General features: G+C 64.4%; 215 protein-coding genes, 5 tRNA genes, 1 other RNA gene and 1 pseudogene (2 of these 222 only partly in view). 145 read left to right on the forward strand and 77 right to left on the reverse strand.

Annotation, left to right across the window (positions count from 1 at the left end):
• The 5 genes from ettA to CH266_RS18445 form a co-directional block, all read left to right on the forward strand.
• On the forward strand, window positions 1–55 hold the end of the coding sequence (gene ettA, locus CH266_RS18425; protein WP_027497597.1) for an energy-dependent translational throttle protein EttA. Its footprint begins 1,625 nt before the window's first position; only the last 55 of its 1,680 coding nucleotides appear in the window; its start codon lies beyond the left edge, outside the window; its stop codon occupies window positions 53–55.
• Window position 56: 1 nt separating this feature from the next.
• The gene (locus CH266_RS18430; RefSeq protein ID WP_027497596.1) at window positions 57–473 is read left to right on the forward strand and encodes an acyl-CoA thioesterase; all 417 of its coding nucleotides are present in this window, start codon (window positions 57–59) and stop codon (window positions 471–473) included.
• A gap of 135 nt (window positions 474–608) precedes the next feature.
• Complete coding sequence (locus CH266_RS18435; RefSeq protein ID WP_094715902.1) at window positions 609–5,441, forward strand: NAD-glutamate dehydrogenase; 4,833 nt, start codon at window positions 609–611, stop codon at window positions 5,439–5,441.
• A 42-nt stretch (window positions 5,442–5,483) separates the two neighbouring features.
• Window positions 5,484–5,948, forward strand: coding sequence for an acyl-CoA thioesterase (locus CH266_RS18440; RefSeq protein ID WP_045841282.1), 465 nt, complete (start codon window positions 5,484–5,486; stop codon window positions 5,946–5,948).
• A complete protein-coding gene (locus CH266_RS18445) occupies window positions 5,941–6,630 on the forward strand; it encodes a hypothetical protein (RefSeq protein ID WP_032368215.1) in 690 nt (229 codons plus the stop codon). The genes CH266_RS18440 and CH266_RS18445 overlap by 8 nt, the downstream gene beginning before the upstream one ends.
• Window positions 6,631–6,671: 41 nt before the next feature.
• Here the strand turns inward: CH266_RS18445 and CH266_RS18450 are convergent, their stop codons facing one another.
• Window positions 6,672–8,279: a glycoside hydrolase family 13 protein gene (locus tag CH266_RS18450; RefSeq protein WP_441347062.1), complete on the reverse strand. Its 1,608-nt coding sequence runs from the start codon at window positions 8,277–8,279 to the stop codon at window positions 6,672–6,674.
• A 189-nt stretch (window positions 8,280–8,468) separates the two neighbouring features.
• Between CH266_RS18450 and CH266_RS18455 the strand changes: the two genes are divergently transcribed.
• Window positions 8,469–8,930, forward strand: coding sequence for a cupin domain-containing protein (locus CH266_RS18455; protein ID WP_032370207.1), 462 nt, complete (start codon window positions 8,469–8,471; stop codon window positions 8,928–8,930).
• Window positions 8,931–8,963: 33 nt separating this feature from the next.
• On the opposite strand, the gene CH266_RS18460 is transcribed toward CH266_RS18455, so the two are convergent.
• Window positions 8,964–9,359: a globin gene (locus tag CH266_RS18460; RefSeq protein ID WP_027497590.1), complete on the reverse strand. Its 396-nt coding sequence runs from the start codon at window positions 9,357–9,359 to the stop codon at window positions 8,964–8,966.
• A gap of 50 nt (window positions 9,360–9,409) precedes the next feature.
• Window positions 9,410–10,369, reverse strand: a complete 960-nt coding sequence (locus CH266_RS18465; protein WP_045841372.1) for a mechanosensitive ion channel family protein — start codon at window positions 10,367–10,369, stop codon at window positions 9,410–9,412.
• 231 nt (window positions 10,370–10,600) lie between these two features.
• Between CH266_RS18465 and CH266_RS18470 the strand changes: the two genes are divergently transcribed.
• The 3 genes from CH266_RS18470 to CH266_RS18480 all read left to right on the forward strand — a co-directional run bounded on the left by CH266_RS18470 (window position 10,601) and on the right by CH266_RS18480 (window position 12,062).
• Window positions 10,601–11,263 carry an HNH endonuclease gene (locus CH266_RS18470; protein ID WP_174557300.1) on the forward strand — a complete coding sequence of 221 codons (663 nt, stop codon included), beginning with the start codon at window positions 10,601–10,603 and terminating at the stop codon, window positions 11,261–11,263.
• Between the two features lie 81 nt (window positions 11,264–11,344).
• On the forward strand, window positions 11,345–11,596 hold the full coding sequence (ctaJ, locus tag CH266_RS18475; RefSeq protein ID WP_027497587.1) for an aa3-type cytochrome oxidase subunit CtaJ: 252 nt from the start codon (window positions 11,345–11,347) through the stop codon (window positions 11,594–11,596).
• Window positions 11,583–12,062, forward strand: coding sequence for a DUF5130 family protein (locus tag CH266_RS18480; protein WP_032368213.1), 480 nt, complete (start codon window positions 11,583–11,585; stop codon window positions 12,060–12,062). Before ctaJ ends, CH266_RS18480 begins: the two co-directional genes overlap by 14 nt.
• Window positions 12,063–12,179: 117 nt before the next feature.
• On the opposite strand, the gene pepN is transcribed toward CH266_RS18480, so the two are convergent.
• A complete protein-coding gene (gene pepN, locus CH266_RS18485) occupies window positions 12,180–14,753 on the reverse strand; it encodes an aminopeptidase N (protein ID WP_045841279.1) in 2,574 nt (857 codons plus the stop codon).
• 157 nt (window positions 14,754–14,910) lie between these two features.
• On the opposite strand from pepN, the gene CH266_RS18490 reads away from it, so the two are divergent.
• Window positions 14,911–15,528, forward strand: coding sequence for a mycothiol-dependent nitroreductase Rv2466c family protein (locus CH266_RS18490; RefSeq protein WP_094715904.1), 618 nt, complete (start codon window positions 14,911–14,913; stop codon window positions 15,526–15,528).
• A 97-nt stretch (window positions 15,529–15,625) separates the two neighbouring features.
• Here CH266_RS18490 and CH266_RS18495 read toward each other — a convergent pair whose 3' ends face one another.
• Window positions 15,626–16,285, reverse strand: a complete 660-nt coding sequence (locus CH266_RS18495; protein WP_094716031.1) for a DUF429 domain-containing protein — start codon at window positions 16,283–16,285, stop codon at window positions 15,626–15,628.
• 19 nt (window positions 16,286–16,304) lie between these two features.
• On the opposite strand from CH266_RS18495, the gene CH266_RS18500 reads away from it, so the two are divergent.
• Both CH266_RS18500 and CH266_RS18505 read left to right on the forward strand, forming a co-directional pair.
• The gene (locus CH266_RS18500) at window positions 16,305–16,784 is read left to right on the forward strand and encodes a ribose-5-phosphate isomerase (protein WP_032374451.1); all 480 of its coding nucleotides are present in this window, start codon (window positions 16,305–16,307) and stop codon (window positions 16,782–16,784) included.
• Window positions 16,785–17,579: an Fpg/Nei family DNA glycosylase gene (locus CH266_RS18505; protein ID WP_032368209.1), complete on the forward strand. Its 795-nt coding sequence runs from the start codon at window positions 16,785–16,787 to the stop codon at window positions 17,577–17,579.
• A gap of 11 nt (window positions 17,580–17,590) precedes the next feature.
• Here the strand turns inward: CH266_RS18505 and CH266_RS18510 are convergent, their stop codons facing one another.
• Window positions 17,591–18,385, reverse strand: coding sequence for a hypothetical protein (locus tag CH266_RS18510; protein ID WP_027497580.1), 795 nt, complete (start codon window positions 18,383–18,385; stop codon window positions 17,591–17,593).
• A gap of 110 nt (window positions 18,386–18,495) precedes the next feature.
• A tRNA-Gly gene (locus CH266_RS18515) sits at window positions 18,496–18,569 on the reverse strand.
• 170 nt (window positions 18,570–18,739) lie between these two features.
• On the opposite strand from CH266_RS18515, the gene CH266_RS18520 reads away from it, so the two are divergent.
• From CH266_RS18520 to clpX, 5 genes are all read left to right on the forward strand, one after another.
• A tRNA-Pro gene (locus CH266_RS18520) sits at window positions 18,740–18,813 on the forward strand.
• A gap of 101 nt (window positions 18,814–18,914) precedes the next feature.
• Window positions 18,915–20,294 carry a trigger factor gene (gene tig, locus CH266_RS18525; RefSeq protein ID WP_032368208.1) on the forward strand — a complete coding sequence of 460 codons (1,380 nt, stop codon included), beginning with the start codon at window positions 18,915–18,917 and terminating at the stop codon, window positions 20,292–20,294.
• An 83-nt stretch (window positions 20,295–20,377) separates the two neighbouring features.
• Window positions 20,378–21,028: an ATP-dependent Clp protease proteolytic subunit gene (locus tag CH266_RS18530; protein WP_094715905.1), complete on the forward strand. Its 651-nt coding sequence runs from the start codon at window positions 20,378–20,380 to the stop codon at window positions 21,026–21,028.
• Window positions 21,029–21,075: 47 nt separating this feature from the next.
• The gene (locus tag CH266_RS18535) at window positions 21,076–21,717 is read left to right on the forward strand and encodes an ATP-dependent Clp protease proteolytic subunit (protein ID WP_008715342.1); all 642 of its coding nucleotides are present in this window, start codon (window positions 21,076–21,078) and stop codon (window positions 21,715–21,717) included.
• 296 nt (window positions 21,718–22,013) lie between these two features.
• Entirely contained in the window at window positions 22,014–23,294 is a 1,281-nt protein-coding gene (gene clpX / locus CH266_RS18540; RefSeq protein ID WP_027497577.1) for an ATP-dependent Clp protease ATP-binding subunit ClpX, read from the forward strand.
• A gap of 77 nt (window positions 23,295–23,371) precedes the next feature.
• Here the strand turns inward: clpX and CH266_RS18545 are convergent, their stop codons facing one another.
• From CH266_RS18545 to CH266_RS18555, 3 genes are all read right to left on the reverse strand, one after another.
• On the reverse strand, window positions 23,372–24,175 hold the full coding sequence (locus tag CH266_RS18545) for an N-acyl homoserine lactonase family protein (protein WP_032384523.1): 804 nt from the start codon (window positions 24,173–24,175) through the stop codon (window positions 23,372–23,374).
• A 6-nt stretch (window positions 24,176–24,181) separates the two neighbouring features.
• The gene (locus CH266_RS18550) at window positions 24,182–25,543 is read right to left on the reverse strand and encodes an MFS transporter (protein ID WP_032384580.1); all 1,362 of its coding nucleotides are present in this window, start codon (window positions 25,541–25,543) and stop codon (window positions 24,182–24,184) included.
• 168 nt (window positions 25,544–25,711) lie between these two features.
• On the reverse strand, window positions 25,712–26,386 hold the full coding sequence (locus CH266_RS18555) for a TetR/AcrR family transcriptional regulator (RefSeq protein ID WP_094621026.1): 675 nt from the start codon (window positions 26,384–26,386) through the stop codon (window positions 25,712–25,714).
• Window positions 26,387–26,495: 109 nt separating this feature from the next.
• On the opposite strand from CH266_RS18555, the gene CH266_RS18560 reads away from it, so the two are divergent.
• The gene (locus CH266_RS18560) at window positions 26,496–27,386 is read left to right on the forward strand and encodes a shikimate dehydrogenase (RefSeq protein ID WP_094621027.1); all 891 of its coding nucleotides are present in this window, start codon (window positions 26,496–26,498) and stop codon (window positions 27,384–27,386) included.
• Window positions 27,383–29,275: a sugar phosphate isomerase/epimerase and 4-hydroxyphenylpyruvate domain-containing protein gene (locus CH266_RS18565; RefSeq protein ID WP_094715906.1), complete on the forward strand. Its 1,893-nt coding sequence runs from the start codon at window positions 27,383–27,385 to the stop codon at window positions 29,273–29,275. Before CH266_RS18560 ends, CH266_RS18565 begins: the two co-directional genes overlap by 4 nt.
• Before the next feature lie 7 nt (window positions 29,276–29,282).
• Here the strand turns inward: CH266_RS18565 and CH266_RS18570 are convergent, their stop codons facing one another.
• From CH266_RS18570 to pcaH, 6 genes are read right to left on the reverse strand one after another with little or no spacing between them, the layout of a single operon-like run.
• Window positions 29,283–30,494 (reverse strand): acetyl-CoA C-acetyltransferase, encoded by a 1,212-nt coding sequence (locus CH266_RS18570; protein WP_032390949.1) that lies wholly within the window; start codon window positions 30,492–30,494, stop codon window positions 29,283–29,285.
• Window positions 30,487–31,305 carry an IclR family transcriptional regulator gene (locus CH266_RS18575; protein ID WP_032370215.1) on the reverse strand — a complete coding sequence of 273 codons (819 nt, stop codon included), beginning with the start codon at window positions 31,303–31,305 and terminating at the stop codon, window positions 30,487–30,489. The genes CH266_RS18570 and CH266_RS18575 overlap by 8 nt, the downstream gene beginning before the upstream one ends.
• Window positions 31,302–32,465: a bifunctional 3-oxoadipate enol-lactonase/4-carboxymuconolactone decarboxylase PcaDC gene (gene pcaDC, locus CH266_RS18580; RefSeq protein ID WP_032370216.1), complete on the reverse strand. Its 1,164-nt coding sequence runs from the start codon at window positions 32,463–32,465 to the stop codon at window positions 31,302–31,304. The genes CH266_RS18575 and pcaDC overlap by 4 nt, the downstream gene beginning before the upstream one ends.
• On the reverse strand, window positions 32,465–33,811 hold the full coding sequence (gene pcaB / locus CH266_RS18585) for a 3-carboxy-cis,cis-muconate cycloisomerase (RefSeq protein ID WP_094715907.1): 1,347 nt from the start codon (window positions 33,809–33,811) through the stop codon (window positions 32,465–32,467). Before pcaB ends, pcaDC begins: the two co-directional genes overlap by 1 nt.
• Before the next feature lie 42 nt (window positions 33,812–33,853).
• On the reverse strand, window positions 33,854–34,492 hold the full coding sequence (gene pcaG / locus CH266_RS18590) for a protocatechuate 3,4-dioxygenase subunit alpha (RefSeq protein ID WP_094715908.1): 639 nt from the start codon (window positions 34,490–34,492) through the stop codon (window positions 33,854–33,856).
• A complete protein-coding gene (pcaH, locus tag CH266_RS18595) occupies window positions 34,485–35,201 on the reverse strand; it encodes a protocatechuate 3,4-dioxygenase subunit beta (RefSeq protein WP_094716032.1) in 717 nt (238 codons plus the stop codon). Before pcaH ends, pcaG begins: the two co-directional genes overlap by 8 nt.
• A gap of 109 nt (window positions 35,202–35,310) precedes the next feature.
• On the opposite strand from pcaH, the gene CH266_RS18600 reads away from it, so the two are divergent.
• Entirely contained in the window at window positions 35,311–36,060 is a 750-nt protein-coding gene (locus CH266_RS18600) for a CoA transferase subunit A (RefSeq protein ID WP_179271310.1), read from the forward strand.
• Window positions 36,057–36,740, forward strand: a complete 684-nt coding sequence (locus CH266_RS18605; RefSeq protein WP_048318597.1) for a CoA transferase subunit B — start codon at window positions 36,057–36,059, stop codon at window positions 36,738–36,740. Before CH266_RS18600 ends, CH266_RS18605 begins: the two co-directional genes overlap by 4 nt.
• Here CH266_RS18605 and fdhD read toward each other — a convergent pair.
• Window positions 36,723–37,562, reverse strand: a complete 840-nt coding sequence (gene fdhD / locus CH266_RS18610) for a formate dehydrogenase accessory sulfurtransferase FdhD (RefSeq protein ID WP_094715909.1) — start codon at window positions 37,560–37,562, stop codon at window positions 36,723–36,725. The genes CH266_RS18605 and fdhD overlap by 18 nt on opposite strands.
• A 60-nt stretch (window positions 37,563–37,622) precedes the next feature.
• Complete coding sequence (gene malQ / locus CH266_RS18615; RefSeq protein WP_255175954.1) at window positions 37,623–39,782, reverse strand: 4-alpha-glucanotransferase; 2,160 nt, start codon at window positions 39,780–39,782, stop codon at window positions 37,623–37,625.
• A 183-nt stretch (window positions 39,783–39,965) separates the two neighbouring features.
• On the opposite strand from malQ, the gene CH266_RS18620 reads away from it, so the two are divergent.
• From CH266_RS18620 to proB, 12 genes are all read left to right on the forward strand, one after another.
• Window positions 39,966–40,397 carry an ATP-binding protein gene (locus tag CH266_RS18620; protein WP_027497563.1) on the forward strand — a complete coding sequence of 144 codons (432 nt, stop codon included), beginning with the start codon at window positions 39,966–39,968 and terminating at the stop codon, window positions 40,395–40,397.
• A complete protein-coding gene (locus tag CH266_RS18625) occupies window positions 40,397–41,182 on the forward strand; it encodes a SigB/SigF/SigG family RNA polymerase sigma factor (protein WP_032368200.1) in 786 nt (261 codons plus the stop codon). The genes CH266_RS18620 and CH266_RS18625 overlap by 1 nt, the downstream gene beginning before the upstream one ends.
• Before the next feature lie 49 nt (window positions 41,183–41,231).
• The gene (locus CH266_RS18630) at window positions 41,232–43,232 is read left to right on the forward strand and encodes a S9 family peptidase (RefSeq protein WP_094715910.1); all 2,001 of its coding nucleotides are present in this window, start codon (window positions 41,232–41,234) and stop codon (window positions 43,230–43,232) included.
• 9 nt (window positions 43,233–43,241) lie between these two features.
• Window positions 43,242–45,911, forward strand: coding sequence for a valine--tRNA ligase (locus CH266_RS18635; RefSeq protein ID WP_094715911.1), 2,670 nt, complete (start codon window positions 43,242–43,244; stop codon window positions 45,909–45,911).
• Entirely contained in the window at window positions 45,912–47,342 is a 1,431-nt protein-coding gene (folC, locus tag CH266_RS18640; RefSeq protein ID WP_052053192.1) for a bifunctional tetrahydrofolate synthase/dihydrofolate synthase, read from the forward strand.
• Complete coding sequence (locus CH266_RS18645) at window positions 47,339–47,728, forward strand: DUF4233 domain-containing protein (protein WP_027497558.1); 390 nt, start codon at window positions 47,339–47,341, stop codon at window positions 47,726–47,728. The genes folC and CH266_RS18645 overlap by 4 nt, the downstream gene beginning before the upstream one ends.
• A 67-nt stretch (window positions 47,729–47,795) precedes the next feature.
• Window positions 47,796–48,215, forward strand: coding sequence for a nucleoside-diphosphate kinase (gene ndk, locus CH266_RS18650; protein WP_027497557.1), 420 nt, complete (start codon window positions 47,796–47,798; stop codon window positions 48,213–48,215).
• Between the two features lie 487 nt (window positions 48,216–48,702).
• Window positions 48,703–52,287, forward strand: coding sequence for a translation initiation factor IF-2 N-terminal domain-containing protein (locus CH266_RS18655; protein ID WP_094715912.1), 3,585 nt, complete (start codon window positions 48,703–48,705; stop codon window positions 52,285–52,287).
• Window positions 52,288–52,520: 233 nt separating this feature from the next.
• Entirely contained in the window at window positions 52,521–52,832 is a 312-nt protein-coding gene (rplU, locus tag CH266_RS18660; protein WP_027497555.1) for a 50S ribosomal protein L21, read from the forward strand.
• Between the two features lie 59 nt (window positions 52,833–52,891).
• A complete protein-coding gene (gene rpmA, locus CH266_RS18665; RefSeq protein WP_027497554.1) occupies window positions 52,892–53,155 on the forward strand; it encodes a 50S ribosomal protein L27 in 264 nt (87 codons plus the stop codon).
• Window positions 53,156–53,326: 171 nt separating this feature from the next.
• Window positions 53,327–54,778 (forward strand): GTPase ObgE, encoded by a 1,452-nt coding sequence (obgE, locus tag CH266_RS18670; protein ID WP_032368196.1) that lies wholly within the window; start codon window positions 53,327–53,329, stop codon window positions 54,776–54,778.
• Window positions 54,779–54,840: 62 nt separating this feature from the next.
• Entirely contained in the window at window positions 54,841–55,920 is a 1,080-nt protein-coding gene (gene proB, locus CH266_RS18675; RefSeq protein ID WP_370878787.1) for a glutamate 5-kinase, read from the forward strand.
• Here proB and CH266_RS18680 read toward each other — a convergent pair.
• The 5 genes and pseudogenes from CH266_RS18680 to CH266_RS18695 form a co-directional block, all read right to left on the reverse strand.
• A complete protein-coding gene (locus tag CH266_RS18680) occupies window positions 55,893–56,711 on the reverse strand; it encodes a Sir2 family NAD-dependent protein deacetylase (protein ID WP_094716034.1) in 819 nt (272 codons plus the stop codon). The genes proB and CH266_RS18680 overlap by 28 nt on opposite strands.
• 154 nt (window positions 56,712–56,865) lie before the next feature.
• Window positions 56,866–57,264, reverse strand: a complete 399-nt coding sequence (locus CH266_RS18685; RefSeq protein ID WP_027497550.1) for an ectoine synthase — start codon at window positions 57,262–57,264, stop codon at window positions 56,866–56,868.
• A gap of 38 nt (window positions 57,265–57,302) precedes the next feature.
• Window positions 57,303–58,580 carry a diaminobutyrate--2-oxoglutarate transaminase gene (ectB, locus tag CH266_RS18690; RefSeq protein ID WP_255175974.1) on the reverse strand — a complete coding sequence of 426 codons (1,278 nt, stop codon included), beginning with the start codon at window positions 58,578–58,580 and terminating at the stop codon, window positions 57,303–57,305.
• Between the two features lie 48 nt (window positions 58,581–58,628).
• Window positions 58,629–59,201 (reverse strand): annotated as a pseudogene (gene ectA / locus CH266_RS25935) (diaminobutyrate acetyltransferase); the annotation flags it as partial.
• A gap of 104 nt (window positions 59,202–59,305) precedes the next feature.
• Window positions 59,306–61,423 (reverse strand): RecQ family ATP-dependent DNA helicase, encoded by a 2,118-nt coding sequence (locus CH266_RS18695; RefSeq protein ID WP_032370223.1) that lies wholly within the window; start codon window positions 61,421–61,423, stop codon window positions 59,306–59,308.
• 45 nt (window positions 61,424–61,468) lie between these two features.
• On the opposite strand from CH266_RS18695, the gene CH266_RS18700 reads away from it, so the two are divergent.
• Together CH266_RS18700 and crcB are read left to right on the forward strand one after the other, a co-directional pair.
• Window positions 61,469–61,882 carry a CrcB family protein gene (locus CH266_RS18700; RefSeq protein ID WP_080729203.1) on the forward strand — a complete coding sequence of 138 codons (414 nt, stop codon included), beginning with the start codon at window positions 61,469–61,471 and terminating at the stop codon, window positions 61,880–61,882.
• Window positions 61,879–62,253, forward strand: coding sequence for a fluoride efflux transporter CrcB (crcB, locus tag CH266_RS18705; RefSeq protein WP_032370224.1), 375 nt, complete (start codon window positions 61,879–61,881; stop codon window positions 62,251–62,253). The genes CH266_RS18700 and crcB overlap by 4 nt, the downstream gene beginning before the upstream one ends.
• Window positions 62,254–62,272: 19 nt before the next feature.
• Here the strand turns inward: crcB and CH266_RS18710 are convergent, their stop codons facing one another.
• The 3 genes from CH266_RS18710 to CH266_RS18720 are packed head-to-tail and all read right to left on the reverse strand — an operon-like array spanning window position 62,273 to window position 63,981.
• Complete coding sequence (locus CH266_RS18710) at window positions 62,273–62,677, reverse strand: VOC family protein (protein WP_027497546.1); 405 nt, start codon at window positions 62,675–62,677, stop codon at window positions 62,273–62,275.
• Between the two features lie 9 nt (window positions 62,678–62,686).
• A complete protein-coding gene (locus CH266_RS18715; protein ID WP_032368193.1) occupies window positions 62,687–63,157 on the reverse strand; it encodes a helix-turn-helix transcriptional regulator in 471 nt (156 codons plus the stop codon).
• Window positions 63,154–63,981: a ribokinase gene (locus tag CH266_RS18720; protein WP_441347063.1), complete on the reverse strand. Its 828-nt coding sequence runs from the start codon at window positions 63,979–63,981 to the stop codon at window positions 63,154–63,156. The genes CH266_RS18715 and CH266_RS18720 overlap by 4 nt, the downstream gene beginning before the upstream one ends.
• 164 nt (window positions 63,982–64,145) lie before the next feature.
• On the opposite strand from CH266_RS18720, the gene CH266_RS18725 reads away from it, so the two are divergent.
• From CH266_RS18725 to CH266_RS18765, 9 genes are all read left to right on the forward strand, one after another.
• Window positions 64,146–65,411, forward strand: a complete 1,266-nt coding sequence (locus CH266_RS18725) for an aspartate aminotransferase family protein (protein ID WP_094715914.1) — start codon at window positions 64,146–64,148, stop codon at window positions 65,409–65,411.
• Window positions 65,408–68,320: an FAD-binding and (Fe-S)-binding domain-containing protein gene (locus CH266_RS18730; protein ID WP_094715915.1), complete on the forward strand. Its 2,913-nt coding sequence runs from the start codon at window positions 65,408–65,410 to the stop codon at window positions 68,318–68,320. Before CH266_RS18725 ends, CH266_RS18730 begins: the two co-directional genes overlap by 4 nt.
• Window positions 68,317–69,792, forward strand: a complete 1,476-nt coding sequence (locus tag CH266_RS18735; RefSeq protein WP_094715916.1) for an NAD-dependent succinate-semialdehyde dehydrogenase — start codon at window positions 68,317–68,319, stop codon at window positions 69,790–69,792. The genes CH266_RS18730 and CH266_RS18735 overlap by 4 nt, the downstream gene beginning before the upstream one ends.
• A gap of 14 nt (window positions 69,793–69,806) precedes the next feature.
• On the forward strand, window positions 69,807–70,520 hold the full coding sequence (locus tag CH266_RS18740; protein WP_255175955.1) for a GntR family transcriptional regulator: 714 nt from the start codon (window positions 69,807–69,809) through the stop codon (window positions 70,518–70,520).
• Window positions 70,521–70,741: 221 nt separating this feature from the next.
• Window positions 70,742–71,920 carry a M24 family metallopeptidase gene (locus CH266_RS18745; RefSeq protein WP_176457150.1) on the forward strand — a complete coding sequence of 393 codons (1,179 nt, stop codon included), beginning with the start codon at window positions 70,742–70,744 and terminating at the stop codon, window positions 71,918–71,920.
• 3 nt (window positions 71,921–71,923) lie between these two features.
• Entirely contained in the window at window positions 71,924–73,237 is a 1,314-nt protein-coding gene (locus CH266_RS18750; protein ID WP_255175956.1) for an aminotransferase-like domain-containing protein, read from the forward strand.
• Window positions 73,234–74,430, forward strand: coding sequence for a M20 family metallopeptidase (locus CH266_RS18755; protein ID WP_094715917.1), 1,197 nt, complete (start codon window positions 73,234–73,236; stop codon window positions 74,428–74,430). Before CH266_RS18750 ends, CH266_RS18755 begins: the two co-directional genes overlap by 4 nt.
• 111 nt (window positions 74,431–74,541) lie before the next feature.
• Entirely contained in the window at window positions 74,542–75,972 is a 1,431-nt protein-coding gene (locus tag CH266_RS18760) for an MFS transporter (protein WP_051365181.1), read from the forward strand.
• A complete protein-coding gene (locus CH266_RS18765; RefSeq protein WP_094715918.1) occupies window positions 75,972–76,928 on the forward strand; it encodes a D-2-hydroxyacid dehydrogenase in 957 nt (318 codons plus the stop codon). The genes CH266_RS18760 and CH266_RS18765 overlap by 1 nt, the downstream gene beginning before the upstream one ends.
• Window positions 76,929–76,948: 20 nt before the next feature.
• On the opposite strand, the gene CH266_RS18770 is transcribed toward CH266_RS18765, so the two are convergent.
• Window positions 76,949–78,067 carry an NADH:flavin oxidoreductase/NADH oxidase gene (locus CH266_RS18770; protein ID WP_176457140.1) on the reverse strand — a complete coding sequence of 373 codons (1,119 nt, stop codon included), beginning with the start codon at window positions 78,065–78,067 and terminating at the stop codon, window positions 76,949–76,951.
• 114 nt (window positions 78,068–78,181) lie between these two features.
• Here CH266_RS18770 and CH266_RS18775 point away from each other — a divergent pair, with 114 nt between their 5' ends.
• From CH266_RS18775 to holA, 11 genes are all read left to right on the forward strand, one after another.
• Window positions 78,182–79,462, forward strand: coding sequence for a glutamate-5-semialdehyde dehydrogenase (locus CH266_RS18775; protein ID WP_032374433.1), 1,281 nt, complete (start codon window positions 78,182–78,184; stop codon window positions 79,460–79,462).
• 51 nt (window positions 79,463–79,513) lie between these two features.
• Complete coding sequence (locus CH266_RS18780) at window positions 79,514–80,395, forward strand: AAA family ATPase (protein ID WP_027497532.1); 882 nt, start codon at window positions 79,514–79,516, stop codon at window positions 80,393–80,395.
• 1 nt (window position 80,396) lies between these two features.
• On the forward strand, window positions 80,397–81,812 hold the full coding sequence (locus CH266_RS18785; protein WP_032374432.1) for a vWA domain-containing protein: 1,416 nt from the start codon (window positions 80,397–80,399) through the stop codon (window positions 81,810–81,812).
• A 44-nt stretch (window positions 81,813–81,856) separates the two neighbouring features.
• Complete coding sequence (gene nadD / locus CH266_RS18790) at window positions 81,857–82,633, forward strand: nicotinate-nucleotide adenylyltransferase (RefSeq protein WP_072692176.1); 777 nt, start codon at window positions 81,857–81,859, stop codon at window positions 82,631–82,633.
• Window positions 82,630–83,019 (forward strand): ribosome silencing factor, encoded by a 390-nt coding sequence (rsfS, locus tag CH266_RS18795; protein ID WP_027497529.1) that lies wholly within the window; start codon window positions 82,630–82,632, stop codon window positions 83,017–83,019. The genes nadD and rsfS overlap by 4 nt, the downstream gene beginning before the upstream one ends.
• On the forward strand, window positions 83,016–83,669 hold the full coding sequence (locus CH266_RS18800) for a histidine phosphatase family protein (protein WP_027497528.1): 654 nt from the start codon (window positions 83,016–83,018) through the stop codon (window positions 83,667–83,669). The genes rsfS and CH266_RS18800 overlap by 4 nt, the downstream gene beginning before the upstream one ends.
• On the forward strand, window positions 83,656–84,408 hold the full coding sequence (gene octT, locus CH266_RS18805) for a diglucosylglycerate octanoyltransferase (RefSeq protein WP_048318610.1): 753 nt from the start codon (window positions 83,656–83,658) through the stop codon (window positions 84,406–84,408). The genes CH266_RS18800 and octT overlap by 14 nt, the downstream gene beginning before the upstream one ends.
• Window positions 84,405–85,253, forward strand: coding sequence for a DegV family protein (locus CH266_RS18810; protein WP_094644310.1), 849 nt, complete (start codon window positions 84,405–84,407; stop codon window positions 85,251–85,253). The genes octT and CH266_RS18810 overlap by 4 nt, the downstream gene beginning before the upstream one ends.
• Window positions 85,254–85,360: 107 nt before the next feature.
• The gene (locus CH266_RS18815) at window positions 85,361–86,317 is read left to right on the forward strand and encodes a ComEA family DNA-binding protein (RefSeq protein WP_094715919.1); all 957 of its coding nucleotides are present in this window, start codon (window positions 85,361–85,363) and stop codon (window positions 86,315–86,317) included.
• Window positions 86,314–87,900: a ComEC/Rec2 family competence protein gene (locus CH266_RS18820; RefSeq protein WP_094715920.1), complete on the forward strand. Its 1,587-nt coding sequence runs from the start codon at window positions 86,314–86,316 to the stop codon at window positions 87,898–87,900. Before CH266_RS18815 ends, CH266_RS18820 begins: the two co-directional genes overlap by 4 nt.
• A gap of 50 nt (window positions 87,901–87,950) precedes the next feature.
• Window positions 87,951–88,928: a DNA polymerase III subunit delta gene (gene holA / locus CH266_RS18825; RefSeq protein WP_217901011.1), complete on the forward strand. Its 978-nt coding sequence runs from the start codon at window positions 87,951–87,953 to the stop codon at window positions 88,926–88,928.
• 75 nt (window positions 88,929–89,003) lie between these two features.
• On the opposite strand, the gene rpsT is transcribed toward holA, so the two are convergent.
• Entirely contained in the window at window positions 89,004–89,264 is a 261-nt protein-coding gene (gene rpsT, locus CH266_RS18830; RefSeq protein ID WP_027497522.1) for a 30S ribosomal protein S20, read from the reverse strand.
• A 355-nt stretch (window positions 89,265–89,619) separates the two neighbouring features.
• On the opposite strand from rpsT, the gene CH266_RS18835 reads away from it, so the two are divergent.
• Genes CH266_RS18835 through CH266_RS18845 form a run of 3 tightly spaced genes read left to right on the forward strand, consistent with a single transcriptional unit; the run spans window position 89,620 to window position 92,990 of the window.
• Entirely contained in the window at window positions 89,620–91,176 is a 1,557-nt protein-coding gene (locus CH266_RS18835; protein WP_205913094.1) for a circularly permuted type 2 ATP-grasp protein, read from the forward strand.
• On the forward strand, window positions 91,177–92,151 hold the full coding sequence (locus CH266_RS18840; RefSeq protein ID WP_032368183.1) for an alpha-E domain-containing protein: 975 nt from the start codon (window positions 91,177–91,179) through the stop codon (window positions 92,149–92,151).
• Entirely contained in the window at window positions 92,148–92,990 is an 843-nt protein-coding gene (locus CH266_RS18845) for a transglutaminase family protein (protein WP_196248540.1), read from the forward strand. The genes CH266_RS18840 and CH266_RS18845 overlap by 4 nt, the downstream gene beginning before the upstream one ends.
• Before the next feature lie 48 nt (window positions 92,991–93,038).
• Here CH266_RS18845 and CH266_RS18850 read toward each other — a convergent pair whose 3' ends face one another.
• Window positions 93,039–93,608 (reverse strand): type II toxin-antitoxin system PemK/MazF family toxin, encoded by a 570-nt coding sequence (locus CH266_RS18850; RefSeq protein WP_027497518.1) that lies wholly within the window; start codon window positions 93,606–93,608, stop codon window positions 93,039–93,041.
• 148 nt (window positions 93,609–93,756) lie between these two features.
• On the opposite strand from CH266_RS18850, the gene lepA reads away from it, so the two are divergent.
• Window positions 93,757–95,604: a translation elongation factor 4 gene (gene lepA / locus CH266_RS18855; RefSeq protein ID WP_045194648.1), complete on the forward strand. Its 1,848-nt coding sequence runs from the start codon at window positions 93,757–93,759 to the stop codon at window positions 95,602–95,604.
• A 113-nt stretch (window positions 95,605–95,717) separates the two neighbouring features.
• Here lepA and CH266_RS18860 read toward each other — a convergent pair whose 3' ends face one another.
• Window positions 95,718–97,118, reverse strand: a complete 1,401-nt coding sequence (locus CH266_RS18860; RefSeq protein WP_094715921.1) for an HNH endonuclease signature motif containing protein — start codon at window positions 97,116–97,118, stop codon at window positions 95,718–95,720.
• A gap of 132 nt (window positions 97,119–97,250) precedes the next feature.
• Between CH266_RS18860 and CH266_RS18865 the strand changes: the two genes are divergently transcribed.
• Complete coding sequence (locus tag CH266_RS18865) at window positions 97,251–98,258, forward strand: NAD(P)H-dependent flavin oxidoreductase (RefSeq protein WP_094715922.1); 1,008 nt, start codon at window positions 97,251–97,253, stop codon at window positions 98,256–98,258.
• A 10-nt stretch (window positions 98,259–98,268) separates the two neighbouring features.
• Here CH266_RS18865 and CH266_RS18870 read toward each other — a convergent pair whose 3' ends face one another.
• On the reverse strand, window positions 98,269–100,314 hold the full coding sequence (locus CH266_RS18870) for a glycoside hydrolase family 15 protein (protein WP_094716040.1): 2,046 nt from the start codon (window positions 100,312–100,314) through the stop codon (window positions 98,269–98,271).
• A gap of 94 nt (window positions 100,315–100,408) precedes the next feature.
• Here CH266_RS18870 and CH266_RS18875 point away from each other — a divergent pair, with 94 nt between their 5' ends.
• The 6 genes from CH266_RS18875 to CH266_RS18895 all read left to right on the forward strand — a co-directional run bounded on the left by CH266_RS18875 (window position 100,409) and on the right by CH266_RS18895 (window position 104,829).
• Complete coding sequence (locus CH266_RS18875; RefSeq protein WP_027497514.1) at window positions 100,409–100,639, forward strand: hypothetical protein; 231 nt, start codon at window positions 100,409–100,411, stop codon at window positions 100,637–100,639.
• Window positions 100,640–100,788: 149 nt separating this feature from the next.
• Window positions 100,789–100,878, forward strand: coding sequence for an Ms4533A family Cys-rich leader peptide (locus tag CH266_RS26050; protein WP_310180897.1), 90 nt, complete (start codon window positions 100,789–100,791; stop codon window positions 100,876–100,878).
• 197 nt (window positions 100,879–101,075) lie between these two features.
• The gene (locus tag CH266_RS18880) at window positions 101,076–102,098 is read left to right on the forward strand and encodes a sulfate ABC transporter substrate-binding protein (RefSeq protein ID WP_032368180.1); all 1,023 of its coding nucleotides are present in this window, start codon (window positions 101,076–101,078) and stop codon (window positions 102,096–102,098) included.
• Window positions 102,099–102,992: a sulfate ABC transporter permease subunit CysT gene (cysT, locus tag CH266_RS18885; RefSeq protein ID WP_255175957.1), complete on the forward strand. Its 894-nt coding sequence runs from the start codon at window positions 102,099–102,101 to the stop codon at window positions 102,990–102,992.
• The gene (gene cysW / locus CH266_RS18890) at window positions 102,989–103,789 is read left to right on the forward strand and encodes a sulfate ABC transporter permease subunit CysW (RefSeq protein WP_027497511.1); all 801 of its coding nucleotides are present in this window, start codon (window positions 102,989–102,991) and stop codon (window positions 103,787–103,789) included. The genes cysT and cysW overlap by 4 nt, the downstream gene beginning before the upstream one ends.
• Entirely contained in the window at window positions 103,789–104,829 is a 1,041-nt protein-coding gene (locus tag CH266_RS18895) for a sulfate/molybdate ABC transporter ATP-binding protein (protein WP_032368179.1), read from the forward strand. The genes cysW and CH266_RS18895 overlap by 1 nt, the downstream gene beginning before the upstream one ends.
• Window positions 104,830–104,852: 23 nt before the next feature.
• Here the strand turns inward: CH266_RS18895 and CH266_RS18900 are convergent, their stop codons facing one another.
• Genes CH266_RS18900 through CH266_RS18920 form a run of 5 tightly spaced genes read right to left on the reverse strand, consistent with a single transcriptional unit; the run spans window position 104,853 to window position 110,296 of the window.
• Window positions 104,853–105,593 carry a sirohydrochlorin chelatase gene (locus CH266_RS18900; RefSeq protein WP_094715923.1) on the reverse strand — a complete coding sequence of 247 codons (741 nt, stop codon included), beginning with the start codon at window positions 105,591–105,593 and terminating at the stop codon, window positions 104,853–104,855.
• Window positions 105,590–106,930 (reverse strand): sulfate adenylyltransferase subunit 1, encoded by a 1,341-nt coding sequence (locus CH266_RS18905; protein WP_052056313.1) that lies wholly within the window; start codon window positions 106,928–106,930, stop codon window positions 105,590–105,592. The genes CH266_RS18900 and CH266_RS18905 overlap by 4 nt, the downstream gene beginning before the upstream one ends.
• Window positions 106,930–107,874: a sulfate adenylyltransferase subunit CysD gene (gene cysD, locus CH266_RS18910; protein WP_027497507.1), complete on the reverse strand. Its 945-nt coding sequence runs from the start codon at window positions 107,872–107,874 to the stop codon at window positions 106,930–106,932. The genes CH266_RS18905 and cysD overlap by 1 nt, the downstream gene beginning before the upstream one ends.
• Window positions 107,871–108,581, reverse strand: a complete 711-nt coding sequence (locus CH266_RS18915) for a phosphoadenylyl-sulfate reductase (RefSeq protein WP_032368442.1) — start codon at window positions 108,579–108,581, stop codon at window positions 107,871–107,873. Before CH266_RS18915 ends, cysD begins: the two co-directional genes overlap by 4 nt.
• A complete protein-coding gene (locus CH266_RS18920) occupies window positions 108,578–110,296 on the reverse strand; it encodes a nitrite/sulfite reductase (protein WP_094716041.1) in 1,719 nt (572 codons plus the stop codon). Before CH266_RS18920 ends, CH266_RS18915 begins: the two co-directional genes overlap by 4 nt.
• A 364-nt stretch (window positions 110,297–110,660) precedes the next feature.
• Here CH266_RS18920 and hemW point away from each other — a divergent pair, with 364 nt between their 5' ends.
• The gene (hemW, locus tag CH266_RS18925; protein WP_094715924.1) at window positions 110,661–111,872 is read left to right on the forward strand and encodes a radical SAM family heme chaperone HemW; all 1,212 of its coding nucleotides are present in this window, start codon (window positions 110,661–110,663) and stop codon (window positions 111,870–111,872) included.
• A 42-nt stretch (window positions 111,873–111,914) separates the two neighbouring features.
• Here hemW and CH266_RS18930 read toward each other — a convergent pair whose 3' ends face one another.
• On the reverse strand, window positions 111,915–112,220 hold the full coding sequence (locus CH266_RS18930) for a type II toxin-antitoxin system VapB family antitoxin (protein WP_027497503.1): 306 nt from the start codon (window positions 112,218–112,220) through the stop codon (window positions 111,915–111,917).
• Between the two features lie 133 nt (window positions 112,221–112,353).
• Here CH266_RS18930 and hrcA point away from each other — a divergent pair, with 133 nt between their 5' ends.
• The 24 genes from hrcA (at window position 112,354) to CH266_RS19050 (ending at window position 134,827) form a co-directional block, all read left to right on the forward strand.
• The gene (gene hrcA, locus CH266_RS18935; RefSeq protein ID WP_027497502.1) at window positions 112,354–113,397 is read left to right on the forward strand and encodes a heat-inducible transcriptional repressor HrcA; all 1,044 of its coding nucleotides are present in this window, start codon (window positions 112,354–112,356) and stop codon (window positions 113,395–113,397) included.
• A gap of 94 nt (window positions 113,398–113,491) precedes the next feature.
• Entirely contained in the window at window positions 113,492–114,649 is a 1,158-nt protein-coding gene (dnaJ, locus tag CH266_RS18940; protein ID WP_094715925.1) for a molecular chaperone DnaJ, read from the forward strand.
• Between the two features lie 3 nt (window positions 114,650–114,652).
• Entirely contained in the window at window positions 114,653–115,426 is a 774-nt protein-coding gene (locus CH266_RS18945) for a 16S rRNA (uracil(1498)-N(3))-methyltransferase (protein ID WP_032370240.1), read from the forward strand.
• The gene (locus tag CH266_RS18950; RefSeq protein WP_032370241.1) at window positions 115,423–116,178 is read left to right on the forward strand and encodes an alpha/beta hydrolase family protein; all 756 of its coding nucleotides are present in this window, start codon (window positions 115,423–115,425) and stop codon (window positions 116,176–116,178) included. Before CH266_RS18945 ends, CH266_RS18950 begins: the two co-directional genes overlap by 4 nt.
• Before the next feature lie 114 nt (window positions 116,179–116,292).
• Window positions 116,293–117,336, forward strand: coding sequence for a PhoH family protein (locus CH266_RS18955; RefSeq protein WP_027497498.1), 1,044 nt, complete (start codon window positions 116,293–116,295; stop codon window positions 117,334–117,336).
• Window positions 117,337–117,389: 53 nt separating this feature from the next.
• Window positions 117,390–117,932, forward strand: coding sequence for an rRNA maturation RNase YbeY (gene ybeY / locus CH266_RS18960; protein WP_032368173.1), 543 nt, complete (start codon window positions 117,390–117,392; stop codon window positions 117,930–117,932).
• Window positions 117,933–117,972: 40 nt separating this feature from the next.
• The gene (locus CH266_RS18965) at window positions 117,973–119,295 is read left to right on the forward strand and encodes a hemolysin family protein (RefSeq protein ID WP_027497496.1); all 1,323 of its coding nucleotides are present in this window, start codon (window positions 117,973–117,975) and stop codon (window positions 119,293–119,295) included.
• A 16-nt stretch (window positions 119,296–119,311) separates the two neighbouring features.
• Complete coding sequence (gene era, locus CH266_RS18970) at window positions 119,312–120,226, forward strand: GTPase Era (RefSeq protein ID WP_027497495.1); 915 nt, start codon at window positions 119,312–119,314, stop codon at window positions 120,224–120,226.
• A 124-nt stretch (window positions 120,227–120,350) separates the two neighbouring features.
• Entirely contained in the window at window positions 120,351–121,076 is a 726-nt protein-coding gene (locus CH266_RS18975; protein ID WP_094715926.1) for a response regulator transcription factor, read from the forward strand.
• 339 nt (window positions 121,077–121,415) lie between these two features.
• The gene (locus tag CH266_RS18980) at window positions 121,416–123,047 is read left to right on the forward strand and encodes an ABC transporter substrate-binding protein (RefSeq protein WP_255175958.1); all 1,632 of its coding nucleotides are present in this window, start codon (window positions 121,416–121,418) and stop codon (window positions 123,045–123,047) included.
• On the forward strand, window positions 123,044–124,003 hold the full coding sequence (locus tag CH266_RS18985; protein WP_094715927.1) for an ABC transporter permease: 960 nt from the start codon (window positions 123,044–123,046) through the stop codon (window positions 124,001–124,003). Before CH266_RS18980 ends, CH266_RS18985 begins: the two co-directional genes overlap by 4 nt.
• Window positions 124,000–124,941: an ABC transporter permease gene (locus CH266_RS18990; RefSeq protein ID WP_094715928.1), complete on the forward strand. Its 942-nt coding sequence runs from the start codon at window positions 124,000–124,002 to the stop codon at window positions 124,939–124,941. Before CH266_RS18985 ends, CH266_RS18990 begins: the two co-directional genes overlap by 4 nt.
• A complete protein-coding gene (locus tag CH266_RS18995; protein WP_094715929.1) occupies window positions 124,941–125,831 on the forward strand; it encodes an ABC transporter ATP-binding protein in 891 nt (296 codons plus the stop codon). Before CH266_RS18990 ends, CH266_RS18995 begins: the two co-directional genes overlap by 1 nt.
• Before the next feature lie 100 nt (window positions 125,832–125,931).
• Window positions 125,932–126,663, forward strand: coding sequence for an ATP-binding cassette domain-containing protein (locus CH266_RS19000; protein ID WP_255175959.1), 732 nt, complete (start codon window positions 125,932–125,934; stop codon window positions 126,661–126,663).
• Window positions 126,660–126,851, forward strand: coding sequence for a hypothetical protein (locus CH266_RS19005; protein ID WP_094715931.1), 192 nt, complete (start codon window positions 126,660–126,662; stop codon window positions 126,849–126,851). The genes CH266_RS19000 and CH266_RS19005 overlap by 4 nt, the downstream gene beginning before the upstream one ends.
• The gene (locus CH266_RS19010; protein WP_094715932.1) at window positions 126,841–128,292 is read left to right on the forward strand and encodes an amidase; all 1,452 of its coding nucleotides are present in this window, start codon (window positions 126,841–126,843) and stop codon (window positions 128,290–128,292) included. Before CH266_RS19005 ends, CH266_RS19010 begins: the two co-directional genes overlap by 11 nt.
• Window positions 128,289–128,486: a hypothetical protein gene (locus CH266_RS19015; RefSeq protein WP_094715933.1), complete on the forward strand. Its 198-nt coding sequence runs from the start codon at window positions 128,289–128,291 to the stop codon at window positions 128,484–128,486. Before CH266_RS19010 ends, CH266_RS19015 begins: the two co-directional genes overlap by 4 nt.
• Window positions 128,487–128,532: 46 nt before the next feature.
• Window positions 128,533–129,948, forward strand: coding sequence for an amidase (locus CH266_RS19020; RefSeq protein WP_094715934.1), 1,416 nt, complete (start codon window positions 128,533–128,535; stop codon window positions 129,946–129,948).
• A gap of 1 nt (window position 129,949) precedes the next feature.
• The gene (locus CH266_RS19025) at window positions 129,950–130,417 is read left to right on the forward strand and encodes an urease accessory protein UreE (protein ID WP_255175960.1); all 468 of its coding nucleotides are present in this window, start codon (window positions 129,950–129,952) and stop codon (window positions 130,415–130,417) included.
• Window positions 130,414–131,079: an urease accessory protein UreF gene (locus CH266_RS19030; protein ID WP_094715936.1), complete on the forward strand. Its 666-nt coding sequence runs from the start codon at window positions 130,414–130,416 to the stop codon at window positions 131,077–131,079. The genes CH266_RS19025 and CH266_RS19030 overlap by 4 nt, the downstream gene beginning before the upstream one ends.
• Window positions 131,080–131,113: 34 nt before the next feature.
• Window positions 131,114–131,770, forward strand: coding sequence for an urease subunit beta (ureB, locus tag CH266_RS19035; protein WP_094715937.1), 657 nt, complete (start codon window positions 131,114–131,116; stop codon window positions 131,768–131,770).
• Window positions 131,767–133,485 carry an urease subunit alpha gene (gene ureC / locus CH266_RS19040; protein ID WP_255175961.1) on the forward strand — a complete coding sequence of 573 codons (1,719 nt, stop codon included), beginning with the start codon at window positions 131,767–131,769 and terminating at the stop codon, window positions 133,483–133,485. Before ureB ends, ureC begins: the two co-directional genes overlap by 4 nt.
• Complete coding sequence (gene ureG, locus CH266_RS19045) at window positions 133,482–134,096, forward strand: urease accessory protein UreG (RefSeq protein ID WP_094715938.1); 615 nt, start codon at window positions 133,482–133,484, stop codon at window positions 134,094–134,096. The genes ureC and ureG overlap by 4 nt, the downstream gene beginning before the upstream one ends.
• A complete protein-coding gene (locus tag CH266_RS19050) occupies window positions 134,093–134,827 on the forward strand; it encodes an urease accessory protein UreD (protein ID WP_094715939.1) in 735 nt (244 codons plus the stop codon). Before ureG ends, CH266_RS19050 begins: the two co-directional genes overlap by 4 nt.
• Before the next feature lie 44 nt (window positions 134,828–134,871).
• On the opposite strand, the gene CH266_RS19055 is transcribed toward CH266_RS19050, so the two are convergent.
• Window positions 134,872–136,293 carry an amidase gene (locus CH266_RS19055; RefSeq protein WP_094715940.1) on the reverse strand — a complete coding sequence of 474 codons (1,422 nt, stop codon included), beginning with the start codon at window positions 136,291–136,293 and terminating at the stop codon, window positions 134,872–134,874.
• A gap of 72 nt (window positions 136,294–136,365) precedes the next feature.
• Between CH266_RS19055 and recO the strand changes: the two genes are divergently transcribed.
• The 4 genes from recO to CH266_RS19075 are packed head-to-tail and all read left to right on the forward strand — an operon-like array spanning window position 136,366 to window position 139,412.
• Window positions 136,366–137,199 carry a DNA repair protein RecO gene (gene recO, locus CH266_RS19060; RefSeq protein ID WP_032368171.1) on the forward strand — a complete coding sequence of 278 codons (834 nt, stop codon included), beginning with the start codon at window positions 136,366–136,368 and terminating at the stop codon, window positions 137,197–137,199.
• Window positions 137,156–137,974, forward strand: a complete 819-nt coding sequence (locus tag CH266_RS19065; RefSeq protein WP_045841262.1) for an isoprenyl transferase — start codon at window positions 137,156–137,158, stop codon at window positions 137,972–137,974. The genes recO and CH266_RS19065 overlap by 44 nt, the downstream gene beginning before the upstream one ends.
• The gene (locus CH266_RS19070) at window positions 137,967–138,371 is read left to right on the forward strand and encodes a hypothetical protein (RefSeq protein WP_027497492.1); all 405 of its coding nucleotides are present in this window, start codon (window positions 137,967–137,969) and stop codon (window positions 138,369–138,371) included. The genes CH266_RS19065 and CH266_RS19070 overlap by 8 nt, the downstream gene beginning before the upstream one ends.
• A 33-nt stretch (window positions 138,372–138,404) precedes the next feature.
• Window positions 138,405–139,412, forward strand: coding sequence for an iron-siderophore ABC transporter substrate-binding protein (locus CH266_RS19075; protein WP_255175962.1), 1,008 nt, complete (start codon window positions 138,405–138,407; stop codon window positions 139,410–139,412).
• A gap of 7 nt (window positions 139,413–139,419) precedes the next feature.
• Here the strand turns inward: CH266_RS19075 and CH266_RS19080 are convergent, their stop codons facing one another.
• Entirely contained in the window at window positions 139,420–139,860 is a 441-nt protein-coding gene (locus CH266_RS19080; protein WP_027497490.1) for a Fur family transcriptional regulator, read from the reverse strand.
• On the reverse strand, window positions 139,857–140,267 hold the full coding sequence (locus tag CH266_RS19085; protein WP_032368439.1) for an ArsR/SmtB family transcription factor: 411 nt from the start codon (window positions 140,265–140,267) through the stop codon (window positions 139,857–139,859). Before CH266_RS19085 ends, CH266_RS19080 begins: the two co-directional genes overlap by 4 nt.
• Before the next feature lie 245 nt (window positions 140,268–140,512).
• Between CH266_RS19085 and CH266_RS19090 the strand changes: the two genes are divergently transcribed.
• Entirely contained in the window at window positions 140,513–141,898 is a 1,386-nt protein-coding gene (locus tag CH266_RS19090) for a glycine--tRNA ligase (RefSeq protein WP_032368169.1), read from the forward strand.
• Window positions 141,899–141,967: 69 nt separating this feature from the next.
• On the opposite strand, the gene CH266_RS19095 is transcribed toward CH266_RS19090, so the two are convergent.
• Window positions 141,968–143,998: a TPM domain-containing protein gene (locus tag CH266_RS19095; protein WP_255175963.1), complete on the reverse strand. Its 2,031-nt coding sequence runs from the start codon at window positions 143,996–143,998 to the stop codon at window positions 141,968–141,970.
• Window positions 143,999–144,120: 122 nt separating this feature from the next.
• Between CH266_RS19095 and CH266_RS19100 the strand changes: the two genes are divergently transcribed.
• From CH266_RS19100 to dnaG, 7 genes are read left to right on the forward strand one after another with little or no spacing between them, the layout of a single operon-like run.
• Entirely contained in the window at window positions 144,121–145,035 is a 915-nt protein-coding gene (locus tag CH266_RS19100; protein WP_094715942.1) for an ABC transporter ATP-binding protein, read from the forward strand.
• Window positions 145,032–145,826: an ABC transporter permease gene (locus CH266_RS19105; protein WP_027497485.1), complete on the forward strand. Its 795-nt coding sequence runs from the start codon at window positions 145,032–145,034 to the stop codon at window positions 145,824–145,826. The genes CH266_RS19100 and CH266_RS19105 overlap by 4 nt, the downstream gene beginning before the upstream one ends.
• 46 nt (window positions 145,827–145,872) lie before the next feature.
• Window positions 145,873–146,982: a sensor histidine kinase gene (locus CH266_RS19110; RefSeq protein ID WP_094716045.1), complete on the forward strand. Its 1,110-nt coding sequence runs from the start codon at window positions 145,873–145,875 to the stop codon at window positions 146,980–146,982.
• Complete coding sequence (locus tag CH266_RS19115; protein ID WP_027497483.1) at window positions 146,979–147,587, forward strand: response regulator transcription factor; 609 nt, start codon at window positions 146,979–146,981, stop codon at window positions 147,585–147,587. The genes CH266_RS19110 and CH266_RS19115 overlap by 4 nt, the downstream gene beginning before the upstream one ends.
• 55 nt (window positions 147,588–147,642) lie before the next feature.
• Window positions 147,643–148,359: a YdcF family protein gene (locus tag CH266_RS19120; RefSeq protein WP_027497482.1), complete on the forward strand. Its 717-nt coding sequence runs from the start codon at window positions 147,643–147,645 to the stop codon at window positions 148,357–148,359.
• The gene (locus CH266_RS19125; RefSeq protein ID WP_027497481.1) at window positions 148,360–149,634 is read left to right on the forward strand and encodes a deoxyguanosinetriphosphate triphosphohydrolase; all 1,275 of its coding nucleotides are present in this window, start codon (window positions 148,360–148,362) and stop codon (window positions 149,632–149,634) included.
• 42 nt (window positions 149,635–149,676) lie between these two features.
• Window positions 149,677–151,593, forward strand: coding sequence for a DNA primase (gene dnaG / locus CH266_RS19130; RefSeq protein ID WP_032384555.1), 1,917 nt, complete (start codon window positions 149,677–149,679; stop codon window positions 151,591–151,593).
• Here the strand turns inward: dnaG and CH266_RS19135 are convergent.
• Window positions 151,590–151,835: a hypothetical protein gene (locus CH266_RS19135; protein WP_027497479.1), complete on the reverse strand. Its 246-nt coding sequence runs from the start codon at window positions 151,833–151,835 to the stop codon at window positions 151,590–151,592. The genes dnaG and CH266_RS19135 overlap by 4 nt on opposite strands.
• Before the next feature lie 182 nt (window positions 151,836–152,017).
• Here CH266_RS19135 and CH266_RS19140 point away from each other — a divergent pair.
• Window positions 152,018–152,090: transfer RNA gene (locus CH266_RS19140), tRNA-Asn, on the forward strand.
• A gap of 273 nt (window positions 152,091–152,363) precedes the next feature.
• Complete coding sequence (locus CH266_RS19145; RefSeq protein ID WP_048318625.1) at window positions 152,364–153,278, forward strand: AfsA-related hotdog domain-containing protein; 915 nt, start codon at window positions 152,364–152,366, stop codon at window positions 153,276–153,278.
• Here the strand turns inward: CH266_RS19145 and CH266_RS19150 are convergent.
• Window positions 153,256–153,897, reverse strand: a complete 642-nt coding sequence (locus tag CH266_RS19150; RefSeq protein WP_027497477.1) for a ScbR family autoregulator-binding transcription factor — start codon at window positions 153,895–153,897, stop codon at window positions 153,256–153,258. The genes CH266_RS19145 and CH266_RS19150 overlap by 23 nt on opposite strands.
• A gap of 162 nt (window positions 153,898–154,059) precedes the next feature.
• On the opposite strand from CH266_RS19150, the gene CH266_RS19155 reads away from it, so the two are divergent.
• The 3 genes from CH266_RS19155 to CH266_RS19160 all read left to right on the forward strand — a co-directional run bounded on the left by CH266_RS19155 (window position 154,060) and on the right by CH266_RS19160 (window position 156,273).
• On the forward strand, window positions 154,060–154,527 hold the full coding sequence (locus tag CH266_RS19155) for an NUDIX domain-containing protein (RefSeq protein WP_094715944.1): 468 nt from the start codon (window positions 154,060–154,062) through the stop codon (window positions 154,525–154,527).
• Window positions 154,528–154,598: 71 nt separating this feature from the next.
• A complete protein-coding gene (locus tag CH266_RS25530; RefSeq protein WP_155288446.1) occupies window positions 154,599–154,751 on the forward strand; it encodes a hypothetical protein in 153 nt (50 codons plus the stop codon).
• A gap of 55 nt (window positions 154,752–154,806) precedes the next feature.
• A complete protein-coding gene (locus CH266_RS19160) occupies window positions 154,807–156,273 on the forward strand; it encodes an MFS transporter (RefSeq protein ID WP_094715945.1) in 1,467 nt (488 codons plus the stop codon).
• An 11-nt stretch (window positions 156,274–156,284) separates the two neighbouring features.
• Here the strand turns inward: CH266_RS19160 and CH266_RS19165 are convergent, their stop codons facing one another.
• Window positions 156,285–157,007 carry a GAF and ANTAR domain-containing protein gene (locus CH266_RS19165; RefSeq protein WP_027497474.1) on the reverse strand — a complete coding sequence of 241 codons (723 nt, stop codon included), beginning with the start codon at window positions 157,005–157,007 and terminating at the stop codon, window positions 156,285–156,287.
• A 110-nt stretch (window positions 157,008–157,117) separates the two neighbouring features.
• Between CH266_RS19165 and CH266_RS19170 the strand changes: the two genes are divergently transcribed.
• The 5 genes from CH266_RS19170 (at window position 157,118) to CH266_RS19185 (ending at window position 160,443) form a co-directional block, all read left to right on the forward strand.
• The gene (locus CH266_RS19170; RefSeq protein ID WP_027497473.1) at window positions 157,118–157,585 is read left to right on the forward strand and encodes a universal stress protein; all 468 of its coding nucleotides are present in this window, start codon (window positions 157,118–157,120) and stop codon (window positions 157,583–157,585) included.
• A gap of 103 nt (window positions 157,586–157,688) precedes the next feature.
• On the forward strand, window positions 157,689–158,582 hold the full coding sequence (locus tag CH266_RS25940) for a hypothetical protein (protein ID WP_255175964.1): 894 nt from the start codon (window positions 157,689–157,691) through the stop codon (window positions 158,580–158,582).
• A 27-nt stretch (window positions 158,583–158,609) separates the two neighbouring features.
• Window positions 158,610–159,485, forward strand: a complete 876-nt coding sequence (locus tag CH266_RS25945; RefSeq protein WP_255175965.1) for a hypothetical protein — start codon at window positions 158,610–158,612, stop codon at window positions 159,483–159,485.
• Window positions 159,482–159,832 (forward strand): hypothetical protein, encoded by a 351-nt coding sequence (locus CH266_RS19180; RefSeq protein ID WP_032382772.1) that lies wholly within the window; start codon window positions 159,482–159,484, stop codon window positions 159,830–159,832. The genes CH266_RS25945 and CH266_RS19180 overlap by 4 nt, the downstream gene beginning before the upstream one ends.
• Window positions 159,829–160,443 (forward strand): EI24 domain-containing protein, encoded by a 615-nt coding sequence (locus CH266_RS19185; RefSeq protein WP_141214556.1) that lies wholly within the window; start codon window positions 159,829–159,831, stop codon window positions 160,441–160,443. Before CH266_RS19180 ends, CH266_RS19185 begins: the two co-directional genes overlap by 4 nt.
• A 1,100-nt stretch (window positions 160,444–161,543) precedes the next feature.
• Here CH266_RS19185 and CH266_RS19190 read toward each other — a convergent pair.
• Both CH266_RS19190 and CH266_RS19195 read right to left on the reverse strand, forming a co-directional pair.
• Window positions 161,544–161,620 (reverse strand) — tRNA-Ile (locus tag CH266_RS19190).
• A 69-nt stretch (window positions 161,621–161,689) separates the two neighbouring features.
• Entirely contained in the window at window positions 161,690–163,825 is a 2,136-nt protein-coding gene (locus CH266_RS19195) for a molybdopterin-dependent oxidoreductase (protein ID WP_094715946.1), read from the reverse strand.
• A gap of 85 nt (window positions 163,826–163,910) precedes the next feature.
• Between CH266_RS19195 and CH266_RS19200 the strand changes: the two genes are divergently transcribed.
• The 3 genes from CH266_RS19200 to CH266_RS19210 all read left to right on the forward strand — a co-directional run bounded on the left by CH266_RS19200 (window position 163,911) and on the right by CH266_RS19210 (window position 165,909).
• Window positions 163,911–164,714 carry a serine hydrolase domain-containing protein gene (locus CH266_RS19200; protein ID WP_027497453.1) on the forward strand — a complete coding sequence of 268 codons (804 nt, stop codon included), beginning with the start codon at window positions 163,911–163,913 and terminating at the stop codon, window positions 164,712–164,714.
• 144 nt (window positions 164,715–164,858) lie between these two features.
• Complete coding sequence (locus CH266_RS19205; RefSeq protein ID WP_032368158.1) at window positions 164,859–165,371, forward strand: DUF3145 domain-containing protein; 513 nt, start codon at window positions 164,859–164,861, stop codon at window positions 165,369–165,371.
• 88 nt (window positions 165,372–165,459) lie between these two features.
• Window positions 165,460–165,909: a cold-shock protein gene (locus CH266_RS19210; RefSeq protein ID WP_094716046.1), complete on the forward strand. Its 450-nt coding sequence runs from the start codon at window positions 165,460–165,462 to the stop codon at window positions 165,907–165,909.
• A gap of 166 nt (window positions 165,910–166,075) precedes the next feature.
• On the opposite strand, the gene CH266_RS19215 is transcribed toward CH266_RS19210, so the two are convergent.
• From CH266_RS19215 to aceE, 6 genes are all read right to left on the reverse strand, one after another.
• Window positions 166,076–167,509: an acyl-CoA carboxylase subunit beta gene (locus CH266_RS19215; RefSeq protein ID WP_094715947.1), complete on the reverse strand. Its 1,434-nt coding sequence runs from the start codon at window positions 167,507–167,509 to the stop codon at window positions 166,076–166,078.
• 132 nt (window positions 167,510–167,641) lie between these two features.
• Complete coding sequence (locus CH266_RS19220) at window positions 167,642–168,892, reverse strand: KasA/KasB family beta-ketoacyl-ACP synthase (RefSeq protein WP_027497449.1); 1,251 nt, start codon at window positions 168,890–168,892, stop codon at window positions 167,642–167,644.
• A gap of 8 nt (window positions 168,893–168,900) precedes the next feature.
• On the reverse strand, window positions 168,901–169,245 hold the full coding sequence (gene acpM / locus CH266_RS19225; protein WP_045841363.1) for a meromycolate extension acyl carrier protein AcpM: 345 nt from the start codon (window positions 169,243–169,245) through the stop codon (window positions 168,901–168,903).
• A gap of 88 nt (window positions 169,246–169,333) precedes the next feature.
• Window positions 169,334–170,242 carry an ACP S-malonyltransferase gene (locus CH266_RS19230; protein ID WP_094715948.1) on the reverse strand — a complete coding sequence of 303 codons (909 nt, stop codon included), beginning with the start codon at window positions 170,240–170,242 and terminating at the stop codon, window positions 169,334–169,336.
• A 128-nt stretch (window positions 170,243–170,370) separates the two neighbouring features.
• Window positions 170,371–171,795: a PucR family transcriptional regulator gene (locus tag CH266_RS19235; protein WP_255175966.1), complete on the reverse strand. Its 1,425-nt coding sequence runs from the start codon at window positions 171,793–171,795 to the stop codon at window positions 170,371–170,373.
• An 87-nt stretch (window positions 171,796–171,882) separates the two neighbouring features.
• A complete protein-coding gene (gene aceE, locus CH266_RS19240; protein WP_032374556.1) occupies window positions 171,883–174,717 on the reverse strand; it encodes a pyruvate dehydrogenase (acetyl-transferring), homodimeric type in 2,835 nt (944 codons plus the stop codon).
• A 256-nt stretch (window positions 174,718–174,973) separates the two neighbouring features.
• Here aceE and CH266_RS19245 point away from each other — a divergent pair, with 256 nt between their 5' ends.
• From CH266_RS19245 to CH266_RS19260, 4 genes are all read left to right on the forward strand, one after another.
• Window positions 174,974–175,396, forward strand: a complete 423-nt coding sequence (locus CH266_RS19245) for a DUF3052 domain-containing protein (RefSeq protein ID WP_094715949.1) — start codon at window positions 174,974–174,976, stop codon at window positions 175,394–175,396.
• 31 nt (window positions 175,397–175,427) lie between these two features.
• The gene (locus tag CH266_RS19250; protein WP_027497443.1) at window positions 175,428–175,889 is read left to right on the forward strand and encodes a peroxiredoxin; all 462 of its coding nucleotides are present in this window, start codon (window positions 175,428–175,430) and stop codon (window positions 175,887–175,889) included.
• Between the two features lie 87 nt (window positions 175,890–175,976).
• Window positions 175,977–176,051 (forward strand) — tRNA-Val (locus CH266_RS19255).
• Window positions 176,052–176,778: 727 nt separating this feature from the next.
• The gene (locus tag CH266_RS19260) at window positions 176,779–177,678 is read left to right on the forward strand and encodes a LysR family transcriptional regulator (RefSeq protein ID WP_094715950.1); all 900 of its coding nucleotides are present in this window, start codon (window positions 176,779–176,781) and stop codon (window positions 177,676–177,678) included.
• A gap of 53 nt (window positions 177,679–177,731) precedes the next feature.
• Here the strand turns inward: CH266_RS19260 and CH266_RS19265 are convergent, their stop codons facing one another.
• The 4 genes from CH266_RS19265 to CH266_RS19280 are packed head-to-tail and all read right to left on the reverse strand — an operon-like array spanning window position 177,732 to window position 181,843.
• Window positions 177,732–178,739 carry a TauD/TfdA family dioxygenase gene (locus CH266_RS19265; RefSeq protein ID WP_094664569.1) on the reverse strand — a complete coding sequence of 336 codons (1,008 nt, stop codon included), beginning with the start codon at window positions 178,737–178,739 and terminating at the stop codon, window positions 177,732–177,734.
• A gap of 34 nt (window positions 178,740–178,773) precedes the next feature.
• The gene (locus tag CH266_RS19270) at window positions 178,774–179,868 is read right to left on the reverse strand and encodes an amino acid kinase family protein (protein ID WP_094715951.1); all 1,095 of its coding nucleotides are present in this window, start codon (window positions 179,866–179,868) and stop codon (window positions 178,774–178,776) included.
• Entirely contained in the window at window positions 179,865–180,890 is a 1,026-nt protein-coding gene (locus tag CH266_RS19275) for an aspartate-semialdehyde dehydrogenase (protein ID WP_094664565.1), read from the reverse strand. The genes CH266_RS19270 and CH266_RS19275 overlap by 4 nt, the downstream gene beginning before the upstream one ends.
• Window positions 180,887–181,843 (reverse strand): DMT family transporter, encoded by a 957-nt coding sequence (locus tag CH266_RS19280; protein ID WP_094715952.1) that lies wholly within the window; start codon window positions 181,841–181,843, stop codon window positions 180,887–180,889. Before CH266_RS19280 ends, CH266_RS19275 begins: the two co-directional genes overlap by 4 nt.
• A 288-nt stretch (window positions 181,844–182,131) precedes the next feature.
• Here CH266_RS19280 and CH266_RS19285 point away from each other — a divergent pair, with 288 nt between their 5' ends.
• The 3 genes from CH266_RS19285 to CH266_RS26055 are packed head-to-tail and all read left to right on the forward strand — an operon-like array spanning window position 182,132 to window position 184,798.
• Window positions 182,132–182,635 carry a cobalamin B12-binding domain-containing protein gene (locus CH266_RS19285; protein WP_094665033.1) on the forward strand — a complete coding sequence of 168 codons (504 nt, stop codon included), beginning with the start codon at window positions 182,132–182,134 and terminating at the stop codon, window positions 182,633–182,635.
• 4 nt (window positions 182,636–182,639) lie between these two features.
• Complete coding sequence (locus CH266_RS19290; protein WP_094715953.1) at window positions 182,640–183,893, forward strand: methylaspartate mutase; 1,254 nt, start codon at window positions 182,640–182,642, stop codon at window positions 183,891–183,893.
• Complete coding sequence (locus tag CH266_RS26055; RefSeq protein WP_094665029.1) at window positions 183,890–184,798, forward strand: transporter substrate-binding domain-containing protein; 909 nt, start codon at window positions 183,890–183,892, stop codon at window positions 184,796–184,798. The genes CH266_RS19290 and CH266_RS26055 overlap by 4 nt, the downstream gene beginning before the upstream one ends.
• 2,793 nt (window positions 184,799–187,591) lie before the next feature.
• Here CH266_RS26055 and CH266_RS19305 read toward each other — a convergent pair.
• Window positions 187,592–188,983 carry an LLM class flavin-dependent oxidoreductase gene (locus CH266_RS19305; RefSeq protein WP_094715954.1) on the reverse strand — a complete coding sequence of 464 codons (1,392 nt, stop codon included), beginning with the start codon at window positions 188,981–188,983 and terminating at the stop codon, window positions 187,592–187,594.
• 171 nt (window positions 188,984–189,154) lie between these two features.
• Here CH266_RS19305 and CH266_RS19310 point away from each other — a divergent pair, with 171 nt between their 5' ends.
• The 4 genes from CH266_RS19310 to CH266_RS19325 all read left to right on the forward strand — a co-directional run bounded on the left by CH266_RS19310 (window position 189,155) and on the right by CH266_RS19325 (window position 192,532).
• Entirely contained in the window at window positions 189,155–190,162 is a 1,008-nt protein-coding gene (locus CH266_RS19310) for a methionine ABC transporter ATP-binding protein (RefSeq protein WP_094715955.1), read from the forward strand.
• An 83-nt stretch (window positions 190,163–190,245) separates the two neighbouring features.
• Window positions 190,246–190,854 (forward strand): methionine ABC transporter permease, encoded by a 609-nt coding sequence (locus tag CH266_RS19315; protein WP_094716047.1) that lies wholly within the window; start codon window positions 190,246–190,248, stop codon window positions 190,852–190,854.
• 26 nt (window positions 190,855–190,880) lie between these two features.
• Window positions 190,881–191,768 (forward strand): MetQ/NlpA family ABC transporter substrate-binding protein, encoded by an 888-nt coding sequence (locus CH266_RS19320; RefSeq protein ID WP_094715956.1) that lies wholly within the window; start codon window positions 190,881–190,883, stop codon window positions 191,766–191,768.
• Between the two features lie 92 nt (window positions 191,769–191,860).
• Complete coding sequence (locus tag CH266_RS19325; protein WP_094715957.1) at window positions 191,861–192,532, forward strand: nitroreductase; 672 nt, start codon at window positions 191,861–191,863, stop codon at window positions 192,530–192,532.
• A gap of 12 nt (window positions 192,533–192,544) precedes the next feature.
• Here CH266_RS19325 and CH266_RS19330 read toward each other — a convergent pair whose 3' ends face one another.
• Window positions 192,545–193,486, reverse strand: coding sequence for an NAD(P)/FAD-dependent oxidoreductase (locus tag CH266_RS19330; RefSeq protein ID WP_094715958.1), 942 nt, complete (start codon window positions 193,484–193,486; stop codon window positions 192,545–192,547).
• Window positions 193,487–193,599: 113 nt separating this feature from the next.
• Here CH266_RS19330 and CH266_RS19335 point away from each other — a divergent pair, with 113 nt between their 5' ends.
• On the forward strand, window positions 193,600–195,009 hold the full coding sequence (locus tag CH266_RS19335; protein WP_027497435.1) for an amino acid permease: 1,410 nt from the start codon (window positions 193,600–193,602) through the stop codon (window positions 195,007–195,009).
• Here CH266_RS19335 and CH266_RS19340 read toward each other — a convergent pair.
• Window positions 195,006–196,172: an iron-containing alcohol dehydrogenase gene (locus tag CH266_RS19340; protein ID WP_032370265.1), complete on the reverse strand. Its 1,167-nt coding sequence runs from the start codon at window positions 196,170–196,172 to the stop codon at window positions 195,006–195,008. The genes CH266_RS19335 and CH266_RS19340 overlap by 4 nt on opposite strands.
• An 82-nt stretch (window positions 196,173–196,254) precedes the next feature.
• Window positions 196,255–197,784, reverse strand: a complete 1,530-nt coding sequence (locus tag CH266_RS19345) for a CoA-acylating methylmalonate-semialdehyde dehydrogenase (protein ID WP_094715959.1) — start codon at window positions 197,782–197,784, stop codon at window positions 196,255–196,257.
• 75 nt (window positions 197,785–197,859) lie between these two features.
• On the opposite strand from CH266_RS19345, the gene CH266_RS19350 reads away from it, so the two are divergent.
• From CH266_RS19350 to CH266_RS19355, 3 genes are all read left to right on the forward strand, one after another.
• Window positions 197,860–198,762 (forward strand): LysR family transcriptional regulator, encoded by a 903-nt coding sequence (locus CH266_RS19350; RefSeq protein WP_032384613.1) that lies wholly within the window; start codon window positions 197,860–197,862, stop codon window positions 198,760–198,762.
• A gap of 200 nt (window positions 198,763–198,962) precedes the next feature.
• The gene (locus CH266_RS25950; protein ID WP_255032530.1) at window positions 198,963–199,088 is read left to right on the forward strand and encodes a hypothetical protein; all 126 of its coding nucleotides are present in this window, start codon (window positions 198,963–198,965) and stop codon (window positions 199,086–199,088) included.
• A 47-nt stretch (window positions 199,089–199,135) separates the two neighbouring features.
• Window positions 199,136–200,104, forward strand: coding sequence for a cobalamin biosynthesis protein (locus tag CH266_RS19355; RefSeq protein ID WP_094715960.1), 969 nt, complete (start codon window positions 199,136–199,138; stop codon window positions 200,102–200,104).
• Here CH266_RS19355 and CH266_RS19360 read toward each other — a convergent pair.
• From CH266_RS19360 to CH266_RS19370, 3 genes are read right to left on the reverse strand one after another with little or no spacing between them, the layout of a single operon-like run.
• On the reverse strand, window positions 200,045–200,962 hold the full coding sequence (locus CH266_RS19360; RefSeq protein WP_094715961.1) for an SURF1 family cytochrome oxidase biogenesis protein: 918 nt from the start codon (window positions 200,960–200,962) through the stop codon (window positions 200,045–200,047). The two genes, CH266_RS19355 and CH266_RS19360, sit on opposite strands and share 60 nt — an antisense overlap.
• A gap of 18 nt (window positions 200,963–200,980) precedes the next feature.
• Window positions 200,981–201,454, reverse strand: coding sequence for a low molecular weight protein-tyrosine-phosphatase (locus tag CH266_RS19365; RefSeq protein ID WP_176457143.1), 474 nt, complete (start codon window positions 201,452–201,454; stop codon window positions 200,981–200,983).
• A complete protein-coding gene (locus CH266_RS19370; RefSeq protein WP_094715962.1) occupies window positions 201,451–202,143 on the reverse strand; it encodes an HAD-IA family hydrolase in 693 nt (230 codons plus the stop codon). The genes CH266_RS19365 and CH266_RS19370 overlap by 4 nt, the downstream gene beginning before the upstream one ends.
• A 42-nt stretch (window positions 202,144–202,185) precedes the next feature.
• Here CH266_RS19370 and cobC point away from each other — a divergent pair, with 42 nt between their 5' ends.
• The 4 genes from cobC to CH266_RS19390 all read left to right on the forward strand — a co-directional run bounded on the left by cobC (window position 202,186) and on the right by CH266_RS19390 (window position 206,312).
• Window positions 202,186–203,223 carry an Rv2231c family pyridoxal phosphate-dependent protein CobC gene (cobC, locus tag CH266_RS19375; RefSeq protein WP_094715963.1) on the forward strand — a complete coding sequence of 346 codons (1,038 nt, stop codon included), beginning with the start codon at window positions 202,186–202,188 and terminating at the stop codon, window positions 203,221–203,223.
• Between the two features lie 14 nt (window positions 203,224–203,237).
• Window positions 203,238–204,359, forward strand: coding sequence for a Nif3-like dinuclear metal center hexameric protein (locus CH266_RS19380; protein WP_094715964.1), 1,122 nt, complete (start codon window positions 203,238–203,240; stop codon window positions 204,357–204,359).
• Between the two features lie 106 nt (window positions 204,360–204,465).
• Complete coding sequence (locus tag CH266_RS19385) at window positions 204,466–205,203, forward strand: zinc ribbon domain-containing protein (RefSeq protein WP_027497425.1); 738 nt, start codon at window positions 204,466–204,468, stop codon at window positions 205,201–205,203.
• The gene (locus tag CH266_RS19390) at window positions 205,200–206,312 is read left to right on the forward strand and encodes a bifunctional RNase H/acid phosphatase (protein ID WP_240933721.1); all 1,113 of its coding nucleotides are present in this window, start codon (window positions 205,200–205,202) and stop codon (window positions 206,310–206,312) included. Before CH266_RS19385 ends, CH266_RS19390 begins: the two co-directional genes overlap by 4 nt.
• A gap of 19 nt (window positions 206,313–206,331) precedes the next feature.
• On the opposite strand, the gene CH266_RS19395 is transcribed toward CH266_RS19390, so the two are convergent.
• The gene (locus tag CH266_RS19395) at window positions 206,332–207,582 is read right to left on the reverse strand and encodes an SLC13 family permease (protein WP_094715966.1); all 1,251 of its coding nucleotides are present in this window, start codon (window positions 207,580–207,582) and stop codon (window positions 206,332–206,334) included.
• Entirely contained in the window at window positions 207,579–208,103 is a 525-nt protein-coding gene (locus CH266_RS19400; protein WP_094715967.1) for a DUF1697 domain-containing protein, read from the reverse strand. Before CH266_RS19400 ends, CH266_RS19395 begins: the two co-directional genes overlap by 4 nt.
• 89 nt (window positions 208,104–208,192) lie before the next feature.
• On the opposite strand from CH266_RS19400, the gene CH266_RS19405 reads away from it, so the two are divergent.
• From CH266_RS19405 to CH266_RS19425, 6 genes are all read left to right on the forward strand, one after another.
• Window positions 208,193–208,579, forward strand: a complete 387-nt coding sequence (locus CH266_RS19405; RefSeq protein WP_255175967.1) for a TetR/AcrR family transcriptional regulator — start codon at window positions 208,193–208,195, stop codon at window positions 208,577–208,579.
• Complete coding sequence (locus CH266_RS25955; protein ID WP_255175977.1) at window positions 208,462–208,752, forward strand: hypothetical protein; 291 nt, start codon at window positions 208,462–208,464, stop codon at window positions 208,750–208,752. Before CH266_RS19405 ends, CH266_RS25955 begins: the two co-directional genes overlap by 118 nt.
• A gap of 29 nt (window positions 208,753–208,781) precedes the next feature.
• Window positions 208,782–210,152 (forward strand): MFS transporter, encoded by a 1,371-nt coding sequence (locus tag CH266_RS19410; protein WP_052054888.1) that lies wholly within the window; start codon window positions 208,782–208,784, stop codon window positions 210,150–210,152.
• A 25-nt stretch (window positions 210,153–210,177) separates the two neighbouring features.
• Window positions 210,178–210,617: RNase P RNA component class A (gene rnpB / locus CH266_RS19415), an RNA gene on the forward strand.
• 59 nt (window positions 210,618–210,676) lie between these two features.
• A complete protein-coding gene (locus CH266_RS19420; RefSeq protein WP_027497419.1) occupies window positions 210,677–210,859 on the forward strand; it encodes a hypothetical protein in 183 nt (60 codons plus the stop codon).
• Window positions 210,860–210,861: 2 nt separating this feature from the next.
• Window positions 210,862–212,307: an RNB domain-containing ribonuclease gene (locus CH266_RS19425; RefSeq protein WP_032382794.1), complete on the forward strand. Its 1,446-nt coding sequence runs from the start codon at window positions 210,862–210,864 to the stop codon at window positions 212,305–212,307.
• Here CH266_RS19425 and pip read toward each other — a convergent pair.
• From pip to CH266_RS19445, 4 genes are all read right to left on the reverse strand, one after another.
• Window positions 212,297–213,253 (reverse strand): prolyl aminopeptidase, encoded by a 957-nt coding sequence (pip, locus tag CH266_RS19430; RefSeq protein WP_032382795.1) that lies wholly within the window; start codon window positions 213,251–213,253, stop codon window positions 212,297–212,299. The genes CH266_RS19425 and pip overlap by 11 nt on opposite strands.
• Before the next feature lies 1 nt (window position 213,254).
• On the reverse strand, window positions 213,255–213,704 hold the full coding sequence (locus CH266_RS19435; RefSeq protein ID WP_045841259.1) for a hypothetical protein: 450 nt from the start codon (window positions 213,702–213,704) through the stop codon (window positions 213,255–213,257).
• A 41-nt stretch (window positions 213,705–213,745) separates the two neighbouring features.
• Window positions 213,746–214,597, reverse strand: a complete 852-nt coding sequence (gene panB / locus CH266_RS19440; RefSeq protein WP_032368131.1) for a 3-methyl-2-oxobutanoate hydroxymethyltransferase — start codon at window positions 214,595–214,597, stop codon at window positions 213,746–213,748.
• A 143-nt stretch (window positions 214,598–214,740) separates the two neighbouring features.
• Window positions 214,741–216,465 carry an NAD+ synthase gene (locus tag CH266_RS19445; protein ID WP_094715968.1) on the reverse strand — a complete coding sequence of 575 codons (1,725 nt, stop codon included), beginning with the start codon at window positions 216,463–216,465 and terminating at the stop codon, window positions 214,741–214,743.
• Between the two features lie 83 nt (window positions 216,466–216,548).
• Between CH266_RS19445 and CH266_RS19450 the strand changes: the two genes are divergently transcribed.
• The 3 genes from CH266_RS19450 to CH266_RS19460 all read left to right on the forward strand — a co-directional run bounded on the left by CH266_RS19450 (window position 216,549) and on the right by CH266_RS19460 (window position 222,746).
• On the forward strand, window positions 216,549–218,114 hold the full coding sequence (locus tag CH266_RS19450; protein ID WP_032382916.1) for an alpha/beta hydrolase: 1,566 nt from the start codon (window positions 216,549–216,551) through the stop codon (window positions 218,112–218,114).
• Between the two features lie 101 nt (window positions 218,115–218,215).
• Window positions 218,216–219,556 (forward strand): type I glutamate--ammonia ligase, encoded by a 1,341-nt coding sequence (gene glnA / locus CH266_RS19455; RefSeq protein WP_027497412.1) that lies wholly within the window; start codon window positions 218,216–218,218, stop codon window positions 219,554–219,556.
• 142 nt (window positions 219,557–219,698) lie between these two features.
• The gene (locus CH266_RS19460; RefSeq protein ID WP_094644280.1) at window positions 219,699–222,746 is read left to right on the forward strand and encodes a bifunctional [glutamine synthetase] adenylyltransferase/[glutamine synthetase]-adenylyl-L-tyrosine phosphorylase; all 3,048 of its coding nucleotides are present in this window, start codon (window positions 219,699–219,701) and stop codon (window positions 222,744–222,746) included.
• Here the strand turns inward: CH266_RS19460 and CH266_RS19465 are convergent.
• From CH266_RS19465 to glnA (CH266_RS19485), 5 genes are all read right to left on the reverse strand, one after another.
• Window positions 222,743–223,726 (reverse strand): glycine betaine ABC transporter substrate-binding protein, encoded by a 984-nt coding sequence (locus CH266_RS19465; protein WP_032382798.1) that lies wholly within the window; start codon window positions 223,724–223,726, stop codon window positions 222,743–222,745. The genes CH266_RS19460 and CH266_RS19465 overlap by 4 nt on opposite strands.
• The gene (locus CH266_RS19470; RefSeq protein ID WP_027497409.1) at window positions 223,726–224,511 is read right to left on the reverse strand and encodes an ABC transporter permease; all 786 of its coding nucleotides are present in this window, start codon (window positions 224,509–224,511) and stop codon (window positions 223,726–223,728) included. The genes CH266_RS19465 and CH266_RS19470 overlap by 1 nt, the downstream gene beginning before the upstream one ends.
• Window positions 224,508–225,704 carry an ABC transporter ATP-binding protein gene (locus CH266_RS19475; protein ID WP_094715969.1) on the reverse strand — a complete coding sequence of 399 codons (1,197 nt, stop codon included), beginning with the start codon at window positions 225,702–225,704 and terminating at the stop codon, window positions 224,508–224,510. The genes CH266_RS19470 and CH266_RS19475 overlap by 4 nt, the downstream gene beginning before the upstream one ends.
• Entirely contained in the window at window positions 225,697–226,347 is a 651-nt protein-coding gene (locus CH266_RS19480; RefSeq protein ID WP_027497407.1) for an ABC transporter permease, read from the reverse strand. The genes CH266_RS19475 and CH266_RS19480 overlap by 8 nt, the downstream gene beginning before the upstream one ends.
• Window positions 226,348–226,554: 207 nt before the next feature.
• Window positions 226,555–227,991: a type I glutamate--ammonia ligase gene (gene glnA, locus CH266_RS19485; protein WP_032368128.1), complete on the reverse strand. Its 1,437-nt coding sequence runs from the start codon at window positions 227,989–227,991 to the stop codon at window positions 226,555–226,557.
• Window positions 227,992–228,158: 167 nt separating this feature from the next.
• On the opposite strand from glnA (CH266_RS19485), the gene CH266_RS19490 reads away from it, so the two are divergent.
• On the forward strand, window positions 228,159–228,623 hold the full coding sequence (locus CH266_RS19490) for an RDD family protein (RefSeq protein ID WP_094715970.1): 465 nt from the start codon (window positions 228,159–228,161) through the stop codon (window positions 228,621–228,623).
• Between the two features lie 37 nt (window positions 228,624–228,660).
• On the opposite strand, the gene CH266_RS19495 is transcribed toward CH266_RS19490, so the two are convergent.
• The 3 genes from CH266_RS19495 to lipB form a co-directional block, all read right to left on the reverse strand.
• Entirely contained in the window at window positions 228,661–229,416 is a 756-nt protein-coding gene (locus CH266_RS19495) for a DUF4191 domain-containing protein (protein WP_027497404.1), read from the reverse strand.
• A 61-nt stretch (window positions 229,417–229,477) separates the two neighbouring features.
• Complete coding sequence (gene lipA / locus CH266_RS19500; RefSeq protein ID WP_174557282.1) at window positions 229,478–230,491, reverse strand: lipoyl synthase; 1,014 nt, start codon at window positions 230,489–230,491, stop codon at window positions 229,478–229,480.
• A 10-nt stretch (window positions 230,492–230,501) separates the two neighbouring features.
• A protein-coding gene (gene lipB / locus CH266_RS19505) for a lipoyl(octanoyl) transferase LipB (RefSeq protein WP_032370282.1) crosses the window boundary here: on the reverse strand, window positions 230,502–230,686 show its 3' portion. It continues 607 nt past the right edge of the window; the window shows 185 of its 792 coding nt (coding positions 608–792); the start codon falls outside the window, past its right edge; it ends in the stop codon at window positions 230,502–230,504.

Genomic DNA, 230,686 nt, shown 5'->3' on the forward strand with positions numbered 1-230,686 from the left:
TCCCGACGCGGCGCGTCCCCACCGCGTCACGCACCGGAAGCTGACCCGAGACTGACATGTCGGCACAGACCTTCACCTGCACACTTCAGGTGCGGTGGGGTGATTCCGACCGCCTCGGGCACGTCAACAACACCCGGTTCGTCGAGTACCTCCAGGAAGGCCGCGTTCAGTTTCTGAACGCGGTCCTGGGGGGCTCGAAAGGTCGCGGCGCGGTGGTGGTTCGTACGTTGACCACCAACTTCTTGCACCCGATCCTGGACGACTCCGGCCCGCTGGTGATCGAGCTGTGGATCACTCGTATCGGAACCACCTCGTACGGCGTCCGGCACGTCGTCACCGATCGAAACGGAACGGTGTGTGCAGACGCGGAGGCACTGATGGTGGCCTTCGACCTCGACACCTCCTCGTCCAGGCCGCTGCGCGAACACGAACGAACTGCACTGAGCGAGTATCTCCACAGCGATTCGTCGTGACTGCCGGATCGGCCTGACGCGCTGGTTCCCGAGATCTCTGCGGTTGCGGGGTCACCCGCACTAGGGTCGAGGGGTCATCGACGACCGGCGATCGGCGGGCGTCGGGAAATCCTCACGAGGGAGTACTCGAAAACAATGTCACGCTCGCTTGACCTGACCGACGACGACTGGGCCGACGGGCTCGACGACAGGCTTGTGGCCGAGTTGGCGACATTGCGTACGGAGTATTTCGAGCACACCGACGCCACTGCGGTCGCAGTGTCCGCGCATACCCCCGACATCGCCTCTTTTCGGCGGCACGTTCGGCTCGCCGCAGAGCGGCTGCCGGGGACGGCGAATGTGGCGGTCCATCGACCGAACGAGTCTGCAGCACAGCAGGTAGCGGGAAGTTACCTACAGATCGTCACCGACGACATGCCGTTGTTGGTCGAATCGATCATGTCGCTGCTCTCGCGTCTCGGCATCGAATACACCGACGTGGTCCATCCCATTCTCTCCGTCGATCGGAACGCAGAGGGAGTGCTCGTCGGGCTGAGCTCGGCCGGCATCGCCGAATCCTGGATACACGTCCAGCTGCACCCGTCCACCTCAGACGATGCCGTCGCGCAGTTGGAAGAGGAGACGAGTCGAGTACTCGCCGATGTGCGTCAGGTCGTCGGCGACACCGACGAGATGCGTCGCGTGCAGGCTGCCGTGGCCGATCGGTTGGACGGTGTCGCCGCGGCGTCCGGCGACACCGACTCCGAACCAGCCGTCGCACACCGGGATGCGGCTGCCTTGCTGCGTTGGCTGGGCGACGGCCATTACACCTTGCTGGGTTACCGCAGATACACGATCGACGGTAGCGACGGCGACCGAACCGCAACGGGTGTCGAATCGAGCAGCCTGGGTGTGCTGCGCGATGCCGGTCAACATGGAGACGGACCCGAACCGGTCGGTGAGCGCGACCTGGTTGCTCTGACGCAGGGGCCGAACCCCGCCACGGTTCATCGTGCTGTCTACCCCTATTTCGTCAGTGTGATCGATGCCGACGACTCCGCCGAGCATCGATTCGTCGGTGTCTTCACCGTCACCGCGCTGCACGAGAACGTCCTCGACATTCCGGTGATCGAGCGTCGAGTGCGGTCGGTGATCGCCAAGGCCGGCCATGATCTCGGGTCCTTCTCCGGCCAGGCCATGCTCGAGGTGCTGCAGTCGATGCCGCGGTCGGAACTGTTCGCGACCTCTGCCTCGTGGCTGTTCGAAACGGCGAGTGCTGTTCTGGCGCTGGGTCGCCGGCGCAAGGTCAAGCTGTTCGTGCGACCCGATGCGAGTGGGTCCTTCGTCAGTGCTCTGGTGTACCTGCCGCGAGATCGCTACACCACTCGCGTCCGACTCGCGATCCAGGACCGACTGCTCCGAGAGCTCGGTGGTACCTCGCTCGACTACACCGCACGCGTCACCGAATCGGATCTCGCGCTGCTGCACGTGACGGTGCGCTGCGCACCGGGCACCGTCTCTCCCCACCTGTCCGCCGACGACATCACCCGGATCGAAGCGGCGCTGACCGAGACCACTCGAACGTGGGAGGACTCGTTGGGTGACGCCGTGTCCCTCGACCGAGCCGTCGACCCGGCGCGCATTCAGCGCTACACCGAGGCTTTTCCCGAGGCGTACAAGCAGGACTTCAGTCCGGCCAGGGCCGTCACGGACATTGCCCGCCTCGAAGCACTCGGCGACGAAGCGATCGACATGCAGCTCTACCGAAACGAGCGCTCGGCCGTGGGGAGCTGGCGCTTCTCGCTGTACATCGGCGGTGCGGGCGTATCACTGTCCCAGGTGTTGCCCATTCTGCAGAGTCTCGGTGTGGAGGTCGACGACGAGCGGCCGTACCCGGTGGTGCGTCCGGACGGAATGTCTTGCTGGATATACGATTTCGGTCTCTCTGCCTCGCGTGAGATGTTGCGCTCGGCCATCGACGGGGACCTCGACGCCGAGCTGTCCGAGGCAGGCACGGCCGATCGCGAGAGCCGGGTCCAGCATCGATTCACCGACGCATTCGCGGCCGTGTGGAGCGGCGCGGCAGAAGCGGATCGTTTCAACGAACTGGTGATGCGCGCAGGTCTGCACTGGCGGCAGGCCGTGGTATTGCGTGCCTACGCCAAGTACCTGAGGCAGGCGGGTTTTCCCTACAGTCAGTTCAACATCGAGGGCGTCCTCCTGGCGCATCCGCGTACCGCGCGGCTGCTCGCCGGACTGTTCGAGGCGCAGTTCGACCCCGAGACCAGTGCCGAGGCGGACGCGCAGGCCATCGGGACCCAGCTCGGCGAGCTCATCGACGAGGTCGTCAGCCTCGATGCCGACCGCATTCTGCGCAGCATGTTCGAGCTCATCCGAGCGACGTTGCGCACCAACCACTTCGTGGTGGGATCCGACGGTGCACATCGCCCGTACCTCTCGCTCAAGTTCGACCCGCAATCCATCGCGGAGCTACCCAAACCGAAGCCCAAGTTCGAGATCTTCGTGTACTCCCCGCGCGTCGAGGGGGTCCATCTCAGGTTCGGTGCGGTGGCCCGAGGTGGGTTGCGCTGGTCCGATCGACGGGAGGACTTCCGGACGGAAATTCTCGGTCTGGCAAAAGCTCAGATGGTCAAGAACGCAGTCATCGTGCCTGTCGGGGCCAAGGGAGGATTCGTCGTCAAGCGTCCTCCGGTGACCACAGGTGAAGCCGACCGGGATCGACAGGCATACGCCGAGGAAGGCAAAGCCTGCTACCGACTGTTCATCGCCGGGTTGCTCGACATCACCGACAATCTCGACCGCGCTACCGGGTCGGTATCGGTACCTACCGGGGTGGTGCGCCGCGACGGAGACGACACCTACCTCGTCGTCGCGGCGGACAAGGGCACCGCGACCTTCTCCGACATGGCCAACGGCATCGCTGCCGAGTACGGATTCTGGCTCGGTGACGCGTTCGCGTCCGGTGGATCCGCCGGATACGACCACAAAGCCATGGGAATCACCGCGAAGGGTGCGTGGGAGAGCGTCAAGCGGCACTTCCGTGAGCTCGGAATCGACACGCAGAGTCAGGATTTCACGGTCGTCGGCGTCGGCGACATGAGCGGAGACGTATTCGGTAACGGCATGCTGCTGAGCCGACACATTCGCTTGCTCGCGGCGTTCGACCACCGGCACATCTTTCTCGACCCCGACCCCGATCGGGAGTCGTCGTTCGCCGAGCGGGAGCGCTTGTTCGCCCTGCCGCGGTCGTCGTGGGCGGACTACGACACCTCGCTCATCAGTGCCGGCGGAGGGGTGTGGGAGCGGACCCGCAAATCCGTACCCATCAGCGCCGCAGCACGTTCGGCCCTCGGGTTGGACGAATCGGTTGCTGCACTGTCACCACCAGAGTTGGTGAACGCGATCCTGAAGGCTCCCGCCGATCTGCTGTGGAACGGCGGAATCGGCACCTACATCAAGGCTTCCAGTGAGAGCAACGCCGAAGTCGGCGACAAGGCCAACGATGCAGTGCGGGTCGACGGCGTGGATGTGCGGGCGGCCGTGGTGGGGGAGGGCGGAAACCTCGGTGCCACCGCACTGGGCAGGATCGAGTACGCCGCAGCCGGCGGCAAGATCAACACCGACGCCGTCGACAACTCGGCGGGCGTCGACTGTTCCGATCACGAAGTCAACATCAAGATCCTGCTCGAGACTGCCATCACCAACGGAAACCTGGCGCGCGAAGACCGCGATGAGCTGCTTGCGTCCATGACCGACGAGGTCGGGCGATTGGTGTTGTGGGACAACATCATGCAGAACGAGTTGCTCGGTACGTCCAGATTCGACGCACCACATCTGGTGACGGTGCACAGCCGAGTGATCGAGGATCTGGAGACGCGTCGAGGGCTCGATCGGGAGCTCGAGGCTCTGCCCACCGAGGCCGATCTCCGTCGTCGCAAGCAAGACGGGCGTGGACTGACGTCGCCGGAACTCGCGACGTTGATGGCGCACGTGAAATTGGCACTGGAAGCGGAACTGCTCGACAGCGAGCTTCCCGACAGCGACGTCTTCGCCCCCCGGCTACCCAAGTATTTCCCCGAGCCACTGCGGGATCCGTACGCAGATGCCATCAAGGCGCATCCGCTACGGCGTCAACTGGTGGCGACGACGCTCGCCAACGAGGCCATCGACTGTGGCGGAATCACCTACCCGTATCGGTTGACCGAGGACTCCGGTGCCGCAGGCACCGACGCCATCCGCGCATTCGCCGCGGCCACCGAAATCTTCGGCCTCGACGAGGTGTGGGATTCGATTCGCGCTGCCGACGTACCCACCGCAGTGTCCGCCGAGCTGCTGCTCGAATCGCGTCGCATGCTCGATCGAGTATCCCGGTGGCTGTTGGCCAATCGGCCGCAGCCGTTGGCGGTCGGGGCCGAGATCAGTCGCTATGCCGGGCAGGTTCGCGCTCTGCAGCCGCGGGTCGCGTCGTGGATCTCCGGTCACCAGGCGGTCGATTTGGACCGGCGTTCGGGGGCCGCGATGGAACGAGGTGCTCCGGCCGAGCTGGCACGTCGGATCTACGGCTTGCTCGACGTGTACTGCCTGCTCGACATCATCGATATCGCCGACATCGTCGACCGGGACGGGGCGGAGGTGGCCGAGCTCTACTTCGCGCTCGACGCGCACATCGGTATCGACTGGTTGCTCACCGCGGTCTCGAAGCTTGCCCGCGGCGATCGATGGCATTCGTTGGCGCGCTTGGCTCTTCGTGACGATCTGTACGCCTCCCTTCGCGGAATCACCAAGGCCGTGTTGGCCGCGGGCGAACCGGACGAGTCGGTCACGGAGAAGATCGCCGAATGGGAATCGACCAATTCGTCGCGGTTGGCCCGCTCGCGTGCAGCGCTCACCGAGATCGCCGAGACGGGGACGCTGGACCTGGCGACACTCTCGGTTGCCGCCCGACAGGTGAGAAACATGGTTCCCTGACAGCATGGAACTTTCGTTCGATCGAGAAGAGGTAGTAAGCGCGTGAGTGTGCCCGACGACCATCTGTCCGACAAGCGACCCGCCACCGAGCGGGTGGGCTTTCACGCCGCTGTGGATGTGCGGTGGTCGGATATGGATGTGTATCAACACATCAACCACGCGCGAATGGTGACGTTGCTCGAAGAGGCGCGGATCCCGTGGCTGCTGGTGGACGGCAGGCCGACTGCGAATCTGCGTCACGGTGCCGTCATTGCCGATCTGCACGTGAAGTATCGCGGGCAGCTGCGACACGAGGACGGACCCCTCGACGTCTTCATGTGGATCGATGCGGTCCGCGCGGTGGACTTCGTCGTGGGGTACGAGGTGCGGGCACGCGGGGCGTCGCTGGATACGCCGGCAGCGGTGGTGGCGTCGACGCAGATCGCGGCGTTCGACATCGATGCGCAGCGACTGCGCCGGCTCACTCCCGCCGAGCGCGAGTTCCTGGTGAGTTGGCAGCGTGTATGAGCGCGTTCTGACCGTTCCCGATGCGGTCGAGCGGGAGAACCTCCAGACGTTCTGCAGCAGGGCATTGCGCTTGGACGAGGCTGCTGTCGTTCGGTTGCGCACTCGGGCCGGCGGGGGCGTGTCGTGTTGGGCGGCAACCGGTTTCGATGCGCTCGCCGCGCGGGTGATTGCGGGAACCATCGTGCCCGACGACACCAGTGCGGGTGCCGATGTGTTGGTGTCCGCTCTGCAGAACGCGGACGACGGCGTGATCGACCCGGGTTTCTCGATGGACTCCGCCTGGCGTGGCACCCTTCCTCCCGACGGCGGATTCGAGCATCTCGACGACGTCCCCGCGCGGGTGCTCATCGGACTCGCACAGCGCGGTGCCGCACTGGCGAAGGAACACGGCAGCAGTCACGGGCCGCCGAGCTCGTTGCTCGAACAGCAGGTGTTGCACGTGACCGGTGACGGCGACGACGTCTCGGTCACCATGCGCACCGTATTCGGGTTGACCGCAATGGGTTTCGTGCCGCACGACGGTAACGATCCGTTGACGATCGACGTCGACCCGGAGAGGATCGCCGCCGCAGAGGTGGTACGAGTACGCGCCACCAAGGTGTGGTTGCGCCTCGATGCCAGGTTCGGGTCGGTGTTCGTTCGCCGCCCGGGCCAACAGTTGTCGCTCACCGTCGAACGCTGAGCGTGGCCGGTCGGCCGGTTCGGACGAGCCGGCCGACCGGTTCAGACGAGCCAGGCGGCCGCGTTCGCGGGAAGCATCCCGTCGACCAGCGGAGTGCTGGCCAGCAACACCTCGCCGGGTGGGAGTGGGATCGACTCGTCGGAGGCGTTGAGGGCGCAGATCAAGCCCCCGCGGCGCCGGAAGGCCAGGCACCCGGGAGGGGCACCGTACCAATCGATGCCGCCGCCGGTGAACTCCGGCCGCAGGGTGCGCAATTCGAACGCCGTGCGGTACAGGCTGAGCATCGAATCGACCTCTTCGAGCTGCGCCTCGGCGGTCAGCCCCTTCCACTCCGGCGGCATCGGCAACCAGGTGCGATCGGTGGTGGAGAACCCGAACGGAGGGGCATCACCCTCCCACGGCATGGGGACTCGGCAGCCGTCGCGTCCGCGCTCGGTGTGCCCGGACCGCTCCCACACCGGGTCCTGCAGGGCGCTGTCGGGCAGCTGCACGTTCGGTAGCCCGAGCTCGGCACCGTTGTAGACGAAAATTGTTCCAGGAAGGGCCAATTCGACGAGAATTATGGCCCGGGCCCGGTGGTAGCCCAGGTCTCCGTCGCCGTATCTGGTGACCTCGCGTTCGACGTCGTGGTTCGACAGTGTCCACGTCGGGGTGCCGCCGACCAGTTCGACGGCCGCGAGCGAGTTGGAGATCGCATCGCGGATGGTCTCGGCGTCGAAATCGACACTGGCCAAGCGGAAGTTGAAGCCCAGGTGCAGCTCGTCGGGGCGGATGTATTCGGAGAACCGGACGTTGTCCTGGACCCAGATCTCGCCGACCGTCACCGCGTGGGGGTATTCGTTCATGACGGCTCTGATGCGGCGGTGCAGTTCGTGGACTCGGGGGTTGTTGAACCGGGGATCGTCGTCGTCGTTCTTCATCAGTGCGTTGAACTCGAGGCTCATGTCGGCCAGCTCGGCAGGTTTTGCCATGCCGTGGGCGACATCGAGTCGAAATCCGTCGACCCCTCGGTCCAGCCAGAACCGAAGGGTGCGCGCGAAGTCGTCGAAGACCTCGGGGTTGTCCCAGTTCAGATCCGGTTGTTCGGGCGCGAAGATGTGCAGGTACCACTGACCGGGGGAGCCGTCCTTCTCGTCGACTCGCGTCCAGGCGGGACCCCCGAAGATGCTCGGCCAGTTGTTCGGCGGCCGCGAACCGTCGTCGCCGAGCCCGTCTCGAAAGATGTAGCGCGCTCGCTCGGCGCTGCCACGAGGGGCGTTCAGAGCCGCCTGGAACCACCGGTGTTCGTTACTGGTGTGATTGGGCACCAGATCCATCGTGACCTTGATGTCGCGGGCGTGCGCCTCGTCGAGCAACGCGTCGAAGATCTCGAGACTGCCGAACATGGGGTCGATGTCGCGGGGGTCGGAAACGTCGTAGCCGTGATCGGCCATGGGCGACCGCGTGATCGGACCGATCCAGATGGCGTCTATACCGAGCAATTCGAGGTAGCCGAGCTTGTCTCTGATGCCGTCGAGATCACCGATTCCGTCACCGTTCGCATCTGCGAACGACCGGGGATAGATCTGGTAGAAGACGGCGTCCTGCCACCACGACAACTCGGTGCTTTCGATCGGATCGGTCACAACTGGCAATAGTGCCAAACGAATGGGCTGCGAACGATTCGAGGGCGCTGGGGTGCACCCGGCACCCTGCAATGGCGGTCGATCCGAAGGTAAAGGATTGTGCTCATTCACATGACCGACACGTATCCGCACGTTTGGAAAGTGTTGTATGTTCTGCAACGTAAAACGTGCAGCGGCCGGCGCCGCGCCCGACGGTGAGGACGCGACGACACCATGAGAACCTCGACCATAGAAGCCGTGCGGCTGGAAGATGTTTCGCTCTCCGACAGTCCCATCGAACCCACGTGGATCCTCGAAGGAAACCCGCGGGCTCGCGTCGCGGAGTGGTCCAGGAGTACCGACGGCACCACGACCACCAATGTGTGGGATTGCACGGCCGGACGCTTTCGGTGGTACTTCGCGGTCGACGAGATCGTCCACATCATGGACGGGTCGGTCGTGGTGTCCAGCGAAGATCACGCGCCCCGGACTCTGGTCGCCGGCGACGCGGCGTTGTTCCGCGCCGGCACATGGTCGGAATGGCGCGTCGACAACTACGTGCGTAAGCACGCCATCTTGCGGCAGCACCTGCCCGCGCCGCTGAGCTTCGTGCTCGGGGTAGCCGGCTCGCTCCGCCGCCGGCTCGGCCGCCTCAGAGGTGGCGCAGCGGGCCCGCGGCGAGGCGCATCGCTGTAGTTCGTGACGCTGTAGAACGTGACGCCGTAGCTCTCAGATTGCCGAGTTCATCATCGAATTGGCGGCCATTTCCATGTAGTCGACGAGTTGCGTTCGGTGCGCAGAATCCAGGACGGCCGGGTCGATCGAGGCGATCGCGATGTGCATGCATCGAAGCCAGGCGTCACGTTCGAGCGGCCCGATCCGGAACGGGTTGTGCCGCATCCGCAACCGTGGATGACCACGTTCGTCGGAGTACGTACGAGGCCCGCCCCAGTACTGCTCGAGGAACATTCGCATCCGCCGTTCGGCCGGAGCCAGGTCCTCCTCGGGATACAGGGGCCGCACGATCTCGTCCTTGGCCACTTCCTCGTAGAACTTCGCCGTGAGCAACCGGAACGTCTCCGCACCGCCGACCGCGTCGTAGAACGTCTGTTGCGGTTCGGTCATCACACTCTCTCTGTTCGTTCCTCGTCGGCGTCGGTCACGCTCATTGTCCCTCAGCTGCTGCTCTCGACTGCAACCCCACCCGGACGGCCCAGCGCATACGGGGCTTTGATACCGGCATCGTCGAACGACTGCAGGATGTCGCGGTGGAGGCGACGCTGCACTGCCCATTGGCGGCCGGGTCGGGTCTTGATCGTGATCCGGATGGTCACGGTATCGGCGCTGACGGCATTGACGCCGAGCATCTCCGGGGGTTCGAGGATGTCACTGTCGAAGTCGCCGGAGTCCACGACCTCGTTGGTGGTTCTCTCGGCCACCGCGCAGGCCTCGTCGATGTTGGCCGTGTGGGAGACGGGGAGGTCGAGGACAGCGACCGCGAACCCTTGGCTCATGTTGCCCACCCGCAGAACTTCACCGTTTCGGCAGTACCACACGGTGCCATTGACATCTCTGATCGTGGTGACGCGCAATCCCACGCTTTCGACCGTGCCGATCGCCTCACCGAGATCGACGACGTCGCCGACCCCGTACTGATCCTCGAGAAGCATGAAGATTCCGGACAGGAAGTCGCGGACGAGGTTCTGCGCACCGAAACCGAGGGCGACACCGACGATCCCCGCCGACGCGATGAACGGGGCGACGTTCACACCCACGACGTCGAGCACCGACAGCACGAACCAGGTCAGGATCATGACCGACACCGCAGATCGGAGCACCGAACCGATCGTGTTGGCCCGCTGTCTGCGCCGTTCGTTGAGTATCTCGCCCTTCACCGTTCCCGAGGACCGGTCGCGTAACGGCCGGAGAAGTGCAGGTGATCGGCCGGCGTCGTGTCGAGTGAAGCGGTCGATCATTCGGTGCAACACGAGCCTGAGCACGATCGCCAGAACCAGATAGCCGAGGATCTGCAACGGTCGGTCGACCAGCCAGTCGCGTCCGGTGTCGGTCAGTTCGAATGCTCGGGTGTCGAGCTCTCGCAGCAGCGAAGGTTCGGGTAACGGCGATACGGACAGAAGGGTTGATACAGCCACCCGAAAAGTCTACGGAGACACAGAAATCTTGCCAGTCACGCAGCGCATAGCGGTATCGATCCTCGAACTCGCTGATCGGAAACCGGAATGTTCACCGATCGGCAACAGAAAATGCGCAGAAAAAGGCTGTGCGCGGGCGGTGTATTCGTGTTCCACTGTGAACCGTGTTCCACGCAAGCCATGCGCGGGCGCCGACACTCCCTGGAGTAATGCATGAAGAACTCTCAACACCGCCACCGACAACTCCCGCCCACTGAGGGCCGCACCACGCACGACCAGCGTGAGACGGCCTCGGGGGCTTCTCCGCTGCGCGTGGTGCCGACGGCCCACAACGCCACGGGTGACGACGCCGTCCCGGCGTGGGTCAAGCGCCGTGTGCTGCTTCTCAACGCAACTTTCGAACCACTGACCGCGCTTCCGATGCGCCGGGCGGTGGTTCTTCTCGTTTGCGGCAAGGCCGACGTGATCCACGACGATCCGGAGGGGCCGTTCATCCGGTCGGCCGACTACTCCGTCCAGGTGCCGTCGGTGATTCGATTGCGGACATTCGTCCGAGTTCCCTATCGAGCGCGGGTGCCGATGACGCGCGCGGCACTGATGCATCGCGACAGATTCCGCTGCGCCTATTGCGGCAGCAAGGCCGAGACCGTCGATCACGTCGTGCCTCGTAGCCGCGGCGGCGGCCACTCGTGGGAGAACTGCGTGGCGTGCTGCGCCTCCTGCAATCACCGCAAGGCGGACAAGCTGCTCAGTGAGATCGGGTGGACGTTGCGAGCCCAGCTCGTGCCACCGAAGGGCCCGCACTGGCGTCTGCTGGCGACCACCAAGGAGTTGGACCCGAGCTGGTTGGCGTACCTCGGCGAAGGTGCTGCCTGACTGTCGGCCGTTGGCTCTTTTCGGTCACAACACCAGCCCCGACGTGGTCCGACGGGCAATTGTCGACTAACGTCACACCCCGTGAGCATTTTGGAGACCACGCTGATATTCGGGGTGATTCCGGTTGCGGTGATCGGAATCGTCGGCGCGCTGTCCTACTTGACCGACAAGCAGCCGGGGATGGACGTCGCTCCGTACCGGCTGACGGACGAGTGGACGCGCGAGCCATTGCTGTGGAGCGCTACGGACGAGGTGACTCCGTTCGGAGGCCACGGATCGCACGACGCGGACACAGCCGATTCGATCGGAGGTGCTGCAAGTGGCAAGTGGTGAACTGGTACGTGGCGGTGACATCCGAGAAGAGGACCTGCCGTTCGGGGCTGCGCTGACGGCGAGTGGTCGCGTATCGGTGGCACACGAGTTCGGCACGCCGAGCCCGGAGCACCTGCCTTTCGCGACTCAGGATCTGGTCGCGCTCGACGACGCACTGAGCGAGGCGACCCGGAAGACGAAGATTCGGTTCAACATCTACGTCGGTGACCTGGGAGTCGATCCGGCTGCGGGAGCGGATTCGGTCTTCCCCGGCACCCCCGATGCGATTCGTTCGGTTCTGATCGCTGTCGACCCCAACCGGCACGCGCTCGAGATCCGCACCGGAAAGCGGGTCTCGAACCGTGCTACCGATCGGGTTGCTCAGCTCGGCGTCACCGCTGCGCTCGGCCCGTTCCGCGACGGCAACCTCATCGACGGTCTCGTGACCTCGGTCCGCGTGATGGCAGCATCCATCCTCGCGCCGTAGCTCGTCGCGCTCCATCCCCGTAGTTCTCGGCCGGCGGTCCCGGCGACGACGAGGGCCGGTTGCATCTCACCTTCGCGGGTGAGACGCAACCGGCCCTCGTCGTATGTGTACCTGCGATCAGCCGGCGTCGTATGCCCGGGCCGCGAGTGCCCGAACGACTCCGGCGCGGCCTTCGATCACCAGTCGGCGCAGAGCGGGTGGAAGATCGCCATCGAGGAACCTGTCGGCTGCGGCCAACGACTGCTCGCTGATCGACCACGATGGGTAGAGGCCCACCACGACGGTCTGTGCGACTTCACTCGATCGACGAGCCCACACGCCGTCGATCGCCTCGAAGTAGCGGTCGACGTACGGCTCGAGCAGTTCGCCCTGGCCGGGGCCCGCGAAACCACCGATGATCGACCGCGCCGTGATGTTCGGAACCGCGTCGTCGTCGACGACGGTCGTCCATGCCCGCTCCTTCACCTCGGCACTCGGACGCGCAGCTCGTGCAGCGGCAGCCGACCGCGCTCCGGCGGCGGTGTTGTCCTTCTCGGCTTCGGCGTCGATGACCGGCGAATCGAGCCCGTCGGCATCGATGGCTCCGGCCGCCGCAAGGGCGGTGACGATGCGCCACCGCAGATCCGTATCGATGTCGAGTCCGGCCAGGGACTGCCCCTGGGCGTCACCGTCCAGGAGAGCGCGCAATACCTCGACATGGCGCTCGCTGAGTTCGGTACCGGTCAGAGCATTGACGAACGCCAACTGGTGATCCGAGCCCGACTCGGCACCGCGGGCCAGCTCGAGCACTGCGTCGGCGAACTCCGGGACTCCGTGTTCTGCCGCCCACGCCGGATCGGCGTAGCTGGTGACAGCCGTCTGCGCCTGGAGCAGAAGACGTTGCACCACACCCACTTCGGTCTCGCTACCGATTCCGCGCTGGACCAGAGCCACGAAGTCGCGTGCCTTCATCTCGGCGGACCGAGTCATTTCCCATGCGGCCGACCAGGCGAGAGTGCGGGGGAGCGACTCGGCGATGTCGCCGATCCGATCGACGAGAACACCGAGCGAATCCGGATCGAGCCGCACTGCGCAATACGTCAGGTCGTCGTCGTTGACCAGCACGAGCTTGCCGCGCGATACACCTACGAGCGCTTCGACATTCGTCGATTCGGCAGCATCGAGGTCCAGCTCGACGCGGTCGGTACGCACCAACTTGCCGTCGACGTCGTCGTAGATGCCGATTGCGATGCGGTGTACGCGATGCTCGCCCGCGCCCGGTGCTGCGCCGGTCTGCGACACTGCGAACCGGGTGAACCTGCCCTCCGAGTCGACGTCGAAATCGGGGCTCAGAGTATTCAGGCCGGTGGTCCGCAGCCACTGCGCACCCCAATCGGAGAGATCGCGACCCGATGACTTCTCCAGTGCCGCAAGCAGATCCGAGAACGTTGCGTTGGCGAAGGCGTGATCGACGAAGTAGGCCCGCAACCCGGCCAGGAAGTCTTCCTTACCGACGTACGCAACCAGCTGCTTGAGCACGCTGGCACCCTTGGCGTACGTGATGCCGTCGAAGTTGACCTCCACGGCGGCCAGATCGGGGATGTCCGCGGCGATGGGGTGCGTCGAGGGCAGCTGGTCCTGTCGGTATGCCCAGGCCTTCTCGACGTTGGCGAACGTCGTCCACGCGTTGGTGTACTCGGTCGCCTCGGACTGGCACAACACGGAGGCGAACGTCGCGAACGACTCGTTGAGCCACAGGTCGTCCCACCACGTCATCGTCACCAGATCGCCGAACCACATGTGCGCCATCTCGTGCAGCACGGTCTCGGCGCGTCGCTCGTAGGAGTACCGCGTCACCTTGGACCGGAAGACGTAATCCTCGAGGAACGTGACGGCCCCGGCGTTCTCCATGGCTCCGGCGTTGAATTCGGGCACGAACAGCTGGTCGTACTTGCCGAACGCATACGGGGTGCCGAAGTTCTCGTGGTAGAAACCGAAACCCTGCTTCGTCTCGGTGAACAGTCGCTCGGCATCCATGTGTTCGGCAAGCGATGCGCGGCAGTAGATTCCGAGAGGGATGGTGCCGTGATCGTCGGTGTACGAATCGGTCCACTCGGCGTAGGGACCGGCGATCAGAGCAACCAGGTATGTGCTCATCAGCGGAGTCGTATCGAACACGTGCTCACCTGCGGCCGGCTCGGCGCCGTGCGCTGCGTTGGAGATGACGGTCCAGCTCTCGGGAGCGGTGACCTTCAGATCGAACGTGGCCTTGAGATCGGGTTGATCGAAGCACGCGAACATGCGCTTGGCGTCCGCAGTCTCGAACTGCGAGTACAGGTACACCGAACCGTCCGACGGATCGACGAAACGGTGCAGGCCTTCGCCGGTGTGCGAGTAGACGCAGTCGGCATCGACCACGAGCTCGTTGTGTTCGGCGAGATCGACCAGAGCCAGCCCCGTCGACTCGTCGTAGTTCGTCGTGTCGAGCGCTGTGCCGTTGAGCGTCGCCGACCGGATGGTGCCTGCGACGATGTCCACGAAAGTCGACGCTCCGGCGGTCGCGGCGAACGTGATGGTGGTGAGCGAGCGGAACGTCTTCTCGCCGGGATTGCCCTCGCCGTCGGTGAGATCGAGAACGATCGCGTACTTCGTTTCCCCGATGATCGCCGAGCGCTCGGAGGCTTGGTCACGCGTCAGGTTGGGAGCAACCACTTCAGTCGACACCTCTTCGTGTAGTTATGGGTAGTGCCGTCCATCCCATCACGTCCGCCGTGTCGCGCGCTGGCTGACGGGTCGCGTGGAATGTCCGCGCGGTGGCCGGGTGTTACGACATGAAGAGACAGCGACATCGACTTTCGAGGAGCAGACAGTGGCCGGTTCAGGACAGAAAGACACCGCTGATTTTTGGTTCGACCCGCTGTGCCCATGGTGCTGGATCACCTCACGTTGGATTCTCGAGGTCCAGCAGGTGCGCGACATAGACGTCAATTTCCACGTCATGAGCTTGGCCGTCCTCAACGAGGGCCGCGACCTGCCCGAGGAGTACGCCGCGATGATGAAGAAGGCGTGGGGTCCGGTGCGGGTGGCGATCGCCGCGGCGAAGAGCAACGGCGACGAGATCCTCGCGCCGCTGTACGCGGCCATGGGCACGCGAATTCACAACGAGGGCAACAAGGATTTCGACGTCGTCATTCGGGAGTCCTTGGCCGAACTCGACTTGCCCGCCGATCTCGCCTCGGCAGCCGAGAACACCGATTACGACGAGGACCTGCGCACCAGCCACCACGCAGGAATGGACAAGGTCGGCCCCGATGTGGGCACTCCCACCATTCACGTCAACGGCGTGGCGTTCTTCGGCCCTGTGCTCTCGCGGATTCCACGCGGTGAAGAGGCAGGAAAGTTGTGGGACGCGTCGGTGATCTTCGCGGCGTACCCGCACTTCTACGAGCTCAAGCGCACCCGCAACGAGGACCCGCAGTTCGACTGATCGCGAGACCCTCGTGCGTGGAAACTCGTAGCAGGAGCCGAACTTTCACGCACGAGGGGCCAGTTCGCGCACGGGGGGCTGGTTCACGCACGGAGGATTAGGCGACGATTCGATCCGAGCCGCTGTCGGTGCCGAACGTCAGATGCTCGCCCAGGTGGAAGCGCCTGGCCGACCACGCCGCTGCGGCCGCATCGAGGACGTCGTCGACGAGCGGCCCGTTCGGCAGGTCGTTCAGATCGAGATCCCCGGTCCATCGGGTCAGTGCGGCCAACCGTTGCCCGACGCCTCGGCCGGTCTTCTTCGATGCGTAGACCGTGGTCGGCGACATCGCCCTGAACGAGCATTCGGGATGCACTTCGACGTACCGTTCCGGATCGAAGTCCGAATCTCGCCACGCCCGGACCGCGGGCAAGATGTGCCACGTTTGTTTACTGATTGCCTTGCCGGTCTTCGACCGCGAGATCGAGCACGCCTGTTCGTACGACACCGCGCCCAGAACATCCGCGACCGGGGTGTGAAAGATCGAACTGCGCGCCGTCCCCAGGAACTTCTTCGCCTCCAGTTCGCTGACGCGATAACCGTCCACGGGTAGCGACAGCGGCATGTCGACGCCCACTCGCGCGCAGTCTCGGGTGTGCTCCAACACGTCGGAGACGGAGGAGCAGGCCGTCCACGTCACTCTCGTGCCGTCGAACAATGCGACCACCCACGCACCCTTCGCGCCGTCGACACCGGCGAATTTCTCGGCTCGTGACATCACCTGTCAGACTCTAGGCATGCGCGTATACCTGGGTGCCGACCACGCCGGCCTCGAGTTCAAGAATCAGATCATCGAACACCTGACGGCAACCGGGCACGAGCCCGTCGACTGCGGTGCGTTCGACTACGACCCGGTCGACGACTACCCGGCCTTCTGCATCGACGCAGCACGTCGCGTCGTCGCCGATCCGGGCAGTCGCGGCCTCGTGCTCGGCGGATCCGGAAACGGCGAGCAGATCGCCGCGAACAAGGTGCCGGGCGCACGCTGTGCCCTCGCGTGGAGCGTCGAGACGGCAAAGTTGGCTCGCGAACACAACGATGCGCAGCTCATCGGCATCGGCGGCCGCATGCACACGTTGCCCGAAGCACTTGCCATCGTCGACGCGTTCCTCGGCACCCCGTTCTCGGGCGAGGAGCGCCACCAGCGTCGCATCGACATCCTGTCCGAGTACGAGCGCAGCGGCGAAGCACCCGAGGTTCCGGGAAAGCCCGAGTAAGTGCCCGAAGGGCATACCCTGCACCGACTCGCTCGGTTGCATCAACGTCGGTTCGGCGGGGCACCGGTGGAGGCGAGCAGTCCCCAGGGACGGTTCGTTTCCGGTGCCGCGCTGATCGACGGCCTCGTCCTCGAGAAGGCCGAGGCGTGGGGCAAGCATCTGCTGCACCGCTACGAATCCGACCTGATCGTGCACATTCACCTCGGCCTGTACGGAAAGTTCACCGAACACGCTGTGCCACTGGACGATCCGGTGGGTGCGGTGCGTCTGCGCATCGTGGGGGAGAAGTACGGTGCCGACCTCCGCGGCCCCACGGCCTGCGAGATCTACACCGAGCAGCAGGTCGACGCCCTCCTGGCGCGTCTGGGGCCGGACCCGCTCCGCAAGGACGCCGACCCGGATGCGGCCTGGGCACGAATATCCAAGTCACGCACGGCCATCGGCACGTTGCTGATGGATCAGAAGGTGCTCGCCGGCGTCGGCAACGTCTACCGCGCCGAGATCCTCTTCCGGCACGAGATCAACCCGATGCGGCCCGGAAAGGACCTCGACCGAGCCGAGTGGGACGCCATCTGGCTCGATCTCGTGGACCTCATGGCCATCGGTGTCCGACGCGGTCGCATCATCACCATCCGGCCCGAGGACGATCACGGCGACACCTACGGTGCCCGCCGACCGCGTTCGTACGTCTACCGCAGGGAAGGCCTCCCGTGCCGCGTGTGCGGAGCCGAGATCCTGCACTCGACGATGCAGGCGCGAAACCTGTTCTGGTGCCCCGTCTGTCAGGCGACGTAAGGGCGGGCGAGCTAGAACCCGCCGAAATCCCCTCCGCCTCCGCCGCCGTCGAAGAAGCCACCGCCGTCTCCGCTGTCGAAGAAGCCGCCGCCGTCACCGCCGTCGTTACCTGCTCCGGCGTCGCCACCGTCGTAATTGTCACCAGCACCCCCGTCGGAACCGTCCGCACCCAGGTCGCCACCCGCTGCGGTCTCGTCCGGAACCCCGGCCATGCCGGAGAACATCGCCGAGAACAGGAACATCGAGCCCATTCCCCATGCGCCGGCGACCAAGGCCGGACGCCACCACGGCTCGGAGTACCAGCCTGCGGGGACGGGTCGGCCCGCCACTCGTCCGCCGGGGTAGTAGTTCGGGGTCCGGTCCGACGGGTCCGGTGAGGCCGCGATCTCTCGACCCTCGAAGTCGACCTTGCGTTCCTCGGTGACACGGCCTGCCTGCTGTTGGCCGTCGATGCCCTGCACCTCGGGGCCCGGGTCCATGCCCATCGCCAGGCGCGCTGCGCGAATGTAATAGAGCCCTTCCAACGCGGTCTGCTTGGCCAGCCTCGCCTGTTCGACGGTTGTCGCCTGGTCGATTTGCGAGCCTGCTGCGATATTGCGCTCGGATGCGTCGGCCAGGGCCTGCTTGGATGCGGTGTCGGAGCCCACGAGGTTGTAGACCTGGCCGCCGAGCCGTTCGATCGACTGGCGGGCGTCGGCCTTCGCATCGGCCAGTGCGGTGGCCGCGGCTGCGGCGGAGTTCTTCTTGCTGCGCAGCACCAGCAGTGCCACTACGGCCACGATGATGACGATCAGGACGATTTCAATTCTGAGCCTTCCATCGGCGATACATGTCCAGTTCGTCCGATTCACTCGAACACTGTCGACGATACGCGGACACGAAAAAGCCCCGCACTCGTGAAGTGCGGGGCTTTCGATGGAGCCGATGACGAGAATCGAACTCGCGTAGCCTGTTTGGAAGACAGGGGCTCTACCATTGAGCTACATCGGCGTGCAAACAACAGTCGTGGGATCGCCAGTTCCGTCGCCTGCGTTTCAAGACTGTACCCAAAGCGGTTGCCGGATTCCAAACCGGCCCGTCGAGCCCGGTCTCACGGAACGTCATGGGTGGGGCGCCCATGAGGGGCTACTATCGGTTGCTGTTCAATGGTGTCCGTACGACGGGGTGTGGCGCAGCTTGGTAGCGCATCCGCTTTGGGAGCGGAGGGTCGCAGGTTCAATTCCTGTCACCCCGACAAATGAGAGCCGCGGGCACGGCTCACCGTGCTCGTGGCGAGCGGAAGACAGCAAGCCAGAACTGCCAGCAAGCAAGAATCACCACAAAGGAGCATGTCCCGTGAAGAGCACCGTCGAGCAGCTGAGCCCGACGCGAGTCCGTATCAACGTTGAGGTGCCCTTCGAGGAGCTCAAGCCTGATTTCGACCGCGCGTACAAGGCTTTGGCTCAGCAGATCCGCCTCCCCGGATTCCGTCCCGGCAAGGCTCCGGCCAAGTTGCTCGAGGCGCGAGTCGGCCGTGGTGCAGTACTCGAGCAGGTCGTCAACGACGCTCTTCCCTCTCGCTACTCCGAGGCCGTGACCAACGAGAAGGTCAAGGTCATCGGCCAGCCCGAGATCGAGATCACCAAGATCGAAGACGGCACCGAGCTCACGTTCACCGCCGAGGTCGACGTGCGTCCCGAGATCGAGCTGCCGGATTACTCGACCATCAGCGTCGTAGTCGATCCGCTCGAGATCAAGGACGAAGCCGTCGACGAGCAGCTGCAGTCGCTCCGTCAGCGTTTCGGAACCCTCACCGGTGTCGATCGCCCGGTTCAGTCCGGCGACTTCGTGTCCATCGATCTCTCTGCCACGGTCGACGGCGAGAACGTCGAAGAGGCCACCGCGAGCGGACTGTCCCACGAGGTCGGCTCCGGTCAGCTCATCGAGGGCCTCGACGACGCGATCATCGGCGTCTCGGCCGGCGAGTCGAAGGAGTTCACCTCCACGCTCGTTGCCGGTGAGTACGCGGGCAAGGAAGCCGTCGTCACGGTCAAGGTCGTCTCCGTCAAGGAGCGCGAGCTGCCCGAGGCCGACGACGAGTTCGCCCAGCTCGCCAGCGAGTTCGACACGTTCGACGAGCTGCTCGCAGACCTGAAGACGCGCGTCGAGCGAGTCGCGAAGGTCGAGCAGGCCGGTCAGATCCGCGACAAGGTGCTCGAGACGCTGCTCGAGACCCTCGAGATTCCGGCTCCCGAGGCCGTCGTCAAGGCCGAGGTCGATTCCCAGGTGCACGAGGCCATCCACGGCCTCGATCACAACGAGGAAGCGCTCGCCGAGTTGCTCGAGTCGCAGGGTTCGAGCCGCGAGGAGTTCGACAAGGACGTCAAGGAGGGTGCCGAGAAGTCGGTGCGCACCCAGCTCCTCCTCGACGCCATCGCCGAGGCAGAGAACACTCAGGTCGGTCAGGACGAGCTGACCGAGCGGATCATCTTCCAGGCCCAGCGCTACGGCATGCCGCCCGAGCAGTTCATCCAGCAGGTGCAGCAGGCCAACCAGCTCGGTGCCGTGTTCGCCGATGTCAAGCGCGGCAAGGCGCTTGCCTCGGTCGTCGAGCGCGTCACCGTGACCGACACCAACGGTGCCAGCGTCGACACCGCCGAGCTGTTCGGCAGCCCCGCCGATGCTCCCGACGAGGTCGAAGCAGCTGATTCTTCCGAGGGCGAACAAGAGAAGTAACGCTCACAGCGAACGACGGCGGTTCCGGGACTCCGGAGCCGCCGTCTTTCGTTAGTGTCTGTGTCAGGAACCAACGATTTGTTATGGAAAAGGCAGGTACCGTGACTGTTCAGAATCCGGCGGCTTCGCACGAGCAGAGTCCCGTCATGACTTCGGCCGCAGCAGGGCTGAATCTCAGCGACTCCGTGTACGAGCGTCTGCTTCAAAACCGCATCATTTTCCTCGGTACCCAGGTCGACGACGACATCGCCAACAAGTTGTGCGCGCAGATCCTGCTCCTGTCGGCCGAGGACCCCACCCGCGACATCTCGCTGTACATCAACTCGCCCGGTGGCTCGGTCACCGCAGGTATGGCGATCTTCGACACCATGGAATTCGCCGAGTGCGATATCGCCACCTACGGGATGGGCCTGGCTGCCTCGATGGGCCAGTTCCTGCTCTCGGCCGGCGCGAAGGGCAAGCGGTACGCCCTGCCGCACGCGCGCATCATGATGCATCAGCCTTCGGCCGGTATCGGCGGCAGCGCTTCGGACATCGCGATCATGGCCGAGCAGTTCGCGCACACCAAGCGTGAGATGGCCGAGCTCATCGCTCATCACACCGGCCAGACCGTCGAGCAGATCACCGAGGATTCCGACCGTGACCGGTGGTTCACGGCACAGGCGGCCAAGGAATACGGGTTCGTGGATCACGTCGTCAGCCGCGCGCGGCAGGCCGGCGGAGTCGGCGAGTAATTCGGCCGCTACCGGCGACCCTCGATCACTCACATCTTGGAGAAACGATGACAAACCTGTTCGATCCCAACCAGTTGCCGTCCTCGCGGTACATCCTTCCGTCCTTCGTCGAGCACTCGAGCTACGGCGTCAAGGAGTCGAACCCGTACAACAAGCTGTTCGAGGAGCGCATCATCTTCCTCGGCGTCCAGGTCGACGATGCGTCTGCCAACGACGTCATGGCACAGCTGCTGGTGCTCGAGGGCCTCGACCCCGACCGTGACATCACGATGTACATCAACTCGCCCGGTGGCTCGTTCACCTCGTTGATGGCCATCTACGACACGATGCAGTACGTCCGCGCCGACGTGGCGACAGTGTGCCTAGGCCAGGCGGCTTCGGCTGCCGCGGTACTGCTCGCAGCCGGTACCCCCGGCAAGCGCGCGGCTCTGCCGAACGCACGAGTGCTGATTCACCAGCCCTCGAGCGGCGGAATCCAGGGCCAGGTCTCGGACCTCGAGATCCAGGCCGCCGAGATCGAACGTATGCGTCGACTCATGGAGACCACCCTCGGCCGCCACACCGGCAAGGATCCCGACGTGATCCGCAAGGACACCGATCGCGACAAGATCCTCACCGCCGAGCAGGCCAAGGACTACGGCATCATCGACACCGTGTTCGAGTACCGCAAGCTCTCGGCTCAGAAGTAGCACGCAAGTACCACCGGTCGGATCGCCTCGCGGTCCGGCAGACGATCGGACGCCGGGCACGAGTGGACAACTCGGCCCGGCTGTCTCGATTCACGCCCCGAATGCCGTGATTGGTGAAAACGGGCGGCGAATCACCGGAAACAACCCGCCCATGTTCGGCGAACACGGGTAGCGTCGCATCCAAGAACTCGGTCGGAGCATCTCGAACTCGGCATGCCATCGATCGAGAAGTAGCCCGTCCTTCCGCGTATGCGGTCGGCCGGGTCGTACGCGGACAAGGAAGTAGGAACCTCCGAATGGCACGCATCGGTGACGGTGGCGATCTGCTGAAGTGCTCGTTCTGCGGCAAGAGCCAAAAGCAGGTCAAGAAGCTCATTGCAGGACCAGGGGTGTACATCTGCGACGAGTGCATCGACCTGTGCAACGAGATCATCGAGGAGGAGTTGGCCGAATCGAGCGAAGTCAAGCTCGACGACCTGCCCAAGCCTTCCGAGATCAAGGACTTTCTCGAGAACTACGTGATCGGCCAGGACGCTGCGAAGCGCACGTTGGCCGTCGCTGTCTACAACCACTACAAGCGCATTCAGGCCGGCGACAAGGCGCGCGATGTGCGCGGCGAATCCGTCGAGCTGGCCAAATCGAACATCTTGATGCTCGGTCCCACCGGGTGCGGCAAGACGTATCTGGCCCAGACCCTCGCCAAGATGCTCAACGTGCCGTTCGCGATCGCCGACGCCACCGCACTGACCGAAGCCGGGTACGTGGGTGAGGATGTCGAGAACATCCTGCTCAAGCTCATCCAGGCCGCGGACTACGACGTCAAGCGGGCCGAGACCGGCATCATCTACATCGACGAGGTCGACAAGATCGCTCGTAAGAGCGAGAACCCGTCGATCACCCGCGATGTCTCCGGTGAAGGCGTACAGCAGGCACTGCTGAAGATCCTGGAAGGTACCCAGGCCAGCGTCCCGCCGCAGGGCGGACGTAAGCATCCGCATCAGGAGTTCATCCAGATCGACACCACCAACGTGCTCTTCATCGTCGCCGGTGCTTTCGCAGGTCTCGAGAAGATCGTGTCCGATCGCGTCGGCAAGCGCGGTCTCGGGTTCGGAGCCGAGGTGCGTTCCAAGGCCGAGATCGACACGCAGGATCACTTCGCCGAGGTGATGCCCGAGGATCTGATCAAGTTCGGTTTGATCCCCGAGTTCATCGGTCGTCTCCCGATGATCGCGTCGGTGACCAACCTGGACAAGGAATCACTGGTCACTATCCTGTCCGAACCGAAGAACGCGTTGGTCAAGCAGTACCGTCGACTCTTCGACATGGACGGCGTCGAGCTCGAGTTCACGTCCGAGGCACTCGAGGCAATTGCCGATCAGGCGATCCTGCGTGGCACCGGTGCTCGTGGGTTGCGCGCCATCATGGAAGAAGTGCTGCTTCCGGTGATGTACGACATCCCGAGCCGGGACGACGTGGAGAAGGTCGTGGTCACGGCAGAGACGGTCAACGACAACGTCTTGCCGACCATCGTTCCGCGCAAGCCCGAACGCCCGGAGCGACGCGACAAGTCGGCCTGACCAGCTCCGGCACGACACGGAACGAGCCCCGATCATCGAACGCGATGATCGGGGCTCGTTCTGTTTCAGGGAGGGTGTCAGCCGAGGACCGAGATGTGCGGGTGCAGGTCCGGGTCGACCGCGGCACACCGCTGCGCCACCAACGGGTCGTGGCCCGGCACGACATGCTCGGGGCTGTCGGCGAGTTCCTTGATCCGGTCGAACGCGCCGAACATGTCCGGCAGGCAGTGCAGAATCGCGAAGGGACTGTCGGATTCGATGTTCTCGTAGAAGTGACTCGCATCCGACGCCAGCACCAGGGTCCCGCGCTCGGTGTGCACGCTGACTACCTGCATGCCCGCGGTATGTCCGCCCACCGCATGCACCGAGAGTCCCGGTGCCAGTTCGCGGTCGCCGTCGACGATGTCGAGACGCGGACTTCCCGTGACGTGGTCGATGTCGGACCGCGAGTGCAACCAGCGTTCCTGCCCGACGCGGGTCGCCCACGGACCGTTCCAGTAGTCGAGCTCTTTCTGCTGGACGACGTAGCGGGCCGACGGCAGATCTGCGACGACTCCGGTGTGGTCGTAGTGCAGATGGGTCAGCACACATACGTCGATGTCACCGGGGGAGATTCCCAGCTCTCCGATGAGGTCCACGGGGGAGCCGACGTAGTCCAGTCCCTTCATCCGTGACGCCGTCGCCGGTGCGAGACCGGCGTCGACGAGGACGGTCTCGGTGTCCGACAGTGCGAGCCACACGTAGTACGCGGTGGGGTGCGGCTCGTGACCCCGGTCGTCCGCATAGTGGAAGTGCGTGCTGCGCAGGGATGTTCGGCTCGCATAGCGCACGGCGTACACACGCCATTCACCGCTACGGTCCGGTCGCAGTCCGTCGATCATCGCGGGTCAGTTCGACGTCGTACGAGCGACCGACTCGCGCCGAGTCGTTCGAGTGGATCGTCCCAGCTCGTCGGTGGGCGTGCGATAGGTCTCCTTGGACGTGGACACGATCGCAACGTTGACGGCGCAGAACACGGCGGTGACGATGGCGACCGGCAACCACGCACCGATCTCGGCCCCGGCGATGGCACCGGCAATGGTGGGCGCGAATCCTGCTATGGCGAAACCGATCTGGGTACCCAGCGCAGTTCCGGTCAGACGTACCCGAGCCGGGAACATCTCGCCGTAGAACGAGGGCCAGACACCGCCCGTCGCGCTGTGGACGAAACCGAACATGACGATGCCGAAGACGAAGATGAGCGCGTAGTTTCCGACCGAGATGGACCAGAGGTATCCGAACATGAGGATTGCGCAACCGATCGATCCGAACAGGAACACCGGCTTGCGACCGACGCGATCGGACAGCGACCCGAAGAACGGGAGTGCGAACAGCGCGACGACGTTGGCGAGTACGCCGACCCACAGCATCGGAGTTCGTTCCAAGCCGACTGTGTTGACTGCGTACGACAGCGCATAGACGGTGAATATCGTACTGACCGAGGCGATCACGGCGGCAAACATGACTCGAAGAACGGCGGGCCAGTGCTCGGACAGCAGTTCGGTCAGCGGGAGACGCTGCGGCTCGGCGGACGCCACCTCTTCCTCGAAGACTGGGGTCTCGTCGAGCGAGCGCCGGATCAGGAATGCGGCGACAACGACGAAGGCGCTGAGGAAGAACGGGATTCGCCAGCCCCAGCTGAGCAACTGGTCCTCGGGGAGCATGGCGACCGGGAGAAAGACTGCCGTGGCAAGGATCTGACCGCCCTGGGTGCCGCTGAGGGTGAAGCTGGTGAAGAACGCCCGTCGGTGGTCGGGTGCGTGCTCGAGGGTCATGGAGTTGGCACCCGCCTGCTCACCGCCCGCAGAGAAGCCCTGGGCCAGGCGCAGCAGGACCAGGACTATCGGGGCCGCGAGGCCGATGGATTCGTACGAGGGAAGGACGCCGACTCCGAGAGTGGCGACTCCCATCAGCAGGACGGTGGCAACCATGACCTTCTTGCGGCCGTAACGGTCACCGATGTGACCGAGCACCAATGCGCCCAGTGGGCGGGCCAGGTATCCGACCCCGAAAGTCGCCAGGGCCAACAACGTTCCGGTGGCGGGGTTGGAACCGGGAAAGAACACGCGGCCGAAGACCAGCGCAGCGGCGGTGCCGTAGATGAAGAAGTCGTAGTACTCGAGGGCGCTGCCCACCCAGGCCGCGGTTGCGGCTTTACGCGGGTTGGCTCCGGGGCGCAGGGGCGGGTGACCGGACGTGAGGGGATCCATCGGTGTCGTCTCTTTTCGTGTGACGGGAAGCCGGGCGCACAGTTCGACATACACGACCCGATCGGCCGCTAATGTACGAAATAGTTAACTCCGGGCGCTCTTAGATATTGAACGTGATCCATGCCACGTGTCAACCCCCGATGCGATGCGGGTCGCTCGATCTCGGTGTCAGGCGTCGGTGGAGGTGAGGAACGCGATGATCATGTCGCCGAGCATGGCCCGCAGTCGTGTGCGGTGCGCCGGGTCGGTGAGGTCGCGACCGAACAGTGCCTCGAACGTGTATCGGTTGGACAGCCGGAACACGCAGAAGCTGCTGATCGCCATATGGATGTCCAACGCGTCGACATCGGTTCGGAAGAGCCCGTCGGCCTGCCCGCGCGCAAGAATGGAGGCCAACAGCTCGGCGGCCGGATTACCGAGATTGCTCAGCGCCTCGGAGGTGCCGATATGTTCGCCGCGCAGAATGTTCTCGGTCGACACCAGCCGGATGAAGTCCGGGTTCTGCTCGTGATGGTCGAAGGTGAGCGATGCGATGGCGCGGATCGCCTCGACCGGACCGAGTCCTTCGACGTCCACGGCTCGTTCGCGCTCGCGGATGCGGAGGTAGGACCGCTCCAGAACGGCCTTGTACAGGCCTTCCTTGTCGGTGAAGTAGTAGTACAGCATCCGCTTGGTCGTGTGTGTTCGCTCGGCGATCTCGTCGATGCGTGCGCCGGCAAAGCCCTTGTCCGCAAACTCCTCCGTGGCTACCTCGAGGATGTTGTGTCGGGTCAGATCGCTGTTGCGCCGACGTTTGACGGCCGGTCCGCTGTCGTCGGAGGTGTCGGTTGTACGCGGAGCCATGGGTCGACTCTATCGCCGCGAATTGCGGAGAAAGGGTGTGTGCGTGCCGTCACCGTAGTACCGTCGAGCTAACTCACCAATTAGTACATTAAAGCTCGAGGAGATCGACATGCCGGAATCCCTGCTCTGCGGGCTGATCGGGACGGGTATCGGCAAATCGCTCACGCCCGCGATGCACGAGCGAGAGGGTGCCGAGCACGGTCTGACCTACCTCTATCGCATCATCGATCTCGATCGGCGCGGGCTGACCGTGGACGACCTACCGCGTCTGGTGGCCACGGCAGCCGACCTCGGATTTCGCGGCCTCAACATCACCCACCCGTGCAAGCAACGGGTCCTTCACTGCCTCGACGATCTCTCGGAGGATGCCGCGCGTCTGGGTGCCGTCAACACCGTTGTGTTCTCCGACGGGCGCGCGATCGGTCACAACACCGACTGGTCCGGGTTCGACCGAAATTTCGGACGTGGCTTACCGGGAGCCGATCTGAGTGATGTGGTGCAACTCGGAGCCGGGGGAGCAGGTGCGGCCGTGGCATACGCAATGGCACGCCGGGGAGCCGCCAAGGTGACACTCGTCGATGCCGATCGTTCTCGGGCGCAGCAACTCCGAGACTCGCTGGCCTCGATGTTCCCCGAGTCCGAGATCTTCTCGACCGGACTCGATCGGCTCGGCGACGTGCTGAGCGCAGCGTCGGGGCTGGTGCACGCAACGCCGGTCGGAATGCTCGAGCACCCGGGATCTGCTGTGCCGCAAAAATTTCTGCGTCCGCAGATGTGGGTTTCGGAAGTCGTGTACAGGCCGGCCGAGACCGAATTGCTCATGCAGGCAGCGCGAGCGGGGTGCCGAACCCTGAGTGGCACCGGCATGGCCGTGTTCCAGGCAGCGGACGCCTTCGAGATATTCACCGGCCGAATTGCGAACGCAGATCGGATGATCGCGCACATGGGCACCCTCATCGACAGCGAAGATCGCGTCGCTGCCGCCGGGGCCTCCGCATGACGGCCATTGCCACGTCGGTGGCCACTGTCTCGCTCAGTGGGTCTCTCGACGAGAAGATGCGCGCCATCGCCGAAGCCGGGTTCGACGGGTTCGAGGTGTTCGAGCCGGATCTGATCAGCTCACCGGACCTGCCTGCAGACATTGCGAAGAAGGCTGCAGACCTGGGTCTGACCGTCGATCTCTACCAACCCTTCCGTGACGCCGACTCCGACGACCCGGACCAGTTCGCGCGCAACCTCGTTCGCGCCGAACGCAAATTCGACGTGATGGAACAGCTGGGATGCGACCTGCTGCTGGTCTGCTCGTCACCGTTGGCCGGTGCAGTGCGCGAGGACGACAAGTTGATCGAACAGATGGCAACTCTCGCCGAGCGTGCACATCGCCGCGGACTGCGGCTGGCCTACGAAGCGCTCGCCTGGGGTAGCCACGTCGACACCTACCTTCATGCCTGGGACATCGTCCGGCAGGTCGACCATCCAGCGCTCGGGACCTGTCTCGACAGCTTTCACATCCTCTCCCGCGGCGACGACCCATCCGGCATCCGCGAGATACCCGGCGAGAAGATCTTCTTCTTGCAGCTGGCCGACGCCCCGCACATGGTGATGGACGTCCTGCAGTGGAGTCGCCATCACCGATGCTTCCCCGGTCAGGGGAACTTCGATCTGGCAACCTTCGGAGCCCACGTCGTGGCCTCGGGCTATACGGGCCCGTGGTCTCTCGAGATCTTCAACGACGTCTTCCGGCATTCCGACACCGGCCGAACGGCGTCGGACGCACACCGTTCGTTGCTCCACCTGCAGGAGCAGGTCCGCAGCGTCGACACCGTCGTGCCGAATCCCGATCTGTTCTCCCCGCCTCCGCCCGGCCCGATCGAAAACATCGTGTCCCTACGTATCGCCGCGGGCCCTGCCAAGGCCGCCCAGTTGGGCACCACCTTGCGTCACCTCGGCTTCGACCTCACCGCCGCGCACAGCGAACACGGACTGTCGCTGTTCACCCAGGGCCCACTCGCAGTCGCGGTCGACACGACCGTCGACACCCTGTGGACGGCACCGGGCGTCCCCGCCCACCTGCCCGCACTGGCCCAGATCGGGGTCCGCAGCGAGCGGCCCGATCTGTGGTTGACCAGAGCCCGCGCCCTGGGGGTCCCCGCCGCGACGGTCACCATGCCGGGCGTGGCCGACGCGACCGACGCGGTGGTGCGGCTCGCCGTCACCGGTGCAACCTCGCTCGACCTACGCACCCGAGACAGCGCCGGTGCCTGGCAGTCCGCATTCGACCTTGCTCCCAGAGTGCCTGTGCCGCAGGACAAGCCCTTGGTCTCGCACGTGGACCACATCGCCCTCGCGGTCCCGGCGGAAAGCTGGGACGGCGTGATGCTGTTGCTCCGCTCGGTGTTCGGCATGGTGCCCCGGGACGGTCAGGACGTCGTGGACGCGATCGGACTGGTGCGAAGCCAGGCCCTCACCCTGACGACCACGAACGGCACCATTCGCCTGTCGCTCAACATGGTTCCCGGTCGCCCGTCCGATGCCGACCCCCTGCCCGCCGCCCGCCGCGGAGGCGTCGGACATGTGGCGTTCGGATGCGAGGACATCTACGCCGCGGCCGAGGCAATGACCGAACGCGGTCTCACGCCGTTGCGCATCTCGCCCAACTACTATCGCGACCTGAACGCACGGTTCGGCCTCGGTCCGGACACCCTCGACGCGATGCAGCGGCTCGGCATCCTGTACGACGCCGACTCCGCAGGCGGCGAGTTCTTCCACTTCTTCACCGGCACCGTGGGCGACGACCTCTTCTTCGAGGTGGTGCAGCGGGTAGGCGGGTACGAAGGCTACGGGGAGACCAACTCGGCTGTGCGCCTGGCTGCGCAACTACAGCAGTGAGTAGCGATCAGGACAGTCGCTCGAACACCGCGGCCAGGCCCTGTCCGCCGCCGATGCACATCGTCTCGAGTCCGTAGCGGACTTCTCGGCGGTCCATTTCACGGAGCAGGGTGGCAAGGATTCGGGCACCGGTGGCCCCGACCGGGTGGCCGAGCGAGATGCCGGAACCGTGAGGATTCAACCGCGGGTCGTCCGACTCGATACCCCAGGACCGAGTCACGGCCAGCGCCTGGGCGGCGAAGGCTTCGTTGAGTTCGATGACGCCCATGTCGTCGAGAGTGAGCCCGAGGCGTCCGAGCGCTTTCTCGCTGGCGGGCACCGGGCCGATTCCCATGGTGCGCGGAGCGACTCCGGCGACGCCCCAGCTCGCGAGTCGCGCCAGTGGTCGAAGTCCCAGCGCCGCAGCCTTTTCGGGGGTGGTGACGATGGCGATCGCGGCACCGTCGTTCTGCCCGCTGGCATTGCCCGCGGTGACCGTCGATTCGGGATCGATCGATGCACGGATTGCCTTCAGCTTCGCCAACGACTCCACGGTCGTGTCGGCCCGTGGATGCTCGTCGGTCGAGACCAGAACAGGTTCCGACTTACGCTGGGGGACGGACACACCCACGATCTCCTCGGCGAACACGCCGCTGTTCTGCGCGGCGACCGCCCGCCGATGCGACTGCACGGCCAGCGCGTCCTGATCGGCGCGGCTGATGGAGAACTCCTGGCGAAGATTCTCGGCGGTCTCGATCATGCCGCCGGGCACCGGAAAGTTCTTGCCACCCGCCGTCACTCGGGCCCGCGCAAGTCGGTCGGCGAGGGCGACCGCCTCGGCCTTGACGCCCCACCGCATGCCGGTCGCGTAGAACTCGGTCTGGCTCATACTTTCGACGCCGCCTGCCAGAACCAGGTCGTTGCCGCCGGACTGCACCTGCATGCACGCCTGCAGTACTGCCTGAAGGCCGGAGCCGCAGCGTCGGTCGATCTGCATGCCGGGCACATCGATGCCGAGATCGGCGTCGAGGGCGGCGATTCGACCGATGGCCGGTGCATCACCGTTCGGTGACGCCTGGCCCAGGATCACGTCGTCGATGTCCGCTCCGGAGATACCCGTTCGCGCGACGAGTTCGGTGATGACCGTGGCCGCGAGGGCCTGGGCGGAAATGTCGCGGAACTGGCCACCGAACCGGCCGACGGGGGTACGCAGGGGTTCGCAGATCACGGCTTCAGGCATGGGTGTTTCCTCGCTTGTCGTTGGCTCCGGTACTCACCCGGAGCAGATCGGTCTCGATGGCGCGGGTGGCGTCGAGCAAGGCCGGGAGTAGTTCGGCGCGCACGGCGTCCGCAGAATGACGTGCAGCTTGAGTCGAGACGTTGGCTGCCGCGACAACCACGCCGGTGTTGTCGCGGATGGGTGCGGCGATCGAACGCAGTCCCTCTTCGAGTTCTTGGTCCACCAGGCAGAAGCCGTCGACCCGCACTCGTTCGAGTTCCCGCGCGAGCGAGGCCGCGGTCGTGATGGTCTTGCCCGTCAACGGCGTCAACCGCACTCGCTCCAGGTACGCATCCAGTTCGTCCTCGGGAAGACCGGCCAACAGCACCCGCCCCATCGAGGTTGCGAACGCCGGAAACCTGGTGCCGATGTTGATGCCGACGGTCATGATGCGGCTGACCGGAACCCGGGCGACGTACACCACATCGTCACCGTCGAGTATCGACACCGAGGACGATTCACGCACTCGTTCGGCGAGCGCCTCGAGATGGGGGCCCGAGACCTCGGGGAGCGAGAGACTCGACAGATAGCTGTACCCCAATTCGAGTACGCGCGGGGTGAGCCAGAACATCGAGCCGTCGGTACGCACGTATCCGAGTTCGACGAGCGTGAGCAGAAACCGTCGGGCGGTGGCGCGGGTCAGGTCGGTCGCTCGGGCCACGTCGGCCAGCGTTCGACGCGGATGCTCACCGTCGAAGGCTCTGATCACTGCCAAGCCGCGTCCGAGAGACTGGACGTAATCCGAGGACGGCGGTGTGTCCGCGGCACTCACGAGGTTTCGCTCTCGGTGATGGCGGCCTGAGCCAATGCGAAAGCGTTGTTGCTGTTCGGTACTCCCGCGTAGACCGCGGTGTGCAAGAACACCTCGGCGAGTTCGTCGGGTGCGATACCGGCACGCAACGCCGCTCGGATGTGCATGTCGAGTTCGTGGTGGTTACCCAGGGCCGTCAGAACGGCCAGAGTCAGCAGTCGGCGGGTGTGGTGGTCGAGTCCGGGACGAGCCCAGACGTCGCCCCATGCGGTTCGGGTGATGAAATCCTGGAACGGGGCCGTGAATTCGGTTCTCGATGCGATGCTGCGGTCGACGTGGGCGTCACCGAGCACACTGCGCCGTACTGCCATTCCGGTGTCGTGCGCCGCGGACCGTCCGGCGGAGTACGCATTCGCTCCGACGTGAGCGGCAATGGCCGCCGTGACGCGGCCTGCCTGTTCGACGTTCGCCAGATGTGCGGCCGGGTCGAGTGTCAGGAGCGTCGATCCTGCAACGCCGTCGGCGATGAAGCGCAGATCGTCCGGAGTGGTCGACGGATCCTGTCGGCCCGCGATCACGAGGGTGGGAGCGGCGATCCTGGCGAGGTCCGCGCGAGAATCCCACTCGGACAACGCCTCACAGCATGCCGCGTACCCCTCGTCGGAGGTCTCGGCGATCATGCGTCGACACCGTGCGACGAGATCGGTGTCGCGGGCGGCGAGTTCGGGCGTGAACCACCGTGCGAGTACAGCGTCCGCGAGTGCTGCTGTCCCCGAGGCGCGGACGGTCGCGGCACGGTCGATCCACTGAGCGGCTTCACCGAACTTGGCGGACGTGCACAGCAGAGACAGAGTGCGCACCCGCTCGGGGCGATGAATCGCAATCCATTGAGCGACGGCACCGCCGAGGGAGAGTCCGACCACGTGGACGCGTTCCAGAGCGAGTGAATCCAGCAGTGCAAGAACGTCACCGGCGAGATCGGCCACGGAATAGGGGCCGGGCGGTACCGGTGATCGACCATGTCCCCGTAGATCGACCGTCAACACGTGGACAGAAGCCGACAGTGCGCCCACCTGCGGGTCCCACATCGATCGGTCCGAGCCGAGCGAGCCGATCAGCACGACGGTATCCGCATCGGGGTGCGGCCCCTCGGTGCGGTGGTGAGCCAGAGTGACTGTCATCAGATGTCCTTCGAGTCCGTGGGGCGTTCGGTGTCCGGTGCACACGCAGCGAGGATGACGTCGACCAAGTCGGGTGCGTGACCCACATAGCCTGCTGGATTCAACATCTCGCGCACCGCCGCCGGCGTCAGGAAGGCGGTGATGGCGGGATCCGTGTCCAGTGGCGCACCTGCTGCGCATCGGTCGGTGACGATGTCGCGGGCGCGCTCGGTGTGCGGTGCCAGCGCCGCCGTGACCCGTTCGGCGAGTAGTGCACCACCCGTCGCTTCGAGGTTGCGCGCCATGGCATCTGGATGCACATGCAGACCCGTGAGGCTCGTCGCAATACGATGCGCACCGCCGCCGGTGAGTCGTAGCAGATCGGTGACGGTCTCCCATTCGGCGTGCCACGGGCCAGCGGCGCGCTGCTGCTCGTGGTCCATATTCGCCAGCACTGTCGCAACGGCTCCCGGCACCCGGCGGGCCGCAGCCCGCGCGGTGATGGCGGCGATCGGGTTCCGCTTGTGTGGCATTGCCGACGAACCTCCCGGCGCGTTCTCGGACACCTCGGCCAGTTCGGTGGCGGACATCGACACGATGTCCCCGGCGATCTTCGCAATGGAGCCCGCGGCAATACCCAACGCGCACGCCAGATCTGCGACGGTGACGCGGTCGGTGTGCCAGGGCGCAGTCTGTGGTGCCAGATCCAGTGCTTCCGCGAGCGCGGCGGCAATGGCCGGACCGTGCGGATGTACGGCGGCCATCGTTCCGGCGGCACCTCCGTATTGCACACAGCACGACCGCCGAACCGCAGCGAGACGGTGACTCGAACGATGCAGCGCCCCAGCCCAATTGGCGGCCACCAGCCCGAAAGTAGTGGGTAACGCCTGCTGGCCGAGGGTGCGCGCGACCATAGGAGTGGTTCGGTGCGCCAGCGCCAGGCCTCGCGCCGCGGTATGTGCATCACCGAGCGACGCCTCGACGACCGTGAGTGCGTCACGTGCGACGAGCATGGACGCGGTGTCCATGATGTCCTGGCTGGTCGCCCCGGGGTGCACTGCAGCAGCAGGAACTCCGCGCTCGGACACCGCGTTTCGCAGTACTTTCACCAGTGGTATCACCGGATTCCCACCGGCCGCTGCAGCCGCTCCGAGTGCTGTGATGTCCAGAGATTCACCCAGCTCTGCCGCGACCGCGGTGATGATGTCCGCATGCTTCGCGTCGACCACGCCGACAGAGCCAGCGGCCCGGGAGAGGGCTGCCTCGACGTCGAACATCGCCCGAACCCAGCCTCGGTCGCCGACGATCGGTGCGATGATCTCGCTGCCGAATGTCGGATCGAACAGTGCCCCTCTATCGGAAGCCATGGTCCTCTTTCACCGCATCGTCGATCAGTTCGGGAGCGTGCATCACAGCGCGAAGAACGGGGTCTCGTCTCCGTCCGGATCGGTGTTCTGTAACACGATATCGAGGTGGTAGCCGCCGTCCACTGTGGTGGCGACGAGTCGGGCTCGCTTGTCGGCGGGCAAGTCGGACAGCACCGGATCGATTTCGTTGGCCTCGGCCTCGTCCGGGAAGTACATCCGCGTGACGACCCGCTCGAGCATTCCGCGGGCAAAGATTCCGACGTCGATGTGGGGTGCTTCGACGAGGTCGTTCTCGGCGGGCAACGGCCCCGGCTTGATGGTCGTGATCGTCATCGTTCCCCGTGCATCGGCAAATGCTCGACCGAAGCCGCGGAAACCTGCGACACGTGGTGCCACGGCACCCCGTGGATCGTCCGGATGGTCGAAGCGTCCGTCGGAGTCGGCCTGCCAGGTCTCGATCATCGCGTCGGACACCGGTTGACGAGCCCCGTCCACGAGGGTGAACGTCAGGATGATCGCCTCGGCGGTGCCGGGAGGTACCACGTCCTGTCCGTCCGGCCACAGCAGACCGATGTGGACGTACGGCCCGACCGTCTGAGAAGGCGTCTGACCGAACGGTGCGGTGGTGAAATCGGCACCGGTCACCACCGGGTACCGGGGAGCGAACTCGGGGTCAGTCATCGTGGTCGTCCTCCTCGAACGGGGTGGCGTTGCGTCCGCGCAGAACGATGTCGAACCTGAACCCGAGAGCCCAGTTCGGTTGTGATGCTTCGTAATCGAAGGTGCTGATCATGCGAGCACGCGCGTCTTCGGGGGCTGCGTTGTAGATGGGATCCTGGAAGAACATGGGGTCGTCGGGGAAGTACATCTGCGTCACCAACCGCTGGGTGAATGCGTGACCGAACAGGGAGAAGTGAATGTGGGCAGGCCGCCATGCGTTGTGGTGGTTGCCCCAGGGGTACGCGCCCGGTTTGATCGTGGTGAACCGGTATCGGCCGTCGGCATCGGTGAGTACTCGGCCCACGCCGTCGAAATGTGGGTCGAGAGGTGCAGGCCAGCGATCACCCGAGTGTCGGTAACGCCCGCCCGCGTTGGCCTGCCATACCTCGACGAGGGTGTTCGGGATCGCTCTGCCGTCGCTGTCGAGCACTCGTCCGTGCACGATGATGCGTTGCCCCTGAGCTTCACCACCTCGCGCGAGAGTCAGGTCGGCGTCGGAGTCGGTGACCCGTCCCTCGCCCAGAACCGGACCGGTGATCTCGGTCAATCGTTGGGGGAGAAGCGTCAACGGCTGCGCCGGATGCCGCAGGGCAGTGGTCTGGTACTCAGCGAAGTCGCGTGGTGCATGGACACCCGTCTGGTCCCGGTACTCGGGTGGGAGATGAAGCATCGACAGCTCCTGACGGTCGTGGTGATCAAGCGCACTCGCCACCGTATACAGGTGTTCGCATGGTGGCAACCTGTTCACATAACGCACATTGTCGGGTACCGTCGCTGCCATGTTGGACAAAGTCGTGGCCAGTGCCACAGAAGCGGTAGCGGACATCCCCGACGGGTCGTCGATCGCCGTGGGCGGGTTCGGGTTGGTGGGAGTGCCGGAGATCCTGATCGCCGCGGTGCTCGAGCAGGGAGCGACCGACCTCGAAACCATCAGCAACAACTGCGGGACCGACGGCTTCGGTCTGGGAGTGCTGCTGGCGCAGCACCGCATTCGGCGCACGATCAGCTCGTACGTGGGATCCAACAAGGAATTCGCACGGCAGTACCTCGGCGGCGAACTGGAGGTGGAGCTGACCCCGCAGGGCACCCTCGCCGAGCGGCTGCGAGCCGGTGGTGCCGGTATTCCGGCCTTCTTCACCCCCGCGGGTGTCGGGACGCAGGTGGCCGACGGCGGTTTGCCGCTGCGCTACGACGGCAGCGGCGGCATCGCCGTGGCGAGTCCGCCGAAGGAGACCCGGGAATTCGACGGGGTCACCTATGTGATGGAGCGCGGCATCGTCGCGGACTACGCCTTGGTCCACGCCTGGAAGGGCGACAGGCACGGAAACCTGGTGTTCCACGCCAGCGCACGGAACTTCAATCCACCCGCCGCCGCGTCGGGTCGGATCACCGTGGCGCAGGTCGAGCACCTGGTCGAGCCGGGGGAGATCGGTCCGGACGAGGTGCACACCCCGGGCATCCATGTGCAGCGGGTCGTGCATGTCGGCCCGGTCGAGGTCGGCATCGAGCAGAGGACGGTACGAGCATGAGCGAGAAGATGTCCCGCGAACAGATGGCCGCCCGGGTGGCGCAGGAGCTCGGCGACGGGCAGTACGTCAACCTCGGAATCGGCATGCCGACCCTGGTGCCCAACTACATTCCGACCGACGTCTCGGTGATTCTGCATTCCGAGAACGGCGTGCTCGGCGTCGGCCCCTATCCCACCGAGGACGAACTCGATCCCGAGATCATCAACGCGGGCAAGGAAACCATCACGGTGCTTCCCGGCTCGTCCTACTTCGACTCGTCGCAGTCGTTCGGAATGATCCGCGGCGGCCAGGTCGACGTCGCCGTGCTGGGTGCTATGCAGGTCAGCGCCACCGGCGACCTCGCGAACTGGATGATCCCCGGGCACATGGTCAAGGGGATGGGTGGTGCCATGGATCTGGTGCACGGTGCCCGTCGCGTGATCGTCATGATGGAGCACGTCTCCCGGAAGGGTGAACCGAAGATTCTGCAGTCCTGCACTCTGCCGCTGACCGGAAAGGGCTGCGTGCACAGGATCATCTCGGACATGGCGGTTCTGGACGTCACCGACGACGGACTGCGCCTCGTCGAGACCGCGCCGGGAATCTCGGTGGACGAGGTGAGGAACGCCACCGCAGCCGAGCTACTCGTCGATGTTGCTAGGGAGTGGAGCCTGCGGAACGACTCAGGAGACACCGTCTGACACAAGGACGCGGTCGGCGCGGGAGTAGATGTTCATCGACCGGCCGCGGAGAAAGCCGATCACCGTCAGTCCTGATTCGGTCGCGAGATCGACCGCGAGAGACGACGGTGCGGACACCGCAGCAAGTATGGGGATCCCGGCCATCACCGCTTTCTGCGCCAGCTCGAACGAGGCGCGGCCACTGACCATCAATATCGTGCCGCGCAGCGGAACTCGATCGTGCTCGGTGGCCCAGCCGACGACCTTGTCCACCGCGTTGTGGCGGCCGACGTCCTCGCGGAGGACGAGCATGTCGCCGTCCGCAGTGAACAGCGCCGCAGCGTGCAAGCCGCCCGTGGTGTCGAAGACCTTCTGCGCTGCGCGCAGGGTGTCCGGTAGCCCGGCAAGGGTATCGGACGTCACAACGACGTCGTCGTCAGCAGGAGAATGCTTGGTGCGCAACCGAATTGCGTCGAGTGACCCCTTGCCGCAGACCCCGCACGACGAGGTCGTGTAGAAATTGCGTTCCACCCCGGTCTCGGGGGCTGCCACGCCCGGTGCCAGCGTGACGTCCAGGACGTTGTAGGTGTTCGCGCCCTCGTCGTCGACGCCGTCGCAGTACCGTGCCGCAGCGATATCGGCACGCGATGCAATGACGCCCTCGGTCAGCAGAAAACCGTGGGCCAGTTCGACGTCGTGTCCCGGCGTACGCATCGTGACGGCAAGGGCTCTGCCGTCGACGCGCAGTTCCATCGGTTCCTCCACCACCAAGGTGTCGGGACGGTCGACTCGGTGTTCGCCGCGTATTCGGACGACGGGTCTGCGAGCGGTGATCCGGCCCATCAGTGCCGACTCGATACGCGGCGACGTCGAAAGCTCATACCTCGATTGTGGACCCTCGTGTCATCGGTCCGACGACTCGGTTGCCATTGCCCGCACGAGCGACACCAATCGCGGGTGTTCGGCGAGGTCGTCGACCAGCACTGCCGAGCCGTCGGAGTCGGCGAGCGGGACCTTCCAGTTGCCGTACTGGGTCTCGTCCGTACCCGGTTGGTTCTGAATGCGATGTTCACCGACCGCGTCGACGAGAGCGACGCCGATCAGCAGTGACGGGCTGCGCTGGACCAGCCGGTGCAACGCCTCGACGGTCTCGTGGTTGTCGGCATCGGCAGCGAGTAATCCACGGGTGCGGGCCAGGTCCAGGACCGCCTCTCGCGCACGGGAATCCACTTCCTTTTCGGCATCGATGTCGCGCTCGAGCAGGCCGAGTCGAGATCGCAGTTCGATGTGCTCGCCCTCGAGGTATCCGGCTGTCGGAGGCAGGTCGTGCGTCGTCACCGACGTCAGGCACAGAGTCCGGTAGTCCTCGGGCGGGATGGGCCCGGAATCATCGGCCTCGAACCACAGGATGGAGGTGCCGAAGATTCCGCGCTCGGTGAGGTATTCCTGCACCATCGGCTCGAACACCCCGAGGTCCTCGCCGACCACTACCGCGCCCGCGCGCTCGGCTTCGAGGGCGAGGATGCCGATCAACGCCTCGTGGTCGTATTCGACATACGTTCCGCCGCCGGCGTTCTCGGCCTCCTGCGGAATCCACCACAACCGGAACAGGCCCAGGATGTGGTCGACGCGGATGCCCCCGGCGTGACGCAGAATCGTGCGCAGCATGTCTCGGTACGGGACGTAGGCCATCTCGCGCAGTCGATCCGGATCCCATGGCGGTTGATTCCAGTTCTGGCCCTGCTGGTTGAAGTTGTCCGGCGGCGCTCCCACGGTGACTCCGGACACCAGTACGTCGCCGAGCGTCCACGCATCGGCGCCGCCGCGGGCGACTCCCACCGCGAGGTCGTGCATGACGCCGATATCCATCCCGGCGTCGAGCGCGGCCCGCTGGGCAGCGGCCAGTTGCTCGTCACAGATCCACTGCAGCCACATGTGAAAGTCGATGCGCCCGGCCAGCTTTGCGCGTTGTTCGAGGACGAAATCGGTGCGTGGGTGCGCTGCGCGATCGGTCCATGCGGGATCGTTCGGGCCGAACTTCTCCGCCAGCGCGCTCCACACCGCAAAATCCCGGAGCCCGGTGCCCTCGCGTTCGACGAACGCCCGGAACGCGGACTCGCGGGCCGGACTGCGCTCGACCTTGTGGACGCGTTCGAGGGCGCGGAGCTTGGCCTTGAACGTCGCGTCCCGGTTCAGCTTCTTGGTGCGAACGTTCGCCTTGTCGAATCGAGCCGCGGCATCCTGGATCTTGCCGAACTGCTTGGGCGAGAGCAGCGCCGTCTCTCGGATGTTCTCGACTCGGATGTACAGCGGATTGAAGAAGCGTCGCGTGGTCGGTAGATACGGAGAGGCCTCCACGGGCGTCGTCGGCCGGTCGGCGTGCAGCGGATTGACCAGCAGATAGTCGAATCCATGCACGCGGCCGGCGATGTCGACCATGTCCTCGAGGTCGGCGAGGTCACCGATGCCCCACGAACGCGTCGAGCGCACCGAGTACAGCTGTGCCAGCAGACCGGTACGTTGCCTGTCGGCGAGTTCGGCATTGGGCGACAACGACTTCGGTGTGACCACGACGACCGTGTCCGAGGTTCGGACGGTGTTGTCCTCACCGATCGTCGTCGCTGTGAGGCTGTGCCATCCCAGCGGGGCATCGCCGGGCACCACGAACGTGGCACGTCCGATCAGCCGTCCGTCCACCTCGCGCGGATCGACCCAGACGTCGGCCTGCGGTACCTCGATGGCGTCGCCGTCCTCGGACACCATCGACACTTCCACCGGATTGCCGTGTGGCACATGCACCCACACCGTCGCCTCGGTGCCCTGGGTCGTGACGACCACAGGAGGAAGCAGGCGACGCCACGGTGCGTTCTCGATGTCCTCCAGTGCCCGATCGACATCCTCGGTGGTCTCGGTCGCGTAACCGCGTGCAGCCAATACCTGCCGCAGGGTCGCGTCGCTCACGTCGTGCTGGGTGTAGTCCCAGCCTCGGTACGACGTCGACGTACCGAGCCGCTGGGCGAGAGTTCGTAGGGCCTGCGAGTAATCCTCATCCGAATGTGCCACGGTGTCGATCGTGCCAGTTCGACGGGCGCACGTCACCCGCACCGGTCGGCCGTTCACCGCAGGTTCGTTCCGCGGTGCGTTCGGGGGCGACACTCGTGTACTGCGAGGGTTGAAAGCTTCCCCGCTGGGTAGTCTTGCTCGGCACACGAGAAACGAACTGCTTGGCGACGATGGGAAGTGCGGATGGCTGGGGTCAGCAAGATCGAAGAACTGGAGCGAGATTCCGGTGCACCGGTCGAGCTGAGGGTGCGCGCCGAAGCCGACCAATTGCCGGTGGTGCGGGCCGTCGCGGAGACTCTCGTGGTGCTCAGTGACTTCACTCTCGACGACATCGCCGACGTGAAACTCGTCGTAGACGAGGTGTGCTCCCAGCTCATCAAAGGTTCGGTCGCCGACGCGGAACTCTCGTGCAGGTTCTCCGTCAACGATGCCGGGATCCGAATCGTCGTGACGTCCACACTGACTCCGACGTCGGTCCCGAAGCAGGACAGCTTCGGTTGGCACGTATTGCAAACTCTCGCAGACTCCATCGAACTCCGCGCCGACGACGCGATCGACGACGTTGCCGGCCGCACCGTCGCGATCGACGTGGTCAAGCGGAGGAGCAAGGTCTAGTGCCGGTGCCGCAGGAACGAAGCACACGGCGAGAGTCCGACGATTACAGCGACGTGGTCGCACTGATCCAGCAGATGCAGGCGCTGGACGAGAATTCACCGCAGCGTTCCGTGCTGCGTGACCGCATCATCACGCGCTGCCTTCCTCTCGCCGAACACATCGCGCGCCGATTCGGTGGGCGCGGTGAAGCGCACGAGGACCTCTTGCAGGTGTCCAGGCTGGGTCTGGTCAATGCAGTCGACCGGTTCGACATCGAGCGTGGGTCGGATTTCGTCTCGTTCGCCGTCCCCACCATCATGGGCGAAGCACGTCGCTACTTCCGCGACGCCGGCTGGTCGGTACGGGTGCCGCGACGCATGAAAGAGCTGAACTCGATGATCTCGCAGGCGGTGGGATCGTTGTCGCAGAAGCTCGGCCGCGCCCCGACCGCGAGCGAAATCGCCGCCGAACTCGGGATCGACGTCAAAGAAGCATCGCAGGCACTGCTGGCCCGCAGCGCGTATCAGACCGTGTCGGTCGATTCGGTGGTGAGCGAGGATCGCCTTCCGCTGATGGACACGCTCGGTGCCGACGACCCGGAACTCGAGAAGATGGAAAGCTACCTCGCTGTGCGGCCCGCACTGGAGAAGCTGCCCGAGCGCGAGCGTCGCATCGTGGTGCTCCGGTTCTTCGGGTCCATGACTCAGACGCAGATCGCCGAAAAGGTAGGAATTTCGCAGATGCACGTGTCGCGCATTCTGGCGCGCACGCTCGCTCAGTTGCGTGAGGATCTCGGCGAGGACTGAACCGGACACAGCCGACGCGGAACGATCTGTTGCCACTACTGTCGTTCGCATGAGTGTCTACGACAACATCGACGAGTACATCGCGGCCCGACGTGTCACGGGGTTGGCGGTGGATCGCAGTGGTTCTCGTGCGGTCGTTGTCGTTGCTGCTCTGAGTGATTCGCGCACCGAGTACCGAACGTCGCTGTGGGAGATCGACGTGGACGGACGTTCTCCGGCGCGGCGAATCACCCACGGTGAGCTGGGCGAGAGCGCGCCGGTGTTCACCGCGTCCGGGGATCTGATGTTCTCGCGCCGCTCCAGCGAGGATGATCCGGCACAGTTGTGGGTACTGCCCGCCGCCGGCGGGGAGGCCCACGTGGTCGAGACCCGGTCGGCGGGAATCGGTGACGTGCGAGCGGCTCGGTCCGTCGATCGGTTCGCCGGCTTCTCGCCGGTGTTCGGCTCGTCCACGACAGACGAGGACGACGACGGCCTGCGTACCGAGCGCAAGACGAACAAGGTGGATGCGATTCTGCACACCGGTGTGCCGGTGCGTTTCTGGGATCACGATCTCGGTCCCGCAACCCCGCATCTGTTCGCAGGCGAGACGGAAACCGACCTCGAGTCGGCACCACTGCGTGATCTGACGCGTGACGCGGCAGGTGCTCTGCAGGAAGCGGCCTTCGACATCAGCGCCGACGGCACTTTCGTCGTCTCCACGTGGTCGGTGCCCGGCCCGCTGGCAACCGTCCGCACGATACTGGTGCGCATCGACACCGTGACCGGAGAACGGACCACGATCGTCGACGACGCGGATGCCGATCTGGGTGCACCGGCCATCTCGCCCGACGGCCGTGCCGTCGCGTTCGTCCGTGAATCGATCTCGACTCCCGAACAAGCGCCACGAATGACGTTGCAGCAGTACGAGTTCGGTACGGACTCCGTCACCGATCTCGCTCCGGGCTGGGATCGATGGCCGATCGGTCCGGTCTGGCTGCCGGACGGGTCCGGCGTGTTGGTCACCGCGGACGACGACGGCAGGTCGCCGATCTTCGTGATCGAGCCGGGTGCGGAGCCGCGTCGTCTGACGCATACCGACGACGCGTACACGCACGTTCACGTGTCGTCGGACGGCAAGCGCGTAGTCGCTGTGGCCGCCTCGTATCTGGCCGCCCCGCACCCGGTCTCGATCGACCTGTCCGACGGCACCGTGGTCGACCTCGACGCCGGAATCGACAACGGCCCGCTGCCCGGCACGTTGACCGAGATCGAGACCGTCGTCGAGGACGGCAGTCGAGTCCGAGGATGGCTGGCGCTGCCGCACGTTGTATCGGACGATTCGCCCGCGCCGCTGCTGCTGTGGGTGCACGGCGGCCCGCTGGGTTCGTGGAACACGTGGTCCTGGCGGTGGAACCCATGGCTGATGGTGGCGCGGGGGTACGCGGTGCTGCTCCCGGATCCGGCGTTGTCCACAGGCTACGGCCAGAACTTCGTGCAGCGTGGTTGGGGCGCGTGGGGCAGTGCCCCGTTCACCGATCTGATGGCGTTGACCGACGTCGCTGTTGCCCGAACCGATATCGACGACACACGCACCGCCGCAATGGGTGGCTCGTTCGGCGGGTACATGGCCAACTGGATCGCCGGGCACACCGACCGATTCGACGCCATCGTCACCCACGCCAGTCTGTGGGCACTCGATCAGTTCGGACCGACGACCGACGCACCGTGGTACTGGGCGCGGGAGATGTCCCCCGAGATGGCGGTGGAGAACTCTCCGCACCTGTTCGTCGCGGACATCTCGACGCCGATGCTGGTCATCCACGGTGACAAGGACTATCGCGTGCCGATCGGCGAGGGCCTGCGGTTGTGGTACGAACTGCTCAGCGAATCGGGACTGCCCGCCGACGACGACGGTGAGACCGAGCACCGATTCCTGTACTTCCCCGGCGAGAACCACTGGATTCTGACGCCTCAGAACGCCAAGGTCTGGTACGAGGTGGTACTGGCATTTCTGGCGGGGCATGTCCTGGGCGAGAGCGCGTCGATGCCGCGAATACTGGGCCACTAGAATCGACCGGTGACCAGTTCAGCGCCAGAGACCCCAGACAACCCAGCCGACCGTTTGCCCAAGAGCTGGGACCCCAGCGAGGTAGAGGCCGAGCTGTACCGGGGTTGGGTGGATGCCGGTTATTTCGAGGCCGATGCCACCAGCGACAAGCCGCCGTACTCCATCGTGCTGCCGCCGCCCAACGTCACGGGCAGCCTGCACATGGGCCACGCCCTCGACCACACGTTGATGGACGCGCTGAGTCGGCGCAAGCGCATGCTCGGGTACGAGGTGCTGTGGCTCCCGGGAATGGACCACGCGGGCATCGCCACGCAGTCGGTGGTGGAGAAGCAGCTCGCCGCCGACGGAAAGACCAAGGAAGAGTTCGGTCGCGAACTGTTCATCGACAAGGTGTGGGACTGGAAGCGCGAGTCGGGCGGCACCATCGGCGGCCAGATGCGTCGTATCGGCGACGGTGTCGACTGGAGCCGTGAGCGATTCACCATGGACGACGGCCTGTCCGAGGCCGTGCAGACCATGTTCAAGCGCATGTTCGACGACGGTCTGATCTACCGCGCCGAGCGGCTGGTCAACTGGTCGCCGGTGTTGCAGACGGCAATCTCCGACATCGAGGTGAAGTTCGAGGACGTCGAGGGCGAACTCGTCTCGCTGCGATACGGGTCGCTGGACGACTCCGAACCGCACGTCATCGTGGCCACCACTCGAGTGGAGACGATGCTCGGCGACACTGCGGTGGCGGTGCACCCCGACGACGAGCGCTACCGGGCTCTGGTGGGCACCACCCTCGAGCATCCGTTCACCGGACGACGAATACCGATCATCGCCGACGACTACGTCGATCCCGAATTCGGTACCGGCGCAGTGAAAATCACTCCGGCGCACGACCCCAACGACTTCGAGATGGGCGTTCGGCACTCACTGCCGATGCCGTCGATCATGGACAAGGCCGGCCGCATCGCCGATACCGGAACGCAGTTCGACGGTATGGACCGATTCGAGGCGCGTGTCAAGGTCCGTGAGGCCCTGGCCGAGCAAGGCCGAGTGGTCGCCGAGAAGCGCCCGTACCTGCACAGCGTCGGACACTCCGAGCGCAGCGGTGAGCCGATCGAGCCGCGTCTGTCGCTGCAGTGGTGGGTCAAGGTCGACACCCTGGCCAAGGCGGCCGGTGACGCAGTTCGCAACGGCGACACCGTCATTCATCCCAAGAGTCAAGAGCCGCGCTGGTTCGCCTGGGTCGACAACATGCACGATTGGTGCATCTCGCGTCAGCTGTGGTGGGGCCACCGAATTCCGATCTGGTACGGCCCCGACGGCGAGACGGTGTGCCTGGGACCGGGGGAGACCCCACCCGAGGGGTGGGAGCAGGACCCCGACGTCCTCGACACCTGGTTCTCTTCCGGCCTGTGGCCCTTCTCGACGATGGGCTGGCCGGAGGCCACTCCCGAACTGGAGAAGTTCTATCCGACCGGCGTACTCGTCACCGGCTACGACATTCTGTTCTTCTGGGTCGCCCGGATGATGATGTTCGGCACCTACGTCGGAGCCGACGACGCCATCACCGCAGGAAAGCAGGGCCCACAGGTTCCGTTCCGAGATGTCTTCCTGCACGGACTGATTCGCGATCAGTTCGGTAAGAAGATGTCCAAGTCTCGGGGCAACGGCATCGATCCGCTCGACTGGGTCGACCGCTTCGGCGCGGATGCACTGCGGTTCACGCTGGCCCGCGGTGCCAACCCGGGTGCCGACATGTCCGTCGGCGAGGACCATGCGCAATCCTCGCGCAACTTCGCCAACAAACTGTTCAACGCCACCAAGTTCGCCCTGATGAACGGCGCAGCGCCGGCCGAGCTGCCGTCGCGCGCCGCACTCACCGACGCCGACCGTTGGATCCTCGACCGACTCGATCAGGTTCGAGCAGAGGTGGATTCGGCATTCGATCGCTACGAGTTCAGCAAGGCGTGCGAGGCGCTCTACCACTTCACGTGGGATGAGGTCTGCGACTGGTACCTCGAAATTGCGAAGGTGCAGTTCGCTGACGAGAGCATCGCCGAATCCACCCGTGGAGTCCTGGGCAACGTTCTCGGCGCGGTGCTGCGCCTGCTCCACCCGGTCGTCCCGTTCGTGACCGAGACCCTGTGGAAGGTGCTGACCGGGGGCGAGTCCCTGGTGGTCGCCACGTGGCCGACCCCTGCCGCCGATCCGGTCGATCCTGTTGCTGCGCAACGCATCGAGGACATGCAGCGCCTCATCACCGAAATTCGTCGGTTCCGCAGCGATCAGGGGCTCAAGCCCTCGCAGAAGGTCGCCGCTCGCATCGTCGGAGTGGGTGACGCCGACCTGGAAGGCCAGATCTCGGCAGTGACCTCGCTGGCCCGGTTGACCGAGCCGGGTGCGGACTTCGCGGCGACGGCATCGGTGGAGGTGCGTACGAGCAAGGCCACCGTCGTCGTCGAGCTCGACACCTCGGGCACAGTCGATCTGGTCGCCGAACGCGCGCGACTGGTGAAGGATCTCGCCGCTGCGGAGAAGGAGTTGGCCCAGACGACCGGCAAACTGGGCAACGAGGCATTTCTGGCCAAAGCCCCGGATGCGGTGGTGGACAAGATCAGAACTCGTCAGACGATCGCTCGCGAAGAGATCGCGCGCATCGGCGCGCGCCTCGAATCGATGGGAAGCTAAGTGACCGAGCCGGACGACGCCCTGCCGTCACCACCACCGACCCCGGTCGACCTGGCCGAGCTCGCACTCGTCGAGGCCGAGCTCGACAAGCGTTGGCCCGAAACGAAGATCGAGCCGTCTACCGCCCGAATCTCGGCGCTGATGGACCTGCTCGGTTCTCCGCAGAAGGCGTATCCGTCGATCCACGTGGCCGGAACCAACGGCAAGACGTCCGTCACCCGCATGATCGATGCGTTGCTGACCGCTTTCCATCGGCGTACCGGCCGCACCACCAGCCCGCATCTGCAGATGGCTACCGAGCGGATCAGTATCGACGGCCGTCCGGTGTCCCCGCGCACCTACGTGGACACCTACAACGAGATCGCACCGTTCGTCGAGATGATCGATGCACAGTCCGAGGCCGCCGGTGGACCGCGGATGAGCAAGTTCGAGGTCGTCACCGCCATGGCATTCGCGGCCTTCGCCGAGGCACCCGTCGAGGTCGCCGTCATCGAAACCGGGCTGGGCGGCCGCTGGGATGCCACCAACGTGGTCGACGGTGAGATCGCCGTCATCACCCCGATCGGTCTCGACCACGTCGAATTCCTCGGGGACGATCTGTCCACGATCGCGGGGGAGAAGGCCGGCATCATCAAGAAGGCACCGGAACTACTCGTGCCACGGGACACGGTGGCCATCCTCGCCAAGCAGGAACCCGAGGTGTCCGAGGTCCTGCTTCGTGCGGCGGTGCAGGCAGACGCTGCCGTGGCACGGGCCGGATCGGAGTTCACCGTTCTCGGTCGGCAGATAGCCGTGGGCGGACAACAGCTGGAGTTGCAGGGGCTGGGCGGTGTCTACACCGACATCTTCCTGCCGTTGCACGGAGAGCACCAGGCGCACAACGCCTCTCTCGCTCTCGCAGCAGTCGAGGCATTCTTCGGGGCGGGCCCGGACCGTCAACTCGACCAGGACACCGTGCGCGAAGCCTTTGCGACCGTGGTCAATCCCGGTCGTCTCGAGCGAGTACGCAACGCGCCCACGGTGTTTCTCGATGCCGCGCACAACCCGCACGGGGCCGCTGCACTGGCGGCCGCCCTGACCGACGAATTCGACTTCCGCAAACTCGTCGGAGTCGTCAGTGTCATGGCGGACAAGGATGTCGGCGCGATCCTCGAAGCATTGGAACCGGTGTTCGACGACATCGTCGTCACCCACAACGGGTCCGGTCGAGCGATGGATGTCGACGCGTTGGCCGACATAGCCGTGGCCAAGTTCGGCGACGAGCGGGTCGTGGTGGCGTCGACGCTGCCCGATGCGCTCGAGACGGCGATCGGGTTGGCCGAAGAAGTGGCCGAGCCCGGCGAAGCCGTGTCCGGTGCCGGGGTCGTCGTCACCGGCTCGGTGGTGACCGTGGGCGCAGCGCGCACGTTGTTCGGAAAGGATCCCGCGTGAGCGAAGCAGAGTTTCGACCACCGACAACCGACCCGTGGAAGGGGTTTCGCGGTGTGTCGGCGGGCACACTCGTACTGGAAGCGATCGTGACTCTGCTCGCTCTTCCGGTCGTGGCGACTCTCGGCGGCGGCGCAACGTGGTTCTCGACCACCTATATCGTGGCGCTCGCCGTGGTGATGATTCTGGCCGCGGGAAAACAGGGCGAACCCTGGGCGATGAAGCTCAACCTCGCGTTGCAGTTCTTCGTGATGGCCGGGGCCGTGTTCCATCTGTCCATCGGTGCCGTGGGTCTGATCTTCCTTGCCGTGTGGCTGTATCTGCTCTATCTGCGCCGGGACATCACCGAACGCATTCGACGCGGCATGCTGCCCGGGCAACGCGACTGACACCGGACCGGTCGGTTGGGGCCATGCGCCGCGCGACCGGGTGCCGGTGTCCATTACTGTCGTCGACGTGACCGATCGCACCCTAGTACTGATCAAGCCAGACGGAGTTGCCCGGCGTTACGTAGGAGAGATCCTCGGCCGCGTGGAGAAGAAGGGTCTGAGCATCGTCGCCCTCGAGCTCAAGACCGTCTCTCGCGACGTGGCCTCGGCTCACTACGCGGAGCACGAGAGCAAGCCGTTCTTCCCCGACCTTCTCGAGTTCATCACCTCCGGGCCCGTGGTGGCCGCGGTTCTCGAAGGCCCCCGTGCCATCGAAGCCTTCCGTCAGATCGCCGGCGGCACGGATCCGGTTGCCAAAGCAGTTCCCGGCACCATCCGAGGTGACCTGGCCCTCGATGGTCAGCAGAACCTGGTACACGGATCCGATTCGGTGGAATCCGCAGAGCGCGAGATCGCCCTGTGGTTCCCCGACCTGACCGCCTCCTAGAAGCCCGTCGCAGAGCACTTCCGCAGTCACGCCGCACCCGCTCGAAGTCCGATCGGTGCGGCGTGGCTCGTATGGATCATCGCGTGTGGGATACTCGACGGAGATCGACCCCACAGCACTTGTACGTTCACACGCTCCACCTCTGTTCAGCTCCACCGAAGTTCGCTAGAGAAAAAGTGCTCGTGGGATCGATCGGATGACTGTCGTCGACCCGCTGCCCGTCATCGCAGAGTCGCGAACGAGAGACAGGCTCGTTCGCGTTCATGCTTGATGATCAGGCGCTCGGATCGCCGAGACACCACCATCCAGCCAGGCACTGCACACGCCGTCGTCGGCCACCGAGATTCACGAGGTGGCTCACACGATTTGTGGAGAGCGAGACCGAACAGCTGACGTCCAACCCGACGTGAGTACACAAGGATTGCCCTCGCGTGGCCGCGTCACACCCGATTTCGGATGAACGCGCCCGGGGGCCCGAGGAGACTACGTGGCCGATCAAAGCCCGCCCGAAGATGTACAGAGCACGAACGCAGGAAATCCGGAGGACACCGACGCGGTGTCGTCCGCGAAATCCGACGCGGTTTCCGTGCAACCCGACACCATCGAATTGCCGACCAGGCTGCGTGTGCATGCACTGGCGAAGATTCTGGGTGTGACCAGCAAGCAGTTGCTCGTCACTCTCGGTGAGCTCGGCATCGAAGCCCGCAGCGCGCAGTCGAGTCTGAGCCGAGACGTTGCCGAGTCGGTGCGCGATTCGGTGAACGGGCCGACCGCACCCGCCCTCGATGCCTCCGCAGCGGAGTCGCCGGCACCGGATGCGTCGACAGACCAGCAGCCCGAGCCCGCATCGGTAGAGGTGCCGGCCGAGACGGCTCCCTCGATAGAGGTCCCCGCTGCCGAGGCAACGCTGTTCACCAGCGCGCCCACGGCCGTGCCCGAGGCCGCCCAACCCACGGCCACGACCTTCGCGACGCCGGTGTTCCTGCAGCCGGCAGCGGCAGAGCCAGCAGCAGAATCGGCGGATGCGCCGTCCGAGGCCCCCGCACGGCGTCGACGTAGTCGCAAGGCCGCACCCAAGGACGAGGCACCGTCCGACAACAACGCTGCGTCCGACAAGGCCACGGACGAGACCGCCACCGGCGAGTCGCCCGCCACCGAGAACGTCTCGACGGTCGCCGCCGACACCGCCGCGCAAGACACCGCTGTGTCCGGTGCTCCCGTGTCCGAGTCCGGTGCATCGGATGCGTCGTCCGACGAGTCCGGGGCTTCCTCGGCAGCGGACGGCGCGGGCGACGACGACGACCAGTCTCAGCCCCGTCGCCGTCGGCGCGGTCGCCGCGGTCGTGGGCGGGGACGCGGAGAGCAGTCGTCCGACGACAACTCGACCGACGAGGATTCGGACGACACCGACTCCGAGACGGACAGCAGCACGTCCACCTCTTCGGCAGACGGCGAGTCCACCGGGGCGGACGCAACCGACGATTCCGATGCGGACGAGACCTCCGGCGACGACCAGCCCTCGAGTTCGGGACGGCGTTCGCGTCGATCGCGGTCACGCGGCCGCGGGTCCGATCGGCAGAACTCCACGACCGACGCCACCGCCGACGGGTCGGACAACCAGGGCGAGGACAGTGACAACGAGTCCGAGTCCGGCGCTCAGGACAACTTCGGCGACTCCGACAACGGTGATTCCGACAACGGTGATTCGGACGGAGACGGCTCGAGCCGTCGTCGTCGGCGTCGCCGCCGTCGTAAGACCGGAGCCGAGGCCGCGGCGGAAGCAGCTGCCTCGTCCGAGGACGACCCGCCCAACACCGTCGTGCACGAACGCGAGCCGCGCAACAAGAGCCGCGCACCGCGCGACGAGGTGCAGGGCATCTCCGGTTCGACTCGGCTCGAGGCCAAGCGGCAGCGTCGCCGTGACGGCCGCGATGCCGGGCGACGTCGTCCGCCGATTCTGACCGAATCGGAATTCCTCGCTCGTCGTGAGTCCGTGGACCGCGTGATGGTCGTTCGCGAGAAGGCCACCCCGGACCATCCGTTGACCACGCAGGTCGCCGTGCTCGAAGACGGCGTTCTGGTGGAGCATTTCGTGACCAGTAGCGCCACCGCCTCGATGGTCGGCAACGTCTATCTCGGCCGCGTGCAGAACGTCCTGCCCAGTATGGAAGCAGCGTTCATCGACATCGGCCGTGGTCGTAACGGTGTGCTGTACGCAGGCGAGGTCAATTGGGACGCCGCCGGTCTCGGCGGAAGCGCGCGCAAGATCGAGCAGGCCCTCAAGCCGGGCGATCAGGTTCTGGTGCAGGTCAGCAAGGACCCGGTGGGCCACAAGGGCGCTCGCTTGACGACTCAGCTGTCGTTGGCCGGACGCTTCCTCGTCTACGTTCCCGGTGGCAGTTCCACCGGCATCAGCCGCAAGCTGCCCGACACCGAGCGCAAGCGACTCAAAGAGATTCTGCGCGACATCGTTCCCCCCGAGGCCGGCGTCATCATCAGGACCGCAGCCGAGGGCGTCAGCGAGGAAGAACTCGCGCGCGACGTGACGCGGCTGCAGGCCCAGTGGGCCAGCATCGAAGAGCGGTCCGCGAACGCCGAAACAGGCAAGGGCGTGCAGCCGCAGACGTTGTACGAAGAGCCCGACATGCTGGTGAAGGTCATCCGCGACCTCTTCAACGAGGACTTCTCGAAGCTCGTCATCGAGGGTGACAAGGCGTGGACGACCACGTCGAACTACGTGGAGACCGTGGCTCCGGACATGATGGAGCGCCTGCAGCGCTACGAGGCCAACGGCAGCTCCGTGGACGTGTTCGCAGCTCACCGCATCGACGAACAGCTGGCGAAGGCCCTCGATCGCAAGGTGTGGTTGCCCTCGGGCGGCACGCTGGTGATCGATCGCACCGAGGCGATGACGGTCGTCGACGTCAACACCGGAAAGTTCACCGGCTCCGGCGGCAACCTGGAAGAGACCGTCACCCGCAACAACATCGAGGCGGCCGAGGAAGTCGTCCGCCAGATGCGTCTGCGCGACATCGGCGGCATGATCGTCGTCGACTTCATCGACATGGTGCTGGAATCGAACCGTGATCTGGTGCTCCGCCGCCTGACCGAGGCGTTGGGCCGTGACCGGACCCGTCATCAGGTGTCGGAGGTGACCTCGCTCGGTCTGGTGCAGATGACGCGCAAGAAGCTCGGCACGGGATTGGTCGAGGCCTTCTCCACCACGTGCGAGCACTGCCAGGGTCGCGGAATCATCGTGCATCCGTTCCCCATCGACGCCAAGCCGGACTCCGACGGTGGACGCCCGAGCTCGTCACGTTCGGACTCGAACGGTTCGGGCAACGGCAGCAGGCGTCGACGCGGCAAGGACGCCAAGTCCGACGGAAACGATCGGTCCGACAACACCGAGCGGTCGACGCCGAACGGACAGTCGGGCACGACGGACGGGACCGACCACCCGGTGGTCGACCCGTCTATCAAGCGGGCACACCCCGTGGCTCTGGCGATGGCAGCGCATCACGACGACGTGGTGGCCGATGTCAGCCCCGCGGAGGTCTCACAGGCACCGTCCGGCTCCGCCGGTGACAAGGACGAGTCGGTCACCGTGGTCTCGGCCGAGGACGTTGCTGTCGCCGCAGCGGCGAACGAGGACGCGGACGCCGCGCAGGCAACCGTGGACAGCGCGCAGGCTCACGAGCCGGTGCCGGCTGCAGAATCCGTCGGCGACGGCGGTTCCGCGGATACCGGGGCGACGCAGTCCTCCGACGACACCCCCGCTCAGCCGGAGCCGGTGGTGGCCACTCCACGACGGGGTCGACGGGTGGCTCGGAAGGCCGCCGCGCCGACCAGTGCAGCGCCGGATGCCGGTGTGCTGATGGTGGTTTCGGCCACGGCAGACGCCGACGATGTTACCGACGCAGGTTCGGCCGGCGGTGACACGGTGGCCGATTCAGCACCGCTGACAGCGGCGGCGGAGCAGCCTGTCGAGCAGGTGGACGTGCCGACCGCACGTCCACGCAGGAGACGGGCAGCGGCACGTCCGGCAGGCCCGCCGGTGGACATCGATGTGTAGGGGTCGAGGCGGTTTGACCCTGGCCGTCTCTCTGCCGTAACCTTGATAAGTCGCTCCCGGTGACACTGTCTTGTTGTGCCTAGCGGTCCTGCAAGTGGAAACAGTTCTCGAGTGGTTCGGATGCAGTTCGGTCCGGATCGGCCGAATGGGAGCAAGCAAACACGTTTTACCAGACCAGTCGCGGTGCCATGCGCAACGCGAGCAAGTTCGAAGAAGCAAGGGGTAGCCCTCCGATGGCAACGTACGCGATCGTCAAGACCGGCGGAAAGCAGTACAAGGTCGCTGTTGGTGACCTCGTCAAGGTCGAGAAGATCGAGGGAGCGCCCGGCACTGCTGTCTCGCTTGCTCCGGTCCTCGTCGTAGACGGATCCGACCTGACCACAGATGCAGACAAGCTGGCAAAGATCTCGGTCGCCAGTGAGATCGTCGAGCACACCAAGGGCCCGAAGATTCGCATCCACAAGTTCAAGAACAAGACCGGATACCACAAGCGTCAGGGACACAGGCAGAAGCTGACTGTCCTCAAGGTCACCGGCATCAAGTAACCAGGTCTTACCGGACCCGAGTTCTTTTCAGCTGATTCACCCCGAGGAGGGTATGCAACATGGCACATAAGAAGGGTGCATCAAGCTCCCGTAACGGTCGCGACTCGAACGCACAGCGCCTCGGCGTCAAGCGTTTCGGCGGCCAGACCGTCGGCGCAGGCGAGATCCTGGTCCGCCAGCGCGGCACGCACTTCCACCCCGGCGTCAACGTCGGCCGTGGCGGCGACGACACCTTGTTCGCACTCGCTCCCGGCGCAGTCGAATTCGGTGCCAAGCGCGGACGCAAGACCGTGAACATCGTTCCGGTCACTGTAGAGGCCTAGTCCTTCTGCAGCTCGCGCTCACGATGACCGGCACGGCAGGCAACTGCCCGGGTCGGACGTCCACCGCGCACGTTCACAGCTCCCGATAGGGGCGGACCAGGGTCACGAGACCGGTCCGCCCCTATCGCTTTTTTCACCCCGTTTTTCTTCCAGAAAGGATCGAAGACAGCTATGTCACGATTCATCGACCGCGTGGTGCTGCACGTCAGCGCCGGCAAAGGTGGCAACGGCTGCTCTTCGGTTCACCGCGAGAAGTTCAAGCCTCTCGGCGGCCCGGACGGCGGCAACGGCGGTCAGGGTGGCGGAGTCATCTTCGTCGTCGACAGCAACGTCCACACATTGCTCGACTTCCACTTCTCCAGTCATGCGAAGGCCGGCAACGGAACTCAGGGCATGGGCGGAAACCGTGAAGGGGCCAACGGAGAGGACCTGATTCTCAAGGTCCCCGACGGCACCGTCGTGCTCGACAAGAAGGGCAACGTCCTCGCCGACATGATCGGTGAGGGAACGCGTTTCGACGCCGCTCCCGGCGGGCGCGGCGGGCTCGGCAACGCAGCACTGGCGTCCAAGGCTCGTCGAGCGCCCGGTTTCGCTCTGCTCGGCGAAGAGGGCATCGAACGCGAACTCGTCCTCGAGCTCAAGTCCGTCGCCGACGTCGGCCTCGTCGGGTTTCCGTCGGCCGGTAAGTCCTCGCTGGTTTCGGTTCTCTCCGCAGCGAAGCCGAAGATCGCCGACTACCCGTTCACCACACTGGTGCCCAACCTCGGTGTCGTCTCCAGTGGAGACACCACGTTCACCGTCGCCGACGTCCCCGGACTGATCCCCGGCGCGAGTCAGGGCCGCGGTCTCGGACTGGACTTCCTGCGTCACCTCGAGCGATGCGCTGTGCTCGCACACGTAGTCGATTGCGCGACACTGGATCCGGGCCGCGACCCGATCTCCGACGTCGACGCTCTCGAAGCGGAGCTGGCGGCCTACAAGCCGGCCCTGTCCGGTGATGCCAGCCTCGGTGATCTCGCCGACCGGCCCCGCATCGTCGTGCTGAACAAGGCAGACATTCCCGAGGGTGCCGAGCTCGCCGAGATGGTCACCGCGGAATTCGAGTCTCGCGGCTGGCCGGTGTTCACCATCTCCGCAGTGACGCGCGCCGGTCTCAAGCCCCTGACGTTCGCGTTGGCGAAGCTCGTCGAGGATTACCGCACAGCTCACCCGGCACCGGAGCCGCGGCGTCAGGTGCTGCGTCCCGTCGCACGAAACGACGACAGCTTCAAGGTCGTCAAGGATCCGGACATCCCGGACGGCTTCATCGTGCGCGGTACCCGTCCGGAACGGTGGGTGCGCCAGACGCAGTTCACCAATGACGAGGCCGTCGGCTACCTCGCGGACCGCCTCGCGCGGCTCGGCGTCGAGGATGCGCTGATCAAGGCGGGCGCTCAGCCGGGCGCGTCGGTCACCATCGGCGACGTGTCCTTCGATTGGGAACCGCAGACCCCGGCCGGTGTCGAGATCACGATGACCGGTCGCGGCACCGATGCTCGACTCGATCAGGTCGAGCGCATCGGTGCCTCCGAGCGCAAGCACGCCCGTCAGGTTCGCCGCGGGCTCGATACCGAACAGGAGTAAACGAGGTGTCGGTGCGTGAATCCGATTCGCCTGCAGAGGCTCTCACCGATACCCGTCGTACGATCGCCGATGCCAAGCGCATCGTGGTCAAGATCGGATCCTCGGCGCTCACCAGCCTCGATGCCGGTCTCGATCTGGCTAGACTGGACCTGTTGGCCGACGCCATCGAGTCGCGGATGCGTAGCGGCACCGACGTGGTCGTCGTCTCGTCGGGCGCGATCGGTGCAGGCATGGCACCACTCGGCCTCACCAGACGCCCGCGTGACCTCGCAACGAAGCAGGCTGCGGCGAGCGTAGGGCAGCTTGCTCTGGTCAACGCCTGGAGTTCGTCGTTCCACCGGTACGGCCGCACGGTCGGGCAGGTGTTGCTGACCGCCGAGGACATCGCGCGGCGAACCAATCACCGTAATGCCCAGCGCACCTTGGATCGGCTACGGTCGCTCGGCGCAGTAGCGATCGTCAACGAGAACGACACCGTGGCCACCGCCGAGATTCGGTTCGGTGACAACGATCGGTTGGCGGCACTCGTGGCACACCTCGTCGGTGCCGACGCGCTGTTCCTGCTCTCGGATGTGGACGGGCTGTACGACGGTGACCCGCGCAAGGGCTCGGCCACGTTGATCCCCGAGGTGACCAGCCCGGAGGATCTGGACGGCGTCGTCGCCGGGTCCGGGGGAGCGCTCGGTACCGGCGGTATGGCCTCCAAACTCTCTGCTGCGCGCCTGGCGGCCGACGCCGGGGTTCCGGTGCTGCTGGCCGCGGCATCCGATGCTGCTCACGCTCTGACGACATCCGCAGTGGGCACCGCCTTCGCGGCGCGCCCGACGCGGTTGTCGGCACGAAAGTTCTGGGTGCGGCATGCGGCCGACGCGGCAGGTGAGCTACACCTCGATGCCGGTGCCGTGCGAGCAGTCGTCGAGCGGCGCAGGTCGTTGTTGTCTGCGGGGATCACGGCCGTGTCCGGTTCTTTTCACGGCGGAGACGTCGTCTCTCTCGTCGATACCGACGGTGTACTGGTGGCCCGTGGGGTCGTCGCCTACGACTCCGGGGAGTTGTCCGGAATGCTCGGGCGGTCCACGGGGGAGTTGGCCGCGGAGCTACAGCGTCCGGTGGTTCACGCGGACGATCTCGTCCGCGCCTGATCGGACGCGTCGGCCAGCGCTGTCGCTGTTTCCGAACAGCCGGTATGCAGTGTGAGAGAGGCGAATTCGTCGCCACGGGTAGAACCCCGATTGACGATGACAACGGGCGTGCCGGTCTTGAACGCGTGTCTGACGAATCGCAGGCCCGACATCACGGCCAGCGAGGACCCCAGCACCAGCAGCGCGTCGCTGCGATCGACGAGGTCGAAGGCCTCGGCGACGCGCGGTTTGGGGACACTCTCGCCGAAATAGACGATGTCGGGTTTGAGTATGCCGGAACAGGATTCGCAATCGACCATCCGAAAATGCGCGGTGGACGAGATGATCGCGTCGGCGTCGGGTGCGATCTCGACGCCCTCGGCCGGAGCAAAGGATTCGACGAAGCCGGGGTTGGCTCGATCCAAGCGTCTGGCCAACTCGAACCTCGACACCAACCGCTCGCAGTTCAGGCAGCGCACGCGGGCGTAGACACCGTGGAGATCGATGACGTTGCGGCTGCCGGCCTTGGTGTGCAGCATATCGACGTTCTGGGTGATGATGCCGGTGACGACTCCTGCGCGTTCGAGACGGGTCAGGGCTCGGTGGCCGTCGTTGGGCACTGCCGCGTCCATGTGTCGCCAACCCACGTGATTACGCGCCCAGTAGTGCCTTCTGAACTCGGCATCACCGATGAACTGCTGAAAAGTCATCGGATTGCGCGGTGGTGACTTCGGACCCCGATAGTCCGGAATTCCGGAGTCGGTCGACATGCCGGCACCGGTGAGCACTGCAACAGTTCTTCCGTCCAGCATCGAGAGCAATTGCCGATACGTTTCCGCGGGCGCGGTCGGAGCATTCACCTCGTCCAGGATAGCGAAGAGTCGTGTCACGCATCGACCCACAACGACGACACCGGGCCCGCACCGACAATGCGTCGGTGCGGGCCCGGTGTTGTGACGAAATGCGTTACGCAGGTACCTCGACGAGGGGGTACACGCCGTTTTCGTCGTGCGTCTCGTTGCCGACGACCGGCGGGTTGAACACACACAGCATGCGCATTGTCGTGCGCGGCTCCACGGTGTGACGCTCGTGCCCGTTGAGCAGGTACATCGACCCCGGTCCGAGCTCGTACGTCTGTCCGGTCTCGCGATCGGTCAGCGTTCCTTCACCCTCGATGAGCCACACCGCTTCGACGTGGTTCGCGTAGTGGAAGTTGTTCACCGTTCCGGGCTGGATGGTGGTCTCGTGGAACGAGAAGCCGACCTTGTCACCGCCCAGAATGATTCTCTTGCTGCGCCAGTTGCCGTCCTCGCTCGAGATGTCGCGGTCGGTTCCGGTGATTTCTTCGGTGGTGCGAACGATCATGCGATGTCTCCTTCGATGTCGGTGTGTGCTGGACGCTGCTAGGACAGAACTTTCGCCACTGCACTTTCGATGATGTCCAGGCCGCGGTCGAGCTCGTCGATCGTCGTAGTCAACGGGGGAAGAAGCTTGACGACCTCGTCCTTGGGGCCCGCGGTCTCGACGAGCAGACGCTCGTCGTAGCACAGCTGAGACACCTTGCCGGCCAACTCCGCGTCGTCGAACACCAGAGCCTGGACCATGCCGCGTCCGCGGGTGGAGATGCCGTCGAACTTGGCGCACAACTTCATGAACCGATCCTGGATGTGCTCACCCTTGGCGAGAACGTCCTTCTCGAACTTGTCGTCGGACCAGTAGTGGTCGATGGCTGCCTTCGCCGTGACGAACGACGGGTTGAAGCCGCGGAAGGTGCCGTTGTGCTCACCCGGTGCCCAGACGTCCAGCTCGGGCTTGAACAGTGTCAGCGCCAGCGGCATGCCGTAGCCGCCGATGGACTTCGACAGGGTGACGATGTCCGGGGTGATGCCGGCTTCCTCGAAGGAGAAGAACTGGCCGGTGCGGCCGCAGCCCATCTGCACGTCGTCGACGATCAGCAGAATTTCGCGTCGCGAGCACAGTTCGGCCAACGCGCGCAACCACTCCGGACGTGCGACGTTGATGCCGCCCTCGCCCTGAATGGTCTCGACGATCACCGCGGCCGGTCGGTTGAATCCACTGCCCGAGTCGTCGAGAACGCGCTCGAACCACTGGAAGTCCTCGGTGACGCCGCCGAAGTAGTTGTCGTACGGCATCGGAGTGGTGTGCACCAATGGAATTCCGGCGCCAGCTCGCTTCATCGAGTTGCCGGTGACCGACAACGCGCCGAGTGTCATGCCGTGGAATGCGTTGGTGAAGTTGATGATCGCCTCGCGCCCGGTGACCTTGCGAGCGAGCTTGAGCGCTGCCTCGACGGTGTTGGTGCCCGTCGGACCGGGGAACTGAACCTTGTAGTCCAAGCCACGGGGGTCGAGGATGTTCTTCTTGAACGACTCGAGGAACTCACGCTTGGCGACGGTGGACATGTCGAGTCCGTGCGTGATGCCATCGCTGGTGATGTAGTCCACCAACGCGCTCTTGATCATGTCGTTGTTGTGGCCGTAATTGAGTGCGCCTGCGCCACCGAAGAAATCGAGGTAGTCGTTGCCGTTCTCGTCGGTGATGACCGAGTTCTTCGCTGTGGTGAATACGGCGGGCCACTGGCGACTGTAGCTACGCACGCCGGACTCGACGGTCTCGAATACGTCGGGCTTCTCTGTTGTCACTGTGTTCTTTTCGGTCATGTTCTGCTTGTTCCTTTCGTAATTCCGCGATGCGTCCGGGCCTACGGTGTAGAGCTCTTCTGCTTCGTGGCTATCAGGGAAATCGTTGGGCGCGAACAAATCCGACTTGACGATGTCGGTACCTCGCTTGCGTGCGAGGCTGGTGAAGGTTGCGATGGACGCTTCGTTGTCCGGGCTGATCGTGGTTTCGAGGTGCGTGATGCCCTGTGGCTCGAGGCGGTCGAGCAGCTCCATGAGCATGCGACCGGCAAGTCCCTTGCCGCGCTGGTCCGCATCCACGGCGACCTGCCACACGAACAGCGTTCGAGGGGCGTCCTGGCGGATGTATCCGGTGACGAAACCGACTGCGCGGCCGTCGATGTCGGATACGACAGTGGTGGCCGCGAAATCTCGGCACCACAACACGTACGAGTAGCTGGAGTTCAGATCCAGAACTCGTGAATCTCTTGCGATCTCCCAGAGCCGGACTCCGTCGGAGATCTGTGGCTTACGAAACTTCACTGCGTCCGGCGCAGTGAGCGGGGTACCTCTCAGCAATGCAGGCTTCATAGGAAATACGACCGTAACAAGGAGGCGGGAGCATATCGAGTGCGTCGGAGAATCGACGCCCGAATCGGACATGCTTTGCCTGGTTAACCGCCGATTGTGATGGTGCTCACATATTTCAGGATCGGCTGGCGGTACCCACCTGGCGCGTTTTCAAACCCGCACGTTGTGCCGGAGCCCTACTTGGGCGTTGCCAATGCGAAGGGAAGGATCGCATCCGCTCCCGCAGCCTGCAGCGCGGCGGTGGCACACGTGAACGTCCAACCGGTGTCGGTGAGCAGATCGACGAGCAGAATCGGCCCGTCTACGGACGATACGTCCGGAACCTCCCACGAGTCCACCAGGCCGGCAACTCGGAAGGCCGAATTCGCGGCCGATACCGGGGGATGTCCGGGTCTGACCTGCATCACTCCCAGGTTCTCCAGCTTCCCGACGGTTGCCAGGCGCTCGGCTACCGAGCGCACCAGCAGCGGGTGGGTGGGGGAGTCGAGGGCCAGCACGGCGGTCGGGCGGTCGGCCCAGTCCCAGTTGGCCAGCACCGAGATGCAGGCCTTCTCCAGCGCCTCGGTGACGGGAGCGTCGGGTGCATCCAGCAGGGCTCGCAAGCGTCCACCCCACCCGAGGTCGGTGAGGCGGCCGAGAACGCGACCCGGTCGGTGCGGGTTGCCGATCTTGCCCGAGAGCGATACACCGAGCTTTTTCATCCCACTGGGCCACTGCTTTCGGGGCTGGAGATCGAGTCCGGGGCGATCGAGCCGGGCCCTCGCAGAGTCGACCGACGTGGCATCGACCGCGGACGAGAGATGCTCGCCCGTGCAGTTGTCGCATCGGCCGCAACGGTCGGACTCGGTGCCGGGTGCGCCGAGATCGGGGTCGTCGAGCTGCCGACGAAGAAATTCCATCCGGCACCCATCGGTGCTCTGGTAGTCGAGCATCGCCTGCTGCTCACGGTCCCTGGCTTGCTCGAGGCGTTCGTAGCGGCTCGCGTCGTACGTCCACGACTCACCGGTGGCCATCCAACCGCCACGGACGCGTCTGACGGCCCCGTCGACGTCCAGGACCTTGAGCACCATCTCGAGCCTGCTGCGATTGAGCTCGACCAGTGGCTCGAGAGCTTGGGTCGACTGAGCCTTGTCGGTATCGAGTGCCTCGATGACCTGTCGCACGAGATGTTCCCGCGGGAATGCGACGGAGGCGAAATAGCTCCAGATCTGCCGGTCCTCGTGGCCGGGGAGTAGTACGACGTCGGCGCGTTCGGTGGCGCGGCCGGCGCGACCGACCTGCTGGTAGTAGGAGATCGGCGAGGACGGTGCCCCCATGTGCACGACGAAGCCGAGGTCGGGTTTGTCGAACCCCATGCCGAGTGCGGAGGTCGCGACGAGCGCCTTGACCCGGTTTGCGAGTAGGTCGGCTTCGAGTGATTCGCGTTCGGTGGGGTCGGTCTGACCGGTGTACGACGCCACGACGTGGCCCTGGTCGGTGAGCAGCGCGGCGAGATCCTTGGCGGCCGAGACCGTCAGCGTGTAGATGATTCCGGAGCCCGGCAGGGTCTTCAGGTGATCGCCGAGCCACGCTGCGCGCTCGGTGGCGTTCTCGATCCGCACCACCGACATCCGTAGTGAGTCTCGTGCGAGTCCGCCGCGTAGGACCAGGGTGTCTCCGCCGCCGACCCCGAGTTGGGCGGCGACGTCGTCGACCACCCGGTCGTTCGCGGTCGCCGTGGTGGCCAGCACGGGTATGCCGTCGCGCAGTTCGGCGATGAGGGTTCGGATCCGCCGGTAGTCGGGCCGGAAATCATGTCCCCAATCGGAGACACAGTGGGCCTCGTCGACCACGACCAGGCCGGCGTCACCGGCCAACGACGGCAGCACCTGGTCGCGGAAGTCGGGATTGTTCAGGCGCTCCGGGCTGACCAACAGCACGTCGAGCTCACCCGAGTTCACCTGTTCATGGATCTCGTCCCACTCGGTCATGTTGCCCGAGTTGATGGTCGCCGCCCGCACCCCGGCGCGCTGCGCAGAGGCGACCTGGTTTCGCATCAACGCCAGCAGCGGCGACACGATGACCGTCGGTCCCAGACCCTGGGCGCGCAGTAGTTTCGCGGCGATGAAGTAGACAGCCGACTTACCCCAACCGGTCCGCTGGACCACCAACGCCCGCCGACGGTGCACGACCAGCGCCTCTATTGCCGTCCACTGGTCCTCGCGCAACACCGCATCGGGGCCGGCGAGCTCACGCAGCAGCCTTTCGGCGTCTTCGCGCAAGTTGCCTACGGTCGCGTGCGTCGCTGTCGTCATACTGTTCATCGTGCAGCATCGGTACGACAGAGAGCAGAGCCGGCGGTGAGCGACCCGGCATCGCATCGCAACCTCGCGGCCTTGGCAACGGTATTCGTCGGCGGCGCGGCAGGCACTGCTGCTCGCTATGCGATCGAGGAACGTCTCCCGCACACGACGTCGCAGTGGCCTCTCGCCACCTTCGGAATCAACATCGTCGGTGCGTTCGTGCTGGGGTTGCTGCTCGAGTCGCTGCTGCGCAGTGGTCCCGATACGGGTGGACGGCGTCGGCTCCGGTTGCTCGGCGGTTCGGGGTTCTGTGGCGCGTTCACCACGTACAGCACCTTCGCCCTCGAAACGGTCGAGGGTGTCCGGGGCGGATTCATCGGACTGGCGTCGGCATATGCCGTCGTCAGTGTGGTGTTGGGAGTTGTGGCGGCCGGAGCCGGAATCATGTTCGCCAACAGAGTGATCCGATGATCGCGGCCCTGGTGATCCTGGCCGGCGCGCTCGGGTCGGTCGCGCGATTCTTCGTCGATGCCGAGGTGAAGTCACGGCTGAGCTCGCGCACGAGCTTCCCGTGGGCAACCGTCGGTATCAACATCTCGGGCTCGTTCCTGCTCGGGTTGCTGGCCGGCTGGGTGATGCTGCGCGCCGGCTCCACCGATGCGCAGGCAGTTCTCGGAACCGGGTTCTGTGGGGGCTACACCACCTTCAGTACCTCAACCGTGGACACCGTGCGGTTACTGCAGCAGCGCCGTCGGGTCGACGCCGCCGTCAACGCGATCGGCACACTGGTGGCGTCCGTACTCGCGTGCGGTGGCGGTCTGGCGCTCGCCTCGGCTCTGTAGTCGAGGCGGGCGCCACACTTCAGGCTTGGCTGACGCGCACCATGTTTCCGGCCGGGTCACGGAACGCGGCATCGCGGGCACCCCAGGGCTGACTCGTCGGCTCCTGCAGTATCTCGCCCGTACCCGCCGCGCGGATCCGCTCGAACGCGGCGTCGAGGTCGTCGGCGCGGAACAGTAGTCCCGGCAACTCGCCCTTGGCCAGCAGCGCGGCGAGCTGATCGCCCAGTTCCCGAGAACGGCCCGCGTGCGGCTGCGACAACACGACCTCGATCTCGGGTTGTTCGCTGGTGGACAGCGTGATCCAGCGGTAGCCGTCGTTGGCCACCTCGCTCTTGACCTCGAGTCCGAGAGCGTCCCGGTAGAACGCAACCGAGGCATCGGGGTCGTCGGTGTAGACGTGAACGTGGCTCAGTGAAAGTGTCATGGATGAAGGCTAGGACGCCCCGGCCGCAGATGCTTCTTCGATTCTGCTCGGCTCGGTCACCGCCGCCGTCGGGGATGTGGGCCCTCGCATCGGGCGTCCGAGAACCATCGCGGTGCAGCTGGGTACGGCGTGGCTGCCACGATGATCGCGGGCGCGGTAGGCGCTCGGTGTCTCGCCCACGATCTCGGTGAATCTCGAGCTGAACGACCCGAGACTGGTACAGCCGACGGCGAAGCACGCCTCGGTGACCGTGACGTCTCCGCGTCGCAGCAGCGCTTTGGCGCGCTCGATCCGTCGTGTCATCAGATGCGCGTACGGCGTCTCGCCGTAGGCCTCCCGAAACCGGCGACTGAAATGTGCAGTGGACATCAGCGCGGTTCTGGCGAGTGACGGGACGTCGAGCGGTTTCGCGAAATCGCGATCCATTCGATCGCGTGCGCGGCGCAGCAGGCGGAGCTCGGTCGGGTCGTACGCACTCATCGCGCGTCCGCACCGCGGAGGGATTCGATCTGGGCCCTCGTTCCCGAGGACGCGCTCGCGCCGGCTCCCGTCGCAGCGAAAGCACCTGCGGCGACGGCCCATTGGATGGCAGCGCGGGGTCCGCTGGACCAGGATGCCGCGAGTGCCCCGGCGAATGCGTCACCCGCTCCGGTGGTGTCGACCGCCTCGACCTTCGGCGCAGGTACCTCGAACGATTCCGAGCCGCGGTATTTCGCGCCTCGTGCGCCGAGCGTGGTGACCACATGTTCTATGTTCTTCACTCGGCTCCCGATGCGCGCTTCCTCGGCCTCGTTGACCACCAGGACGTCGGTGGCGGCAACCAGAGCGTCGGGCAGATCCTGGACTGGGGACGGGTTGAGCATCGTCACGACGTCGCGGGAGTGTGCGTACTCGAACGCGGCGAGCACGGTCTCGAGGGGAATCTCCAACTGACACAGCAGGATATCGGCCTCGTCGATGATTGCCAGGTCGTCGTCGGTGAGCTCGTGTACACCGCCGTTGGCTCCGGCGACGACCACGATGCTGTTCTCGGCTCGGTCGTCGACGGTGATGGCGGCTACACCGGACGCTCCTGCTGCGGTTCGCAGAGCATGGTCGTCGACGCCTGCGCTGATGAGTGTGTGCCGCAGTGTCGGCCCGAATTCGTCGTCCCCGACTGCCCCGACGAAGCTCACGCGAGCTCCCGACTTCGACGCCGCGATCGCCTGGTTGGCACCTTTGCCGCCGGGTGCGGTGTCGAACGAGGTCCCCAACACGGTTTCGCCCGGTTCCGGCAGGGCGGGGGTCCGAGTGATCAGGTCCATGTTGATGCTGCCCAGTACGACGATGCGTGGGCTGTTCGAGCGAGGGTTCGATGCGGACACGACCGAACCCTATCGCCCCGGGCTCGACCGAACGGCGTGATCCGGCCCCGAATTGGTAATTGCAGATTGTTGACAATCCGTAATCGGTGGGTGACGATGGCACCATGACAGCGTCGACTCGCACCCACCTCAGCCCCGCACTCAAGCAGGCGACCCCGATCGTCGTCGACCACGGAAAGGGCAGCTGGATCATCGGGACCGACGGGCGCAAATACCTCGACTTCACCACCGGCATCGGCGTGACCAGCACCGGTCATTGCCATCCCCGCGTGGTCGAGGCGGCTCGCGAGCAGGTGGGCAAGATCATCCACGCCCAGTACACGACCGTCATGCATCAACCTCTGCTCGCGCTGACGGACAAGCTCGGAGAAGTGTTGCCTGCCGGGTTGGACAGTGTGTTCTACGCGAACTCGGGATCCGAGGCAGTCGAGGCGTCGATCCGATTGGCGCGCATGGCAACCGGTCGACCGAACATCGTTGCATTCCACGGCGGCTTCCACGGGCGAACGGTGGCGGCTGCATCGCTCACCACGGCGGGAACCAAGTTCCGATCGGGATTCTCGCCGATCATGGGTGGGGTGCACATCGCACCGTTTCCGTATGCATTTCGGTACGGATGGGACATGGACACCGCAGTCGCCTTCGCGCTGAAGGAGCTCGACTACCTGTTGATGACGATGTCCAGCCCCGCCGACACGGCTGCGTTCATCATCGAGCCGGTGCTGGGCGACGGCGGATACCTGCCCACGCCCCCTGCATTCCTCGAGGGCTTGCGCGAACGCGCCGACACCCACGGCATCGTCCTGATCGTCGACGAGGTGCAGGCCGGAGTCGGACGCACCGGAACGTTCTGGGGCCATCAGCACTCGTCGATCACTCCCGACATCCTCATCACCGCAAAAGGACTCGCCAGCGGGTTCCCGATCTCGGCGATCGCCGCATCGGCAGAGCTGATGGGCAAGGCATGGCCGGGGTCGCAAGGCGGAACCTACGGCGGCAACGCCGTCGCTGCTGCGGCGGGAGTCGCTACCCTCGACGTCCTGCGCGAGGAAGGGCTGGTCGACAACGCGGCAGCGCAGGGCCGAGTTCTCCTCGACGGCCTTCTCGCGCTGAAGGAACAGCACTCGGCCATCGGTGATGCTCGGGGACTCGGATTGATGCAGGCGCTCGAATTCGTCGACAGCTCGGGCAATCCCGACGCCGCCGCTGCTCTGCGGGTGCAACAGGGTGCCATCGACGAAGGGCTGCTGTTGCTCACCTGCGGTGCGCTCGGCAACGTGGTTCGTATCATCCCCGCACTGATCGTGAGCGACGACGAGATGACGTTCGGACTCGACGCGTTGTCGCGGACATTGAAGAACGTGCTGTGACAGCAGCCCCTGTTCGTTCCGAGGTGCCCGCACTCGTACAGCGAGTGCGAAGACTGGGCATCGACGTCGACGATTCGTCCCGACGGTTGGCCGAATACTCCTACGACGCGTCGAACTACCGAGTCCCGCCGGCCGCTGTCGTCTTTCCGCGCAGCGCCGACGAAGTGGCTACGGTCGTGTCGCTGTGTGCCGCCGCCGACGTTGTCGTCATCGGGCGTGGCGGCGGTACCTCCATGGCGGGCAACGCAATCGGCCGTGGGATCGTCCTCGACTTCTCGCGCCACATGAACCGGGTGCTCTCGGTCGACACCGAGTCCAGGACGGCCGTCGTCGAGCCCGGAATCGTCATCTCGGAGTTGCAACGTCGGCTGGTGACGCGGACCGACGGTGCCTTCACCTTTGCGCCCGATCCGTCCAGCAAGACCCGCGCGACGGTGGGCGGAGCCGTCGGCAACGACGCGTGCGGTAACCACTCCGTGCGGTACGGACGCACCGCCGATCACACGGTGGCCATGGACGTGGTGACCGCCGACGGATACCTGCTGCGAGTCACCCGCACCGGTGTGCAGGCGCTGCGAACTCAGGACTCGGCGGCTGTCGCTGCAGCCGAACGTATCTCGAACGAGCTGCGCTCGCTGGTGTCGGACAACCTGGCGCTCTTGCGGGTCGAGTTGGGTCGCATCCCGCGTCAGGTATCGGGATTCCACCTCTCGCATCTGTTGCCGGAGAACGGTTTCGACGTCGCCCGGGCTCTCGTCGGAAGCGAAGGTGCCTGCGCGGTGATCGTGTCGGTGACCGTCGCCGTCGTGCCCGTACCCCCAGCCGCACTGCTGCTGTGTCTCGGATACGACGACGTGGTGGCCGCTGCGGCGGACGTGACGACCATTCTCGAGTTCTCACCCGCCGCCGTCGAAGGAATCGACGACAACATCGCCGGCACGATGGAGTATCGCCGGGGACCGGACTCGGTACGAGGTCTCCCTGCAGGCAATGCCTGGTTGTACGTCGACCTCGACGGGGCCGATGCGACAGAAGTGCAGGACAAGGCATCTCGGTTGCTCGAGGCGCTCGGTCGGCTCGGGCGCGTCAAGGAGGGTCGTATCGTGACCGATGCGGCCGATCGCGCAGCGTTGTGGCGGGTGCGCGAGGACGGTGCCGGTTTGGCGACGCGCCTGGCGAGTGGGGTCGAGTCCTGGGGCGGTTGGGAAGACGCCGCCGTGGCACCGGAAAACCTGTCGGCGTATCTCGCGGATCTGAATTCGCTACTGGCGGAGCACGACTTGACCGGAGTGATGTACGGACACTTCGGTGCCGGCTGCATGCACGTACGGATCACCTTCGACCAACGCACCGACGCCGGACGGCGAGTGATGTACGACTTCCTGCGCGCTGCCGCACGCGTCGTCGTCAAGCACGGCGGCAGTCTTTCGGGCGAGCACGGTGACGGCCGCGCGCGCTCGGAGTTGTTGCCGGTCATGTATTCCCCTCGCATGCTCGACGCCTTCTCCCGGTTCAAGCGCATCTGGGACCCCGCGGGAATCCTGAACCCCGGATCCATCACCGACCCCGAACCCCTGATGGACAACCTGATGCTTCAAGGCATCCCGGCCCGGGAGTGGAAGACCAGCTTCGATCTGCACCAGATAGGGTCGCGACCCGATCTGGACCCGTTCGTCCATGCCACCCAATCCTGTGTGGGCGTGGGGAAATGTCGAACGACAACCGGTGGCGTCATGTGCCCGAGCTACCGTGCGACGGGTGACGAGAAGGATTCGACGCGGGGCCGGGCGCGGGTGCTGCAGGAGATGGTGCGCAGTTCTCCGACGGTGGCCGACGGATGGGCATCGAAGGACGTTGCGGAGTCGCTCGATCTCTGCCTGTCGTGCAAGGCCTGCTCCTCGGACTGTCCCGTCGGCGTCGACATGGCCACGTACAAATCGGAGTTCCTCGACCATCACTACGCGAGGCGGCTGCGGCCGCTGTCGCACTACTCGCTCGGGTGGTTGCCTCGATGGCTCGCGGTGACGAAGCGAACGGCACCGCTGCTCAATCGTCTGCTGACACCCCGGGTGTCGGCAGTGGCGGCACGTCTGGGTGGGCTGACCACCGAACGCGCATTGCCTCGGTTCGCGTCGTCGAAGGAACTGGCCGATGCCGTCCGAGTCGGCGGTGGCCGCGACGCCGATGTGGTGCTCGTCGTCGACACGTTCACACAAGGTTTTCGCCCCGAGGTCGCGGGTGCGGCACAACGCGTTCTCGAAGACTCCGGACGCACCACCGAATGCCGAACGGATGTGTGTTGCGGTTTGACGTGGATTTCGACGGGTCAGCTGAAGTCCGCTCGCAAGCAGCTGACTAAGGCCGTTGCGGCGCTGGACGACGGTACCGACAGGCCGATCGTCGTGACCGAACCGAGCTGTGCGGCCGCGTTCCGTAAGGACATGCCCGAACTGGTCCCCACGGACGCGGCGAGGAGGGTCGCGGCACGCGTCCAGAGCTTCGCCGGAGCGGTGATCGATCAAGCAAGCGCGGGCTGGCAGCCCTCGGGCGGCATGCCGGCTGCGGTCACGGTGCAGACTCACTGCCACGAGTACGCCGTCTTCGGCGATGCAACGCAGCGCCGAGCCCTCGCGGCGGTGGGCATCGAGTCGGTACGTGAGGCCACCGGATGTTGTGGTGTAGCAGGTAATTTCGGTTTCGAGAGTCGACACTACGAGCTCAGCATGGATGTCGCCGAGCAGGCTCTCGCGCCCGCGTTGCGGGCCACCGAACCCGACACTCCTGTTCTGACCGATGGATTCAGCTGTCACATGCAGGTGCGCCAGCTCACCGGTGATTCGGGCGACGATGCATCCGTACACCTGGCACAGATACTCGATCCACGTTCGACGAAAGGACCGCGGCCATGACCGCCAGCTCGACCACCAGCCTCACGCGTCCGCGCATCACCTCTCCCACCGATTGTTTCATCGGTGGGGCGTGGTCTCCGTCGGTATCGGACGCCCGATTCGACGTCGTGGACCCGGCCACGGGCGAGGTCATCGCCACGGTTGCGGACGGCGGTATCGCGGACGCAGAGAAAGCGCTCGCTGCAGCCGTCGACTCCGCGGCGGAGTGGGCGGCCACCGCACCGCGAGTGCGAAGCGACATACTGCGGACGGCATACGAGATGATCATGGCCCGCTCGGAGGAGCTCGCTGCGATCATCACCGCCGAGATGGGTAAACCGCTCGCCGACGCGCGCGGCGAGGTGGCGTACGGAGCCGAGTTCTTTCGCTGGTTCTCCGAGGAAGCGGTACGCATCTCGGGTGATCACACCCTGACCGGAGACGGGAAGAACCGCATCGTGGTCACCCGCGCGCCGGTCGGGCCCTGCATTCTCGTCACGCCGTGGAATTTTCCGCTGGCCATGGGAACTCGCAAGATCGGGCCTGCCCTTGCGGCAGGCTGCACCGTCGTGTTCAAGCCCGCCGAGCAGACGCCGCTGACCGCACTTGCGCTGGTGCAGATTCTGCACGAGGCGGGGGTGCCTGCGGGCGTCGTCAACATCGTGCCGACCACCGATGCGTCGGGTGTCGTGGGGTCGTGGATGAGCAGCGGCGCTGCCCGCAAGATCAGCTTCACCGGATCCACGGCGGTGGGCAAGATTCTGCTCGAACAGGCAGCGGCGACGGTGATGCGGACGTCGATGGAGCTGGGCGGGAATGCGCCCTTCGTCGTCATGGACGATGCAGACCTTGACCGCGCCGTCGACGGAGCCATGGTTGCCAAGATGCGCAACATGGGCGAAGCATGTACCGCAGCGAACCGGTTCTTCGTTCACCGCACTGTGGCACAACGCTTTTCGGATGCTTTGGCCGACCGAATGGGCGCGCTGAGGGTGGGCGCGGGCGCTTCTCACGGGACCGAGGTGGGGCCGCTGATCGACGACGCAGGCCGGGGCAAGGTCCAGGCGCTGGTCGACGATGCTCTCGCGCGCGGTGCCCGCGCCGTCGTCGGAGGTGCGGCCCCGGACGGGCCGGGCTACTTCTACCCACCGACGGTCCTGACCGATGTCGATACCGAATCGGATCTGATGTCCCAGGAAATATTCGGACCGGTGGCCGCCATCGTTCCCTTCGACACCGAGGACGAGGTCGTCACGCTGGCCAACGACACCGAATGGGGACTGGTCGGATACGTGTTCACCCAGGACATCGATCGGGCTCTGCGAATGGGGGAGCGCCTAGAGGTGGGCATGGTGGGGCTCAACACCGGGCTGGTGTCGAATCCGGCAGCCCCGTTCGGTGGTGTCAAACAATCGGGACTCGGCCGCGAGGGCGGGAAAGTCGGAATAGACGAGTTTCTGGAGTACAAATACTTCGCGATTCCCCGCAGCTGAGGAAGGTTCTGATCATGCCCGGTTCGAGACGCCTGACACCGATCGACGCACGCAACACGTCGATGGTGATCGCGGATCAGATTCGCGATCGCATCATCGACGGGTCCTACGCGCCCGGAGAACAGATCAACGAGGCGAATGTCGCGGCGGAGCTGGAGATTTCACGTGGCCCCGTGCGAGAGGCGTTGCAGCGTCTGAATCAGGAGGGACTGCTCGTCAGCTACCGCAACCGCGGTGTGTTCGTCGTCGAGCTCAGCAGCGGCGACGTCGCCGAGATCTACCAGTCGCGTGCAGCGATCGAGGTCGGCGCGGCATGGACTCTGGTACATGGAGATCGTGCCCAGCTGATCAAGACCGCCGACGAACTCTCGGCCATCGTGATGCAGATGCAGCCGTTCATCGATCGGGCGGATTGGCGTGGCCTCGCCGAACGCGACCTTGCCTTTCACACTGCCCTGGTAGCGGCCACGAGAAACAGTCGGATGTCTCGTATGTACGCCACGCTGGCGGCCGAGGCACGCATTTGCATGGCAAATCTCGAAACTGCTTACTACCGTCCCGAGGCTCTGGTCGAGGAACATCAGCTGATCGTCGATCTGCTGCTGGGATCGGATTGGGATGCGCTCGAGAAGGGTGTCCACGAACACATGGACACCGCCGTGCATGATCTGACGCGAGCCATGGTCGACGAGCAGGCCGGGCAATCCGTACTCGCATCACCCGGGTAGAGCCTTCGGGCGCAACACAGCTTTAACACGGCAGCCCTTGCTCCCCACCGGCACCGGCGGATAGCCTGATTGTCAACAATCTACTAAAAGACCTCCCGAAGGGGGTGCCCGTGAACGCCTCATCCGACGATGCCTACGTCACCGCAATCGGACCCGCGCAGACTCCAGGACGGGCTGCTCCCGGCCTGGCCCGCTACCCGGACGTACCGAACAGCACGCCCATCACGTTCACCGACGAGGAATACGCCGACCGGCTCGCAGCCGTCCGTCAGCGCATGGCGTCGCAGAACCTGACTGCGCTGATCGTCACCGACCCCGCGAATCTCTACTATCTGCTGGGCTACAACGCACTCTCGTTCTATACCCCGCAAATGCTGTACGTGCCGCTGGACGGCGAGCTGTACTTCTTCGCTCGCGAGATGGATGCCAACGGTGCGTTCCGTACATCGTGGTTGCCGCAGGACCACACCTTCGGATACCCGGAGACGTTCGTTCAGCGCAGAGACACCCACCCGTTCGTCTGGGTAGCCGCCAAGCTACGAGAGTTGGGGCTGGTCAACAACTTCGAGCACGGTCAAGTGGGACTGGAGATGGACTCGTACTACTTCAGCCCCAAAGCCTTCGAAGCGCTCGTCAAATCGCTACCCGAGTACCGATTCACCGACTCGTACGAGTTGGTCAATTGGATCCGCGTCGTCAAATCGCCGGCCGAGATCGCGTTGATGCGTGGTGCGGCGACGGTGTGCGAGGCCGTGATGTCTGTTGCGCACCACGCGATTTCGGTAGGAGAACGGCAGTGCGATGCCGCTGCCGCCATCATGAACGCACAGGTACGCGGCACAGCCGACTTCGGCGGCGATCACCCAGCCATCGTGCCGATGCTGCCGACCGGGGCAGGAGCGGACACTCCGCATCTGACGTGGTCGGACCAACGGTTCGTCCGCGGCGAGACCACCGTCGTCGAACTGGCCGGCGTGTTCCGGCGATACCACGTTCCGATGGCCCGCACGATCGTGCTCGGCAACCCGAGTCCGCGTCTGAAATACCTCGCGGAATCCACCGGTGAAGCGCTGAACGAGGTACTGGCAACGGTCCGCCCCGGGGTCACCGCAACCGAGCTGGCTCAGGTATGGAACACCAGCCTGGCCAAGCACGGCCTCCACAAACCCTCGCGCATCGGCTACTCGATCGGCGTCGCGTACGCCCCAGACTGGGGCGAGCGCACGGTGAGCCTCCGCACCGACGACGAGACCGTCCTGGCCGAGAACATGACCTTTCACATCATCGGCGGAATGTGGATGGACGACTACGGATACGAGGTGTCCGAAGCAGTCCGAGTCACCGACACCGGCGTCGAAACATTCACCGCATACCCCCGAGAACTACTGACGAAGGAGTGAGACATGACCACCTCCACCGCAGGCTCCACTCCTGCTACTTCGGGTCGTTCCGCAGGCTCCACTCCTGCAGCTGCGGGTCGTTCCGCAGGCTCCACTCCTGCCATTCCCTGGGCCCTGCGCACCGACCAACTGGTGGGATCGGTGATCGACTCGTCGACATCGCTTCTCGCCGCCCAGAAACACGACATCGTCAGGTTCGCGATGGGATCTCCTGCAGCCGAGACGGTCCCGGCTGCCGCGTTCACCGAGATCGCCGGCAGTGTGCTCACAGCGGACGCCTTCGATTACGGTGCCACCGAGGGTGATCCGGGTCTGCTCGACGCGTTGTTGGCGTATCTCGAGTCCGTCGGCGAACCCACGTCCGAGGATCGGGTCGTCATCACCTCGGGCGGCATGCAGGGTCTCGACATCGCCTGCAAGCTGTTCGTCGATCCCGGTGATCTGGTCATCGTCGAAAGTCCCACGTACACCAACGGAACTGCCACCGTGTTGAGCTACGGCGGCGATATTCTCGAGGGACCGATGGACAGTGACGGTCTGATCGTCGAGGCGTTACCCGAACTCGTCGAGCGAGCCGGGCGTCTACCGAAGATGATCTACGTGATTCCCAACTTCCAGAACCCGTCCGGGGTCACGCTGTCACTCGAGCGTCGACTGTTGTTGATCGAGTTGGCACACCGATGGGGCTCGGTGATTCTCGACGACGATCCCTATGGCCTGCTGCGTTTCTCGGGGGACCCGATCCCGAGTTTCGGGGCGCTGAGTCCGAACGATCCGCTGATCTTCTCGGTGCGGACCTTCTCGAAGATGATCGCTCCCGGTCTGCGCGTGGGGTGGGTGGACGCGGCCCCCGAAGCGCGTCGGTTGATCGTCAACGCCAAGCAGGCGATGGACACCTGTACGAATCTTCCGGCACAGAGGATGGTGGCCGAGTACATCCGGCGCGGGCTGCTCGAGGAGCACCTGCGGTCGCTGGCTGCGGTGTACCTACCGCGAAAGATGGCGATGCAGAACAGCATTGCGACACACTTCGGTGACGCGATGTCCACCACGGATCCCGACGGGGGCTTCTTTCTGTGGGCGACGTTACGTGGAAACGACCACGATTTCTCGACGCAGGACCTGTTCGAAACCGCACTGGCCGAGGGGGTTGCCTACATTCCCGGACCGGCGTTGTCGGTGGGCGGCAAGTTTCACGATTCGCTACGGCTGTGCTTCGCCTCGTCGACACCCGAGCGCATCGAGGAAGGCATCAGGCGGTTGGCCGTCGCGGTGGAAAAATCGAAGCATCTGCTCGCCTCCGACCCCACGCGATGACCGTTCCGAGTGCCCAGCAGTCTCTGCTCGACGCCGTGGATGAGAGCGAGATCGTTTCTCTCACAGCCGCGTTGATCGAGGCGGGCGGTGAAAATCCGGGCGACACCGAAGAAAAGTGCGCGAAAATACTCGCGGAGCGATGTCGCGCACTGGGATTCGACGTTCGCACGATCGAGGTCGCTCCCGGCAGACCGAACGTGATCGCCTCGATCGGACCCGATGACACCCCCGGGGTCCTGTTCGTCGGCCACTCCGACGTCGTTCCGGCGGGCACGGGCTGGACGACGGATCCGTTCACCGCGGTCGTGCGAGAGGGGCGCATGGTCGGACGGGGAGCATGCGACATGAAGGGGGGAGTGGCCGCAGTGGTGGCCGCTATGGATGCGGTGAACCGTGCCGGTCTTGCAGATCGCTTCCCGATGACGTTGGCGTGTCTGGTGGACGAGGAAGACACGGGCCTGGGTATTCGAGCATTCGTCGCCGACCCGGGACCCCGTCGTTTCCAGTGTTGCGTGGTGGCCGAGCCGACGGACCTGGTGACCATCGTCGGTTGCCGAGGAGCCGCGAATATCGAGATCGACGTGCGCGGGCGTTCGGCTCATGCAGGTCGGCCGCGTAACGGTGCCAATGCGATATCCGCTGCCGCCCGCATCGTCGCCGTCATCGAGGACTGGCAGATCGAATTGGACGAGGATCCACACGCCGAACTCGGTCCCGCTACCTGGAACGTGGGCACCGTGACGGGAGGCACCGGTACGTCGATGGTTGCCGACCGGTGCGTGCTCACGGTCGACCGTCGGCTGCTACCCGATGAGAGCGCTGCGGAGGTGGTGGACGACCTGCGTTCGCGGATCGACGCGGCAGGTATCACCGGTTCGGGAATCGAGGTACATCTCGAGGTGTCGATGGAAATGCCGGGCTTTCTGACCGCTGCGGACGATGGATTGGTCACCACTGCAATGCAATCGGTTCGCGACATCGGATCTGCCGGTTTCACTGACATCTGGACGGCTTCGTGCGATGGTGGTTTCGTGGCACAGCAGATGGGTATCCGCACCGTCGTGCTCGGTCCCGGGGAGATCGAAAACCAGGCGCACCGGCCGGACGAGTCCGTCGCCGTGCAGCAATTGACCGACAGCGCAAAGGCGTACGCGTTGATCGCCACCAGAATCGCTGCGCCACCTGGTCTTTAGTTTTCCAAGAGGGGGTTGTTCGAGACGTGCGTCCGGCGTCGACGTAGAGTCGGACGCTGCGAAGTACCAAACCGACGCTCCACGTTGTCATAAAGCGAGAGGTATTGGACCGTGACCGAAACTTCAGGGTCGGCAGCTTCGCCGACCGGGTATCCGCCGAGTACCGACACACTCAGCGCGAACGAAACGAAAATTCTGCATCGCGCGATCGGCGGGTCCGCACTGGGCAACGCCGTGGAGTGGTTCGACTACGCGGTGTACGGCTACCTCGCCGTTTACATCGCCGCCAACTTCTTTCCGTCGGACGACGGTGGAGCGAGCCTGCTCTCCACGTTCGCCGTGCTGGCCGCGTCGTTCATCATTCGCCCCATCGGCGGCATCGTGCTCGGCCCGCTCGGCGACCGCATCGGTCGTCAGAAGGTCCTCGTCCTGACCGTCTCGATGATGACGTTGGCCACGGCGGCGATCGGTGTGCTGCCGACGTTCGACACCATCGGTATCGCAGCGCCGTTGCTGTTGCTCGTCTGCCGACTGGTGCAGGGCTTCTCCACCGGCGGTGAGTACGGCGGCGCAGCAGTGTTCATGGCCGAGTACGCGCCCGACAAGCGCCGCGGATTCTTCGGGTCGTTCCTCGAATTCGGCACCCTCGCAGGCACGGTGGGCGGTGCCACCCTGTGCACCCTGCTCAACGTCGGGCTCGGAGACGAGACCATGGAGGCCTGGGGCTGGCGAATTCCGTTCCTGGTGACGCTCCCGCTGGGCATCGTCGCGTTGTGGCTGCGGACCCGGCTCGAGGATTCTCCTGTGTTCGCCGAGGCCAAGGAAGACGGCGGCACGGTCGAAGAAGGTGCAGGTGGAGCAGTCACCTCCCTCAAGGCCACCCTGACGTACTGGCAGCGAATCCTGATTCTGATGGGATTCGTGTTGCTGCTCAACATCGCGTACTACACGGTGCTCACGTTCTTGCCCTCGTACCTCAGCGACACGTTGGGGCACAGCACGACTCAGTCGAACTTCACTCTCGTGGCCATCATGATCATCATGATGTTGATCATCAACCCCATCGGCGCTCTGTCCGACCGGGTGGGCCGAAAGCCGTTGCTGCTGGTCGCCTGTGTGGGGTACTTCGTCTTCAGCGTCCCGCTGTTTCTGCTGATCATCAACACCGGCCTGATCGGCCAGAGCATCGGCCTGCTCGGTCTCGGCGTGTTGCTGGTCATCATGTGCTCCTGCGTGTCGTCGACGCTGCCCGCACTGTTTCCCACCCAGGTGCGCTACGGAGCGTTCGCCATCGGATACAACGTCTCGACGGCGCTCTTCGGTGGCACGGCACCGCTGATTCTGACGTTCCTGATCGACCGAACGGGTTCCAACCTGATCCCGGGTTGGTACATGATGATCGCAGCTGCCATCGCGTTCGTTCCGATCCTGTTGATGCCCGAAACCGCCGGCCGGTCGTTGCGCGGCACCCAGTGCCCCGGTGACAACGACGACGAGGTCGCTGCGTCCGGCGTCGAGCTCGTCGGATACAAGTCGAAGTAGTGCGTCCGGTCCTGGCCGTTCTGCATGCCGGCGACCTTCCCGACGGACTCGAGTCCGTCGCGAACGTCGCCGACATCAGATATGCCACCGCCGACACGCTCGCCGAGGCCGTCGACGGTGCCGACGCCCTGCTGCTGTGGGATTTCTTCTCGCCCGCAGTCGAATCCGCGTGGCCGCGGTGTGGCTCGCTGAAGTGGATCCATATCGCCGCTGCCGGAGTGGACTCGTTGTTGTTCGACGAACTGGTGGAATCCGATGTGGTCGTGACCAATTCGCGTGGAGTGTTCGACCGACCGATCGCCGAGTTCGTCCTGGCCCAGATTCTGGCGTTCGCGAAGGACTCCGAACGTTCGCGCACACTGCAGCATTCGAAGATGTGGCAGCATCGCGAGACCGAACGCATCGATGGCGCACACGTGATGATCGTGGGCACCGGAGCAATCGGTCGTGCCATCGCGACTCTGCTGAGTGCTGTGGGAATGTCGGTCTCCGGCGTGGGTCGAACAGCGCGAGGCGGCGACGGAGACTTCGGCACCGTGTACGCCAGTGATGATCTGGTGGACGAAGTAGGGCGGGCCGACTACCTGGTTCTGGTTGCCCCGCTGACCGAACAGACGAGGGGCCTGGTCGACGATTCCGTGTTGGCCGCGATGAAGCCCGGATCCAGGGTGATCAACGTCGGTCGCGGCGAGCTACTCGACACCGATGCCCTGCTCAAACATCTCGATTCGGGACACCTCGCCGGGGCTGCGCTCGACGTCTTCGAGACCGAGCCGCTCCCGGCCGACCACCCGCTGTGGGCGGCCGAGAACGTGGTCGTCACTCCGCACATGAGCGGGGACGCGTCGGGGTGGAAGAGTCGTCTCGCCGACGTCTTCGTCGACAACGCGCAGCGATACTTCCGCGGCGAACAGCCGCGCAACGTCGTCGACAAGAAGCTCGGTTTCGTGGTGTGACCGGTCTTGTGATGTGACTGTCAGTAGGCCCGCTCGTACTGCGGTGCCACTGCCGGTGTCATCTCCACTCCGAGTTCGCGGGCCGCGCGCCGTGGCCAGTACGGATCGCGCAGCAGCTCACGGGCGAGAAGCACCGCAGTCGCCTCGCCGAGCGAAACGATGTCCTCGGCCTGTTTCGGTTCGGTGATCATCCCCACCGCTGCGGCCGGCATCGTGGTCTCGTTCTGGATACGCCGTGCGAACGGCACCTGGTAACCGGGTTCGACCGGAATCTCGGCGCGTACGTTCCCGCCGGTGGACGTATCGACGAGATCCACGCCGTGCTCGGTGAGTATCTGCGCCAGCGCGACAGTCTGATCAGAGGTCCAACTCGGAGCTTCCAAGTCGGCTGCAGCCTCGGACTTCTCGGGTTCGTCGAGCCAGTCCGTCGCCGACAGACGGACGAACACCGGAAGCTCGGCAGGCCACACCTCACGGACCGCGTCGACCACCTCGATCAGCAGGCGAGTCCGTCCCGCGAAGTCGCCGCCGTAGGCGTCGGTGCGGGTGTTGCTGGCAGGCGAGAGGAATTGGTGCAGGAGGTATCCGTGCGCGCCGTGTATCTCGGCTACCTGGAACCCGGCCTTCAGTGCGCGCTGCGCAGCGTTACGAAAATCGTCGACGATCTTTGCGATGTCGTCGGCTGTCGCTTCCCGTGGTGTCGCGTAACGACCGAACGGTACGGCGCTCGGGCCCACGGTCTCCCAGCTCCGGGGATCCTCGGCGGGCAGTGATGTGCCACCGAGCCAGGGAGCCGCCGTCGAGCCCTTCCGGCCCGCATGCGCCAGCTGGATGCCCGGGACGGTACCGAAGGACGAGATCTCGGTGACGATCTCGGCCAGTGCGTCGGCCTGTGTGTCGTTCCAGATCCCCAGGTCCGATGGGCTGATTCGGCCCTCGGGGCTGACCGCCGTGGCCTCGGTGATGATCAGACCGGCTCCGCCTATCGCGCGACTCACCAGGTGGGTGCGATGCCAGGCACCCGCGACGCCGACGTTCGCGCCCGTCTCGTCGGCCGAGTACTGGCACATCGGTGCCATCCATACCCGGTTGGAAAAGGTGAGCTCGCGCAATGTCAGGGGCTCGAACAGGGCACTCACAGGTGGTTCCTCCGGTCTGTCGGTCTCGACGTCGGTGACGTCGGCGATGTCCACGCTGTGCTGCAACGACGTGGAGATGCAGCTTCATTCCCCGGCCCTATTAGTGTGTAGTGCATGACTGCTTCCGTCTCGGCCGCTTCGGTGCCGTCCTCTGCCGACGAGCGCGAGAACGTGCACTCGGCTGCTCGCCGAGCCCGCGTCGCTTCACGTGCACTGGCGTTGCTGACCACTGCGGAAAAGGATTCGCTGCTGCATGCCGCGGCCGACGCCGTGCTGGCCGCAGCGGAGCCGGTACTCGCAGCCAACGCCGCCGACATCGAGATCGCCCGCGCTGCGGGAACGGACGAGGGTCTGCTCGATCGGCTGCGGCTGACGGCTCCGCGCATCGACGGTATTGCCGCCGGGCTGCGGCAGGTGGCGGGCCTACCCGATCCGATCGGCGAGGTCATCCGCGGATCGACGCTCCCCAACGGGCTCGAGATCAGGCAGATGCGGGTACCGCTGGGCGTCGTGGGCATGGTCTACGAGGCGCGCCCCAACGTGACCGTCGACGCGTTCGGTCTGGCGTTCAAATCCGGGAACGCAGTGCTGCTGCGGGGGTCCTCGTCCGCGGCGCAGTCGAACGCAGCCCTGGTCGAGGCGCTGCAGGGTGCGCTCACGAGCCACGGGCTGCCGGAATCGGCCGTACAACTGCTCGGCAGTGCTGATCGGTCGACGGTCACCCACCTCATTCAGGCCCGCGGGCTGGTCGATGTCGTGATCCCGCGTGGGGGAGCGGGTTTGATCGCCGCGGTCGTGCGTGATGCCACGGTTCCCACCATCGAGACCGGGGTGGGTAACTGCCACGTCTATCTGCATTCCTCCGCCGACGCGGAGACGGCCGAGAAGATCGTGCTCAACGCCAAGACCCGCCGGGTGAGCGTGTGCAACGCCGCCGAAACGGTGCTGGTCGATGCCGCGATCGCCGAGACCATGGTGCCGAGGTTGTTGCAGGCGTTCCAGATGCACAGCGTCACGGTGCACGGTGATCTGCCGGGGTTGGTTCCTGCAGGCGACGACGATTGGTCGCAGGAATACCTCTCGCTCGACATCGCGCTGAAGGTGGTCGACGGCCTCGACGAGGCAATCGACCACATCGACCGATACGGCACCGGCCATACCGAGGCGATCGTCGCGTCGGACATCGGTGCTGCGCGCGAATTCACCCGACGAGTCGACGCGGCTGCCGTGATGGTCAACGCCTCCACCGCGTTCACCGACGGCGAGCAGTTCGGCTTCGGTGCCGAGATCGGCATCTCCACCCAGAAGCTGCACGCCCGCGGCCCCATGGGCCTGCCCGAGCTGACCTCGACCAAATGGACGGTGTGGGGCGACGGGCACGTCAGACCCGTCTGACCGGCCTGCAGCCACTCGACCCGCCAGACCCGATCTTCCAGGAGTTGTGACGTGGACCGTGCCCTACCGACGACACCACCGTTGTTCGCGAGCGTGAACGATGTTCAGGCCCGTCTGGCCGAGACGGGGTATCTGGCCGACAAGGCCACGGCCACATCGGTCTTTCTCGCCGATCGCCTCGGCAAGCCGCTGTTGATCGAGGGTCCCGCCGGAGTCGGCAAGACCGAATTGGCGCGCGCGGTCGCGCAGTCGACCGGAGCCGAACTGGTGCGACTGCAGTGCTACGAGGGCGTCGACGAGGCGAGGGCACTGTACGAGTGGAACCACGCCAAACAGATCCTGCGTATCCAATCCGGCTCGAGTGCCGACTGGGACTCGACGAAGCTCGACGTGTTCTCCGAGGAGTTTCTGCTGGCTCGGCCGCTGCTGCAGGCCATTCGCCGAACCGAGCCGACCGTGCTCCTGATCGACGAGACCGACAAGGCAGATGTCGAGATCGAGGGCCTGCTGCTCGAGGTGCTCAGCGACTTCGCGATCACCATTCCCGAGCTGGGCACGATCACTGCGGAGCGCACCCCGTTCGTCGTGTTGACGTCCAATGCCACGCGCGAACTGTCGGAAGCTCTCAAGCGCCGCTGCCTGTTCCTGCACCTCGACTTCCCCGACGCGGACCTCGAGCGTCGAATCCTGGCCAGCCGCGTTCCCGAACTGCCCGAGGCAATCGCGGAGCAGATGATCAAGACCGTCCGCGTGCTCCGAGGGATGCAGCTCAAAAAGTTGCCGTCGGTGGCCGAGACGATCGACTGGGGTCGCACACTCCTGGCCCTCGGCATGGACACCCTCGACGACGACGCGGTCCGGTCGACGCTCGGAGTGGTGCTCAAGCATCAGTCCGATCAGGTGCGCGCCGCCGCCGAACTGCGGCTGAACTGACATGCTCGCCCCACACGGAATTCCCGGGCATCTCGTCGGCTTCGTCGAGGCGTTGCGTAAGCGTGGGATCTCGGTGGGGCCGTCGGAGACCGTCGATGCCGGACGCGTCCTGTCGGTGTTGGATCTGTTGGACAGAGAAGCGGTCCGCGAAGGGCTGGCCTGCGCGCTGCTGAGACGTCCGACGCACCGCGGGGTGTTCGACGCGTTGTTCGACCTGTGGTTTCCGGTGGCATCGGGTACCCGGGATTCGGGGCAGATCGACACCGCGCTGCCTCGCACCGAGACGGGCGAGGTCGATATCGATGCGTTGCGTGAACTGATCGTCGAACTGCTCTCGGACGACTCGGCGGAGGCGGCCGAACTGACCCAGATGCTGGCGGCCCAGATGGTCGAAGAGCTCGGTCAGTACAAGTCCTCGAACGGGCCGTCGTTCTCGGCCTATCAGGCGTTGCGTGATGTCGCTCCCGACACGCTGCTCCGCAAGATCCTCGACGGCCTGCTGGGCCGAAGTGACGATACGCCGGATCGGCCCACCGACGACTACGAGTCCGAGGTGGCCAAACGGACTGCAGCGCAACGCATTGCCGACCTACGCAAGATGGTCGAGAGCGAGACGAGGCGACGGTCGGCCGAGAAACTGGGCCGCGACCGGGTAGCGAGCTACGGCGTGCCGAAACTGGCGGAGGAAGTCGATTTCCTGCGTGCCTCGGACGCGGAGATGGTTGCATTGCGGCGTAACGTCGCACCGCTGGCGAGGTTGCTGGCCTCGCGACTTGCGGTGCGCCGCAGTCGAAGCAGGCACGGCTCCATCGATCTGCGACGCACGCTGCGCAAATCCATGTCGACCGGCGGTATTCCCATCGATCTGGTGGAGCGTAAGCCGCGTCGGGCCCGGCCGGAACTGGTTGTGCTGTGCGATGTCTCGGGGTCGGTGGCCGGATTCAGTAACTTCACCCTGCTGCTGGTGCACGCTCTTCGTGAACAGTTCTCCCGGGTGCGAATCTTTGCGTTCGTCGACTCCACCGACGAGGTGACGCGGTTCTTCGATTCCGGGGCAGACCTCGGGGCCGCCATGAGCCGGATCGTGCGGGAAGCGGACCTGGTGACCTACGACGGTCATTCGGATTACGGGCATGCTCTGACGACATTCGACGAGAAGTACGCGCAGGTCATCACCAGCCGCAGTTCGGTTCTCGTTCTGGGCGATGCCCGGACGAACTATCGCGAACCGAAGCTGCCGGCGTTGGCCCGAATCGTCTCGGTGGCCAAGCACGCCTACTGGCTCAACCCCGAGCCCAAATCTCAGTGGGGATCCGGTGATTCGGCGGCCAAGGTGTATGCGGACGTGATTGCGATGCACGAGTGTCGGTCGGCCCAGCAGCTCGCGACGGTGGTCTCACGTCTGTTGCCGGTATGAGGCGTGTAACCGGCGTCGCTGCCACGGACGTAGAATCGTCGGTTGTGCAGCACGAATCCGGCCCCGGTGAGGACACGAACACCACGCCGACTCTCCGGTTGGGGGTCATGGGCGGCACTTTCGATCCCATTCACCACGGTCACCTCGTGGCTGCGAGCGAGGTGGCGGCCACGTTCGGTCTGGACGAGGTCATCTTCGTTCCCACCGGGACCCCGTGGCAGAAGGAGGGCCGGTCGGTCAGCCCGGCCGAGGACCGCTACTTGATGACGGTCATCGCCACCGCGTCGAATCCTCGGTTCTCGGTGAGCCGGGTCGACGTCGACCGGGAGAAGTCGACCTACACCGTCGACACCCTGAGGGATCTTCGAGCGCAGCACCCCGATGCCGAGTTGTACTTCATCACCGGTGCCGATGCGCTCGAGTCCATCCTGACGTGGCAGAACTGGGAGGAGCTCTTCGAGCTCGCGAAGTTCGTCGGAGTGACGCGGCCGGGGTTCGAGCTCGGCGTCGATCATCTGGCCAACCATCTACGATCGTTGCCCGCCGACACTCTCACATTGATGGAAATCCCGGCACTCGCGATATCGTCGACGGACTGCCGACGTCGTGCCGGTGAAAATCGGCCGGTCTGGTACCTCGTCCCGGACGGCGTCGTGCAATACATCTCGAAGAGGAACCTCTATCGACCACGGGGCGCGCAGCGCCTCGACGGATCCGTCACCATGTCGGAACCGGCGCCACAGAAGAAGCAACCGGCCGGGTCGGTCACCAGCGCAGTGACCGCGAACCCGAGCCATACGAGTGGGAGTACACCGAAGTGACTGCAACAGCCGAAGCCGCCGAGATGGCGCGTATCGCCGCGCTCGCAGCCGACGACAAACTGGCCAGCGACGTGGTGATCCTCGACGTCTCCGACCAGCTCTACATCACCGATTGCTTCGTGATCGCCTCCGCGCCCAACGAGCGTCAGGTCAACTCGATCGTCGAGAACATCGAGGACCAGCTTCGTGAGGCCGGACACAAGCCGGTGCGTCGCGAGGGCACCAGAGAGGGCCGCTGGGCGCTGCTGGACTACTCCGACATCGTGGTGCACGTCCAGCACAACGAGGAGCGCAACTTCTACGCGCTCGAGCGGCTGTGGAAGGACTGCCCGACGATCGAGGTTCCGGGCCTCGGTCAGCATCCGGCACCGGAACCGGAGCAATGATCCGGCGGCTCATCCTGCTTCGCCACGGTCAGACTGACTACAACGCCACCGACCGTATGCAGGGCCAGCTCGATACCGATCTGTCCGAGCTGGGCCGCAGTCAGGCGAAGACGGCTGCGGCCGAATTGGCTGTCCGCGCGCCCATCCGCATCGTCTCCTCCGATCTCAAGCGCGCTCTCGACACTGCGGAAGCTCTCGGGGACGCGGCTGGAGTCCCGGTGTCCACGGACGAGCGGCTGCGGGAGACACATCTCGGCGACTGGCAGGGACTCACCCACACCGAAGTGGACGACATTGCCCCCGGTGCGCGTCCGGCCTGGCGTGCCGACGCAACCGTCGCCCCGCCCGGTGGGGAAAGTCGCATCGACGTTGCGAACCGCAGCGTGCCGCTGGTGCGTGAGCTCCTCGGCGGCGTCCCCGAGTGGGGTGCCGACGGCGACCAGCGACCACTGGTGCTCGTGGCGCACGGAGGGTTGATTGCTGCCCTGACCGCAGCGTTGCTCGCACTGCCGACCGATCGCTGGCCGGTGCTCGGCGGCCTCGCCAACACCAGCTGGGTACAGCTCGGTGCGCACGGACCCGGTGACAACCCGTCCTGGCGGCTCGACGTCTGGAACGCCTCGGCGCGGGTGGCCAGTGACGTCCTCTGAGGAGGCCGCCGCGCGCCCCGTGCTGCTCGTGCTGGCGGACTCGCTGAGCTATTACGGACCCGAGGGCGGGCTGCCGGTCGACGATCCTCGATTGTGGCCCAATATCGTTGCTGCAGAGCTGGATTGGGATGTCGAGCTGGTAGCCCGTATCGGCTGGACGAGCCGCGATGCGTGGTGGGCTCTGACCCAGGATCCGCGAGTGTGGGCGGTGATACCGCGGGCCGGTGCCGTCGTACTCGGAATCGGCGGCATGGACTCGTTGCCGTCGCCGCTACCGACCGCGTTGCGTGAGCAGATCCGCTACATCCGTCCGCCCGCACTTCGGCGGGTCGTTCGCGCGGGTTATCAAGCGGTGCAGCCGGTTCTGTCGCATCTCGGTTGGCCGGTGGCGCTTCCGCCGCGACTGAGTGTCGACTACCTCGAGCAGACCCGCGCCGCATTGGCCTACGTGCGGCCGGAATTGCCCGTCGTCGGTACCTATCCGTCGGTGCATCGGTGCGACGCCTACGGGCGGGTGCATTCGGGGCGCGAGCCCGCGGTACGAGCGCTGCGTGCCTGGAGCGACGAAAATAGTGTTCCCATGGTCGATCTCGCGGAGGCAGTTCGGCCGAACATCGAGTCCGAGAACGCCAACCCCGACGGAATCCACTGGGGTTGGGACGCACACGTGGCCGTGGCCGACGCAATGCTGACGGTGTTGCGACCGGTGGCAGCGGCGGCAGCGATCCGGCACCCATGACCGTCGCCGTCGTCACCGACTCGTCGTCCTGCCTGCCCGCGTCCGTAGCCGCCGAGTGCGGTATCGCGGTGGCACCGCTGCATGTGTTGGTGGACGGCGTCGACCATCGTGAGGGTATCGACGAGATTCCCGAACGATCGACCGACGGAAAGCCGGTGACGACCGCGGGGGCGTCTCCGGGCGAGCTGACCGAGGTCTATGCCGCAGCTCTCGAACGCAGTCGCGGGGCGGGCGTCGTCGCACTGCACATCTCCCGGGGCCTGTCGAGCACCTGGGAGGCTGCGCGGCAGGCCGCCGAGCAGATCGGATCGTTGGTGAAGGTGGTCGATTCCGGTTCTGCCGGAATGGGATTGGGCTACCCGGCGCTGGCAGCAGCGTATGTTGCAGCGGGTGGAGCCGGACTCGACGAGGTCTACGACGATGCTGTTCGCAGGTCTGCGTCGTCGAGATGTTTCATCGTCGTCGATCGATTGGATCACCTGCGCCGCGGCGGTCGTATCGGCACTGCCGCAGCCCTGCTCGGTACGGCCCTGGCGATGAAGCCGGTGCTGCACATCAGCGATGGTGCGCTGGTGTTGCGCGAGAAGACGCGAACCTCCTCGAAAGCACTGAGCAAGCTGGTGGACGCGGCAGCTGCCGCGGCAGCCGACATCGGTACGGATTCCGGGGTTGTCGTGGCGGTGCATCATATGCAGTGCGCCGAGCGAGCCGAGGACGTCTCAGCCATGCTGATGGCGCGTATCCCGAACCTGACCAGCGTCGACGTGCTGCCGTTCGGTGCGGTGCTCGGTGCACACGTCGGTCCCGGTGCCGTCGGCGTAGTCGTCGCTCCTGATCATCGGTAGGGCGTATCGAGCCGCATCATCCACAGAATCTCGGTTGTGCACAGGGCAGTTCGCGACCACTGTTCGCCCCGGTCAGGTCCGTCCGGAGGGCGCTAGCGTCCTGAGACATGGGCGGCGACGACGATCGGGCACACACGGTGGCACGATTGAATTCCGTGCGGAGGCAGAGTGATTCCGCGCGCGCCGAGCCGCGCCGAGTCGACGAATTCGATGACCCCCAGGGCGAGCCGCCGATCGGGCAACCACAGGCCGGCGTCGTGCACCCCGATCCGGAGTGGCTGCTTCCTGCCGTGCAGCGTCCCGAATCACCATGGTCGTCGTTGCTACCGCAGCGGTGGCGATTCGCGCGGGTGGATCCCGGCCGACCCGGTGTGAAGGCGTTGGCGGCGGCGGGTGTGTTCGTGGTCCTCGTCGCCGGCTTCGCGGTGTTTCGAGATGCGCCGACGCCTGCGCCCGCACCACCACTGGCGGTGGTCTCCACCGACGCCGCCGATGCCCGCGCGCCGGACTCGGCGTTGTCCGAATCCGGATCGTCGAGCCGGCCGCCGGACAGAACGGCCGGCACGGCACCTGTTGCCGAAACAGAACTTGTCGTCAGTGTCGTCGGACTCGTCGCGCATCCCGGTCTCGTTCGGCTGCAACCGGGCTCGCGCATCGCCGACGCCTTGGCCGCAGCGGGAGGGGCCGTGGAGGGTGCCGATCTGTTGGCGCTGAACATGGCAGCTCGGGTGTCGGACGGCGATCAGATCGTCGTGGGGCTGGTCCCGGCTCCGGCGGCCCCTCCGGTCAGCGGCACCACGTCGGGTCAGGGCGCAGGGCCCGACAGTGGTGCCGGTTCGACGACGGACCAGGCGGGCCCTGCCGCCGGCGGAGCAGTGGACCTCAATACGGCCACGGTCGCAGAATTGGATGCGCTGCCCGGTGTGGGACCGGTGACGGCAACGTCGATCGTGAGCTGGCGAGACACGAACGGCCGCTTCGTATCGGTCGATCAGCTCGCCGAGGTCGACGGTATCGGCCCGGGTCGGCTCACCAAGATTCGCGACCTGGTCCGAGTCTCGTGACCGGGGTGCCGTCGTCGACGGACTCCGAGGAACCAGTTCCTTTCGACATCCGCCTGATTCCGGCGGCAGCGGCGTCCTGGTCGATCACTGCGACCGGTATTCTCGCCGGTCCGAGCGCGGCGGTGAAGGCCACGGTGGTGACGTGCGCGATCGTAGTGCTGGGAGCCGTTGTGCTGCAAATGATCTCGAAGGGTCGAGCGGACACCGCGAGACACGTGTGGTCCGGGGCGGCCGCGGTGATCGTCGTGGCGTTGTGTTTCGGCGGTGCGATCTGGCTCCAGATGCGCTCGGTGGCGGAGCATCCAGTGGCTGCGGCCGCGCAGAATCGGGCATGGATCACGGCAGTGGTCGACATCGAAGAAGACCCGCGACGTCTGCCCGCGCCCGGGCCGCCGATGGTGATGTTGCAGGCGGAGATGACCCGCGTCGATGTCGGTGGCGAGGCGCTCTACGTCGGCGGCCGGGTATCGATCGTGGCGCCGGAGTTGACATGGTCGGCGCTGCTTCCGGGCCAGCAGATCACGGTCCGAGGCCGGCTCGGGGTACCCACCAGGTCCGATATGACAGTGGCCGTCATCCGAACGACCGGTCCGCCGGTGGCAGTAGGTGAGCCCGGACCGGTCTCGTCGGCGGCGGGCTCGTTTCGCTCGAATCTGGCAGACGTGGCGCAGAATTCGCTCCCGTCGGACCGGGCAGGTCTACTGCCGGGCCTCGTCGTGGGCGATGTCTCACGATTGGACGAGCAGGTAGTCGAGAACTTCCGAGCCGCGGGCTTGACGCATCTGACGGCGGTGTCGGGTGCGAACTTCTCGATCCTGATCGGTGCCGTGCTGTTGGTGTTGCGCGGCGTAGGGATCGGGCCTCGCGCCACCGTCACGATTGCCTTCGTCGTTCTGATTGCCTTCGTCGTCGTGGCCAGACCGTCCCCGAGCGTGTTGCGCGCCGCGGTGATGGGGTCGATCGGTTTGCTGGCCTTGGTCACCGGCAGACGGAAGCAAGCGGTCCCGGCCTTGTGCGGCGCGGTGTTGGTACTACTCGGGTGGTGGCCGCGGCTCGCCGTGGACGTCGGATTCGTGTTGTCGGTGTTCGCCACCGCGGGGCTGGTGCTGGTGGCACCGATCTGGGTGGACTGGCTGCGGGCCCGAGGATGGCCCCGGGCAGCTGCGGAGGTGGTGGCGGTCGCCGCGGCGGCCCACGTGGTGACGGCGCCCGTCGTCGCGGCAATGGCGGGAACCTTCAGCGTGGTGGGTGTGGTTGCGAACGTACTGGTCTCGCCGGTCGTCGCCCCCATCACCGTGGTAGGCATTGTGACTGCGGTGTTGGCTGTGGTCAGTACCTCGCTCGCCGACATGACGGTGCAACTGGCGTCGGCACCGTTGTGGTGGTTGATCACGGTGGCCGAGCGTGCCGCGTCGGTGCCGGCAGCATCGGTCGTCGTTCCGGAGGGTGTCCGAGGAATCGCGGCGGCGACCGTCGGCACTGTCGTGCTCCTGGGCGCGCTGCGATGGGCGTTGTTCCGCTGGGTGTCGGCCACGTTCGCGATTGCACTTCTGGCGCTGTGGACGGCCCACGTCGTGTGGTGAGTGACGGTCCGAAGCGGATGTCCGTGGTGTCGGCGGCGCATGGCACGATCATGGTCGTGACTTCGAGTGTGGCTCCACTGCATCTGGTACTCGGCGACGAGGAACTACTGATGGATCGTGCGGTGGCCGCGATCGTGACGCAGGTGCGCGCGAATGCGGCGATCCCGGGGGAGGACCTGCCGGTGACCCGGCTGCGGACCGGTGACGCAAGTGCTCCCGAGCTCGCCGAACTGCTGAGTCCGTCGCTGTTCGCCGAGGACCGTGTCGTCGTACTCGAGGCGGCGGCCGAGGCCGGTAAGGATGCAGTCACTCTGGTGCTCGACGCGGCTACCGATCCACCCGAGGGTGCCGTCGTGGTGGTCATGCATTCCGGCGGCGGCCGCGCCAAAGCGATGGTCGGTGCCCTCCAGAAATGCGGGGCTCAGGTCCACGAATGCGTCAAGCCGACCAAACCGGCCGAGCGGATCGATTTTGTCCGGGGCGAGTTTCGCGCGGCGGACGTCCGCGTCAGCGGCGAGGTGATCGAGGCTGTCGTCGAGTCCGTCGGTAACGAACTCCGCGAATTGGCCTCGGCGTGTTCACAGTTGGTCTCCGACACCGGAGGCAAAGTCGATCTGGCCGCCGTGCGTCGGTACTACTCGGGCAAAGCGGAGGTATCGGGATTCGACGTCGCGGACAAGGCCGTCATCGGTGATCGAGCCGGCGCTCTCGAAGCCTTGCGGTGGGCGATGCACCGGGGAGTGGCCCACGTTCTTCTCGCGGATGCGCTCGCCGATGCCGTGCGCACCATCGCGCTCGTCGGCTCGGCCGGTCGCGGTGACCCGTTCCGGATGGCAGGCGAACTGGGAATGCCGCCCTGGAAGATCAAGAAGGCGCAGGGCCAAGCGCGCGGCTGGAACGGCCGCTCGATAGCGCAGGCCCTGCGCGTGGTGGCGCAGCTGAACGCCGACGTCAAAGGCCAAGCAGCGGACGCGGACTACGCGGTGGAGCGAGCTGTCGCCGAGGTCGCCTCGTTGGGTGACCGCTAGCGGGGTGCCCGGCGCACGACAAAGCCCGCTGCGTCCTCGTCGGATGCAGCGGGCTCGGTCGAGCTCAGTACGAGATCAGAGCTTGTTGACTGCGAGAGCCAGTGCCGACTTCTTGTTGGCGGCCTGGTTCTTGTGGATGACGCCCTTGCTGGCAGCCTTGTCGAGCTTGCGGCCGGCATCGAGGAGAATCTCGGAAGCCTTGTCCTTGTCGCCCGCAGCCTGTGCCTCGCGGAACGAGCGGATGACGGTGCGAAGGGAGGACTTCACCGACTGGTTGCGCAGGCGTGCACGCTCGTTGGTGAGAATCCGCTTCTTCTGGGACTTGATATTGGCCACGCGTAAAATCCTTGTCGTCTTCGTCGGTATTCCGGTCAGGGCGATCCATGCTGGAATGCCCGAAGTCTGCTGCTGAGCGTTGAGCCCTGCGCCGAAGATCGAGAATACCAGCACAGGACGGCAGAACCCAATCCGGCGTCGCCCTCCACAGCCGTTTCAAGAATTTAACGCTTCTACCGCGCCTAACTCCTGTCTCTGTAGCAACATTGCCAGGATGAGTCCGCGATCGGCAACGCATGCCGCCTCCAAGGCCAAAGCGACCAGAACGAAGTCAGCGGATCGTGTCGAACCCGATGCAGACGGGGTGTTCGGGGGGTACTCCGACGTCGGAAAGTACAGCCTCGCCTTCGACGAGATGTTCGACTCGGACGGTCGTACTCGAACGCCGTACAAAGGAATCCACACGGCGCTCGCCCCGGCGAACGCCGTGGACCTGGACGCCAGATCGGATGCGCTCGGACGCGCGTTCGTCGACCAGGGCATCACGTTCTCGCTGTCCGGCCAAGAACGCCCGTTCCCGCTCGATCAGGTGCCCCGCGTCATCGCAGCAGGGGAGTGGTCGCGTCTCGAACGCGGCATCAAGCAGCGCGTCAAGGCTCTCGAGATGTTTCTCGCCGACATCTACGGAGACCAGGAAATCCTGCGGGACGGCGTCGTTCCGAAACGCCTGATCACGTCGTGCGAGCACTTCCACCGTGAGGCCGTCGGCATCACCCCGCCCAACGGCGTACGTATCCACGTTGCCGGAATCGACCTCGTGCGCGACGCGCAGGGCACGTTCCGTGTCCTCGAAGACAACCTGCGCTCACCCTCGGGCGTCTCCTACGTCATGGAGAACCGCCGGACCATGGCCCGGGTGTTCCCGGACCTGTTCGCCAGTCACCGCGTGCGTGCCGTCGGCGACTACGCCTCGCATCTGCTGCGGGCACTGCGCGCATCGGCCGCCCTCAACGAGGCCGACCCGACCGTGGTGGTTCTCACTCCGGGCGTGGCGAACTCGGCGTACTTCGAGCACTCGCTGCTCGCTCGGCTGATGGGCGTCGAGCTCGTCGAAGGTCGAGACCTGTTCTGCCGAGACAACATCGTCTACATGCGCACCACCGAGGGTGAGCGTCAGGTCGATGTCATCTACCGACGAATCGACGACGACTATCTCGACCCCATGCAGTTCCGTCCCGACTCGGTGCTGGGAGTGGCAGGTCTGGTCAACGCCGCCCGCGCAGGCAACGTCGTCATCTCGAGTGCCGTCGGAAACGGCGTCGGCGACGACAAGCTCGTCTACACCTACGTTCCCACCATCATCGACTACTACATGGGCGAGAAGCCGCTGCTGGCCAACGTCGACACGTTCCGGTGCTGGCTCGACGACGAGTGCGAGGAAGTCCTCGACCGCATCGACGAACTGGTGATCAAGCCGGTGGAAGGTTCTGGCGGCTACGGCATCGTCTTCGGACCCGACGCCTCGCCGAAGGAACTCGCCACCATCAGCAAGAAGGTCCGCGCGGATCCGCGCGGCTGGATCGCCCAGCCCGTCGTACAGCTCTCGACGGTGCCGACGAAGATCGGCGATCGCTTGGTACCCCGCCACGTCGACCTGCGGCCGTTCGCGGTCAACGACGGCGACGACGTCTGGGTGTTGCCTGGCGGTCTGACCCGGGTGGCGTTGCCGGAGGGGTCCCTGGTGGTGAACTCCAGCCAGGGCGGCGGCAGCAAGGACACCTGGGTGCTCGCCACCCGTACGTCGCAGGAGGAGCAGGAACTTGCCGGCGACGAGATCGTCAGCGTTCCGCCGGAGTCACCGATGGCCGAACAAGGCCCGGAGCTGACGATGGACCAACAGATGAATCAGCAGCAGCAGCAGCAGCAACAGCAGCAGGCAACGAACTCGGACTCGAACGGCGGTGGACAGTAAATGCTCGCGCGCAACGCAGAGTCGCTCTACTGGATCGGGCGGTATGTGGAGAGAGCGGACGACACGGCCCGCATTCTCGATGTCACCGTCCATCAACTTCTCGAAGACGCCACAGTCGATCCCGACCACACTTCGCGAGTGTTGTTGCGAGTGCTCGGTTTCCAGCACGAGCCGGACGTCTCGCTCGACGTGTGGTCGCTTACCGAGGTCGTCGCCTTCAGCCGCGACGGATTGGGTTCGATCGTGGACTCACTGTCGAGTGCGCGCGAGAACGCCCGAGGTGCGCGTGAAGTCACGTCCAGTGAGATGTGGGAGTGCTTGAACACCACGTACAACGGATTGAACGAGCGCATCAGGGCGTCCAAGCGCACCGGCCCGGCCGAGTTCTTCAGCTACATCGAGGAGCGCGCCGCGATGTTCGCCGGTCTCGCGGACTCCACCCTCAGCCACGACGACGGCTATCGCTTTCTCCTGCTCGGTCGCTCGGTCGAGCGCATCGACATGATCGTTCGGTTGTTGCTCTCGCGAGCCGGTGACCGGCCGTCGTCGCCGGCGTGGGTCACTGTGCTTCGCTCGGCCGGTGCCCACGACACCTACCTGCGCACCTACCGCGGCGCGCTCGATGCCCAGCGAGTACTGGAATTCATGTTGTTGGACAGGCTCTTTCCGCGTTCGGTGTTCTACGCACTGACCGAGGCGGAACGGTCTCTCGACCAGCTCGATCATCAGCCGAACAGTCGCGTCGGTGCCCGCGCCGAGGCGCAGCGCCTACTCGGTCGCGCTCGAAGTGAGCTCGAATTCCTGCGTCCCGGTGCAATTCTCGAGGACCTGCAGGATCGGCTGCTGGCATTGCAGGAAACCTGCCGCGAACTCGGCGAGGCGATCTCGAAGCAGTACTTCCATGCCGCGCCGTGGGTGGCGTGGACCGATGCCGGGTCCGGCACATACGAAGATCAATTGGAAGGTGAACTGTGAGCTGGCGTATGCGTGTCGTGCACACCACGGGCTATCAGTACGACGCACCGGTGACGTCGTCGTACAACGAGGCTCGACTGACGCCGCGAAGTGACAACCGGCAGAACGTCATTCTGAACCGAGTCGAGACCAACCCGGTGACCCGCTCCTACCGGTACACCGACTACTGGGGAACGGCGGTGACGGCATTCGACCTGCACGCGCCGCACACCGAGCTCGAGGTGACCGGTTCGTCGGTGGTCGAGACCGACCCCTTCGTCTACCCCGACGAGAACGCCTCATGGGAGGAGCTGGCCAGCGACCCGATCACCGACCGCTTCAACGAGGTGCTCGACAACACCGAGTACGTGCCGAAGAACAGGCAACTCGCGTCGGTCGCGAAAAAGCTGTCGAAGGGTCTGCCGCCGCAGGAATCGGTCGTCGAGATCTCCAACTGGGTCAACCAGGAGATGTCGTACGTTCCCGGTACCACCGGTGTGCACACCTCGGCGGTGGAGGCCTGGTCGGAGAAGAAGGGTGTGTGTCAGGACTACGCCCACCTGACGCTGCTGATGCTGCGCAGCGTCGGTATCCCCAGCCGGTACGTCTCGGGCTACCTGCACCCGAAGAAACAGGCCGCGATCGGTGCGACGGTGGAAGGCCAGAGCCACGCCTGGATCGAGGCCTGGACCGGGGCGTGGTGGGGCTACGACCCGACCAACGCCATCGCCGTCAACGAGCAGCACGTGTCGGTAGGACTCGGCCGTGATTACGCCGACGTCCCGCCGCTCAAGGGCATCTTCTCCGGCGGCGGTTCGACGGCTCTCGACGTGGTCGTGGAGATCACGCGACTGGCCTAGCGTCGTGCGCGTTTTGCGTACCCAGGGATACGCAAAACGCGCACGAGGTCAGTTCCAGCCGTAGTCCCGACGCAACCGATCTGCCACGGACTCGAACTGAGCTCTACCGAGGATTGCGCCTTCGCGACGAATACCGTCCTCGGGCACGTCGAGAACTCGGTCCAGACGAATCCAGCTCGGTCGCCCCTCGGCGTCCCACGCACCGGATCCGATCGACTGCCAGTCGCGGTCGCCGTCGCGGCTGCTCTGGCTCGACAGCATCAGGCCGAGCAGATCGTTGCCCTCACGCCCGATGACCAGCACCGGGCGGTCCTTGCCCTGAGTGGCGTCTTCCTCGTAGGTAACCCAGGTCCAGACGATCTCACCCGGATCGGCCTTGCCGTCCAGATCGGGGGAGTACTCGATGGTCCGCGCCCGTTGGGCGGTCGGCCTGGTCTGCGATGCCACCGGACGGCCGGGGCGAGGTGCCGGAGCCGGTGTGCGCGACGCGCTTCCGGAGATCGCGTCCTTGCCTTTCTGCAGCGCACCGGAGTTCTGTAGTTGACGCAGTAGCCTCGGGCCCTCGCGCAGTGCGATCTTGCCCAGTTCCTTGCCGAATCTGCTCCAGTTGCCAGCCATGCGGCGAGTGTAGCCACGGCGGCAGCGCGACAAACCGCCCTGACTCACAGGGCGACCAGCCACGACGGACAGCCGGGGACGGCGCACCGTTCCGCTCGTGGGACGATAGGGAAACCCGTTCGCTCATTTCGAACACGCCAGCCGAAGGATACGAGTGCCCAGCTTCGCCGACACGACGTTCACCGATCCGTCCAGGATCAGGAACTTCTGCATCATCGCCCACATCGACCACGGAAAGTCGACGCTGGCAGACCGGATGTTGCAGCTCACCGGCGTCGTCGACGACCGGTCGATGCGTGCGCAGTATCTGGACCGGATGGACATCGAGCGCGAACGCGGCATCACCATCAAGGCGCAGAACGTGCGTCTGCCCTGGGTCGTCGACGGCGAAGAATTCGTTCTGCACCTCATCGACACACCCGGCCACGTCGACTTCACGTACGAGGTGTCCCGCGCGCTCGAAGCGTGTGAAGGTGCGGTCTTGCTCGTCGACGCTGCTCAGGGCATCGAGGCGCAGACGCTGGCGAACCTGTACCTGGCTCTCGACAAAGAGCTCACCATCATCCCAGTGCTCAACAAGATCGACCTGCCCGCTGCCGACCCGGATCGCTACGCCGCCGAAATCGCGCACATCATCGGATGCGAGGCCGACGACGTGCTGCGGGTGTCCGGCAAGACCGGAGTAGGCGTCGAGGAACTGCTCAACGAGGTCGTCAAGCTGGTGCCGGCCCCGGTGGGCAATCCCGACGGCCCGGCCCGCGCGATGATCTTCGACTCGGTGTACGACACCTACCGCGGCGTCGTGACCTACGTCCGAGTGGTCGACGGCGCACTCAACCCTCGTGAGAAGGTCACGATGATGTCGACCGGCTCGACGCACGAGTTGCTAGAAGTCGGCATCGTGTCGCCGGACCCGAAGGCCACGAAGGGCCTGGGCGTCGGCGAGGTGGGGTACCTGATCACCGGCGTCAAGGACGTCCGTCAGTCCAAGGTCGGCGATACCGTCACCACGTTCCGCAAGGGTGCTACCGAGCCGCTGACCGGTTACCGCGAGCCACGGCCGATGGTTTACTCGGGCCTTTACCCACTCGACGGCTCCGACTACCCGGACCTGCGCGACGCCCTCGAAAAGCTTCAGCTCAACGACGCGGCCCTGACCTACGAGCCGGAGACCTCCGTGGCTCTCGGATTCGGCTTCCGCTGCGGCTTCCTGGGGTTGCTGCACATGGAGATCACCCGCGAGCGGCTCGAGCGTGAATTCAACCTTGACTTGATCTCGACCTCGCCGAACGTCGTTTACCGCGTCGAGATGGAAGACGGTGCCGAGCACATCGTCACCAACCCGTCGTACTGGCCCGAGGGCAAGGCGCGGGAAGTGTTCGAGCCCATGGTCAAGTGCACCATCATTTCGCCGAGCGAGTTCATCGGCTCGATCATGGAGCTGTGTCAGGGGCGACGAGGCGAGCTCGGCGGTATGGACTACCTGTCGGAGACTCGTGTCGAACTGCGCTACACGATTCCGATGGCCGAGATCATCTTCGATTTCTTCGACATCCTGAAGTCACGTACTCGTGGATACGCCAGCCTCGACTACGAGGAGATCGGCGAGCAGAGCGGAGCGCTGGTGAAGGTCGACATCCTGCTGCAGGGCGAGGCTGTCGACGCCTTCAGCGCGATCGTCCACAAGGACGCCGCTGCGGCTTACGGCAACAAGATGACGACCAAGCTCAAGGAACTGATTCCGCGGCAGCAGTTCGAGGTGCCGATTCAGGCTGCCATCGGATCTCGCATTATCGCCCGCGAGAACATCCGCGCCATCCGTAAGGACGTGCTTGCCAAGTGCTACGGCGGCGACATCAGCCGTAAGCGCAAGCTGCTCGAGAAGCAGAAGGAAGGCAAGAAGCGAATGAAGACCATCGGACGGGTCGAAGTTCCGCAGGAAGCCTTCGTGGCGGCACTGTCCTCGGAGTCCTCGTCGGACAAGCCGAAGAAGTAGGGACGGGACTTCCGCTCTCTGAAATCGTTGTAACGCAACCTTTCCGGCCCCGCACCGTGTTCTCGGTGCGGGGCTGGTGTGTTTGTGTGGGGCTGGTGCGTGTTTGCGCGGGCTTATGCGATGTGGGGGCCGGCTCGGGCGTGGGATTGTCTCGGTTGTCGGTTGGGGTCGACGGTGGCCGGGGGTACGAACCAGGGGTGGTTGTCGGCGGCGATGAACACTTCCCAGTCGGAGTGGTGGATGAGGCGGTGGTGGAATCCGCAGAGGAGGACGAGGTTGTCCATATCGGTGGGACCACCGTCTGCCCAGTGCCAGATGTGGTGACCTTCGGTCCAGGCGGCGGGTTTGCCGCAGCCTGGGAACGCGCAGCCGTGATCGCGGGCAGTCAATGCGCGTTTCTGTTTCGCGGTGACGGTACGGGCGGTGCGGGCGAGGTTGAGTGGGTTGCCGTTCTCGTCCATGACGATGGCGGTGAGAATGCAATCGCAGGCGAGTTGGCGGGAGGTCTCGCGGGAGAGGGGTCCCATCCACGGTAGCCACCCGACCGACATGCCGTCACCGAACAGGTCCCGATACGCGCCGCGGTCGGCGGCCGGGCGATCTGGTTCGCCCTGGGGATCGGGTTCGTCGGCCGTGTCGGGGCGGATCGGGTTTCCGGTGTCGATGTCGACCGGATCGGCTGGATCGGTGTTGTCGGATTCTGCTGCGGCGCGGGTGGTTTCGTCGTCGGTGATGTCGCTGTTGTTCTGGCTGCTCTGGCTTTGGAGGTCCTGTAGTCGGATGTGCAGGTTGACGTGTGGTTTTTCGACGCCTTCGGTGGGGCGGTTGCTCGAGGCGAGGTAGCGGTCGAGGATGTGTCCGAAGGCGTCGGCTCGTCTCTTGGCGGGGCTGCGGTCGTCTTGGGTGCCGTCGGCTGCGGGGTGGGGTTCGGTCAACGGGGAAAGTGCGGTGAGCAGCTTTTCTCCGGTAATCGCATCGAAATCCATCTTCGCCACGAGACGTCCGTTGAGGGTTTTCGAGGCGAAGAGTTCGTTGCGGTCGGTGTCCTCGGCGGCCGGCTTCTTACCGCCGAAGGTGTCCTGCAACTTGGTGATGGCTGCACGGATGCGGTCGGTGCGCGCTTCGGGCCCGGTGGCGGCGGCGATCAGAGCTTTACGTGCGGCATCGCGGCCCTCTTGGGGGAGGTTCTTCGGGGGTGTTTCGGCGAAGGTGAGGATCAGGGCGGCGTGGTCGACGGACATGACGCCGGTGTTGACGGCGTCGGCGATGTCGGGGAAGTACTTCAGTCCGCGGGCGAGGGCAACGATCTTGGTGGCTTTGCTGGGGGTGAGCAGGGTGGTGGAGGTGAGCCACCCTGCGGGTCCGGGGAAGCCGAGTTTCTCCCGGCTCACGCGGGTGTCGATTTCAGCGACGAGAGCGATCCGCCGGGCTTCGAGCAGTTGGATCCGGTGGGAGACGTCAGCAGCGTCGGCGAGGAGTTCGCTTTCGCTCAGTTGCCAGATCTCCGTTGCCATGAACCAAGTGTATCGAACGGATGTTCGATACACAATGATGGTGCAATCGAAAACTATTGCTGTGCACAAGGATTTGGGAAGCGGAAGGTGTCGGTGGTCCGTGATATCGCTCGGAGAGTACATTTCGAATCTGTGACGACGCCAATCTTGAAGAAATTGCGTGTTCCCGTTGTCGGTGCGCCCATGGCGGGCGGTCCGAGTACTCCCGAGCTCGCCCGGGCTGTGTCCGAGGCCGGCGGACTCGGAATGATCGCCGGCGCGTTGTTGACGCCGGATGCCTTTGCCGCGCAGGTGGATTCGATGCGGGGTCTGGTGTTCGGGGTCAATCTTTTCCTACCCGAGGAGCCGTCGGGCGCGGATGTCGACTCCTACGCCCAGCATCTGGCATCGTGGTTCGAGCGATTCGACGCCGAACCCGGCGTGCTCAAACGCCGCGATGATTACTACCCGGAGAAATTCGCCTGGCTGCTTGCCCATCCGGTGCCGGTGGTGTCGAGTACTTTCGCCACCTTCGATGCCGACGAGGTTGCCCAGCTGCATTCGGTGGGAACCGAAGTGTGGGCAACGGTGTCAACCGCCTCCGACGCGTCCATCGCCACCGCGAACGGTGTGGACGCGCTGGTGGTGCAGGGTCCCGAGGCGGGCGGACACCGAGGCACGTTCGACGGGTCGGCTCCGGAAGAGCCGTTGACAGAGTTGCTGGTCGCAGTGCGCGAGATATCGGATCTGCCCCGAATCGCGGCCGGCGGGCTCATGGACGGCAACGACATTGCGCCGCTGCTGGATTCGGGTGCCGCGCATGCAGCCCAGCTGGGTACCGCGTTTCTGAACACTCCCGAGGCAGGAACGAAGCCCGTGCACCGCGAGCAGCTGGCCAGTGCGTCGGGTACCGCCGTGACGAAGGCTTTTTCGGGCCGTCCTGCGCGGGGCTTGGTGAACGAGTTCATGCGCGAGAACTCCGAAGCCGCCCCGCTGGCGTATCCCGATCTGCACTATCTGACCGCGCCGATGCGCGCGAAGGCCGCAGCTGCGGGTGACCCGTCGGGACTGTCGATGTGGGCCGGGACCGGCTATCGCCGCGCTCAGGCGAAACCGGCGGCCGAGCTGGTCGCCGAATGGGCGAGGCAACTCGGCCGCTGAACCAGACAGTTCAGGGGTTGGCGTGGGCGGGCTGGAAGTGTCCCGATGCCTGCGCTTCCTCTGCTCGGATGACGTGCACCACGGCGTTGATCAACGCCAAGTGCGTGAATGCTTGCGGAAAGTTGCCGAGGTGACGGCCGGTGCGATGGTCGATCTCTTCGGCGTAGAGCTTGAGCGGGCTCGCGTAGGCAAGCAGGCGTTCGCACAGGTGCTTGGCGCGCGGGAGTTCGTCGATCTCGACCAGAGCGGACACGAGCCAGAACGAGCAGATCGTGAACGTGCCTTCCTCGCCGGACAAACCGTCGTCGGTGGTGTCGGTTCGATAGCGCAGAACCAAGCCGTCCTCGGTCAACTCGTCGGCGATGGCGAGCACTGTTGCACGAATGCGTTCGTCGTCGGCCGGCAGAAATCGCAGGAGCGGTGCGAGTAGCAACGACGCGTCCAGAGAGGGATCTCCGTACCGCTGCGTCAGCACGCCGCGCGAGTCCACGCCGTTGTCGAGGATGTCGGCCTTGATCTCGTCGGCGATTTCGTTCCACTTGGTCGAGTAGTCCTTCTCGCCGTGGATATCGGCAAGCTTCGCACCGCGATCGAGCGCAACCCAACACATCAGCTTCGAGGACGTGAAGTGCTGGGGCTCACCGCGTACCTCCCAGATGCCACGGTCGGGTTTGCGCCAGTTCGCGATCGCTTCCTCGACCTGCCGCTTGAGCAGAGGCCACAGGAACTCCGGGACGTGTTCACGCGACTTGACGTGCAGGTACACCGAGTCGAGCATGGTGCCCCAGATGTCGTGCTGCTCTTGGTCGTAGGCACCGTTGCCGATACGTACCGGCCGGGCACCGTCGTACCCGGACAAGTGCGGTAGCTCGGCCTCGTCGAGGGTCTTCTCACCTCCGATGCCGTACATCACCTGAAGCGGGTTGACCTCCCCGTCTGCACTGGTGGCTACATCGGACATGAAGGCGAAGAAGTCGTTGGCCTCACGGTCGAGCCCGAGCGTGTACAGACCCCACAGAGCGAATGTCGAGTCGCGGACCCAGGTGTAGCGATAGTCCCAATTGCGTTCCCCACCAGGTGTTTCGGGTAGTGACGTGGTCGACGCGGCGAGCAGTGCTCCCGTGGGTGCGTAGGTCAGTCCTTTGAGGGTCAGAGCGCTGCGCTGGAGGTAGCCGCGCCACGGATGATCGGGGAATCGGCCGATCGTGATCCACTGCCGCCAGCATTCGGAGGTCTGCCACATCTTGCTGGCCGCTTCCTCGAACGTCTGCGGTGCGGCAAGATCGGACCACGACAGCGCGACGAAGATGTTGTCGCCCTCCGTCATTCGGGTCCGCGCGCGTGCTTCGCGGCCCTCGATGCCGATCCGAAGATTGGTGGTCAATTTCAGGGTGGGCTGGTCGCCGTCGGCGCTCGCCTCGCAGGTCGCGGTGGTCTCCTCGTACACCTTGCCGGTGTACTCCCATGTCGCGGGTGCCCGATGGTAGTCGAAGGCGGGCTCGCAGCTCATCTCCAATTCGACTGTGCCGCTGACACATTTGATGGTTCGAAGCAAGATGTGCTCGGCATCCCAGTCGCTCGGTGCGCGCTTGTGAGTTCGAGAACGCTGATCGGTGTTGTGCCAGGGGCCCATCACCAACGCGTCACGCACGATGAGCCACCCGGTCTCGGTCTGCCAGGTCGTCTCCACGATGAGGCCGCCGGGCAGGTATCGACGGGCGGCGGGTACCGACTGTCCGTACGGCCCGACGCGGAAGTGGCCCGCGCTTCGATCGAGGACGGCACCGAAAATACTGGGGGAGTCCGGCCGCGGTACACACATCCATTCGACGGAGCCGTTTCGGGCGATGAGGCACGTCGTCTCGCAGTCCGAGAGAAATGCGTAGTCGTCGATGGGCGGAAACGCGCTGCGGTAGGAGACCAACGTGGACACCGGCGCATCGGTGCTGCCCAACGCACCTTGGACTTCCGTTCCGCCCAGGCCTGGATGTCCTGAGCCCATGGCCGGCTCCTCGGCGACCGGGGGCACGGGCGAAACCTCATCGAATGCCGTCATGGCGTAATCATCGACCGATCCGTGGCAGCCGTCCACTGAGAGGCCGTACTCGGCGTGGCGCGGCTCAGGTGGAGCCCTGGTTTAAGCTGCGAGGATGGAATCGTTCGCGCGGTGGTGGGACGGCGTCGAGCTGTGGGTGACGGGCCTTCCGTTCGTTCCGCAGTCGGTGGTCGTCCTCGCAGTGCTCGTTCCGGTTGCGTTCGTCTCGGCTCGGGTGTTCGATCGCGTGCTGGCAGTGATCCTGCGCGTGTTGGGCCGTGACGCCAGCGCAGCACGCGAGGCCGAGCTCTCGGCCTCGACGTCTACGACGAAGGATGGACTGTAATGCCGCGGTCTCGGGTGACATGGGCTCTGATCGCGCTGCTGGCGTTGGTCGTCATCGCGTGGTTGATCACCCGCTGACACGCGCCCGTCGTGCACCTGCACGACTCCTCTGATTAGAGTCGGTCCGGAACCTCTGCTAGATTCCTGACCGTGTCTTCTGCCGCCGAGTACCGCGTCCGCCACCAGTTGGCGTTGATTGCTGTCGGCATGCTGGCAGTCGCCGATATCGACTGTTGTTGATTCTTTCCTTCGCGAATCGGTTTCGTCGATCCACTGTCGCCGCGTAGCGCAGTGTGTCCGCACGACGGACCGGAGTCCGTGCCGCCAGTTCGCTGCTTCGCCGGCCGGGTCCTGACTGCTACGGCGCTCAGCGCGAATCTCCTTGCGTGTCTTGTGTTCTTTCCTCATCGTCACACCACCATGAAAGGCCTTTCGCAATGAGGCATCGTTCTCGTTATCTGCTCACCACGTTCGCAGCTGTGGGAACTCTTCTGGTCACCGCCTGCGGCGGCGGTTCCAGCGATGTCGTCGGGGGCGGGTCGGACACTGCCAGTGGCCCGGCACTGACACTCGTCGGCTACGCAGTCCCGAAGAACGGCTGGGACGCAATCGGTCCGGCGTTCGCAGCCACCGAGGATGGAGAGGGTACGGCGATCAACGCCGATTACGGCGCATCGGGAAACCAGTCGCGCAAGGTTGCCGACGGCGCGCCTGCGGACATCGTCAACTTCTCCGTCGAGCCGGATGTCACTCGACTTGTCAAGGCGGGCAAGGTCGACGAGGACTGGAACCAGAACGCGTACGGCGGGGTGCCGTTCGGCTCGGTGGTGACCATCGTCGTCCGCGAGGGCAATCCGAAGAACATCCAGACGTGGGACGACCTGATCAAGCCCGACGTTCAGGTCATCAGCCCGAGCCCCCTCAGCTCCGGATCGGCGAAGTGGAACCTGCTCGCGCCGTACGCCGCCAAGAGCAACGGTGGCCAGGACAAGCAGGCCGGTCTCGACTTCGTTCGTACGCTCGTCGCCGATCACTTCCCTGTGCAGCCCGAATCCGGTCGCGCCGCAACCGAAGCGTTCCTGCAGGGACAGGGCGACGCGCTACTGAGCTACGAGAACGAGGCACTGCTCATCGAAGAGCAGGGACAGAAGGTGGAGCACGTGGACGTTCCCGTCACCTTCCGCATCGACAACCCGGTGGCAGTGATCAACAGCAGTGCGAACCTCGAGCGTGCGAATGCTCTGAACGATTTCGTCTACTCCGACGAAGGCCAGAAGATCTGGGCCGAGGCGGGTTTCCGGCCGACCAACCCGGAGATCGCCTCCGAATACTCGGACAAGTTCTTCACGCCCGAAAAGCTTTACACCATCGATGATCTCGGCGGCTGGACTCAGGTCGACGCCGACCTGTTCGGAGACAACGGCGCAATTGCGACGATCTACCAGGAAAGTACTCGGTAGATGTCGTCGTCGACCGGTGAACCCGCGGCCCCGGGTTCGATCGCCCCGCCCAGGGCGACACCTCGGTTTCGTGCTGGGCGGGAAGGTCGCAAGTTCCGGGGCCCCGGTTCGGTGGGTCCGCTGGGCCTCGGTGTCGCCGTTCTGTGGCTCAGTGTCATCGTGCTGCTGCCGTTGGCGGCGTTGACGGTTCAGTCGTTCGACGGCGGCCTCGGTGGTTTCTGGGATGCGGTCACCGAGACACGTGCCATCGCCACGTTCAAGGTGACTCTGCTGGTGTCCGTGGCTGCCGCCGTGATCAACCTCTTTCTCGGCACTCTGATCGCGTGGGTTCTGGTACGCGACGAGTTTCCCGGCAAGCGTTTCGTCAATGCCCTGATCGACCTGCCGTTCGCACTACCGACCATCGTGGCGAGCTTGGTGTTGCTGTCGCTGTACGGACCGTCGAGTCCGATCGGCATCGTCTTCAACGCCACCAAGCCTGCGGTCATCGTGGCGCTGCTGTTCGTCACGCTCCCGTTCGTGGTGCGTGCGGTGCAGCCGGTGCTGATAGAACTCGACAAGGACGTCGAAGAGGCGGCCGCATCGCTGGGTGCGAACAACTGGACCATTTTTCGGCGCATCGTGTTGCCGGTACTGCTTCCGGCTGTGCTCTCGGGCGGTGGGCTCGCGTTCGCCCGTGCCATCGGCGAATTCGGGTCTGTGGTGTTGATCGGCGGCAACATCCCCAACGACACGCAGGTCGCTTCGCAGTACATCCGTGAACTCATCGAGTACGACCGGCCGGTCGACGCAGCCGCAATCTCTGTGGTGCTGTTGGCAATCGCCTTCGCTGTGCTGTTCGTGCTCCGCATCATCGGCAACAGGTTGGCCAGACGGGAAGAGCAGATCTCGTGAAAATCGGTCTCCCGATCAAACTGTCCCTGCGTGCCGTCGCACTGATCTATCTCGCTGTGCTCGTGCTGTTCCCCCTCGGTGCCATCCTGTTTCGCACGTTCGAGGACGGGGTGGTGGCGTTCTGGGAGCAGATCACCACTCCCGCCGCGCAATCCGCTCTCCAACTCTCCCTGTTGATCGTGGCGATCGTCGTTCCCATCAACGTCGTGTTCGGAATCGTCACAGCGTTGGCATTGGTACGCGGACGGTTCCGCGGCAAGGGGATACTCGAAGCGATCGTGGACCTGCCGTTCGCGGTGTCGCCGATCATCACCGGCGTCGCGCTCATCCTGCTGTGGGGTGCCAACGGATGGTTCGGTGGCATCGAAAGCCTCGGTTTCAAGGTCATCTTCGCGCTACCCGGCATGGTCATCGCGACGATATTCGTCACCTTGCCGTTCGTCGTTCGCGAAGTGGAACCGGTCCTGTACGAGATCGGTGAAGAGCAGGAAGAGGCTGCCTCGACTCTGGGTGCGAGTACCTGGCAGACGTTCTGGCGAATCACGTTGCCTGCCATCCGATGGGGACTGACCTACGGCGTGGTGCTCACCGTCGCACGTTCGCTCGGAGAATTCGGCGCCGTCATCATGGTCTCCACCAACCTGCCCGGCATTTCCCAGACGCTCACACTGCTGGTCAATTCACGGTACGAGGACTTCAATCAGCAGGGCGCATACGCGGCGTCCACCTTGCTCATGGCGATCGCCGTCATCGTGCTGCTGCTGATGACGGTTCTCGACAAGAAGAGGACGAAGTAATGACCGAGACATCTTCCGAGATCGAGATCTCCGTGGTCGGCGCGAACAAGCGCTACGGCGATTTCGCCGCCCTCGATGACGTCAGCATCGACATCCCGAAGGGCTCGTTGACGGCGCTGCTCGGACCCAGTGGCTCGGGCAAGTCCACGCTGCTTCGATCCATCGCAGGCCTCGAGCAGCTCGATACGGGCCGAGTGGTGCTGGCAGGCCAGGACGTCACCTGGGTGAGCCCGCAGCGTCGCGAGATCGGGTTCGTGTTTCAGCACTACGCCGCGTTCAAACACCTGACGGTGCGCGACAACGTGGCGTTCGGCTTGCAGATCCGCAAGCGGCCCAAGGCCGAAATTGCCAAGAAGGTCGACGAACTGCTCGAGATCGTCGGTCTGGCGGGTTTCCAAGGCCGCTACCCGGCGCAGCTGTCCGGAGGACAGCGTCAACGCATGGCGCTGGCACGTGCACTCGCGGTCGACCCGCAGGTTCTCCTCCTCGACGAGCCCTTCGGGGCGCTCGATGCCAAGGTGCGCGCAGATCTACGGACGTGGCTGCGCCGATTGCACGACGAGGTGCACGTCACCACTGTGTTGGTGACCCACGACCAGGAAGAAGCGCTCGACGTCGCCGACCGAATCGCGGTGCTGAACAAGGGCAGAATCGAACAGGTCGGCACCCCGGAGGATCTCTACGATCGCCCTGCCAACAACTTCGTGATGTCGTTCCTCGGTCAGGTGGCCAGGCTGAACGGACTTCTGGTGCGCCCGCACGACATTCGTGTCGGGCGGGACCCGTCGTTGGCGCAGGCGCAGGCAAGTGGCACGGCAGAATCTGCCGGGGTGACGCGGGCCGTCGTCGAACGGGTCGTACGCCTCGGCTTCGAGGTGAAGGTCGAGCTCAAGAACGCGGCCACCGGCGAGTTGTTCGCGGCGCAGATCACGCGCGGCGACAGCGAGGCGCTGGGGCTGCACGAGGGCGAAACCGTGTACGTCCGTGCGACTCGGGTTCCGACGATCACGGATACGACCGAATCGGCTCCGGTGCACTGATCGGACGAGCAGGACCGTTCGTGTTACGCGATCGAGCGATCGTGCGCGAGAGCTGCGTCGTACCGCCGGAAGGCGAGCTCGGCCACTGCCGGATGGTGGCCCAGAACATCGGCGTACGTCACGTTCGGGACGCCGACCAGCACCTGTGAGATGCGATCGGTGAGCCTCCCGGGTGCCAGAAACCAGGGAGCCACCACGATCCGGGTGGCTCCCAGCGCGTGCAACTGCGCGACCGCGTCCAGTGGAGACGGATCGACGGACGTGGCGAAACAGGTGACAACTCCCGCCCAGCCGGTGCCGGACACCACTTCGTTCGCAACTCGACGGCTACGGTCGTTCGCCGAGGAATCGCTCGATCCGACGGCAGCCAAGGCAACTCCGACGGTCGAATCGCCGAACACCGCGCCGGCGTCGAGAGCGCGATCACGAACGGCGTCGACGAGAAGTGGGTCGTCGCCCAGCACCTCGGATTGACCGATCGATACGTGCGGATGCCGCACCCGCGCTGCAGCCAACAATGCCGGCAGGTCCACTCGGGCGTGGAAAGCACTGCCCAGCAGCAGCGGAACCGCGACGATGCGAATATGCCCGGCATCGGCCAGCTCGTCGAGTGCCTGCTCGACACTGGGCTCACTGAGGTCGAGAAACGCCACGCGGACATCGAGATCCGGACGCCGTCGACGCAGGACGTCGACGGCGCGGTGGACCGTCTCGCTCGAGCGGGGATCGCGGCTGCCGTGCGCTACCGCGAGCAGAGCCGTCACGCCGGGACTGCCGACCCCAGCTCGACAGCGGCCAGTGCGTTGCCCACCAGGCCGGCTGCCAGTGTGTTGCCACCGGCCGGATCGATCAGCAAGAAGCTGCCGGTGTGCCTGTTGACGGCGTAGTCGTCGGCCACGATCGGCTCGGCAACGCGAACAGAAATGCGTCCGATCTCGTTGAGCTCCAACGATTCCGGGCCCTCGTGTGCAGTGAGGTCCTGTTCGTCGAATCGCTCGACGAGCGCCCCGACGATGGCCTGGGTGGTACGAGTGCCGTGCTTGAGCAGCAGACGAGCGCCCGGGCGAAGCGGCTTCTCGGCGAGCCAGCACACCGTGGCCTCGAAGTCGCCGATCGGTTCCGGTGCGTCCTGCGGCGAAGCGATGGTGTCGCCGCGGGAGACGTCGACATCGTCGGCCAGAACGAGGGTGACGCTACGGCCGGCATGCGCGGTACGCAGCTCGCCGTCCGCGGTGTCGATGCGCTCCACTGTCGTTCTGGTACCCGACGGCAGGATGACGACCTCGTCGCCGACGTCGACGGAGCCTGCTGCGACCTGGCCGGCATATCCGCGATAGTCCGGGAATTCCGCTGTGCGCGGCCGGATCACGTACTGCACGGGGAAGCGCAGACCGACCCGGTGCGGTTCGGCGTCCACCGGGACCGACTCGAGGTGCTCGATGAGGGTGGGCCCGTCGTAGTACGGGGTCTTGTCGGACTTGACCGCGACGTTGTCGCCGTGCAGCGCGGACACCGGAATTTCGATGACGTCTTCGCTGGACCAACCGAGCGAGGAGGTCAGCGAATTGAACTCGGCCGAGATGTCGGCGAACACCGTCGCGGGGTCTTCGACCAGGTCGATCTTGTTGACGGCGAGCACCAGGCGCGGAACACCGAGCAGAGCCAGAACGGCTGCGTGCCTGCGGGTCTGGGTGATCACACCTTTACGGGCATCGACGAGCAGGATGACGAGCTGAGCAGTCGACGCACCGGAGACGGTATTGCGGGTGTACTGCACGTGTCCGGGGGTATCGGCTAGCACGAACGAGCGGTGCGGCGTCGCGAAGTAGCGGTAGGCGACATCGATGGTGATGCCCTGTTCGCGTTCCGCGCGTAGGCCGTCGACGAGGAGGGATAGGTCCGGTGTGGCCAGTCCCTTGTCCACGGACGCGCGTGTGACGGCATCGATCTGGTCTGCGAGAACAGATTTGGTGTCGTACAACAGGCGTCCGACAAGAGTGGACTTGCCGTCGTCGACGCTGCCCGCGGTGGCGAGGCGAAGAAGCTGGGTGCCGCGAGTGGAGCCTGCGGAATGACCGTTGGATATGCCCGTGCTGCTCATCAGAAGTATCCTTCTCGTTTGCGATCTTCCATGGCAGCCTCGGACACGCGGTCGTCGCCGCGAGTGGCTCCGCGTTCGGTCAGCCTGGACGCCGCGACCTCGGCGAGGATTGCTTGATTGTCGGCAGCCTCGGACAGGACGGCACCGGTGGTGGATCCGTCGCCGACAGTGCGGTAGCGCACCGACAGTGTCTGCAACTCTTCACCTTCGGCCGGTCCGCCCCAGACGCCCGGCGTCATCCACATGCCGTCGCGCTGATACACCGGGCGCTGGTGGGCGTAGTAGATGCTGGCCAACTCCACGTCGTCGCGAGCGATGTAGCGCCAGATGTCGAGTTCGGTGAAGTTGCTGAGCGGGAACACGCGCACCTGCTCGCCGGGGGAGTGCTTGCCGTTGTACAGGTTCCACAGTTCCGGACGCTGCTTCTTGGGCTCCCACTGCCCGAATGCGTTGCGCAGCGAGAAGATTCGCTCTTTGGCGCGGGCGCGTTCCTCGTCGCGTCGGGCACCGCCGAACACGGCGTCGAACCGGTTCTCGGAGATCGCGTCGAGGAGAGGAACCGTCTGCAGAGGGTTGCGGATGCCGTCGGGGCGCTCGGTGAGACGTCCGTCGGCGAGGTACTCCTCGACGCTGGCCACGTGCAGGCGCAGGTTGTACTTCGCAACCACGTGGTCGCGGAAATCCAGCACCTCCTGCAGGTTGTGCCCGGTGTCGACGTGCAGCAATGCGAACGGCAGGGGAGCGGGCCAGAAGGCCTTGATCGCCAGATGCAGCAGAACCGTCGAGTCCTTGCCACCCGAGAACAGGATGACGGGACGCTCGAATTCGCCGGCCACCTCTCGGAAGATGTGGATGGCTTCGGACTCGAGTGCGTCGAGGGTGTCGAACCGATCTGCATCGAGATGGGTGCGTCCGACGGTCGCCGTCGTGAGGTCGAGTGTCATGAGGCGTGCAACCCACATTCGGTCTTGGCCTTGCCGGCCCAACGACCGCTGCGCGGGTCGGCTCCGGGGGCAGGTTTGACGGTGCACGGTGCGCACCCGATGGACGGATATCCCTCGTCGACGAGAGGGTTGACCAGGATCGAATGTTCGTCGATGTAGGCCTGCATCTCCTCGTCCGACCACGGTGCGATCGGGTTGATCTTCACCAGGCCGAACGCGTCGTCGAACGAGATCAACGGAGCGTTGGCGCGCGTCGGGGCCTCGACTCGCCGGATGCCGGTGACCCACGCGCTGTAGTTCGCCAGTTCCTTCTTCAGCGGCGCCACCTTGCGCATCGCGCAGCAGCGGTTCGGTTCGCGGGCGAACAGGTCCTTGCCGTCGATCGCATCCTGTTCTGCGACAGTCTTCTCGGCGCGGGCGTTGACGACGTGCACGCCGTAAACGGCCTCGACGGCATCGCGCGTTCCGATGGTCTCGGCAAAGTGGTAGCCGGTGTCGAGGAACAGGACGTCCACTCCGGGGTGAACCTGTGCGGCGAGGTGAACGAGAACCCCGTCCTGCATGTTGGAGGCGACGATGAAATCGCTACCGAAGGTGTCCTCGGTCCATTGCAACAACTCGAGCGGGCTTGCGCCGTCGAGTTCGCGGGCACCGCGCTCGGCGATGTCCTTCAGTTGGTCGACCGTCAAATTCAGTCTGGTACTCATCGCAAATCCGCCTCGTCTGCTCGCACGGCCCATTGAGCGAACCGTTCGCCGTCTTCGCGGTGCTTGTCGAAATTGCGCACCACTCTGTCGATGTAATCTCCCAGCTCGGAGCTGTTGACCTTGTGCTGACGCAACTTTCGGCCGAACGCACTGTCCAGGCCGAGGCTGCCTCCGAGGTGAACCTGGAAACCCTCGATCTGATTCCCGTCCCCGTCGTCGACCAACTGTCCCTTGAACCCGATGTCGGCGATCTGCGACCGCGCGCACGAGTTGGGGCAACCGTTGATGTTGATGGTGATCGGAACGTCGAGTCGACTGTTGATATCGGACAAGCGCTCTTCGAGCTCGGGGACGAGAACCTGTGAGCGCTTGCGGGTTTCGGCGAACGAGAGCTTGCAGAACTCGATGCCACTGCACGCCATCAGATTCTTGCGCCAATGCGAGGGGCGAGCCGGTAGGCCCAGCGCATGGAGGTCCGAGATCAGCTGCTCGAGCGTCTCGTCCGGAACATCCAGCACGATCAGCTTCTGATACGGCGTGAATCGGACGCGATCCGACCCGGCCTTCTCGGCGGCGTCGGCGACGGCCGCGAGGATGGTGCCGGACACGCGACCCGCGATGGGCGCGACACCGACGGCGTTGAGCCCGTTCTTGAGCTTCTGGATCCCGACATGATCACGGGGCCGAGCGGGCTTCTCGGGAGCCGGGCCGTCGATGAGCTTGCGGTGCAGGTACTCGTCCTCGAGGACCTGGCGGAACTTCTCGATGCCCCAGTCCTTGATGAGGAACTTCAGGCGCGCCTTGGTGCGAAGCCGGCGGTAGCCGTAGTCACGGAAGATCGAGACGACGCCTTCCCACACATCGGGAACGTCCGCGAGCGGAACCCAGACACCGACGCGCTGCGCGAGCATAGGGTTGGTGGACAGGCCGCCGCCGACCCACAGGTCCAGGCCGGGCCCGTGCTCGGGGTGGTTGACACCGATGAAGGCGACGTCGTTGATCTCGTGCACTACGTCCTGCAGACCCGAGATCGCGGTCTTGAACTTGCGTGGCAGGTTCGAGTACTCGGGCTTGCCGATGTACCGCTCGACGATCTCGTCGATGGCCGACGTCGGGTCGAGAATCTCGTCGACCGCTTCACCTGCCAGCGGGGAACCGAGCACCACACGGGGGCAGTCTCCGCACGCCTCGGTCGTCTTCAGGCCGACTGCCTCGATCCGACGCCAGATCTCGGGGACGTTCTCGACCTCGATCCAGTGGAACTGGACGTTCTCGCGATCGGAGAGGTCCGCGGTGTCGCGGCCGAACTCCTTCGAGATCTGAGCCAGAGTGCGCAGCTGCTCCAGATTCAATGCACCGGCATCGCACCGGATGCGCATCATGAAGTACTTCGCCTCGAGCAGGTCGATGTTGTCGTCACCGGTGAAGGTGCCGTCGTAGCCCTGTTCACGCTGGGTGTAGAGACCCCACCAGCGGAACCGGCCGCGCAGATCGCCCTTGTCGATGCTGTCGAAACCCTGCTTCGAGTAGATGTTCTCGATGCGGGCGCGCACGTTGAGCGGGTTGTCGTCCTTCTTGGACTGCTCGTTGGCGTTGAGCGGCTCTCGATAGCCCAGAGCCCACTGGCCTTCGGCGCGACGCTTGGTCGGCCGCGGCGCTCGCTCTCGCGGTGTGGCGGAGGCAGCGTCGGTGGTCGCGTCGCTGGTCGACGACATGCAATGCTCCTGCATCTTCGGTGCGGGCCGGCTCCGATCGTTGCGCAGAAGAGCGCTCACAAAATGGTGCGGAACCGGTGGATCGAATGGACTTGCTCCAAGGAGGGCTGGGTCAGCAGCCGGTCGTGTGTCGACACGACGCGCTGCAGACGCGGCCGAGATCGACATGGCGGCGCGCCACGAGTCGAATTCCTGAGTCGGTCACGGGTGCCATTGTGCCACGTCATCGACCGGGTGCCGACCGCGGCAGCCTATTTACCCCAAAATTCCGGTAAATAGGCTGGCAGGGTGCGAGTCGTGCGTGCACAGCGCCCTGGGCGGCGCGTGCATCGGGCCGCCGGTGAACTCTGGGACACTGGAGTCCGTGAATACCGTCGTCGATACCTCCTCAGTCTTCGAGCTGCCGTCCGGCGCATTCGACGGAGTGGGGGAACGTGCGTTCGGGATCTACGTGCATGTGCCCTTCTGCGCCACGCGATGCGGGTACTGCGACTTCAACACGTATACGGCCGGGGAGCTGGGCACATCGGCGTCGCCGCAGTCCTGGTTGGAGGGCCTGCGCAGAGAACTCGACGCTGCGGCGAACCTGATCGGAACGGGCGCGGGTCGAGTACCGACGGCCGACACCGTCTTCGTCGGAGGTGGGACGCCGTCGTTGCTCGGAGGCGACGGCCTCGCGGACGTATTGGGCGCGGTCCGGTCGAGCTTCGGGCTGTCCGACGGTGCGGAAGTGACCACGGAATCGAACCCGGAATCGACGTCGCCTGCATTCTTCGAGCGGCTGCGCGACGCCGGGTTCACGCGGGTGTCGTTGGGCATGCAGTCCGCGGCACCGCACGTTCTGGCGGTTCTGGATCGCACCCACACACCGGGACGAGCGGTGGCCGCGGCGAAGGAAGCGTCCGCAGCCGGCTTCGAGCACGTGAACCTCGACCTCATCTACGGAACGCCGGGCGAGCGAGACAGCGATCTCGATCAGTCCCTCGCTGCGGTGCTCGACGCGGGTGTCGACCATGTCTCCGCGTACGCACTGATCGTCGAGGACGGCACCGCCATGGCGCGAAAGGTGCGTCGAGGTGAGTTGCCCGCACCCGACGACGACGTGTTGGCGAGCCGATACGAGCGCATCGACACGGCCATGAACGCGGCGGGCCTGTCCTGGTACGAGGTATCGAACTGGGCCGCCGATGCCGATGCGCGGTGCCGGCACAACATCGGCTATTGGGACGGCGGCGATTGGTGGGGTGCCGGGCCGGGAGCGCACAGCCACATCGGCGGCACGCGATTCTGGAACGTCAAACACCCGGCTACCTACGCCGATCGGCTCGCCGCGGGCGAGCTGCCGGTGCAGGGCAGTGAGCTGCTCACCGCGCAGGACCGTCATCTCGAAGAACTGATGCTGACCGTGCGTCTGCGCTCAGGAGTGCCGACGAGTCTGCTGGGGCCGACCGAGCTCGCAGCCGCCGAGCAGACCGTGGCGGACGGGTTGATGGTGCAGCGAGGCGATCACCTCGTGCTGACCGACCGCGGCCGGTTGCTCGCCGACGCCGTGGTGCGCACCATCGCCGCGGCCTGAACGATCTGTTTCAGGCTGCAGTGTTCTCGGGCCCTCGAACCCTCAGGCTCCCAGGGCGTCGTAGTCGAACACTCTGGCGTGCAACACCGTTCGACTGCGCAGCGCCGCCCGGACAGCGCGGTGCAGGCCGTCCTCGAGGTAGATGACGCCTCGGAACTGCACAGCATGGGGGAACAGGTCGCCGTAGAAGGTGGAGTCCTCGGACAACAACCGGTCGAGTTCGAGCACCTTGGTGGTGGTGACGATCTCGTCCAAACGCAGTTGGCGTGGAGGAATTCTCGACCAGTCCCTGATGGACAGGCCGTGCTCCGGGTAGGGCTTACCGTCTCGTACACCCTTGAAGATCATCGCGAGCCTCGAACCGCTGGACCGAATCGAAAGACAGTTTCCACTCGGACCACAGTAAGGCCTTGCACGAGCATGCGTTCCTCGGCTACTAGACTCGAGCGACGATTGGCAACGAGAACGGAGGTGGGCACCGATGTCGAGCACCGACGACAGGCGGTTCGAGGTTCTGCGAGCGATCGTGGCGGACTACGTGTCCACCCAGGAGCCCGTCGGATCGCGTGCTCTTGTCGAGCGTCACAACTTGGGTGTGTCGAGTGCGACCGTGCGCAACGACATGGCGGTCCTCGAGGCCGAGGGCTACATCGCCCAACCGCACACCAGCTCCGGGCGGGTGCCGACCGACAAGGGCTACCGCCAGTTCGTGGACCGGATCGCCGACGTCAAACCGTTGTCAGCGGCCGAGCGTCGCGCCATCCTGGAGTTTCTCGAGAACGGCGTCGACCTGGACGATGTGCTGCGCCGTGGGGTTCGACTGCTCGCTCAGCTGACCCGGCAGGTAGCCGTGGTTCAGTACCCGACGCTGTCGGCGTCCTCGGTTCGACATCTGGAGGTCGTCGCTCTCACACCGGCTCGGCTGCTGTTGGTGCTCATCACCGACTCCGGCCGGGTCGATCAGCGCATCGTCGAACTCGGTGACGTCATCGACGACGAGAACTTGGCTCAGCTGCGGCGGTTGCTCGGCGGCGCACTGGAAGGCAAGCGGCTGGCGGCGGCGTCCGCCGCCGTGGCCGAGCTGGCCGAAAATGCACCTCCCGCCCTGCGTGACGCGATGATTCGTTCGGCCACGGTGCTGGTGGAATCGCTCGTCGAACATCCCGAGGAGCGGCTGGTTCTCGGCGGAACGGCCAACCTGACGCGCAACGCGGCGGACTTCGCGGGCGACGCAGGGTTTCCGGGATCGCTCCGAGCGGTACTCGAAGCGCTGGAAGAGCAAGTGGTGGTACTCAAGCTGCTCGCCGTGACGCAGGACACCCGCACCGTCACCGTGCGTATCGGCGAGGAGACGCAGGTCGAGGAGATGCGCGGAACATCGGTGATTTCCACCGGATACGGCTCTGCTGGCATGGTCCTGGGAGGGATGGGCGTTCTCGGCCCCACCCGAATGGACTATCCAGGAACAATCGCGTCGGTCGCGGCGGTTGCCAGGTACATCGGCGAGGTCCTGGCCGAGCGCTGACACGAGCCGACGACCCATCGTCGGCCGCGGGGGCACAGCGGCCGCGACACAGCATCAACGAACGAGATTCATCTTCTAGGACGAAAGAGACGACGTGGCACGGGATTATTACAAGACTTTGGGCGTCGGCCAGCAGGCGACGGACCAGGAGATCAAACGCGCTTACCGCAAATTGGCGCGAGAGTTGCACCCGGACGTGAACCCGGACGAGGCCGCACAGGCCCGGTTCAAGGACATTTCCACCGCATACGAGGTGCTCTCCGATCCGGAGAAGCGTCGGATCGTCGACCTCGGCGGCGATCCTCTGCAGCAAGGCGGCGGCGGTGGTGGCGGCGGATTCGGCGGTGCCGGATTCGGCGGCGGCCTCGGCGACGTCTTCGAAGCGTTCTTCGGCGGTGGCGCAGGCGGTGGACAGCGCGGACCCAAGGGACGCGTACAACCCGGAGCCGATTCGCTGCTGCGAACCAAACTCACCCTCGACGAATGCGCCACCGGCGTCACCAAGCACATCACCGTCGACACGGCGATCCTGTGCGACCTGTGCACCGGCTCGGGCACCAACGGCGATTCCAAGCCCGTTCGGTGCGAGACCTGTGGCGGTGCCGGCGAAGTGCAGTCGGTGCAGCGCTCGTTCCTCGGCCAGGTCATGACCAGCCGTCCGTGCCCCACCTGCCGCGGTGCAGGCGAGACCATCCCGGACCCCTGCCGCAAGTGCGGCGGCGACGGCCGGGTGCGTTCGCGTCGGGACATCTCGGTGAAGGTCCCGGTCGGCGTCAGCAACGGCATGCGCATCAGGTTGGCCTCGCAGGGCGAGGTCGGGCCGGGTGGCGGCCCCGCAGGCGATCTCTACGTGGAAATCGTGGAGCAGCAGCACGAGGTGTTCGTCCGTGACGGCGACGATCTGCACTGCACCGTTCGCGTCCCGATGGTCGACGCGGCACTCGGTACGTCGGTGACGGTCGACGCCATCATCGACGGCCCGACCGAGATCTCGATCGAGCAAGGGACACAACCGAACTCGACGACAGTGCTGCGCGGGCACGGGATGCCCAAGCTCCGTTCCGGTATCCGCGGTGACCTGCACGCCCACCTCGAGGTCATCGTGCCGACCAAGCTGGACAGCAAGCAGACCCACCTGCTCGAACAGCTCAAGACCATGCGCGACCGCGATTCGGCGGAGGTCGTCACCACCGGTTCGGCACACAGCGGTGGCCTGTTCTCGCGGTTGCGGGAAGCCTTCAGCGGGCGCTGATTCATGGCCCCCACGGTCTTTTACCTCACGCCGCTGCCGGCCGTGGGAGAGCTCGCCGTGCTCGACGGCAAAGAAGGTCATCACGCCGCGACCGTGCGGCGGATCCGAGTCGGCGAGCGGCTGCTGCTCAGTGACGGTGCCGGCGGTCTGGCCGACACGGTCGTCGTCGGTGCCGAGAAGAACCGACTCGAACTGACGGTGCAGTCGCGCACGGACATGCCGCGAGCCACTCCCACGGTGACGCTGGTTCAGGCACTGCCGAAGGCGGACCGCTCCGAACTGGCGATCGAGCTGGCCACCGAGGCCGGGATCGACGCCGTGGTGCCATGGCAGTCGGCGCGATGCGTCGCTCGCTGGGAAGGGCCCAAGGCGACCAAGGGGGTCGCGCGCTGGCGCAGCACCGCCGCCGAGGCGGCCAAGCAATCGCGTCGCGCATACATCCCCGAGGTCTCCGAGTTGCACGATTCACGCTCGGTGTACGCCCTCGTGCACCGGATCGTGGCGGGCGGCGGCATCGTCGCCGTCCTGCACGAAGCGGCCACCTCGGCATTCCGCGACCTGCCGTTCGATTCGGTGCCCGAGGTCGCGATCGTCGTCGGACCCGAGGGTGGCCTCGACGACAGAGAGATCGCGGCTCTGACCGAGGCAGGCGCGACCCCGGTGGTGCTGGGGCCGACGGTGCTGCGAACCTCGACGGCCGGAGCTGTTGCGTTGGGAGCTCTCGGCGTTCTGACGACGCGGTGGGCGCAACTTCCGCCCGATTTCCCGAACGCATGAGCGTTCGCATCAAGATCGCGTACGGCGCGCATCCGGAACAGTTCGGTCACCTCTATCTGCCGTCCGCGCCGATCACGCCCGCGACACCGGTGGTCGTGATCGTGCACGGTGGATTCTGGAGTGGGCAGTACGCGTCGAATCTGGGCACCCAGTTCGCCCGAGCTGTCGCCGGAGCCGGTGCGGTGGCCTGGAACATCGAGTACCGACGCGTCGGTGCGGGCGGGCACTGGCCGGAGATGCAGGCCGACGTGCGCGCCGCACTCGACGCCGTGGCCGGGGTGGTACAGCACCACGCCCCGGTCGGTGTCGACGATGTCCGCGTCATCGGGCACTCGGCGGGCGGCCACCTCGCAGTGTGGCTCGGCGGCGAAACCGACACGACGGTCCGGCCGTCGCGCATCGTCTCGCAGGCGGGTGTCCTCGATCTGGAGCCGCGCGGGGCGTCGGGACGTACCAATCCGGCGGTCGAGGCCCTGCTGCAGGCCCGCTACGAAGACGAGCCCGAGCTGTACCGGTCGGCCTCACCTCTGGCCCGACTACCCATCGGAATCCCGACGATCTGTCTGCACGGATCCGATGACCTTCAGGTCCCGGCTTCGCAGAGCTCGAGGTACGTCGAGGCCGCACGAGCCGCGGGCGACGACGCGGAGCCGGCGATCGTGCCGGGCGAGGACCACTTCGCCTTCCTGAACCCGGATTCGCGGTGCTGGGCGCTCTCGCTCGAGGCCGTCCTGGGCGAGCGCCGTGGGTAATAGGAATGCGCATCGATCCTGCGGCGTTAAACTTGGTCCGAGCGCGACCTGACGGACGCGTTCGAAAACATCAGCGTCACCGGTCGAAACAAGAGAGCAGGCCATAGCCACCACGTGAGTGAACACAGCGAATTTCCCGCCGAGCGCGACGTTCGGTCCACCTTGGAGCTCGCCCCCGAAGCAGTGATGCCGCTGCTGGGACAGTCCGACGAGAACCTCAGGGCGCTCGAGCAGATGCTGACGGCCGATATCCACGTACGAGGAAACGCCGTGACGCTCACCGGGAAGGTGCCCGATGTGGCGTTGGCCGAGCGGGTGATCACCGAATTGGCGGCATTGGCCAAACGTGCTCAGCCACTGACTCCCGACGCAGTACGCCGGTCGATCGCCATGCTCACCGAGGGGGTGTCGGATTCTCCCGCCGAGGTGCTGAGCCTGGACATTCTGTCGCGTCGAGGCAAGACCATTCGGCCCAAGACGTTGAACCAGAAGCGCTACGTCGACGCGATCGATGCCAACACGATCGTGTTCGGAATCGGTCCTGCCGGAACGGGCAAGACCTACCTGGCCATGGCCAAGGCAGTGCAGGCATTGCAGACCAAGCAGGTCAGCCGCATCATCCTGACGCGGCCTGCGGTGGAGGCAGGTGAGCGCCTGGGCTTTCTGCCCGGAACCTTGCACGAGAAGATCGACCCGTATCTGCGTCCACTGCACGACGCCTTGCACGACATGATGGACGACGAGGCCATCCCCAAGCTGATGCAGGCCGGCGTCATCGAGGTCGCGCCGCTCGCCTACATGCGTGGCCGTACGCTCAACGACGCGTTCATCATTCTCGACGAGGCGCAGAACACCACGGCCGAACAGATGAAGATGTTCCTCACGCGTCTCGGATTCGGATCGAAGATCGTCGTCACCGGAGACGTGACGCAGGTCGACCTACCCGGCGGTGCTCGGTCGGGCCTTCGTGCGGCGTCGGAGATTCTCACCGATGTGGACGACATCCACTTCGCGCAACTGACCAGTAGTGACGTGGTGCGTCACCGGCTCGTCTCGGAAATCGTCGACGCCTACGAGCGCTTCGAGTCCGCATCGGAGGGCGTCATCGCGAACCGCGCGCAACGCCGTGCCGGTGGGCCGCGTTCGGCGAGAAGATGATTCAGGCGTACGGAAACGGTAATGCAGGCAACGAGAGCGTGGGTAGTGGCTAGATGAGTATCGAAGTGTCCAACGAGTCGGGGATGGACATCTCCGAGCCCGAACTGGTCTCGGTCGCACGGTTCGCGATCGCCGGCATGGACGTGCACCCCGCTGCGGAACTGTCCATGGTGCTGGTGGATTCGGCAACCATGGCAGATCTGCACATGCGCTGGATGGATCTGCCCGGACCCACCGACGTGATGTCGTTTCCGATGGACGAGCTCGAACCGGGCGGTCGCCCCGATGCTCCCGAGCCCGGACCGGCGATGCTCGGAGACATCGTGCTGTGCCCGTCCTTCGCGGCGGATCAGGCCGCGGCAGCAGGACATTCGCTCGAACACGAGCTCGCGCTGCTCACCGTGCACGGCGTGCTGCACCTGCTCGGCTACGACCACGCCGAGCCGGACGAAGAGAAGGAAATGTTCGAGCTGCAGAACCGTCTGCTGGCCGAATGGTACGAGGACGCCAGGCGGGCGGAGCAGGCAGCCGAACAGGCCGTTCGAGACGCTCGGTTGCTCGGCAAGGCCGGCTTCGTCGACGGTCTCGACCGATGATGTGCGTTTTCGGACCAGCGGGAGTGCGGGGTCCTAGCGCGTGAGCAGTGCTGCCGCACTCATCGTCTTCGCCGTTCTGCTGGTTCCTCTCGGCGGCTTGTTCGCCGCAGTCGATTCGGCCCTGAACACCGTCTCGCGGGCGCGAATCGAAGACATGGTCAAGGACGAGCGACCGGGTGCCACCGGCCTCGTCGTCGTGGTTGCCGACCGCCCGCGGTACGTCAATCTCATGGTGCTGCTTCGTATTCTGTGCGAAATCGGCGGCACGGTGCTGCTCGCAGGCGGCCTGACCCAATTGATCGACTCGACCACCGCGCTCGTGATCACCGCTGTGGCAATGGTTTTGGTCAGTTACGTCGTGATCGGCGTCGGTCCGAGAACGCTGGGTAGGCAGAACGCGTACTCGATCGCGCTCGCCGCAGCGTTGCCGTTGCGCGCCCTCGGCTGGCTCCTCGGGCCGATCAGCAGGCTGCTCATCCTCATCGGTAACGCGATCACCCCGGGCAAGGGATTTCGCAACGGCCCGTTCGCATCCGAGATCGAGCTACGTGAGCTCGTCGACATGGCTCGCGAGCGCGGAGTCGTGGCCGACGACGAACGCCGAATGATTCAATCGGTGTTCGAGCTGGGCGATACCTCGGCCCGCGAGGTCATGGTGCCGCGGCCCGAGATGGTGTGGATCGAATCCGACAAGTCGGCGGGGCAGGCGACGTCGCTGGCCGTGCGCAGTGGGCACTCTCGCATCCCGGTGATCGGCGAGAACGTGGACGATATCGTCGGCGTGGTGTACCTCAAAGACCTTGTGCAGCAGACGTATTACTCCACCGACGGTGGGCGAGGCGTACAGGTCTCCGAACTGATGCGTCCGGCGGTGTTCGTGCCGGACTCCAAGCCGCTCGACAGTCTTCTCGCCGAGATGCAGCGAGACCGAAACCATATGGCGTTGTTGGTCGACGAGTACGGCGGCATCGCGGGCCTGGTGACCATCGAGGACGTCATCGAGGAGATCGTCGGGGAGATCGCCGACGAATACGACTCGGACGAGGTAGCACCCATCGAGCAACTCGAAGACGGACGGTTCCGGGTGTCCTCGCGGGTACCGCTCGAGGATCTGGGTGAAATCTTCGGTATCGACATCGAATCCGAGGAGGTCGATACCGTCGGCGGACTCCTCGGCTACGAGCTCGGCCGCGTGCCGCTGCCCGGTTCCGAAGTAACCACTCACGGGCTGTTGCTGCGCGGCGAGGGCGGAGCCGACCCGAAGGGCCGCGTCCGCATCACCACCGTGCTGGTCGAAAAGCTCGAACCCGACGAAGAATCCACCGAGGACGACGACTCGTCGGACGTCACTCACCAACACTGAAATCTGGAGGTGCTCGATGTCCGAGCAACACACCGAAGAGTTCCGATCCGGATTCGTCTGTTTCGTAGGCCGGCCCAACACCGGCAAGTCCACCCTGACCAATGCACTGGTGGGGTCGAAGATCGCCATCACGTCCTCGCGACCCCAAACCACGCGCCACACGATCCGCGGCATCGTGCACCGCGACCACGCGCAACTGATCCTCGTCGACACCCCGGGGCTCCACCGACCGAGAACGCTTCTGGGACAACGCCTCAACGACCTGGTGCAGGACACCTACTCCGAGGTCGACGTCATCGGACTGTGCATCCCCGCCGACGAGAAGATCGGACCGGGCGACCGGTGGATCCTCGAACAAGTGCGGCACATCGCGCCGAAGACCACCCTGATCGGCATCGTGACCAAGATCGACAAGGTCAAGAAGGAACGCGTCGTACAGCAGTTGATGTCGTTGTCGAAGTTGCTGGGCGAGAATTCGCACGTGATCCCGGTATCGGCCGAATCCGGTGAGCAGATCGAGAAGCTCGTCGACCTCCTGGCCTCCGAATTGCCGCCGGGTCCCGCCTTCTATCCCGACGGGGAACTGACGGACGAGCCGGAGGAAATCCTCATGGCCGAGCTGATCCGCGAGGCAGCGCTCGAAGGTGTCCGCGACGAGCTCCCGCACTCGCTGGCAGTGGTCATCGAGGAGGTAGTGCCGCGCGAGGGCCACGACAACATGCTCGATGTGCACGCGATCCTGTACGTCGAACGGTCCAGCCAGAAGGCCATCATCATCGGCAAGGGCGGCTCGCGACTCAAAGAGGTCGGCACCGCGTCGCGACTGCAGATCGAGAAATTGCTCGGTACCCGCATCTACCTGGATCTGCACGTCAAGATCGCCAAGGACTGGCAGACCGACCCCAAGCAGATGGGCAAGCTCGGTTTCTGACGCTCTCGCGTTCGGAAGTGCGGTTGCAACCTCGGTTTAACATGAACGAAAGCGTCGGCCTGTTTACTGAAGTTCATCCTCGACCTGGCATGGGTCGGTGAACCTCAGCAAAAGGACGTGATCCATGTCTTTCGATATTGCGTCCATGGCGGCGGATCTGTCGTCTCCGGTGGCGAAGCGCCGAATTGGCGGCGCGATCGACTTCCTGAGATTCGAGGGCAAATGCGACGGTTTCCTGTTTGCCTACAAGGATGACGTCGCCGGCAGGTTCGTCACCGTCGGCCAGCGCGGATACGGCGACGCGGTTGCAGATTTCCTGACCGACAGCATCGATGCGAGACCCGAATTCGAGAAGCAGTTCTCGAACCACGAGTTCATTTTCGATTGGACCGAGGTGCCTGGGTTCGCCACCTCCTACAGCGGTAGCCAGGTCCTGCGGCCCGAGGGCTTCAACAACGGTGTGCTGATGTTGCTGCACGACAGCGTCGGAGAGATCATCGGTATGTGCCACGGGAACGTGGAGAAGAAGGACTTCCCCGGCACCGGCAAGGAACTGCTCGAACGGATGCGGCCGGCATTCACCGGGTATGCGCTCGACCGTCGTTCCGCAGCGCGCTTTCGACTCACACATCGAGAGTTGCAGATCCTCGACTGCGTCCGGCGAGGGATGTCCAACTCCGAGATCGGCGAGCAACTCTTTCTGTCGCCGCGTACGGTCACCACCCACATCGAGAAGATCCTGCGCAAACTGGGTGTACCCAATCGTGTCCTCGCTGCGGTGTACGCCACGGAACTAGGTCTGGGTTCCGACGATCGGTCCGTCGACTCGCAGGGTGCCGGTCTGCGCTGATCCGCAACACTATGCAACTCGCATCGCCATGACGGCGTCGGTGACACCGACGCCGTTTTTCGTGTAGCCGATCGACTCCGCCGCGTAACAACATCGAAACATGTTGTGCAGCAACGAGAATTTCCGTGACGCAGCGCATGAAGTATACGTATTTCGACGTATATGAACTCCGCACGTGGCTGTTTACCGTTGATCATCCGCACAGTTCGATGTCGCACTACGCGGAATCCTCGACTCGCGCTCCGTTCCCAGGGCCCGACAACGCGTCCCCTCCGGACCGGTCAATCCTCAGATCGAAGGAACATCTCCCATGAAACTGGCTGTCAGAACGGCCACCGCATGATGCCGCGCAGGTCGACTCGGCGACGTCCGAGATCGATCGTCGCCGCCACCGCTGTCGTGGTGCTCGCCCTGAGCGCACTCTCGGCCTGCAGTGCCGGCAGTGCCGCCGACGTCGAGACCGGCAATACGTTCGTGGTGGCAATCGAATCCGAGGCCGACGTTCTCGACCCTCAAGTAGCGGGCGGGTGGGTCAGCTGGCGTATCAACCAACAGATTTTCGAGCCGCTGGTGACCGAAGATCTGCGAACGCCGTCGTCGGAGGCGGCTGTACCCGCCCTCGAGCCCGGCTTGGCCGAATCCTGGGACGTATCGCAGGACGGACTCACCTACACGTTCCACATTCGCCAGGGCGTCACGTTCCATGACGGAACGGCGCTCGATGCAGAGGCAGTCGAATACAACTTCCGGCGCATGTGGGACAAGACGGCTCCGCAATATTCGGCCAAGGCTGCGGGTCAGACGAACTTCATCTGGCAGAACACAACCGATGTCCAGGCCGTCGACCAGTACACGCTCGTCGTGACCGAGTCTCAACCGTTCTCGCCCTTCCTCCGCATGCTCGCCCAGGGCGGTAACGGCTCGACAGCGATCATGAGCCCTGCCTCGATCGAAACCTACGGTGACGACGTCGGCGACCATCCTGTCGGTACAGGGCCGTTCGTCTTCGACGAGAGAATTCGCGGTGAGCGGATCAGCTTGCTGCGCAACGACAATTATTGGGGCACGAAGCCCTCGATCTCGGGCGTGGTGTTCCGGCCTCTTCCCGACGCGTCGGCGCGGGTAGCTGCATTGCGCAGTGGTGATGTCGACATGATCGCGGTACCGAGCCCGGACAGTATCGACAACTTGGTGAGTGAGGGCTATCAGCTGTCCGAGGGGACACCGCCGCACGTGTGGTACCTCTCGTTCAACATGCAGGACCCGAACATGGCGATCAAAGAAGTGCGGCAAGCGATCAATCTGGCCATCGATCGGGACGGGATGGCTGATGACCTGCTTCGCGGAAGTGTCAACCCCGCCTACGGTGTTCAAGCGCCGGCGAACGGCGCTTACGTCGAGCGGACCGATGCCTACACGCGGGACATCGCCAAGGCGAAGGAGTTGCTGGCCTCGGTCGGGCTGCAGGGCGGCTTCACGACGACCCTGATCACCTCCGTGGACGGTTCGGGTCAGATCATTCCGACGCAGATGGCGGAATATCTGCAGCAGAATCTGGCCGAGATCGGAATCGACATGCAGATCCAGACGCAGGAATGGATCTCGTATCTCGGCACGTGGGCGCAGGGTATGAAGCCCGGTGTCGGTATGGCCCAGATGTCGTGGGGTATGACCACCCCGTACTGGCTCTACATCGTCACGTCCTCGAAGTTGCAGTCTCCCAATGGAGTCAACGTGGGGTACTACTCCAATCCCGACCTCGACTCCGTGATGGATCAGGCGATCCGAGCGACGGACGAAGACGTTGCGAACGACTACTGGCGTCAGGCGAACGACATCGTCACCGAAGACGCCGCGCTGGCACCTGTGGTCAACGACAAGGCTCCTTACGTGTTGGCCCCGTACGTATCCGGATTCGTCTCGCCCAGCGAGGAATGGTACGACCTGAAAGAAGTGAGGCTCGAACAATGATGCGTACGGTGGCACATCGCCTGCTGTCCACGATTCTGGTTCTGTTCGGAGTCAGCCTGATCGTCTTCATGTTGCTGCAGTTGGTCCCGGGAGACCCGGCGCTCACCATTCTCGGATCCGGTGCAACCGCGGAATCGGTTGCGGCAGTGCGGACCGAACTGGGTCTCGATCGCTCACTGCCGATCCAGTACCTCGACTACATGGGCGGCCTGCTGCAGGGTGATTTCGGTCGCTCCTTGACGGTGAACAAGCCGGTCTCGGAGATCATGCTGCCTCGACTGTGGAACACGATCATTCTCACGTTCGCTGCTCTGCTGCTGTGTGTCGTCATCGGAGTTCCGCTCGGAATTGCGGCGGCCCGCAAGCAGAACAGTGTGTTCGACCGGATCGCGATGTTCGCCTCGCTCGCCGGAGCGAGTGTGCCCGTCTACTGGTTCGGGCTCGTGTTGATCGGCTTCTTCTCGATACGTCTCGGGGTGTTCCCGACCTCGGGAATGTACAACAGTCGGAGCCCAGGAGGCCTGGGGGACATGCTCATCCACCTCGTACTGCCTGCGGTCGCGGCGGCACTGGTGCCGTTGGCGGTGATCGCCCGCATGTCACGTTCGGTGATGGTGGATGTGTTGCAGCAGGACTACATTCGCACACTCAGGGCGTCGGGACTGTCGGAGCAGTCGGTGCTGTGGCGACACGGACTTCGCAATGCGTTGCCGCCGATCGTCACCGTCATCGGTCTGCAGGTGGGGTACTTGCTCGGCGGCGTGGTCTTCGTCGAAGTCGTGTTCGGGTGGCCGGGTCTGGGGCAACAGCTCTATACATCCATCACACAGCGAGACATCCCGGTTGTGCAGGCCGGGGTGCTCTTCATCGCGCTCGCATTCGTCGTCATCAATCTCGTCGCCGACACGGCGGTCGGGCTTCTCGATCCGCGCTCACGGAAGAAGGTTTCGGCATGAACGTATCGGTCGGTGTCGATACTCGGTCGCGTCGCCGAGTGTCTCGAAGGCGATCGACAGCTCCGCCGACCACCGAGGCGGCAGTTCAGGCTTCGGCTCTGCGCCTCGGTCTGCGGGCATTCGGACGCGACAGGGTTGCGGTGGCGTCAGCGGTGTTCCTGCTGCTGGTAGTACTTGCGTCGATCTGTGCGCCGTTGCTGACCCCGTACAGCCCGACCATGGGAGATCCGGTGAACAGACTCGCCGGGATCGGCACCAACGGGCACCCACTGGGCCTCGACGGCCAAGGGCGGGACATTCTTTCCCGGCTGCTCTACGGTGGGCGCAACTCCCTCGTCGTTGCAGTGGTTCCGGTACTCGTGGTCTTTCCGATCGCGTTGATGATCGGTCTGTTCGCCGGCTACAAGCGAAGCCGCGCAGGCGAATTGCTGATGCGCATTCTCGACGTCCTGTTCGCCTTTCCCCTCGTGCTGCTCGCTATTGCGCTGTCTGCAGTTCTCGGTGCCGGACTCGGCAACGTGATGCTGTCCATCGGAATCACCCTGGTGCCGTACATGGCGCGGGTGGCCTACACCGCGACAGTGCAGGAATCGGGCAAGGAATACATCGAGGCGGCGCGGGCCTACGGCGCGAACATCGGCCATCTGATGTTCCGAGAGCTTGCTCCCAACGTCGTGGCCAACCTCACCGTGTACGCAACCACGTTGTGCGGCTTGATGATCGTCGTCGCTGCCGGACTGAGCTTCCTCGGTGTCGGCGTCGTGCCGCCCACAGCGGACTGGGGAATCATGACCTCCGACGGCTCCAGCGTGCTCCTCGAAGGCATCTATCACATCGCCACCATCCCAGGCATCGTCATCCTTCTCGTTGCCCTGTCCTTCAACCTCGTCGGCGACGGAATTCGCGACGCCCTCGATCCGAGAAAGCAGACGAGCTGATGACCGCATTGTTGAGAATCGAAGACCTGAGCGTCGATTTCCATACCGACGGTGGCGTGGTGCACGCGGTCGAGCACGTCGACCTGTCGGTCGAACCGGGTGAGATCCGAGGGCTGGTCGGCGAGTCGGGATCAGGCAAGAGCGTCACCTCGCTCAGTGTCCTCGGACTCCTCGGATCGGAGCGCGCCCGAATCAGCAGCGGGCGCATTCTTTTTCGTGACGAAAACCTGCTGGAGAAGGACCAGCGAGGCATGCGCAAGATTCGCGGGGGCCACATCGGATTGGTGTCGCAGAATGCGCTCAGCGCACTCGACCCGTCGTTCACGATCGGTGCTCAACTGGTCGAGGTCATTCGTTTGCACCAGAACGTCGATGCAAAGACCGCGCGTAGAACGGCGCTGGACGCACTCGAGCTCGTGGCACTGCCGGATGCGGTGAGAAGGATGAAGGCGTATCCGCACGAACTCAGCGGTGGACAACGGCAGCGAGTCGTCATTGCGATAGCGCTGGCCTGTCGGCCCGAACTGCTGCTGGCGGACGAGCCGACCACCGCACTCGACGCCACGGTGCAGAAGCAGATCCTCGACCTGCTCCTGGACATCAACCGTGAGCTCGGCACCGCGATACTGATCGTCACCCACGACTTCGGCGTCGTCGCCCATGTGTGTTCCGAGGTCACTGTCATGCGGCACGGTCGAATCGTCGAAACCGGAACGCGCGCAGACATTCTCGAGCGGCCACAGCACCCCTACACCCAGGGGCTGATGAACGCGGTTCCCAAATTGCGCCTGTCCGCAGCCGAACGAGCCATCCCGCGCTCGAGCCGCCGGTTGTTCGAGTTCTCACATGATTCCATCTCCGAAGGGGCAAGAAGCAATGTCTCAGCGTGACCGATCGAAGACAGCGACCATTTCATCGGCCGGCAAACTACCCCTGGTCTCGGTCCGTGATCTGCGTAAGGTCTATCGGGTTCGAGGCGATGGTCGATCCATGGCGGATTTCGTAGCGGTCGACGATGTCAGTTTCGACATCGGGCGGGGTGAAACGTTCGGACTGATCGGAGAATCCGGCTCGGGCAAGACGACGACCGGTCGCATGGTGCTCGCTCTCGAAGCAGCGACGTCCGGTTCGGTTCTGTTCGACGGCAACGACATCGCCGCGCTCAGCTCGTTGGACATGCGTCGCTACCGCAAGAACATGCAGATCGTATTCCAGGATTCGGGCTCCGCGTTCAACCCGCGACGTAGCGTCGGATCCCAGGTCGGCTATGCGCTCGAACGCTTTGCGCTCGCGTCCAAGAAAGATATTCGGTCCTTGGTGCTCGAGATGTTCGATCGAGTGGGTATGGAACCATCACACTACGACCGCTACATTCACGAATTTTCGGGCGGCCAGCGGCAACGTCTGGGTATCGCGCGCGCTCTGATCACCGATCCCGACTTCATCGTTCTCGACGAGCCGACCGCTGCTCTGGACGTTTCGGTCCAGGCCCAAATACTCAACCTGCTCAAAGACTTACAAGCCGAACGCGGACTCACGCTGCTTCTCATCACCCACAATTTGGCGCTGGTGGAGCACATGTGCGATCGCGCAGGCGTGCTGGCTCGCGGAAAGCTGGTCGAATCCGGGCCCGTGGACGAGCTACTGACCGATCCACGCACCGATATCACCCGCACCCTCGTCGATGCAGTACTCGAGCCGACGCTCGGACTGACTCGATGATCGAACAAGGCTGGGCAGCAGCAGCATTGGAATCACGTTCGGTATCTGCAGCGATCGCCGGCGGAGCTCTGGCCGACGAAGCGGCGGCGGCGGCGATCGAGTCGGCGCGGCGTCTGGAGTCCGCATTGGCCGTCGACACACCGATTCCACTGCAGTTGACCATCGAAAAGAGCTGTGATGACTGCTGACGGTGCCCGCCGCGAGTTCGACCCACTCACCGCGTCGATCGCAGATATCCACCGTGGCGTCGAGTCAGAAGTGCTGGACCCGGTCGGTGTGGTCGATGCCTACCTCGACCGAATCGGCGAGGTGGACGACGACCTGGAGGCCTTCGTCGTGGTGAACGAGGCGCAGGCCCGCGCCGTTGCCGAGCGTCAACGGGATGCCATTCGCCGCGGGGAGCTCGGAGGACCGTTGCGAGGGGTGCCCGTCGCCGTCAAGGATCTCTACGACGTCGAGGGGATCCCCACACGATCAGGCTCTCTTGCCTCGTCAGATGTTCCGGCACAGCGAGATTCGGAGACCGTTGCCCGTCTCCGTGCTGCCGGTGCCATCGTGCTCGGCAAGACCACAACGCACGAGTACGCGTACGGGGTCAACACGCCGCCGACACGTAACCCGTGGGCACTCGACCGGGTGCCTGGGGGGTCGAGCGGCGGTTCGGGTGCTGCCGTTGCAGCGCGGCTCGTCCCAGCCGCGATGGGAACCGATACCGGTGGGTCCATCCGGATACCGGCTGCATTGTGCGGGGTCACCGGCCTGAAGGCCACGTACGGTCGGGTCAGCAAGCGTGGAGTGACGGTACTGAGCTGGACGCTCGACCATGCCGGCCCTTTGACGACGACGGTCGCCGACTGCGCGTCGATGCTCGATGTGTTGGCGGGACACGACCCCGGCGACCCGTACAGCGCTGCGGTCGAAGTTCCGGACTTCACCGTACAGCTCGACAGAGGGGTAGGGGGCCTGCGTCTCGGGGTCAGCGAACGCTACTTCACCGACCGTCTCGATCCCGATGTGGCAGCGGCGTTCGAGAATGCTGTCCGGGCACTCGAAGCTGCGGGTGCCACCATCGTTCCCGTGAGTTTCGACGGCGTCGAGCTCTGTCCCGACATCGTCGGTGTCATCGCCTCCGTGGAGGCCGCATCGGTGCACCAGGCGCGCGCGAACGAACGTCCGGATCTGTTCGGATCCGATGTGATCGATGCGCTGCGGGTGGGTCACCTCCACAGCGGCGTCGCCTACGTCGATGCGCAACGAGCCCGGGCGGTAGTACTCGACGGTATGCATCGGATGTTCGGTTCGGTGGACGCGTTGCTCTCACCGACCATCGCCACCACCGCGCCACCGTTCGGCGCATCGCGAATGGCGTTGGCAGGCAAAGATATCGACATACTCAACGGCCTGAATGCTCTGACGGTTCCGGCGAACGTGACCGGGATGCCGGCGCTGACGGTGCCGGCCGGGTTCGATTCCGCAGGATTGCCGATCGGACTGCAGATCATGACGCCACCGTTCGAGGAAGCACTCGCACTGGCCGTGGGCAACTCGTACCAGTCCCTGACCGACAGTGCCGCAGCGGTACCTGTCGTCCCTTCGAGAGAACCTTCGAGAGAAAGAGTCGAACCATGAGCGCACAGCATTTCGATCCCACCCGCGAACAACTGGCAGCAGTTTTCGAGTACGCGGGACTCGACATCGAGCCGGAGCGCCTCGAGGACAAATTCGAGGTCTATCGCACCACGCTGGGACTCATCCGAAAGGCAAGCGTCACGGGCATCGGAGAGACCGTCCCCGCTTCGGCGTTCAAGGCCTCCTGGACCTGAACGCTGCCGTACCGGAACTCACTCGTTGCACGAAAGGATCACCGACATGCAGTTGTACGAACTCTCCCTCACCGAGGTAGCCGAGAAGATCCGCACCCGGGAGGTATCGCCCGTCGAAGTCACTCAGTCCTCTCTCGACCGTCTTGCCGAGGTGGAGCCCGCGATCACGGCATTCGTCACCGTCACGGGCGAGGAAGCTCTGACGCGAGCAGCAGAGGTCGAGCTGGAAATCGGGAGCGGTCACTACCGTGGTCCGTTGCACGGAATCCCGCTCGGTGTGAAAGATCTGTACGACACCGCGGGAATTCTGACGACGTCGAGCTCCCAACAACGTGCCACGAACGTGCCGACGGCCGACAGTGCTTCGGTGGCCAAGCTGTACGACGCCGGAATGATTATGGTCGGAAAAACCCAGACACACGAATTCGCCTACGGTGCAACGACTCCAACTGCGGGAAACCCCTGGGACGTCACTCGCACGCCCGGCGGCTCCAGCGGTGGTTCAGGAGCCGCAGTCGGCGCCGGCGTGGTGCACGTCGCGCTGGGTAGCGACACCGGCGGATCGATCAGAATCCCCGCCGGTGTCTGCGGGACGGTCGGTCTCAAGCCCACATTCGGACGCGCATCCCGCGCTGGAGTCGCTTCTCTGTCGTGGTCTCTCGATCACGTAGGACCGTTGACCCGCAACGTCTCCGACGCGGCACTCGTGCTGGGCGCGATGTCGGGCTACGACCGGCGCGACCCGGCGTCGGTCGACATGCCGGTTCCCGATTTCCTCGCGGGCATCACGGACGGGGTCGCTGGGACTCGAATCGGCATACCGTCGAACTTCTACACCCACAACGTCCAGCCGGAAGTGACCGAGGTTGCGCATCGCGCCGCAGCAGCGCTCGAACGACTCGGCGCGATCCTGGTGGAGGTCGAGGTGCCGCTCGCGGAGTACGTCCTGCCGGTGGAGTGGGCAATCCTGACCGCGGAAGCCAGTGCTTACCACATGGATTCGACGCGGCAGTCGCCGGGGCTGTTCACCGACGAAGTACGAACGTTGGTCGAAGCGGGCGAAGCAATTCTCGCGACCGATTACATCAATGCGGTTCGTCTGCGTACGCGAATCCAGGAGGCATGGAGGGATATGTACTCGACTATCGACGTGTTGCTGGCCCCGACCGTTCCCGGTGTCGCATCGCTACGCAGCGATCCCTTCTTCCGCTGGGATGATGGAACCGTGGAGGGTTCGACCAGCGCGTACTCGCGAATGTCCGCCCCGGCGAACGTTACTGGCCTTCCCGCACTGCAGGTACCCGCGGAGTTCTCGGCCGGTGGCTTGCCGATCGGCGTTCAGATCATCGGAAAGCCGTTCTGCGAGGCCGAGATACTGAGGGTGGGCTATGCGCTGGAGCAGTCGTCCGATGTGGTCGGGCGTATCGCGCCCGTCGTCACGGCGAGCAGCGCGGTTCGGTGACGTGACGTCCGCCGACATCGAGGGGCCCGTGGTCGAGTCGATCGTCGGGCACGAGTCCGATCCGTCTATCTCGGAGCACCTTCACCGGCTTCGGCATGACGGGTTCGTCGAATACGTACACATCCCAGCAGAGGATATGGATCGGACCCGGCTTCGCGTGAACTCCGATGCCGGTCGTGACTATCGCATCGCGCTCGGTCGCGAGCATCGGGTACAGGATGGCTCCGTGCTGCTGCTCGAGTCCGAGCGTGCAGTGGTGGTCCGCGCGGGCGAACCCCGAGTACTGGTGTTGCGGGCGACCTCGGTGTCGGCGGCACTCCGGCTCGGTTTTCTCGCGGGCCATCTGCATTGGAAATCCTCCATCACCGACGACGTCGTCGAGGTGTCGATGGAAGGTGAGGTGGACGACTACCTGAACCGAATCGCCGAGCTCGTCGCCGTTGGATCGGTGGAAGTGCAGTCACAGTGACTGTGTCCGAAGTGTTGACGACGCTGCGTCTGGGCGACAGTGCATTTCCCTCGGGTGGATTCGCTTTCTCGTCGGGACTCGAAGGCTCCTGTCGCGACGGATTCGTGACCGACGAGTCCGGAATGAAGGAATTCGCTCGCGAGCAGCTGATCGGGCGTTGGAACACCGTCGACCGCCGAGTGTTGAGGGCGGCATGGCCTCACGGGGCCGCCGAGGTCGCCGACCGCCGATGCGAGGCGCACAGCACCATGTCGGTGCTGCGTGAAGCCTCGCGCCGGGCGGGGGCAGCTCTCTTGGGGACGTTCGCCGCTCTCGGTCACGAAGAGGTGTCCGACTACCGTCGGTCCGTTCTGTCCGGGGCCGTTCCAGGTCATCTTCCGGTGGCCCAGGCGCTGTGCTTCCGCGCGGCTGGGTTGTCACTGGGGTCGGCGGAAACGGTCAGTGCCTGGCAGGCCGTCTCGGGGATCGCCGGTGCGGGCCTGAGGCTGGGCATCGTGGGGCACCTCGGTGCACAGCGCATCCTGGCCGATCTGGAGCCGACGATCGCCCATCTGCTGACCGACCGACCTCCCGCTGACGCGGCGAACCTCCATTCCTTCACCGCATTCGCAGATATCTCGGCTCAGCGGCGAAGCGATGGCGCGCGCCTGTTCGCCAATTGACGTCGATACCTCTACACGAGAACGGAATTCGATTGTGTTCCTCACTCCCACCGAGAGCGAGCGGTTGACCATCTTCACGGCAGCCGAGTTCGCCCGGCGAAATCTCCGCGACGGTGTTCGTCTCTCGCATCCCGAGGCGGTCGCGTACCTGACCGACGAGATCCTGCTCGCTGCCCGCAAAGATCTGAGCTTCGAGGAGGTGATCGACCACGCCGGTCACCTGCTCACTGCGGCGCAGGTTCAGGACGGAGTTGCGGCGATGGTGGACATGATCATGGTGGACGCGCCGTTCGCCGAGGGCACGAAGCTGATCACCGTGGTCGACCCCATCGCGCCCTCGGCGGACGATGTCGTTCCCGGCGAGATCATCGTGGCCGATCGACCGGTCGTGCTGTTCGGCGGTTCCGAGATCACCACGGTCACGGTCGTCAACAGGGGAGATCGCGACGTTCAAGTACGCAGTCAGACACACTTCTTCGAAGCCAACGAGTCCCTGGAATTCGACCGGCGCGCGGCGTGGGGACGCAGGTTGGCCGTCGCCTCGGGTGCGGGTGTGAGATTCGAGCCTGGAATGTCCGTCGTCGCGCGGCTCGTTCCGATCTCCGGTGACCGAGTGGTGCACGGCTTCCGGGGACTGGTCGACGGTCCGCTCGACTCGAACGAGGATGCGACAGCGGGAGCACCCTCGTGAGCACCGACGGAATTGCGATCGACAGGGCCTCGTATGTGCGCATGTTCGGGCCGACGGTAGGAGACAGGATTCGTCTCGCGGATTCGTCGCTGTTCGTGGAAGTCGAACGGGATCTGACCACTCCGGGATACGAACTGCTGGCAGGGGCGGGAAAGAACGTACGCGACGGGGAGGGGTACCGGCCGACGTCGACGGCATCGGACGGCGCACTCGACTACGTGTTCATCGGGGCTACGGTGATCGATGCCGTGCAAGGAGTGATCAAGGCCGACATCGGTATTCGCGGAGGTCTCATCGCCGGTATCGGCAAAGCAGGCAATCCCGATGTGATGCCCGACGTCACCGAGGGCATGGTCGTCGGACACATGACCACACCGATACCGGCAGCGGGGCTGATCGTCACGGCCGGTGCCATCGAGACGCATGCTCACCTGATCTCTCCGCAGCAGAGCGAACACGCGCTGGCCACTGGGACAACCACCCTGATCGGAGGTTCACCCGGCCCGGCGTTCGAGGTGGGAACGGGAAGTGCGCGCAATCTCGGACTGTTCCTCCAAGCTGGTGAGCACACTCCGATGAACTTCGTCGCGTTCGGCAGAGGTGCGTCCGACGAGCGAGCGGTATCGGAATCGGTGGCAGCGGGTGCGGGCGCGGTCAAGATTCACGAGGACTTCGGCGCATCGCCCGCGGTGATCGACAAGACCCTTCGCGCAGCAGATTCCGCAGACTTCGCCGTGCACCTGCACACCGACTCGATCAACGAGTTCGGGTTCGCCGAGACGACCATGAACACCATCGGCGACCGGACGATCCACATGTATCACGTCGAAGGTGCAGGTGGTGGCCACGCGCCCGACCTCATCAGATGCGTCGGATACGACAACGTCATACCGGCCTCGACGAACCCCACCAACCCGTACACCGCGTACGCCCTCGACGAGGGCATACCGATGACGATGGCTGCGCACAACATGAACTGGCAGGCACCGGAGGACGTGGCGTTCGCCGAAGCACGCATTCGTCCGCAGACGATGGTCGCCGAGGATTTCCTGCACGACATGGGCGCGATCTCCATCTTCGGAAGCGACACACAGGGAATGGGCCGAGTGGCGGAGAACATCGCCAATTGTTGGCAACTGGCGGATGTGATGAAGCAGCGGGTGGGACGACTGCCGGAGGAGATGACCGAGGCGTCCGACAACGAGCGCGTCAAGCGCTATATCGCGAAATTGACTGTCAATCCGGCTATCTCGATCGGTGCCGCCGAGCACATCGGGTCCGTCGACGTGGGCAAGGTGGCTGATCTCGTACTGTGGTCGCCCGCCTTCTTCGGCGTCAAACCCGAGGTGGTCATGAAGAACGGTTTCGTCGCGTGGGCTGCACTCGGGGATGCAGCGGGCAGCATCTCGCGCTCACAACCGGTGGTGAGTCGGCCCAATTGGGGTGCGCTCGGGGCGGCGTCCGCCGAACTGGGCATGGTCTTCATGTCCTCGCTCGCCGTCGACGCCGGCATCGCGGACCGGTTGGGTCTGCGCAAACGCGTCGTCCCCATCGCGTCGGTTCGGGGCCTGCGCAAATCCGACATGGTGCGCAACTCGGCACTTCCGGTGGTGGAGGTCGATCCTCGAACCTTCGAGGTCAGGGCAGACGGAGTGCTGCTGACCGGCGAGCCTGCGACCACCGTCCCCTTCTCGGGGAGGTACCTGCTCCGATGAAGGACCGACGCGCAGCACGGATCGGGATAGGTGGGCCCGTCGGATCGGGAAAGACCGCCCTCGTCGAGCAACTCATCGCCGTCTTCGGCGCTGCAGATCGATCGATCTCGGTCATCACGAACGATCTCGTCACGGCCGAGGACGCCGAACGAGTCAAGCGCAGCGGCCTTATCGACCCGGCACGGGTACGGGCTGTGGAGGCAGGTGGGTGTCCGCACACCGTGATTCGTGAGGACCCGTCGCTCAACATCGCGGCCGCCGACGAGTTGGAGGCGCAGTTTCCGGACACCGAGGTGATCCTCCTCGAGAGTGGCGGAGACAATCTGGCGTCCACCTTCTCTCGGGATCTGGTCGACTACTGGATCTTCGTGATCGACGTGGCGGGCGGAGACGACATCCCCCGCAAACGAGGCCCCGGTGTGGTTCGGTGTGATCTGTTGGTGGTCAACAAGATCGATCTCGCTCCGTACGTCGGAGTGGATCTCGGGCTGCTACTGCACGAGGCGAATCTCGTGCGCGGCGGCAAGCCCATCGTGCCCACCAATGCCCGCACCGGCGACGGTATTGACGCGGTGGTGGCGCAGCTCGACCGCGACGTGTTGTTCGTGTGATCTCACGGTCTTTGGATCTGTCGTTCGAGGCGGTGGACGGACGCACGGTATTCGACAGGAAGCGCTACCGCTGGCCGCAGTCGGTGGGGCGCATGTTTCCCGGGCCGCGTCCCGGGTCCGGTTCGGTGATCGTTCAGAACTCGGGGGCGTCGATCCACCCCGGCGATGTGATCGAGCAACGTGTGCACGTCGGTGCGGGCGCGTATGTACAGGTTCTCGGCCAGGGCGCGATGCTGGTGACGGGAAAGCCAGGCTGTGCAGTGGCGACCGAGTCGACGGTTCTGCGGTTGCGGGGCGACGGTCGGTTGATTCATTGCCCCGAGCCCAGAATCCTCACGCGGCATGCGCATTTCGTCCAACTGATGGACGTGGAGATCGGCGACGGGTCCGCAGTCGTCGTGGACGCCTTCGTGTTGCATCCCGCGCTGACCGCAGACGACGTCGGCAGCATCGGCTCCACCGTCCGGCTTCGTCGCGTCGAGGGCCAGGAACCCTTGATGGTCGATGCCCAGTTGCTCGATTCGAGCCTGTGGCCGCGCTCGCTTCGCGCGTTCGGCACCGTATACGTCCTGGGTTCGGCCGCGACCGTGCCGTCGTTGTCGGACGTGGAGGGTGTTCACCTGGTGGTCACGAAGCTTCCGAACGGCGTCGGCCATGCCGTGCGAATGGCCGCAGAAGAGGGCGGTGCGTTGCGGACGGCGCTCGACCGGACCGTGCGGCTGGTCCGGTGAGGATCTGCCCCGGCCATGCCCTGCGCACGGCAATTCGTAGTGGACTACGAGGTGTCGCTCACCTGGGTCCACCACGGCTCGGGGCGTCGGCGATGCCACTGCAGTACGTTCTCGAGTTGAGCGGCCACCGACACCAGCAGAGGCTCCGTGGATTCGTGGCCCATCAGCTGCAGACCGATCGGTAGACCGGCTTTCGTCAGTCCCGCGGGGACGTTGACGCTCGGCCAACCGAGGACGTTCCACGGCCACGTGTACGGGCAGTGTTCGGTGATCACACGGTCGGTGTCGGCGTTGGAGATGCCGTCGATGGCGTCGACCCGCGGAGGCGGCGTGGCCGTCGTCGGGGCGAGCACGATGTCGTAGTCGTCGAAGAACTGGCCGATGCGGCGGGCTATCCGTGGCTCCGCCGCGCGGGCTGCCCGCAGCGGTGCGCCGGCGAGGGCGCGTCCGCTCCGGGCGTTGGCTCGGGTGCGGGGGTCGGCCAGCGACGGGTCGGGCAGGCGGTCGAGCCAGGCCGCGACCCCGGCCAACGACCGCGGTAAGAAGTTGAGCCCCAACAACATTCCGTACGCAGGATCGTCGACGACAACGCGGTGACCGAGCAACCGCAGCACGGCCGCCATCTCGTACGCCGCAGCCGTGATCTCGGGATCCAGTGCCGCGGGTGTCGGAATGAACGGCTTGCGCAGACTCAACGCGATGCGCAGCGAACCGGGGTCGCGGCCGACAGCGTCAGAGACGGTCAGCGGAGTCGGCCGGTGCAGATCGCCGTCGTGCCCACCGGAGACCACGTCGAGAAGCAGGGCTGCGTCGGCCACCGTTCGGGCGAGTGGTCCGATGACGGTGATGCCGTTGAACGCCTCGGCATCGGGCCAGGTGGAAATTCGGCCGCGCTGCGGCTTGATACCGACGAGGTTGGTCCACGACGCCGGGATGCGCACCGAGCCGGCACCGTCGGAACCGAGAGCGGCAGAGACCAATTCGGCTGCGACCGCGGCAGAACTGCCACCGGAGGAACCGCCCGGAGTCCGGTCTCGGTGCCACGGATTTCTCGTGTGGCCGAACGATCCGCCCGTGAACGGCCATTGCCCGAGTTCGGGACTGTTGGTCTTTCCCACGATGATCGCCCCTGCGGCACGCAGTCGGCGGACCACCTCGGAGTCCTCGGTGGCACGCGGAAACCGGCCCGCGCAGCCGAATGCGGTCGGTTCGCCGACGATGTCGACGTCGTCCTTGACTGCGATCGGAACGCCGAGCAGGGGAGCGGACGAGCCCGCAGCGATCAGCCGATCGGCCTCGGCGGCTTCGGTGAGGGCGGCATCTCGTCGCACGATCCGGAACGCGTTGAGGGTGGGTTGACTGCGTTCTATGCGATCCAGCGCAGCGGTGACCACCTCGACCGAGGTGACGCGTCTCGACGCGAGTTCGGCAGCCTGAGCAACGAGTGTCGACCGATGAAAATCCACGTGTGCACAGTATCGACTCACCGTCAGCGCGGGAACGATCTTCGTCGACGCCCACGTGGGACACTGGAGTGCGTGAGGCCATACCGTGACAACGCAGTCGTCCTGCGCCAGCACAAGCTGGGTGAGGCCGATCGCATCGTCACGTTGCTGACCAGGGAAAACGGTATCGTCCGTGCGGTGGCCAAGGGGGTGCGCCGCACCAAGTCCAAGTTCGGCGCACGGCTGGAGCCGTTTGCGCACATCGACGTCCTGCTCTATCCGGGACGCAACCTCGACATCGTCACCCAGGTGCACACGGTGGACGCGTTCGGCGGGGACATCGTTGCCGATTACGGCCGCTACACCACCGGCTGCGCAGTCCTCGAAACCGCCGAGCGTCTGGCCGGCGAAGAACACGCCCCCGCGCAGCGCCTGCATCAGCTGACCGTCGGCGCGCTGCGTGCCCTTGCGCAGCACGTGCGGCCGCCCGAGCTGGTACTCGACGCGTATCTGCTGCGTGCGATGGGTTTCGCCGGATGGGCTCCCGCACTGACGGACTGCGCTCGATGCGCTGCGGTGGGGCCGCATCGTGCGTTCCACGTCGCCGCGGGTGGCGCTGTGTGCGTGCATTGCCGACCGCCGGGATCTGCGACGCCATCGAGCGGTGTTCTGGATTTGATGGTGGCCCTCGAACGAGGGGAGTGGGACTACACCGTCACCACCTCCGATGCGGTCCGAAAGCAGGCCAGTGGCCTGGTGGCGGCTCATCTGCAGTGGCATCTCGAACGCCAGCTCCGCACACTTCCGCTCATCGAGCGCTCGCACCCGCACCAGGTGCCGCTGGCCCAACCTGACTCCGTGTTCGCCGACACCGTCGGGCAGGATGGGGACCGTGATTCGACGACGCGAGCCGCAACACCGGCCTGACGAACGGCCGGCGGTTCGCCCGCCGGACCCGCACCCCTCGGGTGCGCGGCCGCCGATCTTGCAGCCGGAGCTGATTCCTCGTCACGTCGCTCTGGTCATGGACGGTAACGGCCGGTGGGCTCAGGATCGTGGATTGCCGCGAACCGCAGGGCACGAGCAGGGCGAAGCAGTACTGATGGATGCCGTCTGTGGCTGCATCGAAATCGGTGTGCAGTGGTTGTCTGCGTACGCTTTCTCGACGGAGAACTGGAAGCGCAGTCCCGACGAGGTCAAGTTCTTGATGGGCTTCAATCGCGACGTGATCCGGCGTCGACGAGACGAGATGAACGAGATGGGTGTGCGGGTGCGCTGGGCAGGTCGGCGACCGCGACTGTGGGGCAGCGTCATCAAAGAACTCGAAGTGGCCGAGGAGCTGACGAAGCACAACACGGTGATGACGCTGACCATGTGCGTCAACTACGGCGGGCGAGCCGAAATTGCCGACGCCACAAGGGAAATCGCGCGTCAGGTTGCCGCCGGAAAGATCAACCCGGAAAAGATCACCGAGGCGACCGTCGCGAAGTACCTCGACGAGGCGGACATGCCCGACGTCGACCTGTTCCTGCGTCCCTCGGGGGAGCAGAGAACCTCCAATTTCCTGCTGTGGCAGTCGGCCTACGCGGAGTTCGTTTTCCAGAAGAAACTGTTCCCCGATTTCGATCGTCGAGATCTGTGGGAGGCCTGCATCGAATTCGCGTCGCGGGACCGACGATTCGGTGGAGTGAAATATGAGTGACGATGTATCTGGCCTGACCTTGCAGACGCGGGCTCAGTTGGCGCTGGCGCAGTTCGCCACTGTCACTGTGGGTGAGGAAGGGTCTCTGGGGTTCGACTATGCAGGTGCGCTGTGCTCGCTACGCGCGGTGCAGCTCTCGCCGGAGCTCGAGGTGCTTTCGCTCACCGCGGTGCTGGCCTGGGATCGACCGCTCAAGCCCGCACTACACAAGAAGGTAGCCGACCGCAACGCCGATTCGCAGTTCGGCGCGATTTCGGTCAACACCCACGACAAGCTCGCAGATGTGTTGTTGCGCTACACCTTTCCGGCCAACGGGTTGGACGACGAAGCGATGTTGACGATGTTGATTCTGGTGCTCGCTGGGGTCGAGAAGGCCCGCGAGGGTTTGCTGCCCTGAACGGTTGTCTAAGGTAAGCCTTTACTAACTCACGTGAAGGCGGTTGCAATGGCGGTTCGAGTGTCCAGAATGCTGACGGCAGTGGTGGCGGTGATGGCCATCGGCGCGTCCGCAACTGCCTGCTCCACAGCAGAACCCGACAACAGCGCGGCCCAGTCTGCGGACGGTGTTTTCCCGGTGGTCATCGACCACATCTACGGCAGCACGACCGTTCCGGAGAAGCCCACCCGCATAGTCACGCTCGGGGTGTCCGACGCCGATGCCGTCATCGCGCTCGGAACCGTCCCGGTCGGAAACACCGGATACACCTTCTACGAGACCGGACTCGGTCCGTGGACCGACGAGTTGGTGGGCGACGCACCACTGACGCTGCTGGGCTCGGAGTCCGAACCGAACTTCGAGCTGATCGCTTCTCTGCAACCGGATCTGATCACCGGGCTGAACGCCGGCTTCGACGAGGCCACCTACGCGCAACTCAGTGACATCGCCCCGACCGTCGCTCGACCGGCCGGATCGGCGGCATACGCCGTCGATCGCGAGGTGGCAACCGACACCATCGCCCGCGCGATGGGCGAATCCGATCGTGGCAAGGAGCTGAACGCCCAGACCACGGCTGCACTCGAACAGGTTCGAGCCGCACATCCGGAGTTCGCGGGTAAGACTGCCGCCGTGGTACTTCCGTACGACGGTCAGTTCGGCGCATATCTACCCGGGGATGCACGGGGGACGTTCGTCACGTCATTGGGCTTCGGAATTCCGGACCCGATCCTGGCCGAGGACAACGGCACCAACTTCTTCGTTCCGGTCTCGGCCGAGAACATCTCGAAGCTCGACGCCGATGTGGTGCTCTATCTCGGCACCGGCGACGACATCGACGTCGTGGCCGAGAACCCGATCTTCGGAACGCTGACAGCTGCTCGCAACGACGCGATCATTCCGTTGTCCACCGATCAGCGCGGGGCGATCACGTACAACTCGGTGCTGTCCATTCCGTTCGCCATCGATTCGGTGGTGCCTCGCCTGGCGGGTGCTGTGGGGTGAGAGCTGTTCAGTGACCGGCCGTGCTGCACTGACTGCAGGTGCCGAATATCTCGATGGTGTGGCTCACGTCGCTGAAGCCGTTGGACTCGGCGACACTCTGCGACCACTTCTCGACGGTGGGACCCTCGACCTCGACGGTGAATCCGCATGCTCGGCACACCAGGTGGTGATGATGGCCCGAGGAGCAACGCCGGTAGACCGACTCGCCGTTGTCGGTACGCAGAACGTCGACCGTTCCTGCGTCGGCAAGGGTCTGCAGTGTGCGGTACACGGTTGTCAGGCCGATCCCCTCACCGCGCTTGCGCAGCTCGTCGTGCAGATCCTGCGCGGACTTGAACTCCTCGATGGTGTCGAGCAGATCCGAGATCGCACTGCGTTGCTTCGTGGCTCGTACTCCGACTACGACGGGTCGTCTCGGAGTGGCGGTATCGGTCGTCTTCTCGGTCACAGGTTTCGGCCTTCCTCGGCGTGAGCCACGGCGTCGACGACGATGTGGGAGAGATGGTCGTCGACCAGTCTGTACAGGACCTCGCGGCCGTTGCGTTCTCCGCGCACCACGCCGGCGGCCTTGAGAACCCGCAGATGCTGGCTGATCAAGGGCTGCGTCACACCGAGGGCGACGACGAGTTCGTGAACGCAGCGCTCGGATTCTCTGAGCTGCAGCACGATGGCGATCCGAACCGGTGCGGCCAGTGCACGCAGGATGTCACCGGCGGCGGCCAAGGTCTCCTTCGGCGGGAGCAACGCCGGGGGAGCGGCGGCGAACGGGTCGTCGTGCACCGGGCGTTCCGGATCCTGCAGGTGCGCCGCTGTCTCCATGGACGAGTCGGTTCTGTGGGTGTGCACCGTGGACATGGCTGCGGCTCCTTCGGTCACCGGTCGGTTGTCGAATTCTCCCTGCACGGTCGACGTCATGAACTCAGGCTAGTGCAGTCATCGTTATTGCAAATCATATTCATTGTGATATGCACAGGTGCGCATGTCAATTTCGGTGCCCGACCGCTGTTCGGAATCGATGACCGAGCCAGATAGTCTGATCAGGGCGAAAACCGCCCACGTCACCTCTTACACGATGTAACCGAAGATGGAGAGCTCCGCCAGTGGCACCCAAGTCCAAGGTCGAAACCGTCGCCAACCTCGCCAAGCGCAGAGGTCTCGTCTACCCGTGCGGCGAAATCTACGGCGGTACGAAGTCGGCCTGGGACTACGGTCCGCTCGGCGTCGAGCTCAAGGAGAACATCAAGAAGCAGTGGTGGCGCAACATGGTCACCAGCCGCGACGACACCGTCGGGCTCGACTCGTCGGTGATTCTGCCGCGCCAGGTGTGGGAGGCCTCCGGCCACGTCGAGACGTTCTCCGATCCGCTCGTCGAGTCGCTGCACACCCACAAGCGCTACCGTGCCGATCACCTCATCGAGGCCTACGAGGAGAAGCACGGCCACCCGCCCGAGAACGGCCTCGCCGATATCCGCGACCCGGAGACCGGTGAGCCCGGTTCGTGGACCGAGCCGCGCGCATTCTCCGGCCTGCTCAAGACCTTCCTCGGCCCGGTCGACAACGAAGAGGGGCTGCACTACCTGCGCCCCGAGACCGCCCAGGGAATCTTCGTCAACTTCGCCAACGTGCTGACGACCTCACGCAAGAAGCCGCCGTTCGGCATCGGCCAGATCGGCAAGAGCTTCCGCAACGAGATCACGCCGGGAAACTTCATCTTCCGCACTCGCGAGTTCGAGCAGATGGAGATGGAGTTCTTCGTCAAGCCCGGCGAGGACGACGAGTGGCATCAGTACTGGATCGACTACCGCATGAAGTGGTACACCGATCTCGGCATCGATCCGGAGAACCTGCGGCTGTACGAGCACGCCAAGGAAAAGCTGTCGCACTACTCCAAGCGCACCGTCGACATCGAGTACCGCTTCGGCTTCCAGGGCAGTGCCTGGGGTGAGCTCGAGGGCGTCGCGAACCGCACCGATTACGACCTGACGGTGCACTCGAAGGCGTCGGGCCAGGACCTGAGCTACTACGAGCAGGCCACCGATACCCGGTACACCCCGTACGTCATCGAGCCGGCGGCAGGTCTGACGCGCTCGCTGATGGCATTCCTCGTCGACGCGTACACCGAGGACGAGGCACCCAACGCCAAGGGCGGTGTCGACAAGCGTGTCGTGCTCAAGCTCGATCGTCGTCTTGCCCCGGTGAAGGTTGCGGTGCTCCCGCTCTCGCGTAACGCCGATCTGACGCCGAAGGCGAAAGATCTTGCGCAGCAACTGCGTCAGTACTGGAATGTCGAATTCGACGACGCCGGAGCCATCGGTCGCCGCTACCGTCGTCAGGACGAGATCGGTACCCCGTTCTGCATCACCGTCGACTTCGACACTCTCGACGACCACGCCGTCACCATTCGTGAGCGCGACACGATGGCACAGGAGCGCGTGGCTCTCGATCAGGTCGAGGGCTACATCGCCGCCCGTCTGATCGGCGCGTAGGGCTGTAGGCAATCGGCAGGGCCCGATCTCTCGATGAGAGATCGGGCCCTGTCGCATGTCTGGGTCGAATCAGAAGCGGCCGCCGCCGCCACCGAAGCCTCCGCCTCCGCCTCCACCGCCGCCGAAGCCCCCGCCGCCGCCGAATCCACCACCGAATCCGCCTCCGCCTCCGCGCAGCACGCTGTTGATCAGGATTCCGCCGAGCACGGCGCCTGCTACGTTGCCGCCGCTACTGCCGCCGCGTGGACCGTGCCGATTTTCCCAGTTCCGCACATCGGACTGGGCGATCTGCGATGCGCGCGAAGCCAATTGGCTGGCGGCATGCGCGTGCTTGAGAGCCTCGTCGGGATTGTCCGGCTCGAGCTGACGAGCTGCACCGAGATGCCGTTCGGCTTCGGACAAACGCGTTCGAGCATCGGCACCCACGCCGCCGCGGCGCGTCGAGATGTAGTCCGCAGCAGCAGTGATTTGCGCCTGAGCAGCCGCAATATCGCGTTCCAGACGCGCACGCAGCTGATCCTCGGCGGCCTTCTCCGCCGACGCTTCGTCGACGATCTTTTCGAGTTCGGAATCTGCTGCGGCAAGGGCGGTGTAACTACCGAGCGGATCGCTCGACTGTGCCGTCTCGGCGTTCTTCAATGCCGTCTGTGCCGCAGTCATCGCCGCCTGCAGTTCGGTGCCGCCGTGTTCGGCCAGTCCGCGAGCCTGCTCGATGTCCCGGCGGACGTCCGCGATGGCGTCGGGCAGGGTGGCTATTGCGTGCCGTATGTCGTCGCGGGCGTGGTCGACTCCGTCGAGCAACGACTTCGCCTGATCGACAGCTCGTTCCGCGGTCCGAATCGCGGTCACGGCCGGGCCCTGCTTTCCGGGCGGCAGTGCTGCGGCCTTCCGGCCGGCTTCGATGTTCTCCTCGGCCAGTGCAACTCGATCCTTGGCCATCGTGACGTTGTCGGCAATCGATTTCAGTGCGGTCTCGGAGAATTCCGAATGCAGTTGAGCGAGTACGGCTTCGGACTGCGGAATGCGCACCGTCAAGCCGATGATGGCTTGGGTGAGCTCGTCGAGATGCGAGCCGGCGTTCATGACGAGGTCGCGGAATCCGTCGAATTCCTCGACCCGCGAGTCGAGTTCGCGATCTGCCTGGCCGCACGAGGAGATGATCTCGACGAGCATCGCCCGGCGCTGATCGGGGGTTTCGGGAATGGCGTCGTCGAGGCGCTGACGGATCTCGAAGGCGGAGGCCAGAGCTTTCTTTGCGTTGTCGTACGCCGTGATGAAGGGAGCGGCTGCCGAATCGCCGAATTCGCCTCGGGCGAGGGTCAATTCCTCCTCGCTGGCTCGCACGGCGTTGTCGGTCTCGATCAGAATTTCCTTGGCGCGGGTGTCGAGAACGTCGATCGGGAATTGGGCCAATGCTGCCGGGTCGCTCGGATCGATCTTCGCCACCGCTTCCACCTCGGCGGCCACTCGAGCCTTCTTGCGCCGTGAGGAGTAGACAACAGCTCCGCCGCCTGCGACGGCCAACACCCCGACACCGATCAGCAGCGGTGCCGACGACCCACCTCCACCGCTCGATGCATAGGCCTCGCCGAGTGCGCCGGCGGCCGCGATGGCCGCTCCCGACCAATCCTTCTCGCCCAGTGCAGGTTCGACGTCGTTGACACGAATGTCGTCCTGCTCTGCCGTGGTGATCTGTGAGAGCCCAGTATTGACGCCGAGGTAGTACGACCGATCGACGGTGGCTACTGCGAGCAGTACGTCACGCTGGCCGAGATCGCTCCGTTGGTATGTCTGCTCGGCCCAGTCGGCCGCCGACATGTTGTCGAAATCCGCAACGTAGGTGACCCACAGCCTGAGCTGACTGCCGCCGTACAGGTCGTCGATGGACGTCTGCACCTCGGCCAGCGAGTCCGGATCGAGTGCCTGCACGTTGTCGGTGATCTGGGTGGCGAGGCGCGACGGTGCCTCGGCGGAGGCGACGCCGGGGGCGAGGAGAACCACAGCGAACAAGGTCAGAGCACCTGTTGCGGTGAGGCGACGGAATCGATGGACCGACCTACGGACTGTGGCGCTGGAGTGCCGCCGGTGCTGGACTGCCATGCGCTGAAATCTACCGGCTGGGTCGTGTCCGAATCGAGCAGGTCGATCCATGACAGTTGTCATCGTGCAATCGTGACGCTCGGTCGAGGTGGTCGGGCTCGGATCGCAGCAGAGTAGCTGTCATGACCACAACGAAGGCAGTCGAACTGCGAGGCGTCACGAAGACATACGGATCGGTCCGTGCGGTGGACGGAATCGACCTGTCCATCGAGCCGGGCGAGGTACTCGCTTTTCTCGGACCGAACGGTGCCGGCAAGACCACGACCATCGACATGATGCTCGGCCTGGCCATACCCACCACCGGGACGGTATCGGTGTTCGGCGGAACTCCGGCCGACGCCATCGCTCAGGGGCGCATCTCGGCGGTGATGCAGACCGGCGGACTTCTTCGCGACCTGACCGTCCGCGAAACCGTCGAACTGACCGCGGCGCTGTTCGCCCGAACTCGGACGGTGAAGGAAGTCCTGACTCGGGCCGGCATCGCCGACATCGGCGACCGGCGAGTGGCCAAGTGCTCCGGCGGCCAGCAACAGCGACTGCGATTCGCACTTGCACTGTTGCCCGACCCGGATCTGCTGGTGTTGGACGAGCCGACCACCGGCATGGACGTCGAGGGTCGACGTGACTTCTGGAACGCCATTCGCCAGGACGCGAGTACCGGCCGAACAGTGCTGTTCGCAACGCACTACCTCGACGAGGCCGATGCCTACGCCGACAGAATTGTCCTGGTGCGGCACGGCAAGATCGTCGCCGACGGCAGCGCCGCCGAGGTCAAGAACCTCGCGGCGGGACGCACGGTCACCGCCACTCTGCCCGGTGTCGACCGGTCAATGTTGCTCGCTCTTCCCGGAGTCGACCGGGTCGAGACGCGCGGCGACCGGGTGATCGTGCACGGACGCGACTCCGACTGCGTTGCCCGCTACCTGCTCAACGACGCGCACGCGACCGATCTCGAAATTGTCTCGCGGAACCTCGAGGACGCGTTCCTCGCTCTGACCACCGATGCCGATACCGAACTCGCCGGGAGTATCCGATGACCACGACCTCGCCCCGCCCCACCGCTGCCAGAGCCGTTGCGTACGGCGGATTTTCGCCCACGTTCCTCGGACTCGAAATCCGTCGCCTGTTCCGGAACAAGCGCACGTTGGTCTTCACGTTGGTCATGCCGCCGGTATTCTTCGTCATCTTCGGTACGCAGTCGGACTACCGGACCAACTACCCTTTCGCGCACGGCAATGTCACGGGCTACATCGCCATCAGCATGGCCGTCTACGGAGCGATGCTGGCCACCACGAGTGGGGGAGCGATGGTCTCCGTCGAACGCGCTCAGGGCTGGAGCAGGCAGTTGCGACTGACTCCGCTCAAACCTGTCGCTTACATCGTCACCAAGATGCTCGTCGCCATGACAATGGGTGCTGCAGCGATCGTCGTGGTGTTCGTCGTCGCGGCATTCTTCGGAGCCGACATGCCGATCTGGGTGTGGCTCGCCTGCGGAGTGATCGCGTGGCTCGGATCTGCGGTGTTCGCCGCATTCGGGTTGTTCATGGGGTACCTGCTGCCCTCGGAGAACGTCATGCAGATCCTCGGACCGGTACTGGCCTTCCTCGCCCTGGCCGGCGGATTGTTCGTCCCGCTCGGTGACAGCGGCTGGTTCCCGATGCTGGCGAAGTTCACCCCGCTGTACGGTCTGGCGACTGTGGCCCGGGCTCCGTTCACCTCGGCCGACGCAGGCATTCTCGCCGTCGCAGTGGTCAACCTGGTGGTGTGGGCGGTGGTGTTCATCGCAGGAGCGGCGCTGCTGTTCCGGAAAGACACCAAGCGTGCCTGACGCGGAAACCACCGATCGTGTCGCCCACGGAGATACCGTGGGCGACATGACCACGTTCACCGCCGACCTCCCCGAGGGCAGGGTCTGGCGGTACGGCTGGATGTTCGGAGCCATCTGGCTGATCTACCTGATCTATCCGTTGAACGAGATTCTGTCGTTGGAGTCTGTGGCGGCACGGGTCCTCGGTATTGCCGCGATCGTCGGGTTCGGAGTCGTGTTCACGGCCACCTTCTGGCGCTTTCGCAACGGTCACCGCCGCGGACACCCGCTGCCGATACGGCAGGCCTGGATCGCGCTCGCGGCAATGCTGGCCCTGACCGCGGCGATGAGCGCGCTGATCGGAACCACCGGATTCGGCGCAACGATCTACATCGCGGTGCTGGCGATGATGACGCTGCCGGTTCGGCAGGCGTGGACGTTGGTCGCGGTGATGGTGGTGCTCATCGAAGGGGCACCGCGGGTCATCCCGTCCTGGGAGCCCGACAATTTTTTCGCGTTTCAGTTGCTGATCAGCTCGGCCGCTGCGTGGGGTATCACTCAGGTCTTCCAGCGCAACCACGAATTGGCCGTGGCGAGGCAGCAATTGGCGGATCTGGCAATCGTCGCCGAACGTGAGCGGATGAGCCGAGACGTGCACGACATTCTCGGGCATTCCTTGACTGTCATCACTGTCAAGAGCGAACTGGCCGGCAGATTGCTCGAGATCGATGCTGCCCGAGCAGCTGTCGAGATCGCCGAGGTGGAAACCCTTGCGCGGCAAGCACTGGCCGACGTTCGCAGCACCGTCGGCGGCATGCGGCAGATCGACATCGGCACCGAATTGGCCAGCGTACGAACAGCTCTGGTGGCCGCAGCCATCGATGCCGAGCTGCCCGCGGATGCCGATGTCGTTCCATTGCGACACCGCGAACTGTTCGGCTGGGTCCTGCGTGAAGCGGTGACCAACGTGGTGCGGCACTCCCACGCACGGCACTGCCGAGTGACGCTGACGCCGTCGAGCATTTCCATCGTCGACGACGGATGTGGGCCGGCCGAGGAAAATTGTGGAGGAAACGGGCTCCGCGGGTTGGATGAACGCGTGAGTGCTGCCGGTGGTTCACTGACGGTCGCCCGGGTTCCGACCGGCGGATTCAAGGTGGAGGTCTCGGCACCATGAGTATCAGACTGTTGCTGGCCGACGACCAAGCGCTGGTGCGTGGTGCTCTCGCGGCATTGTTGGGACTCGAACACGACCTCGACATCGTCGCCGAGGTGGGACGAGGCGACGAAGTGGTGGCGGCGGTTCTCGAACATCGACCCGACGTCGTGCTGCTCGACGTGGAAATGCCGGGCAAGAACGGCATCGACGTCACCGCCGAGCTGGCTCAGGTGGTACCGGAGTCGAGAGTGCTGATCGTCACGACGTTCGGCAGGCCCGGATATCTGCGCCGAGCGATCGACGCCGGAGCCTCCGGATTCGTCGTCAAGGACACTCCAGCCAAACAGTTGGCCGATGCCGTGCGACGGGTCCACATGGGTCTGCGCGTCGTCGATCCCGCGCTCGCCACCGAGACGCTCACCGAGGGCGTCTCGCCGCTGACCGCCCGTGAGCAGGAAGTTCTTCGCGCAGCGTCGAAGGGTGGAACGGCCGGTGCCATCGCGGCGCAGGTGCACCTGTCGGAAGGGACAGTGCGCAACCATCTCTCTTCGGCGATCGGAAAAACTGGCACCAGCACCCGGGCCGAAGCGGTCCGAGTCGCCGAGGACCGCGGGTGGCTCTGACCTTCCGAGGCGCGCCGTGACCGCCGAAGATGCGCGGGCCTGGCAAACTCGAGGGGTGAATCCAACTCTCGACCGAGATTCGTACGGCGACCCGTACGACGACCGGTATGCCCCGGACCCCGGTCCCGAGCGGCTGGGCTTCTTCGGAACGCTCGGACGCTGGACGGGTCGGTTGGTCGCGGGAGTGATACTGATGGCCCTCGTCCTGGTGGCGGGCACCGCGGTGCGCGTGTGGCAGGTGGCTCGGATCGACGACCATACTGCGGCGGACGCCATCGTCGTACTCGGTGCGGCGCAGTACAGCGGTACGCCCTCGACGGTGTTCGAGGCACGCTTGGCGCAGGCGGCCTCGTTGTACGAGCAGGGCATCGCTCCCGAGATCGTCACCGTCGGCGGCAAGCAGGAAGGTGACCTGTTCACCGAGGCGGCGTCGGGTCGCAATTACCTGATAGATCAGGGCGTGCCTGCCGACGCGATCGTGGCCGTCGAAACGGGATCGGACACCCTCGAAAGCATCGAAGCCGTCAGCGCCACGCTACGAGACCAGGGCAAGACATCGGTGGTACTGGTCAGCGATCCGTGGCACTCGCTGCGCACCCGAACCATGGCGCGCGACGCCGATCTCGATGCATGGACGTCGCCCACCCGCACCGGGCCTGCCGTCTACACCCGCGAGTCGCAGGCGCACGGAATAGCCAGGGAGACAGGCGCTCTGCTGTGGTACCAGTTGACGCACTTCACCGCTGATTTCTCCTACACGGCAGGCCAGTAGATGACCGGCACATACTCCGAGCACGACGTCGAACGATTCGTTCCCGAACCGCCCAAGACCGCTGGGCTTCGATCCGGGGCGGACAACGCCTCGCATCGGAGTGCGTTCGCGCGAGATCGGGCGCGGGTCTTGCACTGTGCTGCCCTGCGTCGTCTTGCGGACAAGACCCAGGTGACCGGGCCCCGCGACGGCGACACCCCGCGCACCCGGTTGACGCATTCGCTCGAGGTCGCGCAGATCGGGCGCAGCATCGCGGAGGGGCTCGGCAGCGACCCCGATCTGGTCGATCTGGCGGGCTTGGCACACGACATCGGTCATCCTCCCTACGGACACAACGGCGAGCGGGCCCTCGACGAGGTGGCCCAAGATTGCGGCGGATTCGAGGGCAACGCGCAGAACCTGCGCATCCTGACCGGCCTCGAGCCCAAGATCCTCGACTCCGACGGCAACAGCGCGGGACTCAACCTCACCCGCGCCGCCCTCGACGCCGCGATGAAGTATCCGTGGACCAGGCCCGCGCCGGGCGCGAAATTCGGTGCCTACGACGACGACTCGGCCATTCTCGGCTGGGTACGCGACGGTGCACCGGACAAGCACAAGTGCCTCGAAGCGCAGACCATGGATTGGTCCGACGACGTCGCCTACTCGGTACACGACGTCGAGGACGGCGTCATCGACGCCAGAATCGACCTGCGCGCACTATCCGATCCGATCGAGCAGCGGGCACTGGCCGAACTCGGTGTCTCGGAATTCCGCGGACTCGACGTCGACGAGTTGATCGAGGCGGCGAGCCGGCTGTCCAAGATGGACGTCGTCGTCGCGGTCGGCAGATACGACGGCACCCTCACCGCATCCGTGGCGCTCAAGCACATGACGAGCGAGCTGGTCGGGCGATTCGCCACGGCTGCCATCGACGGAACCCGTCAGAAGTACGGCACGGCAGCATTGACGAGGTACGACGCCGACCTCGTGGTGCCGTCGATCGTCGCGTCCGAAGTGGCTCTGCTCAAGACCATGGCACTGCGGTACGTCATGTCCGACGCTGGGCACAAGATTCGGCAGGAACGTCAACGTGACCGGATCCATCGCGTCGCCGAGTGGTTGATGCGCTCGGCGCCGGGCGAACTCGATCCCATCCTGGTGCCCGCGTGGCAACGCGCGAACAGCGACGCCGAACGGACTCGCGTCGTCGTCGATCAGATCGCCTCGTACACCGAAAGCCGACTCGAATTGGTCGACAAGCGCTCTCTGGGAGCTCAGGCCAGCTGGGGTTGATGCATTCGGAGTGTCCCTCGATTCGGGACTAGACTGCCCCTCGTGGCCGGCCGAATTCCTGAACGTGACATTGCCGCCATTCGCGAACGCACACGGATCGAAGACATAGTCGGCGACTACGTCTCGCTCAAGCGCGCGGGCGGCGACTCCATGAAGGGGTTGTGCCCCTTCCACGACGAGAAGTCTCCGTCGTTCCATGTTCGGCCCAACCACGGTCACTACCATTGCTTCGGCTGCGGCGAAGGTGGTGATGCCTACTCCTTCCTCCAGAAGATCGAGCACATTTCTTTCGTCGAGGCCGTCGAGCAACTTGCCGATCGGCTGAACTACTCGATCTCCTACGAGGGCGGAGGGCCCTCGGTCCAACGTGATCGAGGGACCCGCGCGCGCCTGATCGCCGCGAACGCGGCGGCTCAGGAGTTCTACGCCGGCCGGCTCAGCGGGCCCGATGCCCAGGCCGCACGGGACTACCTGACCGAACGCAACTTCGACGGCCACGCCGCGCTGGCCTACGGCTGTGGATACGCACCCGACGGCTGGGACACCCTCACCAAGCACTTGCTGGGCAAGGGCTTCGAAGCCAAGGAGATAGTCGACGCCGGCCTGGCAACCCCGGGCAAGCGCGGCACACCCATCGACCGATTCCGGCGCCGGTTGGTGTGGCCGATTCGCAGTCAGAGCGGCGACGTCATCGGCTTCGGCGCGCGCAAACTGTTCGACGACGACACGATGCCCGGAAAGTACATAAACACCCCGGAAACGATGCTGTACAAGAAGTCTCAAGTGTTGTTCGGGCTCGACCTGGCACGCAAGGAGATCGCGAAGTCGCATCAGGCCGTCATCGTCGAGGGCTACACCGACGTCATGGCGATGCACCTGGCCGGCGTCAAGACTGCGGTGGCGTCCTGTGGCACCGCGTTCGGCGAAGACCACCTCGCGATGCTGCGCCGACTGATGATGGACGACAGCTATTTTCGCGGTGAGGTGATCTACACATTCGACGGTGACGACGCCGGCCAGGCCGCCGCCATGAAGGCGTTCGAGGGGGATCAGAAGATCGCCGGGCAGACCTTCGTCGCCGTTGCACCCGACGGAATGGACCCGTGCGACCTGCGCCTGAAATCCGGTGACAACGCTGTTCGCGATCTCGTGGCCCGGCGGACCCCGATGTTTGCCTTCGTCGTCAAATCGCTGCTCCGAGAGCATGATCTGGACACGCCCGAGGGGCGCGTCGAAGCGCTCAAGCGCACTGTTCCGGTGGTCGCGCGAATCAAGGACGCCTCACTGCGGGACGAGTACGCCAGGCAGCTCGCCGGGTGGACCGGCTGGGACGACACTGCGATGGTGCTCGCCCGCGTGCGCGACGAGGCGAAGAAGGGTGCCCGAGGCGACACGAGCGGTAAACGCGTGCCCTTCGAGAAGCGTCAGGCAGCGCCGACGGAAGCCCCCACCGGGCCGCCGCGTCCGAACCCCACCGATCCGACGCTGTGGCCGCAACGAGAGGCCCTCAAAGCGGTGCTGCAGATGCCCGCGGTCGCCGGCACCGTCTTCGATTCGCTGCCACCCGAGAGCTTTCACCATCCGGCGTACGCCGCGGTGCGTGATGCCGTGGCCGCGGCCGGCGGCACTGCCGCGGGCCTGGGCGGTGGGGAGTGGGTCGACGCGGTGGCCAAGCAGGCCAAGGACGCCGTGGTGGTGTCGTTGGTGACGGAGTTGGCCGTCGACCCGATGCGCGTGGCCGACGACGCTCTCACGCGCTACATCTCCGGTGTGCTCGCCCGGCTTCAAGAGGTGTGGGTGGGCCAGCAGGTCGCCGAACTGAAGTCCAAGCTGCAGCGCATGTCGCCTGCGGAGAAGCCGGACGACTACAACGCCCTGTTCGGTGATCTCATCGCCCTCGAGCAGTACCGCCGCAGCCTGCTCGAACTCGCCGTGGGAAGCGTCGCCGAGGTCGGTTAGCGCCGCAGCTGATCGCGCGGGACGAAAACCTGGTCTTCGTCGTCGACCGGCTTCATCGGCTCGAGTCTCGGCTGCGTGTTCAGAGAGTCGGACAACTTCTGACGGCCGACCTCGATGGCCTTCTTGGTCGCCGGGCTCGACGCGACGGCGCTGGCCGTCTTGCGAATCTGCTCGTAGCGGCCCCGTCCGGCCTTGGCTCCCAGTACATATGCAGCTCCAGCCGCCAGTACCAAACGAATCATCAGTGGGTCCTTCCGTAGAGCGTGCGGCCGTTCTTCCATCTTGCCCGACGAACCTCGAGCAGGGCGATTCGGTACACAGCGGAGGCTGCCTCGGCGCTCTCGTGGGCCCGATTTGGTACTCACAAGGGGGTGTGCGCTATTGTTTCCAACGGCTCGCACGAGAGTGTGACGCCGCAAGGTAATCCCCCATAGCTCAATTGGCAGAGCATTCGACTGTTAATCGAAGGGTTCCTGGTTCGAGTCCAGGTGGGGGAGCGCAGTCCCCGTCCGGCTTGTCCGGGCGGGGATTTTTGCTGTCCGGGGTCGCTCGCCCGTGACCGGATCGGTCGGCGAGAACGTACCGCACATGTGGTACCGAGAGTCCCGGACAGCTATCAGATCGTGACCGAATCTTCTGTATATCGATCGAATGAATCAGGTCGACGGATGCCAGTTTTGTCGGTGTCTCGCGACATACTGTTCGTGCGATCCGGGACGCTCGGAAGTGCTGAAAAAAGACGGATCGGTCGGGTTCTAAGGGGCTTTGAAGTGAGTTTGAGTTACGCATCCACCGTTCCACGCCAGCTCGTGCATCGGCGCTCTCCGGCGGACGTGCTGTTGACCGACTACGAGACGGTCGACGGTATGCATCGTGCGGCGGTACAGCTGCCGACGTCGCATCGCATGTTCGTGCCGGTACGTCGCACCCACGATTCGTTGATGATCGCCGAGGCGCTACGGCAGGCAGTGAGCCTGTTCTGTCACGTCGAACACGACGTCCCGCTCGACCACGTGGTCTACATCGAGCACTTCCGGTTCGACATTCTCGACCTGCTGTCGGTCGACAACATCGACGATTCGCTTGTCGCCGAGTCGATCACGACCGACCGCACATTCGAGGACGAGTCGCTGGACAACCTGAAGCTGTCGGCTCGACTGCTCAACCGCGGTCAGGTCGTCGCCTCCGGAACGGCGTCCGTGCGTCCCATCGGACCGGACGTCTACTCCAAGGTCCGCAAGCCGACCATGGCCGACCCACACTTTCGGTACCTTCCCGCCGGAACCGAGGTGGTGGAACCGGCCGGTGTGGGCCGTCTCGACCCCTCCGATGTAGTACTGGCTCGTCATACCTCGGACGGGACGCTCGTGGTGGCTCCGGATCCGCGGAACCTGGCGATGTTCGATCACTCGGTGGAATACCTACCGGGCGTCACCATGCTCGAAGCCGCCCGTCAGGCGTTGCGTTTGGCCACCGGTTGTGTGGGACTGGATTTCACGTCCCTCGAGGTCAGGTTCTTGGGGTTCGCCGAATGGGCCAACCCGTGCACGGTCATCGTCGACAGCGACACGACCGACGGCATTCACCGCATTCAGTTCGAGCACGACGGGGTCGTGCTCTCGGCGATGTCCGTCACGGCGACACCCGAACCGTGGCTACCGCTCAGCGATCGTTCCAGTCGATGAGCGGTGCGTCGGCGACCGCTCGTATCCGGGCCAGTCGCCGGCGAGGGGCGATCGACGGTAGCAACAGGTGCCACATCTCGGTCATCCGAAGCTGGAGGTCGGCGCGTCCGGTGAGCATCTCCGAGACGGTCTGAACTCCCGTGAACGATGCGACGATCATCCTGGCGAGTGCGGCCGTGTCCACGTCGTCGACGATGTCGCCTTCGGTCCGGGCGCGCTCGGTCAACTTCGCGATCATTCCGATCCAGTCGTCGAACGATTGCGCATTCGGATTCTGAGCCGTCGTCGATTCCAACGTCAACCGCATGCCGCCACGTGCGATGGGGTCGGTCTGCAGCTGACGCGCCAACTCCTTGGTGATCAGGATCAGGGCATCGATCGCCTTCGGTGTGCTCTCGATGATGGTGACGGTGGCAGCGGTGGCAAGAGCCATCTGTGCCTCGATCACGGCCTGCGCCAGATCTTCCTTCGACGAGAAGTGGAAGTACATCGCACCCTTGCTGACGCCGGCGTTGGCGATGATGGTGCTCAGACTGGCTGTGCCGTAGCCGAACTTGTCGAAGCTCGATGCGGCTCCCACGAGTACGGCCTGCCTGGTCGATTCTGCGCGCTCTTGCATCGGTAGACAATAGCTGGTACCCGCTTTCGCGGCACTCTCCGAGTCAAAAGACGGCAATTCACCGAAAATCGGTGTCGATGCCCAAGGGGCGAACCGTGCGCGCCTGCTCGAATGGTGATGGGGGATGACGGTGAGCGTGCGAATTGATGGCACGCTCATCACATGGTCAACAAGAGCGCGGGCATTCTGCTGTTTCGTGTGAACGCCGACGTGGTGGAGGTCCTGATCGCCCATCCCGGCGGCCCGTTCTGGGTGCGGAAGGACGACGGTGCGTGGTCGATGGTGAAGGGGGAGTTCACCGAGGCCGAAGACCCGTGGGCGGCGGCTCAGCGTGAATTCCGAGAGGAAGTCGGCATCGAGGTGCCGGCGGGCAACCCCATCGAGCTCGGCACCGTCACACAGCGCGGCGGGAAGATCGTCACCGCGTTCGGGATCGAGTCCGACCTCGATGTCTCCACTGCGATGAGCAACACATTCGAGATCGAATGGCCGCCGAAATCCGGAAAGATGCAATCGTTTCCCGAGGTAGACCGCATCGAATGGTTTCCGGTGCCACTGGCGAGGACAAAGCTGCTGGCCGCGCAGCACCCATTTCTCGACGCAGTGGAGGCCATTGTGGAGTCGCGCTAGTTTCGGCGTCGAATCCGGGGGTATCCGGCGGCCGGAAACGACGGCCGCGGATGCAGGGTGGGAAGTGGAACATGACACCGATGGAGACGACCGACGCCGACACGGCTCGCGTGGAAACGGCTCTGCTGGAAGGTCAGTGGGCAGGTCGAATCGTGGCCTCGGGGTTCGTGGCTCTGGCCACCGGCCTGTCCTGGATGTTCGCCGCGTCCGCAATGATCGGCTAGCAATACCAGACCGTTCGGTCGATACTGCTCAGCGACTACTACGAAGGGCAGTGCAGTGACCGACGGTATTGCGTCAGCGACCCCACCGGCGATCGAGGTACCCAAGCGTGCCTGGCAAGCCCTGGTGGTTCTGTTGCTCGGCATGTTCATGGCCCTGCTCGACACCACCATCGTCAACGTCGCATTGCCGACGATCAGCACGACGCTGGAGGCATCGGAATCCGTTCTGTCGTGGATCATCTCGGGCTACGCGCTCGCGTTCGGTCTCGCTTTGATTCCGGCGGGCAAGGTCGGGGATCGGATCGGGCACAAGTGGGTGTTCTTCACCGGCCTCGCTCTGTTCACGGTGGCCAGCTTCGCCTGCGGACTCGCTCAGGACGATCTGCAGTTGGTGGTTGCCCGAGTGGTTCAGGGTCTGGCAGGCGGAATGTTCGTGCCCGCTGTCACAGCGTTCATTCAACTGCTGTTTCCAGGCCCTGTGCGCGGCAAGGCATTTGCGATCATGGGTGCGGTCATCGGAGTGTCGACTGCGTTGGGGCCGATCGTCGGCGGGTTGATCATCCAGGCTTTCGGTGAGGAGAACGGCTGGCGGTTGGTCTTCTGGGTCAACCTGCCGATCGGCATCGTCGGTCTGATCGCGGCGGCGGTTCTGCTGCCGAAGAAGGATGAATCCGAGCCGACTGCAAGGCCGGGCATCGACTGGCTCGGGTTGGTGCTGATCTCCGCCGGCCTCATCGCGCTGCTCGTACCGCTGATCGAAGGCCAGGAGCTCGGGTGGCCGTTGTGGACCTACGTGACCATTGCTGCAGGCGTGGGCCTGATTGCAGTGTTCGGCTGGTGGGAGGTGATCCACAGCGGTCGTGGACACAATCCGCTCGTGCCGCCGCGACTGTTCACCCGACCGGCATTCACCGGCGGTGTGATTCTCGCGCTGGTGTACTTCGCAGCGTTCACCAGCATCTTCTTCACCATCTCGTTGTTGTGGCAGACCGGGCTCGGCAATACGGCCCTCTCGTCCGGGTTGGTCTCGATACCGTTCGCGATCGGCAGCATCATCGCGTCCTCGCAGAGCAACAAGCTCACGATCCGACTCGGCCGCACCGTACTGATCCTCGGCGCATCGCTGGTGTCGATCGGCTTGATCTGGCTGTGGATCATCTTGGCGACCAGTTCCGCCGACACCATCTCCCATTGGACTCTGCTGGTCCCGCTGTTCATCGCGGGCTTGGGCAACGGCGCGTTCATCGCTCCCAACGCGCAGTTCATCGTCGCAACCGTCGACCGCGACGACGCAGGGGCCGCGAGCGGCGTCATCTCGACGATGCAGCGCGTCGGCTCCGCAATCGGTATCGCAGTCATCGGTAGTGTGCTGTTCGGCTCACTCACCATGACCGGCCCCGATACCGTGGGATCCGGCTTCCTGCACGGTGCCGCAATGGCCATGGCCGTCAGTGCCGCGTTCAGCGTCGTTGCGTTGGCGTTGGTGTTCGCTCTACCGAAGAAGGTGCAGAGCGGTCACTGATCTCGGCTCGTTCAGCTCGACAGGCCCTTGCCGTGCCGCTGGACGACCGTCGATGCGAGATCGGCGATCTTGACGTTGAGATCCTGCGACGATTTGCGGAGCAGTGCGAACGCTTCTTCGTCGGATACTTTGTGCAGCGCCATGATGAGGCCGATCGCCTTGCCGATCTCGCGGTTACTCTCGAGGCCGTCGCGCAAGGTCGATGCCTCTTGGCCGTTCAGCATCGCCCCGACCGTCACAGAAGTGAATGCAGTCAGGATGACGGCTTTGTCGGCGGTGTCGGCATCGAAGGCACCCGCGGTGTCGGTGAACAGGTTGAGAGCACCCACCTTCTGCTCGTCGACCTTGAGGCGGAACCCCATCGCTCCCCGGACCGGCGTGCGGTTCAGGACACCCCGAGCCATTGCGGGCCACTGGGTGGGGCTGCTGAAATCCGGCTCGAGTTGGACGGCCTCGGTGGTCAGCGCATCCAGGCACGGTCCCTGACCTGTGGCGCGTTCGATGTCGTCGACGACGCGTGCCACGTCATCCGAGGCCGCGACGGTGACGGCCTTTCCGTGGCGCAACAACATGAGGCTCGCGTGATCGCAGTGAGGGACAACCATCGTCGCGGCGTTGCAGATAGCGGTGTAGACCTCTTCTGCGCTACTGCCGCGATACACGATGTCGGCCAGAGCGGCGAATACAGTTGCCGGGTCGGTCGACGGAGCGTCGAACTGTTCGTCGTCGGTCATTGCTTCTCCCGTCGTGTGGCGCATGCCGGGCAAACCGGTTGCGCAGCACATCAACCGTACCGCCCTGCGCCGGGGTCCCTGCACCAACGGGCTGGCAGTAGCCTCATGTCGTGAGCAATGCGCAGGAATCTACGGGGTTCGAGTACGGCCACGACGGCCCGAAGTCCATCGTGGTGGGCGTCGACGGCTCGGATTCGTCCTGGCGGGCCGCCGCATACGCCGGAGGACTGGCCCGTAGGCAACAATCGCTTCTGGTGCTGGTCTACGTGCAGCCCATCGCCACCGCGTCGTGGGGCCAGGCGGGGATCTCGATGGTGGAAACGGGCCGACAGATCGCCGACGAACTCCTCGACTACATCAGAACCTCGGTGGCCCGCTTCGGGGAGCGAGAGCAGGTTCGCTGGGAATTCCGCACTGCGCAGGGTGATCCGTACAACGGACTCGTCGCGGTTGCCGATGGACTCCGCACCGACGCCGTCGTGGTGGGGGCCTCCGAACGCGCCGGGCACCGATTGGCGGGATCTGTGGCAGTGCGACTGGTCAAGGCGGGCCGCTGGCCGGTCACAGTGGTGCCATGAAGGCTCGAATTCCAACCAGTCCGCGGTTTTCCCTGTAAAAATAGGCAGTCACCTCGTCGGATGCGAGGCGCATGTGGTGCGGTTCTCGGATTCGGGGAGTTCCATGGCTGGTCTGTCGCGTCGTCAATTCGTCACTCGGGTGGGCACCCTCGCCGCGGCACGGGGAATCGCACCGCAGGTTCTGGGCCACGCCCTTGTCGCTCGGGCGCAGCCGGCTTCAGGAGAGACCGATGTCGGCGGAACGCTGGCGCAGACCATCCTGAGATCGTCGACCGGCCCCGGTCGGTACCGGGTGCTCGCTGCGGGGCCGGGGGAGCCCTACGTCCCTCGCCTCGACATCCTCGGGCGGGCACCCAGCGCGTCTCGGGTGCAGGCCAGACGCTCGTTGCTCTACTTGGGGCACCTGTCGGACATGCATGTCATCGATGCGCAATCGCCCGGCCGGATCGAGCCCATGATCGTCTCCGACCATGCCGCATGGGGCTCGGCCTTCCACCCGCAGGACCCGCTGACCGTGCACGTCACGGCAGCGATGGTGAAGGCATTTGCGGATGCACGAATCAGTTCGGTCACCGGCGCTCCCATGGGGGCCGCGGTTGTCACCGGTGACAGCGCCGACATGCATTCTCATCTCGAACTTCGTTGCTACATAGACGTTCTCGACGGCGTGGCAGTCCGGCCTACGAGCGGCACATCCGACGTCTTCGAGGGCGTGCAAGCGTGGCCCGAGGCGCAGTCGGCGTATCGGCCGGGCGATCCGTCGGGAGGGTCGTTCGGTGACTACGGATTTCCGACGCTTCCCGATCTGTTGACGCAGGCGATGTCGGGGGCCGTCGAATCGGTGGGGCTACCCGTCCCGTGGTATTCCGTCTACGGCAATCACGACACGTTGTTGCTCGGCACGTTCGATCTCTCCTCTCAGCTGCATGCCCTCGCGGTCGGGGGACAGAAGGCGTACACACTCGAAGCGACGGCCACCTCGGCATTGGCCGGGTAGGCATCGACAGGTAGTCCGCTGCAGAGGATGGTCGATGCGCTCGGGGTCGGATCCGGTGCTCGGCCCGGGTTTCGAGCAGTGTCGGCGGATCCGGCTCGGTACCTCTTCGAGCAGCGTGAGTTCATGCAAGAGCACTTCGAGACGACTCCCACCCCAGGGCCGATCGGGCACGGTTTCACCCAGCACAACCTCGAGTCGGGTGAAACGTGGTGGGCGGCGGACCCGACTCCGAACGTTCGCACGTTCGGACTCGACACCTGCAACGCCGTCGCCGGCCCCGACGGGGCGGTGCCCGAGGACCAGTTCGACTGGCTCACTCAGCAATTGGAGAAGGCGCAGGCCGAACGCAAGCTCGTCCTGATCTACACCCACCACAACAGCCTGACCCTGGAGAACCGTGCACAGCGGCCGGGACAGTCGGTCAAGCTGTACGGCGCAGAGCAATTCATCGATCTGCTTCTGAAATATCCTGTGGTGATCGGTTGGCTCAACGGTCACACCCACCAGAATCAGATCCTGGCGCATTCGCGAGACGGACGAGGGTTCTGGGAGATCACCACCGCGTCGTGCATCGACTTTCCGCAGCAACAGCAGGTGGTGGAGATCGTCGACAACAGAGACGAGACATTGTCGCTGTTCACCACGGTGCTCGATCACGCGTCGTCGATCACGCCCGGAAACAGTGGCAGCTACCTGGACCTCGCTTCGCGTAGTCGTGAGTTGGCTGCGAACGACTGGGCCGAGAATCCGCTGATGCGACGAGGTTCGCGACTCGATCGCAACACCGAGCTCCTTCTGCCCGCTCCGTTCGACCTGAGCACCATCACCGACGCCGCTCTGGAACAGCAACACCTCGACGAGCACGCCAGACTGATTGCGTACGAGACGAGGCAGGGGCGATGAACGGTGTTCGTAGACAGCTCATCACGGTGGCGGCAGTGCTGGCCTGCGCGGGGTGCTCGCAGACCGCCGCGCTCGCGCCGGTCGGGGGAGCCGAACTCGGGAACCTCCGCTACGCGGTGAACGACGTTCTGTTCGAGCAAGGAATCGAGATCCTGGTTGCGCCCGTGTGCTCGGGCACCGGGGCAGACATCGAATGTGCCGGGACGACAACCGGTAACGAGACGATTACCGGTACGGCCACGTCCGACGACGCGAGCACGGTCGAGGTGAAGGTCGGCGCAACCGTGCTCTACTCGGGTTCGGTGCAGGACGTACTCGACCGCAATTCGACGGTCGGTGCGCCGTGAGAGGGGTGCTACTGCTCGCATCGGGGGTTGTCGTCTCGGCTCTGATTCAGGCGCTGACCGTGGTGGGGGATCCGGCTCCGACGTCCTCCCTCGGATTCGCTGCGTTGGTCGTCGTTTCCGCCGCAACGGTGGTGTGCGCCCTGTGGTTCACCGCCTCGACGGCACTCGATGTGGTTGACGGCAACGCATCGGGTGCAGTGAGCCGGACGTGGCGACGACCGCGGGTACTGGCCTGGTGCGTGGTGCTGACCGGGGCGGCCGTTGCGCTCGCAATTCTCTTCCCCCTGCTCCCGGTTATCGTGATTGTCTTTGCGCTGCTCATACTTCCAGCGGCAGTGGACGGTCGCCGAAACCCTCTGCGCGCTGCACTACACACCGTGAAGCAATCCCCGTGGCGCTGTACCGCAGCGGCGGTCATCACGATCCTCGCCTACCTACTCGGCTGGGTGGTGGCACTCGTGCTGGGATTCTTCGTCACCGGCGTGGTGGCGGCATTCCTGACGTGGCTGTGGTTCGGGGCCAATGCTGCTGCACTGCTGGTGTATTGGTCGGCTTTGTATCGGAGAGCAACCGCTGTGACGATAAAGGTAGTATGCCACCGCGCTTCATAGTTCCTTGGTTGCGTAGTGAAGGATCGCTCGATTTGCTCAGGAAGTTGAAACGTGAAGTGAACACCCTTTCTGCGACGCTGTACCCGCCCCTGTGTTGGCACCGCCCGCAATGACGGATTCCTTCTTGTCGGACACTCGCGCTAGCCTCCACGAAAGTGAACTCGGCCCCGGGGGAGTAATAGAATGATGAACGTCGAATCCGCGCAAACCAGTCTCAAAGGGTTGGTCCAGGACTTCTTCGAAACTACATGGGCACGCCTCATCGATATGTCGTTCTTGCTTCTCGTTTCCACGTGGGTGTGGTGTGCTGGTGTGTCAGCGATCCTCAACGAGTCGGGGTTCCCAAGGCCCATCGATTGGTATCGAGGACCTGTAGAATCGATGGGTTGGCAAATGCCGACCTGGATCGTATCCTTCTCGGACTGGCGGAGCCCCGAGGGAATGTGGTGGCCACAAGCTGCGGTCTTGGGAGTCGCTATCGCGTGTTCTCTTCGGGCCCGTACTTCAGTCGCACCAGGATATCGGTTGTCAGCACTGGTTCTGCTCGTGGCATCTTGTCAATGGTTTGGGGTGAAAAGCACGTTTGCGGGCTTTGTCTTAACTTCTGCATTTTTAACGCTTATGGCTTTGATCAGAAGCGGAATCGACCAGCGCTTCGGTGAACGGGACAACGCGACATATTCGTACTTGCCGAATATCGTTCTCCGAGTCTTCGTATACGGGCCACTTTTGGTCCTGGTATTGCCATTCTTCGCGCCGGTACTGGCGCTGGTCGCTGCTCTACGGTCGTTTGCTTTCGATAACCGCGACTTCATAGAGCCGAGTGAGCTTGCAACCGTGACAGCAGTTGTCGACGGATGTCCCTCGGGTGAGGGGACAGCAGCCCAAATGTCAACACGGCGTTTAGCGCTGCTCCTGACCGCCGCGCAGTTGGCAGCGGCTGCCGAGAGCGGCACTAGATCTAAGATTGCGCAAGCGGTGGAAAGAAGTTTGCAGAGTCGGTGATCGGCTGAGTAAACCCGGCTTCGCCCTGGCGACGGCCGCTAGTTGAGCTCCAGGGGCCGTCTGACGACCCGGCATCTAGACAATGTCAGAAGTCTTGGTGGGGCGGGCGGGGCTCGAACCCGCGACCAATGGATTATGAGTCCACGGCTCTAACCGACTGAGCTACCGCCCCAATCCCGTACCAGGTACGAGCCAGCAGAATCGTACAGAATCACGCCGTCTCGTGGTTCCATCGGGGGCGCTACTTGGCCCTCACCTGCACCGGAACGCCGTTGAGAATCGCGTTCGCCGATACCGCGTCGACTCGGGCGGGGTCGGTGATGTCGTTGACGCTCGGTCCGGTGACAGTGGTGGCGACCGAGAGCTGCACGCCGGGGCGCTGATGACCGAATCCGTGCGGCATGCTCACCACCCCGGGCATCATCTTTTCGGACGCCGCAACCTCGATGTCGACGGTACCGGCCGCGGAGGTGACCGACACCATCGAACCGTCCTCGATCCCGCGCTGGAGGAGATCGTTCGGGTGGGCCAGAAGCTGATGTCGCGCTTTGCCTTTGGTGAGCCGAGCGGTGTTGTGCATCCACGAGTTGTTGCTGCGCAGATGTCGTCGACCGATCAGCAGGAGCTCGTCGTTTTTGGGAACCGCGCTCGAGTGCATCAGGTCCACCAGGGCAGGCAGTTCACCGACCACGACGTCCTGGATCAATTGAATGCGCTTGTCCTTGGTCTTCAGCTTCTGGGGAAAGCCCGGACGCAGCGGTCCCAGATCGATGCCGTGCGGGTTGGCTCGAAGCTTCCTCAGCGACAACCCTTTTCGTCGGCTACGGAGCAGGATGTCGAGAGTGCGAGCAGGGGACAGGCGCAGACGGGCCTCGCCGATGACGCTCTTCGGCGTCAATCGTGCCTTCAGTCGATCGACGGTGGAGCCTGCCATGCGGTTCTTGTAGCGCAGTGACAAGTCGCGGAAGATCTCCCAATCATGCTTGGCGTCAGCCTGCTTGGGTAGGACTGCTGGCATGTACTTGGCAGTGTTGTGTACCGCGAAAGAATTGAAGATCAGATCGTAGTGATCGCGTTCGAGGGACATCGTCGGCGGCAGAATTACGTGTGCGTGCCGCGAGGTCTCGTTGATGTAGAAGTCGAACGACACCATGAAATCGAGACCGGCGAAGGCCTCGTCGAGGCGACTACCGCCGGGCATCGACAGCACCGGATTGCCGGACAGGACGGCCATGGCACGAATCTGGTCCTTGCCCTCGGTGGTGATCTCGTCGACAAGCGTCGAACAGGGATACTCGCCGGCGAACTCGGGGAGATCGCGAACGCGGCTGCGCCATTTGTCGAAATGGCCACGACCGACGATGCCCTGCGAGATCAGATCGATCGCCGGATCGGTCACCATCGCACCGCCCGGTCGGTCGAGATTGCCCGTGATGATGTTGAGTACCTGGATCGCCCACTGGCACACCGTGCCGAACTGCTGCGTCGACACCCCCATCCTGCCGTACGCCACTGCAGACTTCGCCGCAGCGAATTCCGTTGCGAGAGAGGAGATGTCGTCTGCCGACATGCCGACGATCGGCGCCACCGCCGTCGGCGTGAATTCGGCGACGAGATCGGCAAGTCGATCGGCACCGTCGACGTAGTCGGCGACTCGGACGGAGCCGTCGGCGACGATCGTGTGAATCATCGCCAGCAACAGCAGCGCGTCGCTGCCGGGACGAACGAAGAAGTGGGTGTCGGCAATATCCGCCGTTTCGGTCTTACGTGGATCGACCACTACCAGTCGGCCACCTCGCTTACGGAGTGCGCGTGCTCTTTTGGCGAAGTCGGGCACCGTCATCATGCTGCCGTTGGAGGCCATCGGATTGCCGCCGAGGACGAGGAAGAAATCGGTTCGATCCATATCCGGGATGGGCAGCAGGAGCTGGTGGCCGTAGAGCAGATGGTCGACGAGCTGGTGCGGCAACTGATCCAAGGACGTCGCCGAGTACCGATTGCGGGTGCGCAGCAGCGACGTGAACGGAATGCCGTGGGTCATCGCACCCATCGAGTGCACGTTGGGATTGCCCTGATAGAGCCCGACAGCGTTGGAGCCGTACTTCTTCCGCGTCGAGACGAGGCCATCGACGACGAGGTCGTACGCCTCATCCCAGCCGATCTTCTCCCACTTCTCACCCACCCGCTTGACCGGTGTGGTGAGCCGATCGGTGTCGGCATGAAGGTCGATCAACGACAGAGCCTTCGGGCAGATGTGGCCCCGGGAGAGTGGGTCCTTCTCGTCGCCGCGGATCGAGACCACCGCGTTGTTCTCCACCGTGAATTCGAGACCACAGATCGCCTCGCACAGATTGCACGATCCATACACAACCGACATCGCATTTCTCCCATTCCTGTCGTCCGAGACTAGCCCGGCGGGGGACCGATCCACCGGCATCGACGGACAATTAGGCTTTGGGGTCGTGACTACCCTCGATCTCACTGCCTCGTGGCCCGTCGACCATGTCAGTGCTGCCGTCGTCACCGACGCCGGAGTGCGGGAGGAGGTGGGGGACACCGCGCGCGTCTTCGAGCTGGCGTCGGTCACCAAATTGCTCGCCGCCTACGCGGTGCTCGTTGCGGTCGAGGAAGGTGCCGTCGAGCTCGATCAGCCCGCAGGGCCGGAGGGGTCGACTGTGCGGCATCTGCTGGCGCATGCCTCGGGACTGGCGTTCGGCGAGCGGAAGGTGCAGGCTCCTGCCGGCACAAAGAGGATCTACTCGAGCGCGGGATTCGAGGTCTTGGCCGAGCTCATCGAAGCAGAGTCGGGAATTACCTTTCCCGACTACCTGGATGAGGCCGTCTGCGGTCCGCTCGGGATGGTCGACACGTCGCTGCCCGGGTCGGCCGGTCACGGTGCCCGTTCGTCCGTTGCAGACCTGACCAAGTTCGCCGCGGAGCTGTTGGAACCGACTCTCCTCGCGTCGCAGACACTGTCTTCGGCCGTCGACGTGCAGTTTCCCGGCCTGAACGGAATCGTGCCCGGGTACGGATCGCACAAGCCTTGCGATTGGGGTCTGGGGTTCGAGCTGCGCGATGACAAGACCCCGCACTGGACTGGGAGTAACAACTCGAGGGCTACGTTCGGCCACTTCGGACAGGCCGGGACGTTCCTGTGGGTGGACCCGTCGGTGAGGATCGCGTGTGTGGTGCTGACCGATCGGAACTTCGGAGATTGGGCCAAACCGCTCTGGCCCGAGCTCTCCGACGCCGTCCTGGCCGGGTGAAACACCACCGTTCACAGATTGCACTGGCGCAACAGGGGCAACTCGGGGCACACTAGTACACACACGCGTTGAATCGCTGCAACCAGTTCGAGCATGTCGAGGTCGTTGGGGAAGACGTCCCTCGTCGAAGCTGGAGGTAGTGCAATGCGTGGATCGAACCAATTCGCAGATGCGACGTCGGGTGTTGTGTACATCCACTCGTCGCCCGCTGCGCTGTGCCCGCATGTCGAATGGGCGTTGTCCGACGCCCTCGATTGCCGTGCCAATTTGAAGTGGTCCGCGCAGCCGGCATCCGACGGTCAGCTGCGCGCCACCACGGACTGGATCGGGCCCGTAGGCACCGGAGCGAAGCTCGCCGGCATCCTGCGCTCCTGGCAGATGCTGCGCTACGAGGTGACCGAAGACGCCAGCGAAGGCGTCGACGGCGAACGGTTCTCGCACGTACCCGGATTGGGTCTCTGGCGCGGATCGACGAGTGCCAACGGGGACGTGGTGCTCGGCGAGATGCGACTGCGCGCCCTGATGGAGAACAACCAAGGCAACCTCGCCGCCGCAGTGGAGCACGCGCTCGGCTCGGATTGGGATGCCGCACTCGAGCCGTTCCGCACCGGAGGCGCAGGAGCAGAAGTGACCTGGCTCAGCCGCAACGTCGGCTAGCAGCGGTTGCCGGGGATTCGTCGCGGCGGTAGTTTCGCGTTCGTGCCTGGGGTAGGCATGTGGGAACGACCGTGGAGTGGTGAGTTCGATGTTGTCGACCGGAAAAGTGATTCGATTCGACGAGTTCAAGGGGTACGGATTCGTAGCGCCGGACGAGGGCGGCGAGGACGTGTTCATCCACGTCAACGATCTGGACTTCGACAAACGACTGTTGGCACCGGGAGTACGCGTCGAATACGTTGCCATCGACGGTGACCGGGGTCTCAAGGCCACCGAGGTTCAGATCATCGACGGGCCGACGTCGACCGCTCTGGTTACCCGTCACAAACCCGACGTCCCATTTCACAACACCGCACCCGTCAGTGGTCACCAGCGCCACGACGACGCAGGCGCGGACGTCCTGTCCGAGGCGGACTTCACCACAGAGCTGACCGAACAACTACTGACGTCGAACGGCACGCTCACGGCTGCGCAGATACTCGACGTGCGATCGGCCGTAGTTCGACTGGCCCACGATCACCGATGGATCCAGGGCTGACCGACCTCGATCGACCTCGTTCGCCCGTCCCCGGTGTGAATCAATGTGGCTTTCTTGCACATGGAGTGCCTGAAAGGCGCATTGATCCCAACCGGGGTGGGTTTCCCAACCGGGGTGGGGTCTCGGGGCAGGGCTGACGGACCGCAGTAGGTAGTGGTCGGGTCGATCAGAGCGGGATGTTCTTGTGACTTCCGCGAGCCGCAGGTGCTGCGGCGAGAGCCTTGGCAACCGTGCTTCGGGTCTTGCTGGGCTCGATGACCTCGTCGACCACGCCGATGGCCACTGCGCGATCGACACCGCCTGCGATGCTTTCGTGCTCGACGGTGAGGCGGTCGTGCAGTGCCTCTCGCTCTTCCTCCGGTGCGGCGGCGAGCGCCTTCTTGTGCAGGATGCCGACGGCCGCCTTCGCGCCCATTACGGCGACCTCGGAGCCGGGCCAGGCGTAGACCGCGGTGGCACCGAGTGCGCGGGCATTCATCGCGATGTAGGCACCGCCGTAGATTTTGCGAGTGACCAGCGTGACGCGGGGGACGGTGGCCTCGGCGAACGCGTGCAGCAACTTCGCTCCGCGGCGAACGACGCCTTCCCATTCCATGCTGACGCCCGGCAGGTAGCCCGGCACATCGACGACCACAATGAGCGGTATACCGAAGGCGTCGCACAGGCGAACGAAACGCGCTGCCTTCTCGGCACTTTCGGAGTTCAGGCAACCTCCGAGTCGGATGGGGTTGTTGGCGATCACGCCGACGGTGCGGCCACTGATGCGGCCGAGACCGATGACGATGCTGCGAGCCCAGCCTCCCTGGAACTCCTCGAACGTCGATTCGCCTTCGACGTTGTCGAGCAGTTCGTGAATGATCGGGTGCACGTCGTAGGCACGACGGTTGGATTCGGGCATCAGTGCGCGTAGATCGGTGTCGCCGTGTTCTGCGGCGGCGATGTCGAACACGCCCTGCTCGCAGAACATCGACACCAGACGGCGGGCGCGGGTGAACGCGTCCATCTCGCTGTCGGCGACGATGTGGCAGACCCCGGACTTCTTGTGGTGCGTGTCGGGGCCCCCGAGCGACTCCATATCGACCTGTTCGCCGGTGACGCTGCGAACGACGTCGGGTCCGGTGACGAATACGCGTCCCTCGGGAGCCATGATGACGACGTCGGTCAAGGCGGGACCGTACGCTGCACCACCGGCTGCGAAACCGAGGACGACGGAAATCTGTGGGACGAGGCCGGACGCTCGCACCATGGCCTCGAAGACGAGTCCGACGGCATGGAGAGCCTCGACGCCCTCGGCGAGGCGAGCACCACCCGAGTGCCAGACGCCGACGATCGGGGCGCGCTGTTCGATGGCGGTGTCGATCGCGGCAACGATGTGCTTGCAGCCGTCCACCCCCATGGCACCGCCCATGACGGTGGCGTCGGAGCAGTAGGCGATGGTGTGGACGCCGTCGATTTCGCCCGATGCGGCCAGAATTCCCGACTTGTCCCGATCATGCAGGGGGACAGTGGTTCCGGCGTCGAAGAGCTTTTCGAGGCGGGTGAGGGGGTCGCGCGGATCGGTGGAGGTGCCGGATCGTGTGACAGGGGCCAGAATGGTCATCGCGTTGTCCTTCTTCAGGGCCCCTGGCGGGGGCGAGGCCCGAGCCGGGGCCGTCCGTCGAAAGAACGGCCCCAGCTCGGATCATGCACTGCGAGAGCGGGATTCGCTGAGTCGAGAAGTCGACTCAGCGGATCACGCCTTACCGAAGGCGAGCGCTACGTTGTGCCCACCGAATCCGAACGAGTTGTTGATCGCGTAGTCGATCTGTCCGACGCGGGGCTCGCCCTTGACGACATCGAGATCGATTTCGGGATCTTGGTTCTCCAAATTCAGTGTGGGAGGGATGATTCCCTCTCGCACTGCCAGCACCGTCAGTACCGACTCGAGGGCGCCGACAGCGCCGATCGAGTGGCCAAGAGCGGATTTCGGTGCGTACACCGCTGCGTGATTTCCGACTGCCTTGTTGATCGCCAGCGCTTCGGCAGTGTCTCCGATGGGAGTTGCCGTTGCGTGGGCGTTCACGTGGGTGATGTCGGACTTCTGCAGGCCTGCGGTCTCGATGGCGCGCTGCATCGCACGCGCGGCACCCTTGCCCTCGGGGTCGGGGGCCACGAGGTGGAACCCGTCCGAGGTGATTCCGGCACCGAGCAGGCGGGCGTGGATCGTTGCGCCGCGTGCCTTGGCGTGCTCCTCGGTCTCGATGACCATGAGCGCACCCGCTTCACCGAAGACGAAGCCGTCACGATCCTTGTCGAACGGACGTGACGCACCCTTCGGGTTGTCGTTGTTGGTGCTCATCGCCCGCATCATGGAGAAGCTGGCGATCGGAACCGCGTCGATGTATCCCTCGACGCCGCCGGTGACGACCATGTCCGCGTCGCCCATCACGATCATCCGCCATGCATGCGCAATGGCTTCCGATCCCGAGGAGCAGGCGGAGACGGGCGTGATGACGCCGGCTTGTGCTTTGAGCTCGAGCCCGACGACCGCTGCTGGGCCGTTCGGCATGACCATCTGAACGGCGAGCGGGGACACCTTGCGGTAGCCGCCGGCCTTCATCTTGTCGTTGGCGTCGATGAGAGAATCGCCGCCACCGAGTCCGGTACCGATCGACACGCCGAGGCGGAGGGGATCGACGTCGGGCGAGCCGGCGTTCTTCCAAACCTCACGACCGAGCACCGTGGACAACTGCTCCACGTAGCTCAGGCGACGGATCTCGACCCGCGAGAGCAGACTCTGCGGGTTCACCGCGAGGTGTCCGCCGATCCGCACGGGCAGGTCGTACTCGGTGACGAAATCGTCTTCCAGAGTGCCGATTCCGCTTTCGCCGTTCAGCAGACCCTTCCACGTGGCATCGACGTCACCCGCGAGTGACGTGGTCGCAGCAAGGCTGGTGACGACGACACTGGGGAAGCGTCCGTTGGCGGTGGATGGGTTGGTCATGGGTCGTGTCACTCGCTCGCGGAGTCGTCGAGCTTGGCCTTGATAGCTTCTGCGGCTTCGGGGTTCTCCGCTTCGAGCTTCTGGATGTAGTTGACGGCGTCGCCGACGGTGCGCAGACCTGCGAGGTCTTCGTCGGGGATCTTCACGCCGTACTTGTCCTCGGTCTGCACTGCGATCTCGACCATGGAGAGCGAGTCGATATCGAGGTCGTCCACGAAGGACTTCTCGATGGTCACCTCGGACGGTTCGATGCCCGTGACCTCCTCGATGATCTCTGCAAGTCCGGCGATGAGGTCTTCCTGGCTGGCCACTGTTGTGGCTCCCTTCTCTTCTGTGTCGAACGCCGAAGTCATGTGCTTCGAGACGCGGTTGTGCATTTCTGCCACTCGGGGAGTGGAAGTCGATCCGCAGTACCGAGACTGCGGTGTGATGGTGACCGAGCTATTCGAGCTCGGCCAATGCGGCGATGTCCGCCGGTGTCTTCAGGCCGAGGTTGGGCACGCCGCGCAGTTCACGCTTGGCGATACCGACCAGTGCGCCTGCCGGGGGCAGCTCCGCAAGTCCGGTGACCTGCGCGGTACGCAGGTACGCGCTGCACAGGTCCCACCGCACGGGGCGTGTGACCTGGGCGGCAAGTTTGGTGAGCGCATCGGCACCCGATGCGACGGGCTGACCGTCCGAGTTGGACAGCAAGGTGTGCGTCGGCTCGGACGGAGTGATGGCGGCTGCGGCCGCGGCGACGGTGTCGCCTGCCGATGCCATGTACTTGGTATGGAAGGCACCTGCGACCGGAAGTGCCCGGACCCGCGCCTTCTCGGGTGCGCTCTCGGCCAGTTCCGCCAACTTGGTCAGCAGACCTGCAGCAACGATCTGACCGGCTGCGTTGACGTTGGCCGGGGCGAGATCGAGTTCTTCCAGCCGGGCCAGAACTGCAGCTTCGTCGCCGCCGAGCACGGCGGACATACCGGTGGGTTCGAGGGCGCAGGCCTTGGCCATCGCGGCCCCGCGCACCGCCGCCAGGGATACCGCGTCGTCGGAGGAGATCACGCCGGCAATGGCCGCAGCCGCCAGCTCGCCGACCGAGTGGCCGGCCACGATGGCGTCGTCGGGGAACAGCCCACGCGAGGCGATTTCCTCGAAGGCCAGTAGGGCCGACGCCACGACCAGTGGCTGAGTCACCGCAGTGTCGGTGATTTCCTCGGCGGTGGCGGTGGTACCGAGTCGCACGAGATCCAGGCCGGAGGCCTTGGACCACAGCGCCAACCGATCGGCCGCGCCCGGGATTTCGAGCCAAGGCAGCAGCATGCCGGGAGTCTGGGAGCCCTGACCGGGCGCAAGCAACGCAATCACAGGGTTAAGAGAACACTGTCGGGCCCCTCATCAGTGATGTCGCGCTCGATGAACTCTCGACAAGCAATTTGTGGGAACCCTACAAATTGCCTCGTGGAGACGCGCTATCGCCGGAAGGCGGTTCGGCGTTACGTGACCACCTCACCAAATGTGACCTGTGTGACATATGGGGCTGGATATGTCGGTTCGTGATGCGTTCGAGCCAACCTACCTACCGTTGCCGCGACCCGAAGAACGTACGCATCGCGCGGGTGAGTGGGATCACGACCGGTCACCTCGGCAATGCGCTTGAGCCGATACCGGACGGTATTTGGATGAACAAACAGCTGCCGAGCGCAGGTTTCCACGGCACCGCCGCAGTCGAGATACGCATCGAGCGTGTCGGCCAAACCCGAACCTGCCGCGGCCAACGGCACGACGACATGATCGTTGAGAGCCGAGATAGCTGCCCCGTCGTTCAGCAACGCTCGTTCGGGCAGCAACTCGCCCGCGTGAACCGGCCGCGGTGCGCCCCGCCAGCCCGCCACGGCCTGCATGCCGGCAAAGGCCTCCACCGCGCTCGAGTGCGCTGCGCCCAAGGTGCGGGTGGTGGGACCGATGACGACAGGGCCGTCGGAGAAGTTCTGCAACATGTCGTCGATGAACGCGTGATGCGCCGCGGTGTCGTCGAGCTGGCCACTGACCACCATCACCAATCGGGTCCCCTGAACCACCGCCAACGCAGCTCGACCGTGCTTCTGAGCGACGGAGTGCACGGTGCCCACCACGGACACGCCGCGGTCTTCCGGGGGAGTGCCCACCAATACCGTCGCGGGCGCAGTGGCGTCCCAGTTCAACGTGGCAGCACGGGAGAGCATGTCCGATCCGGTATCGCCACGGACGACGGCGTCGACGACGAGGGCTTCGAGGCGGGTGTCCCACGCCCCTCGTGACTCGGCTGCACTGGCGTACACGGATGCCGCTGCGAACCCCAGCTCGCGGCCGTACCGCAGTACGGCCTCGGTCAGCGCGACCAACTGCTGGTCGTTGCGCGCGAGCGCGGGGAGCCACTGCTCGAAGAACTCCATCGCCACCCGGACCATGTCGACGGTCTGACGCAGCGTGAGGCGTCGGGCAAGGTCTTGCGGGATCACCTGGAAGGCGTCGAGGCTGAATCGAATGTCGCTGTTCGGGTTCTTGAGCCATTCGAGAAAGTTATCGACGGCCGTCTGGATCAGCAGCTGGACGCTGGCCCGCTGGGCGGCGTCGAGATCGCCGAAGAACGGCAACTGGCCCTGCATCGTGGTCACTGCCTCGGTCGAGAGGCGGCCGGAGAACTGTTTGACGCGTCGTAACAGGGCGTCGGGCAGAGGGTCGCGCTTCTGGCGCGAAGGGGCCAACGAGTTGACCGGAAGGTGGACCTCGTTGTCGGTCGTGAGCGAATCACGGGTGGGGGAGTCACGGGCCGGGGAGTCACGAGACAACGACTCACGCAACGCTTCACGGTAAGCGTCGCGCCGGGAGACATCACGCGCGGACGAACTGTCCGGTGAATCGGGTTTCGCATCGGACATAAGGAGAACCTACGCCCGACCCCCGCCCACCTCGCGTTGGACTCTCGTCGCGAGGTGGAACGGGGGTCGGCCGATCACGGCGAAGACCTACGCCGAGCCGGTATCGGCGTACGACGTCGGAGCTGCGGTGACGTCGTCGATCTTGTACTTCTCGGCAGCCTCGACGGCCTTGGACTTGTCGATCTCGCCCGATGCCGCGAGAGCGGACAGTGTGGCGACGACGATGGACTCGGCGTCGACGTTGAACACCCGTCGTGCAGCCGGGCGGGTGTCGGAGAAGCCGAAGCCGTCGGTTCCGAGGGTGACGTAATCGCCCGGAACCCACTGGCGGATTTGATCCGGCACGGCGCGCATCCAGTCGGAGGACGCGATGACCGGGCCGTTGGCATCGGCCAGGGCCGAGGTGACGAACGGAACGCGCTTGTCGGCACCCGGGTTACGCAGCGACTCCTTCTCGGCTTCGACGCCGTCGCGGCGCAGTTCGCCCCACGAGGTGACGGACCACACGGCTGAACGAACGCCCCACTCCTCGAACAGCAACTCACGTGCCTTGCGGGCCGAGACGATGCCGACGCCGGACGCGAGCAGCTGTGCCTCGGGTCCGTCGCCCTCCTGTGGTTCTGCGAACCGGTAGATGCCCTTGAGCAGCCCCTCGACGTCGAGGTTCTCGGGCTCGGCCGGCTGTACGTACGGCTCGTTGTACAGGGTGATGTAGTAGAAGATGTTCTCGCCGCCGAAACCAGGCAGCAACTCTCCGTCTGGGCCCTTGGTGCCGCCGTACATGCGACGCAGACCGTCCTTGACGATGTGCGCGATCTCGTAGGAGAACGCCGGGTCGTAGGCCACGGCCGCGGGGTTGGTCGACGCCAGCAGCAGCGAGTGACCGTCGGCGTGCTGGAGACCCTCACCGGTCAGCGTGGTGCGACCTGCCGTGGCACCGAGCACGAACCCGCGGGCCATCTGATCCGCGGCAGCCCAGAGACCGTCGCCGGTGCGCTGGAAACCGAACATCGAGTAGAAGATGTACAGCGGGATCATGACCTCGCCGTGCGTGGCGTACGAGGTACCCACCGCGGTGAACGACGACGTGGAGCCTGCCTCGTTGATGCCCTCGTGCAGGATCTGACCGACCGAGCTCTCCTTGTAGGCGAGCATCAGTTCCGAGTCGACCGAGGTGTACAGCTGGCCGTTGCGGTTGTAGATCTTCAGCGACGGGAACCACGAGTCCATACCGAACGTGCGGGCCTCGTCAGGAATGATCGGCACGATTCGGTGGCCGATCTCCTTGTCTCGCAACAGCTCCTTCATGACGCGCACGAGCGCCATGGTGGTAGCGACTTCCTGCTTGCCCGAGCCCTTGCGGAGCGTCTTGTAGGTGTCGTCGCCGGGCTGCGGCAGTGGCTTGACGTCGACGCGGCGCTCGGGGACGAATCCGCCGAGCTTGCTGCGACGATCGAGCATGTACTGGATCTCGGGAGCGTCCGCACCGGGGTGGTAGTACGGCGGCATGTACGGATCCTTCTCGAGCTCCTCGTCCGAGATCGGGATGTGCTGGAGATCGCGGAACGTCTTGAGATCGTCGAGCGTCAGCTTCTTCATCTGGTGCGTGGCATTACGGCCCTCGAAGTGCTTGCCCAGGGTGTAGCCCTTGATGGTGTGCGCCAGGATGACCGTCGGCTGGCCCTTGTGCGACATCGCAGCCGCGTAGGCAGCGTGCACCTTGCGGTAGTCGTGGCCGCCGCGCTTGAGGTTCCAGATCTCGTCGTCCGAGAGATCCTTGACGAGCTCCTTCGTTCGCGGGTCGCGGCCGAAGAAGTGATCGCGGACGTAGCTGCCGTCGTTGGCCTTGTAGGTCTGAAAGTCGCCGTCGGGCGTGGTGTTCATGAGGTTCACCAGCGCGCCGTCGCGGTCCTTGTGCAGCAGCGAGTCCCACTCGCGGCCCCAGACGACCTTGATGACGTTCCAGCCGGCACCGCGGAAGAACGACTCCAGTTCCTGGATGATCTTGCCGTTACCGCGCACCGGGCCGTCGAGACGCTGCAGGTTGCAGTTGACGACGAACGTGAGGTTGTCGAGGCCTTCGGTCGCAGCCACATGTGCGAGTCCACGCGATTCCGGCTCGTCCATCTCGCCGTCGCCGAGGTACGCCCATACGTGCTGATCGGAGGTGTCCTTGATGCCGCGGTCGTTCAAGTAGTGGTTGAAGCGCGCCTGGTAGATGGCGTTCATCGGGCCGAGGCCCATCGACACCGTCGGGAACTCCCAGAAGTCCTGCATCAAACGCGGGTGCGGGTAGGACGGCAGTCCGCCGCCCTCGTTCACATGGCTCGCTTCCTGACGGAAGCCGTCCATGCGCTCGGCCGGAATGCGGCCTTCGAGGAAGGCGCGGGCGTAGATGCCGGGGGAGGCGTGGCCCTGAATGAAGATGTGGTCGCCGCCGCCCGGGTGATCCTTGCCGCGGAAGAAGTGGTTGAAGCCGACCTCGTACAGCGCAGCCGACGACGCGTAGGTCGAGATGTGGCCACCGACGCCGACGCCCGGACGCTGTGCGCGGTGCACCATGATCGCGGCATTCCAGCGGATCCAGGCGCGGTAGCGGCGTTCCATCGACTCGTCGCCGGGGAACCACGGCTCGTTCTCGGTGGGAATCGTGTTGACGTAATCCGTCGATGTCAGCGACGGGAGCGCGACGCGGCGCTCGCCGGCGCGCTCGAGCAACCTGAGCATCAGGTAGCGAGCGCGGTTGGGGCCGGACCTCTCCAACAAGCCGTCGAACGATTCGATCCATTCGTTGGTCTCGTCGTTGTCGATATCGGGCAGGTACGACGCGACACCCTCACGGATGACGCGGACCCGGCCGTCCGAGCCCTTCTTGCCTGCAGACGATGTGTTCTGCCGTTCGCCGCTGTTCACTTCGGACAACGTGTGCACTCCTCAATGTGGCGGACGCTCGGTGTGGCGCCCGGTCCGGTAGCTCGCCCCTGTGACGGCGATCTACATTCCTCGTTCTCGTGATTCCTCCCCAATCCTGCCGCATCTCGTCCGTTCTGGTAGTACAGAGGTCCGATACCCACCAGTAGAAATTTATGTACGCAATTTCGGCGCGGTCAGCTTGCGCGAACGGCTTCGACCCTGTTCGCTTTGTCTACTGCACCCACAATTCAAGGAGGTCACCACCGTGGTCGCCGCGGCGGACGCTCAGAACTACGCTCAGAAACTTGGCATCACTCGCGACATGGTCGTTCAAGAGCTGGGCTGGGACGAGGACACCGACGATGATCTGCGCGCCGACGTAGAAGATGCGATCGGTGGCGAGACCCTCGACGAGGATTCCGACGAGGTGATCGATGTCGTACTGCTGTGGTGGCGCGACGGAGACGGTGACCTGGTCGATGCACTCATGGATGCCATCGGTCCGCTCTCGGACGATGGAATCGTGTGGGTCCTCAGCCCCAAGACCGGCATGTCCGGTCATGTGGAGCCCAGCGAGATTGCCGAGTCCGCTCCGACAGCCGGATTGACGCAGACCTCTGCGGCCAATCTCGGTGACTGGATCGGAAGTCGATTGGTTCAGCCCAAGACCCCTACCAGCAAGCGGTAGGCCCATGCTCGACACAGGAAGACGGTTCTAGATGCCGATCGAGGTTGGCGCTGTTGCGCCCGACTTCACCCTCAAAGACCAGAACAACCAATTGGTCACGTTGTCGTCGTACCGGGACGTGAAGAACGTACTGCTCGTGTTCTATCCACTGGCCTTCACCGGAACGTGCCAGGGCGAGCTGTGCCGAGTGCGCGACGAGCTACCGACATTCGAGAACGACGACACCGCGATCCTGGCGATCTCGGTAGGTCCGCCTCCGACCCACAAGATCTGGGCAGCAGAGCAGGGTTACACCTTTCCGCTGCTGTCCGACTTCTGGCCACACGGTGAAGTGGCTCAGGCGTACGGCGTATTCAACGACAGCGCAGGATTCGCCAATCGTGGAACCTTCGTGGTCGACAAGTCCGGAATCATCAGATTCGCCGAAATGAACGGTCCCGGTGAAGCTCGCGACAGTTCATCGTGGGCAGAGGCTCTCGCACAGGTGAGCTGACCTGCGGAATTGTAGTTAGAGATCAGACACGATAAATTTCTCCAAGCGTTCCGGTGGCCCGGGGTAGTCCCCAGGCCACCGGCACACGGGCGTATAGCTCAGCGGTAGAGCTCTGGTTTTACACACCAGCGGTCGGGGGTTCGAACCCCTCTGCGCCCACCAGAGAAGCGACGATCGAACCCTTGACCACCGACGTCATTTTGAATTCGAGGTCATCCTCGCCCCGTTCGGCCGTGCGGTTCGTATCCGTCGGTGCGGTTCTGAGCCCTTCGATGAAATCCCTTGGCCTCTGTCTCCCTCCGGACAACCTCGAACTCGTCGACACTCGAGGGTAATCCGCTCGAACCATGGCCGGTTTTAGTCACGCCGGGCTTGGCCGGACGCGGCCTGTACGCGGCACCGAATAAAAAAGCGTGCAGCTACGATCTCAGCAATTTATGTCGACGGCTGATTGATCGAAGACCGCGCGGTGGCCTTTGTTCTGGTCGAATTGCTTCGAGCGAATCGCCTGCTAATCCTTAACGATATCTCGCGGCACCAAGCCGTCCATGGCCATCGCTGCCCATTTCAGGCGCTCATCTTCACCGTCACGTAGTCATGCCGGGTGGGTGCGCTCGACCGGGCGAACAGGCACTTATTCATCGTCGAGCCCTGGTCCGCTAAGCCCTGCCCGCTTAGGCGGATCCGGTGTCGCCGCGCGCCGCGCGTTGCGCGAGTCCGAACGGCTGTTGTCACGAGCGAGCTGTGGGAAAGTGGGCAGCGGGTCGTGTTCGCGCCCAAGTCGTGCGGACGTCTGAATTCGGCTGCAATAGGGCTGGCTGATCCGGGCTGAGCTGTGACTATCCCTTAGGTAACCGTAAGATCGGTTTCCTAGAGGGGGAGGCACCGGGTGGATTTAAGAGGATTAGAAGCATTCGTCGCAGTGGCTGAGTTGTCTTCTGTGACGGAGGCGGCACGAAAGCTGGGCTACGCGCAATCCACGGTGACGACGCAGATCAAGAACCTCGAGAAAGACCTGCGGGTGACTTTGCTCAACCGTGGGTCGACGGGAATGAAGCTCTCATCTGAAGGCTTACTCTTCCTGCCGCATGCAAGGGCGGTCCTCGCGGCCATCTCCGAAGCGCGTCAATCGGTACGAGGCGACGAACTACGTGGGCCGATGGTGTTGGGTGCGATGGAGTCGATTACGTCATCGAGAATCCTTCCCATGTTCGAGTATCTGTCGAACATGCATCCGGGCCTGACTGTTCAGCTGCGGCCCAGCCTCTGCGCGGAGGCAATAGAGGCCGTCGGACGGGGCGACCTTGATGCTGCGTTTGTAGTCGACGACAGAACCACTCTGCCTGGCGTCAGAACCGAGGTTCTGTGCGAAGAACCGCTGGCTTTGGTGTGTGGCCCGCGCCACGAATATGCGCATCAGGCGGCCGTCACTCTGGATGAGATCCGCGCGACCCGCGTGGTCGGTACCGAACCAGGATGTGCGTACCGGGATAGGTTTGAGGCGCTGCTCAGTCGCCCGGATGGTGAGCCATTCCCGATCGTCGAGCTCGGTGGGGTGGAGGCGATCAGACGAGCGCTGCTAACGATCGACGCGGTAGCCCTGCTGCCCCGCGTGACCGTGAAGGATGCGCTGGATGCAGAAGAACTCATTGAGGTGGCATGGGAGGTGCCATTTACGGTGCGGACGCTGTTGCTTCATCCAGAAAGTCGGCGGGTCACTCGTAAGGTTGCTGAACTTCTGGTGGCTGCACGCAAGGTGGCCGGAGAGCAGACTACGTCCGCACCGTAAATCGAAACGCGCAGGAGACCCGACGGGCTAGCGCTGAGTCCGCGCTGGACCGATCACAGGAGTCGACGATCCTGTTCAGCACGGTAGCGAGAATTCCAAAAAGACCGGCGCACATAGGTTCTCTGCAACCACCGATCCGAGCCGTCGTGCCGAGCAACGAAGCTGCTCCGGGCATGCAGGCCCTTGCGGTTGTTGATGATCAGTGCCTGGCCGGGACGCAAGGCGACCTCATGGGCGACCTCCTGACATGCGACCTGAAAGGCGTCGAGCGCCAGCTCGCCGGCGCGGGTCAGGGCGACGATTCCGTTTGCCGACGTCGCCACTTCCGGGAATTCATCGGGGCCGGTGATGATTGGGGTCACATCTGACAAGACCTGATCCTGCCCGACCGCGCGGCAATAACTGCCAGGCGCGTTCAACTGAAACTGCGCCTGTCGGAGTTGCTCGGTGTGGCTGGGGCTAAGTCGGGAAACCACATCGCGCGCATCCGCATAGTAAGTCAGGGCTTTCCCTTCAGGGTCCGATCTGACGCACAGGAGAATCAAAAAGTCGGGGTTTGCGAGCGTGTAATGGCCGATCGGGTCGTGAATGATGTCGTTGTGGAAGTTCAAGAACACGGTCGAACCCATATTGGTCTGTGTGTTGGCTCCACTTTGCACAGGGATGACGTCGTGGACGAGCTGCCCGTCCTTCTCCGAATGCACGCCGTATGGCTCACCCACCAACGCTGAAAGGCCGAGAACAGTCCCCTCGGAAACGTACGTGGCTTTGTTGTTTGCCGGGCCACCGTCAGGCGGTGTATCCGGCAAAACCGGATCGGTAGGGAGTCCAGTGAGGAGAGTAACGCCGGGCGTATCAGGGTGTCTGCCCGCGTCGAGGATCTGTTGGAGATCTTCTGTGTCGAGAATGGACGCGAAAGCTTGCAGTAGTTGAGTTGTCGACAGATCGGGATTGTCGGAGGGATTCTCCATCTCGATCAACTTGTCTCGGAGCCCTGATGTTACCGATGCAGGTAAGTCGATCCGGCCGAGTGTCTTGCGTGCCGCAATCACGGTGGTCATTTGCGATCTCTTTCAGTCCAGGGTGTTGGTTAAGTCAGGTGGTGGTGAAGGTTTCTGATTGGCGGTGTAGTTCGCGCCCAAGGTCGATTGCGGCGTTGGTGTTCTCCACGATGTAGTCGGACGCATGGCGACATCGGACCACCGACACTAGGCGTGCCCCCGTGATTTCGGCCGGCACCTCACGTCTCGCCATCAGAGCCTCGATGTCGGTGTAGCCACCCGTCACGACTACAACATTCTTGTAGTCACCGTCCTCGACTCGGATACACGATAGGCCGCGGTCCAGTAAGTACTTGAGGGTCAGATCAGCGTCCTCGGGTGTGGCCGCGCCGAGGACAACGGACTTCGTATCGATGATGACGGCAGTTCGCATGTGACTGACTTCGCCCGTCACCGTGGTGCCAATGTGATAGTCGCCATGGTTGACGCGGCATTTGATGGTGATCCCATGAGCCCGCGCAACATCAAGGGCTCGGCGGTCCAGAACCTTCGCACCGCGCGACGCCATGGTCCGCGCCACGTCGTAACTCAGTTCGGGCAAAAGGTGGACGTCGGACACCAAACGGGGATCAGCTGTGTAGACGCCGTCGACGTCAGAATAAATTTCGACGGTGTCTGCACCGATCGCGCTCGCAATGATCAGTGCAGACAGATCACCACTGTTTTTCCCCATCCATGTGAATCGACCCGATGAGTCTGCGCCGTGGCCGCTTGCTACACACAGAATGTCCGCGTCCTCTAGGGCCTGCCAGAGCAGTGCGGTGTCAACAGACTGAATTCGCGACCACAGGGGCGTACGGTCGGTGACAATTCCGTTCTGATGACTGTTCAGTGCATCAGCTCTTGTCCCACTAGCTTCTACTGCAGCCGCGAGAAGCACCGCAGACTCCGTGTCCGGCAAACTGAACAAGGTCGCCGCATACTTCGCACCCGCGTTTGGGTTTACCTGGTGTATCCGGCCACGGGCGGCTTCCGTGGCTCCGGGCGGTGCTGATACAACAGCAATGATTGGCATGGAATGTTCGCGATGCACTCCGATCAGGTACTCGGCGATTCGCTTGTAGTCACTGTGGCCGTTCAGAAAGGTCGATCCTCCGAACTTGACCACAAGGGGTGTCAAGCGGCTCATGCAACCGCTCCTATATTGACACGTTCCGCGATCTGAATCGCGTTGAGGGCTGCGCCAATCCGAACGTTGTCCGCTACGAGCCAGAGCCACAACGCATGCGGGTTGCCAGGGACGGCCCGGATGCGGCCGACGTGAACACGGTCATGGTCGCTAATCGTTGCGGGACTAGGGAACTCCGTGGCGTTCGGATAGACAGTCACCTCGACCGCAGTCGAGAGCGCCTGCACCACTTCGCCTACGTCGACTCGATCTTCAAATTCGATGTAGACCGATTCTGAGTGGCAGTTGAAGACAGGGACGCGCACGCACGTCGCGGTGACAGCGATGTCAGGGTTGTTCAGGATCTTTATCGATTCCTGGGTCATTTTCTGCTCTTCGAGCGAAAACCCAGTGTCCAACGGGACGTCGATCATCGGAAGTACATCGAAAGCTAACATTCGTCCAAACCGGTCGGACTCTCGACGGTCAACAGCGTTCTCGGCTATGACGGCACGGGACGAATTGCGGAGTTCGTCCAGACCGCGGAGTCCTTGACCGGATGCTGCCTGAAAGGTGGTGACGATGACTGTCCGTGGCGACCAGGACTGCAGGGAATGCAGAACTCGCACCAGTGGGATTGTCGAGCAGTTCGGATTGCCGATTATTCCCGAGGTCGGCCGCACCTCGGCGAGACCACCGTTCACCTGGGGAACGATAAGGGGACTGTCAGGATCCATCCGGAATGCATTCGTGTTGTCGATGACAAGTGCGCCGGCCGACGCAGCTTCACGCGCCCACTTCTGACTGACTGATGTCCCAGCCGAAAAGAACGCGATGTCAGTGTCGGAGAAGTCAAATGTGCTGAGTGCCTGCACTTCCAATTCACCGCCCGCGAAGGGCACCGTGCTTCCCGCAGATCGGTCCGAGGCTACCGCGTCAATATGGCTGTGCTGGAATTTACGGTCGTGGATGAGCTCTAGAATTGTCGTTCCGACAGCGCCAGTGGCACCGACGACCGCGATTCTTGGGGCGTCGGCGATCATCGTGTTGCCGCCGGCGCTTCGAGGGGAGCCGCGGCGGCATCCGCTTTGGCCTCAGAAGTGGCCTTGCGACGTCCACCCACGTTGAAGCTCACGGCGAGACTAGCCCCAACGATCAGGATCATGCCCAACACCTGGAGAAGGGTGATTCGAGTACCGAACAATGTCGTATCGACGATGACCGCAACCACGGGGTAGACGAAGCCGAGCACTGCGATCATCGGTGTGGGGAGCTTCTGGTACGACGAGTACATGAGGATGTACATCACGCAGGTGTGGATCACTCCGAGCCCGATCAACCACAACCATCCTGCACCGAGATCGCCGAGCTCGGAATATGTGATGAACGGTGCGAGGAGCGGAATTCCAACGACGCACTGAACCAGGGCGATGATGTGTGGGCGTACTCCGGAAAGCCGCTTGGCGATAATGGTGGCGACTGCGTACAGAACTGCGGCCCCGAGGGCGTAGCCGATGCCGATCATGTACTGGGTATCGCCGAGCAGGTGCCCGCTGGTCAGCCCGGAGACAAGAATGACTCCAACGAACGCGACAACCATCCATGCCCACTTGTTCAGCGTGATTCGCTCGCGAAGGATGAGGGCGCCCAGGATGAGCACGTAAAACGGCTGCGTGTGGTAGACAACCGTCGCCACAGAGATCGAGGTGCTGCCGTAGGCGGCGAACAGAAGAGTCCAGTTGTAGACGATAAAGACACCCCCTAGGGCCGCCAGCCCCAGCTTGGCAGCATTCATCCCACTGCCACTGAAGAAGCCGCGCACGGCGCAGTAGATCGCGAGCGCCACCGCTCCGAACACGCAACGGAAGAACACGACGGTTCCAGGGCTAGCGCCGGATTCGAGAACGAAGGCACCGATCGTTCCGGACAGCACCATTGCCGCGATGAGTTCGATCACGCCGACCTTGCTTGAAGGCTGCGGTTTGACGTCGATCATAATTAACAGGCTCCTACGGTTGAATGACATCTTCATGATGAGTTTGCAGACCCCGGCGGGGAACTACTTGATTCTGCAAGTTGCCCGCACAAATGTGAACGCGGCGGCATTCAAGCTTTCGATGGGTCTATCGAACTCTCGGACGGGCACCACCGACCAATCGGTCTGTTCGATAGGGCTATCGAAGTTCCAGATGGTACTCGAATTCCAGTTCCGCACTACCTGTGGAACATTCTTAACGGCCCAGCCTCAAGCTTCCCGACAAATTTGGAAGGAAATTCATTCCCAATGCTCGAAACCAGAAGAAGTTCGACGCTGGAGCGACCCGCAAAGAAGTCTGTGATCCTCGCGACAATACAATCAGACTCCCACATGTGGAATCTAGTATTTCTGGAGCTTCTTTTAACAGAGGCGGGGCACACCGTCGTGAACCTCGGGCCGTGCACACCGGTCGAGCTCATCGCGGAAACCGCTGCAAGGGTCGACGCGTCCGCAGTTGTCATCAGCAGCGTCAATGGGCACGGGCACTTGGATGCTCCAGCCGTGGCAAAGAGAATTCGAGAGGACGACCGGTGCTCGGGTGTGACACTGGTCGTGGGAGGAAAGCTCGGCGTCAGCGGGGATGCCAACATCGAACACGCAAGCGGGCTAATCGAGGCCGGATTCAATGCGGTATTCGAGGCCACGGCGTCGCCATCTCTTCAGCAGAACGCGTTGCTAGAGATGCTTGGCACCAACCAAGGCCAGCGCGTCATCATGGCGTCATCATCAAAAATAGAAGAGGGGGTATAGCACGATGTCAAATCCGTTTCATGAACGCGTTATGAATGCTAAGGCGTCAGGAAAAATTGCTGTCCAGCCTCGTATGGGTTTCTCAGATCAAGCAAAGATGAGAGACGGACTGATCGCAACTCGAAACGCCGCTGCCGCAACGCTGGGGACAATCACAATTGACAGCTTCACCCGAGTCGGCGACCACGAGTCCGCCGCATTGGCGATAGCGACTGAGGAAGCGCTAAACGGCTACCCACTGGTTGCGCACGGCGCAGAATCGACTGCGCTGATGTGCGCTGACGTGCACGATAGTCAGTTCCCGATCCAGATACGTCACGGATCAGCTCAGCCACAAGACATTGTGCGAACTCTCGTTGACGCGGGCTTTCCAGCCACCGAGGGCGGACCGGTCAGCTACTGCCTGCCTTACAGTCGGCTTCCGATCAGTGCCGCCGTCGACGCATGGGCCGAAACCGCAGAGATCGCGGCCGACAATGATCTCCACCTTGAGACTTTCGGTGGTTGCATGCTTGGCCAGCTATGCCCACCCAGCTTGCTAGTAGCGCTGAGCGTGCTCGAAGGACTTTTTTTCGCTCAGTACGGTGTCAAAAGTATCTCGTTGAGCTACGCGCAGCAGACCAATCTCGACCAAGATGTCGCGGCCGTGACTGCACTTCGCAATCTCGCTGACCGGTACATCGGGGACCGGGCCGAACGACACACCGTCATCTACACCTACATGGGCGTGTATCCACTCACGTCAATCGGATCGAACAGGTTGCTTGAACGAAGCGTCATGCTCGCGCACGCATCGGGCGCGGAGCGACTGATCGTCAAGACCCCAGCCGAAGCGCACCGAATCCCGACAATTGAGGAAAACGTCGCGGCACTCGAACTCGCCGGGCGCATGCGCCCGACCGGTCGACTCGGCCAAGCATCAGAGGAAGAAGCCATAGCAATCATGTCCGAAGCCGACCGCTTGATTGCTGCGACGCTCGAGCAATCGGACAATGTTGGTCACGCCTTGAACCTCGCCTTCGGCCGTGGCCTGTTGGACGTCCCATTCTGCCTGCACACCGATAACGCCAATCTCGCACGCGCCACGGTTCGAGCAGACGGGCGATTGGAATGGAGTGATACCGGGCGGATGCCGATTTCGGCGGTATCGGGCGCAGCGTTGTTGCGCTCCGATCAACTCCTGGTTGTGCTCAATTACAACCAAACTCGATTCGACCGGGAACAACTATCTGGCGGCGTCGATCGGGTTCTGACATGACTAGCCGAAGCTTGGCTGAGGTACGGCGGACCGGCCTTCGCGTCTCGGTTTCCCTCGGGATACCGGGGCTATCGCTTGTCCGCGCCGACGGCACAGCTACGGGCCTCGATGTCGACTTTGCCCGCGCAGTCTCAATTGCCTTGACGGGGGACGACTCATCGATTGAGTGGATGCCGACCGCACCCGAGGAACGTATCCCCGCGGTCTCGGCGGGGTATGCCGACCTCGGCGCGTCGAACACCTCGTGGACTACCGCACGTGACGCCGACGTGTTGTTCGTTGGGGTCCTTTGCCACGATGGGGAAGGCTTCATGACGTTGAGTTCAGTGATTGAGCTTGCGGAATTGCACGGTAGCTCGGTTTCCGTGCAGGCAGGAACCACGACCACTTTGAATCTGGACCGCTTACGTCGGGAACACGGAATTACGCTCAACGCTATCGAGGCTCCAACTCCCGACGCTGCGCTTCATGCCTACCTGAGCGGCGAAACAACCGCATACGTGCTGGATCGATCCGCGCTGGCCGGCATCCGCGCAAACCTCCAAGACCCAGAGGCCCATCGAGTACTCCCTGACACCATCTCCTACGAGCCGATGGCACCTTTCGTATCGTCCGAGAATGTCGAACTTTTTCGTATCTGCCGACACGTGCTGTTCACACTATTAAATGCGGAGGTTACGGCTGTCCACTCAGCCGACGCCCTCGCACGACTAGTAGGTGAGACGGATGAGCTTGCTTCACGATGGGGACTGTCGGATGGCTGGCTCAGAACTGTCTTGGACCGAATCGGGCACTACGGCGATATTTATGCTGCAAACCTCGGAGAACGGTCGACTCTGAATCTAGCGCGATCAGCCTCGAATCAGCCCATACGAAGTGCGGGAGGCCAGTTCTCGCCACCGTGACTGGTTGAATGATTCGGGCCCATCTTTCCCTTACTCGGTGCTCAGGGCGAGTTGCTTACGCAATTCTAACCAAGAGCAAAAGATGGATTCCTGGTGATATCTGGCCTTGTGTGCCGATATCTGCGTAATAGGTGCAGGGTCGATTGCCGCGGTCACGTATGCGCCGCTGCTGTCCAGTAACTTGGGTATCGCCCTACATGCATACTGGTGTGAGCCTACTTTGCCGAATGAATGGGGACTTCATTGCGAGCAACCTTCGGCCATGGCTTGGCGAATTCTGACCTTCTGAAGTCGGAAGCGGTTCAGGCGCAAAAGGTCACTGCTCATATGGCAGGCTACACATCACGTCAGCGCGAACCAATCATCGATGTGGACGGCGACACGGCCCGGATAGGGTGCAGTTGATCGGAATCCACGTTTCACACGGTGCTTTGGACGGCGAGCTTCTCCGGGCAGACAGGTTCGATATTGTGGCCTACTGCATAGGTTTAGTTTTGCGTACGGACTTTGGTTGGCGGATTGACATGCTGACCTTCACGATCGTGTGGGATCAGGTCTGGCAACGCCGAGAAAGTAGGCCGGTCACGGAGCCAAGCGAACGCGAGTTCGCCAGGTCCAAGACATCTTCGCCACCGGTATCTGGCTCATGGGCCAAATAAGACCCCGGATATTGCGCTAGAAATGTAAGGTCCCTTTGCTTGTCTCTGCTGTTTTTTCAAAGAAAGGTGGGCCCGTGACAGGCGGAGTGCCAGAGGATGCACAAGTTGTATTGAATGCTAGGAAGGACGCGCTTGATGTAATCAGGAGAAAGGTAATAACACTCACGGTATTCGCACTATTCGTTTTATGTTGGATACCATTCTCTGCACTAACTATCCTCGGCGGCGGCAGTGCTTCATCTGGCGGTGTAGGCGATGCCCTCTGGCAGGTTTACTACGAAATTTCTGGTCGGATTACCTCGTCTGAAGCGTTCGATGGCGTGATTGCATGTCTTGGGGTGTGCGCGACAATGACGGTTACCTTGACAGTAGGACGGTCTAGGAATCTCGATCTGGTCCAAAAGGTTCAACATGCCGTATGGAGGAACTGTTTGAGTGGGGTTGCGTATGTGGCGGCCGTGGGGTCGCTGGTGCTGGCCGCACTGACTTCAATCAGCGGGGGACCGCGAACCAGCTCAGGGGTATGGACCTTAGCTCTGTTCTTTGCGGCAGTGTGTGTGATGCTGGCGTCTTCCATCGCGGCCGACTCGAACGAGACCGATCTGCTGACCCGATACAACGTTTCAGGCGCGAGGCTGCGTAGAGTGATTCGCCGCAGGCGACGGATCGGTTCCATGGCCTACATCAGTCGGGACTTTGCGTGCTTGCCGCGCAAATCTCGCGTGCTGGGATACATCCTCCGGGCTATCGCCATCGGGTCAATGCCGGCGGTGGTGTTGGTTGGCATATCCTTGACTATGTCAATCGCCCGGGGTGCTTCAAACTCGATTGGTCTACAGGACGCCCGAAGAGCGATTGCTTTGGCTTTGATCGGTAGTGTTACTGCCTTAATCTTAGGGTACTACTCGTATCTTCGATGGGTTGGATACGATACCTCTAGAGAAAAGTGGCAATTGCTATTCAAGTCGTACGTCATTAGGTCCGTTGGAATTGCTCTGGCTCTTCTGACTGCGTACGCTGGAAGCGGCACGTGGTTAGCATTCGGTGTACTAACATCCTATCTCTTATCCGTGCCAACGAGCGTCTGGACGGTAATACACTTGTCACGCGTCCGGCCGCATACGCGCCTGATCGGATGGCTCGGGGCTCCATTTTGGGGTGCCGTTTCGATCAATCTCGAGCAGGCGCGACGCCGCCAATCGGGTGCTAGGAGACAGGCGCGTGAAGCCTTGAACGGGCTAGGTCAATAACAGCTTTAATCGCGGTCATTTTGGAACTGTGAACAATTCATCGATCGGATAGTGAGTTTCGGAAAGTCAGCTCGAAATAGCTGCGGTGCGCTGCCTCTGATTTCGGTGTCATATTCCGGCGCGCGCCGTAATGCCTTCTTCTTCCCAAACGTGCCGGGTGTGGGTGGCGCTGTGGTTTAATCGCCACGCTTCCAATACGACAGGCGTGACGTGCGAAGAGGTAGGGAAATGCTGACGTGTTCGGGCGACCGCGAGGATTGGGTCGAACTTGAGTCGGATATCTCTTATGCCGCAACTGTGCTGCGGGTAGCGAGGATTGTCAGCCTTGTGGCGAAGGGCGGCGGAAATTGGAGTATTTGCGACAGTCCACCGAGTTTGTTGACATCAACCTTTGTGTCTATGCGCGCCGTGCCTTCGGCCGCCGCCGACTATGCATTGAAGGCGACGATCGTGTGGGTTGCGTTGGCCGTTCAGACTCGGCCCTCTGGCTGGGCGTGCCGCAGGCGTCGTCGAACTGTTTCAACGCCGCAATTATAGCGCTCGGCAATACGAGCGTACGTCCAACCCAGTGCCCGCAGGGTGCGCGCGGCTTCGACTTCTGCCTCAGACAGTCCTGTCTGGCGTAGCCGCACGCCCGCTTGCTTCAGTGACTTGCTAATCACCGTGTGGTGAACGTCAAGCTCCTTCGCCAGGCCTTTCACCGACTGTCCGGCCGCGTACACGCTCACAGCATGCCGCAGTTCTTTCTCGGTGAGGGACGTTCGGCGACGGGTGAGTTTCGGAGCGGGGCTCTGTGTGGGGGCGGGTCTGGGTCAGGTTTGTGTAAGGGTGGTCATCTGACGTGCAGTTTCGGGGTTCGAGAGTTTTCCACTCAGGACCACCATTCACAGCGATTCTCGGCTCGCACGAACCTCCCTCACGATCTGCTGCGCCCGATGTTCTTCGGGCAGTCGATCACCTCTACCGAAGAGCTTGTGACGCAATGTGCCCGGCGTGTATTCGGTCCGGTAAACACCCCGCCGCTGCAATTCGGGAACGACGAATCGCACGACATCCTCGAAGGTCCCCGGAGTGATGGCGTAGGCAAGATTGAAGCCGTCGACGTCGGTCTCGTCCACCCACTCCTGCAATTGGTCCGCGACTTCGCCGGGGGAGCCGACGATGCGCGGACCGGCACCGCCGATTCCGCCCCACTCGGCGATATCGCGGACCGTCCATTCCTTGCCGTCGGCCCCGATCGACTGGAACGACGCGACGAACGACTGAATCGCGTTGCTCTCGACATTGCCGAGCGGCTCGTCGAGCGCATACCGCGACAGGTCGACTCCCATCCAACCTGACATGAACACCAACGCACCCTCGGCACTGGCATACGACCGATACTCGTCGTGCTTGGCGTGGGCGAGCTCTGATGTCTCGTCGGTGACGATGGTAAGCAACTGGTAGATCCGTGCCGAGTACGGATCGCGGCCGGCATCGCGCAAGGCTCGACGAATATTCGAAACCGTTTGCGCCAGAATCTCCTTGGTGGGTGCGCCGACGAAGATCGCCTCGGCATTCTGCGCCGCGAACCGCACGCCGCGTGGTGACGCGCCGGCCTGGAAGATCACCGGCGTCCGCTGCGGCGACGGCTCGGCCAGATGGATACCCGGCACCGTGAAGTGCTTGCCGCGGTGGCCGATTCGATGCACCTTGGTGGGGTCGGTGAACACGCCCGTTTCGCGATCACGGACCACCGCGTCGTCGTCCCACGATGCCTCCCACAGCTTGTAGAGCACCTCGAGGTATTCGTCGGCGTGGTCGTAACGATCGTCGTGTTTCAGCTGATCGTCGTGTCCCATGTTCTGCGCCGCCGACGGCAGATACCCGGTGACGACGTTCCACCCGATGCGGCCGTTGGTCAGATGATCGAGCGTGGAGAGTCTGCGTGCGAACGGATACGGATGCTCGAAACCGGTTCCCGCGGTGATGCCGAAGCCCAGATGCTCGGTAACGGCGGCCTGCGCGCTGACGAGCAGGAGTGGATCCGACACCGGAATCTGCGCTCCATGCCGGATGGCTGCGTCGTGATTGCCGCCGTACACGTCGTAGGTGCCGAGGACGTCGGCCACGAACAGGCCATCGAACAGCCCGCGCTCCAACAGCTTCGCAAGATCGGTCCAGCAACCAAGTTCCTTGTACCGCCACGACTGATCGAGCGGATGACGCCACAGACCGGGGGACTGATGCGCGACGCAATTCATGTCGAAGGCATTGAAACGAATCTCGCGTGACACCGGGGAAACTCCTTCGGCAGGACGACCTGTCTTGGATATCGACAGCGATGCGACGCTACCGACGACCCAGACCGGTGGGAACAGTTCGGATCGTGATGAGTCGATAGCTGGTCATCGAGCCGCCGACACCTCAGTGTTGCGCCGTCACATCACTGAAAAGAGCGTCGGAGCATGATCGAGATAGCGCAGTTGACCAAGACCTACGGGACAGGGGAGAGCACAACCGTCGTACTCGACCGGCTGGATTTCTCGGTTCGGTCCGGCGAGATTCTCGCCGTGGTCGGCCCCAGCGGTGCCGGCAAGAGCACGCTGGCCCAGTGCATCAACCTGCTCACCCGGCCCACCTCGGGCTCGGTGATCGTCAACGGGGACGACCTGACGGCGTTGAATCCCAAACAACTTCGGGTTGCGCGGCGGCGCATCGGCACGGTGTTTCAGTCTTCGAGTCTTCTCTCGCGTCGAACCGTGGCGGAGAACGTCGCCTTGCCATTGGACTTCCTCGGGGCGACGAAAGCCGAGACGGCCATGAGAGTGGGCGAGCTTCTCGACCGAGTGGGATTGTCCGACAAAGCCGCTCGCTATCCCTTTCAACTCTCGGGCGGACAGCGGCAACGAGTGGGAATTGCGCGTGCGTTGGCGCTTCGACCGTCGGTGCTGCTCTCCGACGAGGCGACCTCCGGCTTGGATCCGCAGACCACCGAATCGGTGGTCGAGTTGCTGCGAGAACTGCGCCAGGACCTCGACCTCGCCATCGTGTTCATCACCCACGAAATGGATACCGTTCTGCGAGCCGCTGATTCGGTGGCCAGACTCGATCACGGACGCATCGTCGAATCGGGTCGGCTGGTCGACCTACTGACCGACCACACGTCGGCGCTCGGCAACGAGCTGCGCCCCAGGCGTGACGACGCACAGGCTGCAGCCGGCGACGTGCGCTGGTACGTCACCTACGACTCGCCCGACGTTCCGCAGGACTGGATCTCGCGGCTGGGCCAGGACCCGGGCGCACCGGTTGCGCTGTTGGGAGCCTCCGTTCAGGTAGTGGCCGGAGTGGCTGTCGGAAGTGCGTCGCTCGGCATCGGTGCCCACCTGAGTGGACGCGTCCCCGGTGCACTGAAAGCCCTGGGGTTGTCCGGATCTGCACAGACCGCGCAGCCGATCTTCGAGGCTGCGTCGTGATCGCAATCGTGGCCGCAGGCAACAAGGTTCCGGTCGACGAGCTGCCTGCTCTCCTCCTGCCTGCGCTCGGCGACACACTGACCATGGTCGGCATCGTGATGTTCATCGTGGTGCTCGTCGGTGTGCCGCTCGGAGCGGTGCTGTTCAACCTCGGCCCCGGCGGACTGTTCGAAAACCCGGTGTTCCATGCGCCGATCAGCTGGATCGTCAGCATCGGGCGGTCGTTGCCGTTCCTGATCTTGATGGCTGCGTTGGTTCCGGTCACTCGTTGGATCACCGGAACCAATATCGGTATTGCAGCCGCGGTGGTACCGATGTCGTTGGCGGGCATCGCATTCTTCACCCGCATCGTCGAGAACTCTCTCCGCTCGGTCCCGACGTCGGTGGTCGACGTCGCCCGGGCGTCCGGCGGTTCCACGCTGCAGGTGACCACCACACAATTGTCCGAGGCCGTGCCGTCGATCATCGGAGGCCTGACCATCAACGTCATCGCCATGATCGAATACTCGGCCATCGCCGGCACCATCGGAGCGGGCGGAATCGGTTATGTCGCAGTCACATACGGATACCAAAGATTCGATCACACCGTCACGATCGTCATCCTGATTCTCACTGTCGCCGTCGTGCAGCTCGTCGGCGATGCGCTCGTTCGCTTCACCACACCTCATCAGCGCGCATTGCGCACTGCTTGAACCACATTCGAAAGGTCTCATCCATCATGACAACGTCCACCGAAGCGCACGGCTTCGAGCTGAAGAACCGTCGGAAAGCGCCCTGGATCATCGGGGCCGTCGTGCTGCTGATCGCACTCGCCGTGGTTGTCCGCACCGCGTTCTTCGGCGACACGGCCTCGGCCAACGAAACCGAGGGCGCAACACTCGTCGTCGCCACTGCCGAAGGCAACGCATCCGAGCAGGCACTCGTCGAATTCGTCGCCGATCAGGTAGCTCCCAAGTACGGCATCACGGTTGCATTCCGCGGACTCGCCGACAGCAACACCATCAACCGCGCGGTGAGTGAGGGCGAGGTGGCCGCCACGGTGTACCAGCACAAGCTGTGGCTCGGACAGGTACTCGAATCCAACCCCGACTTCCAAGAAGAGGCCGCAACCCCGGTGTTCCGTTGGGGCTTCGGATTGTGGTCCGACAAGTACTCCGACTCAGCTCAACTGCCGGACGGCGCAACGGTCTCGCTCTACTCGGATCCCGCCAACGAAGCGCAGGGTCTGTGGGTACTCGAGCGAGCCGGTCTGATCACCCTCGACCCCGCGGTCGACAAGTCGACGGCCACGCAGAAGGACATCGTCGGAAACCCGAAGAACCTGAAGTTCACGTTGCTGGACTTCGCCGCGCAATCGCGGGCATTGCCGGATCTCGATGCAGCAGTGGGCTATACGGAGTACTACCTCGCGGCCGGAATTCCCGTCGAGAAGCAGATCTTCGCACCACCGGCACCGGACGAGTTCGCCGGCCAGCTCACGATCGGTAGCCGGTGGGCGGACAGCGACAACATCAAGAACCTCGTCGCCGCGTTCAAGGACCCTGCGGTCCAGGAGTTCCTCGCCACCGACCCGCGGGTGAAGGACATCCTCCTGCCACTTCAGTAACGGCCTCGCGCCCGACGGTCCGACAGCGGACCGTCGGGCGCAGCGGTGGTGCTACGTTCGGTCGGAAGACGACACGATGTGAGGCGGACGACGTGACCCGGTACGAATCGTTGACAGGTTTACTCGACGAGCGGTACTCATGCCGGCAGTTCCTGCCGAAGCAGGTATCACGGGACGTGCTCGAACAGTTGTTGGCGGCCGCCCAGCGCACTCCATCGTGGTCGAACACCCAGTCGTGGCAAATAATCGTGACCGAGGGCGATGCCACGCGAAAGTTCTCCGAGGCCTTGGTGGAACATGTGGCGTCCGGTGTGCCGCAACCGGATTTTCCGTTTCCGGCCAACTACAACGCCCTGCACCGGGCACGTCGTCGTGAGTGTGGCGGTGCGCTCTACGAGAGCATCGGCGTGGTCAAGTCCGACACCGAGGCGACGACGCGTCAGTTCATTCGCAATTTCGAGCTGTTCGACGCCCCGCACGCGGCAATCATCACCACCGATGCGGACCTGGGTGTCTACGGTGCCGTCGACTGCGGGCTGTATCTGCAGACGTTCCTGCTGGGCGCGCAGAGTCTCGGGCTCGGCGCGATAGCTCAGGCCGCGCTCGCCGCGTACTCGCCGTTCGTCCACGAATGGTTCGATATCCCGGATACCCGCAGGGTGGTAGCCGGCATCTCGTTCGGCTACCCCGACGAGAGCCACCCGATCAACGGATTCCGCACCAGCCGTGCACCGTTGAGTGAGACGGTGACCTTTTTCAGCTGAGGTGTGACGGCGTCAGCTCTGGAGCCGACCAACCAGTTCCGTACCCAGATCCGTGCCCGATCGCCATGCGCTTTCCACCCTGGGCGCGCCGGATTCACACCATTGATCGCCTGCGAATCCGACGAGCCGCCCGTCCCGCAGCTCGAGCGCGAAGGTGGAATCATGTTGCGCCGCAGGCTTTGCGAACGTCCAGCGATGGGCATGCGTCCAGTTGGGTGCCGTGGAGATTACCGACAGTTCGCGTAGCGCGTCGAGGACCGGGGCGATCACTGCGTCGGGATCGGCGAGGTGCTGCTGTGCCCGCTCGGGGGTCGTGTGAACCACCAGCACCGGCGCACCGTCACCCCGCCGGGCACCGTCGTCGACGACGAACGCGATATCGGGATGATCGTTGACGAAGGCCGCGTCGCGGAACGGCACATCCAACCCGTCGAATCCACATGCCACCGCGATGACCGGTTCGTAATCGACGGCGTCGGGGACTGTGGTCAGTCGAGTCGCTTGAGGATCGGGCATCGCAACCACGACGTGGCCGTCGGGTAGGTCGGTCAACTCGGAGGCACCTTCGATGTCGAAGTCTGCCAGCATGTCTCGCACCAGAGAACGAAGCCCGTGTGGCGTGGCCCAACGGACCGGCCCGGTGGTGGTGCACGGTTCTGTGTCGGGCTTGAGGATGCCGAAGGTGTTGGCCCACTGGCGCGCAAGGCCCCTCGACTCCCAGTCCGACACAACCGTCGCGAAATCTTGATCTCGGACGGTGAAGTAACCGGCACCCAAATCCACACGACGCCCGTGAAGCTCGGGGGAGGACATCCGTCCGCCCGGGGCACGTCCTCGATCGACGATGCGGAACGGGACGCCCGCCGCGCGCAGTACTCGGGCACAGGCGGCACCCGCGATACCCGCGCCGACAATGGTGATCGAGTCCGTGGTGCGCCCAACATCGACAGTCATGTCGTCAGTATGCCCGGCGGACCGAGTAAGTAAGCCCGCCTTATGTACTACGCATTGTCTGGACAATTCGGCCACCTGCTGCGGAGGGCCCGACCTTGTGCTGAACTGTTGAAATGGCAATTACGGATAAGCCAGATACCGGAGAGCACGGACTGGGAACCAGTCTCAAGCCGCGGCACGTGACGATGATCTCGATAGCCGGAGTGATCGGTGCCGGACTGTTCGTCGGCTCCGCCAACGCCATCGCCACCGCAGGACCTGCGGTGCTGCTGGCCTACTTCTTCGCCGGACTCCTCGTCATCCTGGTGATGCGCATGCTCGGGGAAATGGCCACCGCCAACCCCGACACCGGTTCGTTCTCGACGTATGCGACCCGGGCACTGGGACATTGGGCCGGCTTCTCCGTCGGATGGCTGTACTGGTGGTTCTGGGTGTTGGTGATCCCCGTCGAGGCAACCGCCGCTGCCGCCATCCTCACCAACTGGCTGGGCGGTGCCCAATGGATGTGGGCCCTGATCATCGTCGTTGCGCTCACCGCGACCAACCTGATCAGCGTCGGCAATTACGGCGAGTTCGAGTTCTGGTTCGCGTTGGTGAAGGTCGTGGCCATCGTCGCGTTCATCGGTCTCGGCATCGCGGCCATCCTGGGCTGGCTGCCGAACTCCGAAGTCAGTGGCGTAGACCAATTGTGGGCCTCCGGCGGCTTCATGCCGCTCGGCTTCGGCGCGGTGATCGCAGCCATGCTGACGACGATGTTCTCGTTCATGGGATCCGAGATCGTCACCATCGCTGCAGCCGAGTCCAAGGATCCTGCAAAGGGCATCACCCGTGCCACCAATTCGGTGATCTGGCGTATCTCGATCTTCTACTTCGGATCGATCTTCGTCATCGTCGCGCTCGTTCCCTGGAACGAATTGGACCCGGCAACCGGCTCCTACCAGTATGTGCTGTCCAAGATGGGAATTCCCCACGCGGAGACCATCATGGACATCGTCATTCTGACCGCAGTGGCGTCGTGCCTCAATTCGGCGCTCTACACCGCGTCGCGCATGCTCTACTCGCTCGGTGATCGCGGCGATGCGCCGCGCTCAGTCAAGAAGATCACCGCCAACGGAGTGCCGTGGGTTGCCGTCATCGCCTCGATGGTGCTCGGCTTCCTCGCCGTCGTCGGAAACTACATTCTTCCCGAGAAGCTCTTCACCTACTTGCTCGCGACCACCGGTGCCGTAGCTCTGTTCGTCTACCTTGCCATCGCCAGCAGTCAACTGGTGCTGCGTCGCCAACTCGATCGCGACGGCGAGCGCCCGGCCGTTCTGATGTGGCTCTATCCGTGGCTCACCTATTTGGCCATCGGATTCATCGTCTTCGTCTTGGTGATGATGGTGGTGCGGCCGGAGCAACGATCGTCGATCCTCCTCTCGGCGGTGCTGGCGGCGGTGACGGTGATCGGCGGAATCATCGTTCAACGCCGAAACACGCGGCGCGACAAGGTTGCCGCCCGCGTGTCCGGTGACTCGGCCTAGATCCCGGCGTAGACCTGGCGGTACAGATCGACGATCTGCTCAGCCGTCGGAACGACCGGATTGTTACCGGGGCTGCCGGACGCGAGAGCCTGCTCGGCCATCAGCGGCAACAGGTCGTCCCACGTCGACTTGTCGATGCCGAACGTCTCAGGAGTGGGAACTTCGACCTCACGGCACAGTGTGACGATGGCGTCCTGCAATTTGCCACCGGCAACCGCGTCCGAATCGGCTTCCGATGCCGCACCGAGGGCGCGGGCGCAGTCGGCGTAGCGGGACTGGGCTCCGCCGATGGAGAAGGCTGTGACAGCGGGCAACAGCATCGCGTTGGACAGCCCATGCGCGACATGGAAATGCGCGCCGATCGGTCGACTCATCCCGTGGACCAGACAGACACTGGCGTTGGAGAACGCCATTCCCGCTTGGGTGGACGCATGCATCATGGCCTCGCGTGCCTGCCGGTCGTCTCCGTCTCGATACGCCCGCAGCAGCGACGTTCCGATGGTGCGAATCGCGCTGAGCGCCAAACCGTCGGAGATGGGGTTGGCCTTCTTGCTGACGTATGCCTCGATGGCGTGTGTCAGAGCGTCGACGCCGGTATCGGCGGTCAGACGCGCCGGCATCGACATTGTCAGCTCGAAGTCGATGATCGACGCGATCGGCAGAAAGGACAGGCCGGGGCACAGCATCTTCTCGTCCGAGGCCACGTCGGTGATGATGGTGAACTGCGTTGCCTCCGAACCACTTCCCGCGGTCGTCGGAATGGCGATGATCGGAAGCGCCGGACCGGTGGAGAGCACCGGGGCCTTGAAGTCCCGCATAGTCCCGCCCTGAACAGCGAGAATGGCTAACGCCTTGGCCGTGTCCATCGGACTGCCGCCGCCGAACCCGATGATGGAATCGGCCGAATGCTGCTGCACCGCTTCGAGACCGGCGATCAGCGAATCCGTCGTTGGATCGGGCACGGTGCCCGAGAACAGAGCAGGCGACTTACCGGCCTCGGTCATGATCGTCATCAGTCGATCGGCCGAGCCGTTGCCTGCCATGAACGCATCGGTGACGAGTAGGGGACGAGATACGGCCAGGTCGGTCAGTACCGTACCCAGCTCCTCGACAGCACCGCCGCCGAGTTTCAGAAAACGTGGGAAAGAGATATTGGCAACCATGGAGTGCTCCTTCGCGGTATCTCCATGTGCGTGGAACTTCGTAGTGGGCTACGAGTTTCCACGCACATGGGCTTTGTAGAACTCAGTTGTTTGCAGGAAAGCCGAGATCGATACCGCCGTGGCTGGGATCGAGCCAGCGACTGGTGACGGCTTTGCCTCGCGTGAAGAAGTGCACTCCTTCGGTGCCATGAGCGTGGCTGTCGCCGAACAAACTGCTCTTCCAGCCACCGAAACTGTAGTACGCCATGGGAACGGGGATCGGCACATTGACACCGACCATGCCGACCTCGACCTCGTTCTGGAAACGCCGCGCCGCCCCGCCGTCGTTGGTGAAGATCGCCGTGCCGTTGCCGTACGGATTGTCGTTGATCAGGGTGAGGGCTTCGTCGTAGGTCTCCACACGCACGACCGAGAGCACAGGACCGAAGATTTCGTCGGTGTAGATGCTCATGTCCGGTGTCACATGGTCGATGAGCGTGGGGCCGAGCCAGAATCCGTCCGCAGCCCTGTCGGGTTGGACGGTGCGGCCGTCGACGACGATCGTGGCACCGGACGCCTCGCCTGCGTCGACATAGGACGCAACCTTGTCGCGGTGTACCCGGGTGACGAGCGGGCCCATGTCGGCGCCGCGGGTGCCGTCGCCGGTGACCAGTGGCGTAGTGCGTTCGGCGATCTTGGCGACGAGCTCGTCGGCGATCTTCCCGACGGCCACGAGAGCCGAGATGGCCATGCATCGCTCACCCGCCGAGCCGAAGCCGGCGTTGACCATGGCGTCCGCGGCCAGGTCGAGATCTGCATCGGGGAGGACGACGGCATGGTTCTTGGCGCCGCCGAGGGCCTGAACACGCTTGCCGTTGGCGGTGCCTGTCGAGTAGACGTACTGAGCGATGGGCGTCGATCCGACGAAGGAGACCGACTTGATCTTCTTGTTCTCGAGCAACTCGTCGACGGCCTCCTTGTCTCCCTGCAGCACGTTGAACACGCCGTCGGGCAGGCCTGCCTCGGCCCAGAGCCGCGCGAGCCAGATGCTGGCACTCGGGTCCTTCTCCGACGGCTTGAGCACGACGGTGTTACCGGCGGCGATGGCGATGGGGAAGAACCACATCGGCACCATGGCAGGGAAATTGAAGGGGGAGATGATGGCCACCGGCCCGAGCGGCTGACGAATGGAATAGACGTCCACTCCGGTGGACGCATTCTCGGTGTAGCTGCCCTTCAGTAGATGGGCTATGCCACAGGCGAATTCGACCACTTCCTGGCCGCGAGAAATCTCGCCGAGGGCGTCCGAGAGCACCTTGCCGTGCTCGGCCGTGATGATCTCGGCCAGCTCGTTCTTCTTGGCGTTGAGCAGTTCTCGGAAGGAGAAGAGGATCGAGGTGCGCTTGGCCAGGGAGGTGTCGCGCCACGCGGGAAAGGCAGCTGCGGCGGCGTCGATGACGGCCCGGGCATCGCTCCGGTCGGCGAGCGTGAGCGTGCCGGTGACCTCCCCGGTGGCGGGGTTGGTGACCGGCGACGTCCGATCGGAAGATCCGGAAAAAGTCTTACCATCGAGCCAGTGTGAGATGACGTCGGTCAACGTTCGTTCCTTCCATCGGTGTGTCTCGAGTCTCATTGGGATCGATGCACATGTCAAAGGCCAAAATCGCAGATTGCCGTGCATAAATGCACAGGGGGATAGGCTGGGCGAGTGTTCAACCCAGACCACCTCCGCTATTTCCTCGAAGTGTCGAGAACGGGACGTCTGACCGATGCGTCGCGAACGCTCGGCGTGGACCACACCACGGTCGGTCGACGCATCACGGCCCTCGAGAAGTCCGCAGGGCAACGACTTTTCGACCGAACCCCGACGGGATGGCGATTGACCGAGGCGGGGCGCAGGCTGGTCGGGTACGCCGAAACCGTGGAGTCCACGCTGATCGCCGCCTTCGAGGATCAGACATCCGATACCGGATCGCTGCGGGGGACGGTGCGTATCGCTGCCCCGGACGGATTCGGTGCCTTCGTTCTCACGCCGAAGTTGGGTGCGCTTCGCGACAAGCATCCCGATCTGGATATCGAACTCGTCACCGCCACCGAGCACAACTCGTTGGCCACCAGGGAGTTCGACATTGCCATCACGTTGGAACGGCCGTCGCCCAGGTTGGTGGTGGCCCGGCAATTGGCGACCTACACTCTGGCCCTCTATGCCGCCGAGCGATATCTGGCTGCGCAGCCGACGATCGACTCGGTCGACGGTTTGCGTGGGCACACCCTGATCTCCTACGTGGATGCGCTGCTCGACGTAGCGCCGCTGCGCATTCTGGATTCGATTCTGCCCGACGGTCGGGCGCAGATTCAGACCAACAACATCACCGGCCAGTGGATCGCGGCGCGGTCCGGCGTGGGAATTGCGCCGTTGCCCAGCTACATCGGCGAACCGGACGACACGTTGATTCCGGTGTTGCCGGGCCTCGTCTCGGTCGAACGCACCTACTGGACGGTGATTCCGCGGGAGCTGACGGGGTTGGCGCGGGTGAAGGTGGTGGACGATTTCATCGGCTCGGTCGTGGCCGAGGAGCCGCACATGCATGCGGTGCCCGTCGGTCGATAGTCGCGGTCACTAAATGCACGAGATCGGCGGTGGCCGTTGAATTTTGGACGTTCTATGTGTCCGGCGTCTCGTGACGACAGACACACGTGACGCCGACCTCAAAGCAGTGGGAATCGCCCTACCGGCGGGTAACAATCTGTTACGGAACACGTCGGCCACGGCACCGCCGCGGCAGGCCCACAACGATTCTTGGGGGAATCATGACCATGTTCGTAGTAGCAGCAATAGGTTTCGTCGGTATGGCCATTGCCTTGCTCAACGACGGAAGCGACATCGACTTCAGGAGCCGTCAGCTGTCCGGCGCGTACAACCGGCGCTGGGCCTGACCCGTACCGATGCCGCACACCGGATGGCCGGTGGATAGATTCGTGCGATGTGGACACACCCCCGAGCGATCGGATTGCTGGTCGGCTACGGCCTGGATCGAGTGTTCACAGACCCACAGCGCTGGCATCCGGTAGCAGGATTCGGAACGGCTGCCCTTCGCTTCGAAGCTCGGCTCTACCGCGACAACAGGATTGCGGGTGTCATCCATACCGCCGTACTGGTAGGGGGCGTCACCGCACTCGGAATCGCATCCACGCGAGCAGTGTCGCGTCTCGGCCCACCGGCCGAGGCCGCTCTGGTGGCCACCGCGACGTGGGCCGCGCTGGGCGGAACATCGCTGTCGGTGGTAGGTCGCTCGATGGCCGATCACCTTGACCGAGACGACCTGCCCGGCGCACGCGCATTGCTCCCGTCACTGTGCGGACGTGACCCGGCATTCCTCGACTCCGACGGGCTGGCGCGCGCGGCACTCGAATCCATTGCCGAGAACACATCCGACGCGACGGTCGGTGTCGTGATGTGGGGAGCCCTGGCCGGCGTACCGGGAATCCTGGCGTACCGAGCCAGCAACACACTCGATGCAATGGTGGGATACCGGTCTCCGAAATACCTACGTTTCGGATGGGCCGCCGCACGCCTCGACGACGCGCTGAACCTGTTGCCGGCACGAGTCACGGGTGCGGCCACCGTTCTCGCAGCACCGCTGGTGCAGGGTTCTGCTGCACACGCGCTACGGGTGTGGCGACGCGACGCGTCCCGTCATCCCAGCCCCAATGCGGGGGTGCCCGAAGCCGCGTCGGCGGGTGCGCTCGGACTACAACTCGGTGGGCGCACTCAATACCGGCACGGCGTGGAGATCAGGCCGACACTCGGGGACGGTCGAGCGCCCACGGCACGGGACCTTCGGCGAGCAGTCGTGCTGTCGACACGGGTGCAAGAGTTCGCGACGGGTGCGTCAGCGGTTCTTGCCGTATCGATCGGCCAAGCGAGGATCCGTCGGCGTTCTCGCCTGTGATGCCGCGCGGGCCCTGGCCCGCTTCTCGCGTCGGGTCGGAAGAGTGAATTCTTCCTCGTCGTCCGGCGCGGAATCGTCGTCGGACATCGGGTCGGACTGATCGGACATCGCGTCGTTCATCTCGGTTCGAGACATGCGTCGCTCCCGCAGCTCGGCGCGGACGAAATACGCAAGACCCAACGGTGCCATGATGCCGAACGCCAGCCACTGCAGCCCGTAGGACAGATAGGGGCCCGCGTCGGTCTGCGGTAGTTCGATGAGGCCGAGGCCACCGGGCTGACCGTCGTCGAGCTGCAGGTACCCGTCGATCGCGTCGACACCGACCGCTGCTCCGATCTGCTCCGGGTTGATGTTGTACACCTGCAGGCGGCCGTCCTCCTGGATCGGCTCACGTGATGTTCCTTCGGCCTGACGAACGCGGGCATCGAGAGTGACCGGGCCGGTCGGAGCTGCTGCGAACTCGGGCGGTCGCGTTCCCTCCACCGGGAGCACGTATCCGCGGTTGACGAGAACAGTAGGGCCACCGTCGATGACGAACGGAGTGATGACCTCGTACGCGGGCTGATCACGAATGCTGCGCAGCCGCACCAGGGCGTCGGAATTCTCCACGTAACTACCCTGCGCGATCACCCGCCGCCATTCGTCGTCGGCCGCGAAACCGTTCCCGGTGAGAACGTCGGTGATCGGCACCGGATCTGCCCCGACCGATCGGGTGATCAAGTCGTTGCGTGCAGAAGTCGAGGTGTTCTTGCCCAGCTGCCACGGAGCGAGCACGCTGAAGCACAAGAATGCGAACGCCAGCGCGACGGCGGCCAGCACCAACCACTTCGGACGCAGCAAGAACCGTAACTTCTCCACCCCACCACGGTAGCCGGGTCAGGCGGTCAGCCGAGACCGCGCCCAATCGATCAAGCCGGGCACGGCGTCCTCGATCTGTTCTCGCACCTCGGTGAACGCAGAATCCGACGAGTAGTAGGGATCTGCGACCGACGCATCGTCGGCGTCGGGATCGAACGAACGCAGCAGCTGCACCCGATCGGCCGGTGCACCCAACTGCAGTAGAGATCGAGCGTGGCCGGTGTCGAGAGCAACGATCAGATCGGCGGCGAGGTGGTCCGGTCCCACCTGGTTCGCTTCGTGCTCGCTCTCGTAGCCGTGCGCATCGAGTTCGGCGACCGTCCGCGGGTCTGCGCCGTCGCCGACATGCCACCCGTCGATTCCCGCGCTCGACACGCGGACGGCATCACTTAGGCCCGCCTCGCTCAGGTGCGCGGCGAACACCTTCTCGGCCATCGGTGATCGACAGATGTTTCCGGTGCACACGAATGTCACGTGCAGTGGCTCGCTCATCGTGACGCCTGCGTGTTCTGCTCGAGCACGGCGGCCAGTTCGTCCATGTCCGACGCGGTGAACGCCGCGTCGTCGCTCTCACCGTCGATGCCGTAGCCCCATTCCACGTAGACCGCCGGAATTCCGAACCGAGCCGCGCCGTGCACATCGTGGTCGCGGTCGCCGATCATGATCACCCCTGCGGTGCCGCCGTCCGAGGATTCGACGGGATCGATGCCGAGATTAGTCAGCGAGTGCGCGATGACGTCGGATTTCGCTCGCCGCGACCCGTCGTTGCTGGCACCGCCGATGAAGTCGAAGTACCGGGACAAGCCGAAGTGGTCGAGAATCCGGATGGCGAAGCGCTCCGACTTGGACGTCGCCACGCCCAGCCGAACACCGCGATCCTGCAATCGCGTCAGCACTGTCTCGATGCCGTCGAACGCGGTGTTCTCGGCCCAACCCCGCTCGTCGTATCGGTCGAAATAGGCGGCGAGCGCGCGCTGAGCTGCCTCCTCGTCCAGGCCCATCGAGCGCAGCGTGTCGATCAGCGGTGGACCGACGACGAGAGAGAGTTGCTGTTCGGTCGGTTCGGGAGCGCCGACCGAGGCCAGCGCGTGGCGAAATCCTGCGTGAATTCCCGGTGCGGAATCGGTCAACGTTCCGTCGAGATCGAACAGGACAACGGATGCGGGCAGAGCGGCAGACATGGCCTGAGCCTATCGGTGCACGTGACGGCTAGGCTCGTCGCGATGTCCGATACAGCGTCCGGCCCCGATGCACTTCTCCGTCATCACGGGGATCTCGAGGTCGGCTCGGGCCTCGTCGACTTCGCTGTCAACGTGCGCGGTGCCGGCCCGCCCCCGTGGCTTCGTGATCGGCTCGCTGCAGCCCTGAACTCGCTCGGTTCGTATCCATCGGGGGCAGCCGAGCGGGCGGCTCGGGAGCAGGTCGCCGCACACCACGGGCGCTCGCCGGACGAGGTACTGCTGCTCGGTGGCGGAGCCGAAGGATTCGCGATGCTGCCACGGCTCGAGCCGGCCCTCGTGGCAACCGTGCACCCGTCCTTCACCGAGCCCGACTGGGTGCTCGAGCAGGCCGGCATTCCCGTGCATCGGGTGTTACTCCCGCCGCCGTTTCTGCTCGATCCGGGCCTGGTGCCCGAGGCCGCCGACATGGTGATCGTCGGCAATCCCACCAATCCGACGTCGGTGCTGCATCCCCGAGAAGAAGTGCTCGGTCTGCGTAGGCCCGGCCGCACGGTCGTGGTCGACGAAGCATTCGCCGACGCAGTGACGGGAGCAGGAGAGTCGGTCTCCTCGGACAGCGTCGCGGACGTGCTGGTACTCCGAAGCCTGACGAAGACGTGGGCATTGGCGGGGTTGCGGTGCGGCTACGCTCTGGCCCATCCCGACGTACTCGAACGAATGCAGCGGGGCCGTGCGCACTGGCCGCTCGGCACTCTGCAACTCGAAGCAATCCGTGCCTGTACCGAGCCGTTCGCGGTCGAGCAGGCCCGAGCCGACGCCCTGCGGATCGACGCCGAACGTGACGCCATGATCGCGAGACTGACCGCACTCGGTCTCGACATTGCCGGACCGGCGCGAGCGCCGTTTCTTCTGGCGCGGGTCGATGACGCCGACGGGATCCGAGAACGTTTGCGCACGAAGGGAATTGCGGTTCGGCGCGGCGACACGTTTCCCGGACTGGATCGCAACTACCTACGCGTCGCCGTACGGGACTCGGCACACGTCGACATACTGGTGCATGCGTTGAACACCGTTCTGTGAGGAGAGCAATCGACATGGCAGTGACTCTGGCGAACGTCATCGAGGTTCTCGACAAGGCATACCCGCCTCGATTGGCCGAGAGCTGGGACTCGGTGGGATTGGTATGCGGAGATCCGGATTCCATTGTGCGACAGGTGCTCTACGCCGTCGACGTCACCCCGGCCGTCGTGGACGAGGCCATCTCCTGGGGTGCCGACCTCATCGTCGCCCATCACCCTCTGCTGCTCAAAGGAGTCGATTCGGTTGCGGCCGACACCGCCAAAGGCTCGGTGATCCACCGCCTGATCAAGGCCGACTGCGCGCTGTTCACCGCCCATACCAACGCCGACTCGGCCGATCCCGGTGTCTCCGACGCACTCGCGTCGGCCCTCGGTGTGATCGACACCAGGCCACTCGATCCCATTCCTGCTCCGGCGCACGACAAATGGGTCGTATTCGTGCCGTCCGCCGACACTGCGGCGGTGCGCCAAGCGCTGTTCGACGCCGGAGCCGGTGAGATCGGCGACTACAGCGAAGCGAGTTGGCACACCGAGGGGCTCGGCCAGTTCCGGCCGCAGCCCGGTGCTCATCCGACGCTCGGTGTCGTCGGCGAAGTCCACACCGTGACTGAGGACCGAATCGAGGTGGTTGCATCCCGGGCCGACCGCGCCCGGATGCAGTCCGCGCTCAGGCGCGCGCATCCGTACGAGGAGCCCGCGTTCGATGTCTTCGAATCCGCGGCCCTACCGTCGTGCACCGGTCTGGGGCGGATCGGACGATTGCCTGATCCGATGACGCTCGCCGAGTTCACCGATGTCGTCCGAGACGCTCTGCCGGCCACCAGCTGGGGAGTGCGAGCAGCGGGCGATCCGGACGCGACGGTGTCGATCGTCGCCCTGTGCGGGGGAGCAGGGGACTCGTTCCTCGCAACCGTCGCGCGGACCGACGCCGACGTTTATGTCACGTCCGATCTCAGGCATCATCCCGTCGACGAGCACCTGAGGGCGGGTGGGCCCGCGGTGATCGACACGGCCCACTGGGCCTCGGAGTTCCCGTGGTGTGCTCAGGCGAGGAGCATCGTGGACGCCGAATTCGGCGACACGGACGGCTGGAGCAGCAGGGTCAGCGATGTCCGTACCGACCCGTGGACGCTGTGACCGACGAACCCCGCGACCGGGGGACTGGACGGATCCGGCTCGGTACGTTCTGCGCAGCCGGTAGGGTAATCGGAATCAACTTCCATAGTCGCAGGAGTCATCAAGCGTGAACGTCGATCCCAAAGTCCAGGCCTCGCTACTCGAATTGGCCGGTGTGGATACCGAACTCTCGCAGATCGCCCATCGCCGAAAGACCCTCCCCGAGCAGCAGGAGGTCGACAAACTCGAGGCCGAGCGCATCACCCGCAAGGATGCTGCCGTCACGGTGCAGATCTCGATGGACGACCTCGATCGCGACATCCGCAAGCTCGAGGGCGAAGTCGATGCCGTTCGCCAGCGCGAGGCGCGCGACAAGAAGATGCTCGAGAGCGGCACGATTGCGCCCAAGCAGATGACCGAGCTGCAGCACGAGCTGGGCAGTCTCGAACGGCGGCAGAGCATCCTCGAGGAAGAACTGCTCGAAGTCATGGAACAGCGCGAGGCCAGCGAGCGCGACTACGAGCACGCCGGGGCGCAGTTGACGCAGATCGAGGACGAAATGGTCGACGCCGGTCGTCGCCGCGACGACGCTGTCGCAGACCTGGACGTCGCGGAGAAGCGGAGCGCCGAGCGTCGCGAGGCATTGATCTCGGGTATGCCGGCCGATCTGCTGGCGCTGTACGAGAAGCAACGCGCACTGACCGGTCGTGGCGCAGCGTTGCTACAGGCCCGCCGATGCGGCGCATGCCGAATAGAGCTCGATCGCAACGAAATTGCGAGCATCGCCAACAAACCTGCCGACGCTCTGGTTCGTTGCTCCGAATGCAACGCAATCCTGGTGCGCACCAAGGAGTCCGGAATTTGAGTGCCGCGCAACGGGTCGTCGTCGAAGCCGACGGCGGCTCCCGCGGCAACCCGGGTCCCGCCGGGTACGGAGCCGTGGTGTTCTCGGCAGATCGCAGCGAGGTGTTGGCCGAACGCCGGGAGGCGCTGGGAATCGCAACGAACAACGTGGCCGAGTACAGGGGCCTCATCGCTGCTTTGACGGCAGCCGCGGACGTCGGTGCCCGCGAGGTCGACGTTCGGATGGACTCCAAACTCGTCGTCGAACAGATGTCGGGACGCTGGAAGGTCAAGCATCCCGACATGATTCCGCTCAATCGCCGAGCGGCGGAGCTTGCTCGGACGTTCGATCACGTCACCTTCCAATGGATTCCGCGGGAGCAGAACTCACACGCCGACGGTCTGGCGAACGAGGCGATGGACGCCGCGGCCAAGGGGATCGACCTCCCTGATCTGCCCGATTCCGAACCGGCCGCGAAGCAACCCGCGGCGGCCCCCGGGTGGACCGGTGCAGTGGGCGACCCCACCCGAATGTTGTTGTTGCGCCACGGCCAGACCGCGCTGTCGGTCGACCGGCGATACTCGGGTCGCGGAAATCCGGAACTGACCGAGCTGGGGGTTCGACAGGCCACCGCTGCAGCGGCACGGCTCGGCGGACACGACGACATCGCAGCGATCGTCTCGTCCCCCCTCGGCCGCGCCCGACAGACCGCCGACGCCGCGGCAGGTGCACTCGGACTCGACGTGACCACCGTCGACGATCTGACCGAAACGGACTTCGGCGACTGGGAAGGTCTGACCTTCGCGGAGGCGAAAGACCGCTATCCCGAACAACATCGGGCCTGGCTGGGTGACACCTCGGTGGCCCCGCCCAACGGTGAGAGTTTCGACGCAGTGCGCACTCGAATCGAAGCGGCACGCGATCGACTGATCGGAGAGTACGCGGGCAAGACGATCGTCGTCGTGACACACGTGACGCCGATCAAAACACTGCTGCAACTGGCACTGGACGTCGGACCGTCACTGCTCTACCGAATGCACCTGGACCTCGCGTCGCTGAGCATCGCCGAGTTCTACCCCGACGGCGGGGCATCGGTGAAATTGGTCAACGACACGTCTCACCTGACCTGACCCTGTGGAGGTGCGGGTCTCAGATCTGCAGCGCCAGCCACAAGCCCGCCACTGCACCGACGATGGTCAGGGGAGTCGTGATGACGCCGAGAATGGTGAACGTCCTCAGATCCGCCGGCTCGTCGTTGGCCGATGCGACGCGTCGCCACAACATGATCGCCAGTGAACCGACGTAGGTCAGGTTAGGACCGAGGTTCACGCCGATCACCATGGCCAACAGCAGCGCCGGGGGAGCGTCCGCGCCGAAGGCCGCCAGCAGCAGCAATGTTGCGGGCAGGTTGTTGACGATGTTCGACGCCACCGCCGCAATGGCAGCTGCGGCCAACAGGGACGCGAAGGTGGTGTCGGACGGCAGAATTCGCGCCAGCCAGTCGCCGATCGGGCCCGTCGTCACGCCGAGCACGACGATGCCGAGAAGGAAGACGAAGCCACAGAAGGGCAGATCGGCACCGCGCAGGATCGCGCGAGGCGTGGTGTGGCGAGCTCGAAGTGCCGGGATCGCGAGCGCAATCGACCCCACGGCAGCCACCCAGAACGGTTCGATATCGAACAGTCCCGCGACGGCAAATCCGACGAGGGTCGCGCCCAGGATGGCGAGCGTGCTGCGCGGTGCTGGGACGTCGTCAGTGCTGTGTTCGGTCGCGGAGTCCGTCGGTGTCGCAGTGCGGGTCAGATCCTCGCGGAAGAAGATCAGGAACACCGCCAGTTCGATGGCGACCGCGAAAATCCACGGTAGCGCCATCAGTGCGGTGAAGTGCAGGAAGGTCAGGCCCGTCGCAGCGAAGGCCAGCAGGTTGGTCAGATTCGACACCGGCAGCAAGGTCGACGCCGAATTGGACAGGTGCGCAGTGGCGTAACTGTGTGGACGCGGCGACATCCCCAGGATCCGAGCGGCACCGACGATGGCCGGTGTCAGCAGAACAACGGTGGCGTCAAGGCTCAGTACGGCTGTGGTGGCAGCGGCAGCGGCGAACACGAGGGTCAGCAGTCTGCGGGGGCTGCCCTTGGATCCGCGGCGTAGCTTCGCAGCGATCCAGGTGAACACACCGAGGGCATCCGACAGATGCGCCAGGATCAGGATGAACGCCAGAAAGACGACGGTGGGTGCGAGTTCGAGTACCTGCTCACGGGCCGCGTCGAGGCTGACGAGGCCGACGAGAAGAACAACTGCGGCCGCTGGAAGTGCAGCAACGATCTCGGGAAGACCGCGCGGGCGAACGATGGCGAAGACGAGAACGGCGGCGACCAATGCCGCAGCGAGAACGGTCACGCGAGAATCTTCACGAGAGTGCGGACGTTCCGCGTGGTGGTCGTGGCCTTGTACTTCGCCTTCGCCGTGGCTTTTCCGAACGTACTGTCGGTGGTGTTGCCCTTGCGCACCTCCCAATAGAGCACGCTGTTCCCCTCGGCAATCCTCTCGAGATCGGGGTCGAGTTCCACTGCAAGAGCGGACAATTCGGTCAAATGGCTATCGTCGTTACCGAACACCACATAAGGATGCCAGCCCTCCCGTTCGGCGTCGAACGGGTAGGGCTCCACTATCGCCCTCAGTGTCGGGACGTCGAGTACGACAACCCAGGCTCGGTAGCCGAACGCCTCGGCGAGCGTTCTCTCCACCTGTGCTTTCAGGGCGGCGGCCGCCAGCGGCGACTGCAGCAGTACGTTGCCGGTCGCCAGAATCGTGCGGACATTCGTGAAGCCGGCCGAGGCCAGAGCTGCGCGGAGGTCGACCATCTTGATGTTGATGCCGCCGACGTTGATGCCGCGCAGCAGCACAACCCATTCACTCATGGAAGGAACTGTAGTGAAGCGCACGAGAACAACCGTTGAAGTCAGCAGTTAGTAACCAGTAACTTGGCGGTATGGCGCAGAGAGGACGGATGACAGGCCCGGAACGACGGCAGCAAATACTGCGGATAGCGGCAGACGAATTTGCATCGTCCGGACTGCACGGCGGTTCGACCGACAGGATCGCCCGCGAAGCAGGGATCACCCAGGCCTACATCTTTCGAATATTCGGAACCAAGAAGGCACTCTTCTCCGAGCTGGTGGTCGCGTCGTTCGACCGCGTGGCGGATGGGATGCGCGAGGCGGCAGGTACTGCCACCGGTCAGCAGCCTTGGCCTCGATGGGGGAGTGCTATTACGCCATGCTCGAGGATCGAACCTCACTCTTGCTGCAGCTGCAGGGGATCGCCGCGTGTGGCGACGAAGAGGTGCGCGACGCCGTTCGAGAGGCGTTCGGCCGGATGTGGAACACCGTCGTAGAGGTCACCGGTCTCGACGCCGTGACCGTCAAAGCGTTTCTGGCGTTCGGCATGCTGCTCAACAGTGGCGCGGCCCTGCAGATTCATGACGTCGACCAACCCTGGGCGAACGGAGTGGGCACTCGTATCCACGCCGGATTGTTCGACCACATCACGAGCGAGACGAACCGTTGATCTCCGGCTCCGAGCACGACGAATCACGAATGTTCGTGCCTTCTCTGTTGTTCGTCGGAGTCGTCGTCGCCGCTGTCGGTAGCCTCGGTGCCCCGCTGATCACCAGCGTCGCAACCACTTTCGACGTCTCCCTCTCCAGTGCACAATGGACGTTGACCTTGGCTTTGTTGACCGGTGCCGTCACGACACCGGTTCTGGGCCGCCTCGGATCGGGTCCGCATCGACGGGCAGCAATCCTCGGGACACTGGGCGTCGTCTCGGCCGGAGGCATTCTGACCGCACTGCCGCTGTCCTTCTCCTGGCTGCTCCTCGGCCGCGCAGCCCAGGGAGTGGGACTGGCCCTGACTTCGATGCTGATGGGTGTGGTGCGAGATCATCTGTCCGACAAACGGTCCGGATCGACCATCGCTTTGTTGTCGGTCGCGTCTACTGCGGGTGTCGGTGTGGGCTATCCCTTGTCGGGGTTTCTGGCCGAGCACGGCGGTCTCCGGCTCGCATACGGATTCGGTGCTGCGATGACGGTCATGGCGTTTGCCGTTGCTCTGCGAGTTGTTCCTGCCTCGACGCGCACGCGTGCGACCCGGATCGACGTTCCGGGTGCGGTGCTGCTGGCGCTCCCTCTCACCCTGGTGCTCGTTCTCATCAGTGAGACCGCGCTGTGGAGGAGCCGCCCTTGGACGGCGGGGGTGCTGGCTGCAATCGCGGTCGTCGCTGCGGGCATATGGGTACGCGTCGAAATGAGAAGCTCGGCGCCGCTCGTCGATCTTCGGTTGTTTCGTCACAGGGCCGTGGTCGGAGCGAACGTCGCAATGTTTCTCGGCGGCATCGGAATGTATCTGCTGCTGACCCTCGCTACGCGCTACGCGCAGACGCCTTCCGGTGCCGGATACGGTTTCGGCCTCGACGTGTTCGCGGCGGGCCTCGTCCTGGTTCCGTTCTCGGTGTTCGGATTTCTCGCCGGCAAGCTGGTACCCAGAGCGCTGCGTCGGGTGGGGGCAGGCAGCGCGCTGACGGTCAGCGCACTGATCGTTCTGGTGGCTCTCGCCTTGTTCGCCGGTACCCGCGCCGGCATCGTTGAACTCTGTGCGGTGATGGCGATTCTGGGTTTCGGAGTCGGAAGCTTTTCGGCCGCGCTGCCGGCCGTGGTGCTGCCGGTGGTGCCCTCCGCGGAGACCTCGAGCGTCATGAGTATCAACCAGGTGGTGCGCAGTGTCGGATTCTCTTTCGGAAGCGCGGTCGGTGGTCTGGTACTCGCCGCCGGAACGAGTCCGGGCTCCACCTTCCCCGGAGAGGATGCCTACACGTCCGCCGCCTGGGTGGGGGTGGTCGTCACCGCTGCCGCGGCCATCGTGAGTGCCTCTGTTCTTCATGGCCGGGCAATCGCCGGGCATCCGACGTGAGACGGGTAGAGTACGCAATCGCGAACGAGTTGGCTGGACGGCTGCGGCTCGAAGTACCGACGGACAGGTTCCGTTCCGCTTCGGGCCGAGGAAAGTCCGGACTCCACAGAGCAGGGCGGTTGTTAACGGCAACCCGAGGTGACTCGCGGGACAGTGCCACAGAAAACAGACCGCCTGCGGTTCGGTTCTTCGGAAACGAAACGCAGGTCAGGGTGAAACGGTGCGGTAAGAGCGCACCAGCATCCCAGGTGACTGGGGTGGCTAGGTAAACCCCGCCCGGAGCAAGGTCGAAGGCTGCACCGCGCAAGGGGTGCAGCTGCGCAGGTGCTCGAGGGCTGCTCGCCCGAGCCTGCGGGTGGACTGCTCGAGGTACCCGGCAACGGTGTGCCCAGATGGATGGTCGTCTATTCGATCTCGCGAGAGCGGATCGATGCACAGGATCCGGCTTACAGGCCGACTCGTTCGCACTCCAATTTCTCGCGCGGTACACCTGCGGCGTGGCTGTATGGGGCACACTGGAAGTCATGACCGACGACGACAGCTCCTGGTACTACGACATCAGCACCAAGCAGGTTGTGCAGGGCAAGGAGACCAATGCCCTCGACCGCATGGGTCCGTATCCGGACAAGGCCACCGCAGAGCAGGCGCTGAAGATCGCAGCCGCCCGCAACAAGGCCGCCGACTCCGACGACGACTGGAACAACTGACGGTGCTGCTCACCCGGCTGAGGGCTCCGAACTTCGATTTCGAGTCCATCAGATCCGAGTTCGGTCTGTCCGATGTCTTCGACGCAGACGTGATGCGCGAAGCGATCGAAGCCCGAGACCTGCACGCCGACAGCAGAATCGACCGCACCGACATTCCTTTCGTCACCATCGACCCACCCGGCTCGAAGGACCTCGATCAAGCCGTACACATCGAGAAGACGGCCAACGGCTTGGTGGTGCACTACGCGATCGCCGACGTGGGTGCGCTGGTGATGCCGGGGGGAGCGCTCGACGTGGAAACCCGCCGACGCGGCCAGACGTACTATCTCCCCGACGGATCTGTTCCGTTGCACCCGCGTGAGTTGTCGGAGGGCTCGGGAAGCCTGTTGGAGGGACAGACTCGCTGCGCTGCATTGTGGACCATCGAACTCGACGACGTCGGTGAAGCCGCGGCGTGGACCGTCACTCGGGCGCTCGTGCGTTCGACCGCGCGTCTCGATTACGCGGGAGTGCAAGCCGACTTCGACGCCGGCACACCGCACCCGTCGATCGCTGCCCTTGCCGAATTCGGACACCTACGGGCGGAGGCAGCGAGGCGTCGAGGAGCCATCGACATCACGCTCCCCGAGCAGGAAGTGGTTCCGGACGGGCACGGTTGGCGAATCGTTCTGCAACCGCGAACAGCAGTGGACGGCTGGAACGCCGAGGTGTCCTTGCTGACGGGCATGTGCGCAGCCAGAATCATGCTCGACGCCGGAATCGGCATCGTACGCACGCTTCCGCCCGCACCGCCCGAGGCCGTCGAGACCCTGAAGAAGACCGCGAACGCACTCGGAATCGAGTGGCCCGCCGGCGCGTCCGCCGGCGCGGTACTCGCCGGCCTGCCCACCGACGAACCGTCGACTCTGGCGATGATGACTCAGGCCACGGGATTGCTTCGGGGAGCCGACTATTCGGCGTTCGACAGTCGAACTCCGAACTCGACCATCGATGCACCCGGCACCGACGATTCCGTCGAACACTCGGGTATCGGAGCGCCGTACGCCCATGTGACGGCCCCGTTGCGACGGCTGTCGGATCGGTTCGCCACCGAGGTGTGTCTGGCCGTGGTCGCCGGTGTGCCCGTCTCCGAGTGGGCGGCGCAGGCGCTGCCGGAGCTACCGGCGATCATGCGTGGATCGGATTCTGCAGCATCGAAAGTGGACCGAGCCTGCATCGATCTGACCGAAGCGCACGTGCTCGAAGATCGCGTAGGTCATACGTTCGACGCAGTGGTGCTGCGCGGTGCCGAGGGCAAGCGTGACGCCGAGGTGCTCGTGTCCGAACCGATCGTCATGGGCAAGTGCGACGGCGAGCCGCCTGCGGGGGAGTCGGTGAAGGTCCGATTGACTCGGGCCGACACCGACTCGCGCACAGTCCGATTCGACTATCCGTCTGTCACGGCCTGAATCGGTCGGTCGCCTCGACCAGGTGGTGGACGATGCCCGGCTCGGCCGCAGAATGGCCGGCATCGTCGACGATCACCAGATCTGCACTCGGCCAGGCCTTGTGCAGTGCCCACGCGCTCGTGGCCGGGCACACCACGTCGTAGCGGCCCTGCACGATCACACCAGGAATACCGTCGAGCAGGTGCGCGTCGCGTAGCAACTGGTTCTCTTCGAGGAAGCATTCGTTGCGGAAATAGTGGTTCTCGATTCCGGCGAAGGCGCGAGCGAAACGCGCATCCGAATTATGCTGTACAGCATCGGGTTTCGGGAGCAGGTAACTCGTCGCTGCCTCCCACGACGACCACGCCACCGCGGCCCGGGTCGCGGCAGCGTCGTCCTCGGACATCAACTGTCGGTGATATGCCTCGACCAGATCCCCGTCTCGTTCGCCCTCCGGAATGGGGGCGAGAAACTCCTCCCACAGGTCCGGGAAGATGTGTCCGGCACCGCCGCGGTAGTACCAGTCGATCTCCGACGGCCGGACGAGGAAGATTCCTCGTAGCACGAGTCCTCGTACCCTCTCGCGATGCGTCTGTGCGTAGGCCAACGACAACGTGGAGCCCCAGGATCCGCCGAACACCAACCAGGTGTCGATGTGCAGGTGCTCGCGGAGTTTCTCCATGTCGGAGATCAAGCGATCGGTGGTGTTGACCGACAGATCTGCCCCGTCGGCAATATGTGGGGTCGACAGCCCGCAGCCTCGCTGATCGAACAACACGATGCGGTAGACCTGCGGATCGAAGTAGCGACGCTGCAGTGGATTGGTGGCACCGCCGGGACCGCCGTGCACGAACACCACCGGTTCGCCGTCGGGGTTGCCGGAGATCTCCCAGTAGATCCGCTGCCCTTCGCCGACGTCGAGGTGACCGGTCTCCACGGGCTCGATCTCCGGGTACAGGGTGCGCATCCTAGAAACCGACCAGACCGGAGGCCAGATCCGGGATGTCGAGGGAGCGGATGGCTTCGTCCCGCACGTCCGAGCACGTTTCCTTCGTGATGTCGTCGACGAGCGCGCGATTCTGCACCACCTGGAGATTGATGACGCCGCTCTGCGCAGCCCAGGTCTGCACCAGAATGTTCAGACCGCCGCGGCCGAGAGTGGGGCCCTGCACGCGCCAATTCGACAGCTGCGCCTCGAGATCGGTGCACAGCTGCTGCTTCTGGGCATCGGTGACAGCTGCTCCCGCAGGAGTCGTCGTCGCCACCGTCGTGCTCGGAGCGGTCGTCGTGGTCGACGACGAACCGGTATTGGTCGTGTCGGTGCTGCATGCCCCCACTACGGCGAGAAGCGCAGCCGCACCGACCAGTGCGACTGCGCTTCGTCCTGCAATGGACGTCGTACCCCGTCTGATTGTCATGGCCCGAGTGTGCCATCCGAACCGGGATCAGACGACGACGGTCAGTAGCTGTGTTCGGGTCCGGGGAAGACTCCCGAGCGCACCTCGGACATGTACGTGGTGGCTGCGGTGCGCAGCGAATCGCCCACGTCGGCGAATTTCTTGACGAACTTGGCGGTCTTGCCGTTGGTGTATCCGGCCATGTCCTGCCACACGAGAACCTGAGCGTCGCATTCGTTGCCCGCTCCGATGCCGACCGTCGGGATCGTGAGCTTGCGGGTGACCTGGCCGGCGATGTCGGCGGGGACCATCTCCATGACGACGGCGAAGGCACCTGCCTCCTGCACGGCGATGGCGTCGGCGACGAGTTGTTCGGACGCGTCACCGCGACCCTGAACGCGGAATCCGCCGAGGGTGTTGACGCTCTGCGGGGTGAATCCCACATGGGCCATGACGGGGATGCCGGCAGCGGTGATGGCCGCGATCTGCGGTGCGACCCGCTCGCCACCCTCGAGCTTGACAGCGCCTGCGAGGCCTTCCTTCATGAAACGAACAGCGGTTTCGAGGGCCTGCTGCGGTGAGGCTTCGTAGGTACCGAAGGGCAGATCTGCGACGACGAGCGCGTGCGGTGCGCCGCGTACCACTCCACGTACGAGAGGAAGCAACTCGTCCACGGTGATCGGCACGGTGGTGTCGTAGCCGTACACGACGTTGGCCGCGGAGTCACCGACGAGAAGCACAGGCACGCCGGCTTCCTCGAAGATGCGGGCGCTGGAGTAGTCGTACGCCGTCAGCATTCCCCAGCGCTCACCCTCTGCCTTCATCTGCAGCAGATGGTGGGTACGGGTCTTGCGGGTCAGCGCGGTCGCCGGGGATTCGGTGGACGAACCGCCGTACACAGCATTTTCGGACATCTTTGTCCCTTTCTGGTCCTCGAGGCCCGCGCGGCGGGTCCCCGGGATGGGGTGTGATGACGTGACCAGTCTGCCACCGCCCTTCCGTCGCAGGAATGCTGGTAGGGAGTGCAATTTGTCACAGTCGAGGCAACAGCCGATCGTCACATCGGGGGCTCGGACGCGCCCCTCCCGACCGTGATCGGCATCCGGCGGTCGCGTCCGAACGCCCGCGACGTGACCTTGGTGCCGATCGGATACTGCCGCCGCTTGTATTCCGCCGTGTCCACCTTGCGCACGATGTCCGCCACGACGGATGCGTCGAAACCCGCCGCGACGATGTCTGCGACGCCCTGATCGTGGTCGACGTACCGAAACAGGATGGCGTCGAGGGTGTCGTAGTCGGGCAGTGAATCGGTGTCGAGCTGACCCGGCCGAAGCTCGGCCGAGGGCGGCTTGTCGATGCTCGATTCGGGGATCGGCGGGACGTCTCCGCGGTCGATCGCGGACTCGTTGCGCCAGCGCGCCAATTCCCAGACCAGCGTCTTGGGCACGTCCTTGATCGGTGCGAAGCCGCCGACCGCGTCGCCGTAGATCGTCGAATATCCCACCGCCAGTTCGGACTTGTTCCCGGTGGCAAGGACCAGATGACCGAAGGTGTTGGACAGCGCCATCAACACGATTCCCCGGCATCTCGCCTGGACGTTCTCCTCGGCCACGCCGGTCAAGTGCAGCTGGTAGACGAAGCCGGCGACCATCTGGGAAATCGGTTCGGTTCGAAAGTGAATGCCGGTGCGCGCGGCGAGATCCTCGGCATCGATGCGCGAATGCTCCGAGGAGAACTCCGAGGGCATCGACACTGCGTACACCGCGTCAGCGCCGAGGGCATCGACGGCGATGGCGGCGACGACCGCCGAATCGATTCCACCGGACAGACCGAGGGTGACCGCACGAAAGCCGTTCTTGTGCACGTAATCTCGTAGCCCGGTCACCAACGCGCCCCACACCTGTTCCTCGGTGCCGAGGGGCTGAGCCAGGGACGGCTCGGTACGCTGCCAGCCGCTGATCGCGACGTCGGGCAGAGCGACGCGATCAATGGTCCAGCCCGCCACCGCGGGGGAGTCCGCGACCGGATCCGCGGGGGCATCCACGTCGACGATCAACAAGTGCTCGACGAATTGCGGAGCCCGGCCCCACGTCGAGCCGTCGGGACCGAGCACGAGACTTCCCCCGTCGAACACCAGCTCGTCCTGACCGCCGACCGCGTTCACGTACGCGATGGGGGTCCCGATCTCGGTGGCTCGGCGCTGGACGACAGAGTGGCGAATCGTGTCCTTCCCCTGCTCGAAGGGACTCGCGTTGAGGCACAGCAGCAGATCGACTCCGGCCGAGGCGTAGGCGGCCACGGATCCGCCGGGTTGCCAGATGTCCTCGCACACAACGAGTCCGAGTCGCACGCCGTTGACCGTCACGATGCTCAACCGGGAGCCGGGCGCGAAATAACGTGCCTCGTCGAACACCCGGTAGGTGGGCAATGAATGCTTGTCGTACCGAGTTGCGACCCGGCCGTCGACGATCACCGCCGCGCTGTTTCTCGAGCCCTCGACATCGCGGTCGAGATACCCGACCACGACGATGCGGTCGCCGCACCCCGCTCGGTCCAGGGACTCCGCCAGCCCCGTCAGTGCCCGCGCCGATGCCGCGGCGAACGACGGATTCAGCGCCAAATCCTCGACCGGATACCCGGTCAGGGCCATCTCCGGAAACACGACCACGTTGGCACCGTCATGGGCGGCACGGACGGTCCATTCGACGATCGCCGCCGCATTCGCTTCGAGATCGCCGACGACGGGATTGATCTGGGCGAGGGCGAGTCTGAGGGCCTGCACCGTGTAGACGCTAGTGCTCGACGGCCGTCCCTGCCGGGCAGCGAGAATGGAGTGTGGCGGGAAAGACCTGGCACGATCGACTCATGAGAACGCGCACCACGACGTCGGTCGTGGCACTGTCCGCAGTCGGCCTCGTCCTCGCCGGCTGCTCCGCGCCCGGGCCCGGTGCCGACCCCGATCCGTCCACCGCGTCCGACTCCACGTTCTCGGCTCCGGCCGGTCCTGTTCCTGCTGGGCTCGAGGCGTTCTACACCCAGAATCTGCAGTGGGAATCGTGCGAGTCCTACAACACCGATGGGTCCGAACTCGGCGACACAGTCCAGTGCGCCCGAGTGACCGTGCCACTCGACTACGCCGATCCGGGCGGCAAGACCATCGAGATCGCGATCTCTCGGACACAGGCGACGGGGGAGAAGATCGGGTCGATCCTGATGAACCCGGGCGGTCCGGGATCGTCGGGGCTCTATCTCGCCGAGCAAGCCGACGGCACCCCGATCGCCGACCGGTTCGACCGCATCGGATTCGACCCACGTGGGATCGGGGCCTCCGAACCCGAAGTGCGCTGCCTGACGTCCGAGGGAGTCGACGACGAGCGTCGGGAACCGGACGTCGACGTCAGCCCGGAAGGGATCGCCGCCACCGAAGCCGATCATCGTGACTACGCGGCGCAATGTGTCGAACGCACCGGTGCCGACGTGCTCGAACACGTCGGCACCCGCGAAGTCGTCCGCGACATGGATGTCATCCGCGCAGTGTTGGGCGACGAGAAGCTCACGTACGTCGGGTACTCGTACGGGACACGCATCGGTACCGCCTACGCCGAGGCGTTCCCGTCGAACGTCCGGGCCATGGTGCTCGACGGAGCACTCGATCCCGACCAATCGCCCGTCGACGAGGCCGTCGCCCAGGGTGCGGCGTTCCAGACCGCGTTCGACCAGTTCGCTGCGGACTGCACGCAGACGGACACCTGTCCGCTCGGAACCGATCCGTCCCAGGCCGTGGCGCAGTTCCGGACATTGGTCGACCCGCTGGTCGACACGCCCGCCGACACCACCGATCCGCGCGGACTGAGCTACGACGACGCGATCACCGGAGCGCAACAGGCGCTGTACTCACCGCAGCTCTGGCGCTTGCTGCGAGCTGGACTGAGCGAACTGCGAGAGGGCAGGGGAGACACACTGCTGCGCCTCGCCGACACCTACTCCGGGCGACTCGAAGACGGTAGCTACACCAACATCGACGACGCGTTCAACGCCGTCCGATGCGTCGACGGCCCGCCGACCACCGACCGGGGGGAGGCCGACGAGGCCGACGCCAGGTTCCGAGCGGCAGCGCCGTACCTCGACGACGGCCGCTCCACCGGGAACGCGCCGCTGGATCTGTGTGCGTTCTGGCCGGTGCCGAACACCAGCGAGCCCCACATCGTGGAGGCGGAGGGGCTGCCCACGCTGGTGGTGGTCTCGACGACGAACGATCCGGCGACGCCCTACCAGGCGGGCGTGGAACTGGCCGACCAGCTGCGCGGCGACCTGGTCACCTACAACGGCACTCAACACACGGTGGCGTTCTCGGGAGTGGAGTGCATCGACGATCCGCTGACGAACTACCTGGTGGACCTCGTCCCACCAGGCGAAGGGCTGGTCTGCTGACACCTACCTCACCGGGCGCGCGGTGAGCGGAGAGTTCCACGAAGTGAGACTGAATTCACGATGTAACACAGATTTAACTCCGTTTGCTTACTCTCGCGTTCATGGATCGTCAAAAGGAATTCGTGCTCCGGACTCTCGAAGAGCGCGACATTCGTTTCGTCCGCCTCTGGTTCACCGACGTCCTCGGGTACCTCAAATCGGTGGCCATCGCACCCGCTGAACTCGAAGGTGCATTCGACGAGGGAATCGGCTTCGACGGCAGCGCCATCGAAGGGTTCGCCCGCGTTTCCGAGGCCGACACCGTCGCCAAGCCGGATCCGTCGACGTTCCAGATCCTGCCGTGGTCGACCAGCAAGGGTCACCAGCACTCTGCCCGCATGTTCTGCGACATCGCCATGCCCGACGGCTCGCCGTCCTGGGCCGATTCGCGCCACGTGCTGCGTCGCCAGCTGAGCAAGGCTGCCGACCTGGGATTCAGCTGCTACGTGCACCCCGAGATCGAATTCTTCTTGCTCAAAGACGCTCCCCAGGACGGCTCACCGCCGACCCCGGCAGACAACGGCGGCTATTTCGACCAGGCCGTGCACGACTCGGCTCCGAACTTCCGCAGGCATGCCATCGACGCGCTCGAGTCGATGGGCATCTCGGTCGAGTTCAGCCACCACGAGGCAGCGCCGGGCCAGCAGGAGATCGATCTGCGGTACGCGGACGCACTGTCCATGGCCGACAACATCATGACCTTCCGCTACGTGGTCAAGGAAGTCGCTATCGAAGAGGGCGTGCGCGCGACGTTCATGCCCAAACCGTTCAGCGACCAGGCCGGCTCGGCGATGCACACGCACATGAGTTTGTTCGAGGGCGACGCCAACGCCTTCCACAACCCGGACGATCCGATGCAGCTGTCCGAAACCGGCAAGTCCTTCATCGCCGGCATCCTCGAGCACGCCAACGAGATCAGTGCCGTGACCAACCAGTGGGTCAACTCGTACAAGCGTCTCGTGCGTGGTGGCGAAGCCCCGACCGCTGCATCCTGGGGACCGGCCAACCGGTCGGCATTGATTCGTGTGCCCATGTACACCCCGAACAAGGCGTCGTCGCGACGCGTCGAGATTCGTAGCCCCGATTCGGCCTGCAACCCGTATCTCGCGTTCGCGGTGCTGCTCGCGGCAGGCCTGCGCGGAATCGAGAAGGGGTACACCCTTCCTCCCGAGGCCGAGGAAGACGTGTGGGCATTGACCTCCGCGGAGCGTCGCGCCATGGGCTACAAGGAACTGCCGGGCAACCTCGACCAAGCGCTCAACGCGATGGAGGGTTCCGAGCTGGTCGCAGAAGCACTGGGCGAGCACGTGTTCGACTTCTTCTTGCGCAACAAGCGTCGCGAGTGGGAGGAATACCGCAGCCACGTCACGCCGTACGAGCTGAGGGCGTACCTCGGTTTGTAGAGCAGCGGGGTCTGTAGCAACCCACCGCTGCCATGGGCTACGTTCTAGTCGATCCCGAATGTAGGTTCGATGCCGGCGTGGGCACCCTCGCGTCGCATTACTGACGACGAGGTATATCTGTGGCACCCCGAGGTGGATTCTGATGGTGCGTCCTCCCACTTCCAGGTCGGTCGTACCCGGACCTGGCCGCCTCGGTCTCGTCGAGGAGACTGCGCCGTCCGATCTGCGCACCCTGGGCTGGACGGGCGAAGAGAGTCTGGAGCTGCTGTGGTCGCTCTCGCGTGCCCCCAATGCCGATCTCGCACTGCGCACGCTGGTGCGCATGTACGAGATGCTCGGCAGTGGCTGGGCCGAATTCGACGCCGCACTGCGTAACGACAAGGGATTCCGCGGCCGCCTCCTGGGACTCGTCGGCGCGTCCAGTGCGCTCGCGGACCACCTCGTTGCCGACGACACCACCTGGCGGTTGTTACTGACCGCGGAAGGTCAGAGCAGCGGTGTCTCGGCGAAGATCCAGTTGCCCAGCAAGGCAACGCTGGTCGCGGAACTGCTCGAGGCCGTCGGGGCCGAGCCGGAGACCGGGCCGAATGCCGCACCCGATCTGTACCGCGCGTCCGTCACCGGCCCGCCCGCCGTGATCGCCCTGCGCAAGAAGTACCGCGACCAGATCATGGTGTTGGCCGCGTACGACCTCGCCGCGACCGTCGAGAACGAACCGGTTCTGCCGTACACGGTGGTGGGAGCCCAACTGTCCGACATGGCAGACGCGGCGCTCACTGCGGCTCTGTCGGTGGCGGTGGCGACCGTGTGTCCCGATGCCCCGTGTCCGACGCGGCTGGCCGTCATCGCCATGGGCAAATGCGGTGCGCGCGAACTCAATTACGTCTCGGACGTCGATGTCGTGTTCGTCGCCGAGCCGGCGGACTCACAGGCGAGTCGGATCGCCGGCGAGATGATGCGCATCGGGTCCTCGGCGTTCTTCGAGGTCGACGCTGCGCTTCGCCCCGAAGGTAAGCGCGGCGAGCTGGTTCGCACGCTCGACTCGCACGTGGCCTACTACAAGCGCTGGGCCAAGACGTGGGAGTTCCAGGCCCTGCTCAAGGCTCGGCCGATGACCGGCGATATCGCCCTCGGCAACGATTACGTCGATGCCGTCAACCCGATGGTGTGGCTGGCCAGTCAGCGTGAGGACTTCGTGCCCGAGGTCCGCGCGATGCGGCGACGGGTCGAGGAGATGGTGCCGACCGAGCTGCGCGAACGGGAGATCAAACTCGGACGCGGCAGTCTGCGCGACGTCGAATTCGCCGTCCAGCTCCTGCAATTGGTGCACGGCCGAACAGACGAGTCGTTGCGCGTACTGGGCACGACCGATGCCCTGACGGCTCTGACCGAGGGCGGGTACGTCGGCCGTGACGACGCCGCGAATCTGACCGCGTCCTATGAATTCTTGCGATTGATCGAGCACCGACTGCAGTTGCAGCGGATGCGTCGCACACACACCCTGCCTCCACCGGACGACGAGGAAGGTCTGCGGTGGCTCGCGCGTTCCGCGCACATGCGCCCCGACGGTAACCGCGATGCGCTCGGTGTGCTGAACGCCGAGATCAAGCGCAACGCGCAGCGCATCCGTCGGCTGCACGCCAAGCTCTTCTACCGACCGTTGCTCGACTCGGTGGTCAAATTCGACTCGGAGACAGTGCGTTTGACCCCCGACGCGGCGACGCGTCAGCTTGCCGCGCTCGGGTACGCGACGCCGCAGAATGCGTTGGGCCACCTGCGAGCGCTGGTCGGTTCCGGTACCCGCCGCGGTCAGATTCAGGCCGTGCTGCTGCCGACGTTGCTCGAATGGCTCGCCGACACACCGGATCCCGACGCCGGACTGCTGAACTACCGACGGCTCTCGGAATCGGCCGGCGAGCAGACGTGGTTCCTGCGAGTGCTGCGCGACGAGGGTGCGGTGGCCCAGCGGCTGATGATCGTCCTCGGATCCTCGGCGTACGTGCCGGATCTGCTGATCAAGGCCCCCGAGGTCATCAGGTTGTTCGCCGACGGGCCCACCGGCCCGCGCCTGCTGGACGCCGAACCCGAAGAGACCTACCGCGCCATCCTGTCGTCCTCGGCTCGCTACGAGGACCCGGTTCGGGCGATCAACGCCGCCAGGGCGCTGCGCCGCCACGAACTGGCCCGGGTGGCCTCGGCCGACATACTGGGCATGCTCGACGTCCCTCAGGTCTGCCGGGCGTTGTCCTCGGTGTGGGCCGCAGTGATCAACGCGGCATTGGCGGCCGCTGTGCGGGCGAGTGAGAAGGAGCGTGGCGAACCGGCACCGGCGACGCTGGCCGTCATCGGCATGGGACGCCTCGGCGGCGGCGAACTCGGCTACGGAAGCGACGCCGACGTGCTGTTCGTCTGTGAACCGGTGGACGGCGTCGACGAGACCGTTGCGGTCAAGTGGGCCAACACCATTGCCGATCGCATCCGGAAACTGCTCGGAGCGCCGAGCACCGACCCGCCTCTCGAGGTCGACACCGGCCTGCGCCCGGAAGGTCGCAACGGCCCGGTGGTGCGCACGCTGTCGTCCTACGCCGCGTACTACGCCCAGTGGGCGCAGGCCTGGGAGGTACAAGCTCTGCTGCGTGCGCATCAGGTGGCGGGAGATCAGGACCTGGGCATCCGCTTCCTGCTGATGGCCGACAAGGTTCGCTACCCCGAGGGTGGAGTGTCGGCCGACGCCGTCCGTGAAATTCGGCGTATCAAGGCGCGGATCGACTCCGAACGTCTCCCCAAGGGAGCCGACCCGGCCACCCACACCAAGCTCGGACGCGGGGGACTGGCGGACATCGAGTGGACCGTACAGCTCATCCAGCTCCGCTACGCACACAAGGTCGAGTCACTGCACAACACCTCGACGCTGCAAACTCTCGACGCGATCGGCGCAGCCGAGCTGATGAGTGAGACAGACATCGAGCTGCTGCGCGAAGCGTGGATCCTGGCGACGAAAGCGCGCAATGCGCTCGTCCTGGTTCGCGGTAAGCCGACCGACCAACTGCCGAGACCGGGTGCCGTCCTGTCCGCCGTCGCACAGGTGGCGGGGTGGGAGAACGGCGACGCCGGGGCATTCCTCGACAACTACCTGCGCGTCACGCGTCGGGCCAAGGCGGTCGTGGAGAGGACGTTCGGCGGGCTCTAGTCGCTGCCCGCGGTGACGAAGCCCTGCTCGACCATCCAGTCACGTGCTACGTCCGCGGGTTCCCGGCCGTCGATGTCGACCTGCTTGTTCAACTCCGAGATCGCTTCGTTGGTGAGCGCAGCGGAAATGGGCGCGGTGACCTCGGCTATCTCCGGATAGCGATCGGCGATCTCCTGCCGCACGACGACAGTCGCGTTGTATCGCGGGAAGAACGCCTTGTCGTCCTCGACCACGGTCAGGTTCAGGCCCTTGATTCGGCCGTCGGTGGTGAACACCTCACCGAATCGGCACTGCGAACCGTCCGCGGTTGCCTGGTAGATGACGCCGGTCTGCAGAATCTGCACCGAGATGGCGTTGGCGTCGAAACCGTACGTGGCGGCGAGGCCGGGGAGTCCGTCCTGGCGACTGTTGAACTCGGTCTCGACGCACAGCGACGCGGCGGCGGGATCTCGGTTCACCAGAGCGGCGTAGTCCGACAGCGTGCGCACACCGGTCTCCTGCGCGACCTGCTGATTCATGGCCAGCGCGTAGGTGTTGTCCATCGGCGCGGGATTGACCCAGTCGATGCCGTTGGCCTTGTCGGCGTCGCGCACTGCCTCGAACTGTTCCGTGGCATCGGGAATGGGCTTCTCGTTGCCCAGGTAGTTGATCCACCCGGTTCCGGTGTATTCGTAGGCGAGGTCCACCTGGCCGTTCTGCATCGCGAGTCGAACGCTCTGCGAGCCCACGATGTTGGTGAGGTCTCGAACGTCGGCACCGGCTGCGCTCAGCGCGAATTCGAGGATGTAGCCGAGGATGATCTGCTCGGTGAAGTCCTTCGATCCGACGGTGAACTCGGCACCTTCGAGCCCCTCGAGCGGAGTGATGCTGCCGGCCTCGACCGACAACGGCATCGCGCCGCCGGACTGCAATCCGCACCCCGTCAGCGCGAGAACGGTGGTGGCGGACAGCGCTGCGAGTCGTCGGGTGGTGCGCCGCATCAGCGGAGTCCTTTCGGTCCGAGGTAGGCCTCGGCGAGTGCGCCCAGCCAATCCACCAACAGCGCGAGTGCCACCGCGAGAACGGCACCCACGACGAGAATGAGTGGTTGGTTGAGCTTGTAGCCGGTGTCGATCAGCACGCCGAGCCCGCCTGCTCCGACGAGAAAGCTCAGAGTTGCGGTGCCGACGGCGAGCACGAGCGAGGTGCGCAGACCCGCCAGGATGAACGGAACCGCGAGCGGAAATTCGATGCGGCGCAGAATGCCCATGTTCGACATGCCCTGTCCGCGAGCGGCATCGATGTAGTTCGGCTCGACTGTCTGAAAGCCCAACATGGTGTTGCGCAGAACGGGGAGCAACGAATAGAACGCGATCGGGAGAACACCGGTCCAGAAACCCGTTGCGCCCGTCCACAGGAACAACAACACCAGCAAGCCGACGGCCGGTGCGGCCTGCCCGATGTTCGCGATACCGATGAACAGTGGTGCAGCCTTGCGATACCCGTTGCGAGTCAACAGAATTCCCAGAGGAACGGCGATGACGAGCACCAACGCGGTGACGACGAAGGTGATCAGCACATGCTCGAGAACCCGGGTGGAGATCGTGCTGATGTTGATCGTCTCGGCCTGCGTCGCGGTGAGGTCTCTGGTCAACGCGTAGACCAACAGAATCGCCACGATCACCAGCACCAGGGCCGGCTGGATGAGAAGACGAATTCGCTCGGCGCGCTTGGCAGTACGCGCGGCGTCCTTGGTCTCGTCGCCGGTATCGGCGAGTGTCGTCACGACGGAGTCCCAGCAGCTTCGCGCGGCTCGTCGTGATCGTTCGCGTGTTGCGACCGCAACGACTTGATGGTGTCGATCAGCACGTCGATGGTCACGGTGCCGACGTACTCGCCGCGATTGCCGGTGACGGTCGCCGTCGCATTGCCCTCGGACAGTAGAGCTTCCAGAGCATCCTGCAGGGTCGACTGGGTCGACACCAGTTCCCCCATCGGCACCCCGACGTCACGGAGGCTCTCCACACCCGCGAGGTGGCGTCGATCCGTCCATCGAATCGGGCGTCTACGGGAGTCGACGATGATTCCCCAGGCTTCGGGATCCGATCCCAGCGCGGAGTTCATCGACTCCACCGAGTCGTCCTCGCCGAACACCGGCACGTCGGACAGCTCGATGTCGCGTACTCGCATCAACGTCAGCTGCTTCAAAGCGGCTCCGGCTCCGACGAACCCGGCCACGGTGTCGTCGGCCGGGTTGGCGAGCACCGCCTCGGGAGTGTCGTACTGGAGGATCGTGGACTGGTTACCGAGCACGGCGATGCGGTCACCGAGCTTGACCGCCTCGTCGAAATCGTGCGTGACGAAAACGATGGTCTTGCCCAATTCTGCTTGCAGACGCATCAATTCGTCCTGCAGCAACCCGCGGGTGATCGGGTCGACGGCACCGAACGGTTCGTCCATCAACAGCACCGGGGGATCGGCGGCAAGAGCGCGTGCGACTCCGACGCGTTGCTGCTGACCGCCGGAGAGCTGCCGCGGATAACGCTGGCGATAGACCGCCGGATCGAGGCCGACGAGGTCCAGCATCTCGTCCGTGCGGTCGTCGATTCGCTTCTTGTTCCACCCGATCAGACCCGGCACCATGCCGACGTTCTGCGCAATCGTCATGTGCGGGAACAGGCCTGCCTGCTGAATGGAATAACCGATGGTGCGGCGCAATTCGTTCGGATCGATCGACAGTGCGTCCTTGCCACCGATCGTGATGCGGCCCGATGTCGGCTCGATCAGACGGTTGATCATGCGCATCGTCGTCGTCTTGCCGCAACCGGACGGCCCGACGAGTACGACGACCTCGCCCGCGGGGATGGTCATCGACACGTTGTCGACGGCAGCGAGCTTCTGCCCCGGGTAGCTCTTGGTCACGTTCTCGAGCACGATTTCCGCGCCGGAGACATTCGATGTACGGGTCGAGTCACTCACGGATACCCCTCGAGGTGGTCAGTTTGCCGATCAACACGTAGATCCCATCGAGGATCAACGCCAGCAGGACGATCAGGACAGTGCCGGTCAGAGCCTGCGGTAGAGCTGTGGGGCTACCCACGCGGGCGAGGCCCGAGAAGAGGAGGTTGCCGAGTCCGGGACCCTTGGCGTACGCGGCGATGGCGAGAATGCCCATGGCCATCTGGGTACTGACGCGCATGCCGGTGAGGATCGACGGCCACGCGAGTGGGATCTCGATGCGGCGCAACACCAGAGCGCGGCTCATTCCGATTCCGCGAGCCGCGTCGGCAACGGCCGGATCGACGGCTGCCAAGCCCACCACGGTGTTGCGGATGATGGGGAGAAGCGAGTACAGAACAAGTGCTGTCACAGTGGGTTTGACGCCCAGACCCAGCACCGGAATGAGAACTCCGAGCAGTGCGAACGACGGGATGGTGAGAACCGTACTCGCCAGGGCCGTCGCGACTGCGGAGCCCGCAGGGCTTCGGTACACGAGCACACCGATCGCCACCCCGATGACGGTTGCAATGACGACACATTGAATGACGGCCGACACGTGGAGATACGAATCGATCGCCAACTGCCTTCGCCGCCCGACAATGAAGTCCCACAGAGCGTCCATGCAGTTGTAGTCCTCTGTTCGGCTGAGCGCGGATGCTTTTCTGTACCCCGTCGTTACCCATTCAAACGTCAGGTGAACCCTTTTGCAGCGAAACGACGAAATGGCTTCGGCGACAAGCCCATTCGAACCGCGAACGCCCGACCGGGTCAGCCCGGTCGGGCGTTCGTGGACTATCGACGGGTCACCGACGAAAGATGACCCGAGAACTCACACGTCGTAGTAGAGCGAGAACTCGTACGGGTGCGGACGCAGGTTGACCGGAGCGATCTCCTGCTCACGCTTGAGCGAGATCCACGTCTCGATGAGGTCGGTGGTGAAGACGCCACCCTCGGTGAGGTAGTCGTGGTCGGCCTCGAGACGGTCGATGACCGCGTTGAGCGAGGTGGGTGCCTGAGGAATGTTCTTGGCTTCCTCGGGCGGCAACTCGTAGAGGTCCTTGTCGACCGGAGCCATCGGCTCGATCTTGTTCTTGATTCCGTCCAGGCCCGCCATCATCTGAGCGGCGAAGTTCAGGTACGGGTTGCCCGAGGAGTCCGGCGCGCGGAACTCGAGGCGCTTGGCCTTCGGGTTGTTACCGGTGATCGGGATGCGCACCGCCGCAGAGCGGTTGCGCTGGCTGTAGACCAGGTTGATGGGGGCTTCGTAGCCCGGCACCAGGCGGTGGTACGAGTTGATCGTCGGGTTCGTGAAGGCCAACAGCGACGGAGCGTGGTGCAGAATGCCGCCGATGTAGTGACGTGCCAGATCGGACAGTCCGGCGTATCCGGCCTCGTCGTGGAAGAGGGGCTTACCGTCCTTCCACAGCGACTGGTGCACGTGCATGCCCGAGCCGTTGTCGCCGAACAGTGGCTTCGGCATGAAGGTTGCCGACTTGCCGTTCTGCCAGGCGGTGTTCTTGACGATGTACTTGAACAGCTGCAGATCGTCCGCCGCGCGGAGCAGCGTGTTGAACTTGTAGTTGATCTCCTGCTGACCGCCGGTGCCGACCTCGTGGTGGGCACGCTCGAGCTCGAAGCCTGCGTTCTGCAGGTTGGTCGAGATCTGGTCGCGCAGGTCGACGTAGTGGTCGTACGGCGCGACGGGGAAGTAGCCGCCCTTGAAGCGAACCTTGTAGCCGAGGTTGGGGCTGCCATCGGCTTCGGTCTCGGCTCCGGTGTTCCACCAACCCGAGGACGAGTCGACCTCGTAGAACGCACCGTTGGCCTGCGAATCGAAGCGAACCGAATCGAAGATGTAGAACTCGGCCTCGGCACCGAAGTACGCGGTGTCGGCAATGCCGGTGCTGGCCAAGTACTCCTCGGCCTTACGAGCAACGTTGCGCGGATCGCGGCTGTAGGCCTCACGCGTGAACGGGTCGTGGACGAAGAAGTCGATGTTCAGCGTCTTGGCGTTGCGGAACGGGTCGACCTGAGCGGTGGCGTAGTCCGGCAGCAGGATCATGTCGGACTCGTGGATCGACTGGAAGCCGCGGACGGACGAGCCGTCGAACGCGAGGCCGTCTTCCAGGGTGTCGGCCGTGAAGGCCTTGGCAGCAATGGAGAAGTGCTGCTGCGCACCCGGCAGATCGGTGAACCGGATGTCGACGTATTCGATTCCTTCATCTGCGATGAACTTGATGACCTCTTGGGCCGTGGAAAACGCCACGCTTTTGCTCCTTAGTTGAGTCCGTCGAACTGACGGTATGGACTCGGTGTTGCCCGCCCGTCAAGCTCGTGTTTCGCCCGTGTTACACGTCGTGGTTCACGGTTGGCACGAACAACAGTACGTCCACCCGTTTTTCCGTGTGCCCGACCGCGCCTATCCTGGGAATCATGGCACGAATGACAGGGTCCTGGTTGTCCGGACCGGCGGCCGCGAACCCACGACCGCCGCAGAACTTCCGTGGGGAACAACTCGGTCTGCCCGCGGAGGGCGTCGGCGCACTCGCCGGAACCGGTCGTAGAGTCCTGGCGTTGCTGCTGGACTGGACGATGGCCACCGGTGTGGCGTCGCTGATTCTCGGCGGTTACACCACCAGCGGACTGATCTCGACGATCGTGCTGGCCGTGTGGTTCGTCGTAGGAATCGCGAGTGTCTCGCTGTTCTCGTTCACCCCGGGGCAGTTCATCGTGGGAGTGCAGGTGGGACGCATCGACGCCCATGCGCGAGTCGGTTTCGTCCGGGCATTGGTGCGGCAGCTCATTCTGCTGTTCGTCGTCCCGGCCGTGATCACCGACATGGACGGCCGGGGAATGCACGACCGCGCAACGGGAACAGCCCTGCTGCGGACCCGCTGAGGGGTCGACGCACCAGGGCTGTCGGTCGAAATACGGGTCAGCGACGCTTCATGGTCCGCTGAACGCCCTTCATCTTGGCCCCACCGGGAATCGGTCCCTTGGGCATTGCCGGGCCACCCTTGGTGCCCAACGCGGCCAGCCGGGACTCGATGGTGTCCATCCGCTTGCCGTCGATGTTCTTCGGCAGCTTCGACAGATACTTCTGCAGACCCGACAGTGGAATCTGGTTCTCCCCGTTGCCGACGATGATGTCGTAGATCGGAGTATCGCCCACCAGCCGGGCGGTCTTCTTCTTCTCCTGGGCCAGCAGGGTCTTCACACGCTGCGGCGCACCCTCGGCCACGAGTATCACTCCGGGCTTCCCGATCACCCGGTGCACGGCGTCGAGATGAGTGGTGCCTGCGATCGCATTGGTGACACGCCACGATCCCTGAAGATTGTCCAGGGCCCACGCCGCAGCACCGGCCTGACCGTCGGCCTTCTTGTACACGGACTTCTGAACCCGCCGGCCGAAGATGATGAACGCGACCAGCACGCCCAACAGGAGACCGATGGGGAGAAGGAACCACTGGAAGCCGAAGGCCAGACCGATCAGGAAGCCGATCAGCCCGAGACCGACCACCGCTCCGATCATGAGCGGAAGGAGAGCCTTGTCGTCCTTACGCTGCATCTGGAACGCCTGCCACAACTGGCTGCGCCGTTCCTTCGATGCCTGCTTGCGGGCTGCCTTGGCAGCCGCCTTTGCTTCCTTGCTGGGCTTTGCCGCTTTGCCAGCTTTACTGCCGTTCGCCATACCTCACAGGATACGGCCTGTGCCGACGCTCACGTGCATCGCGCCACGTCGAGTGGAGCGATCAGCGAGGAGCCAGCCGAGCCATCAACGAGCTGGCCTCCTGAGAAGCTTCGCCGCCGTCGGTGAGGTGGCTCATGCTCTCGGGCAGTTCGCGACCGTGGTGTGCCATGGCCTGCGCGTAGAGGCGTCCGGCGCGGTACGAGGAGCGGACCAACGGGCCGGCCAGCACGCCGGCGAACCCGACATCGGTGGCGTAGTCGGAGTGCTCGACGAACTCCTCCGGCTTGACCCACCGCTCGACGGGGTGGTGCCGCGGTGACGGTCGCAGGTACTGGGTGATCGTCAGGATGTCGCAGCCCGCCTCGTGCAGGTCGCGAATCGCTTCCTGGACTTCCTCGGGAGTCTCGCCCATGCCGAGAATGAGATTCGACTTGGTGACCAGACCGTCGTCACGCGCTGCGGTGATGACGTCCATCGACCGCTGGTACCGGAATGCGGGACGGATGCGCTTGAAGATGCGCGGCACGGTCTCGACGTTGTGGGCCAACACCTCCGGGCGGGAGGAGAACACCTCGGCCAGCTGATCGGGCTTGGCGTTGAAGTCGGGGATCAGCAGCTCGACGCCGGTGTTGGGGTTGAGCTTCTTGATGTACCGGACGGTCTCTGCGTACAGCCACGCACCACCGTCTTCGAGGTCGTCGCGGGCGACACCGGTGATCGTGGAGTAGCGCAGGCCCATGGCCTGCACACTCTCCGCCACGCGGCGAGGCTCGTCACGATCGAGATCCTCGGGCTTGCCGGTATCGATCTGGCAGAAATCGCATCGACGGGTGCATTGTTCGCCGCCGATGAGGAAGGTCGCCTCGCGATCTTCCCAGCATTCGTAGATATTCGGGCAGCCGGCTTCCTCGCACACCGTGTGCAGACCCTCACGCTTCACAAGACCTTTGAGCTCGGTGTATTCCGGGCCCATCTTGGCTTTGGTCTTGATCCAGCTGGGTTTGCGTTCGATGGGGGTCTCCGCATTTCGGATCTCGAGGCGGAGCAGCTTGCGTCCTTCTGGGGCCACAGTCACGCCAGCAATGCTACGCGCCGAACCGAACCGTGGTGAATTGCGGGTTCACCGTCGCGGTGGTGATCTCCGGGTGCTCGAGCTCGTGCTCTCTGACCGGCATCGATCCGTCCAACGCGGCCAGAACTGCCGTCGTGACCGACTCGAGTACCTCGGCGACCGGGACGTCTCGCCCCAGCTCGAGCGACAGCGACGTCA

Source organism: Rhodococcus sp. 06-1474-1B (assembly GCF_002258885.1).
GTDB lineage: Bacteria > Actinomycetota > Actinomycetes > Mycobacteriales > Mycobacteriaceae > Rhodococcoides > Rhodococcoides fascians.

Coding starts and splice junctions, on each gene's coding strand:
- CH266_RS18430 (WP_027497596.1), top strand. CDS start 57: ATGTCGGCACAGACCTTCACCTGCACACTTCAGGTGCGGTGGGGTGAT.
- CH266_RS18435 (WP_094715902.1), top strand. CDS start 609: ATGTCACGCTCGCTTGACCTGACCGACGACGACTGGGCCGACGGGCTC.
- CH266_RS18455 (WP_032370207.1), top strand. CDS start 8,469: ATGAGAACCTCGACCATAGAAGCCGTGCGGCTGGAAGATGTTTCGCTC.
- CH266_RS18460 (WP_027497590.1), bottom strand. CDS start 9,359: ATGACCGAACCGCAACAGACGTTCTACGACGCGGTCGGCGGTGCGGAG.
- CH266_RS18470 (WP_174557300.1), top strand. CDS start 10,601: ATGAAGAACTCTCAACACCGCCACCGACAACTCCCGCCCACTGAGGGC.
- CH266_RS18495 (WP_094716031.1), bottom strand. CDS start 16,285: ATGTCACGAGCCGAGAAATTCGCCGGTGTCGACGGCGCGAAGGGTGCG.
- CH266_RS18500 (WP_032374451.1), top strand. CDS start 16,305: ATGCGCGTATACCTGGGTGCCGACCACGCCGGCCTCGAGTTCAAGAAT.
- CH266_RS18530 (WP_094715905.1), top strand. CDS start 20,378: ATGGAAAAGGCAGGTACCGTGACTGTTCAGAATCCGGCGGCTTCGCAC.
- CH266_RS18535 (WP_008715342.1), top strand. CDS start 21,076: ATGACAAACCTGTTCGATCCCAACCAGTTGCCGTCCTCGCGGTACATC.
- clpX (WP_027497577.1), top strand. CDS start 22,014: ATGGCACGCATCGGTGACGGTGGCGATCTGCTGAAGTGCTCGTTCTGC.
- CH266_RS18545 (WP_032384523.1), bottom strand. CDS start 24,175: ATGATCGACGGACTGCGACCGGACCGTAGCGGTGAATGGCGTGTGTAC.
- CH266_RS18550 (WP_032384580.1), bottom strand. CDS start 25,543: ATGGATCCCCTCACGTCCGGTCACCCGCCCCTGCGCCCCGGAGCCAAC.
- CH266_RS18555 (WP_094621026.1), bottom strand. CDS start 26,386: ATGGCTCCGCGTACAACCGACACCTCCGACGACAGCGGACCGGCCGTC.
- CH266_RS18560 (WP_094621027.1), top strand. CDS start 26,496: ATGCCGGAATCCCTGCTCTGCGGGCTGATCGGGACGGGTATCGGCAAA.
- CH266_RS18565 (WP_094715906.1), top strand. CDS start 27,383: ATGACGGCCATTGCCACGTCGGTGGCCACTGTCTCGCTCAGTGGGTCT.
- CH266_RS18570 (WP_032390949.1), bottom strand. CDS start 30,494: ATGCCTGAAGCCGTGATCTGCGAACCCCTGCGTACCCCCGTCGGCCGG.
- pcaDC (WP_032370216.1), bottom strand. CDS start 32,465: ATGACAGTCACTCTGGCTCACCACCGCACCGAGGGGCCGCACCCCGAT.
- pcaB (WP_094715907.1), bottom strand. CDS start 33,811: ATGGCTTCCGATAGAGGGGCACTGTTCGATCCGACATTCGGCAGCGAG.
- pcaG (WP_094715908.1), bottom strand. CDS start 34,492: ATGACTGACCCCGAGTTCGCTCCCCGGTACCCGGTGGTGACCGGTGCC.
- pcaH (WP_094716032.1), bottom strand. CDS start 35,201: ATGCTTCATCTCCCACCCGAGTACCGGGACCAGACGGGTGTCCATGCA.
- CH266_RS18600 (WP_179271310.1), top strand. CDS start 35,311: ATGTTGGACAAAGTCGTGGCCAGTGCCACAGAAGCGGTAGCGGACATC.
- CH266_RS18605 (WP_048318597.1), top strand. CDS start 36,057: ATGAGCGAGAAGATGTCCCGCGAACAGATGGCCGCCCGGGTGGCGCAG.
- fdhD (WP_094715909.1), bottom strand. CDS start 37,562: ATGGGCCGGATCACCGCTCGCAGACCCGTCGTCCGAATACGCGGCGAA.
- CH266_RS18620 (WP_027497563.1), top strand. CDS start 39,966: ATGGCTGGGGTCAGCAAGATCGAAGAACTGGAGCGAGATTCCGGTGCA.
- CH266_RS18630 (WP_094715910.1), top strand. CDS start 41,232: ATGAGTGTCTACGACAACATCGACGAGTACATCGCGGCCCGACGTGTC.
- rplU (WP_027497555.1), top strand. CDS start 52,521: ATGGCAACGTACGCGATCGTCAAGACCGGCGGAAAGCAGTACAAGGTC.
- rpmA (WP_027497554.1), top strand. CDS start 52,892: ATGGCACATAAGAAGGGTGCATCAAGCTCCCGTAACGGTCGCGACTCG.
- obgE (WP_032368196.1), top strand. CDS start 53,327: ATGTCACGATTCATCGACCGCGTGGTGCTGCACGTCAGCGCCGGCAAA.
- CH266_RS18680 (WP_094716034.1), bottom strand. CDS start 56,711: ATGCTGGACGGAAGAACTGTTGCAGTGCTCACCGGTGCCGGCATGTCG.
- CH266_RS18685 (WP_027497550.1), bottom strand. CDS start 57,264: ATGATCGTTCGCACCACCGAAGAAATCACCGGAACCGACCGCGACATC.
- ectB (WP_255175974.1), bottom strand. CDS start 58,580: ATGACCGAAAAGAACACAGTGACAACAGAGAAGCCCGACGTATTCGAG.
- CH266_RS18695 (WP_032370223.1), bottom strand. CDS start 61,423: ATGACGACAGCGACGCACGCGACCGTAGGCAACTTGCGCGAAGACGCC.
- crcB (WP_032370224.1), top strand. CDS start 61,879: ATGATCGCGGCCCTGGTGATCCTGGCCGGCGCGCTCGGGTCGGTCGCG.
- CH266_RS18710 (WP_027497546.1), bottom strand. CDS start 62,677: ATGACACTTTCACTGAGCCACGTTCACGTCTACACCGACGACCCCGAT.
- CH266_RS18715 (WP_032368193.1), bottom strand. CDS start 63,157: ATGAGTGCGTACGACCCGACCGAGCTCCGCCTGCTGCGCCGCGCACGC.
- CH266_RS18720 (WP_441347063.1), bottom strand. CDS start 63,981: ATGGACCTGATCACTCGGACCCCCGCCCTGCCGGAACCGGGCGAAACC.
- CH266_RS18725 (WP_094715914.1), top strand. CDS start 64,146: ATGACAGCGTCGACTCGCACCCACCTCAGCCCCGCACTCAAGCAGGCG.
- CH266_RS18735 (WP_094715916.1), top strand. CDS start 68,317: ATGACCGCCAGCTCGACCACCAGCCTCACGCGTCCGCGCATCACCTCT.
- CH266_RS18740 (WP_255175955.1), top strand. CDS start 69,807: ATGCCCGGTTCGAGACGCCTGACACCGATCGACGCACGCAACACGTCG.
- CH266_RS18750 (WP_255175956.1), top strand. CDS start 71,924: ATGACCACCTCCACCGCAGGCTCCACTCCTGCTACTTCGGGTCGTTCC.
- CH266_RS18755 (WP_094715917.1), top strand. CDS start 73,234: ATGACCGTTCCGAGTGCCCAGCAGTCTCTGCTCGACGCCGTGGATGAG.
- CH266_RS18775 (WP_032374433.1), top strand. CDS start 78,182: ATGACTGCTTCCGTCTCGGCCGCTTCGGTGCCGTCCTCTGCCGACGAG.
- CH266_RS18785 (WP_032374432.1), top strand. CDS start 80,397: ATGCTCGCCCCACACGGAATTCCCGGGCATCTCGTCGGCTTCGTCGAG.
- CH266_RS18800 (WP_027497528.1), top strand. CDS start 83,016: ATGATCCGGCGGCTCATCCTGCTTCGCCACGGTCAGACTGACTACAAC.
- CH266_RS18810 (WP_094644310.1), top strand. CDS start 84,405: ATGACCGTCGCCGTCGTCACCGACTCGTCGTCCTGCCTGCCCGCGTCC.
- CH266_RS18815 (WP_094715919.1), top strand. CDS start 85,361: ATGGGCGGCGACGACGATCGGGCACACACGGTGGCACGATTGAATTCC.
- holA (WP_217901011.1), top strand. CDS start 87,951: ATGGTCGTGACTTCGAGTGTGGCTCCACTGCATCTGGTACTCGGCGAC.
- CH266_RS18835 (WP_205913094.1), top strand. CDS start 89,620: ATGTTCGACTCGGACGGTCGTACTCGAACGCCGTACAAAGGAATCCAC.
- CH266_RS18840 (WP_032368183.1), top strand. CDS start 91,177: ATGCTCGCGCGCAACGCAGAGTCGCTCTACTGGATCGGGCGGTATGTG.
- CH266_RS18850 (WP_027497518.1), bottom strand. CDS start 93,608: ATGGCTGGCAACTGGAGCAGATTCGGCAAGGAACTGGGCAAGATCGCA.
- CH266_RS18860 (WP_094715921.1), bottom strand. CDS start 97,118: ATGGCAACGGAGATCTGGCAACTGAGCGAAAGCGAACTCCTCGCCGAC.
- CH266_RS18870 (WP_094716040.1), bottom strand. CDS start 100,314: ATGACGGCATTCGATGAGGTTTCGCCCGTGCCCCCGGTCGCCGAGGAG.
- CH266_RS18875 (WP_027497514.1), top strand. CDS start 100,409: ATGGAATCGTTCGCGCGGTGGTGGGACGGCGTCGAGCTGTGGGTGACG.
- CH266_RS18880 (WP_032368180.1), top strand. CDS start 101,076: ATGAGGCATCGTTCTCGTTATCTGCTCACCACGTTCGCAGCTGTGGGA.
- cysT (WP_255175957.1), top strand. CDS start 102,099: ATGTCGTCGTCGACCGGTGAACCCGCGGCCCCGGGTTCGATCGCCCCG.
- CH266_RS18895 (WP_032368179.1), top strand. CDS start 103,789: ATGACCGAGACATCTTCCGAGATCGAGATCTCCGTGGTCGGCGCGAAC.
- CH266_RS18905 (WP_052056313.1), bottom strand. CDS start 106,930: ATGAGCAGCACGGGCATATCCAACGGTCATTCCGCAGGCTCCACTCGC.
- cysD (WP_027497507.1), bottom strand. CDS start 107,874: ATGACACTCGACCTCACGACGGCGACCGTCGGACGCACCCATCTCGAT.
- CH266_RS18915 (WP_032368442.1), bottom strand. CDS start 108,581: ATGAGTACCAGACTGAATTTGACGGTCGACCAACTGAAGGACATCGCC.
- CH266_RS18920 (WP_094716041.1), bottom strand. CDS start 110,296: ATGTCGTCGACCAGCGACGCGACCACCGACGCTGCCTCCGCCACACCG.
- CH266_RS18930 (WP_027497503.1), bottom strand. CDS start 112,220: ATGATCTTCAAGGGTGTACGAGACGGTAAGCCCTACCCGGAGCACGGC.
- hrcA (WP_027497502.1), top strand. CDS start 112,354: ATGTCGAGCACCGACGACAGGCGGTTCGAGGTTCTGCGAGCGATCGTG.
- CH266_RS18945 (WP_032370240.1), top strand. CDS start 114,653: ATGGCCCCCACGGTCTTTTACCTCACGCCGCTGCCGGCCGTGGGAGAG.
- CH266_RS18950 (WP_032370241.1), top strand. CDS start 115,423: ATGAGCGTTCGCATCAAGATCGCGTACGGCGCGCATCCGGAACAGTTC.
- ybeY (WP_032368173.1), top strand. CDS start 117,390: ATGAGTATCGAAGTGTCCAACGAGTCGGGGATGGACATCTCCGAGCCC.
- era (WP_027497495.1), top strand. CDS start 119,312: ATGTCCGAGCAACACACCGAAGAGTTCCGATCCGGATTCGTCTGTTTC.
- CH266_RS18975 (WP_094715926.1), top strand. CDS start 120,351: ATGTCTTTCGATATTGCGTCCATGGCGGCGGATCTGTCGTCTCCGGTG.
- CH266_RS18980 (WP_255175958.1), top strand. CDS start 121,416: ATGATGCCGCGCAGGTCGACTCGGCGACGTCCGAGATCGATCGTCGCC.
- CH266_RS18985 (WP_094715927.1), top strand. CDS start 123,044: ATGATGCGTACGGTGGCACATCGCCTGCTGTCCACGATTCTGGTTCTG.
- CH266_RS18990 (WP_094715928.1), top strand. CDS start 124,000: ATGAACGTATCGGTCGGTGTCGATACTCGGTCGCGTCGCCGAGTGTCT.
- CH266_RS18995 (WP_094715929.1), top strand. CDS start 124,941: ATGACCGCATTGTTGAGAATCGAAGACCTGAGCGTCGATTTCCATACC.
- CH266_RS19000 (WP_255175959.1), top strand. CDS start 125,932: ATGGCGGATTTCGTAGCGGTCGACGATGTCAGTTTCGACATCGGGCGG.
- CH266_RS19005 (WP_094715931.1), top strand. CDS start 126,660: ATGATCGAACAAGGCTGGGCAGCAGCAGCATTGGAATCACGTTCGGTA.
- CH266_RS19010 (WP_094715932.1), top strand. CDS start 126,841: ATGACTGCTGACGGTGCCCGCCGCGAGTTCGACCCACTCACCGCGTCG.
- CH266_RS19015 (WP_094715933.1), top strand. CDS start 128,289: ATGAGCGCACAGCATTTCGATCCCACCCGCGAACAACTGGCAGCAGTT.
- CH266_RS19020 (WP_094715934.1), top strand. CDS start 128,533: ATGCAGTTGTACGAACTCTCCCTCACCGAGGTAGCCGAGAAGATCCGC.
- ureG (WP_094715938.1), top strand. CDS start 133,482: ATGAAGGACCGACGCGCAGCACGGATCGGGATAGGTGGGCCCGTCGGA.
- CH266_RS19065 (WP_045841262.1), top strand. CDS start 137,156: ATGGGGACCGTGATTCGACGACGCGAGCCGCAACACCGGCCTGACGAA.
- CH266_RS19070 (WP_027497492.1), top strand. CDS start 137,967: ATGAGTGACGATGTATCTGGCCTGACCTTGCAGACGCGGGCTCAGTTG.
- CH266_RS19085 (WP_032368439.1), bottom strand. CDS start 140,267: ATGTCCACGGTGCACACCCACAGAACCGACTCGTCCATGGAGACAGCG.
- CH266_RS19095 (WP_255175963.1), bottom strand. CDS start 143,998: ATGGCAGTCCAGCACCGGCGGCACTCCAGCGCCACAGTCCGTAGGTCG.
- CH266_RS19100 (WP_094715942.1), top strand. CDS start 144,121: ATGACCACAACGAAGGCAGTCGAACTGCGAGGCGTCACGAAGACATAC.
- CH266_RS19105 (WP_027497485.1), top strand. CDS start 145,032: ATGACCACGACCTCGCCCCGCCCCACCGCTGCCAGAGCCGTTGCGTAC.
- CH266_RS19110 (WP_094716045.1), top strand. CDS start 145,873: ATGACCACGTTCACCGCCGACCTCCCCGAGGGCAGGGTCTGGCGGTAC.
- CH266_RS19115 (WP_027497483.1), top strand. CDS start 146,979: ATGAGTATCAGACTGTTGCTGGCCGACGACCAAGCGCTGGTGCGTGGT.
- CH266_RS19125 (WP_027497481.1), top strand. CDS start 148,360: ATGACCGGCACATACTCCGAGCACGACGTCGAACGATTCGTTCCCGAA.
- CH266_RS19135 (WP_027497479.1), bottom strand. CDS start 151,835: ATGATTCGTTTGGTACTGGCGGCTGGAGCTGCATATGTACTGGGAGCC.
- CH266_RS19150 (WP_027497477.1), bottom strand. CDS start 153,897: ATGCAAGAGCGCGCAGAATCGACCAGGCAGGCCGTACTCGTGGGAGCC.
- CH266_RS19155 (WP_094715944.1), top strand. CDS start 154,060: ATGGTCAACAAGAGCGCGGGCATTCTGCTGTTTCGTGTGAACGCCGAC.
- CH266_RS25530 (WP_155288446.1), top strand. CDS start 154,599: ATGACACCGATGGAGACGACCGACGCCGACACGGCTCGCGTGGAAACG.
- CH266_RS19165 (WP_027497474.1), bottom strand. CDS start 157,007: ATGACCGACGACGAACAGTTCGACGCTCCGTCGACCGACCCGGCAACT.
- CH266_RS25940 (WP_255175964.1), top strand. CDS start 157,689: ATGGCTGGTCTGTCGCGTCGTCAATTCGTCACTCGGGTGGGCACCCTC.
- CH266_RS25945 (WP_255175965.1), top strand. CDS start 158,610: ATGGTCGATGCGCTCGGGGTCGGATCCGGTGCTCGGCCCGGGTTTCGA.
- CH266_RS19180 (WP_032382772.1), top strand. CDS start 159,482: ATGAACGGTGTTCGTAGACAGCTCATCACGGTGGCGGCAGTGCTGGCC.
- CH266_RS19195 (WP_094715946.1), bottom strand. CDS start 163,825: ATGTCGGTTGTGTATGGATCGTGCAATCTGTGCGAGGCGATCTGTGGT.
- CH266_RS19205 (WP_032368158.1), top strand. CDS start 164,859: ATGCGTGGATCGAACCAATTCGCAGATGCGACGTCGGGTGTTGTGTAC.
- CH266_RS19210 (WP_094716046.1), top strand. CDS start 165,460: ATGTTGTCGACCGGAAAAGTGATTCGATTCGACGAGTTCAAGGGGTAC.
- CH266_RS19215 (WP_094715947.1), bottom strand. CDS start 167,509: ATGACCATTCTGGCCCCTGTCACACGATCCGGCACCTCCACCGATCCG.
- CH266_RS19220 (WP_027497449.1), bottom strand. CDS start 168,892: ATGACCAACCCATCCACCGCCAACGGACGCTTCCCCAGTGTCGTCGTC.
- acpM (WP_045841363.1), bottom strand. CDS start 169,245: ATGACTTCGGCGTTCGACACAGAAGAGAAGGGAGCCACAACAGTGGCC.
- CH266_RS19235 (WP_255175966.1), bottom strand. CDS start 171,795: ATGTCCGATGCGAAACCCGATTCACCGGACAGTTCGTCCGCGCGTGAT.
- CH266_RS19250 (WP_027497443.1), top strand. CDS start 175,428: ATGCCGATCGAGGTTGGCGCTGTTGCGCCCGACTTCACCCTCAAAGAC.
- CH266_RS19265 (WP_094664569.1), bottom strand. CDS start 178,739: ATGACCACCGTGATTGCGGCACGCAAGACACTCGGCCGGATCGACTTA.
- CH266_RS19270 (WP_094715951.1), bottom strand. CDS start 179,868: ATGAGCCGCTTGACACCCCTTGTGGTCAAGTTCGGAGGATCGACCTTT.
- CH266_RS19275 (WP_094664565.1), bottom strand. CDS start 180,890: ATGATCGCCGACGCCCCAAGAATCGCGGTCGTCGGTGCCACTGGCGCT.
- CH266_RS19280 (WP_094715952.1), bottom strand. CDS start 181,843: ATGATCGACGTCAAACCGCAGCCTTCAAGCAAGGTCGGCGTGATCGAA.
- CH266_RS19285 (WP_094665033.1), top strand. CDS start 182,132: ATGCTCGAAACCAGAAGAAGTTCGACGCTGGAGCGACCCGCAAAGAAG.
- CH266_RS19290 (WP_094715953.1), top strand. CDS start 182,640: ATGTCAAATCCGTTTCATGAACGCGTTATGAATGCTAAGGCGTCAGGA.
- CH266_RS26055 (WP_094665029.1), top strand. CDS start 183,890: ATGACTAGCCGAAGCTTGGCTGAGGTACGGCGGACCGGCCTTCGCGTC.
- CH266_RS19310 (WP_094715955.1), top strand. CDS start 189,155: ATGATCGAGATAGCGCAGTTGACCAAGACCTACGGGACAGGGGAGAGC.
- CH266_RS19315 (WP_094716047.1), top strand. CDS start 190,246: ATGGTCGGCATCGTGATGTTCATCGTGGTGCTCGTCGGTGTGCCGCTC.
- CH266_RS19320 (WP_094715956.1), top strand. CDS start 190,881: ATGACAACGTCCACCGAAGCGCACGGCTTCGAGCTGAAGAACCGTCGG.
- CH266_RS19330 (WP_094715958.1), bottom strand. CDS start 193,486: ATGACTGTCGATGTTGGGCGCACCACGGACTCGATCACCATTGTCGGC.
- CH266_RS19335 (WP_027497435.1), top strand. CDS start 193,600: ATGGCAATTACGGATAAGCCAGATACCGGAGAGCACGGACTGGGAACC.
- CH266_RS19340 (WP_032370265.1), bottom strand. CDS start 196,172: ATGGTTGCCAATATCTCTTTCCCACGTTTTCTGAAACTCGGCGGCGGT.
- CH266_RS19345 (WP_094715959.1), bottom strand. CDS start 197,784: ATGAGACTCGAGACACACCGATGGAAGGAACGAACGTTGACCGACGTC.
- CH266_RS25950 (WP_255032530.1), top strand. CDS start 198,963: ATGACCATGTTCGTAGTAGCAGCAATAGGTTTCGTCGGTATGGCCATT.
- CH266_RS19355 (WP_094715960.1), top strand. CDS start 199,136: ATGTGGACACACCCCCGAGCGATCGGATTGCTGGTCGGCTACGGCCTG.
- CH266_RS19365 (WP_176457143.1), bottom strand. CDS start 201,454: ATGAGCGAGCCACTGCACGTGACATTCGTGTGCACCGGAAACATCTGT.
- CH266_RS19370 (WP_094715962.1), bottom strand. CDS start 202,143: ATGTCTGCCGCTCTGCCCGCATCCGTTGTCCTGTTCGATCTCGACGGA.
- cobC (WP_094715963.1), top strand. CDS start 202,186: ATGTCCGATACAGCGTCCGGCCCCGATGCACTTCTCCGTCATCACGGG.
- CH266_RS19380 (WP_094715964.1), top strand. CDS start 203,238: ATGGCAGTGACTCTGGCGAACGTCATCGAGGTTCTCGACAAGGCATAC.
- CH266_RS19400 (WP_094715967.1), bottom strand. CDS start 208,103: ATGAGTGAATGGGTTGTGCTGCTGCGCGGCATCAACGTCGGCGGCATC.
- CH266_RS19405 (WP_255175967.1), top strand. CDS start 208,193: ATGACAGGCCCGGAACGACGGCAGCAAATACTGCGGATAGCGGCAGAC.
- CH266_RS25955 (WP_255175977.1), top strand. CDS start 208,462: ATGCTCGAGGATCGAACCTCACTCTTGCTGCAGCTGCAGGGGATCGCC.
- CH266_RS19410 (WP_052054888.1), top strand. CDS start 208,782: ATGTTCGTGCCTTCTCTGTTGTTCGTCGGAGTCGTCGTCGCCGCTGTC.
- CH266_RS19420 (WP_027497419.1), top strand. CDS start 210,677: ATGACCGACGACGACAGCTCCTGGTACTACGACATCAGCACCAAGCAG.
- pip (WP_032382795.1), bottom strand. CDS start 213,253: ATGCGCACCCTGTACCCGGAGATCGAGCCCGTGGAGACCGGTCACCTC.
- CH266_RS19435 (WP_045841259.1), bottom strand. CDS start 213,704: ATGACAATCAGACGGGGTACGACGTCCATTGCAGGACGAAGCGCAGTC.
- panB (WP_032368131.1), bottom strand. CDS start 214,597: ATGTCCGAAAATGCTGTGTACGGCGGTTCGTCCACCGAATCCCCGGCG.
- CH266_RS19450 (WP_032382916.1), top strand. CDS start 216,549: ATGAGAACGCGCACCACGACGTCGGTCGTGGCACTGTCCGCAGTCGGC.
- glnA (WP_027497412.1), top strand. CDS start 218,216: ATGGATCGTCAAAAGGAATTCGTGCTCCGGACTCTCGAAGAGCGCGAC.
- CH266_RS19460 (WP_094644280.1), top strand. CDS start 219,699: ATGGTGCGTCCTCCCACTTCCAGGTCGGTCGTACCCGGACCTGGCCGC.
- CH266_RS19465 (WP_032382798.1), bottom strand. CDS start 223,726: ATGCGGCGCACCACCCGACGACTCGCAGCGCTGTCCGCCACCACCGTT.
- CH266_RS19480 (WP_027497407.1), bottom strand. CDS start 226,347: ATGGACGCTCTGTGGGACTTCATTGTCGGGCGGCGAAGGCAGTTGGCG.
- CH266_RS19490 (WP_094715970.1), top strand. CDS start 228,159: ATGGCACGAATGACAGGGTCCTGGTTGTCCGGACCGGCGGCCGCGAAC.
- CH266_RS19495 (WP_027497404.1), bottom strand. CDS start 229,416: ATGGCGAACGGCAGTAAAGCTGGCAAAGCGGCAAAGCCCAGCAAGGAA.